Genomic DNA, 229369 nt, shown 5'->3' with positions numbered 1-229369 from the left:
GAAGTACTTCGCGATCATCCCCGCGATGTTCGCCGTCGCCTACCCCGGCCTCGACAAGCTCAACATCATGAGCCTGGCGTCGCCGAAGTCCGCGATCCTCTCCGCCGTCATCTTCAACGCGCTGATCATCGTGGCCCTGGTGCCGCTCGCCCTCAAGGGCGTGCGCTACCGCCCGATGAGCGCGGACGCCATGCTCCGCCGCAACCTGCTGATCTACGGACTGGGCGGCCTGGTCTCCCCGTTCATCGGCATCAAGATCATCGACCTGCTCATCTCCCTCATCCCTGGCATCGGGTGACTACCGTGAACAACTCCGTACAGAACACGCTCCGTCTGGTCGGCGCCGGGCTGCGCGCCCTGCTCGTCCTCACGGTGGTCTGCGGTGTGATCTACCCGCTCGTCGTCACCGGCGTCGCCCAGGCGGCCTTCAACGACAAGGCCAACGGCTCCGAGATCAAGGTCGACGGCAAGTCCGTCGGATCGGAGCTCCTCGGCCAGAGCTACAACCTCGCGGACAAGAAGGACAAGGACGGCAACCCCCTGCCGGACCCCAAGTACTTCCAGCCCCGCCCCTCGGCGGCCGGCCCCAACACCGAGAACACCCAGTACAAGCTGCTGGTCTCCGGTGCCTCCAACCTCGCCGCCGACAGCAAGGTCCTGCTCTCCAATGTCGAGCAGCGCCGCGCGGACGTCGCCGCCTTCAACGGCGTCTCCCCGTCCTCGGTGCCGGTGGACGCCCTGACGGCCTCCGCCTCCGGCATCGACCCGCACATCTCGCCCGACTACGCCCGGCTCCAGGCCAAGCGCGTGGCGAAGGCCAACGGCCTGCCGGAGGCCAAGGTCGAGAAGCTGGTCGAGGACCACGTCGACGGCCGGCTCCTCGGCTTCATGGGTGAGGAGCACGTCAACGTCCTCCAGCTCAACGTGGCCCTGAAAGAGCTCGCCAAGGGCTGACGCCCCCTCCGGTGAGCCGCGTCCGGCACCGACGGCCCGGCCCCCTCGTCACCTCGCGCGTTCGCGGTGACCGGGGGCCGGGCCGTTCGCCGTTCGTGGCGTACTGTCAGGCCGTCGGCTCGAAGGGGCCGTCGTCAGCCCGCCACCGGCTCCGCCCGGACCCGTGCCGTGGCGACGGTCAGGCAGTCGTCGGCGAAGGTGAACTCGGCGTCGACACGGCGGCCTTCGAGCACATCGGGCATCCAGTGCCCGTTGTCGTCCCACATGGCCCCCAGCGGCAGCGCGTCCACCGGGTACCAGGCGGGTGCGATCTCGTCGCACTCGCGCGGGGTGCCGGTGGCCGTGTCGGTGACGAAGACCGTCACCTCCTGGTCGTGGTCCGGGCGGGCCGGGAAGCGGAAGACGAGCTTCCCCGCCGGCCGCAGCGCCGACTCGGGCACGACCAGCGAGGACTCCTCCCGCAGTTCGCGCACCGCGGCACGCGCCGGGCTCTCCCCGGCCTCCACGTGGCCGCCGAGGCCCACGATGTTGCCCACGCCGAAGCCCCGCTTCTTCCGGCCCAGCAGCACCTCCCGTTCGCCGTCGGCGGTGGTCCGGATCACCAGGCACAGACACATCGGTGTCAAGGTCATGCCCCGCATCATCGCGCACTCCCTGGCGGTACGACCCGCGTTCGCCCCACCTGACCCACCCATACGCGGGGCGGCTCGCGCGTCGAAGGGAAAAGGCGCGGCGTTCCGGCCCGCGGCAGGGCACTGTAGGGGCGTGGCCTCCTTACCTCAGCAGTCCCATGTCGCCTCGCCCGCACCGCACATGATCGTGTGCGGTGACGACGGCCTGGCGCCCCGGCTCGCGGCGGAGCTGTCCGGTGTGCACGGCGAGCGGGTCGTCCTGGTGCTGCCGCCCGCCCGCGACGACCGGCGCCGCCCCGTGGCGGTGGCGGGGCGGGCCGCCGCGCTCTTCGGGCGGATGACCGGCGCGGTCGGACGGGGCGTGAACGGCCCCAACGGCTCGTCCGGTCCCAACGGCTCGTCCGGCGCGAACAGGCCGACGGGTTCCAGCAGGTCGACCGGCCCCAACCGGGCGACCGGGCCCGACGGTTCGTCCGGTGGGGCGGTACGGGTCGTGGAGGCCGCCGAGCCCGACGACGAGGCGCTGACGGAGGCCGGAGTCGAACGGGCCGTCGCACTGGCGCTCGTCCATGACGACGACGAGACGAACGTCAACGCCGCGATGCGCGCCCGGCGGCTCAACCCCCGGCTGCGGCTGGTCATCCGGCTCTACAACCGCCGCCTCGGCCAGTACCTGGAGGAACTCCTCGACCAGGCCGCCCTCGTGGGCGACGCGGACGCCGGGACCACCACGGTGCTCTCCGACGCCGACACCGCCGCCCCGGCGCTGGTGGCCGCCGCCGTGACGGGCACCAGCAAGGCCATCGAGGCGGGGGACCTGCTGCTGCGGGCCGTGGAACGGCCCGCGCCGCCCCCGGGGCGGGACGGGGGCGACGCCGCGCCCGGGACGCTCACCCTCGCCCTGCTCTCGGACGGCGACGGGCCGGTGCTGCTGCCTGACGAGCGGCAGGTGGCGCGGGCCGGCCGGCGGGGGCGCGTCGTGCTGGAGACCGTGCGGTACGCGGCGGCGCCGCCACCGCCGTCCTCGCGGTTCGCGGCGGCGCGCAGTCTGCCGCTGGGTTCGTTCTTCTCCCCGCGGCTGCGCTGGGCGCTGGTGGGGCTGGCGGCGGCCGTGTGCGGGCTGGCGGTCGCGTCGTGGCTGGTGACGGGGGAGGAGCCGGTGCACGCGGCGTATCTGTCGCTGCTGGACCTCTTCGCCATCAACGATCCGGCCATCGGGCAGCCCATGGGGCGGCAGATCCTCCAGCTGCTGTCCGGGCTGCTGGGGCTGTTGCTGCTGCCGCTGCTGGTGGCGGCCGCCCTGGAGGGCCTCGGTACGTTCCGGTCCGCCTCGGCGCTGCCGCGGCCGCCGCGCGGGCTGTCCGGGCACGTGGTGCTGCTGGGGCTCGGCAAGATCGGGGCGCGGGTGCTGGCCCGGCTGCGGGAGCTCGGCATCCCGGTGGTCTGCGTGGAGCGCGACCCACAGGCCCGGGGCGTCGCCCTGGCCCGCTCGCTCCGGGTCCCCACGGTCATCGGCGACATCACGGAGGAGGGCGTCCTGGAGGCGGCCAAGATCGCCGACAGCCGCACCCTGCTGGCGCTGACCAGTAGCGACATCACAAACCTGGAAGCCGTTCTGTACGCGCGAGGCGTCAAACCCGACCTTCGAGTGGTCATGCGGCTGTACGACGACCGCTTCGCCGGCGCGGTCTACCGCACCCTGCGGGACTCCCACCCCCAGGCGCTGACCCGCAGCCGCAGCGTCTCCTCCCTGGCGGCCCCGGCCTTCGCGGGCGCGATGATGGGCCGTCGGATCCTGGGGGCGGTCCCCGTCGAGCGGAAGGTCGTCCTCATCGCCGCCGTGGAGGTCGAGGGCCACGCGGCGCTCGAGGGCCGTACGGCGGGGGAGGCGTTCCGCCCCGGCGCCTGGCGGGTCCTCGCCCTGGGCGGCCCGGAGGGGACGCCGCGCTGGGACCCGCCGCCCGGGCACGTCCTGGGCCCCGGGGCCCGGGTGATCGTGGCCGCGACCCGGGAGGGGCTGGCGGACCTGCTGGGCCGCCGCCCCCGCTCCCGTACGGACGCGGACGGCGGCCGGACCGGCTGAGGGGGCGCGTCGGCGGGCCCCGGCGGCCCGCCCCCGGCCCTCCGTCCTACGCGCTTCCGGTCCTGCCCACCCGCCTCCGGTCCTGCGCGGCGGCCCGGCGTCCACGCCGGCTCACCACACGTCCCCCGGCCGCCAGTCGCAGACGAGCTCGCCCTCCAGGTCCGGCCCCGGCGCGGCCACCGGAAGGACGTAGACGCTCCCGGCCTCCTCCGGGATGCGCCGCATCCCGGACGGGGCGAGGACCGACAGCGGGCCGCGCCACTGGCGCCAGCCCCGGCCCATGTACAGCGTGGCCGCCCCCTCCGAGGCGCCGAGGGCGCCCAGCTCGTACGCGCCCCGCCGCAGCACCCCCTCCAGCGCCGCCATCACCGCCGACGCGAGGCCCTCGCGGCGGCGGTCCGCGCGCACGGCCACGGCCTCGACGTAGCCCGTGCGCAGCGCGCGGCCGCCGTGCAGCAGCCTGCGCTGGACCAGGGAACCGTGGGCGAGGAGGACGCCGCCCTCCCACACCGTGGCGTGGATGCCGCACAGCGCGTGGTCCCAGTCGTCGTCCGAGAAGCGGCCCTCGAAGGAGTCGTCCAGCAGGGTGCGGATCGCGGCCAGTTCGGCGGCGGTGAGGTCGGAGGTGTGAGCGATGCGCGGCTCGGGCATGGGGCGGGGCCTCCTCGCGTCGGCGGGGGTGGTGGATCGGTGCGCCGGGGTCCCGGCCGCGTCATTGTCGCCGGGGCGACCGGAGCGCCGCACCGGGTTTCCGCGCACCGGGCTTCGCCGCCCGGGCTTCACCGCCCCCGGCCGCCGTCGCGCCTCCGACCTGCGGCGGGCGGTCACGGCCCGACGCGTCAGGACTGCGTCAATACCTGCCGCCCGACCGGCTACCGCCCGAAATGTCCAAAACCCTGGCCGTAAGGTCGTGAATACGCGACAGCCTGCACACCGTCGCGACTCGTGAAAGACAATAGGGGCCATGGGACGCGGCAACCTCCGGATCTACCTCGGCGCGGCACCGGGCGTCGGCAAGACCTACGCCATGCTCTCCGAAGGGCATCGCCGGGTGGAACGTGGCACCGACATCGTGGTCGGCTTCGTGGAGCACCACGGCCGTCCGCGCACCGAGGTCATGCTCCACGGCCTGGAGGAGGTGCCCCGGCGGGAGCTCGTCTACCGGGACTCGCGCTTCACCGAGATGGACGTGGACGCGATCCTCGCCCGCCGCCCCGCCGTCGCCCTCGTCGACGAGCTCGCCCACACCAACGTCCCCGGCTCCCGCAACACCAAGCGCTGGCAGGACGTCGAGGAGCTGCTCCAGGCCGGCATCGACGTGATCTCCACCGTCAACATCCAGCACCTGGAGTCGCTGGGCGACGTGGTCGAGTCGATAACCGGCGTCCGCCAGCGCGAGACCGTCCCCGACGAGGTCGTGCGCCGCGCGGGCCAGATCGAGCTGGTCGACATGTCGCCGCAGGCCCTGCGCCGCCGCATGGCACACGGCAACATCTACAAGCCCGACAAGGTCGACGCGGCCCTCTCCAACTACTTCCGCCCCGGCAACCTGACCGCCCTGCGCGAGCTGGCCCTGCTGTGGACGGCCGACCGGGTCGACGAGTACCTGCGGCAGTACCGCACCGAGCACGACGTCTCGACCATCTGGCACGCCCGCGAGCGCATCGTCGTCGGCCTCACCGGCGGCCCCGAGGGCCGTACGCTCATCCGCCGCGCCTCCCGCATGGCCGCCAAGGGCTCCGGCAGCGAGATCCTCGCGGTGTACATCGCCCGCAGCGACGGGCTGACCTCCGCCTCGCCGAAGGAGCTGGCCGTCCAGCGCACCCTGGTCGAGGACCTGGGCGGCACCTTCCACCACGTCATAGGGGACGACGTCCCGGCCTCGCTGCTGGAGTTCGCGCGCGGGGTGAACGCCACCCAGATCGTGCTCGGTTCCAGCCGCCGCAAGACCTGGCAGTACATCTTCGGGCCCGGCGTGGGCGCGACCGTCGCCCGCGACTCCGGCCCCGACCTCGACGTCCACATCGTCACCCACGACGAGGTCGCCAAGGGCCGCGGCCTGCCCGTGGCCCGCGGCGCCCGGCTCGGCCGGGGGCGGATCGCGGCCGGCTGGCTGGTCGGCGTGGCCGGCCCGGCGCTGCTCAGCCTGCTGCTGACACGGATGGTCCCGGACCTCGGGCTCGCCAACGACATGCTGCTGTTCCTGTGCACGACGGTCGGCGCGGCCCTGCTCGGCGGCGCGTTCCCGGCGCTGGCGTCGGCGGCCTTCGGCTCGCTGCTGCTCAACTACTACTTCGTCGAGCCCGTCCACCAGTGGACGATCACGGACAGCAAGAACATCGTCGCGATCACGATCTTCGTCTTCGTGGCGATCTCCGTGGCGTCCGTCGTCGACGTCGCCGCGCGCCGCACCCACCAGGCCGCGCGGCTGCGCGCCGAGTCGGAGATCCTCTCCTTCCTCGCCGGCAGCGTCCTGCGCGGCGAGACGAGCCTGGAGGCCCTGCTGGAGCGGGTCCGCGAGACCTTCGCCATGGAGTCGGTGGCACTGCTGGAGCGCGCCAGCGAGGTCGACCCCTGGACGTGCGCGAGCAGCGTCGTCACCAACAGCGGCAAGCCCCTGCTGCGTCCCGAGGACGCGGACGTCGACATGCCCGTCGGCGACAACATGGCCCTCGCGCTCTCCGGCCGGGTGCTGCCCGCCGAGGACCGCCGGGTGCTGGCCGCCTTCGCCGCGCAGGCCGCGGTCGTCCTGGACCGGCAGCGGCTGGTGGACCGGGCGGAGGAGGCCCGCACGCTCGCCGAGGGCAACCGCATCCGCACGGCCCTGCTGGCCGCCGTCAGCCACGACCTGCGGACCCCGCTGGCCGGCATCAAGGCCTCCGTCACCTCGCTGCGCTCCGACGACGTCGCCTGGTCGGAGGAGGACGAGGCCGAGCTGCTGGCCGGCATCGAGGACGGCGCGGACCGGCTCGACCACCTCGTCGGCAACCTCCTCGACATGTCCCGCCTCCAGACCGGCACCGTCACCCCGCTGATCAGGGAGATCGACCTCGACGAGGTGGTCCCGATGGCGCTGGGCGGCGTCCCCGAGGGCAGCGTCGTCCTCGACATCCCCGAGACGCTGCCGATGGTGGCCGTCGACCCCGGCCTGCTGGAGCGGGCCGTGGCGAACATCGTGGAGAACGCGGTCAAGTACAGCCCCGACGGCTCCCGGGTCCTGGTGTCCGCCAGCGCCCTGGGGGACCGGGTCGAGGTGCGGGTCGCCGACCAGGGGCCCGGCGTCCCGGACAGCGCCAAGGACCGTATCTTCGAGCCCTTCCAGCGTTACGGCGACGCGCCGCGCGGCGCCGGCGTCGGCCTCGGTCTCGCGGTCGCCCGCGGCTTCGCCGAGGCCATGGCCGGCACGCTGGCCGCCGAGGACACCCCCGGCGGCGGGATGACCATGGTCCTGACCCTGCGGGCGGCCGCCGGCCGGCCGCCCGTACGGCCGGACCTCCCGGCCCAGGCCACCTCGTGAGGCCCGGGCCGGGGCACGGCCCCCGTAGCAACCCCGACGGAATCCCGGGCCCCCGTGGCGGTGCCCGCATGAACAGCAGAGGTGGTTCAGCATGAACCGGGTGCTCGTGGTGGATGACGAGCCGCAGATCGTGCGCGCGCTCGTGATCAACCTCAAGGCGCGGAAGTACGAGGTCGACGCCGCGCCCGATGGCGCCACCGCACTCCAGCTCGCCGCCGCGCGCCACCCCGACGTGGTCATCCTCGACCTCGGCCTGCCCGACATGGACGGCGTCGAGGTGATCAAGGGCCTGCGAGGCTGGACCCGGGTGCCGATCCTGGTGCTCTCCGCCCGCCAGACCTCCGACGAGAAGGTCGAGGCGCTCGACGCGGGCGCCGACGACTACGTCACCAAGCCGTTCGGCATGGACGAGCTGCTGGCCCGGCTGCGGGCCGCCGTGCGGCGGGCCGAGCCGACGGGCGTGTCGGCGGCGGGCGACGACGCGATCGTCGAGACCGAGGGCTTCACGGTCGACCTCGCGGCGAAGAAGGTCAACCGCGGCGGCAAGGACGTACGCCTCACGCCGACGGAGTGGCACCTGCTGGAGGTGCTGGTACGCAATACGGGTCGTCTCGTCAGCCAGAAGCAGCTGCTCCAGGAGGTCTGGGGGCCGTCGTACGGGACGGAGACGAACTACCTGCGGGTATACATGGCCCAGCTCCGCCGCAAGCTGGAGCTCGACCCCTCGCACCCCAAGCACTTCATCACGGAGCCGGGGATGGGGTACCGGTTCGAGGTGTGAGCGAGGTACGAGGGGGACCGCGCCGGGAGCGTCGGGACTGATCCCGTCCGCGTGGGCCCCCGGTACGCTGGGGACATGAGTGCCGTACCCCGTTCCGAGAAGCCGACCGGCCGTTTCCGCCGGATGCTCGACCGGCTGTCGTCCTCCCAGGAGGAGCTCCACCACGCCGAGCTTCAGCAGGACACGGAGGCCACGGGCTGCACCCGAATCTGCGACTGCGACGACCGTGACATCGTCAAGGTCACCGGCACGCTGCGGACGGTCACCCTCCGGCCCCGTGCCGGGGTGCCCGCGCTGGAGGCGGAGCTGTTCGACGGCTCGGCCGCGCTGGACGTGGTCTGGCTGGGCCGTCGTTCCATCGCGGGCATAGAGCCCGGCCGTAAGCTGATCGCTTCCGGCCGGATCTCGATGAGCCGTGGCCGGAGGGTGCTGTTCAATCCCCGATACGAACTCCGACCGCTCGGACAGGAGTAGCCGTTGCCGTCCTTCGACAAGCCGACGGATCAGCAGGAAACGACGCCGGACGCGCAGGGCGCGGACTCCAGGGCGGCCACCGAGGCCGCCCTCTTCGAGGCCTTCGGCGGCGTGCGAGGCATGGTGGAGACCACCGTCCCCGGTCTGGTCTTCGTCGCGATCTACACGGTCAAGCGCGACATCCACGTCGCGGCCATCGCCGCGCTGGGCCTCTCGCTCCTCCTGGGCATCGCCCGCCTGGTCCGCAAGGACACCCTCAAGCACGCCTTCAGCGGTGTCTTCGGCGTGGCCTTCGGCGCGGTCTTCGCGATGATGTCCGGCGACGCCAAGAACTTCTATCTGCCGGGCATGCTCTACACCCTGGGCCTGGCGGTGGGATACATCGTCTCGGCCGTGGCCGGCTATCCGCTGATGGGCCTGATCCTGGGCCCGGTGTTCAAGGAGAACCTCTCCTGGCGCACCCGCAACCCCGGCCGGAAGGTCGCCTACACCAAGGCCAGCTGGGCCTGGGGGCTGATCCTGCTCGCCAAGTCGGCGATCCTCTTCCCCCTCTACTGGTGGGGTGACGTCACCCAGCTGGGCTGGGTGAAGGTGGCCCTGGGCATCCCGCCGATGCTGCTGTCGGTCTATCTGACCTGGATCTTCCTCTCCAAGGCCCCGCCGCCGATCGACGTCTTCGCGGAGATGGAGGCGGCCGAGCGCGCGGAGCGCGAGCGCGAGGCGGAGGCGACGGCCCGCTGAAGTCCGGTGCGGTTCGGTAGCGCCCCGAAGTCACGGACTTCCAGCGGAGCGCTCAGCGCGCTCAGTGGCGCTGGTCGGCCGGTCCCTCGGCCCGGGGAAGGCCGGCGATGATCAGGTCGAGGGCGAATTCGAATCGCTGGTCGAAGCTGTCGGGGCCGACGTACGGCAGGACCTCGGCCAGGGCCGGGTAGCTGTCGGCCGGGGCCTGCTCCGGGAGGAGGGCCGGTGCGCTCTCCTGGGCGGCCTGCTGTTCCTGGGTGAGGCCCAGGGTCAGGTAGAAGATCGTCCAGTGGGTCCACGCGGCCGTACGCGGCGAGTGGCCGGCCGCCAGCAGGGTGGCGACCACGGTGTCGGCGTAGCGCAGCGTGCGGGGCTCGGCGGCGAAGACGCCCGCGACCATTCTGGCGGCGTCGCGGTGGGAGAGCAGTGCCGTGCGGCAGCGGCGGCTCAGTTCCTTGAGGCGGTCGGGGAACGCCTCGGGCAGTGGCTCGTCGAGACAGTGCGCGAGGAGTTCGTCGGAAGCCAGTTCGAGCAGGCGGCCCTTGCTGGAGGCGTGCCAGCGGACAGTGTTGTGCTGCACGCCGAGCCTGGCCGCGACGGCGCGCATGGTCACGCCGTCCAGTCCGTGCTCGTCGAGGACCGCCAGCGTGGCGGCGACGATCTCGCCCCGTGTCGTACCCATCCGTTGCGCCTTCCCGGTCGGCTTTGGCATCCCTGCTGCCCAACCTCTGTTTCCCAACCCTGTTGTCCAATGGACAATCCTAGGGCATGCTCACTCTTGTCCAGCGGACAAGAGTGAGAGGTTGTGGTTGTCATGATCGACGTGCTCATCGCCGGGGCCGGCCCGGTGGGGCTCTGGCTGGCCGCGGAGTTGCGTCTGCACGGGGTGGAGGTGACCGTCGTGGAACGCCGGGCGGCGCCGGACGGACGGTCGCGCGCGGTCGGCATGCAGGCCGGCACGCTGGACACCTTCGCCACCCGCGGACTCGCGGAGCGGTTCATCGAACGCGGCACCCCGGTGCCGACCGGCCACTTCGGGGCGGCGACCACCCGGCTGGACTTCTCCACGATCGGCGCGGTGCACCCGTTCATGCTGGCGCTGGGTCAGTCCGTCACCGAACAGCTCCTGGAGGAGCACGCGGTCGCCGTGGGCGCCCGGGTGCTGCGCGGGGAGGAGGTCGTCTCGCTCACCCAGGACCCGGACGCCGTCGAGGCGGTGATCCGGGCCGGCGGCACCCACCGGACCGTGCGGGCCCGCTGGGTGGTGGGCTGCGACGGCACCCGCAGCGCGGTGCGCCGGGCGGCCGGCATCGACTTCCCCGGTCAGGACACCACCCTGACCGGGTGGCTCGCCGACGTCGAACTCGACGATCCGCCCACCGCTCCGCTCGGCGCCACCGGGCCGGCCGGTTCGTTCCTGGCGGCCCCGATCGGCGACGGCGTCCACCGGCTGGCGGGCCTCTCCACGGCGACCATGCGCCACGGCGTCGACGAACCGCTGACCCTGGAGGAGGTGCGCGAGCAGACCCGTACGCTACTGGGACGGGACCTGGGCATCCGCGACCCCCGGTGGCTGTCGCGCTACGGCAACGCCACCCGCCAGGCCGCGCGGTACCGGGCCGGACGGGTGCTGGTGGCCGGGGACGCGGCGCACATGTTCTTCCCGGCCGGTGGGCAGGGCATGAACCTCGGCATCCAGGACGCCACCAACCTGGGCTGGAAGCTGGCCGCCGCCCTCCAGGGCCGGGCGCCCGACGGACTGCTCGACAGCTACGACACGGAGCGCCGGCCGGCCGCCCGCGCCGTCATCGACAACACCCGCGCGCAGCTCGCCCTGTTCGCCGCGGCGAGCCCGGAGCAGATCGCGCTGCGCGAGGTCTGGTCCGCCGCGCTGGCCGAACCGCGGACCAACCGCCAGTGGGCCCGCCGGATCGCCGGCTTCGACGACCCGCTCCCCGTCGGCACCGCACCCGGCGCACACCCGCTGAACGGCACGCGCCTGGCCGGCCTCGCCCTGGACGCGGTCGACGGGTCCACCGCCCACGCGTTGATGCACCACGGCCGGCCGCTGCTGCTGGACCTCGACGGGATGCGGACTCCGTGTTCCGCACGCGGTCTGGAACAGCGGACGGTCACCGTCAACACCGAAGCAACGGATCCGGTCTGGCGGGACGTCACCGCCGTTCTGATCCGACCGGACGCCCGGATCGCCTGGGCCGGCACCGACACCGACCCGCAGCGCCGGGCCGCGGACTGCCTCACCGCCCTGCGCGCCCTGTGCCGCTGAGCGCGCTGGGTGAGCCCACCTACCGGACAGCGCCGGCCCATCAGTGCGATGGGCCGGCGCTTCCTGCGTCCGGCTGTCAAGGCCGGGGCTATTGGGTGGCGTTGCCTTTCCGGGCCTTCAGCTTGTTGATCAGTCGTTCCGCGTGTTGCCGGGGGTGAAGGGGCCCTCGTCGGCGAACCGCCGCAGCCAGCGGGCGAAGGTGCGGGCATCCTCGCGAGGCCAGGAGTGGAGCGAGTCCTCGATGCGGGAGGCCAGCCGTTCCCTGGTGGTGCGCACTGCGTCGCGGCCCTCGTCGGTGAGGGCGAGCAGGGTCGCACGGCCGTCCGCGGGGTCCGGTTCGCGCCGCAGCAGGCCGGCCTGCTGCAGCCGGTCGGCCCGCCGGGTGACGGTGGTGCGGTCGAGTCCGATCTCGCGCCCGAGGTCGGCGGCGCTGCAGGAGCCGGTTCGAGCCAGACCGCTGAGCACGGGGTAGGTGGAGGCGTCGACCGTCTCTCCCAGGCCCTCGGTCAGCTGTGCGTAGAGGTGGTCGCGCGTGCTCCGTCGGAGGAGCAGTCCCAGCGCGTCGGCGATCTCATTTCCGGTCCCGTTTGTCACGCCCCCAGATTAGCGTGCGCGGAGCACGCTTTATGCGCTACTGTTGATGCGTGCTTCAGGCACGCATTATTCGTTCGGCGCACCACGTCGACGGTCACGGCAAACAGGAGGAAGACCTATGTCTCGCACCGACATCAGCACGGCCCTCACCGATCTGCTCTTCACCCCGGGACTCGATCTGGATGCGGCGGCCGACCGCCACTTCGCCCCTGACTACCGTCAGCGCACCGACGGCCGGTGGGACGACCGGCAGGAGTTCCTGGCGCACATCGCCCACCTGCGCCAGGTCGTGGCGAGCGGCTCGGTCCAGGTGCACGACGAGCTCGTGGACGGCGACCGGTACGCCGACCGGCACACGGTGAACGTCACCAAGAACGACGGAGCCACCGTTCGCATGGAGGTCTACCTCTTCGGGGAGTTCGCGCCCGACGGGCGCTTTCGCCGGATCGAGGAGACCACTCTCATGCTCGAAGGCGCCGCAGACGACCGCAATCTCGGCAGCGCTCGCTGAGCGGCCACCGCGAAGCCGGCCGGAGCGGCCACGGTCCGGACCGATAGGCCGTATGGCGCGACGCCAGCGCAACTGACCGATCTGGAGGGACCGGTCTGGAGGGGTAGTTCATAGGGCCGTACCCGCCGATCGGCGAGTACGGCCCGTACCCCGATCATCGCGAGATGGTGATGCCGGCCTCGGCGATCGACCGGCTGGCCGAGGAGTTCTTCCATACGGGCGAGATCGTCCTGCGGGCAGCCGCGCTCTGCCGCGAGGGCGGCGGTCTCCGTCTCCAGAAGCCGGCGGAAGGCGCACGGATCGCGCGTCCCCTTCAAGGTCACGGGCAGGATCCGGTATCCCGAGCGGGGGAGCGCAGAGACCAGCCCATCGCGTTGCAGCCGGGTCAGGGCCTCTCAGGCGGCGTATGGCGGCCGTCGCCGCCGAACTCGACGGCTGCCCACGCAAAACGCTCGGCTGGGAAACCCCGGCCGAGCGCCTGCGTGAACCACTCGCGGCCCGCCCGATTCCCGGGCGGCCCTCGGCGTACGTGGTGGGTCCGTACGGACCGGACTCAGTCGGCAGTGGCCTCGCGGCGCGCCGACAGCAGGTCCTCCAGCTGCTCCTCACGAGCCGGGGCGGCCACGAACAGCAGCTCGTCGCCGGCCTCCAGCGCGTCCTCCCGGTTGGGGGTGAGCACGCGGTTGCCACGGATGATGGTGACCAGCGAGGTGTCCTCCGGCCAGTCCACGTCGCCGACACGGATGCCGGCCAGCGCCGACTCCGGCGGCAGGGTGAGCTCGACGAGGTTGGCGTCGCCCTGGCTGAAGCGCAGCAGCCGCACCAGGTCGCCGACGCTCACGGCCTCCTCGACCAGCGCCGACATCAGACGCGGGGTGGAGACGGCGACGTCCACGCCCCAGGCCTCGTTGAAGAGCCACTCGTTCTTGGGGTTGTTCACCCGGGCCACGACCCGGGGCACCCCGTACTCGGTCTTGGCGAGCAGCGAGACGACCAGGTTGACCTTGTCGTCACCGGTCGCGGCGATGACCACGTTGCAGCGCTGGAGCGCCGCCTCGTCGAGCGAGGTGATCTCGCAGGCGTCGGCCAGCAGCCACTCCGCCAGCGGCACCCGCTCCACCGAGATGGCCGAGGGGGCCTTGTCGATCAGCAGGACCTCGTGCCCGTTCTCCAGCAGCTCGCCCGCGATGGAACGGCCGACGGCCCCGGCACCCGCGATAGCGACCCTCACAGCATTGCTCCGTTCGCTTCTCCGCCCACGCGGCGAACGCGCGCGTCGTACTCCGTCTGCGGCTGAGCGGCCGCGTGTGCGTCGCTCACCGGTGACCCTCCTCAGGCCCCTGGGAGAAAGCCGCCTCGACCTTCTCGAGCTCGTCGGTGCGCATCATCACGTGCACCAGATCGCCCTCCTGAAGCACCGTGGAGGACGTGGGCAGCATCGCCTCGCCCAGTCGGGTGAGGAACGCCACGCGCACCCCGGTCTCCTCCTGGAGGGCGCTCACCTTGTGGCCGACCCACGCCTCGGCGATGGGGACCTCGGCGAGCTGCACACCGCCGCTGGGGTCGCGCCACAGCGGCTCCGCGCCCGACGGCAGCAGTCGCCGCAGCATCTGGTCGGCGGTCCACCGCACGGTGGCCACGGTCGGGATGCCGAGCCGCTGGTAGACCTCGGCACGGCGGGGGTCGTAGATACGGGCCGCCACGTTCTCGACGCCGAACATCTCGCGGGCCACCCGGGCCGCGATGATGTTGGAGTTGTCGCCGCTGCTCACGGCGGCGAAGGCGCCGGCCTCCTCGATGCCCGCCTCACGCAGCGTGTCCTGGTCGAAGCCGACGCCGGTCACCCGGCGCCCGCCGAACCCGGAGCCCAGACGGCGGAAGGCCGTCGGGTCCTGGTCGATCACGGCGACCGTGTGGCCCTGCTGCTCAAGGGTCTGCGCGAGGGCCGAGCCCACTCGCCCGCACCCCATGATCACGATGTGCATTACGCCTGCCCCAAGCTCCGGACTACCGCGCTGACCTGCACCAACACCCTGCTCACAACTTTCTTCCTCGACTCACGGCCCCACGGGCGGGGGCCCGAGGGTACGACGCGATGTGCTCGATGGGAGTTTTGTCCGCACCGGGCGCATGCCACCACCGTATCCGCACCCCCCGGACGACCGGGCGCCAGGACCTCCGACCGAGCCTTCGATCAAGCCTTCGACCGGGCCTCCGGCCAAGCCCGTGGCCGGGCCTCCGACCGGGACCGTCGCGGGCGCCGGGGCCCCGCGACGCCCCACCCCGGGGCGGGCTCGGCGGGGGTTCCGTACCCCTCCCGGGGCCTCCGAACCGGGGTGACGTGAACCCCATCCCCTTGAAGGGACGAAAGGCGTGCGCAAGCATGTTCGGGACTCGTGACGGAGATCGGACGCACGGTCATGTACGCGGTTAGGATGATCCGCGTATTCCGCTTCTGGACGGGACGTCAGGGTGCCGACCTGTCCCTCCGACCGCAAGCCCCCTTCGTCCAAGAGGAATTGATGTCTGATCACATATCCCAGGTGGTGATCTGGTGTCTGGTCGTCGCGGTGGCCGCCGTGGCGGTTCTGCTGACCCGTCAGCGCTCGATCACCGCCGGACTTCGCAGGCGCGTCGCCCAGCTGGAGGAGAGCGTCCAGGCACGTGACGAGGAGATGGGGCATCTGGTCGGTGTCCGGCTGCCCGCCGTCGCGGACGCCGTCAGCCAGGAGGTGCCGCTGCCCGGGCCGCTCGACGCGCGGCTCGCCGGCACCCTCTTCGCGCAGCGCCTCCAGGATGTGATGGACCTCTTCGCCCAGGCCGTGGAAAAGGCGCAGAGCCGGGCGGACCAGTCCGCGAAGGCCGCGCTCAAGGCTTCCATGCGCGCCCTCCAGGGGCTGGCGCACGAGCAGCAGCTGGCCATCTCGGAGATGCAGGAGCGGCACGACAACCCCGACGTCCTGCGCGATCTGCTGGAGATCGACCACGCCAACGCCCAGTTCGGCCGGCGCGCGCAGGCCATCGCCGTGCTCTGCGGCTCCTGGCCCGGCCGGCAGCGCGTCGCCTCCCCGCTGACCGATGTGGTCCGGGGCGCCACCTCCCGGATCCGCGACTACCGCCGCGTCCGGGTGCACGGCGGCCAGAACGAGCTCGCGGTCGTCAGCCGGGTCGTCGAACCCGTCGTCCTCGCCGTGGCCGAGCTCCTCGACAACGCCGCCCGGCACTCCCAGCCCAACACCATCGTCGAGGTCAGCCTCCAGCCGGTGCACAACGGCGCGTGCGTCGTCATCGACGACGCGGGCGTGGGCATGGACGGCCGTGAGATCCAGGAAGCCGTCGCCATGCTCTCGGGCCGGCGGGCGGTGGACGTCTCCCGCCTCGGCGACCCCCCGCAGTTCGGCTTCCCCGTGATCGGCGTGCTCGCCGCGCGCTACGGCTTCAGCGTCTCGGTCGACACCCGCTCCCCGTACGGCGGTGTCCGCGCCGTCCTGTTCCTGCCCTCCGCGCTGCTCACCCAGCTGGAGCTGGACGGGCCCGGCACGACACCCCTGCGGGAGCGCGGACGGGACGAGGAGGCGCGGCACACCCCGACCGTGCCCGCCCCGCGCGGCCCCTCCCGGCCGCGCACCCGCCACCCGGAGCGCACCCACGCACCGCAGGAGCCGCCCGCGTACGGCGCCGGCGCGAACCGGCCCGCCGAGAGCACCGGCACCCCGCACCCGACCTCGCACTCCGCCCCGCACACCACCCCGCACACCACGCCGGACCCGCCCGGCACCGGCACCTCTTACAACGCCGGTACCGCTCACAACGCTGGCACCTCTCACAACGCTGGCACCTCTCACAACGTCGGCGCCCCGCACGACGCCGGCAACGTGCCCGACACCGGTACCTCGCACACCAGCGGCACCACGAGCAGCGCCGACGATGCCCTCGGCGCCGGTGCCCCGCACACCCCCGGCACCGCACACAGCACCGGCACCCCGCACCCCGCCGGCACCCCGCACATCACCGGCTCCACCGCCGGCGGGCTGCCCAAGCGCCGCCGCAGGCAGCCCGCGCCCGGACAGCAGCGCCACTCCCGGCCGGCCGCGCCGATGCCGCCCACCGACCTCCCCCCGGAGCGCTCGGCGGAGGAGACCGCCCGGCGCATGGGCGCGTTCGCCCGCGGCACCCGCACCGGCCGCACCGGTGAACACCACTTCCCGCCACTGCCCGGCGCCCCCGGCAGCGGAACAGGAACCGGGAGCGGGGCCGGCCCCGTTCCCGGCCCGCAGGCCGACGCCCACGCCCCCACGCCCGTAGAAGACGAAGGGAACCCGCACGCGTGAACGACCACATGAACAAAGAGCTGGGCTGGATGCTGGACGAGGTCGTCAAGATGCCGGAGGCCCGGCACGCGATCCTGCTCTCCGCCGACGGCATGCTGCGCGCCCACTCCCAGGGCATCGACCGCGACGAGGCCGAGCGCCAGGCGGCCGCCCTCTCGGGGCTGCAGTCCATCAGCCGCTCCACCACCGAGTTCTGCACCCACCCGCGGAACCAGGACAGCCCCTGGCGGCAGACGCTCATCGAGTTCGCCCACGGCTATGTCTTCCTCATCGCCGCCGGCCCCGGTGCCTACCTCGCCGTCTCGGCGAGCGAGAACGTCGACATGGAAGCCGTCACCTACCGCATGCAGAAGACCGTCGACCGGCTCGGCAAGGAACTGGTGAGCCCGCCCCGGCAGGGCACGGGCGCCTGGCAGGGCGGCCCGGGCAGCCAGGCATGACCCCGCCGGCGCCGCGCCGCGACAAAGGGCTGGTCCGCCCTTATGTCGTCACCGAGGGCCGCTCCCATCCCACGCGCAACACCTTTGACCTCGTCACCCTGGTGATGGCGCATGAGGACCGGCCGCTCGGCGGCCTCAGTCCGGAGAAGCACGCCCTCATGGAGCTCTGTCTCGGCGGCGCCCTGTCCGTCGCCGAGATCGCCGGCCATCTGATGCTGCCCGTCAGCGTCGTCAAGGTGCTGCTCGGCGATCTCGTCGACAGCGGCCACCTCTCCACCCGGGCCCCCATCCCCTCGGCAGAGCTGCCCGAGGCCCAGATCCTCCAGGAGGTGCTCGATGGACTCCGCGCTCGCCTCTGACGGAGCCGTCTACCTGCCCCGTACCGTCCGGACCGCGGCGAAGATCCTCGTCGTGGGGCACTTCGCGGTCGGCAAGACCACCTTCGTCGGCTCGCTGTCGGAGATCCGGCCGCTGCGCACGGAGGAGACCATGACCCAGGCCGGCGCGCTCGTCGACGACCTGGCCGGCATCGACGGCAAGACCACCACGACCGTCGCCATGGACTTCGGCCGGCTCACCCTCAGCGAGAGCCTCGTCCTCTATCTCTTCGGCGCGCCCGGCCAGCAGCGCTTCACCCGGCTCTGGCAGGACATGACCCATGGCGCGCTCGGCGCGCTCGTCCTCGCCGACACCCGGCGGCTGGACCAGTCCTTCGAGGTCATGGGGCTGCTGGAGGAGCTCGGGCTGCCGTACGCGGTCGCCGTCAACCACTTCGACGGCGCCCCTTCGTACCCCGACGAGGAGATCCGCGAGGCCCTGGACCTCCTCCCGGAGACCCCGCTGATCACCTGTGACGCCCGTGACCGGGTCTCGTCGACCCGCGCCCTGATCACCCTCGTGGAATACCTCAGCGCCCGCATCGCCCAGGAGCACGTGTGACCTTCCGCCCGGACGCACCACCCCCCGGGTGCCCCGCGCACCAGGCGCCGCCCACGCCCCACCCCTCGCCGCCCTCCGCCTACACCCCGCTCTACGGACGCGACTTCGCCGCCGACCCGCACGCCGTCTACCAGCGGCTGCGGCAGTACGGGCCCGCCGCGCCCGTGGAGCTCTCCCCCCGGGTCAGGGCCACCCTCGTCACCGACTACCGCGCCGCGCTGGAGGTCCTGCGCAGCCCCGACCGGTTCGTCAAGGACGCCCGCCACTGGCGCGCCCTCGCCGACGGCCGTATCGAGGCGGACAACCCGGTGGTGCCGATGATGGCCTACCGGCCCAACTGCCTGTTCTCCGACGGCGACCACCACCGCCGCTACCGCCAGGCCGTCGACGACAGCCTCGCCCGGATCGACCCCAACGCCCTGCGCGGCTACGTCGAGCGCAGCGCCGACAGCCTCATCGACCGCTTCACCGCGCTCGGCGAGGCCGACCTGCTCGGCAGCTACGCCAAGACCCTTCCACTGCTGGTCTTCCAGCAGCTCTTCGGCTGCCCGCCCGAGCTGGGCGACCGGCTCGTCGAGGGCTTCTCCGGCATCTTCGACGGCGTCGAGGCCGAGCGCGCCGACGCCCTGATCACCAGCAGCCTCCTGGAGCTCATCGCCCTCAAGCGCCGGCAGCCCGGCGCGGACGTGATCTCCTGGCTGATGGCCCACCCCGCCCAGCTCAGCGACGAGGAGATGCTCCATCAGCTCGTCGTCCTGATCGGCGCGGGCACCGAGCCCCAGCAGAACCTGATCGCCAACGCGCTGCGGCTGCTGCTCTCCGACGACCGCTTCGCCGGCGACCTCGCCGGGGGCAGCCTGCCCGTCGACGACGCCCTCGACGAGGTCCTCTGGCTCGACCCGCCCATGGCCAACTACGCAGTCCACTACCCCCTGGCCGACGAGAGCCTCGGCGGCGTCCCGCTGCGCGCGGGCGAGCCCGTGGTGGTCAGCTTCGCCGCCGCCAACACCGACCCCGCCCTGCGCACCGGCCACCCGGCCGGCAGCCGCGCCGGGAACCGTGCCCACCTCGCCTGGAGCGCGGGCCCCCACCACTGCCCCGCCAAGGACCCCGCCCGGCTCATCGCGGCCGCCGCCGTCGAGCGGCTGCTGGACCGGCTCCCGGACCTGGAGCTGGCCGTGCCCGCCGACCGGCTCGTCTGGCGGCCCGGCCCGTTCCACCGCGCGCTCACCGCGCTGCCGGTGCGCTTCCCCCCGTTGCCCGTCCCCGTGCCGGCGCCCCCGCCCGTACACCCCGGTATGGCCCCCCACCCTCAGCCGTCCACGCCGACCCCGGCCGAGACCTCTGGAGACCGCCGATGGACCGCCCCGCATGCCCCGTCGTCATCGATCCCGCCGGCCGTGACATCCATGGCGAAGCCGCCCGTCTCCGGGCCCTCGGGGAAGCGGTCCCCGTGGAGCTCCCTGGGGGCGTGGTGGCGTGGGCAGTGACCAGCCAGCCGCTGCTCAAGCGGCTGCTGACCGACCCGAGGGTCTCCAAGGACCCGCACCGGCACTGGCCCGCCTGGATCAACGGCGAGATCTCCCCGGAGTGGCCGCTCTACACCTGGGTCGCGGTGACCAATATGTTCACCGCCTACGGAAGTGACCACAAGCGGCTGCGCACCCTCGTCGCCAAGGCGTTCACCGCCCGCCGCACCGCCGCCCTGCGCCCACGGATCGAGCGGATGGCTGCCGACCTCCTGGACCGCCTCGACGCCACCCCGCCCGGTGCGGTCGTCGACCTGCGCGAGGAGTACGCCTACCCCATCCCCATCCAGGTCATCTGCGAGCTCTTCGGCGTCGAGGACGAGACCATGCGGGAGGGCCTGCGCCGCTGCGTCGACTCGATCTTCCACACCTCGGCCGACCCCGAGGAGGTGACCGCCACCTACAGCGAGCTCTACGCCCTGCTGCGCGCCCTCGTCGCCCTCAAACGGGAGACCCCCGGCGACGACATGACCAGCGTGCTGATCTCCGCCCGCGACGAGGAGGACGGCAGACTGGGCGAGCAGGAGCTCGTCGACACCCTCCTGCTGATGATCGGCGCGGGCCACGAGACCACCGTCAACCTCCTCGACAACGCCATCCACGCCCTGCTCACCCACCCCGAGCAGCTCGCCCTCGTCCGTGACGGCAAGGCCGGCTGGGACGACGTGATCGAGGAGACCCTGCGCGTCCAGGCACCCGTCGCCAACCTCCCGCTGCGCTACGCGGTGGAGGACATCGAGCTGGACGGGGTAGCGGATGGGGGAGGGGACGGGGGAGTGGGCAGGGGAGTGGTGCTGCGCAAGGGCGATGCCATCGTCGCCGCCTACGCCGCCGCGGGCCGCGATCCCGGCCTCTACGGCGACGACGGCGATCGTTTCGATGTGATGCGTGCCACCAAGGAGCACCTCTCCTTCGGTCACGGAGTGCACTTCTGCCTCGGCGCCCCGCTGGCCCGGCTGGAGGCGGCCGTCGCGCTGCCCGCGCTCTTCGCCCGCTTCCCCGAGATGTCGCCGGCGGTGGCTCCGGAGGAGCTCAGCCCGGTGGAGTCCTTCATCTCCAACGGCCACCGCGCGCTGCCGGTGAGGCTGCGACCGTAGCCGGCATTTGAACAGCCCTTTACCCACCGGGAGTGATCGCGTAGCGTACGCAGGATCGACTCCCGGTGGGTAGCGGGTGGGCGATACCCATACGGAACCCTTACGATCCTCTGCGTGTCCAAACTGACCGACCTGCCGAAACGGATCCTCATCGGCCGGGCGTTGCACAGCAACAAGCTGGGAGAAACCCTTCTCTCCAAGCGCATCGCCCTCCCCGTCTTCGCCTCCGACCCGCTCTCCTCCGTGGCGTACGCGCCGGGCGAAGTGCTCCTCGTGCTGTCCGTGGCGGGCGTGTCCGCCTACCACTTCAGCCCATGGATCGCGGTGGCGGTCGTCGTGCTGATGTTCACGGTGGTCGCCTCGTACCGCCAGAACGTCCACGCCTATCCGAGCGGCGGCGGCGACTACGAGGTCGCCAACGTCAACCTCGGCCCCAAGGCGGGCCTGACCGTCGCCAGCGCCCTGCTCGTCGACTACGTCCTGACCGTCGCGGTCTCCATCGCCTCCGGCATCGAGAACCTCGGCTCCGCCATCCCCTTCGTCGTCGAGCACAAGACCGCGTGCGCCATCGCCGTGATCGTGCTGCTGACCCTGATGAACCTCCGGGGCGTCAAGGAGTCCGGCAAGCTCTTCGCGATCCCCACCTATGTCTTCGTCGGCGGCGTCTTTGTGATGATCGCCTGGGGTGCCTACCGCGGCCTGATCGCGGGCGACACCATGAAGGCCCCCACCGCCGACTACACGATCAACGCCGAGCACACGGGTCTCGCGGGCTTCGCCCTCGTCTTCCTGCTGCTCCGCGCGTTCTCGTCCGGCTGCGCCGCGCTCACCGGCGTCGAGGCGATCAGCAACGGCGTCCCCGCCTTCCGCAAGCCGAAGTCCAAGAACGCCGCGACGACCCTGGCCCTCATGGGCGGCCTCGCCGTCACCATGTTCTGCGGCATCATCGGCCTGGCCCTGGCCACCAAGGTGCGGATGGCCGAGAACCCGGCCACCGACCTGCTGAAGAACGGCACACCGGTCGGCGACGGCTACACCCAGAACCCGGTGATCTCGCAGGTCGCCGAGGCCGTCTTCGGCAACGGCTCGTTCTTCTTCATCGTGCTGGCGGCCGCCACCGCGCTGGTGCTGTTCCTCGCGGCCAACACCGCGTACAACGGCTTCCCGCTGCTCGGCTCGATCCTCGCCCAGGACCGCTACCTGCCGCGCCAGCTCCACACCCGCGGCGACCGGCTCGCGTTCTCCAACGGCATCGTGCTGCTGGCCGGCGCCGCCGCCGTCCTGACGTACATCTACGGCGCGGACTCCACCAAGCTGATCCAGCTGTACATCGTCGGCGTCTTCGTCTCCTTCACCCTGAGCCAGACCGGCATGGTCCGGCACTGGAACCGCCTCCTGCGGTCCGAGACCGACCCGGCCCAGCGCCGCCGCATGATGCGCTCCCGGGCGATCAACACCTTCGGTGGCTTCCTCACCGGCCTGGTCCTGGTCGTCGTGCTGGTCACGAAGTTCACCCACGGCGCCTGGGTCGCCATCGTCGGCATGGTGATCTTCTACGCCACCATGACCGCCATCCGGCGCCACTACGACCGGGTCGCCGAGGAGATCGCCGCCCCCGACGAGCCCGGCGACGAGACCGTCCGCCCCTCCCGGGTGCACTCCATCGTCCTGGTCTCCAAGATCCACAAGCCCACGCTGCGGGCCCTGGCCTACGCCAAGCTGATGCGCTCCGACACCCTGGAGGCCGTGAGCATCAACGTCGACGCGGCCGAGACCAAGGCCCTGCGCGACGAGTGGCAGCGGCGCGGCATCGACGTCCCGCTGAAGATCCTCGACTCGCCCTACCGCGAGATCACCCGGCCCGTCATCGACTACGTCAAGGGCCTGCGCAAGGAGAGCCCGCGCGACGCGGTCAGCGTCTACATCCCCGAGTACGTGGTCGGCCACTGGTACGAGCACCTGCTGCACAACCAGAGCGCCCTGCGCCTGAAGGGCCGGCTGCTCTTCACCGCCGGCGTGATGGTCACCTCCGTGCCGTGGCAGCTGGATTCCTCCGAGGCAGCCAAGCGACGCGCCCGCAAGCGCGCCGAGTGGAACGCGCCGGGCTCGGTGCGCCGGGGCCCGGTGGGGGAGCAGAAGAAGGAAAAGGCGGCGACGCGCAAGTAGCGGCACGGGGCACCGATGTCACTGACGGGGTGCGGCGGGACGTAAACTGGACGGCTGTTGTCCAGGGGGTCCCCCGCACCCCTTTCTGCACTTCTTTCTGTACTTCCTTCCTCTACTTTCTGGAGTCGACCGCAATGCAGCACGAGACCGAAGCATCGCTGGTCGGCCATGACTACGAGGTCGAGGTCGGCCCGGTGGCCCACGGCGGCCACTGCGTGGCCCGCACGGAGTCGGGCCGGGTCCTGTTCGTACGGCACGCGCTGCCGGGTGAGCGGGTGATCGCCCGGGTAACGGAGGGCGAGTCGACGTCCCGCTTCCTGCGAGCGGACGCGGTACAGATCTTGGAACCCTCCAAGGACCGCGTACCGGCCCCCTGCCCCTTCTCGGGCCCGGGCAAGTGCGGCGGTTGCGACTGGCAGCACGCCAAGCCGGGCGCGCAGCGCCGCCTCAAGGGTGAGGTGATCGCGGAGCAGCTGATGCGCCTCGCGGGCCTGACGCCGGAGGAGGCCGGCTGGGACGGCACGGTGATGCCGGCCGAGGGCGACAAGCTCCCGGCGGGCCAGGTCCCGGCCTGGCGCACCCGCGTCCAGTACGCGATCGACGCCGAGGGCCACGCGGGCCTGCGCAAGCACCGCTCGCACGAGGTCCAGGTCATCGACCACTGCATGATCGCGGCGCCGGGCGTCAGCGAGCTGGGCATCGAGAAGCGCGAGTGGCCGCAGATCGCCTCGGTCGAGGCCATCGCCGCCACCGGCTCCCACGACCGCCAGGTCATCCTCACCCCCAAGCCGGGCGGCCGCCTGCCCATCGTCGAGCTCGACAAGCCGGTCTCCGTCATGCGCATCGGCGAGCGCGACAAGCAGGTCCACCCCGTCCACGGCCGCGCCTTCGTCCGCGAGCGCGCGGACGACCGCACCTACCGCGTCGGCGCCGGCGGCTTCTGGCAGGTCCACCCCCAGGCCGCCGACACCCTCGTCAAGGCCGTCATGCAGGGCCTGATGCCGCGCAAGGGCGACATGGCCCTCGACCTCTACTGTGGCGTCGGCCTCTTCGCCGGCTCCCTCGCCGAGCGCGTCGGCGACAAGGGCGCCGTCCTCGGCATCGAATCCGGCAAGCGCGCGGTCGAGGACGCCCGCCACAACCTCCGCGACCTGGACCGCGTCCGCATCGAACAGGGCAAGGTCGAGTCCGTCCTCCCGCGCACCCGCATCGACAGCGCCGACATCATCGTCCTGGACCCGCCGCGGGCTGGTGCGGGTCGGGAGACGGTGCGGCACCTGGCGACGCTGGGCGCGCGGCGCATCGCGTACGTGGCGTGCGACCCGGCGGCCCTGGCACGGGACCTGAAGTACTTCGCGGAGGAGGGGTACGCACCGGTGACGCTGCGGGCGTTCGACCTGTTCCCGATGACGCACCACGTGGAGTGCGTGGCGATCCTGAAGCCGGTCGAAAAGGTTCGCTGAGAGTATGCCGAGGCATTGCCTCCGTGTGAAAACCGGCGCGGAGGCAATGCTGTGCTGCACATGACGACGCCGATGAAGCGTGGGTGCCTCAGGGGAGCCGCCGCCGGGCTCTGACCCGAGCCCACGACATGGACGACACGATTCGGCCATGGTGCCTGTGGCCCTGGTCGGCAGCCACGATGTCGCTTTTCAGCGAGATAAGATCACCGGAACCGATTGCGGCCCGACGGGCTTCCTGCTGAGGACATGCCCCCACCCGCACGAGTCACTCGTGCCCTGGGGGAACCACCTCGTGTCCATGCTTCTGCTGAAGTTGTCGGCGCAGGATCTGCTCACTCTGAATTCGCGTCGTCGTATGGTGCCGCACCTCGCTGCTCGCTGGAGGCATTTCCGGGGCGCCGACGCCTCGGAGACGGAGCGGGCCGCGTGGGCGGAGAGCCTGGTGAGTCTTGCGAACGACCTGGTTGCCGCGGGACGCGGGAATGTGGAGATGATCGTCGAGTGCGCCGCCACGGTCGACGAGTCGGACCGCCCGGGTGATCCCCGGCTCATCGATGTCGTTCTGGTCGGCCGTCACCCGGAGGAGAACGGGCCGTCCGTGCAACTGGTCGAGCTGAAGCGCTGGTCGACCGTGACCAGGGTGGAGCAGGCCACTGCGGATCTGGTGCGTGTACCGGGCATGAACGACAGCAAGAAACACCCAGCTCTGCAATTGCGTGAGTATTACCAGGCGTTCACGAGCGCCAGAGGCCCGTTCCAGGGACTCGACTTCGCCTGCGGCGGCTTTGCCTATCTGCACAACGCTACGGACGACTCCGTGCGTCCCCTGCTCGATGTGGACGCGCCGACAGGTTCCTACGCCCGGGTGTATACGGGCGACCGGCGCGCACAGCTGCTGTCCGACCTCCGGGAACATTTCGCCGGGGACGGCGCCGCCTCTGTGGCCGAGACGATGCTGCGGAGCATGGGCTTGCGCAATACCCCCCTGCTCGACGCCATGATCCGGTCCCGCGGAACCGACACCGTATTTACTTTGCGCGGGCGGCAGAAGGAGGTCGCCGACCAGGTAATGGAGACGGCTTCCAAGGCCCTCCCGGACCCTCGATACCCCACCTTGGTCCCGGACGAGCGACGTGTGATCTTCCTGGTGACCGGTGGCGCCGGAACCGGGAAGAGCGCGATCGGCCTGCAGATCAAGGAGGAACTGGAGGCCCAGGGCCGCACGGTCAACTACGCGAGCGGCAGCAGGGCCTTCAACGGCGCGCTCCAAGAGCACGTCGGCTACGGAGACCGGGAGTTCAAGGAAACGTTCACCTACTTCAGCAACTTCGTCACCCCACCGGATCCGCCGCTGGACGTCCTGATCTGCGACGAGGCTCATCGTCTCCGCGACCGCTCGACCAACCGCTTCTGGAAGCCCGAGGACCAGGGGACCGGTCCTCAGGTGGACGAGCTTCTCGCAGCGTCCCGTCTGACGGTGTTCTTCCTGGACGAAGGCCAGTCCGTGCGACCGAACGAGGTCGGCACTGTCGGTCTGATCGAGGAGGCTGCCGCGCGACACGACGCCCGGCTCGTCAGATACGGACTCCGTGAGCAGTTCCGGTGCGGTGGCAGCGACGCCTACGTCCGTTGGGTACGCGCGATGCTCGGTGTGACCGACGAAGCGCCCGAACGGTGGACACCGGATGGACTGATGCACATCGAGGTAGCGGACACACCTGAGGAACTTGAACGGATCATCCGTACGGAAGCACTGGCCGGTGCGTCCGCGCGCATGGTCGCGGGCTACTGCTGGCCTTGGACGAAGCCGCTCGGCGCGGAGAGACGGCTGGAGGCGGACGTTCGTATAGGCGACTGGCACCGGCCGTGGAATGCCGACAGCGACAGTTACTGCAAAGACGGGGTGCCCCCGTCAAGGATCTGGTCCGTACACGAGAACGGACTCGGGCAGGTCGGCTGCGTGTACACAGCGCAGGGTCTCGAATGGGACTGGTGCGGTGTGATCATGGGCGAGGACATGGTGCGCCGCGAGGGCCAGTGGGTTTTCCGCCGGGGCAAGGAGCGCAAGGATCCGGAGTCGGGTATCAAGAGCGTCGCTCAACCCGGCTCATTCGACCCGAAGGTGAAGGCCGGCAGCGTCGATGACGAGGAATTCGCCAGGCTTGTCCGTCAGGCGTATCACGTGCTGATGACCCGGGCCAGCCGCGCGACGGTGCTTTACTCCACGGATGAGGAGACCCGGGCCTACCTCAAAAAGCTCGTCGGCGAGCTCGAGATTCACGGACTGCGTCCTACTTGGGAGAACTTGCCGGCAGAGGCGCGCAGGCCGCATCTGCCCCGGCCCAGCAGAGGAGTGCGTGGCCGAAGGGGCCGGAAGGCGCCTGGCTCGAAGAAACCTGATCTGCGGCTGTTCTGAGGGAGGTTGCTGGGGGAGTGGAGTGGCGGGCTCACCGGGCCCGCCACCTGCCTGCGTCAGAAGAGCAGGCTCGCAACCGACGTCAAGGTCGTCACCAGAAGATTGGAGACGACTCCGACAGCGATCTCGTTCAGGACCTCGCGGATCCGTTCACGACGCGCAGGCTTGTACTCGACCGGGTCCATGACCACTCCAAAGCAGTGAGTTCGGAATGGTAGGGGGACGCCCTACCGGGCATCCACGCTCGCGTCATGTGTCACCACATGACGGGCACAACCACTCCTCACCCACGGCCCATGGGAGCAAGCACATGAACCGCAGCCCGTACCCTCCGGGAAGGTGTGCAGCGCGCTGATCTTATCTCGTGGGCTGCATCCGCGTGTTGCGGTTTTCGAAGGCGGCTCGATGCCGCGATCGCGTAGCTGCCCGCGGCATGTCGAAGGCTATCGGTTTCTATAGAGCCGGAGGGATCAGGGAACGGAGCTTCTCGCGGGTCTCCGGGTCCGTCGAGTAGATAACCGTTCCGATCATGCCCCGGGTGAGCAGCACCTTGTAGGTGTTGCGGACGAGGCGGTCGACGTCCTCGTCCGCTGTGGCCTTGGTGAAGGCTGGGTCCTTCGACGCGGTGCGGTCGACCACCCAGCGGTCGGTCCGCCAGACCAGGTCCGGTCCCATGATCACGCCCGACCAGTCGTACTCGAAGCCCTGCGCGGTGTAGACACAGCCGACCTGCCCGAACCCGGCAGGATCGGTGGCCCAGAGCGGCGCGGGCGGTGCGCCGAGGAGGGCGCGGTCTCCGTAAAGGTTCCACGGCCTCGCCCAATCGCCGATCGTCACGTCGGCGGGTAGGGCGGACATGTTCGGAGTGATCTTTGTCGTCCATTTCCAGCAATAGCCGGCGGACATCCGGGCGCCGTAGTCCTCAGCCCGTCGTGAGGCGAGGAAGTCCTCCAGTTCTTGTGGGCTGTCGGCGGTCAGCAGTTGCACCTTGCCGTCCGGCTCCCACACGGCAGGCCTATCGCCCTCCAAACCGAGCAGGCTGGTCACCCAGCTCAGGTAGGCGTCACTGCCGCCGCACCGGAACTGGCTGTCCAGCTCGAGCACCGTGCACGCCAGCCCCTGTTCGGCGGCGGCCTCCCGGATCTGATCCACTGTGCCCATTTCGCCGGGGCGCACCACCTGGTGCTGGTCCAGCAGGAACACCGGAACACGCGCAGCGTCCATCAGCTCTGCCACCTGTGCGCGACCGGTACGCAGCGCAGCCCTGGTGTACCGATTGGCGGAGGTCTTACGGAGACGGTGGGCTTCGTCGCAGATGAGCACGTCCAGATCGTTGGGCTCGGCCTCCATGAAGCTATTGAAATAGCGGAAGAGCTTCTGGACCTCGGGCTTCCGGGCGCCTGCGATCTTGCGCATCGTCTTCGTGAACGACTGCGAACCGGTGGCGTGCAGGGCGGGGATCCCACGTCGGTAGAGATCGCCGAGCAGGGACAGGGCGATCACGCTCTTGCCGGAGCCCGGACCTCCGGCTACCACGACCACCTGCTTGCGGTTGGACCGCCGGGCCCGTCGAACGGCCGACATCACCGTTTCGTAGGCAAGCCGCTGTTCGTCCAGCAGGACGAACTGTTCCCGGTTGCGGACCTCTTCGGCGGCAACAGCCATCAGTTGCTTCGACGGCCGGAGCTTGCCCTGCAGCAGCGCGTCGGCTGCCTCGGCGCCAGGCTTCTCCGCCAGCCGGGAACGCAGGTAGCTCAGGAAGGCACCGCGCTGGTCACCGGTGAACATCCGGCCCCGGTCATCCTCCGTGACGGCGCGCAGCCCGGCCACCCCGAACTCGGTCGCATTGTGCAGGTAGGCCACCCCGGTGACCGACTCCGGGATCCGCTCCAGCGCCCCGTTGAACGAGATCAGGTAGTCGCAGTAGCCGCGTACCTGCTCGATCGGGTTGAGGACCGGCTCCGAATAGGCGGGAACGCGGCACCGCAGCGGATCGTCATCCTCGGGATAGGCCTCGCTCCACTGCTTGAGCTCGACCACCATGTATGACGGTTCACCGGTGGCCGGATGCACGCCGGCCAGTATCACGTCCGCGCGCTTGCTGGTGAGCGGCAGTCCGTACTCCACAAGCACCTCGACCTCACCGAGCCCGGCTTCCACGAGCGCGTTGGTCAGCGCGGGGAGGCTCCGCTCCCAAGAACGCACTTCCGACGGCTGAGGCCGGTGGCGGTGCTTGTGCAGGAAGTTCTCGGTCAGGAGTTCCGCCAACCGTCCCTCGAGATGGGTGCGGTTGGCCAACGATGCCGCGGACTCACGGAACAGCAAGAAAATGCCCCTAGGCAGCACGAAGTAGCTCGTGCGGGTGGGGGCATGTCCTGTGGTTCCGCGAGAAGCGGAGCGGAAGCCCGTCGGGCCGCTGAGATGGTCTTTACCATCCTAGGACAGGGTGTGGATCACGTATGAGGAGCGTGGGTCCCGATGTCGCCAGGGTCACCGATAGGCCGGACGGGCGCAGAGCGCCGTAGTGAGCGAAGCGACGCGTCTCGCAAGGGTGGCAGCGTTCCTCGCGGTCGGCCGTATCTCCGGTGACAGCTCGGGAGAGCCGGTGAGCCGTAGCGATGGCATCCGGCCGCCCAATGCCGTCGCGCGGAGCCCGTACATGAGATCAGCCGACATCCGCGAGGAGGTCCGCCAAAGCCACCTCTTCCTCGACCCGTACCTCCAGCTCGCCCATGGCCTGCGCCAGCGCAGGGTCCCAAGGGGACGCGACCGGCGTGCCCGTCAGAGGCGGCAGCTCTGCGGCAGTGGCGGCCAGGGCGCGGTAGTCGGCGGCTCTGAATCGCCAGGGGCGCCATGGCCCATGGCTCAGGAGTACGTTCGCGATTCGGAGTCCGCCCCAGGCGAAGTCACCGTGGTAGAGGAGAGATGCTCCGCCGGTAGAGGGCGGAGTTGGGAGCGGTGAGATGAGCGAAGGGGGCGTATCCCTCGGCCGGGGCTGGGGGTGCCGGGGTCATCGCCCGGTCATTCTTTCCGATGACTCGAGGCATGGATATGCAATGCCGGGATTCTCACAGGTCAAAGTGACAAGCGACCGACATCTGTGACGGCCGCCCGGAGGGCCTGCGGCGCGGCGTTCAACGCCGTTCGGCGAGCGTGGTTCCTTCTCGGAAGAACGTTTCTCCACAGGGCGAAGCATGTTCGATTCGAGTGGGCCTATCGTCTGTGCTCCTTCCGATCCTTCCGACCCGAGAGGGAGCGAATCATGGACGCTCTACGGCACATCGCCGCCGGCCTGGTGCTGGACCTCGCCGCCGTCTGTCTGCTGGCCTTCGCGATCTACTATCCGCGGCACCGTCGCCGTGACCTGGTACCGGCTTACCTGGCCCTGAACACGGGGCTGTTCACCGTCGTCGCGGCTCTGGCGGCGGTGGGCGGCAGAGGGGCGGCCGGGCTCGGGTTCGGGCTCTTCGGGGTGTTGTCGATCGTGAGGCTGCGTTCGGACGCGGTGCAGCAGGAGGACGTCGCGTACTACTTCACCACGCTCGTCCTCGGCCTCGTCTGCGCGCTGCCGGATGTGACGGTCCCGGTGAAGGCCGGGCTGAGCGCGGTGCTGCTGCTCGTGCTCTGGGCCGCCGACAGCCAGTGGCTCCTGGCCCGATCGCGCCGCGCCGTCGTCACTCTCGACCGGGTGCACCGTGACCCCGTCGCGCTCCGGGCCGACCTCGCCAGGCGTCTGGGCGAGCCGTTGCGGTGGACCGTCATGGAGGTGGACTACGTCCGCGACCTCATGGTCGTCGACGTCCGGTACCGCGAGCCCGACCTGGACGAGGGCGCGTACACCGGTACTGAGGTCCTGACCGGGCTCCGGGTCGCACCCGTCTGCGAGCCGGTATGACCGGCATCACGGCAGCTCCTGCGGCAGGGGCCATGACGGCTGCGCGGGCCGTCGCGCGGGTGGCGCAGGCCGCCGCGCCCATCTCCCTGGCCGAAGTGAATGAACGGGCCCAGTTGCTGACCCGTTTCGACCGCAAATACCTCGTCCCCGCACCGGTCTTCCTGAGTGTGGCCGGCCGGTTGACGGATTCCCGGCGGTCGGGTGGCTCCTTCCGGGTACTCGCCATCGGCGGGCGTCGAGGCTTCCGCTATCACTCCGTCTACTACGACACCCCCGAACTCCGCTCCTTTCACGACCACTGTCAGGGGCGTCGGTTCCGCTTCAAGATTCGTGAGCGGGTGTACGAGGACTCGGGGGAGCGGCAATTCGAGGTCAAGCTCAAGGGGAGACGTGGGGCCACGGTCAAGTACCGTCGCGCTCTGACCGGTGCGGACACCCCGCTCGACCACCACTGTCGCGCGTACCTCGCCGAGACCCTGCGCCGGGCCCACGGCATCGCCGCGCCCATGGCGCTGTGCCCGTCCATCAGCACCGACTATCTGCGGACGACCCTGGTGGCCGACGGTGAACGCATCACCTGCGACGTGGGCCTGACCTGCGGCGACCTGCGCGCGGGACGGTCCGTACGCGGTGACGCCGCGCTCGTCCTCGTGGAGACGAAGTCGACAGGACCTCTCAGCGAAGTCGACCGGCTGCTGCACGCCCATGGCGTGCGCCCAGCCGTTTTCACCAAGTACTGCGGGGCCTTGGCGGCTCTCCGCCCCGCCCTCCCCGCGAACCGCTGGCGGAGGGCGGCCCGGCGGGTGTTCGGGGAGGCCGAATGACGTGGAGGGTGAGGGGAGAGCCGTGGGTGGTGTGCGTGCGGGCCGCTCAGGCCAGCGGTCGGTACGCCGTCAGCGTCACCGACAGCGTGACCTCGTACGGCTCCGGCAGCGCCGCGATCCGTGCCGCCAGGGCCTCGCCATCGCGGTGCCAGGCGTTGGGGCCCATGCCGACCAGCTGGGCCAGGGCGTGGTGGTCGAGCGTCATGGTCGTCGTCAGGGCGCGCGAGGTCGTGGTCGAGAAGTGGGGGGCGAGCTGGTCGGAGAGGCGCTGCTCCTTGCGCTCGTCCACGCGCATCAGGCCGAGGGCGTCGATCAGCTCCTGGAGGTGGTCCGGGCGGGGGGTGACGACCAGGAGGGTCCCCTGCGGGTGGAGGACCCGGCGGAGCTCCGGGCCGTTGCGCGGGGCGAAGGTGTTGACGACGAGGGTGGCGGAGGCGTCCTGCAGTGGCAGCGCCTGCCAGGCGTCGGCCACCACGGCGCCGATGCGCGTGTGCGCCTTGGCGGCGCGGCGGGCGGCGAACTTCGAGATGTCGAGGAGGATCCCCTCGGCCTCGGGGAAGGCGTCCATGACATGGGACTGGTAGTAGCCCGTGCCGCCGCCGATGTCGACCACGCACCCCGCAGCCGGTGAGGCCGATGAGTCGGCCGTGTCACGTGCCAGGGAGACCAGCGCCTCGGCGATGGGGGAATAGTGGCCGGCGCCCAGGAATTCCGCGCGGGCGTCGACCATCTCCCGGGTGTCGGCGCTGTACTTGACCGCCCCCGGGAGGAGGTTCACATAGCCCTGCTTCGCCACGTCGAAGGAGTGGCCGTTCGCGCAGGCCAGCGCACGGTCCTTCGCGGCCAGGGGAGCGGTGCAGTGGGGGCAGCGCAGGTACCGCACAATATGGTTCAACATCGCGTACCGATCGTACCGTTATGGGTGATGCGTCAGGCCCGGGGAGCCCGGGGACGGAGCCCGGCGAGGACCATGTCGACGAGGCTGTCGGCGAACTCGTGCGTCAGTGGCTGGCTCCGCAGCAGCCAGCGCTGGGCGAAGGGGCCGAGGATCAGCTCCGCGGCCAGGCGCGGGTCGATCTCCTCGGCGACCTCTCCCGCGTCCTGTGCGGCGCGGATCCGGTCGACGTAGGCCTGCGTGCCCGGTTCCATCACCTTGCTCGTGAAACCGGCGGAGACCTCGGAGTCGTTCACCATGGCCACGTAGAGCGCGCGGTACGGCGCCTGGAACGCGGGGTCGTTGAATTCGTCGACCGTCGCCTGCAACACGGCCTTGAGGTCCGTCGAGAGGTCGCCGGTGTCGGGCAGCGTGCCCTCGCCGGCCTCCACGCTCTCGGTGAAGGCGTCGAGCAGGACGGCCCCCTTGGACGGCCACCAGCGGTAGATCGTCTGCTTGCCGACGCCGGCGCGCGCCGCGATCCCCTCGATCGTCAGCTTGTCGTAGCCGGTCTCGCCCACGAGGGAGAGCGCGGCCTCACAGATCGCCTGGCGTGAGCGCTGGCTGCGCCGGGCGGCATCGGGTGCTGTCTTGTCGGACATGACACGGGAGTGTAGCGAGTGATCGAGGCGATACGTATCGTTTCGTCGATGGCGTGCCGAAGAGTCGGCCCCTGGGCCGATCGGCCCCCTCGGAGCGCGTGTCATTGGGCCTAACGGGGGTTTTTATCCCTAGAATCGCGGGATGTACATACCCAGCACGTTCCCCGGAGGGGTGATCCGGTGAACCGGTCCGAGGCCACCGATGAGCAGTGGGAAGGGCTTGCCCAGGTCGTCCCGCTGAGGGGCCACCAGGCATGGCCGTCCTGGCCCGACCACCGGGCCCTGCCCGAGGAGGAGCCGGCGGAGAAACAGCGGCGGCTCGTCGTGCTCCGGGTGCAGATCTTCGCGGACGCCCGCGAGGTCGCCGAGCACCTGATCGCGCGCGTCCCGGTGCTGCTCGACCTCACGAGCGCCGACACCGACGTGGCCAAGCGCATTCTCGACTTCTCCAGCGGTGTCGTTTTCGGTCTGGGCAGTGCCATGCACCGGGTCGACACCAACGTCTTCCTGCTGGCCCCTGAGGGGACCGAGGTGGCCTCCGGGTACCCCGATCGTAGGAAGAATGATCAGATGAAACGGTTTGGCTGACATTCCGCCGCCTACGGTCCTCAGGCATGGACGCCGCCAACCCGCACAAGCGCCCCGCCGTCACCGAACTGCGGCTTTCCGCTTTCAAGTCGCACCGCAACGCCGTCTTCGCTCTCGCTCCGCTGACCCTGTTCAGGGGCGGCAGCGGCAGCGGCAAGTCCAATGCCCTGGAGGCGTACGAGACCCTCGCCCGGCTCGCGGGCGGTGACACCCTCGACGAGGCGCTCGCCCCGGTGGCCGGCGGCGCCCAGGCGTGCGTACCGCAGCAGGCCAGGCCGGACGCCCAGGGGAGACGGGGCTTCCGGATCGGGTGCACGGTGGAGGGCCCGATGGGGCCGGTCCTGCTGGACGTGGCGGTCCAGGCCGAGCCCGAACTACGCGTCGTCGGTGAACGGCTGACGGGGGCGGGGCAGACGTTGCTCTCCACGGCGCTGCGCGACCCGGGGCTGCCGAGGGTCGAGGCCGCCTGGCACACGGCGGGTTCCGTGCCCGTCACCCGCGCGCCCCTGCCCGACGACCGGCTGGGCACGGCGCTGCTGCCGCTGCGGGTCGCGGGGAAGACCGCCGGGCAGCGGCTGGTCCTCGACGCGGCCGAGCAGGTGGTGATCGCCCTGCGCTCGGTCTTCCCCTGCGACCCCCGGCCCGAGCTGATGCGCGCGCCGGTCGCCGCGCGCGACGGGCGGCTGCGGGGCGCGTGCGACAACGTTGCCGCGGTCCTGGGGCGCACCCGCAACGAGTGCGGCACCCGCCACGCGCTGCTGGTCGCAGCCGCGGGCGCGGGGTGCCGCTGCCCCGTCGACGGGCTGTCCGTGGAGGGCCTCGACGGAGGTTTCGTACGGGCCGTCCTGGAGCGGCAGACAGGGGCGGCCACGCCGCTGGAGCGACTGGGGGACGGTGAGCTGCGCTACCTGGCGCTGTGCCTGGTGCTGCTGACGGGGCCAGGGGTACTGGCCGTGGACCCGGCGGCCGAGGTGCTGGAGGCCCGGCAGGTGCTCACCGTCCTGGCGGACGGACTCGACCGGTGCCTCGACGCGCGGCAGGCCCGGGAACTGCTGGGGCTGGCGGCGCGGATGTGCGAGCGGGGGCACATCAGGTTGGTGGGGACGGTGCGGGGTGCTGCGGCGGAAGCGGCCGACGAGGTGGCCGGGGTGTCGATGGTAGACCTGGGGACGTGAGCGAACTTCCTGAACACCGTGAACACCTTGAACATCCCGAGGAAAGCCGCAGCGGCCGGCACGAGCCCCCCAGGGCGGCGGGGCTCGACGTCCGGGCGTTGCAGGACCGGCTGGCGGCCTTCGCCGCGGCACGCGACTGGCAGCGGTTCCACACCCCCAAGAACCTGGTCGCGGCGCTCAGCGTCGAGGCGTCCGAACTGGTCGAGATCTTCCAGTGGCTGACGCCGGAGCAGTCGGCCCGGGTGATGGAGGAACCCTCGACGGCCGCACGGGTCGAGGACGAGGTCGCGGACGTTCTGGCCTACCTGCTCCAGTTCTGCGAGGTGCTGGGGATCGATGTCCTGACGGCGCTTTCGGCGAAGATCGACCGAAATGAGCGGCGATTTCCGGCACCGAAGGAGGCCGGCGTCGACGTCGACGATCAGGGGGCTCGTCACTCTCCGGAGTGATTGAGTTATCCACACCGCATTTGGTATCCACAGATTTCTGAATTCCCCTGGCTTTTCCGGCGGTTAGTCATCACTCTGGGTAGTGAGAGCGGGCAGACGGGAAACATGGGGGACGGTCATGGAGGCAGTGCGGCTCATCGTGGCCACTCGGCACGCCCTGGCGCAGGCCAGGGAGGTGCGGGACATCGTGGTGGAGGCGTGGCAGGCGCAGGCGCTGGCCGAGGCCATCGGCAGCCATGTCGCCCTGCACGGACCCTTCGAGGCGCGCGCGGCGGCCCTCGGCCTCAGCGAGGCCGGGGCCCGGGCCTCCGGCGCGCTGCGCCAGACCGCGCTGCGGTCCGGAGGCTTACGAGCGGCGCAGCTCGCCGAAGTGCGCGACCCCTGGGCGGCGTTGACGGACCTCGGCGAGCTCCTGGGCGAGGTCGGCATCGCGCTGGTGGGCGTCGCCGGCGCCTGCGAGGAGGACGCCGTCTATTGGCAGTGCATAGAGGCGATCGACGCCGCCGACGAGACCAGCGACAGGATCGGGGGGCTGCTCAGACGGCTCGCCCTGCGGACGCGAGGCGGTGCGGCATGAGGGACCCGGGGGTGTGGAGGTCAGTCCGTGCCGGTGCCGCCCGTGGGCGAGGTGGGCTCGGCGGGCTCCTCGGGCTCGACGGCCTCGTCGACGGGTCGCCGCTCCGACGACTGAAGGTCGGCGTCGAGCTGCGTCAGATCGGCGTTGAGCGCCGCCATCAGCTCCTCCATCTGTTGCAGCAGGCCCTTGGGTGCGCCCTGCTGTGGGGAAGCAGCCTGGGTGGGCATGGCCTCGTCGGGCGCGGCTTCCTGGGTCATGGTGGCCTCCTCGGCCCTCGCCCTCCCCGTGCGGTCGGGCGGCGTTGCGATCGTCGCCTCCGGCAGCGGACACCGGTGCGCGGGCCGGGCGGTCCGGCTCCGCCCGAGCCAACGATCAGCTGGACGCGCCGGACACTGGCGGAGGCGCCGTGGGCCGTCCGGCGTGGGGGAATTTCACCCGGCCGGAGTGAGTAGGGGAAGGCGTGAGGCGGCCTGTTGACGTCTGTTCGAGCAGGCGGAACGGAGGTGTGCGGAGGGAGGCGCGATAGTGGTGGGGAGAGGCCCGCCCAGCGCTGGAGGAGCACCCTTGATGTCCGCCCCGGATACACCACCCGGCAGGCCGTCCGACGTCTTGCCTGTCACGTCGTCCGACTCGTCCGACTCGTCCGACCCGTCTGATGCGTCTGATGTGCTGCCGGACGCGCTGCCTGGCGCACCGCTCGCGGCCGCGCTCGCTCATGGGCCGCTCGTCCTGGACGGCGGGCTGTCCAATCAGCTGGTGGCCCAAGGCTGTGACCTGTCCGACGAGCTGTGGTCGGCGCGGCTGCTCGCCGATGACCCCGCGCAGATCGAGGCCGCGCACACGGCCTATGTCCGGGCAGGTGCTCGGGTGCTCATCACGGCCAGCTATCAGGCGACCTTCGAGGGGTTCGCGAAAAGGGGGCTGGGGAGGGAGGAGGCGGCCGCGCTGCTGAGGCGGAGCGTGGAGCTGGCGCGCCGGGCGGCCGCGCGGGCTGAGAGGGAGGTCTGGGTCGCAGCGTCCGTCGGGCCCTACGGGGCGATGCTCGCGGACGGAAGCGAGTACAAGGGGCGGTACGGGCTGAGCGTCGCGGAGCTGGAGCGGTTCCACCGGCCGCGGATCGAGGCACTGGCCGGGGCCGGGCCGGATGTGCTGGCGCTGGAGACCGTGCCGGACGTGGACGAGGCGCGGGCGCTGCTGCGGGCCGTACGGGGCTGCGGGGTGCCGGTGTGGCTGTCGTACAGCATTGAGGGCGAGGCCACCAGGGCGGGGCAGCCACTGACAGAGGCGTTCGCGGTGGCCGCCGGGAACGATCAGGTGATCGCCGTCGGGGTCAACTGCTGTACGCCGGGCGATGTGGACCAGGCGGTGGAGATCGCCGCCCGGGTGACGGGGAAACCGGTCGTGGTCTATCCGAACAGTGGGGAGGGATGGGATGCGCGAGCAAGGGACTGGCGGGGGCGTGCGACATTCGATCCCGCGCGGGTCGCGGGCTGGCGGGCAGCCGGGGCCCGGCTCATCGGCGGCTGCTGCCGCGTCGGCCCGGAGCGGATCGCGGAGCTGGCCGCGCTGCTGGAAAACCAGTAGGAATCCGGCCAGACAGACCCGGATAATCGACCGTGTGTTCCTGACGATCAGTACTTCCGGTGACGCCGAGAACCCCGCGACCGACCTCGGATTCCTGCTGCACAAGCATCCCGACAAGGCGCAGCGATTCTCCACCTCTCATGGCACCGCGCACGTCCTCTACCCCGAGGCCGGTGTGGAGCGCTGCACGGCGGCGCTGCTGCTCGAGGTCGATCCGGTGGCGCTCGTCCGGCGCGGCAAGGGCCGGGGCCGGGGCGGCGCTCCCGACTCGGCGCTGGCGCAGTACGTCAACGACCGGCCCTACGCGGCCTCCTCGCTGCTGGCCGTGGCGATCGGCAGCGTGTTCTCCAGCGCCATCAAGGGGCAGTGCGCGGCCCGGCCCGAACTGCCGGGGCAGGTGAGGCCGTTGCGCATCGAGATCCCGGCGCTGCCCGCCCGGGGCGGTGTCGCGCTCGTGGAGCGGCTCTTCGCGCCGCTGGGCTGGACGGTGACCGCCCGTCCGGTGGCACTGGACGAGCGGTTCCCCGAGTGGGGCGACTCGCGCTATGTGTCGCTGGTGCTGGAAGGGGAGCTGAGGCTGGTCGAGGCGCTGCGGCAGCTGTATGTGCTGCTGCCGGTGCTGGACGACGCCAAGCACTACTGGGTCGCGCCCGACGAGGTGGAGAAGCTGCTGCGCTTCGGCGAGGGCTGGCTGGAAAACCACCCCGAGCAGCGACTGATCACCAGCCGCTATCTCTCCCGCCGCTGGGGTCTGACCCGTGACGCCCTCGACCGCCTGGCGCTGGCCCGGCTGGCCGAGGCCGACGACACCGAGGCCGAGGAACTGGACAACGCGGTCGACGAGACGGCGGACACCGAGGAGCGGCCCGTACCGCTGGCGGTGCAGCGACGTGCGGCGATCCTCGACGTCCTGCGCCGGTCCGGGGCGTCCCGGGTGCTTGACCTCGGCTGTGGTCAGGGACAGCTGGTGGGGGAGCTCCTCAAGGACGCCCGCTTCACCGAGGTCGTGGGCGTCGATGTGTCGATACGCGCGCTGAAGGAGGCCTCGCGACGGCTGCGCCTGGACCGGATGCCGGAGCGGCAGGCGGCCCGTGTGACGCTGCTCCAGGGCTCCCTGGCCTACACGGACCGCAGGCTCGCCGGTTATGACGCCGCCGTGCTCAGCGAGGTCATTGAGCACCTGGACCTGCCGAGGCTGCCCGCCCTGGAGCACGCGGTGTTCGGCGCGGCCCGCCCGGCGACGGTCGTAGTGACGACGCCCAATGTGGAGTACAACGTCCGCTGGGAGACCCTTCCCGCCGGGCACGTTCGCCACGCGGACCACCGCTTCGAGTGGACCCGGAAGGAGTTCCGGGCCTGGGCCGAGCGGGTCGCCGAGCGCCATGGGTACGCGGTGGAGTTCCTGCCCGTGGGGCCCGACGACCCCGAGGTGGGGCCGCCGACGCAGATGGCCGCGTTCCACAGGAACGACACGAGCGAGGACGCCGGCGCGAAGGGCAAGAAGAAGACGAACAACGATGTGAACGACGTGAACGGTGTGAGTGACAAGCAGCGCGGCACCGACGAGAGCGCGAAGGAGGCGAGGACCGCATGACCGAGAACCGCACAACGGAGAGCCGTACCACGGAGAAGGCCACAGCCAAGGAGCGCATGGCCGAGGGGCGCACGGCTGAGGGCCAGGTGGCCCTGGCCGTTCCCGACCTGTCGCTCGTGGTCCTCATCGGGGCCACCGGGTCCGGCAAGTCCACCTTCGCCGCACGGCACTTCAAGCCGACCGAGGTCGTCTCCAGCGACTTCTGCCGGGGTCTGGTCAGCGACGACGAGAACGACCAGAGCGCCAGCAAGGACGCTTTCGAGGTGCTGCACTACATCGTCGGCAAGCGCCTCGCGGCCGGCCGGCTGACCGTCGTCGACGCCACCAACGTCCAGCCCGAGGCCCGTAAGCAGCTCGTCGCCCTGGCCCGGGAGCATGATGTGCTGCCCGTCGCGATCGTCCTCGACATCCCCGAGGACGTCTGCGCCGCGCGCAACGCCGCCCGACCCGACCGGGCCGCCCTGCCCCGTCGCGTCATCCAGCGCCACCAGCGCGAGCTGCGGCGCTCCCTGCGCCACCTGGAGCGCGAGGGCTTCCGCAAGGTGCACGTCCTGCGCGGCACGGCCCGGACGGACTCCGCCGAGATCGTGCGCGAACGCCGCTACAACGACCTGCGGCACGTCACCGGCCCGTTCGACATCGTCGGTGACATCCACGGCTGCCGCTCCGAGCTGGAGAGCCTGCTGACCCGGCTGGGCTACGACCTCGTGCGCGACGACGCCGGCCGTCCCGTGGACGCCACGCACCCCGAGGGCCGCACCGCCGTCTTCGTCGGCGACCTCGTCGACCGGGGCCCCGACAGCCCCGGTGTGCTGCGCCTGGTGATGGGCATGGTCGCCGCCGGGCACGCCCTGTGCGTCCCCGGCAACCACGAGAACAAGCTCGGCCGCTTCCTCGGCGGCCGTCAGGTCAAGGTCGCCCACGGTCTCGCCGAGACCATCGAGCAGCTCGAGCGGGAGGCCGAGCGGGACCCGGAGTTCCGGGAGCGGGTGCGGGAGTTCATCGGTGCGCTCGTCAGCCACTACGTCCTCGACGGCGGCGCGCTGGTCGTCTGCCACGCGGGGCTGCCCGAGAAGTACCACGGCCGCACCTCCGGCCGAGTCCGCTCGCACGCGCTGTACGGCGACACGACGGGCGAGACCGACGAGTTCGGCCTGCCCGTGCGCTACCCGTGGGCGGAGGACTACCGCGGCCGGGCCGCCGTGGTCTACGGCCACACCCCGACCCCCACGGCCACGTGGCTCAACAACACCATCTGCCTGGACACCGGTGCCGTCTTCGGCGGCAAGCTGACCGCGCTGCGCTGGCCCGAGCGCGAGCTCGTGGACGTACCGGCCGAGCGCGTCTGGTACGAGCCGCTGCGGCCGCTGGTCAGCGAGGCGCCCGGCGGCGCCGACGGCCGCCCGCTGGACCTCGCCGACGTCACCGGCCGCCGCGTCGTGGAGACCCGGCACCTGGGCCGGGTGGCGGTCAAGGAGGAGAACGCGGCGGCGGCCCTGGAGGTCATGAGCCGCTTCGCGGCCGAGCCCCGCCAGCTGGTCTACCTGCCGCCGACCATGGCCCCCTGCGCCACCTCCAAGGAGGAGGGCTACCTGGAGCATCCTGCGGAGGCCTTCGCCGCCTACCGCGCCGATGGTGTGCGCCAGGTGGTGTGCGAGGAGAAGCACATGGGCTCCCGGGCCGTGGTCCTGGTGTGCCGTGACGCGGATGTGGCACGCGAGCGCTTCGGGCTGCCCGAGGGCGTGCCCGGCGCGGTGTACACCCGCACGGGCCGGCCGTTCTTCGACGACACCGAGGTGGTCACCCGAATCCTGGAGCGGCTGGGCCGATGCGTGGCGGGCGCCGGGCTGTGGGAGGAGCTGACCACCGACTGGCTGCTGCTGGACGCCGAGCTGATGCCCTGGTCCCTCAAGGCCCAGGGGCTGCTGCGCAACCAGTACGCGGCGGTGGGCGCGGCTTCCGGCGCGGTCTTCCCGGGCGCGCTCGCGGCCCTGGAGTCCGCCGCCGCCCGGGGGCTGGACGTCGCCGAGCTGCTCGGCCGTCAGCGTGAGCGGGCCGAGGACGCCGAGGCCTTCACGGAGGCGTACCGCCGCTACTGCTGGACCGTCGGCCCGGCCGCCGGCACCGGCGGGGGCCGCTTGGACGGCTTGGACGGGGACGGCCTGGACGGGATCAGGCTGGCGCCGTTCCAGATCCTGGCCGGCGAGGGCCGCAGCCTGGCCACCGTCCCGCACGACGAGCAGCTCGCGATGATCGACCGGATCGTGGCCCAGGACGCGGGCGGCGCCTCCGGCGGGCTGCTCGCCCCCACCCGCCGTATCGTCGTCGACACCGGGGACGAGGCGTCCGTCGCCGAGGGCACCCGCTGGTGGCTCGACCTCACCGAAGCCGGTGGCGAGGGCATGGTCGTCAAGCCGCTCCAGGCGTATGTGCGCGGGGAGGACGGCCGGCTCGTCCAGCCGGGCATCAAGTGCCGGGGCCGGGAGTACCTGCGGATCATCTACGGGCCCGAGTACACCCGTCCGGAGAATCTGGCCCGGCTGCGCATACGCCACCTCGGCCACAAGCGCTCACTCGCCCTGCGCGAGTACGCGCTGGGTCTGGAGGCGCTGGACCGGCTGGCGGCTGGGGAGCCGCTGTGGCGGGTCCACGAGGCGGTCTTCGCCGTCCTCGCGCTGGAGTCCGAGCCGGTGGACCCGCGGCTCTAGCGTTTCGCCTCCGGCGGTCCTGCGGTCCCACGGCCGTGCGGTCCCACTGCCGTGCGGTCCTGCGGCCCCGTGGTCCGGGCAGTGCGGTCCGGGCACTGCGGTCCAGCGGTCCGGGCGCTGCGGGCCGGTGGGGGCTGGTCGCGCCCGCGCGGCGGTAGCCGCATATCGACACAGCCCCGCGCCCCTTACGGGGCGCGGGCCGGGCCGGCTCCGCGCCCCCAGCGGTCGTCCCACTCGGCACTCCGTGCCCCGGTCGCCGAGTGAACGGGGCGGGTTGGGGTCAGGATGGGGGGATGGGATTCCATGTCGATTCCGAGGCCGGGCGGCTGCGCCGCGTCATCCTGCACCGCCCCGACCTGGAGCTGAAGCGGCTCACGCCCTCCAATAAGAACGCTCTTCTCTTCGACGACGTGCTCTGGGTCCGCCGCGCCCGCGCCGAGCACGACGGCTTCGCGGACGTCCTCCGTGAGCGCGGTGTGGAGGTGCATCTCTTCCAGGACCTGCTGGAGGAGAGCCTGCGGTCACCGGCGGCCCGGGCGCTGGTGCTGGACCGGGTCTTCGACGAGAAGGAGTACGGCCCCCTCGCCACCGACCATCTGCGGGCCGCCTTCGACGGGATGCCCGCCGCCGAGCTGACCTCATGGCTCGTGGGCGGGATGACCAAGCGGGAGTTCCTGGAGCGGCACGCCGAGCCCGTGTCCGTCCGCTTCCACGTCATGGACCTGGACGACTTCCTCCTCAATCCGCTGCCCAACCACCTCTTCACCCGCGACACCTCGGCCTGGATCTACGACGGGGTGAGCATCAACGCCATGCGCTGGCCCGCCCGTTGGCACGAGACCGTGCACTACGAGGCGGTCTACCGCCACCACCCGCTCTTCGCCCCGGGCGGCTTCCACATCTGGTGCGACGGGCAGGCGGCCTACCCCTCCACCATCGAGGGCGGCGACGTGCTGGTCATCGGCGAGGGCGCCGTCCTCATAGGGATGAGCGAGCGGACCACTCCCCAGGCCGTGGAGATGCTGGCCAGAGGCCTTTTCGCGGCCGGGTCGGCCCGTACGATCGTGGCGCTGGACATGCCCAAGCGGCGGGCTTTCATGCACCTGGACACCGTGATGACCATGGTGGACGGCGACACCTTCACCCAGTACGCGGGCCTGGGCATGCTCCGCTCGTACACGATCGAGCCGGGCGTCGGCGAGAGCGAGCTCAAGGTCACCGACCACCCGCCGGAGCATATGCACCGCGCGATCGCCGCCGCCCTGGGTCTCGACTCCATCAGGGTGCTGACCGCCAGGCAGGACGTCCACGCGGCCGAGCGCGAGCAGTGGGACGACGGCTGCAACGTCCTGGCGATAGAGCCGGGCGTCGTGGTCGCCTACGAGCGCAACGCGACGACCAACACATATCTGCGCAAACATGGGATCGAGGTCATCACCATTCCCGGCAGCGAGCTGGGCCGGGGCCGGGGTGGGCCGCGCTGTATGAGCTGTCCGGTCGAGCGGGACCCGGTGCCGGGAGCCTAGCCTCCTGTAGCCGGCCCCAACCAGACCTAACCGGACCCGACCGGACCCGGCCGGGCCGCAGCCCCCTAGGCGGGTGCATAAGAATGTGGCAGGCTGTATATACTTCCGATTTTCGCCACAGCCGCTGACGACGTAGGAGCCCATGCCATGGCGACAGACCTCAAGGGCCGCCACCTCCTCAAGGAGACGGACCTCACCGCCGAGGAGTTCCACAGCCTGATCGAACTGGCCGCGGAGCTCAAGGCCGCCAAGCGCACGGGCGCCGAGGAGCGTCGTCTTCAGGGCCGCAACATCGCCCTCGTCTTCGAGAAGACCTCCACCCGGACCCGCTGCGCCTTCGAGGTGGCAGCCGCCGACCAGGGTGCTCACACCACCTACCTCGACCCGGCGGGCTCCCAGATCGGCCACAAGGAGTCCGTCCGGGACACCGCACGGGTGCTCGGCAGGATGTTCGACGCCATCCAGTACCGGGGCCATGGCCAAGGCATCGTCGAGGAGCTCAGCGTCCACGCCGGGGTGCCCGTCTACAACGGCCTCACCGACCAGTGGCACCCCACCCAGATGCTGGCCGACGTGCTCACCATGACCGAGCACACCGCCAAGCCGCTGGAGCGCGTCGCCTACGCCTACCTCGGCGACGCCCGCTACAACATGGGCAACTCCTACCTCGTCACCGGCGCCCTCCTCGGTATGGACGTCCGCATCGTGGCGCCCAAGGAGCTGTGGCCCGCGCAGGAGATCATCGAGGAGGCCGGGCGGCTGGCCGCGGTCAGCGGCGCCCGGATCACGCTCACGGACGACGTCGCCGAGGGCGTGCACGGCGCGGACTTCGTCGCCACCGACGTCTGGGTGTCGATGGGCGAGCCCAAGGAGGTCTGGGACGCCCGTATCGCCGTCCTCGGGCCGTACGCGGTCACGATGGACGTCCTGCGCGCGACCGGCAACCCCACCGTGAAGTTCCTCCACTGCCTGCCCGCCTTCCACGACCTCGGCACCTCCATCGGCCGCGAGATCCACGAGCGCCACGGCCTGACCTCCCTGGAGGTGACCGACGAGGTCTTCGAGTCCGCCCACTCGGTCGTCTTCGACGAGGCCGAGAACCGTATGCACACCATCAAGGCCCTGATGGTGGCGACCCTGGGCCGCTGACCCCGCCCCCGCCCCCGCCCCTGCTCCCCGCCCCGCCCTTCGCCCCACCCCCGTCACGAGTGCGCGACAGGGGCTCAAGCCGCCCCAAGCCCCGAGCCCCGAGCCCCGAGCCCCACGCCCCGAGCCCCACGCCCAGAGGCCCATGCCTCAAGGCCCAAGGCCCCCAAGCCCTATCGCGCACTCGTGACGACAGTCACACAACGGTGATAGCTTCACCGGGCAGGCACCAGCCGTCCGGCTGAAGGAGGCCGTGCTCGATGAGTCCGTTCACCGGCTCCGCGTCCCGCACCGAGGAATGGCGGCACCTGCGCCTGACCCTCGACTCCGGCGTCGCCACCGTCACCCTCGCCCGCCCCGACCGGCTCAACGCCCTCACCTTCGGCGCCTACGCCGACCTGCGCGACCTCCTCCCCGAGCTGGCCCGCGACGGATCCGTACGCGCCCTGGTCCTCGGCGGCGAGGGGCGTGGCTTCTGCTCGGGCGGCGACGTCGACGACATCATCGGCGCGACCCTGGCCATGGACACCGCCCGCCTCCTCGACTTCAACCGCATGACCGGCCAGGTCGTCCGGGCCCTGCGCGACTGCCCGTTCCCCGTGGTCGCCGCCGTGCACGGGGTCGCGGCCGGCGCCGGCGCGGTCCTCGCGCTCGCCGCCGACTTCCGGGTCGCCGACCCGACCGCGCGCTTCGCCTTCCTCTTCACCCGGGTCGGCCTCTCCGGCGGCGACATGGGCGCGGCCTACCTCCTGCCCCGCGTCGTCGGACTCGGCCACGCCACCCGGCTGCTGATGCTCGGCGAGCCCGTCCACGCGCCCGAGGCCGAACGCATCGGTCTCATCAGTCAATTGGTGGAACCGGGCGGCGCGCCCGCCGCCGCCCGCGACCTCGCCCGCCGGCTCGCCGAGGGGCCCGCCCTCGCTCACGCCCAGACCAAGGCCCTGCTGGGCGCCGAACTCGACATGCCCCTCGCCGCCTCCCTCGAACTCGACGCCGCCACCCAGGCCCTCCTGATGAACAGCGCCGACTACGCCGAGTTCCACGCCGCCTTCACCGAGAAGCGGCCCCCCGCGTGGCGGGGCCGGTGACCGCCCCGGCGGCGGCCCGCGTCGCGGTCGTCGGTGGCGGCCCCGCCGGCCTCTACGCGGCCGCCCTGCTCAAACGCCAGGCACCCGAGCGCGACATCACCCTCTGGGAGCGCAACGCCCCCGACGACACCTTCGGCTTCGGCGTCGTCCTCTCCGACGAGACCCTCGGCGGCATCGAGACCGCCGACCCCGTCTTCCACGCCGCCCTCCACCGCGAGCTCGTCAGCTGGGGGGACATCGACATCGTCCACCGGGGCCGCACCATCACCTCCGGAGGCCACGGCTTCGCCGCCCTCGGCCGTCACCGCCTCCTCGCCCTCCTCCAACGGCGCTGCCACGAGCTCGGCGTCACCCTCCGCTTCCGCGCGCAGGCGCCGCCCGCCGCGGAGCTGGCCCGCTCGTACGATCTCGTCATCGCCGCCGACGGCGCCGGCAGCCGCATCCGCGACACCCACCGTGACCACTTCCGCCCCACGGTCACCTCTCACCGCTGCCGCTATGTCTGGCTCGCCACCGATTTCGCCCTGGACGCCTTCCGCTTCGAGATCACCGAGACCCCGTACGGCGTCATGCAGCTCCACGCCTACCCCTTCGGGCCGGACGCCAGCACCGTCATCGTCGAGATGCGGGAGGAGGTGTGGCGCCGCACCGGCCTGGACGGCCGCGACGAGCAGGCGTCGCTCGACGCCTGCGCCGGCTGGTTCCCCGGGCCGCTGAAAGGCCACGCCCTGCGCGCCAACCGCTCCACCTGGAATGTCTTCCGCACGGTCGTCAACGAGCACTGGTCCCACGGGCGTACGGTCCTGCTGGGGGACGCCGCCCACACCGCCCACTTCTCCATCGGCTCCGGCACCAAACTCGCCCTTGAGGACGCGGTCTCCCTCACCGCTCACCTGGACGGCGCCACGGGCGTCACCGAGGCCCTGGCGGCGTACGAGGCCGAGCGCCGCCCCGTCGTCGAGTCCCTCCAGCGGGCGGCCCGCGCCAGCATGGAGTGGCTGGAGGACCTCGCCGTCCGCGTCGACGGGCCGCCCCGCCGGTTCGCCTTCGACCTCCTCACCCGCAGCCGCCGCGTCACCCACGACAACCTCCGGCTGCGCGACCCCGGTTTCGTCGCCGCCGTGGAGAAGGAGGCGGGCGTCCCGGCCGGCACCCCGCCGATGTTCATGCCCTTCCGGCTGCGCGGGCTGACCCTGCGCAACCGCGTCGTCGTCTCCCCGATGGACATGTACTCCGCCACGGACGGCACCCCCGGCGACTTCCACCTCGTCCACCTCGGCGCCCGCGCCCTCGGCGGCGCGGGGCTGGTGATGACCGAGATGGTCTGCGTCAGCGCCCAAGGGCGCATCACACCGGGATGCGCGGGGCTCTACGCGCCGGAGCACGAGCGGGCGTGGGAGCGCGTCGTCGGTTTCGTCCACGAGCGGGCCCCCGGCACGGCCATCGGGGTCCAGCTCGGCCACTCCGGACGGAAGGGCTCGACGCGGCTGATGTGGGAGGGCATCGACCAGCCCCTCCCCGAGGGAAACTGGCCCGTCGTCGCCCCCTCGGCCATCCCGTACCGCCCTGGCGTCAACCAGACGCCACACGCCCTGACCGCGCCCGAACTCGCCGTGATACGGGAGGAGTTCGTACGGTCGGCGGAGGCTGCGGCGCGCGCCGGGTTCGATCTGCTGGAGCTGCACTGCGCGCACGGCTATCTGCTGTCCGGCTTCCTCTCGCCGCTCACCAACCAGCGCACCGACGGCTACGGCAGCGGTCTCACCGGCCGGCTGGCCTTTCCGCTGGAGGTCTTCGATGCCGTACGCGCGGTGTGGCCGGCGGAGCGGCCGATGACCGTCCGGATCTCGGCGACGGACTGGGCCGAGGGCGGTACGACCGCGGACGACGCCGTCGCCATCGCCCGGGCCTTCGCCGAGCACGGCGCGGACGCGATCGACGTCTCCACCGGACAGGTCGTGCCGGACGAGCGGCCCGCGTTCGGGCGTTCGTACCAGACGCCGTTCGCGGATCGTATCCGCAGGGAGGTGGGGGTGCCGGTGATCGCCGTCGGGGCGATCGCGTCCTGGGACGACGTCAATTCGCTGATTCTGGCGGGGCGGGCGGATCTTTGCGCGTTGGCGCGGCCGCATTTGTACGATCCGAACTGGACGTTGCACGCGGCGGCGGAGCAGGGGTATTCGGGGCCGGGGGCCCCGTGGCCGCTGCCCTACCGGGCGGGGAGTCGGCGGCCGCCGACCGGGCGGCGGGTGTAGGGGAGGGGCCCCGGTCCCGCCCTTTCACCGTTTCCCGGGGGCTCCGCCCCCGGACCCCCGGTCCTCAAACGCCGGACGGGCTGGATTGTGGTCACGCCAAAGCCGGCGCCACGAACTGCGCCCCCGCGTCCCGCAGTCGCGCGTGGAGGGCCGCGAAGACGCGGGCCGCGCGGCCGCCCGGCCAGTCGGTGGGGAGGAGGCCCGCCGGGAGGCCGGGGTCCGCGTACGGGAGGCGTCGCCAGCGGTCCAGGGCCAGCAGGTAGTCGCGGTAGGCCGCCTCCGGCGGCACCGGCTTGCGGCGGGACCAGCGGCGGAGGACCGGTTCGTGGGCGTCCAGGAACGCGCGGTGCTGCGCGGCCAGCGCGTCGAGGTCCCACCAGCGGGCGACCGACTCGGCGGTCGGCTCGAAGCCCAGGTGGCTGCCCCGGAACAGGTCGACGTAGGAGGCCAGCCCCAGCCGCTCCAGGGTGTGCCGGGTCTCCTCGTGCACATGGGCCGGGGCGATCCACACGCCGGGGGCCGCCGTGCCGAAGCCCAGCCGGGACAGCCGGGAGCGCAGCAGGTGGCGCTTGTGCCGCTCGTGCTCGGGCACCGAGAAGACGGCCAGCAGCCAGCCGTGGCCCGCGCGGGCCGAGGGGCGGCCGTAGATGCGCCGGTCGCCGTCGTCCAGCAACTGCCGGGCGCCGTCGGACAGTCCGTAGCCCGCCGCGCCGGCGGGGGTGCGGCCGGACACGAGCAGGCCGCGTCTCTTGAGCCGGGAGACGGCCGACCGCACCGAGGGCGAGTCCACGCCCACCGCGCCCAGCAGCCGGATCAGGGCCGCGATCGGCACCGGCCCGGCGGGGCGGCCGGCGTCCCCGCGCCCGTACGCGCCGTAGAAGGTGACGATGAGGGAGCGGGGGGTGTGAAGCGGTTGCTGGTCAGTCACGGGGAAACTGTAAAGCTCCGGAACGCAGGCGAAAGCGTTGCAATTTGCCTGTGGGCGTGCGGGGAAGGGAGGTGAGGAACACGATCTCGCGAGGGCACTTGTACGGAACGATCTCCTTTTTGGTGAACTCTCGTATGTCCGCGACCGTTTCCGCGGTGGGCGGCACACCCTCCCGCAGGACGACGTGGGCGACGACGATCTGTCCGCGCCGCTCGTCCGGGCGGCCGACGACGGCCGCCTCCAGGACGTCGGGGTGGCGCAGCAGGGCCTCCTCGACCTCGGGCCCGGCGATGTTGTGGCCGGCCGAGACGATCATGTCGTCGGCGCGGGCCACGTAGCGGAAGTAGCCATCCGGTTCGCGGATGTAGGTGTCGCCGGTGAGGTTCCAGCCGTCGCGTACGTACACGCACTGCCGTTCGTCGGCGAGGTAGCGGCAGCCGGTGGGGCCGCGTACGGCCAGCAGGCCGGGGTGCCCGTCGGGCACGGGCACGCCGTCCGGGCCGACGACGCGTGCCTCGTAGCCGGGGACGGGGAGGCCGGTCGTGCCGGGGCGGATGCGGCCGTCGGCGGCGGAGATGAAGACGTGCAGCATTTCGGTGGCGCCGATGCCGTTGATCAGGCGTAACCCCGTGGCCCGCCGCCACGCGTGCCAGAGGTCGGCGGGCAGGTGCTCGCCCGCGGAGACGCACCGGCGGAGGGACGACACGTCGTAGGGGCCGAGGGCGCCCAGCATCGCGCGGTAGGCGGTCGGCGCGGTGAACAGGACGGAGACGCGGTGCCGTTGGATGTCGGCGAGCAGACGCTCGGGGCCGCCCCAGTCGGTGAGCACGGTGGACGCCCCGGCGTGCAGCGGGAAGACGAGGAGACCGCCGAGGCCGTAGGTGAAGCCGAGCGGCGGGCTGCCGGCGAAGACGTCGTCCGGGCGGGGCCGCAGTACGCGCGCCGAGAAGGTGTCGGCGATGGCGAGGACGTCGCGGTGGAAGTGGACGCATCCCTTGGGGTGTCCGGTGGTGCCGGAGGTGAAGGCGATGAGGGCGACGTCGTCGGCGGAGGTGTCCACCGCGCCGTAGGATGCGGGTTTATTTGCCGAGAGCCGCAGAAGGTCGTCGGGTTGGTTTCCGCCGTACAGGGTGATGTGTAAGTCCGTTATGTTCGCCGCGTGGAGGTCGTCGGCCGACCGGGCGTCGCACAGGGCGTGCCGGACGCGGGCGATGCGGCAGACGGTGGACAGTTCGTACGGGCGTTGCGCGGCCAGGACGGTCACCGCCACCGCGCCGGCCTTGAGCACGGCCAGCCAGCAGGCCGCGAGCCATGGCGTGGTGGGGCCGCGCAGCAGCACTCTGTTGCCGGGTACGACGCCCAGGTCCTCGGTGAGGACGTGCGCGATCTGGTCGACGTGCTCCTTGAGCAGCCCGTACGACCAGACGGCCCCTGCCCCTGCCCCGACGCCCGTCCCGGCTCCTGCCCCGGACCCGTCACGGATCGCCGGTCGCCGGGGGCCGAGCCGGTCCACCGTGGCGTCCAGCAGCCGCTCGGCGCAGTTGAGGCGGTCGGGGTAGCGCAGGTCCGGGGCGCCGGGGAGGTCGAAGCGGAGGTCCGGCCACTGGGCGGCGGGCGGGAGGTGGTCACGCGGGAAGGTGTCGATATGGGCCGATGGCATGAGCTCCATCGCGGATGCGCCCCCTCGTCGGCGGAATCACCGGAGAAAACGGAGGTGAACGGGGGTCTTGCCAGCGACGCGGATCCACTGTCAGCGTATCGAGTTGGTGACGGCAGTCAATAGAGCGCGATAAACCACGCGACATACCACGCGAGAGAAGGGTGGGTCGGATGGCCACACCGTTCACAGGGGAGGGGGAGCGGCGCAAGGGCTCCGCGGAGCTGCGCGCGCTCGCCGCCCGTCGCTTGCGCCCCGTCGCGGACCGGGGCGCTCCCGGCAGGGTCAACAGGCCGCTCCTCGCGACGCTCGGCGAACTCGGCCTGCTCTCCCGCGTGGTGCCCCTGGCCGGGCCCGTACGCGCCACGGACCTGTGCCTGTTGCGCGAATCGCTGGCGTACGCCTGCACGGAGGCCGAGACGGCCCTCGCCCTGCAAGGCCTCGGCGCCCACCCCGTCGTCACCCACGGCACCCGGGCGCAGCGGGCGCGCTGGCTGCCGGAGGTCGCGGCGGGCCGGGCCGTGGCCGCGTTCGCGCTGAGCGAGCCGGGCGCGGGTTCGGACGCGGCCGCCCTGGAACTGCGCGCGGAGCCCGCCGGGGCGGCTGGAGCGGCCGGGCCGTCCGGAGCGGTCGGGGCGACCGGGCCGTCCGGAGCGCCCGGGGCGGCCGGGGCGGCGGGCTGGCGGCTCCACGGCGAGAAGCGCTGGATCTCCAACGCCCCCCAGGCCGACGTCTACACCGTCTTCGCCCGTACGGGCCCGGGGCCCGGAGCGGCCGGGGTCACCGCCTTCCTCGTCCCCGCCGACCGTCCCGGTCTCGGCGGCGAACCGCTGGAGATGCTCGGCCCCCATCCCCTGGGCACGCTCACCTTCGACGGCGTGCCCGTGGGCCCCGGCGACGTCATCGGCGAGGTGGGCCGGGGCTTCCGGCTGGCCATGGCCACCCTCGACCTGTTCCGCCCCAGCGTCGGGGCCTTCGCTGTCGGAATGGCCCGGGCCGCCCTGGACGCCTCGGTGGCCCACGCGGGCGAACGCCGGGCGTTCGGCGGCCCGTTGAAGGACCTCCAGGCCGTCTCCCATCTGCTCGCCGAGATGGCCACCCGCACCGAGGCGGCCGGCCTGCTCGTCCGGGCGGCCGCGGCGGCCTACGACGCGGGGGAGCCGGGCGTCGCCGCGCGCTCGGCGATGGCCAAGCTCTTCGCCACCGAGACCGCCCAGTACGTCGTCGACTCCGCCGTCCAGATCCACGGCGCCCGCGCCCTGGCCCGCGGCCACCTCCTGGAGCACCTCTACCGGGAGGTGCGCGCGCCCCGGATCTACGAGGGGGCGAGCGAGGTCCAGCGCACGATCATCGCGAAGGAGCTGTACCGGTGAGTGAGGAGCCGTCCTGATGGGTCTGGAACGGATCGACCCCGCCGGGCTCGCCCCGCCCCGCGGCTTCAGCCACGCCGTCGTCGCCACCGGGGGCCGACTGGTCCTCCTGGCCGGGCAGACCGCGCTCGACGCGGACGGGACGGTCGTGGCGGGCGGCCTGCCGGAGCAGTTCGAGCTGGCCCTGGCCAATCTCCTGGCCGCCCTCCGGGCCGCCGGGGGCGGTCCGGAGCACCTGGCCCGGGTGACGGTCCACACGACGGACGTGGGGGCGTACCGGGCGCACGCCCGTGAACTCGGCCGGATCTGGCGGCGCTTGGCGGGCCCCGACTACCCGGCGATGGCCGTCGTGGGCGTGGTCCGGCTCTGGGACGAGGAGGCACTGGTGGAACTGGACGGACTGGCCGTGCTGCCCTGACGGTGATGGCCGGTGGTCGTGCCGCCCTGATGGTGGCGTCCGGTGGTCGTGCTGCCCTGACGGTGATGGCCGGTCGTCGTGCTGCCCTGACAGTCGTCTCCGGCGGCCGTGCCGCACCGGCCACGGCGCCCGGTGTACCGTTTGCAGCGGTTCGCAGAAGCGTTCGTGGAACCGTGCCCGGGGAAGCCCTCGCGGCGCCCGTGGCCGAGTGAGAGCAAAGGCGGCGTGTCGATGGCCCCTCGTCGGAGTGCCGACCCCGAGGCCCTGACCTTCACCGAGCGGGCCCGGCGGCAGCAGATCGTCGAGTGCACCATCGACCTGATCTCCACCAAGGGCTATCCGGCCACCTCGCTCTCGGCGATCGCCGAGGCTGCCGGCATCTCCAAGGCCGCCGTCCTCTACCACTTCTCGTCGAAGGACAACCTCGCCCGGCTCACGCTCGAGCACGTGATGGAGCGGTTCGCGGCCCACGTCCAGGAGCGGGTGGAGCGCGAGACCGAGCCGTGCGCCGCGATCGTCGCGTACGTCCGCGCGATGATCTCCTACCAGCAGGCCAACCGCCGGCACGTCCGCGTCATCACCGAGATGCTCCTCGACGACCAGGACGGCACCCGGCTCAAGACGCCGGGCTCCCACGACACCCACGACCGCTGGCAGCACCTGGCCGGCCTCCTGGCCCGAGGGCAGGAGGCCGGTCGGGTACGCGCCTTCGACACCCGCACCGTGGCGCTCGCCATCGGTGGGGCGATCGACAACGTGATCTCCCACTGGCTCGTCCACCCCGACTACGACCTCGACGCCGCGGCCGACGAGCTGGAGACGTTCACGCTCAGCGCGATCCGGCGCCAGGACTGACCCCCGTACGGTCCCGGCGCCGGCGCCCGCCCGGCCGAGCGCTGTGCCCGTCCCCGGGCCGGACCCCGCGGCGGCCGGTCAGCGCCGGGCGAAGGCGGGCACGCGCTCGGGGCGGATCCCCACCCCGCCCAGATACCCGGTCAGGGTCCGCAGCGCCGGAACGCTCCGCAACAGCCGGAACGGCACCGGCAGCCGGTCGGGGTCGAGCGTGCCGGCGAGGGCGGGCCGCAGCAGGGTCTCGTGCTCGGCGATCTGCGACCGCTGCACGGCGGCCACCGGCAGCAGCCGGCGCTTCTGCACCCGCTCCAGGTCGTGCACGCAGACCGAGCCGTTCCGCAGCGGCTCCGCGAGGATCCGCCCGGCCGCCACGGCGTCCTGCACCGCGAGATTGACGCCCACGCCGCCGGTCGGCGACATGATGTGCGCCGCGTCCCCGACGCACAGCAGCCCCGGCCGGTACCAGCGCCGCAGTCTGCCCATGGTCACATCGAGCAGCTTCACGTCGTCCCACGAGCGGATCGTGTCCGTCACCTCCTCGCCCCAGCCGAACAGGTCGCCGATCCGGGCGCGGAACCACTCGATCCCGTTGGCCCGCAGCTCCTGGTCGGTGCCCTTCTTGATGAGGTAGGAGGTCTGGTAGTACTCGCCGCGGTCCATGGTCGTCGCGAACTGGTCGCCCTTGGCGCGCATGAAGACCGCGCCGTCCTTGGCGCCGTCGGCCTGCGCGGGCACCCGGACCTGCCAGACGTCCATGGGGACGTCGAAGTAGTCGGGCCGCAGCCCCGCCAGTTCGCGGACCAGCGAGTCACGGCCGTCGCAGGCGACCGTGAGGTCCGCCGTGATCTCCCCGGTGGCGCCGTCCGCGTCCTCGTAGCGCACGCCGGTGACCCGGCCGCCCTCGGTGAGCAGGCCCGTGACGGCCGTGCGCATCCGCAGGGTGAAGGACGGTTCCTCGGCGGCCGCGCTCGCGAGCAGGTCGAGGAAGTCCCACTGCGGGACCATCGCGATGTGCTTGTGCGGGCCCGGGATGCGGCGCAGGTCGCTCAGGGGCACGACCGTGTCGCCGATGTGCATGCGGACCGTGTCCAGCCGGCGGGACGGGAGCCGTGCGAACCGTTCGCCCAGGCCGAGCTCGTCGAGCAGCCGCAGTGTCGACGGGTGGACCGTGTCGCCGCGGAAGTCCCGCAGGAAGTCCTTGTGCTTCTCCAGCACGGTCACCTCGACGCCGGCCCTGGCGAGCAGCAACCCGAGCATCATGCCCGCGGGCCCGCCCCCCACCACACAGCAAGTCGTGCGTTCCATGTCTTTCCGCTCCCCTCACGGTGGACGCCTGACCGGGCGGTTAAAAGTCTGACCGCTCGGTCAGCCAGGAGTCTACGCACGCCCGTCGGGGAGCGGCAACGACCCCTCCGGAGGAGCCCTTTCGGGTGCTTTGGAGAGGTAATCGCTTGATAAAGCGGCATAAAATAGCGCTGTTCGCATGGGGCTGTTCACATAGCGCTGTTCAGCTGTCGCTGGGAAGTGGAAAACCGGGAAGCGGGAAGCGCGCATGGCGTCCGTCTCCACGCACTGGCCGCGCTACGTGCGGTTCGCCCCCGGCGCCCTGATCGCGGCCGGGCTGACCTGGGACGCGCTGGCGCCGCAGGACTACTGGGGCGATCCGATGATGGCGGCGGCCTGTGTGGTGGCGGGCGCGCTCCTGTCGCTGCGGCACACCGTGGCCGTGGGCGCCGTCATCGTCGTGGGCGTGCTGGCGCTGACCGCCAGGCACGGCTACCTGGGCCGTCTTCCGGGCTGGCTCGAACTGGTCAACACCCTCTTCGCCGCGCTGATCGGCGTCGGAGTGAACCGGGTGGTCGCCCGCCATGGCCGCCGGCTGGACGTCGTCCGCTCGGTGGCCGAGGCCGCCCAGCGGGCGGTGCTGCCCGCGCCCCCGGCCCGGATCGGGCCGCTGGCCGTCGCCGCCTGCTACCGGGCCGCGCAGGTGGAGGCACAGATCGGCGGCGACGCGTACGCCGTGCGGGCCACGCCGTACGGCACCCGGGTGCTGATCGCGGACGTCCGGGGCAAGGGGCTCGGCGCGGTGGGGGCGGTGGCCCTGCTGCTCGGCGCCTTCCGCGAGGCCGCGGAGACGGCCCCGGACCTCGGCGAGCTCGCCGACCGCCTTGAGCGCGCCGTGGCGCGTGAGGTGGGGGAGCGCGAGGAGGAACTGCGGATGGAGGGCTTCATCACGGCGCTGCTCGGCGAGTTCGAGCCGGGTGCGGGCCGGCTCTCCCTGCTCAGCCGGGGGCACCCGGCGGCGTATCTCCTCGCCGGGGGCGCCGACGGTGTGCGGGTGCGGACGCTGGCGCCGGGGGAGCCCGGTCTGCCCCTGGGGATGGGCGCTCTGGACGCGTCCGGCCCCCGCCCCGCCCCCGACCGCTGGCCGTTCGCCGTCGGCGACACCCTGCTGATGGTCACCGACGGCGTCACCGAGGCCAGGGACGGTACGGGCGCCTTCTACGACCCTCGGGAGCGGCTGCCGGGGCTCGGCCCGTTCGGCGGTCCGGGGGACGTCATCGACGCGCTGATCCGCGACGTCGAGCGCTGGACGGGCGGCCCGCGGGACGACGACATGGCCGTGCTGGCCGTGACGCGGGAGCCCGGCGAGCCCGGCGAGTTCGACGAATCAGGTGAGTTCGGCGTGTCCGGCGCGTCCGGTGAGCCCACCGGACGCGCCGGACGACGCCAGGGATACCAGGGCCACCAGGGCTAGATGTCCCGGAACGTCTCGATCTGGGCGCCGATGGAGTTGAGGCGCTCGGCCAGGTCCTCGTAACCGCGGTTGATGACATAGACGTTGCGCAGCACCGAGGTGCCCTCGGCGGCCATCATCGCCAGCAGCACGACCACGGCGGGGCGCAGCGCGGGCGGGCACATCATCTCGGCCGAGCGCCAGCGGGTGGGGCCCTCGACCAGGACGCGGTGGGGGTCGAGCAGCTTGACGTCCGCGCCGAGGCGGTTGAGGTCGGTGAGGTAGATGGCGCGGTTGTCGTAGACCCAGTCGTGGATGAGGGTCTGGCCCTGGGCGAACGCGGCGATGGCCGCGAAGAACGGCACGTTGTCGATGTTCAGGCCCGGGAACGGCATCGGGTGGATCTTGTCGATCGGCGCCCGCAGCTTGGAGGGGCGCACGGTCAGGTCGAGCAGGCGGGTACGGCCGTTGTCGGCGCGGTACTCGGGGCTGCGCTCGTGGTCGAGGCCCATCTCCTCCAGGACGGCGAGCTCGATCTCCATGAACTCCACCGGCACCCGGCGGATCGTCAGCTCCGACTCCGTCACCACGGCGGCGGCGAGCAGGCTCATGGCCTCGACCGGGTCCTCGGAGGGCGCGTAGTCCACGTCGCGGTCGATGGTGGCCACGCCGTGCACGGTGAGCGTGGTCGTACCCACGCCCTCGACCCGTACGCCCAGCTCCTCCAGGAAGAAGCAGAGGTCCTGGACCATGTAGTTGGAGCTGGCGTTGCGGATGACGGTCACGCCGTCGTGCCGGGCGGCGGCCAGCAGGGCGTTCTCGGTGACGGTGTCCCCGCGCTCGGTCAGCACGATGGCGCGCGTGGGGGAGACGGAACGATCCACCTGGGCGTGGTACGTGCCGTCGGTGGCCGTGACCTCGAGGCCGAAGTGCCGAAGCGCCGTCATGTGCGGCTGGACGGTCCGGGTGCCGAGGTCGCAGCCGCCGGCGTAAGGGATCTTGAAGTGGTCCATGCGGTGCAGCAGCGGACCCAGGAACATGATGACGCTACGGGTGCGGCGGGCGGCCTCGGTGTCCATCGCGCCCAGGTCCAGCTCGGCCGACGGCACGATCTCGAGGTCGTTCCCGTCGTTGATCCACCGGTGCCGTACGCCGATGCTGGCGAGCACCTCGAGGATCCGGTAGACCTCCTCGATCCGCGCCACGCGCCGCAGGGTGGTCCGCCCGGCGTTGAGCAACGTGGCGCACAGCAGGGCCACACAGGCGTTCTTGCTGGTCTTGACGTCGATCGAACCGGAGAGCCGGCGCCCGCCGACGACGCGCAGATGCATCGGCCCGGCGTATCCGAGGGAGACGATCTCGCTGTCGAGGGCCTCACCGATGCGGGCGATCATATCAAGACTGATGTTCTGATTTCCCCGCTCAATGCGGTTGACCGCGCTCTGGCTGGTCCCGAGCGCGTCCGCGAGCTGCGACTGGGTCCAGCCGCGGTGCTGCCGGGCGTCGCGGATGAGCTTGCCGATACGGCCGAGGTAGGCGTCTGTCATGAGTCAGACGGTATCTCAGATATGAGATTTCGTCGGCATGCGCCATGGCCTCTCCATGCGTTCCGCTCCTATCCGGACAATCGGACAAGGGTGTGGAAATCAGAAGTCCGACGTGTCGAGCTCCAGGTCGAAGGGGGCGGGTAGGTGGAGGGGTGTACCGAAGGGGTGGGGGCCGTTCGTGCTGGTGTAGCCGAGGCGGCTCGGCGCGCTGAAGAGCGTGCAGGTGCGTTCCTGGCGGTCCACGAGGAGGTACAACGGGGCGTTGAACTCGGCGTAGCGGCGGCGCTTCACGACCCGGTCGGTGTCGCCGTCGAACTCGTCGGTCACTTCGACGACGAGCAGGGTCTGTTGCGGCAGGAGTGCTCCGGCGCCCGTCGTCAAGGCCTCGGGGACAACGGCCAGGTCCGGGATGTACCAGTTGCAGGAACCGGGGAGATCGAGGTCGCCGCGGCCCGAGACGCAGGTCAGCCGGGCCACTGTCGCGCCGATCGCGGCGCGGACGCAGTCGATTGTCGACTCGTGGCTCCAGCTTCGCGAAACGGGGCGGATGGTCCCTTCGACCAGCTGCGCGCGGTCCGGCTGGATGTGCTGAACCGCGTATTTCAAGGCCGCTTCGGGGCTGTCGGGCGTGTAGGCGCGGGGCGATGCGCTCATGAAGCGCTCCCGGGGTGGTCTGAGGAGGGAGGGGGAACGCAGGTCTACAACAATCCGCCCCGGCGATCCGCCCGTTCGGCCCAACGCTCACCCGAACTGATGAACCACCCCCGGCTCCGGGCCGGTTCGGCCCGGCTGCGAAGATCGGATCGACGGTGGCCGCACCGGCCACCCGTAGGGGGAGGCCGCCGCATGGGCACTCGGATCAGTTCCTTCGCCGACGACGCCGCGCGTACGCGCGTGCTCGGCGCCTACGACAAGGCCATGGCGTACTGGCCGGAGCCGCGCGGGGAGCGCGACGTCGAGACCGGTTTCGGGACGACGCGCGTCCACACCTTCAACCCCGACGGCGGCGGCACCCCCGTCGTCCTCCTCCACGGCCAGAACGCCGGTCCCGCCGAATGGGCTCCGCACGTCGCCGCGCTCGGTGAGGGGCGGCCCGTCTTCGCCGTCGACCGGGTGGGGGAACCGGGTCACAGCACCCAGACCGCGCCGATCGTGACGCAGGACGCCATGGCCGCCTGGCTGGAGGAGGTGCTCGCCGGGCTCGCCCTGGAGCGGGTGCATCTGGTCGGGCACTCGTACGGCGGCTGGGTCGCCCTGAACCACGCCGTACGGGCCCCCGGCCGGGTCGTCTCGGTGACCGCGTACGACCCGCCGCGCGCGCTGGCCCCGCTCAAGGCCGGGTTCGTCCTCGGGGCGGTCACCTCCTTCCTCGGCAAGCCGGGTGAGCGTCAGCGCCGCTGGTTCGCCGGGCTCATCGGCAATACGGGCGCCCCCGCGGACATGGCCGAGGCGGGGACCGACTTCTCACTGAAGGCCCTGCGCGGCTTCCGCGTCCGGCTGCTGCCCCCGCAGCGCATGACCGACGAGGAGTTGGGCGCCATCGCCGCGCCCGCCCTGGTCGCCATCGGCGGTGCCAGCCGCGTCCACGACCCGCGGCGTGCCGCCGACCGGGCGCGCCGGACCGTCAAGGGCGCGCGGGTCGAGGTCGTCCCGGGGGCCGGGCACGGGATTCCGGTGCGGTGGTTCAACGACCTGGTTCCGGAGTTCCTCCAGAAGGCCGAAAGCGCGGTGGTCGGTTAGCCCACCGGCGTCCTGTCCTTGAGGGTGTAGCCGCCCGCCACGACCGCCGCGTCGGGAGCCGGCGCCATGCACTTCTTCAGGGGGAGCTCGCCCTTCTCCGTTCCGCCGGACAGCCCGATCCGGCTCCGGCCGCCGTTCTCGCCGGCGACGTAGAAGCTCACGCCCATGCGGATGTGCCGCTTCAGATAGCCCGCCTTCTCCCAGGGGCCGCCGGGGTCGGTGCGGACGAGCCTGCCGGTCACGGTCGCCACCGGGCCGCCGGTGGTCAGGCAGTCGACGGCGAATTCGCCCCAGTGGTCGGACGCGGGCTGCCCGTTCACGGCGTCCGTGCGGTGCGAGATGCGGAAGGTGCCCTCGGAACGTACGGGGAGGTGGCCGGGGCCGTAGAAAGCGCGGGCGTCGACGGTGACGCGGATGTCGTTGCCGGGCGCGGGGTAGTCCATCCGCCCCCACCCCGTGAGGCTGGAGGTGCTCGTGATCCGCGGCTCACCTCCGGCGGGGCTCGCCGCCACCGCGGGGACGGCGGCCGGGGCGGTCAGTGCGGCGACGATGGCCAGGAGCGCGATCGTGCGCGAGGTGCGGGAGGCGCGTATGGACGCGCGGGAGGCCCGTATGGACACGAGATTCTCCGGTTCTGGAGGGGCGGATCGGGAACGGGTCCGATCCTGGCCGCCGGAGCGTTCCCGGCCGTCGCTCCCCCGGACGAGATCACAAGGCGCGACCTCCGCCGGGCGGGGGAACCGCTGTCAGCCACCGGGCACAGGCCCGCTCGGCGTATCCGGGCATGACCGATCGGCGGCGATGTATTAGAGTTATCTCGACATCGAGATATCTGCCGAGAGGCGTACCGCTGTCGCGCCAGTAAGGCATACCTAACTTAGGCACACCTTAGCGGATGCGCGCGCCATCGGGGCGGCAGGATTGCCGCAGTACGCGAAATCATGCATGAAGGAGACTGTCGTGTCGGCGAACAGCTTCGACGCCCGCGCCACGCTGCGCGTGGGCGACGAGTCGTACGAGATCTTCCGGCTGGACAAGGTCGAGGGCTCCGCGCGCCTTCCCTACAGCCTGAAGGTGCTCCTGGAGAACCTCCTCCGCACTGAGGACGGCGCGAACATCACCGCCGACCACATCCGCGCCCTGGGGAACTGGGACTCGCAGGCCCAGCCCAGCCAGGAGATCCAGTTCACGCCGGCCCGCGTGATCATGCAGGACTTCACCGGCGTGCCCTGTGTCGTCGACCTCGCCACCATGCGTGAGGCCGTCAAGGAGCTCGGCGGCGACCCGGCGAAGATCAACCCGCTGGCCCCGGCCGAGCTGGTCATCGACCACTCCGTCATCGCCGACAAGTTCGGCACCAAGGACGCCTTCGGCCAGAACGTCGAGCTCGAGTACGGCCGCAACAAGGAGCGCTACCAGTTCCTGCGCTGGGGCCAGACCGCCTTCGACGAGTTCAAGGTCGTCCCCCCGGGCACCGGCATCGTCCACCAGGTGAACATCGAGCACCTGGCCCGTACGGTCATGGTCCGCAACGGTCAGGCATACCCCGACACCCTCGTCGGCACCGACTCGCACACCACCATGGTCAACGGCCTCGGCGTGCTGGGCTGGGGCGTCGGCGGCATCGAGGCCGAGGCCGCGATGCTCGGCCAGCCGGTCTCCATGCTCATCCCGCGCGTCGTCGGCTTCAAGCTGACCGGTGAGCTCCCCGCCGGCACCACCGCCACCGACCTCGTCCTCACGATCACCGAGATGCTGCGCAAGCACGGCGTCGTCGGCAAGTTCGTCGAGTTCTACGGCGAGGGCGTCGCCGCCACCTCGCTGGCCAACCGCGCCACCATCGGCAACATGTCGCCGGAGTTCGGTTCCACCGCCGCGATCTTCCCGATCGACGGCGAGACCCTGAACTACCTCAAGCTCACCGGCCGCTCCGAGCAGCAGGTCGCGCTCGTCGAGGCGTACGCCAAGGAGCAGGGCCTGTGGCTGGACCCGGCCGCCGAGCCCGACTTCTCCGAGAAGCTGGAGCTCGACCTCTCCACGGTCGTCCCCTCCATCGCCGGCCCGAAGCGCCCGCAGGACCGCATCGTCCTGGCCGACGCCAAGGCCCAGTTCGAGCGTGACGTCCTCAACTACGTCTCCACCGCCGACGAGGCGGGCGAGGAGTCCTTCCCGGCCTCCGACTCCCCGGCCGCCTCCAATGGCGTCCCGTCGAACCCGGTCACCGTCACCGCCCCCGACGGCAGCACCTACACGATCGACCACGGCGCCGTCACCGTCGCCGCGATCACCTCCTGCACCAACACCTCGAACCCCTACGTCATGGTCGCCGCCGCGCTCGTGGCCAAGAAGGCGGTCGAGAAGGGCCTGACCCGCAAGCCGTGGGTCAAGACCACCCTCGCCCCGGGCTCCAAGGTCGTCACCGACTACTTCGACAAGGCGGGCCTGACCCCCTACCTCGACAAGGTCGGCTTCAACCTCGTCGGCTACGGCTGCACCACCTGCATCGGCAACTCCGGCCCGCTGCCGGAGGAGGTCTCCAAGGCCGTCAACGACCACGACCTCGCCGTCACCTCGGTCCTCTCCGGCAACCGCAACTTCGAGGGCCGGATCAACCCCGACGTCAAGATGAACTACCTGGCGTCCCCGCCGCTGGTCGTCGCCTACGCCCTCGCGGGCTCCATGAAGGTGGACATCACCCGCGACGCGCTCGGCACCGACACCGAGGGCAACCCGGTCTTCCTCAAGGACATCTGGCCCTCCGAGGCCGAGGTCAACGACGTCGTGGCCAACGCCATCGGCGAGGACATGTTCAACAAGTCCTACCAGGACGTCTTCGCGGGCGACGCCCAGTGGCAGGCCCTGTCGATCCCGACCGGCAACACCTTCGAGTGGGACTCCGAGTCCACCTACGTCCGCAAGCCCCCTTACTTCGAGGGCATGCGGATGGAGCCGGCCCCGGTCGTCGACATCACCGGCGCCCGTGTCCTGGCCAAGCTGGGCGACTCGGTCACCACCGACCACATCTCCCCGGCCGGTGCCATCAAGGCCGACACCCCGGCCGGCAAGTACCTCACCGAGCACGGTGTCGAGCGTCGTGACTTCAACTCCTACGGCTCCCGCCGAGGCAACCACGAGGTCATGATCCGCGGTACGTTCGCCAACATCCGCCTGCGCAACCAGATCGCGCCGGGCACCGAGGGTGGCTTCACCCGCGACTTCACCAAGGCCGACGCGCCGGTGTCGTTCATCTACGACGCCTCGCAGAACTACCAGGCCGCCGGCGTCCCGCTGGTCATCCTGGGCGGCAAGGAGTACGGCTCCGGCTCGTCCCGCGACTGGGCGGCCAAGGGCACCGCGCTCCTCGGCGTCAAGGCCGTCATCACCGAGTCGTACGAGCGCATCCACCGCTCGAACCTCATCGGCATGGGCGTCCTGCCGCTCCAGTTCCCGGCCGGCCAGTCGGCCGACTCGCTCGGCCTGACCGGCGAGGAGACCTTCTCCATCGCGGGCATCACGGAGCTGAACGAGGGCACCACCCCGAGCACGGTCAAGGTCACCACCGACACCGGTGTCGAGTTCGACGCGGTCGTCCGCATCGACACCCCCGGTGAGGCCGACTACTACCGCAACGGCGGCATCATGCAGTACGTGCTGCGCAACCTGATCCGCAACTAAGCGGTTCAGCCTGGGCGGTTGAGGGCCGCACCCCGTTCCGAACGGGGTGCGGCCCTTCCGTTTGTCCGGTCGGGCGCTCCCACCCATCACCCTCTGGGGGCATTTCACAACACGACCGGGTGATAGGGGGATTGATGAAGTGTTGTGCATTCATATGCGGGTTAGGCTCCCCGGCGGGATCGACGCGACGGTGTCGTCCCAGAGGGAGGGATGAGTCCATGGGATCCGCCGTGACCTTCGGGGAGCTCGGCCGGCTGTACGGCGAGGAGCTGCCCGCGCGGATCGCCCTGTCGAGCCTGCTGCCCGCCGGAGCCGCCGCCGGCGCGGGCGCGGGCGCCGACCACCATCCCGTCTATCCGGCGCTCGTGAGAACCGAGCACGGCACGATCGTGGCCTACGCCTGCCAGTACAAGGAGAACCCCGGCAGCCTCGGCCTCCTCGCCGCCCTGGGCCTGGCGCCCAGCACGCCCGGCTACACCATGACCTGTGTCCCGGCGGCCGTTCACAGCCGCTGACCACCCCAGCACGCGCCACCGCCTCAACCCCAAGGACTCCGCCCCCGGCCGATCCGGCGGGAGCGGCATGCCCGGGCGCCGTTCGGCGCGCCGGGAGTGGACACCACAGAAGGGGAACGCAATGGACAACGCCATCAGCGCCATCAGCTTCGAGGAACTCGACCGGATCGCGGGCGAGGTGCTGCCCGAGCGGACCGTCATGGGCGTCATCGCCACCCCGCTCAACCTCGTCGGCCCGGGCGACCCCGGCGCCGGCGCTGCCTCCGGCAGCTCCAGCTCCGCGGCTGCCACGGGCGGCGGCGTCTTCGCCCCCGTTCCCCACGACCACGGCACCACCATGCTGTCCGCCTGCCAGTCCATCGACCGGCAGGGCACCCCCGGCCTCCTCGGCTCCCTCGGCCTGGGCTCCGAGAACCCGACCGCCAGCGTGGTCTGCACCCCGGCGGCCGTGGCCAGCCACTGATCGGCCACCCGATCGGTCACTGATCGCCTGACGGACCCGCCCCAAGCGTCCGGGGAAGGGCCGGGACCCGCTTGCCCGGTCCCGGTCCTTCCCCGCCGCACCCGCCATTTCCGGATCCCGGAGGACGTCCATGTCAGCGCCCTGCGCCACACCCACCCTGGTGGCCGGCATGGAACTCGTCGGCGAGTTCGAGGGCTCCGGCTACCGTGAGCCGCCGCAACTGGTCTGCCGTCCCGACGGCCAGATCGTCCGGCTCCCGCCCTTGCTCTACCAGGTGGTACGCGCCCTGGCCGGCCCCCTGCCCCCCGGTCCCGGGCCCGCCATGGCCCGGATCGCCGCCGACCTCTCGGAGGAGACGGGCCGGCGATTCACCGAGGAACACATCGTCTTCCTCATCGACAAGAAACTCGCGCCGCTCGGCATCACCACCTACAGCGACGGCTCGCCACCGCCCCCGACCACGAAGAACGACCCGTTCCTCGCCTTCCGCTTCCGGCTGGCCGTGCTGCCGGAGCATGTCACGTGGTTCCTCTCAGGCCTCTTCGCCTGGCTGTTCCGCCCGGCGGTCGTCGTTCTCGGGCTCGGCGCGTTCGTCGCGGGCGAGGCATGGCTGTGGACGACCCAGGACACGGGTGCCGCGCTGCGGGACGTCCTCACCTCACCGGCCGACGTCCTGCTCGTCGTCCTCCTGGCCGTCGGCTCGTGCGCGTTCCACGAACTGGGCCACGGCGCGGCCTGCCGCTACGGCGGCGTCCGCCCCGGCGCGATGGGCTGCGGCATCTACCTGGTGTGGCCCGCCTTCTACACGGACATCACCAACTCCTACCGGCTGGGCCGCACGGGCCGTATCCGCGCCGACCTCGGCGGCGTCTACTTCAACGCCGTCTTCGTCCTGGGCCTGGGCGCGCTGTACGCGACGACCGGCTTCCAGCCGCTGCTCGTCGCGATCCTCTCCGTCCACCTGGAGATGATCCAGCAACTGCTCCCCACGCTGCGGTTCGACGGCTACTACATCGTCGCCGACCTCATCGGCATCCCTGATTTGTTCAAGTACATCGCTCCCATCCTGCGGCGGGTGTTCCTCCGCCGCCCGCAGGACGACCGGCTGCGGGCCCTGAAGCGCTGGCCGCAGGTCGTGGTCGCGGTGTGGGTGCTCTTCCTGGTGCCGGTGCTGTCCCTGCAACTCGGCCTGGTGCTGGTGAACTTGCCGGAGCTGCTCGTGGCGGACTGGCGGACGATCGCGTCGCTGATGGAGCACGCGGGAGCGTCGGGTGCGTCCGGCACGTCCGGTGCTTTCGGCGACCAGGTCTTGACCATGGTCGCCGCCTGCCTTCAGGCGGTGCTGCTCGTCCTGCCGTTGGCGGGGCTGGCGCTGGTGGTGGGACGGCCGGTGCGGGCGCTGGTCCGGCTGGCGTGGCGACGGCCGGGGCGCGTGCGGGCCGAGCCTGCGTGAGGCGGACGGCCCCACGCAGGCGGGTCACTTGCTCAGCGCGAGCCGACCGGCTCAGAACATCGTGTCGTACTGGCCCCAGCCGCCGCCGATGCGCACGCGGTTCTGGAACGGGTCGTTCTGGTTGCCGTTGCCCTTGTAGAGCCACAGGACACCGGACTTGTCGCGAGCGAGCAGGTCGCTGCGGTTGTCGAGGTCCACGTCGCCGCTGGACACCAGCATGTCGTACGCGTCCCAGCCGCTGCCGACCTTCACCCGGCTGGCGAAGGGGTCGTTGACGTCGCCGGTGCCCTTGTAGAACCACAGCACGCCGTTGCGGTCCTTGGCGACGATGTCGGCCTTGCCGTCGCCGTTGAGGTCGCCGCGGCCGACGATGTCGGTGTACTGGTCCCAGCCGGCGCCGACGCGGACGCGGTCACCGAGCGAGCCGTCGGGACGGGCCACGTACAGCCACAGCACACCGGACTGGTCCCTGGCGATGAGGTCGGCCTGGCCGCTGCCGCCGAGGTTGCCCGGGGAGGTGATGCGGTTGTAGATGTTCCAGCCGCCGCCGATGCGCTGGTGGGTCGCCGGGACGTCCTTGCTGCCGCCGTGGACGTAGAACAGCGATCCGTCGATCGTCCGGAGGTAGTGGGACTCCGCGAGGCCGTCCTGGTTGAGGTCGACCTGGACGGTGGAGGTGACCCCCCGCCAGTCCGTGTTGAGGACCTTCCGGTCGGAGAACCCGCCGTGGCCGTCCGGGAAGTAGCGGTACAGGGTCGTACCGCTGACCGCCATCAGCGGGAAGCGGGGGGCGTCGGCCGGCGACTCCGAGACGGGTGCCTTGCCCGCCGTCACCGGGGCGACGGACTGGGCGGCCTTCTGCAGGTCCTGAGCGGACGGAGCCGGGGCGTCGGCGGCGGCGGTACCCGCCGTGGTGCCGATCAGGGCCGCGGCTATCGCCGCGGTGGCGAGACGCGACAGGGCACGTCTGCGCTTGTGCCCGGAAAAGTGGGCCATATGGCTCTCCTGTATGAGAATGACGCGACATCCACGGGTTCGGGGTGCCGCGATACGTCGGGATCCTGCCATACGGCTCTGACAAGGGCCGCACCTACGGTTCGTCAGGTGCGGCCCATGGTCACGTCGGAGAGGGATCAGAACAGATCGTTGTACTGGCCCCAGCCGCCGCCGATGCGCACACGGCTCTCGAAGGGGTCGGTCTGGTTGCCGTTGCCCTTGTAGAGCCAGAGGACGCCGGACTTGTCGCGGGCGAGCAGGTCGCTGCGGCCGTCCAGGTTCACGTCACCGGTGGCGATGAGCTTGTCGAAGATGTTCCAGCCGCCGCCGACCTTGACCCGGCTGGCGAAGGGGTCCTTGTAGTCGCCGGTGCCCTTGTAGAACCAGAGGTCGCCATTGCGGTCCTTGGCGAGCATGTCGGCCTTGCCGTCGCCGTTCAGGTCACCCTTGCCGACGATGTCGGTGTAGATGTCCCAGCCGCCGCCGACGCGGTAGCGGTCGCCGAGGGTGCCGTCGGTACGGGCCTGGTAGAGCCACAGCACGCCCGACTTGTCGCGGGCGAGGAGATCGGCCTCCTTGGTGCCGCCGACGTTGCCGGGGGAGAGGAGGCGGTCGTAGATGTTCCAGCCGCTGCCGATCCGGATGGGAGCGGGCTCGGCCGCCCCGTCCTTCCCCTCGGGCGAGTAGACCAGCGTGCCGTCGGGCGTCCGGACGTAGGCGCTGTCGTAGTACCCGTTCTGGGCGTGGTCGACGTTCACCATGGCGGTGACGTCGCGCGAGTCGGCATCGGTGATCTGCTCCCGGTCGCCGAAGCCGCCCTGACCGTTGGGCGCGTAAACGAAGACCTCGCCGGTCGACTTCGTCGCCTGCAGCGGGAAGTACGGCGCCGCGACGGTCGGCCGGTAGTCGGGGGACGGACCGGTGGCGGCGGCGGTGCCCGCCGTGATGCCGGTCAGGGCCACGGCTATCGCCGCGACAGTGAGGCGCGAGAGGGCACGTGCGCCCTTACGGCCAAAGGTGTGGGCCACCTAGTACTCCTGTGATGAGAAAAGACGCGGTGCCCCTGCCGGGGACCGCGAGACGCACCGGATCATTACACAGGGCCTTCACATGCGGAGGGCCGCACCCCCGTTGGGGGTGCGGCCCCTGTGCCGCGCCGTGCCCCCGCGCATCGCAGGGGGGCTGATGGATCAGAACATCAGGGAGAATTTGTCCCAGCCCGGACCGATCTTCGTGCGGTTCTCGAAGGGGTCGTTCTGGTTGCCGTTGCCCTTGTAGAGCCACAGCACGCCCGACTTGTCGCGGGCGAGCATGTCGCTGCGACCGTCGTGGTCGAGGTCGCCGATGCCCACGAGCTTGTCGAACATGTTCCAGCCGCCGCCGACCTTGACGCGGCTCTCGAACGGGTCCTTGTAGTCGCCGGTGCCCTTGTAGAACCAGAGGTCGCCGTTCTTGTCCTTGGCGACGATGTCCGCCTTGCCATCGCCGTTGAGGTCGCCGCGGCCGGTGATGTCGGTGTACTGGTCCCAGCCGGGGCCGACGCGGAAGCGGTCGCTCAGGGTGCCGTCCGGGTGGGCCAGGTAGACCCACAGCACACCGGACTTGTCACGGGCGAGGAGGTCGGACTCACCGGCGCCGCCGAGGTCACCGGGGGAGAAGATGCGGTCGTAGGCGTTCCAGCCGCCGCCGATCATCTTGTTGCCGGCCTCGCCGGTGTACTCCAGCTGGCCGTCGGCGTGCCGGACGTACCAGCCGTCGCTCTCGCCGTTGCGGTCGTGGTCGACCTGGGTGGCCTCGGTGAAGTTCTGCCAGCCGGAGTCGAGGAACCAGGCGTCCTTGAAGCCGCCGTTGCCGTTGGCCATGTACAGGTACACGAGGCCGTCGCGGTCGGCCGCGTAGAGGTCGAACTGGGGAGCGGCTGCCGTGCCCTTGCCGTCGGCGGTGGCGGCACGCAGCAGCCCGGAGCGCGGCTTGGGGGCGTTCTTCTTGGCGAGCTGAGGCGCCTTCTTGGCCTGCTCGTGTGCCTTGGCGGCAGAGGTGCCCGCCGGGCCGTCGGCGGATGCGGTCGCGGCCGTGGTGGCGACCAGCGCGGTGGCTATCGCCGCGGTGACGAGACCGGACAGCACGCGTCCACGCTTACGGCCGGAGAGATTGCCCATGTACTTCTCCCTTGGAGGTGATTCAGGGGCGATGCCCGGAGCATCGCGACACCTTGATCATTGCCCCAAGGTTCACGTACATCAACTGACTTTTCGGGAGTTGAGCATCACACCTGGGGCCGCACTCGTCACGAATGCGGCCCCAGGTATCACGGCTTCCGCGCGGCGCGGGTGTGAAGCAGGATCAGAACAGGTTGTTGTACTGGTCCCAGCCGCCGCCGACCTTCACACGCTTCTCGAAGGGGTCGGTCTGGCCGTCGTTGCCCTTGTAGAGCCACAGGACGCCGGACTTGTCGCGGGCGAGGAGGTCGCTGCGACCGTCGCCGTCGACGTCACCCGTGCTCACGAGCTTGTCGTACTGGTTCCAGCCGCCGCCGACCTTGACGCGGTCGGAGAGGGGGGCGTGGGACTCGCCGGTGCCCTTGTAGAGCCAGAGGTCGCCGTTCTTGTCCTTGGCGACGATGTCGGCTCTGCCGTCGCCGTTGAGGCTGCCCTTGCCGACGATGTCGGTGTACTGGTCCCAGCCGGGGCCGACGCGGTAGGGGTTCTCCAGGGTGGCGTCCTGGCGGGCGTTGTAGAGCCACAGCACGCCCGACTTGTCACGGGCGAGGAGGTCGGACTCCAGCGAGCCGCCGAGGTCGCCCGGGGACAGGATGCGGTCGTAGACGTCCCAGCCGGGGCCGATCACCTTGCTGCCACGGACGCCTTGGTACACCAGCCGGCCGTCGTTCTGCTGGTGGTACCAGCCGTCCATCTCGCCGTGGTGGCCGTGGTCGACGGTCGCGGTGTCCGTGACGCGCGGCGACGAACCGTAGGAGCCGGATGCTTCGCGGTCCTCGAAACCGCCCCGGCCGTTCGGCCGGTACATGAAGATGTCCTGGACATCCTTGGCGTCCTGGGCGTGCTTGGTCGCGAACAGCGGGAACCGGGGGGCGCCGGCCGAGGGTGCCACGGACTTCGGAGCGGTGTCGGCGGCCGCGGTTCCTGCGGTGAGGCCGACCAGGGCGGTGGCGATCGCGACGGTGCCTGTCAGGCCGGACAGTGCGCGCCCGCGCTTGCGATCGGAGAAAAAGCTCATTTTATGCCCCCCATGGCTGAATATCGTGGTGCTGCGCCCCGTGACGGGTCGTAGCGATACTTCCATGATCATCCTATGAAATCTTGGGATTTCCAAGAGGCTTTCGGACACAAAGGGCCGCGGCCCTCAATGGGGGCGCGGCCCGTGCGTGGTCCTCCGTGTCAATGACGTCGGCTCAGCCCGGCGCCCCCAGCAACTCCACCTCCGCCAGCGTGGCTTCCTGGCCACCTGTCACCTCCAGGCGCCAGTGGCGGTAGGCCGCCGGGGTGCGGAGGGCGAAGACGTGGGTCTGGCGGTCCCAGGTGAAGGTTTCGGCCGTGCGGCGGTCGACCTCGGTCCAGGTGGTGCCGTCGGTCGAGCCGCGGAGCACCCAGCCGGTCGGGGCCTTGGCGCGGTCGGCGGAGGTGAGGGTGTAGGACGTCACCCGGGAGTTCGGCGACGTGTCGAACGTGGCGGTGGTGAAAGACGCCGACGTACGGGACGTGTCGTCGGTGAGGGCCGAGCCGTCGTGGGCCGTGACGTCGGTCAGCGGCGTCGGCACCTTGTCGTCGCGCGTCAACGACGTCGGGCCCGCGTCCGGGCCCGTGGCCCAGGGGGACGGGCGGGGGCCCATGGCGAAGTCCAGGGTGCCGCCCCTGGACAGCAGGGCGTGGGGGAGGGCGGTGCTGTTCCACGCGCGGCCGTTGACGCGCAGGCCCTGGACGTAGACGTTGCGGGCGCTGTTGCGGGGGGCGCGGATCACCAGGTCGCGGCCGTTCTCCAGGTGGACGGTGGCCTTGGTGAAGAGGGGCGAGCCGATCGCGTACTCGCCCTGGCCCATCACCAGCGGGTAGAAGCCGAGGGCGCTGAAGACGTACCAGGCGGACATCTCGCCGTTGTCCTCGTCGCCGGGGTAGCCCTGGCCGATCTCGCTGCCGAGGTAGAGGCGGGAGAGGATCTCGCGGACCTTCTCCTGGGTCTTCCAGGGCTGACCGGCCGCGTCGTACATATAGGCGATGTGGTGCGAGGGCTGGTTGCTGTGGCCGTACATGCCCATGCGGACGTCCCGGGCCTCGGTCATCTCGTGGATGACGCCGCCGTACGAGCCGGCGAACTCGGGGGCGCCCGTCTCGGGGGTGGCGAAGTAGGTGTCGAGCTTCTTGGCCAGGCCCGCGCGGCCGCCGTGGAGGTTGGCCAGGCCCCGGGTGTCCTGGGGGGCGGTGAAGGCGAAGTTCCAGCCGTTGGTCTCGGTGTAGTCGTTGCCCCAGACGCGCGGGTCGTAGGAGGCGGGGGGCAGGCGCCAGGCGCCGTTCGGGTCGCGGCCCTGGAAGAAGCCGACGCGGTCGTCGAAGAGCTTGACGTAGTTCCGGGCACGGTTGAGGAAATACGCGGACTCCTCGCGGTAGCGCTCCTTGTGGGTCTTCTCGTAGAGGGCGCGGGCCATCCGGCCCAGGCCGAAGTCGTTGAGGTAGCCCTCGAGCGCCCAGGACAGGCCCTCGCGGGTCTTCGTGCTGGTGTAGCCGAGGAAGACGGAGGTCTCCATGCCCTTGCGGCCGGTGCCGGGGCTGTCCGGGGCGACGGTGGCGTTCTTCAGCGCCGCCGCGTACGCCGCCTCGGCGTCGAAGGGGACGCCCTTGACGTAGGCGTCGGCGAAGGCGACGTCGGAGCTGGTGCCCGTCATCAGGTCGGCGTAGCCGGGGGAGGACCAGCGGGAGATCCAGCCGCCGTCCTTGTACTGCTGGACGAAGCCGTCGATCAGCCTGCCCGCCCGGCGGGGCGTCAGCAGGGAGTACGCGGGCCAGGTGGTGCGGTAGGTGTCCCAGAAGCCGTTGTTGACGTAGATCTCGCCGTCGACGATCTCGGCGCCAGTCGTGGTCGGGGTGTTCTCGCCGGCGGGCGGGGAGAAGGGGCTGGCGTAGCGCGGCCGGGGGTGGGTGAGGGTGCCGGTGTTCTCGAATCCGGAGTTGGGATAGAGGTAGATCCGGTAGAGGCTGGAGTAGAGGGTGGTGAGCTGGTCGCGGGTCGCGCCCTCGACCTCGACGCGGCCGAGGAGGGTGTCCCAGGCGGTCCGGGCGCGGGTCATGACCTGGTCGAAACCGGTGCTCGCCGGGATCTCCTGCTCCAGGTTGGCCCGGGCCTGGTCGGTGCCGATGAGGGAGGTCGCCACGCGCAGGGTGACCGTACGGCTCTTGCCGGGCGCGAAGCGCAGATAGCCGGTGACGGCGTCGCTCCCGGTGTCGCCCTTGAGCTTGCCGCTCGAGATGACGGGCGCGTCGAAGACGCCGTGGACGAAGAGGCGCCCGGCGCCGGTGGACAGCCCGCTGCGGACGTCCGAGTAGGCGCTGAAGGAGCGGTGCTCGGGATCGAGGGTCAGCCCGCCGCGGTCCTTGATGTTGTCGAGGAGGACGCTCGCCTCGTCCGAGGGGAAGGTGAAGCGGATCATCGCGGCGTGGTCGCCGGGCGTGATCTCCGCCTTGAGGCCGTTCTCGAAGGTGACGGCGTAGTAGTGGGGCCGGGCGGTCTCGTTCTCGTGCCGGAAGGGCAGGGCGCGGGCGGCGCGGGAGGCGGGCGGGACGCCCGGAGAGGCCGAGGGCATGAGCTGGAAGGTCTGCCGGTCGCCCATCCAGGGGCTGGGCTGATGGCTGGCGGAGAAGGCCTGGAGGGTGGGGAGGTTGTCGGCGTTGTTGGTCGCCGCGTACTGGTAGAGCCAGTCCGTCACGCCCGCGTTGGTGACGGGCGTCCAGAAGTTGAAGCCGTGGGGGACGGCGGTGGCCGGGAAGGTGTTGCCGCGGGAGAAGTTGGAGCTGGAGTGGGTGCCGCGGGTGGTGACGGCCCGGTCCGCCGGATGGGCGACGGGCGGCTCCTGGGGGGCCGGGGCGAGGGAGATGTCGTCGACCCAGCCGCGGAACTTCGCCGGGCCCACGGGAGAGTCGTAGGCGAGGAGCACGCGTTCGACGGTCTTGCCCGCCGCCACGGCCCCGATGCGCGACTCCTTGTTGTTCCACTGGTTGACGTAGAGCGTCTTGGAGGCGGCCTGGCCCTGTGGGGTCAGCCGCGCGCCGTGCTGGTCGACCGCGCCGAGCTCGCTGAGGTAGGTGCCGTCGGTGAAGGCGAGGTCGAGGGCGACATGGGTGGCGGGGTAGCGGGCGTCCGGCTCGGGGAGGGCGGGGAAGATCTTGTAGGAGAGCAGGGTTCCCGGGGTGACGCGCAGCCGGGTCCGGAAGATCTTGTTGTACGAGTAGGCGTGGCCGGTGGCCTGGTGCATGCCCCCGTAGCGCAGCGCGTGGGTGCCGGTGAAGCCCGCGCGGGCCTTGGCGGTGGGGGAGCCGGTGGGGCCGCGGTCGATGTGGCTGCGCATGTCGGCGGGCGGCGGGGTGCCGGTGTCGCCCGCCGCCAGCTGGAACTCGGCGAGCTGGGTGACGGGCTCGCCGTTGTTGCGGGTTATCTCCAGCCGGTACTGGCGGTAGGGGCGGGTCCCGGAGGAGGAGAACTCCCGGGTCTGGAGCCGCTTTTCGAAGGTCTCGCCCTGGCGGGTGTCGAGCACCTGCCAGCCGCTGCCGTCGTCGGATCCCTTGAGCGTCCAGTCCCGGGGGTCGCGGCCGGGGGCGTCGTTCGCGGAGGTCAGGGCGTAGCGCACGGCCTTGACGGGCCGGTCCAGCTCGAATTCCAGCCAGGCGGTGCGTTCGAAGGCGAGCCATTTGGTCGCGCTCTCGCCGTCGACGAGGTTCTCCTTGACCTCGCCCGCCTCGGCGTGCTCGCCGCTGGCGCGGACGGCGGTGACCCGGTCGGTGACATTGCCGGGGATGCCGCTGGTGTCGTCGCCGTCGACCCCGGCGGCGCGCGGGCGGCCGTCGCGGCCGGTCTCGACGGTGTCGGTCCAGTCGGGTCTGGGGTCGCCGGGCTCGAAGGAGGAGGCGAAGCGCTCGTCGGCGGCTGAGGCGTCCGAGGCGGCTGCGGCGGCCGCGGCGGCCCGGGGCGGCGACGCCCCGACGATCTGACCCTGCGTGACCTGAGCCCCCGTCATCAGTACGGTGGCCACCAGGAGCGCCGTGGGACGGGCGAGCGTACGCCATCTGCGGTACCCGAAACCCGTTCGCATCCCTTTTGCCTCTCCGCTGAAGCCGGCACGGACGGCCGGACGACTCAGACAACGTTGTCACCCATGTCGCGCAGTGTTAAGTAGTGCGTGAGACACCAGTGGTGTCAAGGGTCTCGGGGCTGGTGTCGCCGGGCGGGCCCCAGGGGGATCCCGGGGGCCTTGGAGGGGCGGCCGGAGAGGTCTCAACTCGGGAAAGACTGACGGTCAAAGCCGCTTTCGATCTTGCCCAGTTGATCGGAGTGGACTATACCTGTCGAACAGTCCGGGCGGTCGTGGCCGCTCTACGGACCAGGGGGAGAGCGGCGCACGAGCACGCCGCGGGGGATTCTTCCCGGAGCGCACCCAGCACCAAGCTTCAACTGACCCGCGGTGTCGGGCCCTTCGCCGGTGACGAGTTCGCAAGGGGGAGACCGGTGCACCGCCTGAGTCCTGGAGAAGGCGAGGACTTGAGCATGGGAACCACCCCGGAATTCAGCCGGCGCGACCTGATCAAACGAGCCGCGGCGATAGGCCTGATCGCGGTGCCGACGATGAGCGTGCTGAGCGCCTGCGCCAGCGGGGACAGCGGCGACGGGAACCAGGTCGACAAGGGCGAGAAGAGCGACAAGAACCCGCTCGCGGTCAATGGGAGCGCCGCCCTGGACGTCGTCATCTTCGACGGCGGTTTCGGCCAGCAGTACGCCAAGGACGCCGAGGCCGAATACCAGAAGGCCTTCCCCAAGGCCCAGGTGAAGCACTCCGCCACCCAGGAGATCCAGACCCAGCTCCAGCCCCGGTTCAACGGCGGCACCCCGCCGGACCTCATCGACAACTCCGGTGCCAAACAAATGGACATGGGCACCCTCGTCGCCAAGAAGCAGCTGACCGATCTCAACGCCCTGCTGGACGCGCCCTCCTATGACGACCCGTCGAAGAAGGTGCGCGACACCCTGCGCCCCGGCGTCGTGGAAATGGGCCAGTTCGACAGCAGCGAGACCTGGGTCCTGTACTACGCCTACACGGTCTACGGCGTCTGGTACTCGAAGACGAATCTGGCGAAGCTCGACGCCCAGTACCCCGAGACCTGGGACGACATGCTCAAGGTCTGCGAGGCGGCGAAGAAGAAGGGCATCGCCGGCTGGACGTACGCGGGCAAGTACCCGTACTACCTGCCGTTCAGCCTCTACCCGTTCATCGCCAAGATCGGCGGTGTCGAGGTGCTGAGGAGAATCGACAACCTGGAGCCCAACGCCTGGAAGGACCCGGCCGTCAAGGCCGCCTTCGAGGCCTATTACGAGCTGTACAAGAAGGGCTACATCCTCCAGGGCACCCCGGGCCTTACGCATATCGAGTCGCAGACGGCGTGGAACGAGGGGAAGGCACTTTTCCTCCCCAATGGCTCCTGGGTCGAGAACGAGTCCAAGAAGACCACGCCCGCCGATTTCCGGATGGCCGTCGGCGCGCCCTCCGGTCTCGACAAGAGCGACAAGCTGCCGTTCGGCACCCTGTGGGCCTCCGGCGGCGAGCCCTTCATCGTGCCGAAGAACGCCAGGAACCCCCAGGGCGGCATGGAGTTGCTGCGGCTCATGCTGGGCAAGAAGTCCTCCCAGAACTTCATCAAGTCCGTCTCCTCGCTCACCTCCCTCAACGGCGGCACCGAGGGCCTGACCCTCCCGTCGGGCCTCGCCTCCTCCCAGGAGGCGCTCACCAAGGCCGGGAAGAACGTGGTCAACCCGCGCATCGGCGACTGGTACGTGGCCCTCCAGAAGGAGAAGATCGGCGTGGGGGCGCTCGGTGAGATGATGGCCGGCCGGCTGACCCCCGACGAGGCGATCACCAAGATCCAGCGCTACGCCGACGAGACCGCCAAGGACGACTCCGTCAAGAAGTACCGGCACAAGTGAGCGGCGGCCATGCAGCACGGTAAGTACCGCTTCATCGCGGGATTCCTGATCCTGCCCCTGGCGCTCTACGGCATCTTCGTCATCTCGCCGTTCGTCCAGGCCATCTACTACTCCTTCACGGACTGGACCGGACTGAGCCCCGACTTCCGGATGACGGGGCTCAAGAACTACCAACGGCTGTGGAACGACGACGTGTTCTGGAAGGCCGTCGGGCACAACGTCCTGCTGCTGCTCGTACTGCCGGTGGTGACGCTCGGGCTCGGGCTGTTCTTCGCCTTCATGCTCAATGTCGGCGGCCGCCGGCGGAAGAACGCGGCGGTCGCCGGGGTGCGTGGCTCGGGCCTCTACAAGGTCGTCTACTTCTTCCCCCAGGTGCTGTCGATCGCCATCGTCGCCCTGCTGTTCCAGTTCGCCTACAACCCCAACAGCGGCGCCCTGAACTCCTTTCTGAGCGCCGTCGGCCTGGATTCCGTACGGCCGGAATGGCTGGGCGACCCCCGGCTCGCGCTGTGGTGCGTGACGGCGGTGATGGTGTGGAGCAACGTCGGCTTCTACGTGGTGCTGTTCTCGGCGGGCATGAGCGCCATTCCCCGGGACTTCTACGAGGCCGCCCTGCTCGACGGCGCCAACCGTCTCCAGACCTTCTTCCGGGTCACGCTTCCGCTGCTCTGGGACACCGTGCAGACCGGCTGGGTCTATATGGGCATCATGGCGCTCGACTCGTTCGCCGTCGTGCAGATCATGACCGTGGGTCCGGGCGGACCGGACTACTCCACGGAAGTGCTGTCCTTCTACCTCTACACCAAGGCGTTCCGCGACGGGCAGGCCGGATACGCCACGACGGTCGGTGTCGCCCTGCTCATCGTCACCATGATCTTCGCGGGCGTCGTGCTGAAGCTCGGCCGGCGCGAAAGGCTGGAGTACTGATGGCCGTGACGGCGGAACCCACCGGGGGGAGCGGCGCCGCGACACCTGGGGCCGGGAAGGCCGATCGTTCCGGGGCGCCCCGGCAGGGCGTGGGCCGTGAGGGCGGCGTCCTCAATGTCTTCTCCCACGGCGTGCTCTTCATCTGGGGCCTGATGGTCACCCTGCCCCTGCTGTGGGCGGTGATGAGCGCCTTCAAGACCGACAAGGAGATCTTCACCTCGCCCTGGGCGCTGCCCCACGGGCTGCACTTCGACGCCTGGGGCCGGGCCTGGTCCCAGGCGCACATGAGCGAGTACTTCCTCAATTCCGTGATCGTCGTGGCCGGTTCGCTCACCGGCACCATGCTGCTCGGGTCGATGGCCGCCTATGTCCTGGCCCGCTTCGAATTCCCCGGCAACCGTTTCATCTACTTCCTCTTCGTCGGCGGGATGAGCTTCCCGATCATCCTGGCGCTCGTGCCGTTGTTCTTCGTGATGAAGAACATGCAACTGCTCGACACCTACCACGGGCTGATCCTGGTCTACATCGCCTATTCGCTGCCGTTCACGATCTTCTTCCTCAGCGGGTTCTTCCGGACCCTGCCGACCTCCGTCGCCGAGGCGGCGCTGATCGACGGGGCCTCGCACACCCGGACCTTCTTCCAGGTGATGCTGCCCATGGCGAAGCCGGGCCTGATCAGCGTCGGCATCTTCAATTTCCTGGGCCAGTGGAACCAGTACCTCCTGCCCACGGTGCTCAACGTGGGGGACGACGACAAGAAGCTGCTGCCCCAGGGGCTGGTCGCCCTCGCGGTCAGCCAGGGGTACAAGGGGGACTGGTCGGGGCTCTTCGCGGGCCTGGTCATGGCGATGCTGCCGGTGCTGGCCGCGTACGTCGTCTTCCAGCGACAGGTCCAGGCGGGGCTGACGGCCGGGGCGCTGAAGTAGCCCGGAGCTCCCGCCGGGCCGGGTGGCCGGAAATGGCCTCCCGGCCCGCCCGGCCCTTACGCTGTGGCGTCGGACCCTTGACGGGACGGAAGCCCGACGGCTGAGCTTAGGGTTCATATGTTGTAGGGATGGCCGGGCTCCAGAGCCGTAGTCCGGCCTCGGGGCGGCGGTCGGGCCGGCCCGGTGAGGCGGGAGTGGATGGGCGTGGAGACTCCGGGGTCGCAGTCGTCGCTGCACCGGGCCAACCTGGAGCGGGTCGTACGCGCGGTGCGTATGGCGGGCTCGCTCACCCAGGCGGAGATCGCCCGGACCACCGGGCTGTCCGCCGCCACCGTCTCCAATATCGTCCGGGAGCTGAAGGACGGCGGGACGGTCGAGGTGACCCCCACCTCCTCCGGTGGCCGGCGCGCCCGCAGCGTCTCGCTCTCCGGTGACGCCGGGATCGTCGTGGGAGTGGACTTCGGCCATACCCATCTGCGGGTCGCCGTCGGCAACCTCGCCCATCAGGTGCTGGCGGAGGACGCCGAGCCGCTCGATGTGGACGCCTCCGCGGAGCAGGGGCTGCAGCGGGCCGAATGCCTGGTCAGGACCCTGATCACCAAGGCCGGGATCAACCCGCGCAAGATCGTCGGGGTGGGGCTGGGCGTCCCCGGCCCGATCGACGCGGAGTCCGGGGTGCTGGGCTCGACCGCGATCCTGCCCGGCTGGGCCGGCACCAACCCCCGCGACGACCTCGCCGAGCGCCTCGGCGTCCCCGTCCACGTCGACAACGACGCCAATCTCGGCGCCCTCGGCGAGCTGGTGTGGGGCGCGGGCCGGGGCGCCACGGACCTGGCGTACATCAAGGTCGCCAGCGGCGTGGGCGCGGGCCTGGTGATCAACGGCAAGATCTACCGGGGCCCGGGCGGCACCGCCGGCGAGATCGGCCACATCACCCTGGACGAGTCCGGCCCGGTCTGCCGCTGCGGCAACCGCGGCTGCCTGGAGACCTTCACCGCCGCCCGCTACATCCTGCCGCTCCTCCATTCGGCCCACGGCACCGATCTGACCGTGCCGCGCGTGGTGGAGCTCGCCCGCGAGGGCGACCCGGGCTGCCGCCGGGTGATCTCGGACGTCGGCCGGTACATCGGCAGCGGCGTGGCCAACCTCTGCAATCTCCTCAACCCCAGCCGGGTCGTTCTCGGCGGCGACCTCGCCGACTCGGGCGAGCTGGTGCTCGCGCCCATCCGCGAGTCCGTCTCGCGGTACGCGATCCCCAGCGCCGCCCGTCGGCTGGAGGTCGTGCCGGGGGCGCTGGGCGGCCGCTCCGAGGTGCTGGGCGCGCTGGCGCTCGTCCTCAGCGAGATGGGCGACTCGACCCTGCTGGACCCGGCCGGCCCGCCGCGTTCCGCGATACCGGCCTGACGGCCCTTCCGGACGCCGCGCGCGGCGTGCACAGTGCTGACAACGCGCCCAGTGCTGACGACGCGCGCGACGCGCGCGACGCGCACGGCGCTTTCGCGCGCTCCGGAGAAGACCGAGAAGACCGAGAAGGCCGGAAAAGACACGCCGACGCCGCGATGCGTCACCTCTTGAGTTCACACAGATAACGAATGGCATCGTTGCCATCTCGTTAAGAATTTACTTCTTGACGCTCCTATGGTGGCCGAGTTGACTTCCGCTCACCTCGGCCGCAATGGCGCGGCCTCGTCAGGGAGGTAACTGCGAGTGAACGCTCATCTGCGTCGCACGGCCGTGGCTTTGGCCGCCGTCTCGATGGCCGCCGGACTGGCGGCCTGTGGCAGTGCCAAGGAAGCGGGCGGCGGTACCGCGAAGAAGGAGAAGAAGGGCCCGCTGACCATCGGTCTGCTGCTGCCGGAGAACCAGACCGCCCGCTACGAGCGGTTCGACCGGCCACTGATCGAGAAGAAGCTCAAGGAACTCGCGGGCGCCGACACCGTCATCCTCTACGACAACGCCAAGCAGGACGCGTCCGTCCAGCAGCAGCAGGTCGACACGATGATCACCAAGAAGGTCGACGCCCTGATCCTCGACGCGGTGGACGCCAAGTCGATAGCGAGCTCGGTCAAGAAGGCCACCGACAAGGGAATCCCCGTCGTCGCCTACGACCGCCTCGCCGAGGGCCCGGTCAAGGCGTACACCTCCGTCGACAACGAGCGCGTGGGCAGGATCCAGGGCGAATCCCTGCTCAAGGAGCTCGGCGACAACGCCTCGAAGGGCGAGATCGTGATGATGAACGGCGCGATCACCGACCCCAACGCCAAGATGTACAAGGACGGCGCTCACGCCGTCCTCGACGGCAAGGTGAAGATCGGCAGGGAGTACGACACCAAGGAGTGGAAACCGGAGAACGCCAACGAGAACATGAAGGGCGCCATCTCCTCCCTCGGCAAGGACAATATCGTCGGCGTCTACTCCGCCAACGACGGCATGGCCGGCGGCATCATCACGGCCCTGCGCAGCGCCGGCTTCGACAAGCTCCCGCCGGTCACCGGCCAGGACGCCGAGCTCTCGGCCGTCCAGCGGATCCTCTCGGGCGAGCAGTTCATGAGCGTCTACAAGCCGTACCAGCCCGAGGCGGACGCGGCCGCCGAACTGGCCGTCGCCCTCGCCCGGGGCAAGGACGTCGGCGACATCGCCAAGGCCACCGTCAGCAGCGGCACCACCAAGAAGGTCCCCGCCGTCATCGTCACGCCCTTCGCCCTCACCAAGGCGGACATCGCGAAGTACGTCGGCCAGGCGGGCTTCTTCACCAAGGACGAGATCTGCACCGCCAAATACCGGGCGCAGTGCGACGCGGCCGGGCTGAAGTGAGGGGATGACGCACATGTCCGCTCCGCCCGTGCTGGCGCTGCGAGGGATCTCCAAGCGCTTCGGGGCCGTCCAGGCGCTCACCGATGTGGAGCTGGAGATCCACGCCGGTGAGGTGGTCGCCCTCGTCGGCGACAACGGCGCCGGTAAATCCACCCTGGTCAAGACCATCGCGGGCGTCGGCCCGGCCGACGACGGCGTCATCGAGTGGCAGGGCCGGCCCGTCACCGTGGACCGGCCGCACACCGCCCAGGAACTGGGCATCGCGACCGTCTACCAGGACCTCGCCCTCTGCGACAACCTCGACGTCGTCGGCAACCTCTTCCTCGGCCGGGAGATCGCCCGCGCCGGGGTGCTGGACGAGGTCGAGATGGAACGCCGCTCCCGGGAGCTCCTCGCCACCCTGTCCATCCGCATCCCCAGCGTCCGGATCCCCGTCGCCTCCCTCTCGGGCGGGCAGCGGCAGACCGTCGCCATCGCCCGCTCGCTGCTGGGCGAGCCCAAGGTCGTCATCCTCGACGAGCCCACCGCCGCCCTGGGCGTGGAACAGACCGCCCAGGTCCTCGACCTGGTCGAGCGGCTGCGCGAGCGCGGCCTGGGCGTGATCCTCATCAGCCACAACATGGCGGACGTGAAGGCCGTCGCCGACCGGGTCGCGGTGCTGCGCCTCGGCCGCAACAACGGCACCTTCGAGGTGCGGACGACCTCCCAGGAGGAGATCATCTCGGCCATCACCGGCGCGACCGACAACGCTGTCACCCGCCGCAGGGCCCGCACGACCGGGGACACGACCGGGGAGGGAACGCCATGACCGCCGATCTGTCGAAGGAAGGGCCGGCGGACACCCCGCCGCCCGCCGAGGCCGCGGCCCCGCCCGTCGACCCCCGGCTGCTGGTCCGCGAGGAGGGCTTCGCCGGTTACTGGAGCGAATTCCGCCGGAAGCTGCGCAGCGGTGAGCTGGGCTCGCTGCCCGTGGTGGTCGGGCTGATCGTCATCGGCCTGGTCTTCCAGCTGCGGGACTCGGCCTTCCTGGGCGCCGAGAACCTCTCCAACCTGTTCGTCACCGCCGCGGGCACCGGCCTGATCGCGGTCGGCATCGTCTTCGTGCTGATCCTCGGCGAGATCGATCTGTCGGTGGGCTCGGTCAGCGGCCTGGCCGCCGCCGTCCTCGCCGTGCTGGGCGTCCACCACGGCGTGCCCGAGTGGCTCGCCCTGCTGATCGCCCTGGTCACCGGGGCTCTCGCCGGGGTGCTCCACGGCTTCTTCTTCGCCCGGATCGGTGTGCCCGCGTTCGTCGTCACCCTGGCCGGCCTGCTCGGCTGGAACGGCCTGATGCTCCAGGTGCTCGGCTCCAACGGCACCATCAACCTCGACGACTCCGGGCTGGTCGCCGGTCTGACCAATCACTACTTCACCGACATCTCCGCCGCCTACGGGCTGGCCACGCTCGGTGTGGCGGTGTTCTTCCTGGCCTCCTGGCGCGAGGCCCGGCGGCGCGAGGCGGCCGGCGTCCCCAGCCGCCCGCTCAGCGAGATCGCGCTGCGCACGGCCGTCCTCGCGGTGCCCGCCTACGCGGTGGCCTGGCTCCTCAACCAGTACAAGGGCCTGCCGCTGGCCTTGGTGATCTTCCTGGGGGTGGTGGTCGCGCTGGACTTCGTACTGCGCCGCACCTCCTACGGGCGAAAGGTCTTCGCCCTCGGCGGCAGCGTCGAGGCGGCCCGCAGGGCCGGCGTCAACGTCGCGGCGGTGCGGATCTCGGTCTTCGCGCTGTCCGGCACGACGGCGGCGCTCGGCGGGATGTTCCTGGCCTCCCAGATCAACGCCGCCAACCAGTCCTCGGGCGCCGGCAGCCTGCTGATGAACGCCATCGCGGCGGCCGTCATCGGCGGCACCAGCCTCTTCGGCGGCCGGGGCTCGACCTGGTCGGCGCTGCTGGGCGTGCTGGTGATCCAGTCGATCGCCTCCGGGATGGCCCTGCTGGGCATCGCCTCGGCGGTCCAGTACATGATCACGGGCGCGGTGCTGCTGGCCGCCGTGGTGATCGACTCCCTCTCCCGCCGGACCCAGAAGACGGCCGGCCGGGTGTAGCGGACGTACCGGAACATATGGGCGAGGGGATTCCGGGCCGGATGGCCGGTCCGGGCCCCTCGTCGTGCGCGTCCGCCCGGCCTTCCATATGGTGTGTGATCTCGCTCCGCCGAACGCGTGAGATAGGTCGCATCACCCGTTCACCGCCATTGCAGGCGGATCACAGGCGGAACATTAGACTCGACGGACCGGCGAGCTCGACCAGGCTCGACAGCTCGAACAAGGAGGCACGGGTGGCGCTGCTGACCCGCATCAGGGAACCGCGCGATCTGGACCGGCTCACCCCGGAGCAGCTCGACCGGCTGGCCGCGGAGATCCGCACCTTCCTCGTCGACGCCGTCTCCAAGACCGGCGGACACCTCGGGCCCAACCTCGGCGTCGTCGAGCTCACCATCGCCATGCACCGGGTCTTCGACTCGCCCAAGGACAAGATCCTCTTCGACACCGGTCACCAGGCCTACGTCCACAAGCTGCTCACCGGCCGCCAGGACTTCTCGAAGCTGCGCGCCAAGGACGGTCTGTCCGGCTACCCCTCGCGCGCCGAGTCCGAGCACGACGTGATCGAGAACAGCCACGCCTCGACCGTCCTGGGCTGGGCCGACGGCCTCGCCAAGGCCAACCAGATCCTGGGGAGGAAGGACCACGTCGTTGCCGTCATCGGTGACGGCGCGCTCACCGGCGGCATGGCCTGGGAGGCGCTGAACAACATCGCCGTCGCCAAGGACCGCCCGCTCGTCATCGTCGTCAACGACAACGAGCGCTCCTACGAGCCCACCATCGGCGGCCTCGCCAACCACCTGGCCACCCTGCGCACCACCGACGGCTACGAGCGTTTCCTCGCCCGCGGAAAGGACCTCCTGGAGCGCACCCCGGTCCTCGGCAAGCCCCTCTACGAGACGCTCCACGGCGCCAAGAAGGGCCTGAAGGACTTCATCGCCCCGCAGGGCATGTTCGAGGACCTCGGCCTGAAGTACGTCGGCCCGATCGACGGCCACGACATCGAGGCCCTGGAGTCCGCGCTCCAGCGCGCCAAGCGCTTCGGCGGCCCCGTCCTCGTGCACTGCCTCACCCAGAAGGGCCGCGGCTACAAGCACGCCGAGCAGAACGAGGCCGACCGCTTCCACGGCATCGGCGCCATCCACCCCGACACCGGCCTGCCCGTCTCCTCCGGCGGCGCCAGCTGGACCTCCGTCTTCGCCGACGAGATGGTCAAGCTCGGCCAGGAGCGGGACGACATCGTCGCCATCACCGCCGCGATGATGCAGCCCGTCGGCCTCGGCAAGTTCGCCAAGGCCTTCCCCGAGCGCGTCTACGACGTCGGCATCGCCGAGCAGCACGCCGCCACCTCCGCGGCGGGCCTGGCCACCGGCGGCGTCCACCCGGTCTTCGCCGTCTACGCCACCTTCCTCAACCGCGCCTTCGACCAGGTGCTGATGGACGTCGCCCTGCACAAGTGCGGCGTGACGTTCGTCCTGGACCGGGCCGGCGTCACCGGCGACGACGGCGCCTCCCACAACGGCATGTGGGACATGTCGATCCTCCAGGTCGTCCCCGGCCTGCGGATCGCCGCCCCGCGCGACGCCGACCAGGTCCGCGCCCAGCTGCGCGAGGCCGTCGAGGTCAAGGACGCCCCCACCGTCGTCCGCTACTCCAAGGGCACGGTCGGCCCGGCCGTCGAGGCCGTCTGCCGCATCGGCGGCATGGACGTGCTGCGCCGCCCCGCCGACGCGACCGAGCGTCCCGACGTCCTGATCGTCTCCGTCGGCGCGCTCGCCCCGATGTGCCTGGAGGTCGCCGACCTCCTCGACAAGCAGGGCATCTCCGCGACCGTCGTCGACCCGCGCTGGGTCAAGCCCGTCGATCCGGCCCTGCCGGGCCTGGCCGCCGAGCACCGCGTCGTCGTCACCGTCGAGGACAACGGCCGGGTCGGCGGTGTCGGCTCGGCGGTCGCGCAGGCGCTGCGCGACGCCGGAGTGGACCTGCCGCTGCGCGACTTCGGCATCCCGCCGCGCTTCCTCGACCACGCCTCCCGCAAGGAGGTCATGGCGGAGATCGGGCTCACCGCCCCCGACATCGCCCGCCAGGTCACCGGCCTCGTCGCCAAGCTCGACGGCCGCCTCGACGGCGCCGACGAGACCGTGGAGGCGGTGGAGGTCGTGAAGGCCACGAAGGTCGTGAAGACGGCGAAGGTCGTGAAGGCCGCCGAGGTCACCGGCTCCACCGAGTCCTCCGAGGCGGGGGAGACCGCCGAGGCCGTCCGCGACTGACGGGACCGCCGCCGTCCCCAAGGGCCGGCCGCACCACCCTCACGGGTGGTCCGGTCGGCCCTTCCGCATGGATGCGCCTGCCCTCCATCGGGTGAATCCTGGGGGTGGGTGGCTGTGGCCGCCCGCATCACGCCCCGATCATCGCGGACACTCGCTCAGTTCGGGCAGGGCGAGCGACGCCGAGCAGGTGGAGGTGAGCCGATGAGCGCAGAGCGACCCGTCCGGAGCGACCGCGGCAGAAGCGGCATGTTCCGGACCAAGACGGTGGAGCAGTCCATCCAGGACACGGAGGAGCCGGAACACTCCCTCCGCAGGGACCTGTCCGCCCTCGACCTCACCGTGTTCGGCGTCGGCGTCGTCATCGGCACCGGCATCTTCGTCCTCACCGGAAAGGTCGCCAAGGAGAACGCCGGGCCCGCCGTGGCCCTCGCCTTCGTCCTCGCCGGTATCGTGTGCGGGCTCGCGGCGCTGTGCTACGCCGAGTTCGCCTCCACCGTGCCGGTGGCCGGGTCCGCGTACACCTTCTCGTACGCGACGCTCGGCGAGCTCCCCGCGTGGATCATCGGCTGGGACCTGATCCTGGAGCTGGCGCTGGGCTGCGCCGTGGTGGCCGTCGGCTGGTCCGGCTACATCCAGTCGCTGCTGGCCAATGCTGGCTGGCACCTGCCGGGGCCGCTGACCGGCGCCCATGGCGGCAGCTTCGGCTTCGACCTCCTCGCCGCCGTCCTCGTCCTGGTGCTGACGGCCATTCTGGTCGCCGGGATGAAGCTGTCCTCCCGGGTGACGGCGATCGTGGTCGGGGTGAAGGTGACCGTGGTGCTCATCGTCATCATCGTGGGCGCCTTCTTCATCAACGGGTCCAACTACGAGCCCTTCATCCCGCCGTCGAAGGGCACCGCGGGCGGCAACGGGCTCGCCGCGCCGCTCGTCCAGCTGATGTTCGGCTTCACCCCGTCCAACTTCGGCGTCATGGGCATCTTCTCCGCGGCCGCCGTGGTCTTCTTCGCCTTTATCGGCTTCGACATCGTGGCCACCGCCGCCGAGGAGACCCGCAACCCCCAGCGCGACCTGCCGCGCGGCATCCTCGGCTCCCTCATCATCTGCACCGTGCTCTACGTGGCCGTGTCCATCGTCGTCACCGGTATGCAGAAGTACGACAAGCTCTCCACGAAGGCGCCGCTCGCCGACGCCTTCAAGGACGCCGGGCACCCCTTCTGGGCCGGGCTGATCAGCTTCGGCGCGGCCGTCGGCCTCACCTCCGTCTGCATGATCCTGCTCCTCGGGCAGAGCCGGGTGTTCTTCGCCATGAGCCGTGACGGGCTCCTGCCCCGCTTCTTCTCCACCGTCCACCCGCGCTTCGGCACGCCCTACCGCTCCACGATCCTCCTGGGCGTCGTCGTCGCGGTCGTCGCGGGCTTCACCTCGATCGACGTCCTCGCCGAACTCGTCAACATCGGCACGCTGTTCGCCTTCGTCGTCGTCGCGGCGGGCGTGGTCGTCCTGCGCCGCTCCCGCCCCGACCTGCCGCGCGCCTTCCGCACCCCGTTCGTCCCCTACGTCCCCGTGCTGTCGGTGCTCGCGTCGCTGTGGCTGATGCTCAACCTGCCGGCGGAGACCTGGGTGCGGTTCGCCGTGTGGATGCTCATCGGCGTCGTCGTCTACTTCGTCTACGGGAGGAGGATGAGCCGGGTGAGCCAGTCGCAGCGGAGCGGGCCGCCCACCGTCTGACCCGGTCCCGGTCCCGGACCCGGATCCGTGGGGCCGCGGCCTACGGGCGTACCGCCCGCGGCCCCACCACCTCGGCGCCCAGCGCCCTCACCCGCTCGCGCAGTTCCCGGTCCGCCGTGACGACCACACAGCGCCGCCCCGGCGCCCGCGCGGCGACCAGCTCCACGATCCGGTCGTCCCCGCTGCCGCGGGCCGCCTCGACGTTCACCCCGGGCGCCGGCGCGATGCCGCGCGCCGCGCCCTCGACCACCAGCACGATCTCCGGAGGGACGGCGGGCGCCGGATCCACCGCCCCCTCGGGAAGCCCCTCCCGCGCGTAGCCCGCCAGCAGGTCCCGCAGCCGCTCGGCCGCCCCGCGCCGGTCGCGCCACCAGCCGTCCGGCACCGAACCGACGACGTTGGCGGCGTCCACGACAAGAAGAGCGGAATCGGGGGTTCTGGGGGATTCCGGGGTCCGTGCGGTCATGGTGACGAGCTTGGCACGCCGTCAGCGGGCGGAATCCGCAGTGTTAGTGTCGAGGATCGACAAAATCGGTAAAGGCTTTCCAAGAGAGGCTGGTCAGCGAGTCATGGCAGTGCGCACGGCCACCACCACCGGCTGGTTGCTGCGGGGTAACGACGGCCGGCTGACGGCCTACGCCCCGGTCCCGGGCGGTCTCCTCCGCTGGACCGAGGACCGCCCCGGCGGCCCCGCATGGACGGGCCCCGAGCGGCTGGACGTGCCGGGGCTGGAGCCGTACCTCTCCATAACCCGGAGCGCCGAGGGCTATGTGTACCTCGCCGGGCTCCGCCGCCGCCCCCACGACGACGGCCGCGCCGAGACCGACGTGATCTACGCGACGCAGTTCCAGTCGGGCCGCGCCATGACGCAGTGGCGGTCCATCGGCACGCCCCACGGCGGCGACTGGGAGAAGGCCGGACGGATCGGCTTCCCCGTGGCGGCCGTCGACGGCGTCGGCCTCCACCTCTACTTCCGCAACGCCGGCCGCGGCATCAGCGGCCGCCGCCAGGACGCCCGGGGCGTCTGGGGCCCGTGGCTGGACCTCGCCGGCAGCAAGGTCGTCGAGTCGGGGTCCGCGGCCGTCTCCGCCGACGGGCACGTCGAGCTCGTCGCGCCCGCGCCGGACCACGTCCTGCGCTGGCGCCAGGAGGAGCCCGGCGGGCCGCTGAAGCGGACGCCCGACACGGCGGTGAAGTCCCTGCCGGGCTCCTTCTCCTCGGTCCCGGCCGGCGAGGGGCGCGTCGCGCACTTCTGGCGGACCGAGGGCGACTCGGTGCTCCACGCGCGCCGCGGTGAGGGTTCGCCCGTCGCGCTGGCCGCGCTCGGCGGCGACGGCAGCGGGCCGGTGGCCGCGCTGCGCACGGTGCTCGGCGGCCGCGAGCGCACGGTCCTGGCCCAGCGGGCGGACTCCGGGCGCGTGGCGGTGGCCGTGTACGACGGGGACGGGGCCGTCGACGCCTCGTGGTCCGACGCGGGCGAGGAGTGCGCGGGGGCCCCCGCGCTGGCGTCCGACGCCCAGGGCCGGGTCGTGGTGGCCGTCATCGGCCCGGACGGCGGGCTGCGGGTCGCACGGCAGCGCGGTGCGGGACCGGAGCTGGAACTCGGCCCCTGGGCATGGGTGTAGGAAGGACCGCCGTCCGGCCGGACGGCACCGAGGTCCATGCGAAGGGCCGGGCGGACAAGAGCACTTGTCCGCCCGGCCCTTCGGCGTATTCGGAGCTTCCCCCTCCGTGCCGGAGCAATCGATCCATGAAACATGCAGGGTGAAATCAACCACATGTGACCACCCCTTTGGCCGTTCTTTACCCGGTATATACTTTCGCTGCCCATTGATCGCGGGTCGATCGGTGTGTCCAAAAGTTTCCGGGGTGGGGTTGTCGGGCCGTACGGCTCGGGGGAGTTTGCATGAGTTCAGTTCAGCCCGCCCGTCCGGGCGGGCATCGGGCGCGCTCCGGCGGCCGTCGTCGCGCGGGACGTGGCGGCGTCGTGCACGGCGGGCTGTTGCCGCAGCCGCCGACGGAGCGCGAGAAGTATTCGTATGCGAAGCGCCATCTGTGGGTGCTGACCGTCAGCTCACTCATCAGTTTCTGCTGTCTTGTGCTGAGTCAGTTCAAGCTGGCCGCTTCGACGCCGCTGTTGTGGATCTATGTGCCGCTGCTGGTCTTCACGGTCGTCTACTACCTGATATCGCTCCGGGTGAACGCCTTCGCCCGCGACTTCGACATCAAGGCGCACCGGCGACTGGTCCGCGAATGGCGGCCGGAGGAATATCCGTCGGTCGACGTCTTCCTTCCCGTGTGCGGCGAACCCATCGAGGTGCTGCACAACACCTGGACGCATGTGCGCGCGCTGGCCGACCGGTACCCCGGTGTCTGCGTGCCCTTCGTCATGGACGACGCCGCGGACCCCGGGCTGAAGGCCATGGCGGCCGACTTCGGCTTCCGCTACGGCACCCGCCCGAACCGCGGCTGGTTCAAGAAGGCGGGCAACATGCACTTCGGCTACGGCCAGTCGGACGGAAAGTACATCCTCATCCTCGACGCCGACTTCGCGCCGCGCTCCGATCTGCTGGAAGAACTTCTTCCGTATATGGAGAACGATGACCGGATCGGTATCGTCCAGTCACCCCAGTACTTCCGTGTGCTCGATTCGCAGAACTGGATCGAGCGGGGCGCGGGAGCGGTCCAGGAACTCTTCTACCGGTCCGTCCAGGTATCCCGGCAGGGCAGTGACGGCGCGATCTGTGTCGGCAGCTGCGCGGTGTACCGGCGAGCGGCCCTCGATACCAACGGCGGCACCACGCTCATCGAGCACTCCGAGGACGTGCACACCGGGTTCGATCTCCGGGGGCTCGGCTGGGACCTCAGGTATGTTCCCGTCGCCGTATCGACCGGTGTCTGCCCGGATTCCGCGGGAGCCTTTTTCAACCAGCAGTACCGCTGGTGTTCGGGGTCCATGAGCCTGATGTCCAGCAGGAAATTCTGGAAGGCGAAGATCCGGTTGTCCAGCCGGCTCTGCTATCTCTCCGGATTCTTCTACTACATCCACACGGCGCTCTTCACCTTCGCGGCCCCGGTCATCCCCGTCGTGCTGCTGCTCGCGATGCCGGACAAGCTGAAGGTCGAGCACCTGCTGCTCGTCCTCCCCAGCATCCTCTACACCACGATCATCTTCCCGATGTGGCACAAGGCCCCCTATCGCCTGGAGGCCTGGGCCGCCCGCATGATGTACGGCTGGGCGCACACCTTCGCCATCTGGGACATCCTGCGCAAGAACCGCATGGGCTGGCAGCCCACCGGATCCTCCGGCGCGAAGAAGAACAAGACGCGGCGCTTCTGGATCGGCATGTGGGTGTGGAGCGGCGGCACCGCCGTCATCTGGGTCGGCGCGGCGGTGTGGCGCATGTTCACCATGTACGCCCCCGACTTCGCCCTGATCCTGTCCACCGGCCTCTTCTACGCCCTGGTCGTCGGCCGGGTCCTCGTCCAGCCCCGAGCGGAGCAGACCGCATGAGCGCCGTGAAGAAGCGTGTGACGGCGTCCGTCGCCCTGCTCTGCTCCGCCACCGCCGTCGTCCTGACCGGCTGCTCCTCGCTGAGCTCCGCCGAGGAGCGGCGGAGCGAGTCCGGCGGCCGGGCGGCGACCCGGCAGGCGTCCCCCGAGGCGCCCCGGCTGTTCGACCTCCGTTCCCTGATCAGCCCGAAGAAGAAGTACTTCGGCGCCGCGGTGGAAGGGGCGCCGAGTTCCATGGCCCCTGTGGCGAAATATGGGCAGATGGTGGGCAAAAAGCCCAACCTGCTGGAGTACTACGCGGCCTGGGGCGACGGTTTCAACACCCAAGGCGTGCGCAACGCCTGGGCGGAGGGGGCCCTGACGGTCCTCTCCTGGGAACCGGCCGACACCCCCATCGCCGATATCGCCGACGGCAAGTCCGACGCCTACGTCAAGGAATTCGCCGAAGCCGCGCGGAAGCTCAACATCCCGATCGTCATCAGCTTCGCCGACGAGATGAACGGTCACTGGGAGAAGTGGGGCACCAAGCACGTCAAGCCGGAGGACTACGTCCGGGCCTGGAAGCGCGTCCACGACGTCTTCGCGGACGCCGGCGCCGGCAATGTGATCTGGGCGTGGTCCCCGAACATCGTCAACCCGGTGCGGAACGTCGACATCGCCGACTACTACCCGGGCGACGGATACGTCGACTGGGTGGGCATGGTCGGCTACTTCACCACGTTCGAGCCCAACACCTTCGACGGCGTCTTCGGGCTCACCATCAAGAAGATCCGGACCTTCACCGACAAGCCCCTGCTCATCCTGGAGACCGCGGCGGAACCGGGTGAGCGACGCCTGACCAGCGTGCGGAGCCTCCTCGAAGGGGTCAAGGGCCACGACGACATCGTCGGATTCGTCTGGTTCGACTACCGCAAGCGCAGCGACTGGCGGTTGTCGGTCAGCCCGCTGGCGCTGGCCGAGTTCAAACGACTCGCGGCCGATGACACCTTCGGCTTCGACGTGCGGAAACCATGATGGAGCCTTCGATCAACGACCCCCAGGCACGTGGCCACCGGGTGCCCGAGCAGCCGGCCGGGTACACGCCCGGACACGACGACCCCTACTACGACATGGGCTGGACCGGCGGCCAGGTGACCGGCCCCGAACACCAGGCGTTCGATCCCTACGGCGCCCAGGGCTACGACCCCTATGGCGCCCCGGGGACCGACCCCTACGCGCCGGGCCACGCCGCGGCGTACCCGGTGCCCCCCACCGGGCTCGCCGCCCCGGCCCCCGGGACGTACCCGGCGCCGTACCCCGCTCCCCACCAGGAGCAGCCGTACGCACAGCACACGGCACAGGCGCGGGTGCCCGAGACGCAGGAGCCGGCGCCCTGGCCCCCGGACACCGACCGGCCGGGCGCCGACGCCGAAGCCGCCGACGCCGAAGCCGCTGCCGACGACGAACCGGGCTACCACATACCCCCCACCCCGGACGCGGGCTGGGACATGGCCCACAGCCGCCGCCGCGGCTGGGTCAGCCGGGCCGTGCTGCTGTGCGTCCTCGCCATCCAGGCGGTGCTCTCGCTACGGCTGGGCAACACCGCCTTCCAGGACGAGGCGCTGTACCTGCGGGCGGGGCACTCGGAGCTCGACCACCTCCTCCACGGCACCGAACTGCCCACCGACTACGACGCGTTCTTCTCCGGCTCGGCCGTGCTCCACCCCGTCCTGGCCGCGCTCGTGGACTCCGCCTTCGGGCTGGCCGGGGCCCGGGCGCTGAGCCTCGCCCTGATGCTGGGCACCACGGCCCTGCTCTACTCCTTCACCCGGCGGATGTTCAACGAGCGGGTGGCACTGGGGGCAGCGGCGCTGTTCGCGGTGACGCAGTCCACCATCGTGCTGGGCAACTTCGCGACGTACGACGCCGCGGCGCTCTTCCTGCTCGCGCTGGCCGCCTGGATCGTCGTGCGCACCGACCGCCGGCCCGTCGCCGTCGTGCTGCTCGCGGCGCCCGTGGCGGCCCTGGCCGTCGGGGTCAAGTACGCGTCCGGGCTGTACCTGCCCACGCTCGTCGTGCTGGCCGTGCTCACCGCGTGGCCGCACCACGGCAGGCGGTCCCTGTGGCGCGGCGCGCTGCTGGCCGTGGCCGCCGCCGGGATCGTCGGCGCGGGCCTGCTGACCACCGACGTGCTCTCGGGCATCGAGACGACCACCACCGGCCGCGAGCACGGCACGGAGAGCGCCCTCGCCCTCCTGCGGCGGTCGCTGGCGTGGGGCGGACTGCTGTTCGCCACCGCCTGCCTGGGCGCCTTCTCCTACGCGCGGCGCGGGCGCATGAACGAATCGCCCCGCTCCCTGAGCCTGAGCGGGCCGGGCCCGCGCTGGCGCTTCCTGGTCGGCGTCCTGCTGTGCGGCACCGCCGTACTGGCACCCGCCTACCAGATGTACCTGGGCACGGGCGTGTCGCTGTTCAAGCACGTGGGATTCGGCCTGCTCTTCGCGGCGCCCATGGCGGGCATCGGGGTGAGCCGCCTGGTCGGCGCCCACTTCCGCTACCCGCAACTGGGCATCCTGCTCTGGGTGGTGATGCTCTGCGCGGGCCTCGCCCAGTCGACCTGGCGGTTCGGCGTCTGGCCGGACTCCACGCAGCTGATCAGGACGATCGAGCCCGAGGTGAACGCCAAGGGCCGCTACCTCAGCGCGACGTCCGAGGTCCCCGCGTACTACCTCCGTGAGAAGACGAGCGCGCGGCAGTGGTTCGGCACCTACTCCTTCGACTACAAGGACGCGCGCGGCGCCGTCCACACCGGCAGGGACGGGTACAAGCGGGCGCTCGACGACGGCTGGTTCGACCTGGTGGTGCTCGACGGGGTGGCCACCGGCGCCACCGGTGAGACCGAGGCCTTCATCGCCGAGCGGCTCAAGGGCAGCGCGCACTACCGCCTGCTGGCCACGATCCCCTTCGAACACTCCGGCGGGACCGGAATCTACCGGGTCTGGGCCAAGCGCTGAGCGCTCCGCGGGGAGTCCGGTACGTCGTCTGCGGGTGCGTCGTGGCTGGTCGCGCCCACGCGGCGGAGCCGCACGACGCATCCTTCCCGCGCCCCTTCGGGGCACTTCGCCAGGCCCGCTCAGCCCACTCCGCAGCCCACCGCACATCACTACAAGGAGAGGCCGTGTCCTTGCGGCTCACTGTCATCGGCACCGGCTACCTCGGTGCCACCCACGCCGTCTGCATGGCGGAACTCGGGCACGAGGTGCTCGGGGTGGACGTCGACCCGGAGAAGATCGCCGCCCTGCGCGCCGGGCGGGTGCCCTTCTACGAGCCGGAGCTCGCCGGGCTGCTGGCGAAGCACACGGCGTCGGGCCGGCTGCGCTTCACCACCTCCTACGAGGAGGCCGCGGACTTCGGACAGGTGCACTTCTCCTGCGTCGGCACGCCGCAGCGCCCCGGCTCCGACGCCGCCGACCTCCGTTACGTGGACGCCGTCGTCGAGGCCCTCGGCCCGCACCTGAGGAAGCCCGCGCTGGTCGTCGGGAAGTCCACCGTGCCGGTCGGCACGGCCGACCGGCTGGCCCGGCGCCTCGCCGAGCTGGCCCCGGCCGGAGCGGCGGCCGAGCTCGCCTGGAACCCGGAGTTCCTGCGCGAGGGCTTCGCGGTGCGCGACACCCTGCGGCCCGACCGGCTGGTCCTCGGCGTCCGGTCCGCCGCGGCCGAGTCGCTGCTGCGCGAGGTCTACGCACCCGTCATCGCCGCCGGGACCCCCGTGATCACCGCCGACTTCGCCACGGCCGAACTGGTCAAGACGGCCGCCAACGCCTTCCTCGCCACCAAGATCTCCTTCATCAACGCGATGGCGGAGCTGTGCGAGGCCGCGGACGCCGACGTGTCCGTACTGGCCCGCGCCATCGGCCACGACGAGCGCATCGGCGCCCGGTTCCTGCGCGCCGGGGTCGGCTTCGGCGGAGGCTGTCTGCCGAAGGACATCCGCGCGTTCGCCGCGCGCGCCGAGGAACTGGGCACCGGCCGCTCCCTGGCCTTCCTCCGCGAGGTCGACGCGATCAACACGCGCAGGCGCGAGCGCGCCGTCGACCTGGCCCGCGAGCTGTGCGGCGGCTCCTTGCAGGGGAAGCGGGTCGGCGTGCTGGGCGCCGCCTTCAAGCCGGACTCCGACGACATCCGCGACTCGCCGGCCCTGGACATCGCCGCCCGGATCCACCTCGACGGAGCGGACGTGACCGTCCACGACCCGAAGGCGATGGACAACGCGCGCAAGTCGCACCCCCAGCTCGGCCACGCCCTGTCGGCCGCGGACGCCGTCCGCGACGCGGACGTGGTGCTCCACCTGACCGAGTGGAGCGAGTACCGGGACCTGGACCCGGCGCGGCTCCGCCCCCTGGCCCGCCACGCCCGGATCCTCGACGGGCGGGGCGCCCTGGACGCGGCCCGCTGGACCGCGGCGGGCTGGAGCTTCCACGCCCTCGGCCGGGCCACCGGGACGCCCGGGAACACCCTTTGAACCACACCCCGCAGACCGCGCCGCCGGCAGGACACCCCCCGGCGGCCGCACAGGAAAGGACCGGCCGCAGGCCACGCCCCGACATGCAGACACCCGCCACCCCGCCCATGACCAAGGCCGTCATCCCCGCCGCGGGCCTCGGCACGCGCTTCCTGCCGGCCACCAAGGCCACGCCCAAGGAGATGCTGCCCGTCGTCGACAAGCCCGCCATCCAGTACGTCGTGGAGGAAGCGGCCGCCGTCGGCCTCACCGACGTACTGATGATCACCGGGCGCAACAAGCGGGCCCTGGAGGACCACTTCGACCGGGCCCACGAGCTGGAGACCGTGCTGGAGGCCAAGGGCGACGAGCGGCGCCTCGCGCTCGTCCGGGAGTCCAGCGCGCTGGCCACGGTGCACTACGCCCGCCAGGGCGACCCGCTGGGGCTGGGGCACGCGGTGCTGGCCGCCGAGGCCCACGTCGGGCCGAACCCCTTCGCGGTGCTCCTCGGCGACGACCTGATCGACCCCCGTGACCCGCTGCTCGCCCGGATGATCGAGGTGCGCGAGCGGCACGGCGGCAGCGTCGTCGCGCTCACCGAGGTGCCCGAGGACCGCATCCACCTCTACGGCTGCGCCGTGGTGGAGCCGACGGAGGAGGCCGACGCGCCCCGGATCACCGGACTGGTGGAGAAGCCCGCGCCCGGCACCGCCCCGAGCCGCTACGCGGTCATCGGACGGTATGTGCTCGACCCGGCCGTCTTCGAGGTCCTGCGGCACACCGCGCCCGGCCGCGGCGGGGAGATCCAGCTCACCGACGCCCTCCACGAGCTGGCGACCACCGGCGTCGGCGGCCCGGTGCACGGCGTCGTCTTCCGGGGGCGCCGCTACGACACCGGTGACCGGGCCGACTACCTGAAGGCCACCGTGCGGCTGGCCTGCGAACGCTCCGACCTCGGGCCGGACTTCCGCGCCTGGCTGCGGGAGTTCGCGACGACGGAGCTGCCCCCGGCACAGTGACCGGCCGACAGCCGAAGGGCCGCGCGGGCGGGGGAACCCCTGCCCGCGCGGCCCTTTTCGGCGCCGTGCCCGGGACTACGCCGGGACGCTCGCCACGCCCTGCGGCAGGAAGCGGCGGCCGATGACGCGCTCGGAGATGCCCTCACGGTCCAGGTACGGCGTGACGCCGCCCAGGTGGAAGGGCCAGCCGGCACCGGTGATCAGGCACAGGTCGATGTCCTGCGCCTCGGCGACGACGCCCTCGTCCAGCATCAGGCCGATCTCCTGGGCGACGGCCTCCAGGACGCGCGCCCGGACCTGCTCCTCCGTCAGGACCGTGTCGCCCTGCACCAGAAGGGCGGCGACCTCCGGGTCCAGCTCCGGCTTGCCGGAGTCGTAGACGTAGAAGCCGCGCTTGCCGGCCTTGACCACGGCGGCCAGGTTCGGCGAGACCTTGAAGCGGTCGGGGAAGGCGGCGGCCAGCGTCTCGGAGACGTGGAGACCGATCGCCGGGCCGACCAGCTCCAGCAGCACCAGCGGCGACATCGGCAGACCGAGCGGCTCGACGGCCTTCTCCGCCACCGCGACCGGCGTGCCCTCGTCGATGACGTTCTGGATCTCGCCCATGAAGCGGACCAGGATGCGGTTGACGACGAACGCCGGGGCGTCCTTCACCAGCACCGCCGTCTTCTTCAGCTTCTTGGCGACACCGAACGCCGTGGCCAGCGCCGCGTCGTCGGTCCGCTCGCCGCGCACGATCTCCAGCAGCGGAAGGATCGCGACGGGGTTGAAGAAGTGGAAGCCGACGACCCGCTCGGGGTGCTTCAGCTTCGACGCCATCTCGGTGACCGAGAGGGAGGAGGTGTTGGTCGCCAGGATCGCGTGCTCGGGCACGACCGCCTCGAGCTCGGCGAACACCTGCTGCTTGACGCCCATCTCCTCGAAGACGGCCTCGATGACGAAGTCCGCGTCGCCGAAGGCGGCGGCCTTGTCCAGCGATCCGGTCACCGAGGCCTTCAGGCGGTTGGCCTTGTCCTGGTTGATACGGCCCTTGAGGAGCAGCTTGTCGATCTCGCCGTGGACATAGGCGACGCCCTTGTCCACGCGCTCCTGGTCGATGTCGGTCAGGACGACCGGCACCTCCAGGCGGCGGAGGAACAGCAGCGCCAGCTGGGACGCCATCAGACCGGCGCCCACGACACCGACCTTGTTCACCGGGCGCGCGAGCGACCGGTCCGGGGCGCCGACGGGGCGCTTGCCGCGCTTCTGCACCAGGTTGAAGGCGTAGATGCCGCTGCGCAGCTCGCCGCCCATGATCAGGTCCGCGAGGGCCTGGTCCTCGGCGTCGAAGCCCTGACGCAGGTCGCCGTTCTTGGCGGCGGCCATGATGTCCAGCGCCCGGTAGGCGGCCGGGGCGGCGCCGTGCACCTTGGAGTCGGCGAAGGCACGGCCGCGCTCGATGGCCTGGTCCCAGGCCTCGCCGCGGTCGACCTCGGCGCGGATGACCTCGGTCTCGCCCTTGAGGACGGAGGCCGTCCACAGCAGCGACTGCTCCAGGAAGTCCGCGCCCTCGAAGAGGGCGTCGGCGATGCCCAGGTCGAGGACCTGCTTGGCGCGCAGCTGCTTGTTCTGGTTCAGCGAGTTCTCGATGATCACCGAGACCGCGCGGTCCGCGCCGATGAGGTTCGGCAGCAGGGCGCAGCCGCCCCAGCCGGGCACCAGGCCGAGGAAGACCTCGGGCAGCGAGAACGCCGGGATCGCCTTGGACACCGTGCGGTAGGTGCAGTGCAGACCGACCTCGACGCCGCCGCCCATCGCGGCGCCGTTGTAGTACGCGAAGGTCGGGACCGCCAGCGCCGACAGCCGCTTGAAGACGTCGTGGCCGCCCTTGCCGATGGCCAGGGCCTCCTCGTGCTTCTTCAGCAGCTCGACGCCCTTGAGGTCGGCGCCGACGGCGAAGATGAACGGCTTGCCGGTGATGCCGACGCCGGTGATCTTGCCGTCCGCGGCCTCCGCCTCGACCTGGTCGATCGCCGCGTCGAGGTTGGCCAGCGACTGCGGGCCGAAGGTGGTCGGCTTGGTGTGGTCCAGGCCGTTGTCCAGCGTGATGAGCGCGAAGCGCCCCGCGCCGGGCAGGTCGAGGTGGCGCACGTGCGCCTGGGTCACGACCTCGTCGGGGAACAGCTCGGCCGCGCCCTTGAGGAGCTCAGTGGTGGTGCTCACTTGTCGCCTCCGTCGAAGTGCGGGTTCTCCCAGATGACCGTTCCGCCCATGCCGAAGCCCACGCACATCGACGTGATGCCGTAGCGGACGTGCGGCTGCTCCTCGAACTGGCGGGCCAGCTGCGTCATCAGCCGGACGCCGGAGGAGGCCAGCGGGTGGCCGAACGCGATGGCGCCGCCGTACTGGTTGACGCGCGGGTCGTCGTCCGCGATGCCGTAGTGGTCCAGGAGCGAGAGCACCTGGACGGCGAAGGCCTCGTTGATCTCGAACAGGCCGATGTCGGCGATCGTCAGACCGGCCTTGGCCAGGGCCTTCTCGGTGGCCGGGACCGGGCCGATGCCCATGACCTCGGGCTCCACACCGGCGAAGGCGTAGGAGACCAGGCGCATCTTGACCGGCAGGCCCAGCTCGCGCGCCACGTCCTCGGCGGCGATCAGCGAGGCGGTGGCACCGTCGTTGAGACCGGCCGCGTTGCCCGCGGTGACCCGGCCGTGCGGACGGAACGGCGTCTTCAGGCCCGCCAGGTTCTCCAGCGTGGTGCCCGGGCGCATCGGCTCGTCGGCGGTGGCCAGGCCCCAGCCGGTCTCCCCGCCCTCGGGCGAGGTGCGGCGGACGGAGATCGGCACCAGGTCGGCCTGGATCTTGCCGTCGGCGTACGCCTTGGCGGCCTTCTCCTGGCTGCGCACCGCGTACTCGTCGGCGCGCTGCTTGGTGATGTGCGGGAGGCGGTCGTGGAGGTTCTCCGCCGTCATGCCCATGAAGAGGGCCGACTCGTCGACCAGCTTCTCCGACACGAAGCGGGGGTTGGGGTCGACGCCCTCGCCCATGGGGTGACGGCCCATGTGCTCGACGCCGCCGGCGAGGGCGATGTCGTAGGCACCGAGGGCGACGCCGCCGGAGACCGAGGTCACGGCGGTCATGGCACCGGCGCACATACGGTCGATGGAGTAGCCCGGCACGGACTGCGGGAGGCCCGCGAGAATGCCGGCCGTACGGCCGAGCGTCAGCCCCTGGTCGCCGATCTGCGTGGTCGCGGCGATGGCGACCTCGTCGATACGGGCGGGGTCGAGGTCCGGGTTGCGGCGCAGCAGCTCCCGGATGCACTTGACGACCAGGTCGTCGGCGCGGGTCTCGTGGTAGATGCCCTTCGGGCCCGCCTTGCCGAACGGGGTGCGGACGCCGTCGACGAAGACGACGTCCCTAGCGGTACGAGGCACGTTGGCTCTCCTCCAGGTGCGGATCGCTGCGCGCGGGCATGCCGAGACGGCTCCGCCGCGGTGCGGGCTGACACCCGTCATGCTACTTGCGGGTAACCATGCTGCCCAGACCCCTGGGCGGGAGCGGCGAAGGTCACATTCCGTCCCGGGGCTCCGCCCCGGACCCCGGTCCTCAAACGCCGGACGGGCTGGATGAATCCAGCCCGTCCGTGGGTGTGTGTGATGTCAGGCCGTGGCCTCCGTCAGCGCCTTCACCAGCGCCGGCGTCACCTGGTCCACCTGCCAGGCGCGTGCGCCGTGGGCCGTGAGGGCCTCGGCGACGGACTCCACGGTGGGGTGCCTCGGCGGCTCCCAGCACAGCCGGCGCACCGTGTCCGGGGTGATCAGGTTCTCCTGGGGCATGGTGAGCCGCTCGGCGATCTCGGAGACCGCGGTGCGCGCCGCGGCGAGCCGGGCGGCGGCCAGCGGGTCCTTGTCCGCCCAGGCGCGCGGCGGGGGCGGGCCGGTCAGCGGCTGGCCGGGCTGCGGGAGCTCGGCTTCCGGGATGCCCTTGGCCCGGTCGATCGCGGACTGCCACTGCTCCAGCTGCTTGCGGCTCATCCGGTGCCCGAAGCCGGGCAGCGCGGCGAGCGCGTGGGTGTTGGGCGGGATGTTGAGCGCGGCCTCGATGATCGCGCCGTCGCCGAGCACCTTGCCGGGCGAGACGTCGCGTCGCTGGGCCACGTGGTCGCGGGTGGTCCACAGCTCCCGGACCACGGCCATCTGCCGGCGGCGGCGGACCTTGTGCATCCCGGACGTGCGCCGCCAGGGGTCCTTGCGCGGCGGCGGGGGCGGGGCGGCGGCGATGGCGTCGAACTCCTCGTGGGCCCACTCCAGCTTCCCCTGCCGGGACAGCTCCGTCTCCAGCGCGTCGCGGAGGTCGACCAGGAGCTCCACGTCCAGCGCGGCGTAGCGCAGCCAGGGCTCGGGCAGCGGGCGGGTGGACCAGTCGACGGCGGAGTGGCCCTTCTCCAGGGCGTAGCCGAGGACGTTCTCGACCATCGCGCCGAGCCCGACCCGGGCGAAGCCGGCGAGCCGGCCCGCCAGCTCGGTGTCGAAGAGCCGCGACGGGGTCATCCCTATCTCGCGCAGGCACGGCAGGTCCTGGGTGGCTGCGTGGAGCACCCATTCGGCGTCGCCGATGGCTTCGCCGAGGGCGGACAGGTCAGGGCAGCCGACCGGGTCGATCAGCGCCGTGCCGGCGCCCTCGCGGCGCAGCTGGACGAGGTAGGCGCGCTGGCCGTAGCGGTAGCCGGAGGCCCGCTCGGCGTCCACGGCGACGGGCCCGGTGCCCGCGGCGAAGGCCGCGACGACCCGGGCCAGGGCGTCGGCGTCGGCGACGACCGGGGGCATGCCTTCGCGTGGCTCCAGCAGGGGGATCGGCGCCGAATCGACGTCGTCCGGGGGGCCGCCCCCGGTGGTTCGCAGTGTCGTGTCTTCTGCGGTCTCTTGGGCGTCGGTCACTGGTCAAGGGTATCTGTGTATGGCAAGCGCCCGTCGCCGGAACGTTCCGGCGACGGGCGCGGCGGGGATTTCGGGGGGCGCTCAGTGGATGATGCCGGTGCGCAGGGCGACGGCCACCATTCCGGCGCGGTCCCCGGTGCCGAGTTTGCGGGCGATCCGGGCGAGGTGGCTCTTGACGGTGAGTGCCGAGAGCCCCATCGAGACGCCGATGGCCTTGTTGGACTGGCCCTCCGCAACCAGCCGCAGCACCTCCACCTCGCGTCCGGACAGCTCGCGGTAGCCACCCGGGTGGCCTGGGGCGCCGGGGGGCCGGCGCTGCATCCGGGCGGCGGCGGAGCCGATGGGGGCGGCCCCGGGACGGCCGGGGATGCCGAGGTTCGTACGGGTTCCGGTGACGACATAGCCTTTGACGCCGCCCGCGAGGGCGTTGCGCACGGCGCCGATGTCGTCGGCGGCGGACAGGGCCAGACCGTTGGGCCAGCCCGCGGCGCGGGTCTCGGAGAGCAGCGTCAGGCCGGAGCCGTCCGGGAGGTGGACGTCGGCCACGCAGATGTCGCGGGGGTTGCCGATGCGCGGCCGGGCCTCCGCGATGGACGAGGCCTCGATCACGTCGCGTACGCCCAGCGCCCACAGATGGCGGGTGACGGTGGAGCGGACCCGGGGGTCGGCGACGACGACCATGGCCGTGGGTTTGTTCGGGCGGTAGGCGAGGCTAGCGGGTTGCTCGAGGAGAACGGACACCAGGCCTCCAGTGGGGGGAGTGGCGGGACGGTGCCGACTTTGGGGATAAGCCGGGGCGATCCGTATGGGAAGGGTCACAAGCTCCTTCGGCAATGAAACGGCCCGGCTTTAGGGAATGATCACGAATTGATGAGTAACAATTCGGGCAATTGAGACGATTGCCCGATCGATTCGACGGTTTCCCCAGCCGGAATCATGACCGGATAACCCACCACCCTTGACCGAAAACAGCTGGTCAAGGGTGGTTCGTCAGGACTCGGCCACCGACCGGCGGCCCCCGTCAGCGGCTGCTGTGCGGCCCCCGGCGCTGCGGCAGCGACACGATGCCCGCCTCGGGCGCGCCCCCCGGCGGCAGCCCCGCGATCTGGCACAGCAGGTCGCACCATGCCGACAGATGCGCCGCCGTGTCCGGCACCGCCCGCTCGGCACCCGCCGGCCCCTTCGCGGGGGCCGGCGACCACGACGCCCGGATCTCGATCCGGGTCGACGGCTCCCGCTCCCGCAGCCCCCCGAAGTAGTGCGAGCCGGCGCGCGTCACCGTGCCGCTGATCGCCGCGTACGGCACCCGGCGCGCCTCCAGCGCCCCCGTCAGCCAGGACCAGCACACCTCCGGCAGCAGCGGGTCCGCCGCCATCTCCGGCTCCAGCTCCGCGTGCACCAGCGTCACCAGCCGGAACGTGCCGCCCCAGGCGTCGTGCCCCGCCGGATCGTGCAGCAGGATCAGCCGCCCGTCCGCCAGCTCCTGGTCGTCCACGACGACCGCCGCCTCCAGCGCGTACGAGTACGGGGCGAGCCGCTGGGGCGGTGGTGTCGCGTCCAGCTCGATCTCGGGCCGCAGGCGTACCCCTTGCAGCCCGGCGACCGCCTGCCGGAAGACGGACGGGGTGCCCTCCCCATCCGCGTCGTCCGGACCGTCCGAGAGGTGTCCCTGAGCCGCAGCCATGCCCGGAAGACTAGGCGGAAGGACCCGCTGTTCCGGGTAGGGACACCCACACGGGCGGGTCACTCGTTCGGCCCGTGCGAAGATTTGGGGCATGAGTGAGCGCAGCCAGCAGCAGACCGGCCGCACCGCGGCACATGATTCGGCGTTCCTGAAGGCGTGCCGCCGTGAGCCGGTGCCCCACACCCCTGTGTGGTTCATGCGGCAGGCGGGCCGCTCGCTCCCCGAGTACCGCAAGGTGCGCGAGGGCATCCCCATGCTCGAGTCCTGCATGCGGCCCGACCTCGTCACCGAGATCACCCTCCAGCCGGTCCGCCGGCACGGCGTCGACGCCGCGATCTTCTTCAGCGACATCGTGGTGCCGCTGAAGGCCATCGGCGTCGACCTCGACATCAAGCCCGGCGTCGGCCCGGTCGTCGCCGAGCCCGTCCGCACCCGCGCCGACCTGGAGCGGCTGCGCGCCCTCGACCCCTCCGACGTCCCCTACGTCACCGAGGCCATCGGCATGCTCACCGCCGAGCTGGGCACCACGCCCCTCATCGGCTTCGCCGGCGCGCCCTTCACCCTGGCCAGCTACCTCATCGAGGGCGGCCCGTCGCGGACGTACGAGAACACCAAGGCCATGATGTACGGCGACCCGCAGCTGTGGGCCGACCTGGTCGACCGCCTCGCGGACATCACCGCGGCCTTCCTGCGCGTCCAGATCGAGGCCGGCGCGAGCGCCGTCCAGCTCTTCGACTCCTGGGCGGGCGCCCTCGCCCCCGCCGACTACCGGCGCTACGTCATGCCCGCCTCCCGCAAGGTCTTCGACGCCGTCGCCGGCTACGACGTGCCGCGCATCCACTTCGGCGTGGGCACGGGCGAGCTGCTGGGCCTGATGGGCGAGGCCGGCGCGGACGTCGTCGGCGTCGACTGGCGCGTCTCCCTGGACGAGGCCGTCCGGCGGGTGGGCCCCGGCAAGGCCCTCCAGGGGAACCTGGACCCGACGGTGCTCTTCGCGCCGCGCGAGGCGGTCGAGGCGAAGACGGACGAGGTGCTGGCGGCCGCGCGCGGGCTCGAGGGGCACGTCTTCAACCTCGGGCACGGCGTCATGCCCACGACGGACCCGGACGCGCTCACGCGGCTTGTCACGTACGTGCACGAGCGCACGGCGCGCTAGCCGACCGCCCCCCGGAGCGGTCCCTCCCCGGATGCGCGTCCGGGACGGGGCCGCGATCGTGGCGGCATGGAGTACCGCCCTTTCGTCGTCGTGCACGCCCCGGACGACCGCGGGCTGCGGGCCGTGAGTGTCCGGGGGAAGGTCGTCGGCAAGGCCTGGTCCCGTCGTGAGCTGCTCCGGTTGCTGCGCCGGGCGGGGCTGCCCAAGGATCCGGATCTCGACGACCGGGCCCGGGTTCTCTGGCTCGAAGACCCGGACTGCTGGCCGGACCGCCCATGGAGACGACGGGCTGAGGGAGCCGTCATGGTCCTCGGGCTGGGGGCGTCCGCCGCCGTGCTCTTCAGAGTCGGAGCGGTGGACGTCTTCCAGGCGCTGGCCTATGGATGGCGGGTCCTGGGAATCGTGCTGCTGCTCGCGGCGCTGGCCGAGGTGATCGGCATCGTGGCCGTCTTCGACTACTGGGGCAAGCGGTCGGTGAGGTACTCCGGGGAAGGAGTGCTGCTCGGTGTCATCACCGTCACGGCCACGACCTTCATGTTCCTGATCGTGCAGATCCAGGGCGGCGACTACACCCCGTACCTGTGGCTATGGGTCTTCCTGCTTCTCTGGTGCGGCTGGGCTTTCCGGGCGCTGAGCCGGCGGAAGGCCTGGCGGAGCGTCCCGCACCCCAGGCGCTTCGCCGTCGGTGTCGTCGTCTCGGCGGCCGTCGGTGCCGCCAGTGCGTCGTACTCCGCGATGTACGTGCCGTACGCGACGCCGGTCAATGTCCCGTTCGCCACGTCGTTCGGCACGCCGGTGCTGAATGCCCGACGCACCGTCCTCCATGTCCCGGCACATGTCACTTTCCGGAACTCCGGATCGATCACCATCTATGTGGTGGGGACTCTCTGGTCGGTCAGTGGCCTGCCCAGCACATTCGTGAATCAGGGCAATGGGGTGAGCGACTGGAAGAACGACCTGACACATGGGAACTCCACCTTGCGCCATGAGCGCTTCTCACCGTCCCGCATGCTCGGGACAGGGGTCTTCGTCGACGCGGGCTCCCGGCTCGACCCCGGCGACGATTTCAGCCAGGACTTCACCGTGCAAGTGCCCTTGAGCGCGGATTTGGGGAGGGTCAGAGTCCAAGCGCAGGTTTCGTACATCAGGGCCGACAGATGCAAGCTTGGCAACAGCTACGCGAGCTCGATCCAGTACTCCTGGAACCCGGACTCCCCCAAACACGAACACGTTCGCGATGCCCCGGACTGGGTCGCCGCCCCCGGTGACGAGTTCTTCCGCTACGAGTCAAGGCTCTACCACAGCAGTGAGGTCCTCAACATCACCCGCGCACCCGACTACGCGGCGATGTGGTGGGTGCTGCCGAAGTGGAATGACCAGGCAGGATTCGCCAAAGGGGACACGGACCCGTACATGACGGTCGACATTTCGCGGGCCCCCGAGGGCAAGGAAACGCTGTCCGAGTCCGAACAGGAGCCCTATGGAATGAAGACCATGTGGTCGGGCACCGACCAGACCGTGGACCAGCTGCTGAAGAAGGCCGGGAAGTGACTGCCGGCCGCGCTAGACAGGCCCGCCGAACTCCAGGAACACCGTCTCCGCTTCCCCCCGCAGCCGCACGTCGAAGCGGTACGACCGGTGTCCCGCCGGATCGGGGGCGGCCAGCAGGGTCGCCCGGCGCTCCGGTGGGAGGCCGGCGAGCAGCGCGTCGTTCTCCGGCGCCCGGAAGTACACCCGCGTGAACAGATGCCGCGGCAGCCCCCGCACGAACAGGCACAGCGCCAGATACGGCACCCCCTCCGGCGGCGGCAGCGTCCGCAGCGCGTAGTGGCCGTCGCCGCCCGTGGGGACGCGGGCGAAGCCCGTGAAGCGCGCCCCGTCGCGGTGGAGGCTGCCGGGGGAGCCGGTGAGGGAGCCGTCCGGGGCCGCCTGCCAGAACTCCAGGAGCGCGTCCGGCACCGGCACGCCCTCGCCGTCGAGGACCCGGCCGTGGACGGTGATCGCCTCGGGGTGGCCGGCGGGGGCGGCGTCGGGGCCGCCCGGGAAGGGCAGGGCCGTGCCGTAGAAGGGCCCGATGGTCTGCGAGGGCGTGGCGTGCGACGACGGCATCAGTGACGGCCCTCCTCGGTCCGGGTGGCGGCGGGGCCGTCCAGGACGATGTCCCAGCGGTAGCCGAGCGTGGACGCCGCCGGGTCGTTCAGCCCGGGGTCGTAGGCGGCGATCAGCCGTCGCCGGGCGGCCGGGTCGGCGACGGAGTGCCACACCCCGTCGTGGGGGAGGAGCGGGTCGCCGGGGAAGTACATCTGGGTGACCAGGCGCTGGGTGAAGGCCGTGCCGAAGAGCGAGAAGTGCACATGCGGCGGGCGCAAGACGTTCGCGTCCGGGAAGACCGGATAGGCGCCGGGCCGGATCGTGGTGAAGCGGTAGCGGCCCTCGTCGTCGGTCAGGCAGCGGCCGGTGCCGGTGAAGTTCGGGTCGAGCGGCGCCGGGTGGCGGTCGAGCCGGTGGGTGTAGCGGCCGGCGGCGTTGGCCTGCCACACCTCCACCAGCTGGCCCCGCACGGGGCGCCCCCGGCCGTCCACGATCCGGCCGGAGACCGTGATGCGCTCGCCGATCGGCTCACCGGGGTGCTGCCGCGTCAGATCGGCGTCCAGCGGGCTCACATCGGCCGCCCCGAACACGGGCCCGGTCAGCTCGACGGCGCCCGGGGAGAGCGCGAGCGGTACGAGCGGCTGCCGGGGATGGCGTTCGGCGGGGCCCAGGTAGGGCTCGGGGGCAGGTGTCGTCGTCTCTTCGCGTAACGCTTCGGGCGCTGCCATGGCCATGGCCTACCCCGGTCCGGCGGCGGTGATCCCCGCGTCCCCGCCGGACCGGCGATTGTCGGTCAGCGTTCGAGGACCAGCGCCTGCCCCTGGCCGACGCCGACGCACAGCGCCGCCAGCCCCGTCCCCGACCCGGCCGCCGCGAGGGCGTGGGCGACCGAGCCCGTCAGCCGGGCGCCCGAGCAGCCCAGGGGGTGGCCGACGGCGATCGCCCCGCCGCGCCGGTTGACGACGGCGGGGTCCAGCCCGGGCCACTCCGCGAGGCACCCCAGGGCCTGGGCGGCGAACGCCTCGTTCAGCTCGAAGTCCGTCACGTCCGCGAATGTGCGGCCCGCCTTCGCGAGCGCCCGGCGCACCGCCTCGACGGGGCCGAGGCCGTAGAGGTCCGGTTCGACGCCGGTGACCGCCGTCGCCCGGATCCGCGCCAGCGGTTCGCGGCCGCTCGTGCGCAGCCCCTCCTCGTCGCAGAGCAGCAGCGCCGCCGCGCCGTCGTTGAGCGGGGAGGAGTTGCCCGCGGTGACCGTGCCGCCGGACTTCCGGAAGGCGGGCTTCAGCGCGGCGAGCGCCTCCGCCGAGGTGCTGTCGCGGATCGATTCGTCCCGGGCGAGGGCCACCCCGTCCAGGGGCACGACCTCGGCGTCGTAGCGGCCGTCCCGCCACGCCTCGGCCGCCTTGCGGTGGCTGGCGAGCGCGAAGGCGTCCTGCTCCTCGCGGGTGATGCCGTGCTTGTCGGCGATCAGCTCGGCGCCCTCGCCGAGCGAGACCGTCCACTGCGGCGGCATGGCCGGATTGGTCATCCGCCAGCCCAGCGTCGTCGAGTACAGCTCCTGGTGGCCGGCCGGGAACGCCCGTTCCGGCTTGGGCAGCACCCAGGGGGCGCGGCTCATCGACTCCACCCCGCCCGCGATCACCACGGACGCGTCGCCCAGGGCGACGGCCCGGTACGCCTGGACGACGGCCTCCATGCCGGAGGCGCACAGCCGGTTGACGGTCGCGCCGGGCACGGAGACGGGCAGCCCGGCGAGCAGGACCGCCATGCGGGCCACATTGCGGTTCTCCTCTCCCGCGCCGTTGGCGTTGCCCAGCACCACGTCGTCGACGCGGGCCGGGTCCAGGTCGGGGGACCGGTCCACCAGGGCGCGCACGACGTGTGCGGCCAGATCGTCGGGGCGTACGGAGGCGAGGGCGCCGCCGTACTTCCCGACCGGGGTGCGGACGGCGTCGACGATGTACACATCCCGGATGCGGTCGTTCATGGGGTCTCCGTAAACGTTCGTGGCGGGTGGGACGGTCGTTGTTGCGCGCGAGTCTCGGCCCGCTCCCGATCACTGTCAATGCCCGGTCCCGATCACTGTCAACGGGGTGCCGAACGGCCGGGAAGGGCGGTTTGAGACAGTGGAGCCATGAGCGCAGCGCACACTCCCTCGCGGCATGTGGTGGTCATCGGCGGCGGTATCTCCGGCCTGGCGGCGGCCCTGCGGCTGCTGGAGGGCGGGGCGCGCGTGACGGTCCTGGAGGCCTCCGGGCGCGTCGGCGGGAAGCTGCTCGCGGGCGAGATCGCGGGCGCCCCCGTGGACCTGGGCGCCGAGTCGGTGCTCGCGCGCCGCCCCGAGGCCGTGGACCTGGCCCGCGCGGCCGGCCTCGGCGACCGGCTGGCGCCGCCCGCCGCCACGGCGTCGCTGTGGACCCGCGGTGAGCTGCGGCCCCTGCCCAAGGGCCACATGATGGGCGTCCCCGGCGACCTCGCCGAGGTGGCCGCCTCCGGCGTCCTGTCCGCCGAGGGCCTGGCCCGGGTCGCCAAGGACGAGGAGCTGCCGCCCACCGAGCTCGGCGAGGACGTCGCCATCGGCGCCTACGTCGCCGAGCGGATGGGCCACGAGGTCGTCGACCGGCTGGTCGAGCCGCTGCTCGGCGGCGTCTACGCGGGCGACGCCTACCGCATCTCCCTGCGGACCGCCGTCCCCCAGCTCTTCGAGGCGGCGCGCGCGCACGGCACCCTGACCGCGGCCGTACGGGCGCTCCAGGAGCGGGCGGCCGCCGCGCCGCAGCGGTCGGGGCCGGTCTTCATGGGCATCGAGGGCGGCATCGGCCTGCTGCCGGGCGCCGTCGCGGACGCGGTGCGGGCGAAGGGCGGCACGGTCCGCACCGGAGCGCCCGTCGTCGCCGTCGGGCGCTCCGGCGCCGGCTGGCGGGTCGAGCTGGCGGACGAGGTCCTGGCGGCGGACGGCGTCGTCGTCGCCACCCCCGCGCCCGACGCGGCCCGGATCGTCGCCGTCGCGGCGCGGGCCGCGGGCGCCGGTGGCGCCGCGGCGGAGCTCGCCGGCGTCGAGTACGCCTCCATGGCCCTGGTCACCATGGCCTTCCGCCGCTCCGACGTGGTGGGGCTGCTGCACGGCAGCGGTTTCCTCGTGCCGCCCGTCGACGACCGCAAGATCAAGGCGTCCACGTTCTCCAGCAACAAGTGGCGCTGGAACGCCGACTCCGCCCCGGACCTCTTTGTGCTGCGTACCTCGATCGGGCGGTTTGGCGACGAGGAGGATCTGAAGCGCGAGGATTCCGAGCTGGTATCGATGTCGCTGAAGGACCTTGGTGACGCCGTCGGCCTCACGGCGGCACCGGTGGAGACACGGGTGACCCGCTGGCACGGCGGGCTGCCGCAGTACCCGGTGGGCCACCTCACCCGGGTCGCCCGCATCCGCGAGGAGGTCTCCCGCCTGCCCGGCCTGCGCGTCTGCGGGGCCGCCTACGACGGTGTGGGCATCCCCGCCTGTATCGCGAGCGGCCGGCGCGCCGCCGACGAGGTCCTGGCGGGGCTCACGCCGACCCTGACGGAAGGCGCCGGCGGCGGCGAGTGAGAATAGGGACATGACTGACGCCTCTGACGCCCCTGTGAAGATCCCGAACGCCGGCAAGAAGGCCAAGGACCTCAACGAGGTCATCCGCTACACCCTCTGGTCGGTGTTCAAGCTGCGCGACGTGCTGCCGCAGGACCGCGCCGGCTGGGCCGAGGAGGTCGAGGAGCTCTTCGCCCAGCTGGCGGAGAAGGACGTCACGGTGCGCGGCACCTACGACCTGTCGGGTCTGCGGGCCGACGCCGACGTGATGATCTGGTGGCACTCCGAGACCTCGGACGCCCTCCAGGACGCGTACAACCGCTTCCGCCGCACCAAGCTGGGCCGCGCGCTGGAGCCGGTCTGGTCGAACATGGCGCTGCACCGGCCCGCCGAGTTCAACAAGTCGCACATCCCGGCGTTCCTCGCCGACGAGACGCCGCGCGACTACGTCAGCGTCTACCCGTTCGTGCGCTCCTACGACTGGTACCTGCTGCCCGACGAGGACCGCCGTCGCATGCTCGCCGACCACGGCAAGATGGCGCGCGGCTACCCCGACGTCCGGGCCAACACGGTCGCCTCGTTCTCGCTGGGCGACTACGAGTGGATCCTCGCCTTCGAGGCGAACGACCTGTACCGCATCGTCGACCTGATGCGTCACCTGCGGGCCTCCGAGGCGCGGATGCACGTGCGGGAGGAAGTCCCGTTCTACACGGGTCGCCGCAAGGACGTGGCCGACCTGGTGGCCGGGCTCGCCTGAACCCGATGACGAAAGCCGGGCCGGCCGTCGGTCGGCCGGCCCGGCTTTCGCCGTGCGTCAGGTCGTCACGTCGTTACGTCGTCACGTCGTCGCACGCGGCTCCGGGCGGGGCGCGCAGTAGACGCGGCGGGCGGGGACCTCGCCCGTCAGCAGGTACGTCTCCAGGTAGCGGTTGACGCAGGTGTTGGGCCCGCCGCCGATGCCGTGGGTGCCCGCCTCCCGCTCGGTGACCAGGGACGAGCCCGGGAGCCGCTTCTGGAGCTCCAGCGCGCCCTTGTACGGGGTGGCCGCGTCCCGCTCGGCGGCCAGCAGCAGCGTGGGCGGCAGACCGGACTTCCGGCCGATCCTGACGTCGAGCGGCTTCTGCCGGGGCCCCTGCCAGTAGGCGCACGGCAGGTTCATGAAGGCGTTGCTCCACGTCTCGAACGGCGCCCGCTCGGCGAGCTTGGTGTTGTCGCGGTCCCACACCTCCCAGGAGTTCGGCCAGGGGGTGTCGTTGCACTCGACGGCCGTGTAGACGGCGTTCTCGTTCTCGGCCGACCGCGCGCCCGCCTCGCCGCCGCCGGCCACCGTGAGCAGTGGCTTGTCGTCGCCCTGGAGGTACGCGGAGAGGACCTGCGCGGCGCTCGCCCAGAAGCTGTCGGTGTAGCCGGCCTTGAGGAAGATCCCCTGGAGCTGGCCGGGGCCGACCCTGCCGCCGGCGGCCCGGCGGGTCAGCGCGCGGACCGCCTTCTCGTAGGAGGCCAGCACCTCCTGGGGGGTGCGTCCCAGGTGGTAGACGGCGTGGTGCCGGGCGGCCCAGCGGCGCCAGTCGGCCCAGCGGCGGTCGAAGGCGGCGGACTGCTCCAGGTTGTTGCCGTACCAGACCTTGCGGGGGTCGGGGTTGACGACGCTGTCGAAGACCATGCGGCGTACGTGCGTGGGGAAGAGCGTGGCGTAGAGGGCGCCGAAGTAGGTGCCGTAGGAGGCGCCCACGTACGTCAGCTTCCGCTCGCCGAGCGCGGCCCGCAGGACGTCGAGGTCCCGGGCGTTGTTGACGCTGGTGAAGTGGCGCAGGTCGGCGCCGTTGCGGCGGGCGCATCCCTGGGCGTAGGCCTTGGCCTTCTTGACCTGCTCCTTCTTGTACGCCTCGGTGGGGTGCTCGGGCGCCTGGGTGGGGCCCTTGCCGAAGCCCGCCGGGTTCACGCAGGACAGCGGCGCGGAGCGGCCCACGCCACGGGGGGCGTAGCCGACCAGGTCGTACTCCTCGGCGACGTTCCGCCACTGGGGGAGGCGGGTGAGCAGCGGGTAGAACATGCCGTTGCCGCCGGGGCCCCCGGGGTTGAAGACGATGGAGCCCTGCCGGTCCTCCTCCCGGCCGAGGGCGCGGGCGCGGCTGACGGTGAGGTTGATCTGTTTGCCGCCCGGGTGGGCGTAGTCCAGGGGCACGGTCACGGTGCCGCACTCGATGGGGGCCGGCAGGCCCTCCGCGGCGGGGCAGTCGTCGAAGTCGACGCCCCGGGCGGCGGCCAGTTTGGCCGCCTGGGCGACGCCGCGGGCCTCGGCCCGCCCGTCCTGGGCATGGGCCGGGGCGGAGGGGAGGCCGGTGAGCCCTGTGAGGACCAGGGATCCGAGGGTTCCGTACAGGGCTGTTGCTCTCAGTGGCACTGGCGCTATCCCTTCATATGTAATGCGGCAAAAGGGATAATTAGGCCAGCAGTTGATGAAGTAAAGCACCGGGGTGCGATGTCGGGTGCGATGCGCCCGAAGAGAGGCCGGTGGCGGCTCAGCCGCAGCGCCGCCCCTCGTTGACGCAGCGCACGACGGTCGCCATCAGCCCGGCGGGCATCGCGTCGGCGAAGTCCGCGTGGTCGGTGACGGGCTTGCGGAGCTGCTCGGGAAAGCTGTCCACGGCGAAGGACGGGCCCCGGGGAACGCTGTAGGTCAGCTCCATGCGCAGCTGCGGCACGGGCGTGAACCCGCGCCCGCAGCGCCCTGTGGCCGCGTCGGGGAAGACCAGGTGCGTCCGGTGCCCGGCGGAGTCGGTGTGCCGCCCGTCCCAGCAGCTGGGGAAGTCCAGCAGCCGTACGACCGAGCTGCCGCGCGGGCAGAGCGGGTACTTGTCGGTGAGGTGCCGGTCGGCGAAACCGGTGCAGCTCCAGCGGGCGCGGGCGTCCTTGGCGTCCTTGGAGCCATTGGCGCCGCCGGCGCCGTTGGTGAAGGCCTTCGCGTCACCGGTGATGGCGCGCAGCCCCTCCGGCATGGCGGTGACCTTGGCCGTGGGGCTGCCGCGGAAGGTGAGGGCCACGCTGTCGGGGGTCAGGACGCGCCCGGAGTTCCCGCCGTCGTCGTTTCCCTCCGGGCCCGGCTCGGTGCCCGTCAGGCGCAGGACGGGCCAGAAGTACGCCGACTTGTCGCCCCGGGCGCAGGTGGTGCCGGCCGCGCGCAGCGAGTCGTCGGTGGAGAAGGCGTCGGTGGAGAGGTTGCCGACGTAGTCGTGGAGGTGGTGGGCGCCGTTGCGCACGCCCGGCGTGACGATGAAGTTGTCGGGGTTGCGGTGGCCGTTCTCGTTGCGGCCGCAGCGGGCGGTGAAGGTCCCGGTGGAGGCGGAGGGCTGGTTCAGGGGCGGGCGCGCGTCGGGGCGGGCGCGGCGGATGTCGGCGAAATCGGCGGGGGAGGGGCCGCCGTGGGCGTGACTGTCAGTGGGGTCTGTCACTCTGGGTGACGGACTCGGATGGGCGGAGGCGCTGCCGGTGACGGCGGCGAAGGCGCCCGCCGAGCCGAGTAACGCGAGCAGTGCGACGAGGATCAGGTGCCGGGCGCCGAGGCGGCGCCGGTGAGCGGCGGTCATGGCGGCTCAGTTCCTTTCGGAGGGCGAGGGAGAGGGTGAGGGTGATGGGGAGTCGGGGGAGGGCGACGGCGCTTCGGGCGAGGGCGGGGACACGGACGAGGACGACGGGGACGGGGACGGAGCCACGGCGGGCGGGGGCGGACCGGTGACGGCGGCACCCGGAGGCGACGGGGCCGGGGCCGGGGTCCCGGACGGCGGCGCGCCCAGCTGCGCCGTGAGGGCGTCGAAGTCGACGAGCCCGGTGTCCTCCAGCACCTTCATGTGGTCCAGGACGGTCGCGTTGGCGTCCTCGGCCAGCTCGCGCACGGCCGCGTTGCGGGTGGCCGCGCGGATCTGCCCGACCAGCGCGAAGACCCGGCCGTGCGCGAGCCGCAGCACATTGGTGAAATCGCGGTCGTATACGGCGCCGTGCGCGGCGTCCAGCCGTGACAGCCAGCCGCGCTGCTCGGCGGTGGGCTGGCTGGGCAGATCGACGCCCAGCCGCGCGGCCACGTCGCGGACATGCCGGTCGAGCGAGGTGTGGCCCTCGACGAGATGCTCGCCCGCCCGTTTCACCGCCGCCGTGCCGCCCCGCTCCATGGCCTGCTGGCCGGCGGGCAGCTCCCAGAGCCCGGCCTGGCGGACCCGGGCGACGAAGTCGCGGTCGGCCGCCGACAGCGGCCCGAAGCGGGTGGACACCGAGCCCGCCGTGAGATCGGCGGCGCCCGCGCCCGGGCCCGCGCGGTCGCGGTACGACCAGACGGGGAAGAGCAGCGCGGCGGCCGTCGCCACCAGGGCGGTGACGACCAGACCGGTGCCGGTGAGGGAACGTACGGCGCCTTTCGGGGATCGCATGGCACCTCCTTGTGCGGCACCGCACGTTAGGGGCCCGGCGCTGATCGCCAAGGGGATTCCGGTAAGCCCTGCCGGCGGGCGGGCCCGGGAATCCCGGGCCGACCTGCGGCTCCGCCGCTCCGGAGAAATCCGGCGGGGGATTGTGCGCCACGTCACTTCCGGGGCGAGGGCCCCCGAGGAGCGGGCCGTCGCCGGTAGGGTGCGCGCTTCCGCCGCCGGCCCGGGCATGGACGAGGCCCCGCGGTCGGGGGGATGCCGCGGGGCCTCGACCGGTTCAACGGACGTCCGATTGGGTTGGTTCCCGCACTTCTGCGGCAGTATGGCGGGTGGGGGTGATGGGCGTGCGCGAGCGGCCGGAAGCGAAGAGGAGCGCGAACGGAAAGGCTTACGACCCCGAGAGGCTTTTCCTCCCACCCGACGACGACCTCGCCCCGAACCGGCCCGGGGAGACTCTGCGCGCCCGGCTCGACGCGTCCCGGACCGGCCGAGTGGGGCTCGTGCTCGCCCGGCTGCTCGGCCGGCGGCCCGTGGAGGACACCTGGCGCCGGGAGCTGGCCGTCCAGCAGCTCGTCGGGTCGGCGCTGGAACTGCTGACGGCCGGCGGCTGGGAGGTCGTCCACTCGATCGTCCTGCCGGGGGACGACGTGATCCCCCATCTGCTGATCGGCCCCGGAGGAGTGTTCTGCGTCGCCCCCGAGCCCGCCCACGGGGCACGGCTCACGGTGGACGACACCGCCGTCCGCTACGCGGGGGAGCGCCACCCCCGCCCGTACGTCCGGCGGATCCGGCGCAGCGCGGCGCGGTCCTCGCTCGTGCTCTCGCGGGGCTGTGACTTCCCGGTACGGGCGCGGCCCGTCCTGGTGCTGGTCGGCGCGGCCGAGGTCGGGACGGCCGACGCGCCGGCGGACGTGCGGGTGCTGGGGGAGCGGGACGTGCCGGGGCTCGGCAGGCTGGGCGGCGTGCTGCGCGCGGAGCGGGTGGACCGGATCCACACCGTGGCGCGCAACCGGCGCGTCTGGCTCCGGGCGTGACCGGCGACGGCTCCGGGGCGGGACGGCTCCGGGACGGGTGAGGGGTTGGGGGAGTAGGGGGGAGGGAGTCAGCGGGGCCGGGGGATGCCGGTGAGGAGCTGCCGCAGCAGCTCCGCGTCCTCGGGGACCAGGCCGTCGGCGAAACGGGTCAGCACGATCTCCCGGTCGGGGCGCCCCTCGAGCACCTTGTGCATCCGGCGGGCGGCGAGCCCGGCCTCGTCGGTGAGGGGGGCGTAGGCGTAGGCGCGGCCGCGCGGGGTGCGGGTGAGCACGTCCTTGACGAGCAGCCGGGAGAGGATCGTGACCACCGTGCTGTAGGTCAGCTCGCCCGGGAGGGTGCTCTGGACCTCGCGGGGGGTCAGCGGGGTGCCCGCGCGCTGCAGCGCGGCGAGGACCTCGCCCTCCAGCGCGCCGTTGGCACGCCGCCGGCCCTGGCGTACGTCGACGGAGGGTGCGGCCGTTTCCATCTCTTCCGGCGTTCCTTCCGCTGTTCCCGCCATGACCTCTACAGGAGTGTAAAGGACTCCACGGAGTCCGGACGACCTAACGGATCTTCAGATTCCGGTGTGACAGACTCCCGGTAATCGATCGGCAGAGCCAAAAACGGACGTTCGGGTAAGGGTAGGGACACAGCGGTGAGCGAACGGCGCAGCAGGGCACGTGCCCGTAAACCCTTCGCTTCCGTGCGCGGCCGCCGTGGGCAGCGGGCCGCCACGGGCGTCGGCACGGGCGTCGGCATGGGCGTCGGCATGGGCGTCGGCACGGGTGCCGGCGCGGGCGTCGGTCCAGGCGACGGCACAGGCGTCGGCACGGGCTCTTCCGGCAGCCGGTCCCGTTCCCGTTCCCGCCGGGGCGCCACCGGCGCCCTCGGCGCCCTCGGCGCCCGGCTGGCCCGGCTGCGGCCCGCCTACCCCCGCCCGGGCCGGACGGGCGCGCGCCGCTGGATACCCTCGTGGCGCCAGACCCTCGGCCTGTTCGGCTGCCTCTTCGGTACCCTCGCCGCCGCCGTGGCGGTCCTCTACGCCACCACCGAGATACCCACCGACCTCAACGCCTTCGCCACCCAGCAGGACAACGTCTACTACTGGGCCGACGGCAGCGAGATGGCCCGCACGGGACCCGTGAACCGCCAGGACGCCGCCCTGGACAAGGTCCCCGAGAAGGTGCGCTGGGCCGCCCTCGCCGCCGAGAACGAGACCTTCTACACCGACAGCGGGGTCTCCGTCAGCGGTATGACCCGGGCCGTCACCAAGATGGTCGGCGGCGGGGAGACCCAGGGCGGCTCCACCATCACCCAGCAGTACGTGAAGAACGCCTACCTCAACCAGCGGCAGACCTTCACCCGCAAGCTCACCGAGATGTTCATCGCCATCAAGCTCGACAACAAGATGAGCAAATCGGACATCCTCCAGGGCTACCTGAACACCAGCTGGTACGGGCGCGGCAGCTACGGCATCCAGCGCGCCGCCCACGCCTACTACGGCAAGGACGTCTCGGAGCTCACCCCCAGCGAGGGCGCCTTCCTCGCCGCCCTCCTCAAGGGCGCCGGCCTCTACGACCCCTCGCTCGGTCCCAAGAACCACGAGCGGGCCGTGGAGCGCTGGAAGTGGATCCTCGACCGCATGGTCGTCATCGGCAAGCTCTCGCCGCAGGAACGGGCCACGTACACGACCTTCCCCGAGCCCAAGGCCCCGCCCAAGCCGGCCGGGCTGACCGGGCAGACCGGCTATCTCGTCGACACCGCCCACGCCTATGTCCTCGCCCACTCCGACGTCTCCGACAAGGACTTCGACCTCGGCGGCTACCAGATCCACACCACCTTCGAGAAGCCCAAGGTCGACGGCCTGGCCAAGGCCGTCGCCGACGCCACCCGGGGCCTCGACCCCGACAAGCGGGAAGCCGACCGGGACGTGCGGATCGGGGCGGCCTCGGTCATGGCCGACGGGCGGATCGTCGCCCTCTACGGCGGGCCGGACTACCTCAAACAGGGCTTCAACGACGCCAATTCCACCGTCGTCCCGGCCGGGACGGCCTTCGCCCCGTTCGTCTACGCCTCGGCCCTGACCAACGGCATCCAGCGCGAACGCGGCGGCCCCCGTATCCCCGTCACCCCCGCCACCGTCTACGACGGCGACGACAAGATCGCGATACGGACGCCCGAGGGCCCCTACTGGGACCGCTCCGGGAAGATCGTCAAGGGGCGCAACGAGGGCGACAAGTCCTGGGGGAAGATCACGCTGCGGGAGGCGGTGGCCCGGTCCGTCAACTCCTCGATCATGCAGCTCGGCATGGACACCGGCCTGGACAAGGTCAGCCGCACGGCGGTCCAGTGCGGGATGCTGGAGGACAGCCTCGGCCCGCAGGTGCCCGCCTTCTCCCTCGGCACCACCCGGCCCAGCGCCATCCGCATGGCCGCCGCCTACGCCACCTTCGCGGCCAAGGGCATGAACGCCGAGCCGTACTCCGTCACGGAGGTCAGCCGCAACGGCGACCCCGTGTCCGTGGAGAAGTCCGTCGCCGTGCGGGCGCTGTCCGCGAGCGTCGCCGGAGCGGTGGACGATGCTCTGCGCGCCGGTGTGCAGAACGGGCACGGGGTCGCGGCCAAGGCCACCGGGGCGGGCACGGCGGCCACCGCCGGCACCGGCCCGGACAACAAGTCCGCCTGGTTCGCCGGCTACCGGGGCACGGTCTCGACGGCCGTCTCGCTCTCCCGCATCGACCCCAAGACCCAGGAGCTGCTGCCGCTGGACGGGCTGGGCGGCACGGCGAAGACGGTTCAGGGGAGTGCGTACCCGGGGGACATCTGGACGCGGTACATGGCCAAGCGCTGACGCTCCCGCTGGGGGCGCGGTTTTTCCGGCGCGGGCCGGTGGGGGCTTGTCGCGCAGTTCCCCGCGCCCCTTCGGGCGCGGTTACTTCAGGAACGTCTTCCAGTCCGGCGCCTGCGCCGGGTCCAGGCCGCGCAGTTTCGCCAGGACCTTGGGGTCCTGGGCGTCCAGCCAGTCGGCAAGCTGCTTGAAGGACACGCAGCGCACCCCGTCCTTCTTGCACACCGACTTCATGACGTCCTCCACGGCCTTCATATAGATGCCGTCGTTCCAGTCCTCGAAGTGGTTGCCTATGAAGAGCGGCGCCCGGCTGCCGTTGTAGACGCGGTTGAAGCCGTTGAGATAGCCGTCGCGCGTCAGCTTCCGCCACTCCTCGTACTTCGCCGGGTCGCCCTTGGTGTTGTCGCCGGACTGGTTGTAGAGGAAGTTGAAGTCCATGGACAGGACCTGTTTGTCGCTCTTGGGGTACGGGAGCAGCTGGAGCGGGAAATTCCAGATACCGCTCGTCTTGGACGGCCACAGCTGGAAGTCGCCGGGCGAGCTGGCGTCGTAGCGCCAGCCGAAGTCCTTCGCCGCCGTCAGCAGGTTCTTCTGCCCCTCAAGGCAGGGAGCGCGGCCGCCCACCAGCTCCTTCTTGAAGTCGAAGGGCAGCGGGGGCAGGTCCTTGTAGCCGGTGTTCGTCTTCCAGTTCTCCACGAACGAATACGACTGCTCGATCTCGCTCTTCCACTCCGCCGGGCTCCAGTCGCCACCGCCCTTGGTGCCGCAGAAATGGCCGTTGAAGTGGGTGCCGATCTCGTTGCCGTCCAGCCAGGCGCCGCGCACCTGATTCAGGGTGTCCCGGATGTGCTGGTCGGTCGCGAAGGATATCGCCGCGTCACCCGGCTTGTGCTGCGGCGGCTTGTACAGCGTCGCCTTCGACTTCGGCAGCAGATACATGGAGGTCAGGAAGAACGTCATCTGCGCGTTGTTCTGCTTGGCGACCTCCCGGAAATGGGAGAAAAGGTGGTCGTCACCCTCCAGGGCGCCGTCCCAGGAGAAGACGACGAACTGCGGGGGCTTCTCGCCGGGCTTCAGCTTCTCGGGCTTGGCGACCTTCGGCTGTGGGCCGGTGAAGGACGTCGAGCCGTCCCCGAGGACCTTGACCTTGCCGTCCCAGGGCTCTTCCTGGTTCTTGCCGTCACCGGCCGCGTCCGCCCCGCCGGACCGCCCGGAGGACGACGAGGCGTTGCCCTTGCGGCCCTCGCCCCCGTCGCCCTGCGTCAGCCCGACGACCAGCGCCGTCGCCACGCATATGGAGCCCAGCGCCGTCGGACCGTAGACAGACCTCTTCGACAACGTGGTGCTCCCTGGTGCCGCTACACATGTTCAGGCGGCCAGTATCACAGGCGAGTGTGACAACCCCGCAGCAAGGGGTGGTCCGCGACGACCGTGCACGAACCGGGTGCGATCTCCGTGAAACCGGCGTCCCTTACCACCGGTAGCCCACTGGCCGTCAGCTCCGCCCAGCGTCCGGGATCGGCCGTCCGTACCGACAGCGCGAAGCCGTCCTTCCGCCAGGCGTCCCGCGCGGCGTCGTCCAGGGCCCACCACGCGAGCTGCGCGCCGTGCCCGGCCTGGGCCATGGTCTTGCCCGCCGACATCTCCAGCTCCGGGTTGAGCCACAGCACCGGCCGGGCGGGGTCCGGCGCGGCCGGCGGCTCGGGGTCGTCCAGATCGGTGCCCGACACCTGAAGCTTCACCAGCTCCTTGGGCCAGCCGTCCAGCGGCACGGGCGGGAAGACCCGCACCTCTGCGGCCTCGCCCGCGACCTCGATGCCCGGCAGCGCGGACGCCTTGCGCCACTCCGCCCCGCGCGCCCGCCGCACGACCTTGCGGATGCGGGCGTCCTGCCAGTCCGCCACCGCCCGGGCCCACTCGCCGTCCCCGGCCGCCCGCTCGTCCGACAGCAGCCACAGCACCGCCCGCGCCGCCGTCTCCAGCGCGTCCGTGCGCGCCGGGGGCGCGGCCTTCTCGATCCGCACCACGAGGGGCAGGACGAACTGGGGGGCGCGGTCGCGGGGGTCCTCGTCGTACGGGTCGGACGGGACGGTGTCGGTGCTGGTCACGGCTCCAGTCTGCCAGCCGCCCCGGACGCCTCGCGCGGCCCGGTCGGCACGTGGGCCGCGCCCACCGCCCCCACTGCTCCCACCGCGCCCGGGGCGGCCGTACCCCGAGGCTCCCCACCCGGTGACTCCGCGCCCAGAGGTTCCGCGCCCAGGGCCTCCCCGCGCAGGATCTCCGCGCACCGCGCCACGAACGTGGCCGCCATCCCCGTCGGCTCCACCCGCGAGAACACCGTCTGCTCCCGCCGCCAGCGCGGATCGACGGCCACCGGCACCGCGCCCGCCGTCGCCGTGGCGAGGTGCCGGGGCGCCGCCACGATCCCCACCCCGGCGGCGGCCATCCGCACCGCCGTCGACGACTGCTCCGTCTCCACCGCCGTCACCGGGGTGAAGCCCCGTTCCTCGCACACCACGTCCAGCCACCGTCGCCCGCCCAGCACCGGTTCCAGCGCGCACCGCACCCACGCCCGGTCCGCCAGTTCCTCCAGCGCGACCGGAGCCGTACGTCCGGCCAGGGGGTCGTCGGCGGAGACGACCAGGACGATCTCCTCCTCGCCGAGGGAGACCACCGGCCCCGGCCAGCCCTGCGGGCGGGGTCCCACGGCCAGGTCCGCGACACCGCGCTCCATGCGGTCCCGCAGCTCCTCCGTGGTCACGCACTCGTGCAGTCGCAGCGCCACCCCCGGGAACTCGGCCCGCCAGCGTGCGAGTACCGGTGGCAGAACGCCGGCCGCCAGCGCGTGCAGCGTCACGACGTGCAGCTCGCCGCCCTCCGCACCGGCGGCGGCCCGGGCCGCGCGGCGGGCCCGGCCCGCGCTGCGCACGGCGAGCTCGGCGTGGGGCAGGAAGGCGCGGCCCATCGGCGTGAGCCCCACGCCGCGCGGCAGCCGTTCCAGCAGGGGGCCGCCGACGGCCCGTTCCAGCGCCTTGATCTGGTGGGACAGCGCGGACTGGGTGACGTTGAGGGTGTGCGCGGCCCGGCTGAAGGACCGTTCCTCCACGACCGCGACCAGGTACTCCATCTGTCGCAGACTCATCCCGCACCCGCCCCGCCGGCCCTGTGAAGACGGCCCTGTGAAGGGGGTCCTATGAAGAGCCGTCATCGATCCCATCAAAAACTTGCGTTGGACTCATCATCGCCGGTGGACGGAGGGTGAAGGCATGCATGAGACAGATGTCATCGTCATCGGCGGCGGCACCGGCGGCTACAGCACGGCGCTGCGCGCGGCGGCCCTCGGACTCGGCGTCGTCCTCGTGGAGCGCGACCTCGTCGGCGGCACGTGTCTGCACCGTGGCTGCGTTCCCAGCAAGGCGATGCTGCACGCGGCGGAGCTCGTCGACGGAATCGTGGAGGCGCGGGAACGGTGGGGGGTGAAGGCGACGCTCGAGTCCGTCGACTGGTCCGCCCTGACCGCGACCCGCGACGACATCGTCTCCCGCAACCACCGTGGGGTGGAGGGCCGGCTGACGCACGCGGGCGTGCGGGTCGTCCGGGGCTCGGCCACCCTGACCGGACCCCGGACGATACGGATCGGCACCGGCGCCGAGGCGGGCACCGCGTGGCGGGCCCGGCGCGGCGTCGTCCTCGCCACCGGCTCGCGGCCCCGGACGCTCCCCGGGCTGGAACCGGACGGCGTCAGGGTCGTCACCAGCGACGACGCGCTGTTCGCCCCCGGGCTGCCGGGCTCGGTCGTGGTGCTGGGCGGCGGGGCGATCGGCGTCGAGTACGCCTCGCTGCACCACTCCATGGGCGCCGAGGTGACGCTGCTGGAGGCCGCCGACCGGCTGCTGCCGCTGGAGGACGCCGACGTCGGCCGTCATCTGACGCGCGGTCTGAAGAAGCGCGGCATCGACGTCCTGACCGGCGCGCGCCTTACGGAGGCCGACCCGTACGACGGGGGTGTACGGGTCGTCCTCCGCACGGCGCGCGGTGAGACGCGGACGCTGGAGACGGAGCGGCTGCTGGTGGCCGTGGGCCGGGTACCGGTCACCGACGGCCTCGGCCTCGCGGCGGCCGGACTGGCCACCGACGCCCGGGGCTTCGTCGCCCCGGCCGACTGGTCCCGGCTGGAGACGGCCGTCCCCGGCGTCCACGTCGTCGGCGATCTGCTGCCCCCGCCGTCGCTCGGGCTGGCCCACGCCTCCTTCGCGGAGGGCCTGCTGGTCGCCGAGACCCTGGCGGGCCTCGCGCCCCGGCCCGTCGACTACGCGGCGGTGCCCCGCGTGACGTACTCCAGCCCGCAGACGGCCTCGGTGGGCCTCACCGAGGCCGGGGCGCGGGAGCTGGGCCACCGGGTCCGGGTCGTCACCATGCCGCTGACCGCCACCGCCAAGGGGATGGTGCACGGCCAGGGCGGCATGGTGAAGGTCGTCGCCGAAGCCGCCGGAATGGACGGCGGGCGGGTGCTGGGCGTCCACCTCGTGGGCCCGCACGTCTCCGAGATGATCGCCGAGAGCCAGCTCGTCGTCGGCTGGGACGCGGAGGCCGCCGACGTCGCCCAGCACGTCCATCCGCACCCGACGCTCTCGGAGGCGGTCGGCGAGGTCATGCTCGCCCTCGCGGGGCGGGGGCTGCACCAGCCGTAGCCACGGTTGGATCGTTTTAAATCGTTGGACGCCCGCGTCCGACGGACCCTAAGGTCCGCTCAGACGTCCGAGAACCCGGAAAGGAGGGGCGAGATGAACCGCATCGACAGCACTGTCACCACTGTCCCGCGCTCCCGCCCCCTCCGCCGGGCGTCCTCCGTCTGACATTCCGTCCGACCGGGAGCGCGATCGTCCGCCTCCGGAAGGATCCCCATGACCTCCCTGGTCATCCGTGCCCTCACCGAGCACGACACCGCACTCTTCACCACCCTCGACACCGCCCCCGCCCTCGTCGGCAGGGCCGCCTTCGGCCAGACCTACACGCCCGTCCACCTCGGCGGCGAGTACCGCCCCGACTGGACCTGGGTGGCGCTGCGCGACGGCCGCGTCGTCGCCCGCGCCGCCTGGTGGGGCGGGCCCGACGACGAGACGCCCAAGGCCCTCGACTGGTTCGACTTCGCCGACGGCGAGGCCGAGGCGGCCGTCCACCTGCTGAGCGCCGTCCCGCTGAGCGCCGAGTACGCCCTCCTCGCCCCGCCCGGCTGGCGCGACCGGCCGCGCGTACGGGCCGCCGTCGAGGCCCGCGCCGCGGCGGCCGAGGCGGCCGGGATGCGGCGGCTCGTCGAGCGGTACCGCTACGAGTGGACGCCCGGCTGCCCGCTGCCGGAACGCACCGGCCGTCTGGAGTACCGGCCCGAGCCGGACGACGCGGTGTTCCGGGACGTCGTGCGCCGCACCATGGACGGCACGCTGGACGCCCACGACCGCCGCACCGTCGCCGAGTCCGGCATCGAGGCCGCCGTCGACGACATGATGGGCTTCCTCCACTGGCTGCCCTCGCCCCGTGAATGGTGGCGGCTCGCCTTCACGCCCGGCGGGGACCTCGCCGGCCTCCACGTCCCCGCCCACAACCCGGCCGGGCCCTGCGTCGGCTACATCGGCGTCGTCCCCGAACGGCGCGGCCGCGGCTACTCCCACGACCTGCTCGTGGACTGCACCCACGACCTGGTCGACCGGGGCGCCGAGAGGATCGCGGCCGCCACGGACAAGGGCAACACCCCGATGGCGGCGAGCTTCGCCAGGGCGGGGTATCCGGTGACGCAGGAGCGGATCGACTTCGTGCCGGCGGATCAGCCGGCGGATTAGCGGCTGTCGGCGCGGGGCGCGGTCACTCGGCGGCGTTGGCGTTGGCGTCGGCGTCGGCGTCGGCGAGCGGCTTCGCGTCCCGCGCCAGCGCCGTGAGCCGGGAGATCGCCCGGAAGTACTTCTTGCGGTAGCCGCCGTTCAGCATCTCCTCGCTGAACAGCTCGTCGAAAGGCCGCCCGGACGCCAGCACCGGGACCTCGCGGTCGTAGAGCCGGTCGGCGAGGACGACCAGGCGCAGCGCGGTCGACTGGTCCGGCACGGCCCGGACGCCGGTCAGGCAGACGGCCCGGACGCCGTCGCACATGGCGCCGTAGCGGCTCGGGTGGACCTTGGAGAGGTGGTCGAGGAGGTCGGGGAAGGCGTCCAGGGAGGCGCCCTCGACGCGGTGCGCCACCCGCTCGACGGTCCCGTCGTCGTACGGGGCGGGGGCCTGCGGCAGGCCGCGGTGGCGGTAGTCCTCGCCGTCGATGCGCAGCGGGCGGAAGTGGGCGGAGAGGCCCTGGATCTCGCGGAGGAAGTCGGCGGCGGCGAAGCGGCCCTCGCCGAGCTTGCCGGGCAGGGTGTTGGAGGTCGCGGCGAGCGCCACGCCCGCGTCGACCAGCTTGCCCAGCAGGGTGGAGACGAGGACGGTGTCGCCCGGGTCGTCGAGCTCGAACTCGTCGATGCACAGCAGCTTGTGGCCGCTGAGGGTCTGGACGGTCTGCTGGAAGCCCAGGGCGCCGACGAGGTTCGTCAGCTCCACGAACGTGCCGAAGGCCTTGCGCTCGGGGGCGGCCGGGGTGGCGTGCCAGAGGGAGGCCAGCAGGTGGGTCTTGCCGACGCCGTAGCCGCCGTCGAGGTAGACGCCGCGCGGGCCGGTGGGGGCGGCGGGCTTCGTCTCGCGCCGGAACCAGCGCTTGCGGCCGCCGGCGGCCTCGCCGCCGAGCCCGCCCGCGAAACCGTCGAGGATCTTGACGGCCTCGGTCTGGCTGGGCTGGTTGGGGTCGGGGATGTACGTGTCGAAGCGCACCGCGTCGAAGCGCGGCGGCGGCACCATCTCGGCGACCAGGCGGTCGGCCGGGACGTGCGGGGCGCGCGAGGTGAGGGCGACGGGGGTTCCGGCCGGGCCGCCGGTTATCGGACCGGGGGCCGCGGGGCCCGTGGCACTTGCGGGTGATGCGGTGGAGGACGACACAGCTGTCCAGCGTAGCCCCTGAAAGTGCGGTGGCCCGCCCGCGCGGAGCGAGCCATGTCACACTGCGGCCTATGCGACGCCTGTTCCCCTCCCCGCTCAGCCCCGCCGATCTCGACGACCGCGAATGGGGGCTGGACGAGCTCGCCGACCTCTACGCCTACCCGGCCGGGCTGCCCGCCGGGACGGCGTGGCTGCGGGCCAACATGGTCTCCTCGCTGGACGGCGCGGCCCATCACGAGGGCCGGTCGCAGCCGCTGTCCTCGGCTGCCGACATGCGGATCTTCGGCACGCTGCGGGGCCTGGCCGACGCGGTGGTGGTCGGCGCGGAGACCGTACGGCAGGAGGGCTACCGCCCCGCGCGGGCCCGGGAGGCCTTCGCGGCGCGGCGGGCGGCGCTCGGCCAGGGGCCCGCGCCGGTCATAGCCGTGGTGAGCGCGGGGCTCGACCTGGACTTCTCGCTTCCGTTGTTCACCGCGCCGCTGGTGCCCACGATCGTGCTGACCGGGGCGGATGCCCCGGCGGAGCGGGTGGCCGCCGCGCGGGCGGCGGGCGCCGAGGTGCTCGTGGCGGGCGAGGGGCCGGGCGTCGACGTGGCGCGGGTGCCGGGGCTGCTGGCCGGGCGGGGGCTGACGCGGCTGCTGACCGAGGGCGGCCCCCGGCTGCTGGGGCAGTTCGCGGCGGCCGGGGCGCTGGACGAGATGTGCCTGTCGCTGGCGCCCGTGGTGGCCACCGGGACGGCGCCGCGGATCATGGCGGGGCCGCCGCTGGCGGTGCCCGAGCGCTTCGCGCTGGGGTCGGTGCTGGAGGACGGCGGTTTCCTCTTCACCCGGTACCGACGGGTTTGACGCGCCGGTGGTCCGCCGACGGGTCTGACAATCGGCGGAATTTACCGTTCCGGTTTAACTCGGGGTGGGCAGAATTGAGTCAGACGCTCCCCCGGGGGCACAGGATCAAAACAGGCGGGTTCCCGGGGAGCCCGCGCAGGATGGTTTCTGTTGGGGCCCGGTGGCCCATGGAGTAGAAGGGCTCCCACCGTGTTCACGAGCGTATTGATGATCGAGCAGCCGCTCTCCGCGACGGATGTCGACTTCGTCACCACCCTCCACGACGACAGCATGTCGTTCGTGGTCCTCATGCGCCCCAGAGGGGACGAGGACCGGCTGCTGCGCGCCATCGACGACGTGGCCCTCGGCGAGCTGGAGCAGGCGCTCCACGAGGCCGACGAGCCCGAGGGCGACGCGGCCGTACGGCCCGCCGCGGTGGCCCTGGAGCACTCGCTGCGCCTGCTGCGCGAGGCGGGCTGCGAGGCCGTCGGCCAGCTCATCGACGGCCACCCGCTGGACCTCCTGCGCTCGGTCGTGGAGCAGACCCACGCCGACGAGGTGATCGTGCTGACCGCGCCCCACCTCGTCGAGGAGTTCTTCCACCGCGACTGGGCCTCGCGCGCCCGCCACAAGGTCGGGGTGCCCGTCCTCAAGCTCTACGCGCACGCCGACGGGGAGGAAGAGGGCGAGGAGGCGCCGGCGGCGGGCGAGCGCGACTGAGCCGGCCGGCACCGGCCACGTCCCGTCACTCCAGCCTGCCGTCGCGCATCGTCAGCACCCGGTCCGCCCGGCCGAGCAGCCCCCGGTCGTGGGTGACCAGCACCGTCGCCGTGCGGTGCCGGCGGGTGACCTCGGCCAGCAGTTCGACGACCCGCTCGCCGCGCTCGTGGTCCAGGGCCGACGTCGGCTCGTCCACCAGCAGCACGGCGGGGTCGCCGAACAGCGCGCGGGCGATGTTCACGCGCTGCCGCTCGCCCCCGGACAGCTGATGGGGACGGCGCCGCCGCTTCGCCGCGTCGAGCCCGACCGACTCCAGCAGCTCCGCCGCCCGCGCCCGGGCCGCCCGGACGGATCCGCCGCGCAGGTGCGCGACCGCCAGCAGCTGTTCCTCGGCCGTCAGCGACGGCAGCAGGTTCGGCTGCTGGAAGACGATCCCGACCCGCTCGCGCCGCAGCGCGGTGCGCTCCTTGGCGCTCAGCGGCCCCGTCTCGCACCCCGCCACCACCACGCGCCCCGCGTCGGGGCGGCGCAGCGTCGCCGCGACCGCCAGCAGGCTGGACTTGCCCGAGCCCGACGGCCCCACGACCGCCACCAGCTCGCCGGGCGCCACGGTCAGCGACACCCGGTCCAGGGCGGTGAGCGTACGGTCCCCGTCGGGGTAGGTGAGGACGGCGTCCTCCAGAGAAAGGGCGGTGGTCATCGGGTGGCTCCCAGCGCGGTCAGCGGATCGACGGACGTGATGCGGGCGACGGCGAGCGCCGAGCCGGCCAGCCCCAGCAGCACCATGGCGGCCACCGGCACGGCCACCGCCGCCGCGCTCAGCTCGAACGGCACCGCCGCCGACGCCAGCGCCCCGCCCGCCGCACCGGCCGCGGCGCCCGCGACCGCACCGACGGCCAGCACCACCGCCGCCTGCCCCAGCGCGTCCCGCACCAGATAGCCGCTGCTCGCGCCCACGGCCTTGAGCACCGCCACATCGGGCCGCCGCTGCACCGTCCACACGGTGAAGAAGGCCCCCACCACGAGCGCGCTCACCACGAACAGGAAGCCCTGGACCATCCGGAGCGTGCCGTGCTCGGCGGCGTAGCCGTCGATGCCGTCCAGCGCGTCGCCGAGGGCGACGGCCTTCGTGGTGCGGGCGACGGCCCCCGAGGGCGTACCGGAACCGGTCACGGCCAGCGCGGTCGGCCTCGGCAGGTGGCTCACCTCGCGCCAGGTGGCGAGCGTCGTCCAGACGGTCGGCGCGTGCCCGTGGCCCCGGTCGGGCGTGATGCCGGAGACGGTCAGCTCCCGGGTGCCGAGGGTGATCCGGTCGCCGGGCCGCAGCCCGTGCTCGCGGGCGATCCGCCGGCTCACGGCCGCCTGCCCGTCGGCGGGGGCGGCCCCCGCCTCGGGCGCCGGCGCCAGCCGCTGCGGGCCGCCGATCACACTCACCGACTCCGCCGAGCCGCCCGCCGTCAGCCGGGTCATCCCCACGCCGAACGGCTCCGCCGAGCGCACCCCCGGGGCCCGGCGCCACGCCTCGGCCTGCCGCTCGTCGACGGTGCTGTTGGAGAACGACACCTCGGGCGCGGCCCCCGCCGGGGCACCGAAGACCACACGGCCCGCCGGCAGCCCCGCCACGGCCGACGACGCCTCCCGGGCCAGGCCGTCGGTCAGGCCGTAGAGGAAGACCACGAGCGTGGTGATGAGCGCGACGACCGTGCCCATGAGGGCGAAGCGCCCCCGGGCGAAACGGATGTCGCGGAGCGCGACGAACAAGGGATCCCCTCCGGTGCCGGATCGAATACGGGCTCCAGGCTGCCGCCCCGGGCCCGCGCCGGCATCGGGCCGGGGGACGGTCCGCGGACCGTCCGTACGGTGCACCCGGAAATCAATCGAACGGTTGACGGCGGCCGGTTCCGTAGCGCCCGGCACCGGCCCGTACGCTCGGTGGGATGAGCCGAACGAGTCCTTCCGACCCCGGCGCGCCCGCCGCGCTCCCGCGCGGACGCGAGGCCTCCGACGTGCCCCCGCTGCGCCTGGTCCGCCTCGCCTTCCACGGCGCCTTCTACGCGCTGCTCGCCGTCGCCCTGGCCCCCACCGTGGCCGGACGGCCGTCGGCGGGACCCCTGGCCGTACTGCCGCTGGGCGCCCTGCTCGCCGCCGTGTACGCGGCCGGGACCGTCCGCCCCGCCCGCCGCCCCGGGCTCTGGCTCTCCGCCGTCACGGCCCTGTGGCTGGCCCTCCTCGCCCTGGACCGCGGCTTCAGCTACGTCGCCTTCCCGCTGTTCTTCCTCTTCCTGCGCGCCCTCCCGGTCCGCTGGGCGCACCCCGCCGTCGCCGCCGCCACGGCGGCCGTCGTCGCCGCCCAGGCGACCGCGCCCGGCGGGCTCACCGTCGCCAAGGTCATCGGCCCCGCCGCCGGGGCCGCCGTCGCGATCCTCACCGCCTACGGCTACGCCGCGCTCCACCGCGAGGGCCAGCGCCGCCAGCGGCTGATCGACGACCTCGTGCGCACCCGGGACGAGCTCGCCGCCGCCCAGCGCGAGGCGGGCCGGCTCGCCGAGCGGCAGCGGCTCGCCCGCGAGATCCACGACACCCTCGCCCAGGGCCTGTCCAGCATCGTCCTGCTGGCCCGCGCCGCCGAGACCGCCGAGCGCGAGACGGCCCGGGAACGGGTCCGCGAGATCGGGCTGACCGCCGCCGACAACCTCGCCGAGGCCCGCCGCTTCGTCCAGGCCCTCACCCCGCCCGCCCTGGAGGACGCGCCCCTGCCCGAGGCGCTGCGCCGGGTGACCGCCCGCACCGTCCCCGGAGCCGTCTTCCGCCTCGACGGCGAGCCCTGCCCGCTGCCCGTGGAGACCGAGGTGGCCCTGCTGCGCCTGACCCAGGAGGCCCTGGCCAACGTGGCCCGCCACGCGAGCGCCGAGCACACGGCCGTCACCCTCGCCTTCCTCGACGGGCAGGTCGCCCTCGACATCTACGACGACGGCATCGGCTTCGCCCCCGGCCGGGGCCCGGCCGACGGCCGCCGCACCTTCGGCCTCCACGGCATGCGCGAGCGCATCGCCGGCCTCGGCGGCACCTTCACCGTCGAGTCCGCCCCCGGCGAGGGCACGGCGATCGCGGCGACGGTCCCGGTCGTCCCGACGGGGGCCCGCGCCCTGGAGGCGGCGGCATGAGCGAGGTGATCGGGATCCTCCTCGTCGACGACCACCCCGTGGTGCGGCGCGGGCTGCGCGCCATGGTCGACGACCTGCCCGACGTGGAGGCCGTGGGCGAGGCCGCCGACGGCGCCGAGGCGCTGCGGCTGCTGGACGAGGGCGTACGGCCCGACGTCGTCCTCATGGACCTCCAGATGGGCGCCGGGATGCACGGCGTGGAGGCCACCCGGCGCATCACCGCGCTGCCGTCCCCGCCCGCCGTGCTGATCCTCACCACCTACAGCACCGACGCCGACATCCTGGCCGCCGTCGAGGCCGGGGCCACCGGCTACCTCCTCAAGGACGCCCCGCCCGAGGAGGTCGCGGCCGCCGTCCACGCCGCCGCCCGCGGCGAGACCGTCCTCGCCCCGCCCGTCGCCGCCCGCCTGCTGGGCCGGGTACGGGCCGGGGGCCGGACGGTGCTGTCGCCGCGCGAGACGGAGATCCTGGGCCTGGTGGCCGAGGGCCTGCCCAACCGGCAGATCTCCAAGCGGCTCTTCATCAGCGAGGCGACGGTCAAGACCCACCTCGTGCACATCTACGACAAGCTCGGCGTCGACAGCCGCACGGCGGCGGTCGCGGCGGGCCTGGCGGCGGGGCTGATCCGGGCGGTGTGACGGGCGCGGACGGGGCTGTCCGTGCCGGGGAATAGAGTGAGACCCGCAACGAGCACCGACCTCCAGGGAGCACCGCACATGGCACCGGCCGTCCCCACGACGATGGACCGACCGCACTTCATCGGCATCGGCGGCGCCGGCATGTCGGGCATCGCGAAGATCCTCGCCCAGCGCGGCGCGGCAGTCGCCGGCAGCGACGCGAAGGAGTCGGCCACCGCCGCGGCCCTGCGCGAGCTGGGCGTCACGGTGCACATCGGCCACGCCGCGGAGCACCTGGCGGCCGACGCCACCTGCGTCGTCGTCTCCAGCGCCATCCGCGCCGACAACCCCGAGCTGGCCGCGGCCGCCGAGCGCGGCGTCCCGGTCGTCCACCGCTCCGACGCGCTGGCCCGGCTGATGGACGGGCTGCGCCCGATCGCCGTCGCCGGCACCCACGGCAAGACGACGACGACGTCGATGCTCGCCGTCTCCCTGGACGCCCTCGGCCTGAACCCGTCGTACGCCATCGGCGGCGACCTGAACGGCCCCGGCACCAACGCCCTCCACGGCTCGGGCGACATCTTCGTCGCCGAGGCGGACGAGAGCGACCGCAGCTTCCACAAGTACGCGCCCGAGGTCGCGATCGTCCTCAACGTGGAGCTGGACCACCACGCGAACTACGCGTCGATGGACGAGATCTACGAGTCCTTCGAGACGTTCGTCGGCCGCGTCCGCCCCGGCGGCACGCTGGTCGTCTCCGCCGACCAGGCGGGCGCCCGCGAGCTCACCGAGCGGGTCTCCGGCCGCCACGACATCGAGATCGTCACCTACGGCACGGCCGAGGACGCCGACGTGCGCGTCCTGAAGGTCACCCCGCGCGGCCTGGCCAGCGAGGTCACCATCCTGCTGAACGGCAAGATGCTCACCTTCGCCGTCTCCGTGCCCGGCAGCCACTACGCCCACAACGCCGTCGCCGCCCTCGCCGCGGGCGTGGCCCTCGGCATCCCGGCGCACAACCTCGCTTCCGCGCTCGGCAAGTTCACCGGCGTGGGCCGCCGTCTCCAGCTCAAGGGCGAGGCGAACGGCGTGCAGGTCATCGACTCCTACGCGCACCACCCCACCGAGATGACCGCCGACCTGGAGGCCATCCGGGGCGCCGCCGCCGGCTCCCGCGTCCTGGTCGTCTTCCAGCCGCACCTCTTCAGCCGCACCCAGGAGCTCGGCACGGAGATGGGCCAGTCCCTGACCCTGGCCGACGCCTCCGTCGTCCTCGACATCTACCCCGCCCGTGAGGACCCGATCCCGGGCATCACCAGCGCCCTGATCATCGACGCGGCCGAGAAGGCCGGCGCCGACGTCCGCCCCGAGCACGACATGGCGGCGATCCCGGACGTGATCGCGGGAATGGCACGCCCCGGTGATCTCGTTCTGACGATGGGCGCGGGTGACGTCACGGACCTCGGTCCGAAGATCCTCGCCCGCCTGGAGAACTGAGACGACACACCGCGGAGGGCGTTCGGCATGGCGTACGAGGTCGAGAAGACGGACGAGCAGTGGCGCGCGGAGCTGACGCCGGCGGAGTACCAGGTGCTCCGCCGGGCGGGCACCGAGCCCGCCTTCCGCGGTGAGTACACCGACACGAAGACGACGGGCGTCTACGCCTGCCGGGCCTGCGGCGCGGAGCTGTTCCGCTCCACGGAGAAGTTCGAGAGCCACTGCGGCTGGCCGAGCTTCTACGACCCGAAGGACTCCGACGCCGTCGAGCTCCTGGAGGACCGCTCCCACGGCATGGTCCGCGTGGAGGTCCGCTGCGCCCGCTGCGGCTCCCACCTGGGCCATGTCTTCGAGGGCGAGGGCTACCCCACCCCCACGGACCAGCGGTACTGCATCAACTCCATCTCGCTGCGACTGCGTCCGGACGAGGGCTGAGCAGGGCACTCACCACTCACCCGGTGAGGGCCGCGAGACCCTTCTTGAGGTCGTCGAGGTTCATCACCGGGCTCAGCTCGACCTCGGCGTCCGCTTCCTGGAAGAACTTCTCGCCGATGCCGACGATCTGCGAGGAGTCCTCCATGTCGAAGACCATGAGGCAGGACCGGCCGCCGTCCAGGGGCGCGAAGTAGGCGGCTTCGGGCTTGAGCTCCTCCACGATCTTCTCCATCAGCCTGGGCAGGCTGCCGTCCTTGACCCCCGCGTTCGACGTATGGGTGTCCATCCGGGCCCGCAAGAGCATGCGCATGGCCCTCACTCCTTCACCTGCGAGGTCGCGTCACTTCCAGGGTCGGCCCGCCACGCCCGGGGGCGCAAACGCGCAAACGCGGACGCGTTCACCGCAGCACCGCCGCCGTCTCCGGCGGCAGCCGCAGTACACCGTCCTCGCCGTCCGGCAGGCCCACCGGCCGCCACGTCGCGACGGCCTCCGTCACCGGGCCCGACAGGCGCGCGGCGGCCGGGCGGTCGGCCAGGTTGACCACGATGTGCAGCGGGCCGCGCCGGAAGGAGACGACGCCGTCCGCGGTGACCGACAGTGCCTCGTACCGCCAGCGCGGATCCGTCAGGGCGGGCTCGGCGCGGCGTAGGGCGATCAGGCGGCGGTACCAGTCGAGGAGCCGGGCGTGCGGGGGGCGTGCGGGTTCCGTCCAGTCCAGGCAGGAGCGGTCGCGGGTGGCCGGGTCCTGGGGGTCGGGGATCTCCTCGGCGGGCCAGCCGTGGGCCTCGAACTCACGGCGGCGGCCGGTCCGTACGGCCTCCGCCAGGGCCGGGTCCGGGTGGTCGGTGAAGTACTGCCAGGGCGTCCGGGCGCCCCACTCCTCGCCCATGAACAGCATGGGGGTGAAGGGCGCGCACAGCACGAGCGCGGCCGCGCAGGCCAGCAGCCCCGGGGAGAGCCGGGCGGAGAGGCGGTCGCCGAGCGCCCGGTTGCCGACCTGGTCGTGGGTCTGGGCGTAGCCGAGGAGCCGGTGGGCGGGGGTGGCGCCCGGGTCCAGGGGACGGCCGTGGGGGCGGTCGCGGAAGGCGGAGTGGGTGCCGTCGTGGAAGAAGCCGCCGCGCAGGGTCTTGGCGAGGGCGTGGGCCGGGTCGGCGGCGAAGTCGGCGTAGTAGCCCTGGGACTCGCCGGTGAGCGCGGTGTGCAGGGCGTGATGGAAGTCGTCGTTCCACTGGGCGTGGAGGCCGTGGCCGCCCGCGTCGCGCGGGGCGGTGGTGGCCGGGTCGTTGAGGTCGGACTCGGCGATCAGGAACAGCGGTCTGCCCAGCCGTCCGGCCAGCTCGTCGACGGCGGCGGACAACTCGGCGAGGAAGTGCCGCGGGCCGGTGTCGGCGAGCGCGTGCACGGCGTCCAGCCGCAGCCCGTCGAGCCGGTGGTCGCGCAGCCAGGCCAGGGCGCTGCCGATGAGGTACGCCCGTACCTCCGGGGAGCCGGGGGCGTCGAGGTTGACGGCCGCGCCCCAGGGGGTGTGGTGGGTGTCGGTGAAGTACGGGCCGTACGCGGGCAGGTGATTGCCCGACGGGCCCAGGTGGTTGTGGACGACGTCGAGGACGACGCCCAGGCCGAGGCCGTGCGCGGCGTCCACGAAGCGCCGCAGCCCGTCCGGGCCGCCGTAGGGCTCGTGCACGGCCCAGGGCGCCACCCCGTCGTACCCCCAGCCGTGCCGCCCCGGGAAGGGGCAGACGGGCATCAGCTCCACGTGTGTGACGCCCAGGTCCGCGAGGTGGGGCAGCCGCGCGGCCGCCGCGTCGAACGTGCCCTCGGGGGTGTACGTGCCGGTGTGGAGCTCGTACAGGACCGCGCCGGGCAGTCCCCGGCCGGGCCACGGGTGCCGCCAGGCGAAGCGGGCGAGGTCGACGACGGCGCTCGGCCCGTCCGGCCCGTCCGGCTGCCGCCGCGAGCGCGGGTCGGGCCGCACCGGTCCGCCGTCGAGGGCGAAACCGTAGCGGGTGCCGTGCCCCGCGCGGGCCTCGCCCCGCCACCAGCCGGGACGGGCCGGGTCCGCCACCATGGCGTACGTCCGGCCGTCCGCCACCAGGGCGACGTACCGGGCCCGCGGTGCCCACACCTCGAACAGCACGACGGCTCCTCTCGATGGGGGATCCTTCGGGGATTCTTCCCGGACGGGCCGGCTTCAGCCCGTCCGGCGCTCGCGGGCCGGGCGTCAGGGACGGGCGACCAGCAACGCCACCGGCCCCGACCCCAGCAGCTCCGCCACCGTCACCCGCCCCCGCCACTCCCCACCCGTCAGCACATCCCGCCACGCGTGGCCGCCCGGCAGCTCCAGCACCGTCCCCCGCCAGCCCCCGGCATCGGCCAGCCGCCGCGCCAGCCGCGTCGCCACGGCGACGACCCCGCCCGCGCGGGCGAAGGCCACGGCGTGCCCCGCCGCCACCCCCTCCGCGTACAGCGGCACGTAGGACCCCTCCTCCCCGAACCACTCCGGGTGCTCGCGGCGCACCCCCAGCGCCGCCCGCGTCAGCCGCAGCTTCTCGGCGGAGAGGCCGTCCCCCGCTTCGCCGGATTCATCGGGTTCGTCAGGGAAGGGCGGCACCGACCGGTTGTCCGGGTCGACGAGCGCCCGGTACGCCCCCTCCGTTCCCATGTACACATCCGGCACCCCCGGCATCGTCAGATGCAGCAGCGCCGCCCCCAGCGTGTTGGCGCGGATCGCGACCCCGGCCTCCTCCTCGAACGCGGCCAGCGCCTCCCGGCCCGCCGCCCCGCACGGGCCGGTGGTGACGAACTCCTCCACCGCCGCCTCGTACGCCGCGTCCGGCTCCGTCCACGTCGTCAGCAGCGCGGCCTCCCGGGCGCTCTTCAGCACGGCGGGCACGAGCCGGGCGGCGTCGGGGTCGCCGAGCCCGAAGGCGTTCTGCCAGGCGGTCCACGCCAGATGGGGGTCCGGCGCGGGAGAGCCGGACCACAGCCGGTCCATCAGCCGGTCCATCAGCCGGGCCCAGCGCGCCGGGTGTTCGCTCAGCGCGGCGATCCGCGCCCGCGCGTCCGCGCTGCGCTTGGTGTCGTGGGTGGACAGCACGGTCCCGCCGTGGGGCCGGTCGCGCTGCGCGCGGGCGCAGAAGGCGTGGAACTCCTCCGGGGCGACCGCCGGCCGGTCGGGGGTGCCGCCCACCTCCGTCGCCGACAGCAGGGGCGCGTAGCGGTAGAAGGCGGTGTCCTCGACGGACTTGGCGCGCAGCGCCGACGCCGTCTGGGCGAAGCGCGCGCAGAAGTCCCGCTGGTCGGGGCCGTCGCCGAGACGGCCCAGGGCGGCGTCGCGGATCAGTTCGACGGCCCGGGCCTCGCCGGGCACGGCGAAGGCGGTACGGGCCCCCCGGGCGGCCTCGTCCAGCAGCGCGGCGTCCCCGGGCGCGGCGGGCCGGCCCGCCGTGGCGTACGGGCGGTAGACGGGCAGCCGGACGAGGATCTCGCACAGGGCGGTGCGCAGCGCCCAGGGGGCGTGGTCGCGCAGATGGTGGGAGGTCTCGCAGAGCCGGACGGCGGTGCGGACGAGCCGCTCGGCCTCGGCGGCCAGCTCGTGGCCGATGACCCGGTGGGCGGCGCGGCGCACGGTCGCGGGCCAGTCGCCGCCCCGGTCGGGCGGGCAGCCGGTGAAGGCGAGGTAGGCGGTGGTGAGTTCGCCGAGCCCGGCGGGGTCGGTGAAGAGGCCGTCGAGATGGCGCAGGGCGTCGTAGCCGGTGGTGCCGGCGACGGGCCAGTCGGCGGGCAGCCGTTCGTCCCCGGCGAGGATCTTCTCGACGACCGTCCACCGCCCGCCGGTGGCGTCGCGCAGCCGCCGCAGATAGCCGGGCGGGTCGGCGAGCCCGTCGGGGTGGTCGACGCGCAGCCCGTCGAGGACGCCTTCGCGCAGCAGGCGGAGGATCGTGGCGTGGGTGGCGGCGAAGACCTCCGGGTCCTCCACGCGCACCGCGATCAGCTCGGAGACGGTGAAGAAGCGCCGGTAGTTGAGCTCGGTGCGGGCCAGCCGCCACCAGGCGAGGCGGTACCACTGGGCGTCGAGCAGCTCGGGCAGCGGCAGCCGTTCGGTGCCGGGCCGCAGGGGGAGGGCGTGGTCGCCGTAGCGCAGTACGCCGTCGGCGGCGGCGAGGCGGGCCAGCTCGTCGCCGAGCGGGGCGGCGAGCACGGGCAGCAGCACCTTGCCGCCGTGCTCGGCCCAGTCGATGTCGAACCAGCGGGCGTACGGGGAGGCCGGGCCGTCGCGCAGCACGTGCCACAGGGGGCCGCCCGGGCGTCCGGCGGCGGGCAGGGCCATGTGGTTGGGCACGATGTCGGCGATCAGGCCCAGCCCGTGCGCGCGGGCGGTACGGGCCAGGGAGCGCAGCCCGTCCTCGCCGCCCAGCTCCGCCCGTACCGCCGTGTGGTCGACGACGTCGTAGCCGTGGGTGGAGCCCGGGACGGCCTCCAGGAGCGGGGAGAGGTGCAGATGCGACACGCCGAGCCGGGCGAGCCGGGGCACGGCCCGCTCAGCCGCCGCGAAGGGAAAGTCGGGCTGGAGCTGGAGCCGGTAGGTGGCGGTAGGAGGCTGACGGCTGTCGGGCTTCACAGGAACATACGTACCCACCACGGGGCCCCGTAAGGGGCGCGGGGCGGTGTCTGACATGCGGCTCCGCCGCGTGGGCGCGAGGAACCCCCACCGGCCCGCAGGTGACCGTACTCCCGGGGAACGCTAGGCCGGCCGCTGCAGCACCGCCAGACTGCGGTCCGTGAGTGTCAGCCGTTCCCCCGCCCGGACCTTAGGTCCGTCCGCCGCCACGCCCTCCGGGCGTGCCGTGTCGACGACGACCTGCCACTGCGCGCCGTGGTCGGCCGGGACGGTGAAGTCCAGCGGCCGGTCGTGCGCGTTGAACATCAGCAGGAAGGAGTCGTCGACCACAGGCTCGCCCCGCGGCCCGGGCTCGGAGATGGCGCCCCCGTTGAGGAAGACGGTCAGGGACCTGGCGTGGGCGACGTGCCAGTCGCCGTCCCGCATTTCCTCGCCTTCCGGGGTGAACCAGGCGATATCGGATAGATCGTCGTGGGTGCCCTGCACCGGACGGCCGTGGAAGAAGCGCCGGCGGCGGAAGACGGGGTGGTCGCGGCGGAGCCAGACCAGCGAGCGGGTGAAGCGCAGCATCCGCAGCGCCCGTGCCGTCGCCTCGTCCGGATCCTCCTCCGCCTCCTCCGGGCGGCCCGGCCAGCGCACCCAGGACAGCTCGCCGTCCTGGCAGTACGCGTTGTTGTTGCCCCGCTGGGTGCGGGCGAACTCGTCGCCGTGGCTGAGCATCGGCACGCCCTGCGACACCATCAGCGTGGCGATGAAATTGCGCATCTGCCGCTCGCGCAGGGCGAGGATCCCCGGGTCGTCGGTCGGCCCCTCGGTCCCGCAGTTCCAGGAGCGGTTGTGGCTCTCGCCGTCCCGGTTGTCCTCGCCGTTGGCCTCGTTGTGCTTGACGTCGTACGAGACGAGGTCGTGGAGGGTGAAGCCGTCGTGACAGGTGACGAAGTTGACGGAGGCCAGCGGGCGCCGGCTGTCGCCCTGGTAGAGGTCGGAGGAGCCGGTCAGCCGGGAGCCGAACTCCGCCAGGGTGGCCGGCTCGCCCCGCCACAGATCCCGCACGGTGTCCCGGAACTTTCCGTTCCACTCGGTCCACAGGGGCGGGAACTTGCCGACCTGATAGCCGCCCTCGCCCACGTCCCACGGCTCCGCGATCAGCTTCACCTGACTGACCACCGGATCCTGCTGCACCAGGTCGAAGAACGACGACAGCCGGTCCACCTCGTGGAACTGCCGTGCCAGCGTCGCCGCCAGGTCGAAGCGGAAGCCGTCCACGCGCATCTCGGTCACCCAGTAGCGCAGCGAGTCCATGATGAGCTGGAGGACGTGCGGACTTCGCATCAGCAGCGAATTGCCGGTGCCGGTGGTGTCCATGTAGTAGCGCGGATCGTCGGTCAGCCGGTAGTACGACGCGTTGTCCAGCCCCCGGAACGACAGCGTCGGCCCCAGACGGCTGCCCTCGGCCGTGTGGTTGTACACCACATCCAGAATCACCTCGATGCCCGCCGCGTGCAGCGCCCGCACCGCCGTCTTGAACTCCAGCACCTGCTGGCCCCGGTCGCCCCACGACGCGTACGTGTTGTGCGGCGCGAAGAAGCCGATGGTGTTGTAGCCCCAGTAGTTGACCAGACCCGAGTCCACCAGCCGGTGGTCGTGCACGAACTGATGGACCGGCATCAGCTCGATCGCCGTGACCCCCAGCTCCGTCAGATGCCCGATCACCGCCGGATGCGCCAGCGCCGCGTACGTGCCCCGGATCTCCTCCGGCAGCGCCGGGTGCAGCATCGTCAGGCCCTTCACATGGGCCTCATAGATGACCGTGCGGTGATACTCCGTCCGCGGTGGCCGGTCGTCCGCCCAGTCGAAGTACGGATTGACCACCACCGAAGTCATCATGTGCGGGGCCGAGTCCATGTCGTTGCGCTTCTCCGGCCGCCCGAAGTGATAGCCGTAGACCGCCTCCCCCCAGTCCACCGCGCCGCTCACGGCCTTCGCGTACGGGTCGAGCAGCAGCTTGGCGGAGTTGCAGCGCGGCCCCCGCTGCGGCTCGTACGGGCCGTGCGCCCGGAAGCCGTATCGCTGACCCGGCATCACACCCGGTAGATACGCGTGCCATACGAACGCGTCGGCCTCCCGCAGCTCCACCGCCGTCTCCGAGCCGTCCTCGTGCAGCAGGCACAACTCGATCCGTTCGGCGGCCTCCGAGAAGACCGCGAAATTGGTCCCGGCGCCGTCGTACGTGGCACCGAGGGGGTACGCCTGTCCCGGCCAGACCTGCATGCCCAGAAGTCTTCCACCCCGGGCCGCGCTTTCCGCAGATCTTCGGCAAAAGCCGGTCCGCCGCCCGCCCCGAGGGCTCCGCCGGGCGGGTGAACCACCCTTCCGGCTACTTCTGGCTATGAATCAGATCACGTCCGGCGTCCGGCTTTCGGACAACCGGCACGTCCGACGGCAGAGTTGGCCGAAGGCCCGCCGGACGCGGGTGCACCCCCTCCCGCCCGCACAGTAGTCTGCCTTGATCGTTGGGACGGGGGCGGAAGGCGGTGCGCAGGTGAGCTCGGGCGGGCTGGAGCTGCCCCCTGGGGACGGCTGTCCGGAAGAGGACTGCACGTCCGACACCCCTCCGGGCGTGGTCTCCCTGACCCGCCCGAGGGAGATCGGGGCGGAACTGGACTGGGGCGCCGACGCCTGGGGCGAGGTGCGCACACGCGCCCGCCGGGCGGGGCGCGCCTACATTTGGCTCAATCTGGTCGAGCAACGGCTCCGCGCCGTCGTCGCCGCCGTGCTGCGCCCGGTCTATGAACCGGTCCACGGCGACGAGGAATGGGTCGTCGCGGCCGCCGGCCCGGCCGGCCAGGAGTGGGTGCAGCGCGCCGTCGCCGTCCGCGAGGTCAGCCGCCGCAAGGGCTATCTGCTCGACCCGGCCGACGACAACGTCCTCAGCTTCCTCACCCTGCCCCAGCTGCGCGAGCTGGTCGTCCAGCACTGGCCGTGCTTCGAGCCCTACCTCGACGACCGGCGCGAGCTCGAACTCGTACTGGACGAGCTCGAGGTGGCCCGCAACGTCGTCTCCCGCAACCGGGCGCTCTCCCAGACCGTCCTCGCCCAGGCCGAACGCGCCTCGGCCCGGCTGCTGGACATCCTCGGCGGCGGCCACGGCGCGGGCACGCCCTCCGCCGACCGGCTGCCCATAGACGCCGTCGAGGACCTCGTCGGCGACCGCTACGCCGACGTCGTCGGCGTCCACTCCGACCGGGTGCGCCTCCAGCGCCAGCTCCCCGTCGAGGACCTCTTCGGCAGCGCCCGCCGCCTCGACGCCGTGGGCATAGGCCTGAACCTGCTCGTCCAGAACTACTCCGGGCGGCGCATGGTCCGTCTCGCCGAGGCCGGCTGCCGCACCCGGCTGCTCTTCCTCAACCCCGCCAGCAGCGCCGTGCGCCGCCGGGAGCGGGAACTGGGGATCAAGAAGGGCGAGATGAGCCGGTCCGTGGAGATGAACATCATGCACATGCGGCGGGTCCGCGACCGGCTGCGCGACACCGGCGGCTTCGAGATCCGCGTCTTCGACGAGACCCCCCGCTTCACCGCCTACCTGATCAACGGCGACGGCTCGGACGGCGTGGCCGTCGTCCAGTCCTATCTGCGCAAGGCCCGTGGCATGGAGTCGCCCGTGCTCGTCCTGCGCGGCGGCCACGGCCGGGGTGTGCTGCGGGAGGGCCGGCCCGACGCGGACGGCGGGCTCTTCGAGACCTACCGCGAGGAGTTCGAGGGCGTGTGGGAGGACTCCCGGCCGGTGTCGTAGCGGACTCCTCGTGGCGGACCTCTCCTTTCGGTCACGGACTCGTTGTCAGTGGGCCGTGCGACGCTGGGGACCAGACGGGGGAAGCACAACCGACAGGGGGGATCGCGATGGCCTGGCACGAGGAGCGTCTGGTCGGCTTCGATCTGGAGACGACGGGCACCGACCCGGCGACGGCCCGGATCGTCACCGCGGCGGTCGTGGAGACCAAGGGCGGCGAGGTCGTCGCGGGCCGGCTCTGGCTGGCCGACCCGGGCACGCCGATACCGGCCGAGACCACGGCGATCCACGGCATCACGACCGAGCAGGCCGCCGACTGCGGGCGGCCCGCGCGCGAGGTGGCGGAGGAGGTGGCCACCGCCCTGGCCGGCCACTGGTCGATGGGAGTGCCGGTCGTCGCGTACAACGCCGCCTTCGATCTGAGCCTGCTCTCGGCCGAGCTGGAGCGGTACGGCCTGCGGTCGCTGACCGAGCGGCTGACCGAGCAACTGGCTGAGGGCGGCGAGGACGGTGAGGGCGGCGCGGGTGCGCCGGCGGCCGTGGGCCCGGTCGTCGACCCCCTCACCATCGACCGTGCCGTCGACCGCTTCCGCAAGGGCCGGCGCACGCTGGCCGCCGCCTGCCGGGAGTACGGCGTCGTGCTCGACGGGGCGCACGAGGCGGGCGCGGACGCCCTGGCGGCCGTGCGCGTGGCCCGCGCGATAGCCGGGCGGTACGCGCACATCGCGGCGGCCGACCTGTGGGAGCTCCACCGCGACCAGGAGCGGTGGTACGGGGAGTGGGCGGCCGGATATCAGCAGTGGCTGCGGCGCCAGGGGAATCCGGAGGCGGTGGTGGACGGCACGTGGCCGCTGCGCTGAGCCGAACGGCTGCGCGCGGCGACGGGCACGGCGCCGGCTAGCCCCGTACCCTGAGCGCGCTCTCGTCGCAGGAGACGATCTCCAGCTCCCGCCCGGGCCGCCCGGCCTCGGGGAAGGAGATCGTCAGCCGGACGCCGTCCTTGGACTGCCAGACGCCCGGCACCGAGTCGGGGGCGTCACCGCGCCCGATGGGGTGATCGGTGAACGTTCCGTCGGCGGCGAACTCCATCCCTTCCCGCCCCCGCGAGGGCGGGAAGGGATGGTCGGCGGGCCGGTAGACGGTGATGTCGGCGGAGTCCTCTTCACGGGAGTGCGTCCAGTTCCGGAAGAGGGCCGGAGGCGGCTCGTTCATTCCTCAAATACCTCAGCAATTACCCGGATTCACCTGAATGGCGGGATCCGGAAGGTTGACATACGGTTGGAATTGAATTCCACGATATCCATCTCTTTTCACGTCCTACGGGTCTACCGTAGACGCCATCGGGCCCGACTCTCTCCCGTAACTCGCCGTGTTCCACGGCGGTCAGAGGAGGTGCAGCATGCCCGAGAACCGGCAGAACGCCACAGCCGAGAGGTCACCCGAGAGCCTGCTGTGCGGGACCATGGAAGTCCACCGCAGACTGCTCACCGAACACGCCCCGTACGCGCAGGCCCGTGCGGCCCTCGAGAACAAGGCCTTCGCCTATGAGAAGGGGCATGAGCGGACCACCCGTACCGGAGTGACCCGCATCCCGGTCGTCGTCCACGTCGTGCACCAGAACGGCGCGCAGAACATCGACGACGCCCAGATCGCCAGCCAGATCGAGGCCCTCAACCGGGACTACCGCAAGACCAATGCGGATGTCTCCGGCGTCCCGGCCGTCTGGAAGGCGCTGGCGGCCGACTGCAACATCGAATTCCATCTGGCCACCACCGACCCGTCCGGCGCGCCGACCAACGGCATCACCCGCACCCAGACCGCGACCGCGAGTTTCGGCACCGACGACGCCGTGAAGTCGACGGCGACCGGTGGCCAGGACCCCTGGCCCTCCGACCGCTATCTCAACCTGTGGTCCTGCGAGCTGGGCGGCGGGCTGCTCGGCTACGCACAGTTCCCCGGCGGACCGGCCGCCACCGACGGCGTGGTCATCCTCCACTCCGCGTTCGGCACCAGCGGGACCGCGACGGCACCCTTCGATCTGGGCCGCACCGCGACCCATGAAGTGGGCCACTGGCTGAATCTCTTCCACATCTGGGGCGACGACGGCACGGCCTGCAACGGCACCGACTTCGTGGCCGACACCCCCAACCAGGGCGGGCCCAACTTCGGCGCGCCGAAGTTCCCCCGCGTCACGTGCAACAACGCACCCGACGGCGACATGTTCATGAACTACATGGACTACGTCGACGACGTGGCCATGTTCATGTTCACGGAGGGCCAGCTGGCACGGATGAACGCCACCCTCGACGGACCGCGCTCCTCGTTCCTCGGCGCGTAGCCGGTTCTGTCCGGAACCGGTCAGAACCGGTCAGAAGGGGTACCAGCGCACCGCCGGGTCGTTCTCCCGCAGCGAGGCGACCCGGCGGCGGAACTCGGCGAGGGCGGCCGGATTGCCCGGCGCGTGCTGCGCGACCCAGGCGCAGCTCGCCGTCTCCCGGGCCCCGCGCAGCACGGCGCAGCCCTCCCACTCCCGGACGTCCCAGCCGTAGGTGTGGACGAAGGAGTGGTAGGCGTCCGGGTCCAGCCCGTACCGGTCCTTGCTGAGGGCCATCACCACCAGGTCGTGCTCCCGCAGGTCCGAGGCGAAGGTCTCCAGGTCGACGAGTACGGGCCCGTCCGGCCCGATGTGGACGTTGCGGGGGAGGGCGTCACCGTGGATCGCCCCCGGCGGCAGATGCGGGGTGAGGGCGGCGGCCGCGGCGGCGAATCCGTCGCGGCGCTCGCGCAGATAGTCGGCGTCGGCCGGGTCGATGGCCGTCCCGGCCAGCCGCAGCCACCGCTCGACGCCGCCCAGCAGATCACGCCGGGGCAGCCCGAACCCCGGGTCCGGCAGGACGTGTACCTGCCGGAGCAGGGCGGCCAGGTCGGCGGGACCGGCAGGGCGCTCGGCCGCCGGGAGCCGGTGCCAGAGCGTCACCGGATGCCCGTCGGCGACCAGCACCCCGGGCTCCGCCGCGCGCACGGCCGGCACCCCGGCCTCCGCGAGCCAGGCGGCGATCCGCAGCTCCCGGCCGGCGCGCTCCACGAGGGAGGCGTCCCGCCCCACCTTCGCGACGAGGCCGTCGGCGGCGAACACCGCGTTCTCGCCGAGGGCCAGCAGCTCGGCCTCGCCGGCCGGAAGCGGAGTGCCCGCCGCCGCGAGGACTTCCCGCGCCCGCTGTTCGGTGAATGCCACGCCGTTCCTTCCACTTCTCCGCCGTACAGGATGCCGTCAGTCTCTCCCATGCGGGGCGGTGTCCGGACACGCCGGAGTTCGGCCGATCACGTAACCCCTGGTACGGTCGCGTCCCATCGGCCGCCGTGCCCAACCCCCACGGGGCACGGCGGTCGTCCGGCGATCAGGAGCGGGGCCCGGGGACGAGGGTGACCCTGCCGGCCGGGAAGAGGTTCAGGCCGAGGACCGCCTCGGTCTCCTCGACGCGGACATGGAGCCGGTCGATGCCGGCGAGCGGCGTCAGGTCGACGTCCGTGGGGCCCAGCCGGCCATCGATCTCCAGCGACCGGAGGGCCGGGAAGACCTTGCCCACGGCTGTCAGGTCGATGGGGGCGGGCGAGGGATCCAAGAGTGTGAGTTCCCGGACCCGGGGGAAGGGCGGGCTCTCGATGAGCCGGGACATGTTCTGCCCGGTGATCCGCAGGTGCGTCAGGTGCGGCAGACGTGTGAGTTCCTCGCGATCCCTTTCGGGAAAGCTGGTGGCCTGGATGCTGAGGCGTTCCAGTCCGCCGAACGCGTCGATGCCCGTCAGGGACCGTGAGGCGTTGCGCTGCCACGCGTGGAGCTTCCGCAGCTTGGGCATGGCGGGGAGCGACGACGTGTGCGACCGGTGCACGGGAAGGTCGAGGTCCAGCTCGTCGAGCTCCGGGAGCTCCGACAGACGGCGCAGGTCGTGCGGGCGGGTGTCCCAGATCAGCAACTGGGTGAGCGGCAGTCCGGCGAGCGGCGACAAGTCGGCTATCTCCGGGCATTTCGACAGCCAGAGCCTCCGCAGTCCCGGCAGGCTCCGCAGGAAGGTCACGTCGGTCAGCCGGTGGTTGGCGGACAGCCTGATGGTCGTCAAACGGTCCGGATCGACCGCCCTCATGATGTCGTCCGCGGAGAGGTCCCCGACGAAGCAGATGTCCGACTTCTGAGGGAGCGCGGGCATCAGCTTCAGAGCGGTGGGGCTGTGCACCGTGATGGGACAGTCGGCGGGCAGCCGGCCGAGGATCTCCTCCGCGAACTCCTCGGTGTCGAACGAACCCCACCTCCCCGCGAGCACACCGTGGACACGTGGGCTGGGGCTGGCGCAGTACCGCTTGAGCAACGTCAGGGCGGCGTCCCCGCCCACCGCCGCCGCCGTGCGGACGACGGCCGCCGCCTCCGTGTCCGGCAGCCCCTCCGGCCGCCCCGGCAGGAGATCCAGGATGACCGACCCCACCGCGGCCAGCTCCAGCGCCTCGTCCGGCGTACGCGGCGGCAGCAAGGTCGCCGCCCGTTGCTCCACCGCCGCCCGGACCTCCGGGACCAGCTCGTCGGCCTGCTCCAGACAGGCCATGGCGAGCAGACGCAGTCGCGTCCGGTGGCCGGCATCCCGGTCGCCGCGTGTCGTCAGCCGGTTGAGCAGCGCCGCCCGTTCGGCGGGCCGGGCGTGGGCCACGGCCATCCGTACGACGTCCTCCCACTGGCCGTCGTGGGCGTTCTGCACCAGCAGGCCGAGGTCGTGTTCCTCCACGGCCGCCTTCGCGCCGAGGTAGTCCTGGAAGGTGCGGTGGACGAAGTCGAGGGTGTCCGCCGTCGGCCTGCGCAGCAGTCCGCAGCGCGAGACCAGGTGCGTGAGGACGCGCCGGGCGTCGCCCTGCTCGGCGACGGCCGGCATCGCCGGGAGGGCGCCCTCGATGACGGCCAGCGCGGTCTCCTCCTCCATCTCCGCCTGTTTGTTGCGAATGAGCCAGTACGCCAGCCGCTGCAGCAGCCGGACCGCCTCCTGCCGGCTCAGGGTGATCCCTTCCGGGGCCTCGACACCCCGCTCGTGGTCCCTGCGCCCCAGCAGCATGGCCAGCGCCGCCTCGTACAACTCCATCCGGCTCTGCGGGAGCCGGCTCCGGCGGTCACGGTGGAGCGCGCACATCAGGGCACACATCAGCGGGGTGGTCGCCAGCTGGGCCAGGGGCCGCTGGGCCCGCACCGCGTCCTTGAAGAGTTCTTCGAGGCCCGGGTCGGTGCCGGCCGCCGCGTGCCACCGCGTGGCGAAGACGAGGACGTCCTTCCGGGCCATCGGCCGTACGGTCAGTTCCGCGAACCCCGCCCCGCCGAGCCAGCGTTCCGGCACCGCCGTCGGCCGTGTGGTGACGACGAAGCAGGAGTGCGGATAGGCGGCGATCAGATCGTGGAGCCAGTCCTTCGTCTCCTCACGCCGCTGCGAAGGCACCTCGTCGATGCCGTCGATGAGCAGGAGTCCTCGCCCGCTCGTGAGGATCCGGTCCGCCCAGCCCGACGGCTGCGCGGTCGCGAGGGGGCTCCTGATGGCTTCCAGGAAGCGCTCCGGAGCGGGCAGGGCGCTCTTGAGGTCGAGCCTGCGCAAGGGGAGGAAGAAGGGTACGGATCCCCGCAGGTGGGGGAGGGCGCCGGACGGGTCGCGCCGCGCGGAGGTGACGGCCAGCCATTGCACGAGCGTGGTCTTGCCGCTGCCCGCGAGCCCACGGATCAGCGTCCGCCGCCGCCCCGCGAGGGCCTTCTCGGCGCGCTCGACCACGGCGAGAGCGTCGTCGCCGCTCCTGCTCGCCAGTTCCAGGCTGACGTAGGCGGGATCCAGCGGCCACCCCGCCGCATGCGGTCCCTGCGGGTCGAGCCCGACGATGGTGAGCTCGCCGTGCCGCTCGACCACGTACTGCCGGTAGCGCTCCTCGAACGCCGCGTCCTCCGCGCTGATCCGGAGGACCTCCGGAGCGACCTCCGCCGCCGCTCTGGCGTGCAGCGCCAGTAGCGGGCCCGGGTCGGCGCCGAGGGCCTTGGCGAGGGCCAGCACCGTGCCCTCCGCCGGTACCTTCCGCCCGTTCAGGGTCTGGCTGACGGTCGTGTGGCCCAGCCCCGCCCGCCGTTCCAGCGCCACATAGGTCAGCCCGCGCTCCAGCCGCAACCGGCGCAGGACCGTGCCCAGTTCGGCCAGTGCCCCGGACGCCCCCGCATCAGCACCCATGCGTTCATCTTCATACGCGTGAACGCCGGCGAACGGGAAATCGGAGAAGTTCAGCGCATGACTCTCGAACTGCTCGTCCTCATCGCGGCGTTCACCGCAGCCCTGCCGCGCACCGACACCACCCCCGCCGACCGCGCCGCCCTCCTCACCGCCCTCGTCAACGTCCTCACCCTGCTCACGCGGTAGCCGCCGCGACCGGAGAGGGCAGGGCCAAAACCTCCTCGTACCGCCGCAACACCAGCGCGGCCACCTCCGGAGCCGGGCCCAGGACGTCCGCGAGGAAGTCGGCCGCCCGCGCGCCCGTTGCGATGCGGTCCGGCAGCCGTCCCGGTGCCAGGACGTACGGCGCGACCGCCACGCGCCGTACGCCCTCGACGCGCCGCAGCGCGCGCACCGCGTCCTCCGTGCGGGGGAGGGAGGCGGAGGCGAACGCGGGTCGCACGGCACACCAACCACCCGTGTGCCGCCACTCCCGCGCGATTTCCGCGATCACCGCGATCGCCTCCGGGTCCGAGGAGCCCGCCGAGGCCAGGACGACCCCGGTCGAGCTCCGGTCGGCGTCGCGCACCCCGGCCTGCCGCAGCCGTCGTTCCAGCGCGCCCGTCAGCAGGGCCGACGGGCCGAGGACGGCCGCCTGCCGGACGGCCATCCCCGGCAGCCGGGCGGTCGCCCCGGCCAGCACGGCCGGAATGTCCGCCTTGGCGTGGAACGCCCGCGTCAGCAGCAGCGGAACCGCCACCACCTCCCGTACGCCCTCCGCCGCCAGCCGTTCCAGGACACGCGGTACGCCCGGCGCGCAGAAGTCCAGGAAGCCGACCTTCACGCGCAGCCCCGGCCGCCGCCCCGCGATCGCCCGCCGCAGGGCGGTGACCGTCGCCGCGTGCCGGGGGTCGCGGCTGCCGTGGGCGACGAGGAGCAGCACCACGGAAGCGCCCCTACCGCGTCGCCAGGCCGCGCGAGCGCAGCACCCTGCGCTCCAGCGGGCTGAAGACGATCAGGTCGATGGCGATGCCGACGAACAGGATGAGGGTGATGCCCAGCAGCACCCCCGGCATGTCGGAGTCGGTGCGGGCGTTCTCCAGGTACTGGCCCAGGCCCAGGCCCAGATCGGGCGAGGAGGCGATGAGCTCCGCCGCCATCAGCGATCGCCAGGAGAAGGCCCAGCCCTGCTTCAGCCCGGCCAGATATCCCGGCAGGGCCGCCGGCAGCAGTACGTGCCACGCCCCGCGCACGCCGGTCGCGCCCATTGTGCGGCCCGCCCGCAGATACAGCGGGGGCACCTGGTCGATGCCGGAGACCAGGCCGTTGGCGATGGACGGCACGGCGCCCAGCAGGATCACCGCGTACATCGCCGAGTCCGTGATGCCCAGCCAGATGACGGCCGCCGGCACCCAGGCCACCGACGGCAGGGACTGCAGCCCCGACAGGACCGGGCCCAGCGCCGCCCGTATCAGCGGCACCCTGGCCACCAGCAGCCCCAGGGGGGTGCCGATGGCGAGGGCGGCGAGGAAGCCGAGCAGACCGCGCGAGACGCTGGTCCAGACGATGCCGAAGAGCGTGCCCTCCAGCCACAGTCTGCGCAGCGCGCCCCAGACGGCCGAAGGGTCGGGGAGCTTGTAGTCGTCCGTGACGCCCGCCAGGACCAGCAGCTTCCAGACCACCAGCACCAGCACGACCGCGGTGACCGGCGGCAGCACCTTGCGCAGCAGCACCTCCCGCAGCGGCGTCCGCTTCACCGGCACCGTGTCGAGGGCGTCGAGCCCGGCCTCCAGACCGGCCAGGTCCCCTTCGGCGGCCGGGCCGGTCCCGGCCCGGGGCGGTCCGGTCTCAGTCCCTGCCATGGCGGCGGATCTCCCCCCGGAGCTCTTCGGTGATCTCGACCGACAGGTCCGCCACCGCCGCGTCCTCGATCCGGCGCGGCTGCGGGATGTCCACCATCCACTCCCGCACCACACGCCCCGGCCGGGACGACAGCAGCACCACCCGCTGGCCGAGCCGCACCGCCTCCCGGACGTTGTGGGTGACGAACAGCACCGACAGCGAGGTCTCCGACCAGATGCGCGTCAGCTCGTGGTGGAGCACGTCCCGGGTGATCGCGTCCAGCGCGGCGAACGGCTCGTCCATCAGCAGCACCCGGCTGTCCTGCGCCAGGGCCCGCGCCAGCGCGACCCGCTGCCGCATCCCGCCCGACAGCTCGTGCACCCGCTTGCCGTACGAGCCGCCCAGCCGGACGAGCTGGAGCAACCGCTCCGCCTCCGCCCGGCGTTCACCCTTCGGCACGCCGCGCAGCCGCAGGGCCAGTTCGATGTTGCGGCCCGCCGTCAGCCACGGGAACAGCGCGTGTTCCTGGAACATCAGCGCCGGGCGGCCGCCGGGCACCTCGATGGTGCCGGCGGACGGGCGGTCCAGACCGGCCACCAGGTTCAGCAGCGTCGACTTGCCGCAGCCCGAGGCGCCCAGCAGGCACACGAACTCCCCGGGGCGGACGTCGAGGGTGATGTCGTCAAGTACCGAACGGCCGCCGTAGCTCTTGTGTACGTGGTCGATCCGGACGGCCGTGGCCGGTGCCCGGCCCTCGCCGACGGCGGCCGTGGCGGACGTATTCGTGCTCAGTGCCGGTGCCATCCGGCCACCTCCTGGTCGGGGAGCGGGCATACGAGCCCCTACTGCCGCGTACACGTCACTGCCTGCCGAGCTGCGCCGCGCCGACCGTGGGCCTGCCCTCGGCCTTGAGGACCTTGTTGAGCAGGGTCAGGTCGTAGATGCCGGCCAGATCCGGCTTCTCCAGCAGCCCCGCCTTGACCGCGTGGTCCGCCTCGGCCTGGAGGGTGGTGGCCAGCGGGTCGTCCGTCGTCCTGATGGACTGCCACGCCGGGTCGAGGATCTCCGGCGGCAGTTCCTTGCCCGACAGCTTCCTCAGTGCCGCGTTGGCCGACGCCTTCGCCCGGTCGGGGTTCGCGGCGATCCAGGCGTTGGTCTTCACCGAGCCCCGCAGCACGGCCTCCACCACGTCCGGGTGGGCGTCGAGGAACTTCTTCGACACGATCACATTGGTGATGACGAACTTGCCGTCCGGCCAGAGGGTGCTCTCGTCCAGCAGCACCTTCCCGCCCTCCGACACCAGCTTGGAAGCCGTCGGCTCGGGCACCCAGGCGCCGTCCACGGAACCGGACTTGAAGGCGTCGGGCGTCACCTTGTTGTCCGTGCGGACGACCGAGACATCGCCCTTGCCGCTCTGCGGGTCGACCTTCCAGCCCTGCCCGGAGATCCAGTTGAGGAACGCCACGTCCTGGGTGTTGCCCTTCTGCGGGGTGGCGATCCGCTTGCCCTTGACGTCCTCCAGCGAGGGGATCTTCTTGGGGTCGACGACCAGCTTCACCCCGCCGGAGGCCGAACCCGCGATGATCCGCAGGTTCTCGCCCTTGGACTTCACATAGCCGTTGATGGCGGGCGAGGGGCCGATCCAGCCGATGTCGATGGAGCCCGCGTTGAGCGCCTCGATCTCCGACGGCCCGGCGTTGAAGGTGGTCGAGGCCAGCTTGGTGGCGCCCAGCTCCTTTTGGAGGATGCCCTCCTGCTCGCCGACCAGCGGCGTGGCATGGGTGATGTTGGGGAAGTAGCCGATCCGCACGGTGCCGGCGGAGAGCTTCGCGCCGGTGGCGGCCGCGGGGCCGGCGGTGGTGCCGGAGGCCTTCTGGGAACCGTAGCCGCAGGCGCCCAGGGCCAAGGCCAGCAGCGGCACGGCGACGAGCGCCGGCAGTGGCCGGCGAGCGGGGGATGACACGAGGGGGGTTCCTCTCGTTCAGCGATATGGGCGGTATCCAGGCTGGGGACGGACGTCAGCCCGCACATCGCCCCACGCCGCCCTGCCCGCTGCCGAGGGCACCGCTGCCTATGCGCCCGCCTTCCTTGTCGAACGTCGCGAAGACGTCCTGGACCCGGCCCGCCATGGCTAGAAGTCCCAGCCGTCGTCGTCGGCCGCCGCGAGCGACCCCCGAACGTCCGCCACGAACGCCGTCCCCGCCATGCCCGCCGTCAGCGTCGTGCCGTCTGCGGGGTCGATCAGCAGGAACGAGCCGGTGCGCCGGGAGTCGGCGTACGCGTCCAGCGCGAGCGGCTCGGCGGTGCGCAGGACGACCCGGCCGATGTCGTTGGCGGCCAGCTGGCCGGGGTTCGGGTGCTGGGTGAGGTCGTCGAGGGCCAGCCGCGACGGCACCGCCTTGACCAGCGCCTTGACCGTCCGCGTGGTGTGTTTGAGCAGCACCCGGTCGCCGGGGCGCAGCGGGCGGTCCGCCACGTGGCAGACGGTGGCTTCGACATCCTGGGTGGTGTCGGGCGTCGCGCCGGCGGGGGCGATGAGATCGCCGCGCGAGACGTCGAGGTCGTCGGCGAGCCGCAGGGTGACCGACTGCGGGGCCCAGGCCACGTCCACCGGTCCGGCCAGGCCGTCGATGGCGGTGATCGTGCTCGTACGCCCCGAGGGCAGGACCGTCACCGGCTCGCCGACGCGCAGCACGCCGGAGGCGACCTGGCCGGCGTAGCCGCGGTAGTCGGGGTGCGCGGCGGTCCGGGGGCGGATGACGTACTGGACGGGGAAGCGGGCGGGCTCGGCGGTGGGGTCGTCACCGACGGGCACGGTCTCCAGGTGCTCCAGCACGGTCGGGCCGCCGTACCAGTCCATGTGGGTGGACGGGGTCACCACGTTGTCGCCCGCGAGCGCCGAGATCGGGATCGCGGTGACCTCGGGCACCCCGAGCGAGGCGGCGTACGCGCCGAACTCCCCGGCGATCGCGGCGAAGGCGGATTCGGCGTAGCCCACGAGGTCCATCTTGTTGACGGCCAGCACCACGTGCGGGACGCGCAGCAGCGCGGCGACGGCCGCGTGGCGGCGGGTCTGCTCGACGACGCCGTTGCGGGCGTCGACCAGCACCACGGCGAGCTCGGCGGTGGAGGCACCGGTGACCATGTTGCGGGTGTACTGCACATGGCCGGGCGTGTCGGCCAGGACGAAACGGCGGCGGGCGGTGGCGAAGTAGCGGTGGGCGACGTCGATGGTGATGCCCTGCTCGCGCTCGGCGCGCAGCCCGTCGGTGAGCAGCGCCAGGTCGGGGGCGTCCTGGCCGCGGCCCAGCGACGCCCGTTCGACGGCCTCGAGCTGGTCGGCCAGGACCGACTTGGAGTCGTGGAGCAGGCGTCCGACGAGTGTGGACTTGCCGTCGTCGACGCTTCCGGCGGTGGCGAAGCGCAGCAGTGAGGTGGCCTGGTCGGTGGCGGTGTCGGTGCTCATGGCTAGAAGTACCCCTCGCGCTTGCGGTCCTCCATCGCGGCCTCGGACAGTTTGTCGTCGGCCCGGGTCGCACCCCGCTCGGTGAGCCGGGACGCCGCGATCTCGGCGATGACGCCGTGGATGGTGGCGGCGCCGGAGTCGACGGCGCCGGTGCAGGACATGTCGCCCACGGTGCGGTAGCGCACCAGGCGTCTCTCCACCCGCTCGCCGTCGCGGGGGCCTCCCCAGGCTCCGGGGGCCAGCCACATGCCGTCGCGGGGGAAGACCTCCCGCTCGTGGGCGTAGTAGATCGAGGGCAGTTCGATCTTCTCGCGGGCGATGTACTGCCAGACGTCCAGCTCGGTCCAGTTGGACAGCGGGAAGACCCGTACGTGTTCGCCGGGGGAGTGGCGGCCGTTGTAGAGCTGCCACAGCTCGGGGCGCTGCCGGCGCGGGTCCCAGCCGCCGAACTCGTCCCGCAGGGAGAACACCCGCTCCTTGGCCCGGGCCTTCTCCTCGTCGCGCCGCCCGCCGCCGAAGACCGCGTCGAAGCGGTTGCCGCTGATGGCGTCCAGCAGTGGGACCGTCTGGAGCGGGTTGCGGGTGCCGTCGGGGCGTTCGCGCAGCTCGCCCCGGTCGATGAAGTCCTGCACGGACGCCACGTGCAGTCGCAGGCCCAGCTCGGCGACCGTGCGGTCGCGGTAGGCGAGGACCTCGGGGAAGTTGTGCCCGGTGTCCACGTGCAGCAGCGGGAAGGGGACGGCCGCCGGGGCGAACGCCTTGAGGGCGAGGTGCAGCATGACGATGGAGTCCTTGCCGCCGGAGAACAGCAGCACCGGCCGTTCGAACTCGCCCGCGACCTCGCGGAAGACGTGCACCGCCTCGGACTCCAGCGCGTCCAGATGCGTCAGGGCGTACGGGCTGTCCGTAGTACTCACAACAGGCCCCTCTCCGTCAGCAACGCGTACAGCGCCGCCGCCGACTCCTCGACGCCCTGCTCGTGCGCGGGGATCCGCAGGTCCGGGTCGGCCGGCACCTCGTACGGGTCGTCGACGCCGGTCAGACCGGATATCTCACCCGCCGCCCGCTTGGCGTACAGGCCCTTCACGTCCCGGGCGGAGCACACGTCCACCGGAGTGGCCACATGGACCTCCACATAGCCCGTGCCGCTCGCCTGATGGCGCTTGCGCACCGCCTCCCGGGAGTCCGCGTAGGGCGCGATGACGGGCACGAGCACCGTCACACCGTGCGCGGCCAGCAGCCGGGCGACGAAGCCGATCCGCTGGACGTTGGTGTGCCGGTCCTCGCGGGAGAAGCCCAGGCCCGCCGAGAGGAACTCCCGGATCTCGTCGCCGTCCAGCACCTCCACCGGCCGGCCCTCGGCGCGCAGCCGGTCCGCGAGCGCACGGGCGATCGTCGTCTTGCCCGCGCTCGGCAGGCCGGTGAGCCACACGGTGGCGCCCACGCTCATGTTCCTCTCCAGCTCGTTCGGTAGCTCGTTGACCAGCTCGTTCGACAGGAGTTCCGTCATCCGTGCAGCCCGCATTCCGTCTTGCCCGTGCCCGCCCAGCGGCCGGCCCGGGCGTCCTCGCCCGCCGCCGTGCGCCGCGTGCAGGGCGCGCAGCCGACGGAGGTGTAGCCGTCCGTCAGCAGCGGGTTGACGAGCACGCCGTGCTCGGCGATGTAGGCGGCCACGTCCGTCTCGGTCCAGCGGGCGATCGGGGAGACCTTGACCTTGCCGCGCCGGGCGTCCCAGCCCACGACCGGGGTGCCGGCCCGGGTCGGGGACTCGTCGCGGCGCAGGCCGGTCGCCCAGGCGTCGTACGCGGCCAGGCCCTCCGCCAGCGGCTCGACCTTCCGCATCCGGCAGCACAGGTCCGGGTCGCGCTCGTACAGCCGCGGCCCGAACTCCGCGTCCTGCTCGGCGACGTCGCGACGCGGGGTGAGCGTCAGGACGTGGACGTCCATGACGGCCTCGACCGCGTCGCGGGTGCCGATGGTCTCCGGGAAGTGGTAACCGGTGTCCAGGAAGATCACGTCGACGCCGGGGCGGACGCGCGAGGCGAGGTGGGCGACGACGGCGTCCGCCATGGAGGCGGTGACGCAGAAGCGCTCGCCGAAGGTGTCGGTGGCCCAGCGCAGGATCTCCAGGGCGGGCGCGTCCTCCAGCTCCCGGCCCGCCTCGTCGGCGAGCCGCTCAAGGTCGTTCATCGGGCCGCCCCTTGACCAGGCCCCGGGCCAGGAGCCCGAGGAAGGAGAGCTTGAAGGCGCGGTTGCAGGCGCCGCACTCCCAGGCGCCATGACCCTGCTCACCGGGCCGCAGGTCCTCGTCCCCGCAGTAGGGGCAGTAAAAGGGGGCGGCGCGTTCGCTCATGAGAGGGCCTCCTCGTCAGCCCTGGTCACCCACTGGGCGAACCGTTCCCCCTCGGTTCTCTCCGCCTGGAAGCGCCGCAGGACACGCTCCACGTAGTCCGGGAGCTCCGCCGAAGTGACCTTCAGGCCGCGCACCTTGCGGCCGAACCCGGCCTCCAGGCCCAGCGCCCCGCCCAGGTGCACCTGGAAGCCCTCGACCTGCTCGCCCCGCTCGTCGGTGACCAACTGGCCCTTGAGACCGATGTCCGCCACCTGGATACGGGCACAGGCGTTGGGGCAGCCGTTGATGTTGATCGTGACGGGCTCGTCGAAGTCCGGCAGCCTGCGCTCGAGTTCGTCGATGAGCGAGGAGCCGCGCGCCTTGGTCTCCACGATCGCGAGCTTGCAGAACTCGATGCCCGTGCAGGCCATCGTGCCGCGCCGGAACGGTGAGGGCGCGACCCGCAGGTCCAGCGCCTCCAGACCCGCCACCAGCGAGGAGACCTGCTCCTGCGGCACGTCCAGCACGATCATCTTCTGCTCGGCGGTGGTGCGGACCCGGCCCGAGCCGTGCCGCTCGGCCAGCTCCGCGACCTTGGTGAGCGTGGTGCCGTCGACCCGCCCGACGCGCGGGGCGAAGCCGACGTAGCAGCGGCCGTCCCGCTGCCGGTGCACCCCGACGTGGTCCCGCCAGCGGTCCACGGGCTGCTCGGGGGCCGGGCCGTCGACGAGCCGGCGGCCGAGGTACTTGTCCTCCAGCACCTGGCGAAACCGTTCGGCACCCCAGTCGGCGACGAGGAACTTCAGCCGGGCCCGGTTGCGCAGCCGCCGGTAGCCGTAGTCGCGGAAGACGCCGATGACGGCGCCGTAGACGTCCGCCACCTCCTCCAGCGGCACCCACGCGCCGAGCCGGACGCCGATCCGGGGGTTGGTGGACAGCCCGCCGCCCACCCACAGGTCGAAGCCCGGGCCGTGCTCGGGGTGGCGGACGCCGACGAACGCGACGTCGTTGATCTCGTGGGCGACGTCCAGCAGCGGGGAGCCGGAGACGGCCGACTTGAACTTCCGGGGCAGATTGGAGAAGTCGGGGTTGCCGATGAAGCGGCGGTGTATTTCCTCGACGGCCGGGGTGCCGTCGAGGATCTCGTCCTCGGCGATACCGGCCACGGGCGAACCCAGGATCACCCGGGGCGTGTCCCCGCAGGCCTCCGTGGTGGACAGGCCGACGGCCTCCAGCCGCCGCCAGATCTCCGGCACGTCCTCGATCCGGATCCAGTGGTACTGGATGTTCTGCCGGTCGGTGATGTCGGCGGTGCCCCGGGCGAACTCCTGGGAGACCTCGCCGATGACGCGCAGCTGCGCGGTGGTCAGCCGGCCGCCGTCGATGCGCACCCGCAGCATGAAGAACTCGTCGTCCAGCTCCTCCGGGGGCAGGACGGCCGTGCGGCCGCCGTCGATGCCGGGCTTGCGCTGGGTGTAGAGGCCCCACCAGCGCATCCGGCCACGGAGATCGCTGGGGTCGATGGAGTCGAAGCCGGTCTTGGAGTAGATCGTCTCAATGCGTGTCCGCACATTGAGACCGTCGTCGTCCTTCTTGAACTGCTCGTTGGCGTTCAGCGGGGTGAAGTGACCGACGGCCCACTGGCCTTCGCCTCGGTGGCGGCCGGACTTGCGCCGCGCCGGGGCGGCGGGGGAGCGGGAAGGGGTGTCAGCCATGGGGAAATGTCCTTAAGATCCGCATGCGTCCCCGGCGGAGGTGCCGGGCGCGGCATACGAAGGGGAGGCAGGAGCCACCTCGTCGGCACGACGGTGCCGGCGGAGGGGAGGAACGGTGGTGCTGTGACTGTCAGCCCGCCGGACAGATGGCGCTGGACATGCGGCCGAGGTCGACGTGACGCCGACTCACCAAGGCGATTCCAGCTCGGGACATGACGGCAGCGTGGCACGGCAGTCTTCGGCCAGTCCACTGTTGTCCGAATAGCAAGATGGACCATTCCGGAATGTGGAATGGCCCATGGTGCTCGCGGGCGCCGCCCGCCGTCGCCCCGGCCGGTGCGGCTACGCCGCCTCAGCCGGATAGGCGCCGGGCCAGGGGCCCGGAGCGGGCACCTCCGGCTCTTCGGTCACCTTGGTGTCGAACACCCGGAAGCCGCGCCGCTCGTAATTGCCGAGCGCGTGCGGTCCGTCCAGGCTGCACGTGTGCAGCCACACCCGCTTCGTGGGCTCCCGCTCCGGCCACCGCTCGGCCAGGTCCCAGGCCCGCGCGGTCCCGACGCTCAGCAGGTGCCCGCCGATCCGCCGCCCCCGGAACCCCGGGATCAGCCCGAAGTAGGCGATCTCGACGGCCCCCTCCGGCTGGGGGTCCAGCTCCACGTACCCGGCCGGCGTACCGTGCTCGTACGCCACCCAGGTCTCCGTCCCCGGCCGCTCCAGAAAGGCCGCCCACCGGTCGTACGGCCAGCTCAGCCGGTCCGTCCAGGTGATGTCCCCGCCCACGGCCGTGTACAGGAAACGGCTGAACTCCGGGCAGGGCACGGCCGCCCGTTCGATCCGGATGCCGGACGAAGCGTCCGGAACGCGAGCCGGGACGAGATCGGTGGGTGAGGTCTGCTCCAGCGACCAGGTGGTCACGGTCGTCGTCGTGCTGTCGCTCATGGCCGAAACCTCATCACACCCCTGTCAGCACTCCACGGGCAGCCCCCGGCGCGCCGCCAGCACCAGCGGTGCCGTCGAGGCGGGCAGCAGGTCCTCGGGGGCCTCCGGCTCCAGCAGATGCACCTCCAGCCCGTCGGTGAAGCGGTACGGGCGGTGGCTGAGCACCCCCGCCAGGGTGCGCCGCAGCCGGGAGAGCTCCGCCCGCACCGTCACCGTGCGCGAGGCGTCGCCGAAGAGGTCCGCCGCCAGCTGGGCTGCCGTCCGCCCCGCCCGGTGGCGGGCCAGCACGTACAACAGCTCGGCGTGGCGCGGGCTGAGGTCGTGCGACCACTGGCCCGCCGCCCCGGCGACGCTCACCGTCCACGTGCGCGGCTGCCGCAGGTCCAGCACCAGCCGCGCGGGCGGCGCCTCCTCGTCCGCGCTCCGGTCCAGCCGGACCAGCCAGCCGTCCGGCAGCGGTTCCAGCGTGCACGGCCCCAGGGACGGCAGCCACACCCGGCCCGCGGCCGCCTCCCGGGGCAGCACCACCCGGCTCACCGGCGCCATCCCCGTCACGGCCGCCGTCCAGCCGTCGCGGTCCACCGCCAGCGCCCGGCCGCCCAGCCGGGCCAGCATCGGCGCCGCGACCGTGCGCAGCCGGTCCACCGACTCCCAGTGCCGGGCACGCAGCTCCGCCTCCGACACCTTGGCCACGGCCGTCACCAGGGCCAGCGTCGTCGGATTGAAGGCGGGCACGGGCCCCGACACGTTCAGCACGCCCAGCAGCCGCCCGTCGCGCGGGTCGTGCAGCGGCGCCGCCGCGCACGTCCAGGCGTGGTGCGTGCGCACGAAGTGCTCGGCCGAATGGACCTGCACCGGCCGGCGCTCCACCAGCGCCAGCCCGATGCCATTGGTGCCCACCCGCTCCTCGGTCCAGGACGCGCCCACCTCGAAGCCCAGCCGGTCCGCGCTCCGGCGCACCCCGGGGCCGCCCTCGCGCCACAGCACCCGGCCCTCGGCGTCCGAGACCACGATCAGATGCCGCACGGCGTCCACCGCCTCGCGCAGCCCCTCCCGCACCTGCGGCAGCAGCCCGCCCAGCGGGGAGCTCCGGCGCAGGTGCTCCACCTCCGCCGCCGAGATCAGGGCGACGGGCCCGCCGGTGTCGGGGTCGAGGCCGTGGCGGCGCACGCGGTGCCACGACTCGCCGATCACCGGACGCGGTCGCACGGGCGACTCCACGCCGCCGAGGGCGGCCTCCCGGATGGCGGGCAGCAGTCCCGCGTCGATCGGTATGCGCTTCACGCTGCAATGGTGCCGCCGTGAGCCGCTCCGCGCCGGGTCATCCGCGATATTGCAACGCCTTGCAACCATTGCGAACGCACCCGCCCCGGGCGGAAGGTGAAGGGGAGCGGCCGGAGGGTGGTGCCGAGTCGGCGCAGCATCACCCTCCGCGGCCTCCCACCTGCAACGGTTCCGCCGGGCCCGCTGCCCGGCCGCAGGATGAACCGACCCGCCCGCGGCGGATACGGTTAGGTCGTGCAGGCAGCAAAAGAACATTCGGGCCGGGAGGTCGGCCGGCTCCGCAGGGCAAGGGCTCTGTACCGAAATGTCTCCAAACGCAGGATGGCGTGGCTGCTCCTGAAGGACACCGTCAACTCCTGCATGGAGTACCGCGTCACGGGACTGGCCGCCGAAGCCGCCTTCTTCACCCTGCTGTCACTGCCCCCGCTGCTCCTCGCCCTCCTCGGGCTGCTGCGCTACCTGGACGACTGGACGGGCACCCGCACCATCCTCGGCATCCAGGAGAGCATCCTCACCGTGTCCTCCGCCGTCCTGTCGGACAAGGGCACCAAGGAGATCGCCGAGCCGCTGGTCCGGGACGTCCTCAAGCTGGGCAGCCCGGACATCATCTCCGTCGGCTTCGCCATCGCCCTGTGGTCCGGCTCCCGGGCCGTGAACGTCTTCGTGGACACCATCACGATCATGTACGGGCTGGAGGGCAAGCGCGGCATCGTCAGGACCCGGCTGCTGGCCTTCGTCCTCTATGTCGTCGCCCTCGTCGTCGGGGCGGTGGCGCTGCCGCTGATGGTGGCCGGGCCGGAGACGGTGGTGAACGTCGTGCCCTGGAGCGCGGACGTCGTCCGCTTCCTCTACTGGCCCGTCGTCACCCTCCTGTCCATCGCCTTCCTCACCACGCTCTACCACGTGTCCGTCCCCGTGCGCTCCCCCTGGGCGGAGGACATCCCCGGCGCCTTCGTCGCCCTCACCATGTGGGTCCTCGGCAGCCTCCTGCTGCGCGTCTACCTCACCCACACCGTCGAGGGCGTCACCATCTACAGCTCGCTGGCCGCGCCCGTCGCGGTGCTCCTGTGGATCGGCGTCTCCGCCTTCGCGGTGCTCGTCGGCGCCGCCGTGAACGCCGCGATCGACCGGGTCTGGCCCTCCGTCACCACCGCCGCCGCCCGCGCCGAGGTCGACCGGCAGCGCGAGGCCGCCGCCGCCCGCGCGGCCGCCGAGCGGGCCGCCCGGGCGCTGGTCCACGAGATCGACGACGACCCCTGGGAGCCCGAGGAGGGCGTCATCGGCCAGGACCGGGAACCCCCCTCGGAATTCCCCGAGCGCTGGGCCCAGTTCCTGCCCCCCGAGGACGTCCGCTCCCGGCTCCACAAACCGGACCACCCGCCCAAGCACGCCAAACCGAACAACAAGCGCGATCAGGGGTGATCGCCGAACGCAGACGGGCCGCGAGAAAACCACTCGCGGCCCGTCTGCGTTCGCGCCTACGATCGCTCGCGTCCGGACGGAACCGCTCGGACGGAACCGCTCCACAGGAGGTGAGCACGCGATGACTGTCGTCGCCACGGGCCGTGCCCGCGCTCAGAAGACCATCCCCACCTCCCTCCTGAAGGACCACAGTCTTGTCCGAGCTCAATGCTCCGCACCCCCTCTCCGCCTACGGCTGGGACACGGGGTTCGCTGACGACTTCACCCCGTACGCCGCCCAGGGGCTCGTCCCCGGGCGGATCGTCCGCGTCGACCGCGGCCGCTGCGACCTCGTCGTCGCCGACGATGCGACGGGCGTACGCCATGTCATGGCCGACACCTCGCTCGTCACCACGGGCGACCCGCTGAACATCATGTGCACCGGCGACTGGGCCGCCGTCGACCTCGACGGAGGCTATGTACGGGCCCTGCTGCCGCGCCGCACCGCCTTCGTCCGTTCCACGTCCTCCAAGCGTTCCGAGGGGCAGGTCCTCGCCGCCAACGTCGACCACGCCGTCGTCGCGATCTCGCTGGCCGTCGAGCTCGACCTGGGCCGGATCGAACGGTTCCTGACGCTGGCCTGGGAGAGCGGCGCCACCCCGCTCGTCGTCCTCACCAAGGCCGACCTCGTCCCCGACCCCGCCACCCTGGCCCACCTCGTCGCCGACGCGGGGACGGCGGCGCCGGGCGTGACGGTCCTGGCCGTCAGCGCCGAGACGGGCGACGGCGTCGACGTCCTCGCGGCCGTGCTGTCGGGCGGCGCGTCCGTCCTCCTCGGCCAGTCCGGCGCCGGCAAGTCCACGCTGGCCAACGCCCTCGTCGGCGGCGAGGTCCAGACGGTCCAGGCCAACCGCGACCGCGACGGCAAGGGCCGCCACACCACGACCACGCGCAACATGCTGCCGCTGCCCGGCGGCGGGGTCCTCATCGACACCCCCGGGCTGCGGGGCGTGGGCCTGTGGGACGCGGAGGACGGCGTCGGCCGCACCTTCGCCGAGATCGAGGCCCTCGCCGAGGACTGCCGCTTCCAGGACTGCGGCCACGGAGGGGAACCGGGCTGCGCGGTCCTCGCGGCGCTGGAGGACGGCACCTTGCAGCCGCGCCGCCTCGACAGCTACCGCAAGCTCCTCCGCGAGAACGAATGGATCGCCTCGCGCACCGACGCCCGCCTGCGGGCGGAGATCCGCCGAGACTGGAAGCGGAAGCAGGCGGAGGGGAGGGCGGCGATGGCGCGGAAGCGGGGGGTGAGCTGACGCCGGGGGGTGCCCCCCCGGGGCGTCGTTCGCCCCCGGGGCCGGGTGGGCGGGGGTGCTCCGTGCCCGTGCCCGGGCCTTCGCCGCGGCGGTGCCGGGTCGCCGTGGCGCGGTTCGGCACCGTCGGGTTGGCCGGGGCCGTCGGGCGGTCCGGCGCCGGCGGGCTGGCCGGGGTCGTCGGGCCGGCCGGGGGTGGTTCGGCACCGCCGGGCCGCGCCGCGGCGGCTGTTCGCCGTGGCGGCGGGAGGGGTGCCCCTGTCCCGCCCCTTCCCGTTTCCTGGGGGCGAGGCCCCCAGGCCCCGAGGGCCTTCGCCCCTGTAGGGGGGGCGGGGCGACCCCCTACGCCGGGCCCGCGCAGTGGCGGGTCAGTAGTTCCTCCACTCCCGCGAGGTCCCGTACCTCCAGCGCGTCGAGCAATCGCAGGTGCTCCGCCGCGTGCGTCGCGAGCCCACCGGCCGGCACCCCGGGGCACTGCGCCCGCCGGTGCAGCTCCTCCGCCACGATCACCAGCTGCCGGTTGCCGGAGAGCTCCAGCAGCGCCCGGTGGAAGGCCCGGTCGGCCTCCGCGTAGGCCGCGCGGTCGCCCTCGGCGGCCACGGCGGCCGTGCGCTCGGCCAGCGGCCGCAGCTCACGCCAGCGGGTCGCCGGCACGGTGCGGGCGACCCGCAGCAGGGCGGGCACCTCCAGCAGGGCGCGGACCTCCGCGAGCTCCGCGTGGTCGCGCTCGGTGCGGCTGGTGACGCGGAAGCCCCGGTTGGGGACGACCTCGACCGCGCCCTCCAGTGCCAGCTGCTGCATGGCCTCCCGCACGGGAGTCGCGCTCACCCCGAAGCGCTCGCCGAGCGCGGGACCCGAGTAGACCTCGCCGGGCACGAGCTCACCGCTGACGAGCGCCTTGCGCAGGGCGTCGAGCACCTGACCCCGGACGGAGTAGCGCTGGGGGACCCGGGGTGCGGGGCGGGCACCGGGGGCGTAGGCGTACTCGCTCTCGTCATGGGTGTGCTCCCCCCGCGCGCTCGGCGTGGCCTGCGCGGGTACACCGGTATACGGCCGCGATACTGCGCTGTGGGGTCTGCCCTGCTCCATTGAGGTCCTCCTGGTGTCCCATCGGAACCATAGGCGGCGAATCCGGCAGTTCAAACCCCGATACGGCTGGGTAAGGTTAGGCTTACCTGTTTACGATCGGGATTCGGTGGTCCCCTCGATGTCCGCTGCCTCGGCTGCACCTCCCTCTTCCGCCCCTTCGCTCTCCCCCGTCGCGGACGCGTACGCCCGGCTGACGGAGGCCCTTCCCGCGATCACCGTCCGGTGCGGGCCGCCCGGACGGGGCGAGGGATGGGTGACGGCCGCGGAGCTCGCCGCGGGCGGCCCGGCGCTGGACGCGTTCCTCGCGTGGGACGAGGCGCAGGTACTGCGCGAGTACGGGCAGGAGCCCCGCCCCGACGTCGTCGCGAGCTTCGGGCTGCACCGCTACGCCTGGCACGTGTGTCTACTGTTCACCCTCCCGTGGTTCCTCCACCGCCGGGTGCCCCGGCTGCCGGTGGAGGCGGTGTCCCTGCACCGCGCCTCGGGGCGGATCACGGCGGACGTCGCGGCGTTCGCGTGCCTGCCGGGCGACCCGGCGGCCGGACGCCCCGACGCCGTGACCATGGCGGACGAGGAGGCGCTGCGCGCCGGGCTGCGCTCGGCCGTGGCGGCCCATGTCGAGCCGCTGCTGGCGGTGTTGGGGCCGCGCATGCGGCGCGGCGGACGCGCCCTGTGGGGCATGGTGACGGACGAGACCGCCGAAGGGCTGTGGCACGTGGGGCGGCTGCTGGGCGAGGAGGAGCGGGTCCGGCGCGAGCTGGAGCTGCTGTTCCCGGGGGACACCGCCCCGTACGTCGGTGACGCGGCCTTCCGTGAACTGACCGGCCCCCGGGGCGAGAAGCTGCTCACCCGGGACCGGGCGAGCTGCTGCTTCTTCTACACCCTCCGCCCCGAGGACTCGTGCGCGACATGCCCGCGCACCCTCGACGCCGTCCGTATCGAGCGGCTGTCAGCCGACCGAATCGACTAAGCCACTCGATCGAGTGGATTGTTAGAACTCAATTCACTTACTGCTGGCGGGTGTTCGAATTCATTCGTCGCTCTCCGTATATCCTTGCCGTCCATTGGCGGTGAGTTACCGCGAAACCCCTTGGCATCCGGCGCGAGTCCGTCAGGATGACGCGCGAAACGCCGTACTGCATGCAAGGGACGAAGATGAGAGTGACCGACATACCGCTGAATTGGGCGCTCCCCAGTGCCGTGGCGCTCATCGGGGCAGTGGTGGCGGTGACGGTGTACACGCGCGGCCGGAACACCGTCCGGGAGGACGGGGCCGCCGGGACCGACTCCTGGGAGCGCAACGAGGAACGCAGACGCCGCAAGGAAGCCCTCTACGGCAGCGCCTCGTACGTACTCCTCTTCTGCTGCGCCGCGGTCGCCGCGGCCCTCTCCTTCCATGGCCTGGTCGGCTTCGGGCAGCAGAACCTGGGGCTGACGGACGGCTGGGAGTACCTGGTGCCCTTCGGCCTCGACGGCGCCGCCATGTTCTGCTCGGTGCTGGCGGTGCGCGAGGCGAGCCACGGCGACGCCGCGCTGGGCTCCCGGATGCTGGTGTGGACGTTCGCGAGCGCCGCCGCCTGGTTCAACTGGGTGCACGCGCCGCGCGGGCTGGACCACGCGGGGGCTCCGCAGTTCTTCGCCGGCATGTCGCTGTCGGCGGCCGTGCTCTTCGACCGGGCGCTCAAGCAGACCCGCCGCGCGGCGCTGCGCGAGCAGGGTTTGGTGCCCCGCCCGCTGCCGCAGATCCGGATAGTGCGATGGCTGCGGGCGCCCCGGGAGACCTTCGGTGCCTGGTCGCTGATGCTCCTGGAGGGTGTGCGGTCGCTGGACGAGGCCGTGGAGGAGGTCCGCGAGGACAAGCGCCAGCAGGCCCAGCACCGGATGCGCCGCCGGGAGGCCGGCAAGCTGGAGCGCGCCCGGCTGAAGGCCTACAACCGGCAGCACCGGATGTGGCCCCGGGTGCGCGGCGGACGGCAGGTCGAGGTGACCGGCCCTGCCGTGCCGGCCGCCCCGCAGCCCGCCCAGATCGGCTCGCAGGGGGGACCGGAGCCCTCCATAGTCGAGCCGGGGCAGCTTCCGGTACGTTCCCGCCCGCTCCAGTCGGTGGACAGGCCCGTCCCCATCGACCTCACAGCGGAGGACGACACCCAGGCCATCCCGCGGCTCGACTCACTGGAGGAGAAACTCGCCCGGATCGAGCGGCAGTTCGGCTGACGAAGCCGGCACCGCCGACGATCGTCACAGCGGCCCCGGAGCCCTGAGCCGCCTCATGGAGGCGGCTCAGGGCTCTTGTGCGTCCAGCTCGAACCAGACGGACTTGCCCACGCCGTGGGTCCGCACCCCCCACCCGTCCGCGAGGGCGTGGACGAGCAGCAGGCCCCGCCCGGAGGTGGCCGCCGTGTCCACGCCCGCCTCTCCCGCGCCGCCCCGCTCGCCGTCGTGGCCCGGGGGGCCGGTGGCGGGCGCCCGCAGCGTCGGATGCCGGGAGAGGAAGTCCCGTACCTCCACGCGCAGCCGGCCCTTGACGGAGGCGGCCGGACCGCCGGCGAGGCGGGCGGTGACCACGGCGCCGCCGTCGGTGTGCACCAGGGCGTTGGTGACCAGTTCGCTCACCAGCAGCTCGGCGGTGTCGGCCCGGCCCGGGGCGCCCCAGCGGGCGAGCAGCGCGCGCAGCCCGGCGCGGACGTCGTGGACGGCCGCCAGATCCTTGCCCCGCAGTCTTCTCTCCCAGTGCGGTGCCGGGGCCGCCGCACCGGATTCACCGGATCCCTCCGTCGTGGCGCCTTCCGCGGACCCTCCCCTGTCCTCGCGCCGTTCCGCGCCCGCCCAGTGTGCAGTCCGCCTTTTCATCCCTCGCCGACCCGACCCCTCCCCGGCGCCCCGGCCTCGAACACGCTCACGGCAAATGCATGCCCCGAGGCCGTCGGGTCGACGCCTGTTGACGCATCAACATGGTTATACGACCGGCATCCCGAAGCCTCTTGTGTCGCGCGCGAATTGCTGCACCGAAGAGCCCGTGCGGGCGCCGGGCGGCCGTGCCGCGCCGATTGTCAGTGCCCCCTGCGACACTCGCCGCATGACCGGGATTCCCGAGGACGACGGAGCCCGCACGGCATGCCGCGGCATGCCCGCACCGGGCCTCCCAGCGCTCCCAGCGCTCCTCCTAGCCTTCCCAGACCGCGCAGGCCGTACGGTCGTCGGCGTACCCCTTCACCCTCAGCTGGACGTCCGCGAGGAACTCCGCCAGGCCGGGCGGCTCCGGCCGGGCCCACCGCTCGGCCAGCCGCACGCCCAATTCCGCCTCGCCGCGCAGCGGGTCGGCCAGACCCGCGCTGCACAGCAGCAGGGTGTCGCCGGGCCGGGCGATCGAGGCACGGAAACGGAAGGGCTCGGAGGGCACTTCGGCGGGGTCGATGACGGGCGCGGTGCCGGGCGTGGGGATGCCGAGGTCCACGGTGATCCGGTCGGCGACGTCATAGCCCGCCAGCGGCTCCGCCTCCGCCTCGACGGCGAGGGTCCGCGGCTCCGGGTCCAGATCCTGCCAGGTGCCCTCGCGCAGCCGGAAGAGCCCGCCCGGGCCCACGCCGAAGAACACGCGCGTCCGGCAGCGCATGTCCACGGGAAGGAGCAGACAGCGCAGCCCCGCCGTGTACTCGGCGGGCCGCAGGCCCAGTTCGGCCGCGCGGACGCGCAGCCGGCCGTACGTACGGTCCGTCAGCCGGTGCAGCCCGGACTTGAGCTCGTCGCGGCGGCCCGCGTGGATGTCCTCGACCAGCCGGGCGTGGCTGCGCCCGACCGCGCCGCCCAGCCAGGCGCAGATCTCCCGCGCCGCCCGGTGGGCGCCCTCCGCCGCGCGGGCCCCGCTCGCCATGGCGACGAGCAGCAGCGCGTCGTCGCCCGTGCCGAAGCGCGCGGTCAGCAGAGCGTCCCGGCGGGGCTCGCCGCGGAAGCGGGCGGAGTCCCCGCGCAGCGAGCCGGCCCGCAGCGTCATCGCCCCGTACCGGGCGCCGTCCAGCACGGTGTCGGGCACCAGGTCGTCCAGCCCGCCGGGGTCCGCGGACGGCCAGCAGGTCGGCTCGGCCTCATAGGTGGGCGGCCGCCGCCCCACGTACTCGGGGGTGCGCAGCCGCGCGCCGTTCCGGCGCGGGGACCCGGCGACGGGGGACCGCTCGGGCGGGGGCAGCTCGGAGGCCTCGGTGGTCTCCAGAGCGGTGCCGGGGGCGGCCGCCGTCCGGGAGAGGCCGGGAATGCCGGAGAGCCCGTGGAATTCGGAGAGGTCGGGGAGCTCCGGCAGCTCGGGGAAGCCGGGCGGCTCCGGGGCATCGGCGATGCCGGGGCCGCCCGGGCCGCGTTTGCGCTTGGTCAGTTCCGCGCGCTCGGCCGGGCCCGGGTACCGGTCCGGTTCCGTGCGGGGGTCGGTGACGCCCGGCGGCTCCGGGGGATCCAGCGACACCGGCAGAGGGGGAGGCGGCGGGGAGACACGGGTCCTGGGATCGGGGGGCGGCGGTCCGTCGGGGAGCCGCTCCGGCCCTACGGGCGCGCTCAGTTCGGGGGGCGGTGGCGGTGGCGGGGGCTGGCGCCGGGGAGCGGCCGGAACGGGCAGGGCGGCACCCCGCGAGCGGTCGGCTCCGCCGGTGCCGTTGGCTCCGCCGGTGTGGTGGGGGTCGGCTGGGCCGTTGGGCATGATGGCACCGTTGGGCCCGGCAGAGCCGCTCGCTCCGCGACCGGCGCTCCCTCGGAGGCCGCCGTTGGGCCCAGGGCCGTCGTTGGGGCCGAGGCTGCTGCCGGGCCCGGGCCCGAGGCCGCTGTTCGCCGCACGGCCGCCGTTGGGGCCGAGAGCGCCGTTCGCTCCGAGGCCGCCGCTGAATCGGGGGCCGCCGTTGGAACGGGGGCCCCCGCCGGATCCGTTGGCCGCGGTCTCGGCCGTGCCGTTGGCCGCGCTCGTACCATTGGATCCATTGGATCCATTGGATCCGCTGGTTCCGTTCGTGCCGTTCGTACCGTTGGACGTGCCCGTCCCGGGGCCCGTCCGGTTGGATCCGTTCGCGCCGTTGACGGTGGGGGGCGTGGCGCCGCGGTCGCCGTCGTCTCCGGGGGCGGAGGTGGGGGCGGGGGCGGGCGGGGTCCAGCGTTTGGTCTGCCGTGGCACCCCGCGGGACACGGCGGGCGAGAGCCCGGAGGGGGCGCCCGACGGCGGGCCGGACGGGCCGGGCGGGCCGGGCGGGCCGTCCGCGCCCCCGGCCGCCCTCCTGGACGGCTCGGGCCGTCGCGGCTCCACTCTTGGCTGCCGGAGAGATTCCGGACCGACCACCGCCGAGGCGGAGGAGAACCGTTCGTCGAGGCTGTCGCCGGCGGCTGCGCCTCCCGTGTCGGGTTCACTCCTGCCGTACAACTCACGCCACCAGGCGTCCTCTTGTTCGGCGTACTGGTCCCCCTGCTGACTCATGCCCTTATTGTCCACACTGTGGGGCATACGGGAAGAGTGCACGGCGAACACCACCCCAGGGATGATGTCCCGAGCCATAGCGCGGTCGCGGGGATGGGGAGGAAAGTCGCGTGCTCGGTTCCATGGGTGTGGACGTCATACGACGGACGGCACACGCGGAAAGTCCAGCGGAGCAGCCTGTCGGCGTGGGTGCGGTGGAGGTCGTGACGGGTGCCGGGGCGGTCGCCCGGCGGCTGTCGGGGCTCCGGCTGAGCGCGGCGGAAGAAGTGTGCGTCATGTTGACGGGCCGGGGAGGAGTGTTGACGGAGGGAGCCGTGGTGGCCCACCGGACGGTCGTCGAGGGCACCGCGTCGTTCCCCGGCCGGTGCCGGGTGGTCGACCGGATACCCGCCGAACTGGTGATCGTGAAGCGCAGGATAGCCCTGCTGCCCCTCGCCTCAGGAACCGCCGGCACCGCCGGCATCGCCGACACGGCCGCCCTGGTCGTCCACTCCGGCACGCTGCTGGACTCGCTGATCGACCTGTTCGAGAGTGCCTGGCGCGAGGGCCGTCCGCCACGCGCGGACGGGAGCCCCGGCGGCGGTCCGGCCGAGCCCGACGCCACCGACCTGGAGGTGCTGTCCCTGTTGCTGGCGGGGCTGACGGATGCGAGCGTCGCCAAACAGCTCGGGCTGGGCCTGCGGACCGTGCAGCGCAGGGTGCGGCGGCTGATGGAGCTGGCCGGGGTGACCACCCGGCTCCAACTGGGCTGGCAGGCCGCCGAGCGCGGCTGGACGGTACGCCGGTGAAGCTCTGACCGAATTCGCCCGGGGGCGGCCGCGTCCGGGTTCCGGCAACCTTGACGCATGGGGACGTGGCAGCTGCTCCTGGTCGGCCTGGTGATGCTGCTCGGCCTGCTCGGCGTCGTGACCCCGGGCGTACCCGGACCGCTGATCGTCTGGTCTGGCACGCTCTGGTGGACGATGGCCGAACTCTCGGCCGTGGCCTGGGCGGTGCTCGCCGGCGGGACCGTGCTCCTGCTGCTCGACCAGGCCGTCGTCCGGCTGCCGCCGTCGCCGCGCCGGACGACGGACCCGGTGACGGACGAGGCGTGGGGGACGACGCTCTTCGCCTGCCTGGTGGTGGTCGGGGCCTGGGTGGCGGCGGTGGTTCTGGGCTGAGGCCGTGGCTACGCGGCTCCGGCGGTCACGCCCTCGAGTTCGAGGAGCAGTTGCTTGCGGTCCAGTCCTCCCGCGTACCCGGTCAGCGACCCGTCCGCACCGATCACCCGATGACACGGCCGGAGGATCAGCAGCGGATTGGCCCCGACGGCACCGCCGATCGCGCGGACGGCCGCGCGCGAGGCCCCGATACGGGTGGCCAGCTCGCCGTACGTCGTGGTGGCGCCGTACGGGACGGAGTCGAGCGCCTCCCACACCCTGCGCCGGAAGTCCGTGCCCCCGGCGGCGAATTCGAGGTGGAACTCCTTGGCCCGGCCCGTGAAGTAGGCGTCGAGCTGGCGCCCGGCCTCCGCGAACGCGGCGGGGTCCTCGCGCCAGTCCGGGCCGATGGCCGGGGCGTTCTTCTGGCCGGGCACGGTGAGGGAGGTCAGGGCGGTGCCGCCGGGTGCCGTGGCGGAGGGCAGGCCGGTGAGCAGCAGCGGGCCCAGCGGGCCGGGGACGTAGGTGTACAGCATGGTCAGGAATCCTTCGGTGCGTTCCACAGGTGGTGGAGGGCGTAGGAGCGCCAGGGGCGCCAGGCGTCGGTGTCGGCGGGCGTGGCGTGGAGGGCGGCGAGTCCGTGGCGTACCCCGGCGTCGCCCTGGAGGAAGACGTCCGGGTCGCCGAGGGCCCGCATGCGGATGTAGCCGGCGGTCCAGGGGCCTATGCCGGGCAGGCCGAGCAGGGCGCGCTCGGTCTCGTCGCGGTCCACGCCCCCGTCGAGGCGGACCGTGCCGTCCGCGAGGGCGGTCGCGAGGGTGCGCAGGGTCCGCCGGCGGCTGTCGGGCATGCCCAGCTCGGCGAGGTCGGCGGAGGCGAGGGTGGCGGCGTCGGGGAAGAGGTGGGTGAGCCCGCCGTCCGGCGCGGCCAGCGGTTTTCCGTACGCGGCCACGAGCGTGCCCGCGAGGCGGGCGGCGGCCGGGACGGAGATCTGCTGGCCGAGGACGGCCCGTACGGCGAGTTCGTCGCCGTCGGCGGCGCCCGGGGAGCGGAGTCCGGGGCGGGCCTCGACCAGCGGGCGCAGCAGGGGGTCGGCGCCGAGCCGCTCGGCGACGGCGAAGGGGTCGGCGTCGAGGTCGAACAGCCGCCGGACGCGCTGGACGGCGGCGGCCGTGTCGCGGGGGTCGGTGAGGTGGAGCCAGCAGTCGAGCCAGTCGCCGTGGTGACGGGCCCCGGCGGGGTCCGGCTCGTGGACCTCGGCGATGCCGGTGCCGTAGGGGAGACGGAGGGTGCGGCGGTAGACCCGGCCCCGGGAGGCGGGGGTGGCGAGGACCTCCTCGATGCCGGCGATGGCGCGGCGCTGGAGGAAGTCGAAGACCTCGCGTGCGGCGTACGGGCCCCGGTGGGCGAGTCGCAGCGGGACACCGGCGGGCCCGGCGTCGGTCCCGCGCCGCCGGTCGGGGCGGGCGCGCAGTTCGCTGGGGGTGCGGGCGTGGACGGCGCGGATGGTGTCGTTGAACTGCCGGACGCTGGCGAAGCCCGCCGCGAAGGCGATCTCGGTGACCGGCAGGTCGGTGGTCTGGAGCAGTACCCGCGCGGTGTGGGCGCGCTGGGCCCGGGCGAGGGCGACCGGGCCCGCGCCCAGCTCCTCGGTGAGCTGGCGGTGCACCTGGCGGGAGCTGTAGCCGAGGCGCGCGGCGAGCCCGGCGACGCCCTCGCGGTCGACGACGCCGTCGCCGATCAGTCGCATGGCACGGCCGACGAGGTCGGCGCGGACGTTCCACTCGGGCGACCCGGGCGCGGCGTCCGGCCGGCACCGGCGACAGGCCCGGAACCCGGCCCGCTGCGCGGCGGCGGCCGACGGATAGAAGCGGACATTGGCCCGCTTCGGGGTCACGGCGGGGCAGCTCGGCCGGCAGTAGATGCCGGTGGTGACGACGGCGAGGTAGAACACCCCGTCGAAACGCGCGTCCCGGCTGGTCACGGCCTGGTACCGGGTGTCGTCGTCGAGGGGCGGGGGGTGGTCCGTCGTGCGCTCCATGTGTCCAGTCTGCGGGAGCGCCTGCCGCTGGGCTGGCGGAAATCGGACACGGCCCTCGGGGCCGTGTCCGTGTCCGATCCCCGGGCCCCGATCCCCGGGGTGGCGGCCAGGGGCCAGGACGGCCTCCGGTGTGGCAGCAGATCGCCGACGTGATCCGTGCGCGGATCGAGTCCGCAGCCCGCGAAGTCTGCTCGGCAGTGGGGCCCGAGGCGCGGCCGTCAGTGGCGGAGCTGTTCCGCCAGCCACCCCGGCACGCCCCCCAGCAGCCGCACCAGTCGTCGCGCCTCCTCCCGGAGCCGCTCCGCCTCCTCCGGGTCGGCGACGACCGCCGCGAGGGAGGCCAGGGCGGGGGCGATGCCGACGAGGTAGCCGAGCTCCTCGCGGATGCGCAGCGACTCCGCGAAGCCGTGGCGCGCCGCCGGGAGGTCGCCGTCGTGCTCGGCCATCGCCGCCACGTGGCGCCAGGTGAAGGACAGCAGCAGTCGCTGCCCGTGCGCCGCGGCCCCCGTGTGCGCGCGCTGGAAGACGGCCGTGGCGTCGGAGGGGTTGCCGGACAGGTGCTGGGCGATCAGGCCGCGGCGGAAGTCCAGCAGCGGACGGGTCGGCGAGTGCGGGGCCAGCAGGGCCGCCGCCCGGCCCAGCGCGGACCGTGCCTCGTCGGCCCGGTCCCGTACGCCCAGCAGGGTCGACGCGTAGGCGAGGTGGCCCCGTTCGCACGCGGCCGCGCCGCGCGCCTCGTCGTCCGTGGCGAGGGCCTCCGCCTCGCGGAGCGCGGCCTCCGCCGGGGCCCAGCCCTCCGCCGTGAACACGCACCGTTCGATCAGCACCGCCGTCCGCCGCAGCGCGGCCCCCGGCTCGGTCGTGGCGCGGGGGGCGAGCAGTGCGGCGGCGTCCTCCCAGCAGGCCCGCGACCGCAGCCGCCAGACGGCGTGTTCGAGGGGGCCGTCCCCCGGGACGTGTGGCTCCGACAACCCAGAATTCCGCATGGCGGTCTCCGCCACAGTGCCCTCCCCAAGCGCGCCGTCGAGCTGGAAGCCTGCCTCGATCACAGCACGGCGAACCGCGCGCGGCCAAGGGTCAGGTGTGAACCAATTCACAAACTCCGGGGCGAAGGCTACCCAAGGATGATCGGCTTCATGAGCAGGATTCCGCTCATCTGGTCACCGGGAGGGACGCAGGGGTTCTCAGCTCATGCGCAGTGCCAGGAAGAAGTCCAGCTTGTCCTCCAGCCGGGACAGATCGCGCCCCGTCAGCTGCTCGATGCGCCCCACCCGGTACCGCAGCGTGTTCACGTGCAGGTGCAGTCGCGTCGCGCAGCGCGTCCAGGAGCCGTCGCAGTCGAGGAAGGCCTCCAGCGTGGGGATGAGCTCGGCGCGGTGGCGCCGGTCGTAGTCGCGCAGGGGGTCCAGCAGCCGGGCCGTGAAGGCGCGGCGCACGTCGTCCGGGACGAAGGGCAGCAGCAGGACGTGCGAGGCCAGCTCCTGGTGGCCGGCGGCGCACACCCGGCCCGGGCGCGCGGCGGCGACGCGGCGGGCGTGCCGGGCCTCCTCCAGGGCGCCGCGCAGCCCCTCCGCGGAGTGCACGGCGGCGCTGACGCCGAAGGTGAGGCGCCCGTCGCCGTCGAGCCCGCGCTCCAGCGGCTCGCGGACGGCGGCGAGCAGCGCGTCGGCGTGGAGGCCCGCGCCGGTCAGCGGCTCGTCGGGCCCGGTGACCACGGCGGGCAGCGGCACCAGCGCGACGGCCTCATCGCCCGTGTGGGCGACGGCGATCCGGTCGGTGGGCTCGGGGCCGGTGCTGTCCTGGTCGACCAGGACCTCCTCCAGCAGCGCCTGCGCCACCGGGCCGCCGGGGACGTCGCCGCCCTCCCACTCCACCCGGGCCACGACGACCTGCCAGTGCGGGGCGGTGCCCAGGCCGGGCAGCAGCACCGGGGCCGCCACCCGCAGCCGGGCCGCGATCTCGGCGGGCGCGGCGCCCGCCTGGACCAGCTCCAGCACCTCCTGGGCGAGCCGGCGGCGCACCGTGCGGGCCGCGTCGCGGCGGTCCCGCTCGACGGCGATCAGCTGGGTGACCCCGTGCAGCAGGTCCAGGCGCTCCGCCGGCCAGTCGCCCGCGTCGGCCTCGACGGCCAGCAGCCAGTCCGACAGGACCGTCTCGCGCACGTCGGCCGCCGACGCCGCGCGGGCGGTGCCGCCCACGGGGAACAGCGAGTACGTGCTGCCGCCGGCGGTCACCCGGTGGGGGCCGCGCCGGCCGGTGCGCGAGGCGGCCAGGTGCTCGCCCGCGAGGGCCGCGCCCGTCTCGGCGGACAGGCCGGGACCCGCGTCCGCCAGCGAGGAGCCGGCGATCCGGCGACCGGTGGGGGAGAGCACCCAGGCACGCAGGTCCAGGTCGGTGCCGAGCAGATCCAGGACGACCTCGGGGCCGCCGCCCGCCGGGCCGCCCGTCATCAGCCGCCGGTGGCGGTCCACGACGGCCGCCAGGTCCCCGGCGCGCTCGCTGGAGACCTGCCGGACGACGTGCTCGGTGATCGAGGCGAAGGAGACCGTCTCGTCGACGGAGAACAGCGGCATCCGGTGCCGGGCGCAGGCCGCGATCAGATCGTCGGGGGTCGAGGCGATCTCCGCCTCGCCCGCCGCCAGCCCGGCCACGCCCGCCGCCGTGAGGATCCGTACGAACCGCTCGGAATCCTCCGGGTCGCGCCGCCAGGCCAGGCCGGTCAGCACCAGCTCGCCGCCCGACAGATAGCGGCTCGGGTCGCGCAGGTCGGTGGTCATCACGCCGCGTACGGTGCGGTCCAGCTCGTCCTCGCCGCCGAGCAGCCGAAGGCCCAGCGCGTCCGTCTCCAGCAGTGCGCGCAGCCGCATCCTCGTCGCCGCCGATCTGTCCTCAGGTAACCCGTGGAATGCAGTGAGGTTTCTGCATCCCGTCTTTCGTTCGAATCTACAAGACTGGGGCCCTGGCCAGCCAACCAGCTTCATGTTTTCGGTGACTGCACCGCGCCGGTCACGCGTCGCTGTACTGGCGGTGCGCCGCGTGAACAGGACATCACACAGGACCAGCAGCCCCCCTCGAGAAGAGACCGCCCATGGAATTCCTGCGCCCCGCCGCCTGGGAGGAAGCGCTGGCCGCCAAGGCCGAGCACCCCACGGCCGTGCCCATCGCGGGCGGTACGGATGTGATGGTCGAGATCAACTTCGACCACCGCCGTCCGGCACACCTCCTGGATCTCACCCGCATCGGTGAACTCCACGAATGGGACGAGGACGGCCCCGACATCCGCCTCGGCGCCGCCGTCCCGTACACCCGCATCCTCGAAGAGCTCCGCACACCGCTGCCCGGCCTCGCCCTCGCCGCCCACACCGTGGGCTCCCCGCAGATCCGCAACCGGGGCAGCGTCGGCGGCAACCTCGGCGCCGCGTCCCCGGCCGGCGACAGCCACCCCCCGCTGCTCGCCGCGGGGGCCCGGGTGGAGGCCGAGTCGGTGCGCGGCACCCGGCTGATACCGGTCGAGGAGTTCTACACCGGCGTCAAACGCAACGCCCTCGCCCCGGACGAGCTCATCCGCGCCGTCCGCGTCCGCAAGGCCACCGGGCCGCAGCAGTTCTCCAAGGTAGGCACGCGCAACGCCATGGTCATCGCCGTCTGCGCCTTCGGCATCGCCCTCCACCCCGGGAGCCGCACGGTCCGCACCGGCATCGGCTCGGCCGCGCCCACCCCGGTGCGCGCGCGGGCCGCCGAGGACTTCCTCGCCGCGGTCCTGGAGGAGGACGGCCTCTGGGAGTCGGGGCGCCCCATCGCCCCGTCCGCCGTACGGCAGTTCGCCGAGCTGTGCTCGGGCGCCTGCAACCCGATCGACGACGTGCGCGGCAGCGCCCGCTACCGCCGCCACGCGGTCGGCGTCATGGCCCGCCGCACCCTCGGCTGGGTGTGGGACGCGTACACAACGGCGGAGGGAGAAGCGCGATGCGCGTGACGTTCACGGTCAACGGACGCACCCAGCAGGCCGACGACGTCTGGGAGGGCGAGTCCCTGCTGTACGTGCTGCGCGAGCGGCTCGGCCTCGCGGGCTCCAAGAACGCCTGCGAACAAGGCGAATGCGGCTCCTGTACGGTGCGCCTGGACGGCGTCCCCGTGTGCGCCTGCCTCGTGGCGGCGGGCCAGGCCGAGGGCCGGGACGTCGAGACCGTCGAGGGCCTCGCCGACCCCGACAGCGGCGAACTCTCCGTCGTCCAGCGGGCGTTCGTCGACACAGGCGCCGTCCAGTGCGGATTCTGCACCCCCGGACTCCTCGTCGCCGCCGACGACCTGCTCGCACACCGGCCCGACCCCTCCGACGCCGACATCCGCGAGGCCCTCTCGGGCAATCTGTGCCGCTGCACCGGATACGAGAAGATCCTCGACGCCGTCCGCCTCGCGGCGGCCCGCACCGCGGCGGAGGGCTGACCCGATGCGCGAGCCGACCCCCACCGGACTCACCCAGACCGGCGACCAGACCGGCGCCACCAAGGGCGGCATCGGCGAGTCCGCCCTCCGCCTCGACGGCACCCTCAAGGTCACCGGCGAATTCGCCTACGCCTCCGACCTGTGGCACGAGGACATGCTCTGGGGCGTGACGCTGCGCAGTCCCCACGCCCACGCCCGCATCCGTTCCCTCGACGTCGCCGAGGCCCTCGCCACCCCGGGCGTCCACGCCGTCCTCACCCACGCCGACCTGCCCGCCGCCACCCGCTACGGGCTGGAGATCAAGGACACCCCCGTCCTCGCCGACGGCGTCGTCCGCCACCACGGCGAGCCCGTGGCGCTCGTCGCCGCCGACCACCCCGAGACCGCCCGCCGCGCCGCCGCGAAGATCCACGTCGACTACGAGACCCTGCCCGTCGTCACCGACGAGACGAGCGCCACCGCCCCCGGCGCCCCCGTCCTCCACCCCGGCCGCACCGACGACCACGCCCCCCACGTCCCCCACCCCAACATCGTCCACCGCCAGCCGATCGTGCGCGGCGACGTGTCCGCCGTGAAGGACCGCGCCGACGTCGTCGTCACCGGCGAGTACGAAGTCGGCATGCAGGACCAGGCGTTCCTCGGCCCCGAGTCGGGGCTCGCCGTCCCCGCCGAGGACGGCGGCGTCGACCTCTACATCGCCACCCAGTGGCTCCACGCCGACCTCCGCCAGATCGCCCCCGTCCTCGGCCTGCCCGAGGACAAGGTCCGCATGACGCTCTCCGGCGTCGGCGGCGCCTTCGGCGGCCGCGAGGACCTGTCCATGCAGGCCCACGCCTGCCTGCTCGCGCTGCGTACCGGCCGGCCCGTGAAGATGGTCTACAACCGCTTCGAGTCCTTCTTCGGCCACGTCCACCGCCACCCCGCCAGGCTCCGCTACGAGCACGGGGCGACCCGCGACGGCGACCTCGTCTACGTCACCGCCCGCATCGTGCTGGACGGCGGCGCCTACGCCTCGTCCTCCCCGGCCGTCGTCGGCAACGCCGCCTCCCTGGCCGTGGGCCCGTACGTCGTCGAGCACGTCGACGTCGAGGCCCTCGCCCTCTACACCAACAACCCGCCCTGCGGGGCGATGCGCGGCTTCGGCGCGGTCCAGGCGTGCTTCGCCTACGAGGCGCAGATGGACAAGCTCGCGGCCGCGCTCGGCATGGACCCGGTCGAATTCCGCCGCCGCAACGCCATGGCGCAGGGGGCGGTGATGCCGACCGGCCAGGTCGTCGACTCGCCCGCGCCCGTCGCCGAACTGCTGCGGCGCGTCAAGGCGATGCCGCTGCCGCCGGCCCGGCAGTGGGAGTCGGCGGGCGGCGACCCGGACGTCCGGGCGCTGCCGGGCGGCCTGTCCAACACCACCCACGGCGAATCGGTCGTCCGGGGCGTCGGCTACGCGGTCGGCATCAAGAACGTCGGCTTCTCCGAGGGCTTCGACGACTACTCCACCGCCCGCGTCCGGCTGGAGGTGGTGGGCGGCGAGGCCGTGGCCACCGTGCACACCGCGATGGCCGAGGTGGGCCAGGGCGGGGTCACCGTGCACGCCCAGATAGCCCGGACCGAGCTCGGCGTCGCCCGGGTGACGATCCATCCCGCCGACACCCGCGTCGGCTCCGCCGGCTCCACCTCCGCCTCCCGGCAGACGTACGTCACCGGCGGCGCGGTCAAGCACGCCTGCGAGCTGGTGCGGGAGAAGGTCCTGGAGCTGGCCCGGGCCCGCTTCGGCACCTACCACCCCGCGTGGGCCACCGCCGAACTCCTGCTGGAGGACGGCAAGGTGGTCACCGACGGCGGCGAGGTCCTGGCCACGCTCGTGGACGTCCTGGAGGGCGAGGTCGTCGAGGCCGAGGAGGAGTGGCGGCACCGCCCCACCCAGCCCTTCGACCGGCGCACCGGGCAGGGCTTCGGGCACGTCCAGTACTCCTTCGCCGCCCACCGGGCGGTCGTGGAGGTCGACACCGAGCTGGGCCTGGTCAAGGTCGTGGAGCTGGCGTGCGCCCAGGACGTCGGCAAGGCGCTCAACCCGCTGTCCGTCACCGGCCAGATCCAGGGCGGTACGACACAGGGGCTGGGCCTCGCGGTCATGGAGGAGATCGTCGTCGACCCGGCGACCGCGAAGGTCCGCAACCCCTCCTTCACCGACTACCTCATCCCCACCATCCTCGACACGCCCGCCATCCCGGTCGACGTCCTCGAACTCGCCGACGACCACGCCCCGTACGGTCTGCGCGGAGTGGGGGAGGCCCCCACCCTCTCCTCGACGCCGGCCGTGGTGGCGGCGATCCGGCAGGCCACGGGCCTGGCCCTCGCCCGGGTCCCGGTCCGCCCGGAACACCTGACAGGCACCTGATTTCCCCTTGTCGTCTCGGGCCGTCCCCCGGGTCGTGCAGCCCCCACCGGAATCTGGACTGGAGCAGGCACCATGACCCATGCATCCGTGCGGCCCGGGACCACGGCGGAGGACGCGGGCGCGGGCTCGCGTCCGCCCGCCGGACGGTCCCCGCTCGACCGCTACTTCCACATCTCCGAACGCGGTTCGACGCTCGGTCGCGAAGTGCGCGGCGGCGTCACCACGTTCATGGCGATGAGCTACATCCTCCTGCTCAACCCCCTGATCCTGTCCGGCCCGGACGCCGAGCGGCACACCCTCGCCCGGACGGGCCTGATCACGGCGACGGCCTTCGCGGCAGCGCTGTCCACCCTGTTGATGGGCCTGATCGGCAGGGTTCCGCTGGCGCTCGCGGCGGGCCTCGGGGTCTCCGGGGTGCTCTCCACCCAGGTCGCGCCCCAGCTGACCTGGCCGCAGGCCATGGGCATGTGCGTCCTCTACGGCGTCGTCATCATGGCCCTCGTCCTCACTGGGCTGCGCGAACGCGTCATGAACGCCATCCCGCTGGAGCTCAAGCACGCCATCACCATGGGCATCGGCATGTTCATCGCCCTGATCGGCCTGGTCAAGGCGGGCTTCGTGCACGCCGCGAAGTCCGGGGGACCGGTCACCCTCGGGCCGGCGGGCGAGCTGGCCGGCTGGCCGGTGCTGCTCTTCTGCGTCACCCTGCTGCTGATCTTCATGCTCCAGGCGCGGGACGTGCCCGGCGCGATCCTCATCGGCATCGTCGCCGGCACCGTGCTCGCCGTCGTCGTGAACGCGGCCTTCGGCCTCGGCCCCCGCACCTGGCAGAACGGTGCCCCGAAACTCACCGGCGGCGCCGTCTCCATGCCCGACTTCTCCCTCTTCGGCCAGGTCGAGTTCGGCGGCTGGGGGAAGGTCGGCGGGGTGACCGTCGGCATGATCGTCTTCACTCTCGTCCTGGCCGGGTTCTTCGACGCCATGGCCACGATCATCGGCGTGGGCACCGAGGCCGGACTCGCCGACGAGCGCGGCCGGATGCCCGGCCTGAGCCGGGCGCTGCTCGTCGACGGCGCGGGCGGCGCGATCGGCGGGGTGGCCGGGGCCTCGGGCCAGACGGTCTTCGTCGAGTCGGCGACGGGCGTGGGCGAGGGCGCCCGTACGGGCCTGTCGTCCGTCGTCACCGGGCTGTTCTTCACGGCGTGCCTGTTCTTCACGCCCCTGACCAGGATCGTCCCCGGCGAGATCGCCGCGGCGGCGCTGGTCGTCATCGGCGCGATGATGATGAGCCACGCCCGCCACATCGACTGGACGGACCGGGCCGTCTCCATCCCGGTGTTCCTGACGGTGGTGCTGATGCCGTTCACGTACTCCATCACCGTGGGCGTCGGCGGCGGCGTCATCGCCTACACCGTCATCAAGGCCGGGCAGGGCCGCTGGCGCGAGCCGGGCCTCTTCATGTGGGTGCTGACCCTGGTCTTCGCGGGCTACTTCGCCCTGCACCCGATCGAGCAGTGGCTGGGCGTGAAGTAGGGGGTTCTGTCGTGCTGGACATCGCCTCGGAGTTGCACCGGTGGTGCGCGGAGGGCCGTGACTTCGCGGTGGCCACGGTGGTGGCCGTCCGGGGCAGCGCGCCCCGCCCACCGGGCGCGGCCCTCGCCGTCGACAGCGAGGGCACGGCCGTCGGCTCGGTATCCGGAGGATGCGTGGAGGGCGCGGTGTACGAGCTGTGCCGCGAGGCGCTGCGTACGGGGGAGCCGGTGCTGGAACGATTCGGCTACTCGGACGAGGACGCTTTCGCCGTCGGCCTGATGTGCGGCGGCGAGATCGACGTGCTGGTGACCCCGGTACGGCGGGACGGGACGTCGGCCTCGGCGATGTCCGCCGCCGCGCGCGGCGAGGCGCTGGCGCTGGCCCGGGTGGTGACGGGCCCGCCCGGAACACCGGGCCGCGCCCTGCTCGTACGGCCCGACGGCACGGTCGAGGGCGGCTTGGGCGGCGGCCCCGCGCTGGACGCGACGGCGGCCCGGGAGGCGCTGGCCCTGCTGGACGCGGGCCGTACGGCCCCGGTCGACGTCGGCGCGGACGGCTCGCGCTGCGGGGAGCCGGTGCGGCTCTTGGTCGAGTGCAGTGTGCCGCCGCCCCGGATGCTCGTCTTCGGGGCGATCGACTTCGCGGCGGCGCTGGTGCGGGCGGGCAAGTTCCTCGGCTACCACGTGACGGTGTGCGACGCCCGCCCCGTCTTCGCGACGCGGGCGCGCTTCCCGGAGGCCGACGAGGTGGCCGTCGACTGGCCCCACCGCTACCTCGACCGGACGACGGTCGACGCCCGTACGGTCGTCTGCGTCCTCACGCACGACGCGAAGTTCGACGTCCCGCTGCTGGAACGGGCGTTGCGCCTGCCGGTCGCGTACGTGGGCGCGATGGGCTCGCGCCGTACGCACGAGGCGCGGCTGGCGCGGCTGCGCGAAGCGGGACTGACGGACGGCGAACTGTCCCGGCTGCGCTCCCCGATCGGCCTCGACCTCGGCGCCCGGACGTCGGAGGAGACGGCCCTCTCCATCGCAGCGGAAATCATCGCGCTGCGGCGCGGGGGATCGGGAATTCCGCTGGCGGACGGGGAGGTTTCGATCCATCACGACGGGTGGGACACGGGCCGGGCCGTTCTCCTACGCTGAGCGCTTCGTGCGATCGGCGGTACGGGGGAGGGAGTGCGGCGATGCCCAGATGGGCCCAGGTGTGCGTGCGGGTGGTGGTGCTTGCGGCTGCCGTTATCGGTCTCGTCCACGTCCCGTCGTGGGTGGAGGACGCGTACCGGGGCCGGGCGGCGTACGAACGGGCGTCACCGTGCCCCGCCGACGGTCACCCGGCGAGTGCCGGGGCCGACTGCTTCGAGCAGGTGAAGGGCGAGGTCGTCGGCATGGGCACCAGGGGCTGCCCCGGCGACGGCTGCCCGCCCGAGGAACAACGGCTCCGCGTCCGCTACGGGCGGGACACCGTCTGGCTGACGGTGGACGGCGACACGTACGACGCCGCGCGGCGCGGCACCCCGGCCGACGTCCGCCTGTGGCACGGCACCGTGACCCGCGTGGAGGTCCGGGGCCACGCCACCGACTACCTGCCGTCCGCAGGGAGTTCGCTGCTGTGGCGCCTGGCCGGTTCCTGGCTCCTGGCCGGGGTGGCGATATGCGCGGCGGCCGGGTCCCGCCGGCGGTTCCTGGCCTTCTTCGGCGGCGCCTGGCTGCTGCTGACCGGACCGTTCGTCGTGCTCGCGGACACGTCCCTCGTGGGCGGGCTGGGCGTGGGCGACGTGATCCTCGCGCTCGTGCTGGCCGTGCCGGGCGTCATCGTGAGCGTTGTTGGACTGCGCCGGCCCGCCCGTCGTGATGACCGTTCGTGACCAGGCGGACGATGTCCTCGTGGGCGGAGAGGTCCGGTACGACGACCTCGGCGTACCCCCGACGCACCACGTCGACCCGCCCGGCACGTACGGGCTGCTCGCGCCGCCGGCCGTCGAAAACGGCACCGCAGCGCTTTGCGGGATCATTACCCCGAACGGGTGGCCCCCCGTGGCACCTGTGGCATGCTGGGTGCCGAAGGTGCCGTTCCGGCCCGCTTCGGCGTGTACGTCGGCGGTACCTGCGCTGTCCGTACGAGCGAGGAGGTGATCGGGATGACCAGTCGGAGTCCCGAGGGAAGTCCTCGCCACAGCGCACCTCTCCCGCGCGCGGCCCGCTGACGCCGTATTTCCGCTGACACGTCGGCCGTTCGCCCCTCGGTGACAGACCGCCCACGGTCTGTTCGCTGTCGCGTGTGATTCCCCTTTCTCCAGTAGGCCGTTGTCGGCCGTTTTCTTTGCCTGAACCCGCGAACACGGGTGCTTCGCGCTGTCTGAAGCGCGTCAGGCCGTCATATCTTCACGCCCACTTTTCCGTGCGACGGCACGGCTCCGCGCCCCGCCGCCATGCCGTCATGCCCGGAGAGAGGTTCCGCCATGACCAACACCACCCTCACCCCCCAGAAGCTCGCACCGCCGGGCCGTACCCGCCGGGAGCGGAAGGCCGCCGAGCTCGAGGCCGGGACCCGTGCCGTCGCCGAGCGGCTCGCCCGGTACAGCGCCCTGCCCGGGGCCCAGGTGCTCCAGGACGTCCGCGCCACCCCGCAGGGGCTGCGGCAGGACGAGGCCGGGGAGCGTCTGGAGCGCGACGGCGCCAACGTCGTCGCCCACGACCGGGGCCCCCGCTGGTACGCCCAGCTGGCCAGGGCCTTCTGGAACCCGTTCATCCTGATCCTCACCGCCCTCGTCGTGATCATGTACGCCCAGTGGCTCCAGGTCGCCGACGAGGAGCCCTTCGACCCCAAGATCCCCATCCTCGGCGCGATGGTGCTGATCAGCTGCCTGCTGCGGTTCTGGCAGGAGTACCGGTCCGCCGCCTCCGCCGCCGCGCTGCGCGCGCTGGTCACCACCACCACTGCCGTCCAGCGCCGGGCAGGGCGGGACCAGGCGCCCGCCACCGTCGAGATCCCCATGGACCGGGTCGTCAAGGGCGACGTCGTCCGGCTCGCCGCCGGCGATCTCGTCCCCGCCGATCTGCGGCTGCTCACGGCCAAGGACCTCATGATCAGCCAGGCCGCGCTCTCCGGGGAGTCGCTGCCCACCCCGAAGGCCGACACGCGTACGCACGACTACGGACAGTCCACGACACCCGACCCCGTCGAGGCCGACAACCTCGCCCTCATGGGCACCTCCGTCACCTCCGGCACCGCCACCGGTGTGGTCGTGGCCACCGGCTCGGACACCTACTTCGGCTCGATGGCCGGCTCCCTCGTCGGCGAGCGGCCCGAGACCAGCTTCGACACGGGGGTGAAGAAGGTCAGCTACCTGCTGATCCGCTTCATGCTCGTCATGGTCCCGCTCGTCTTCGCGATCAACGGCTTCACCAAGGGCGACTGGGCCGAGGCCTTCACCTTCGCGATCGCCGTGGCCGTCGGCCTCACCCCCGAGATGCTGCCGATGGTCGTCACCACCAACCTGGCGCGCGGCGCGGTCACCATGTCCCGCCGCAAGGTCGTCGTCAAGCGCCTCAACGCCATCCAGAACCTCGGCGCCATGGACGTGCTCTGCACGGACAAGACCGGCACCCTCACCGAGGACCGCATCGTCCTCGACCGCTACCTCGACGTCCGGGGCGGCGAGGACAGCGAGGTACTCGAATACGCCTACCTCAACAGCCACTTCCAGACCGGGCTGCGCAATCTGCTGGACCAGGCCGTCATCGACCGTGTGCTCGAAGCCGAGGAGGTTGTCGTCGACGCCCGTTTCACGATGGTCGACGAGATCCCCTTCGACTTCGCCCGCCGGCGGATGTCGGTCGTCCTCGCCCGGAACGATCTCAATGGTCCTGCCGCGGAACACGTCCTCATCACCAAAGGCGCCGTCGAGGAGGTCCTCGCCCTCTGCACCCACATCACCGACCGCGGCGTCCGCGTCCCCCTCACCGACGCGCTGCGCCGTGAGGCGGCCCTGACCGCCGAGGCCAACAACCGGCTCGGCCTGCGCGTCCTCGCCGTCGCGACCCGTACGACGCCCGCCGAGCGCGAGACGTACACCGTCGCCGACGAGGCGGAGCTCACCCTCATCGGCTTCCTCGCCTTCCTCGACCCGCCGAAGAAGGACGCCGCCCGCGCCCTTCAGGCGCTCGCCGACAACGGCATCGCGGTCAAGGTCGTCACCGGCGACAACGAGCTGGTCGCCGCCCGGGTCTGCGCGGACGTCGGCATCGACGTCGGCCGCGTCGTCACCGGAACGGAGATCGACGAGCTGGACGACGCCGCGCTGCGCGAGCTGACGGCCACGACCACCGTCTTCGCCAAGGCGAACCCCGTGCAGAAGGCCCGGATCGTCCGTGCCCTCCAGGCCGAGGGGCACACCGTCGGCTTCCTCGGCGACGGCATCAACGACGCCGCCGCGCTGCGCGACGCCGACGTCGGCATCTCCGTCGACACGGCCGTCGACATCGCCAAGGAGTCCGCCGACATCATCCTGCTGGAGAAGGACCTCATGGTCCTGGAGCAGGGTGTCCTCCAGGGTCGGCAGACCTTCGGCAACACCATCAAGTACATCAAGATGACGGCCTCCTCGAACTTCGGGAACGTCTTCTCCGTCCTGGTCGCCTCCGCCTTCATCCCCTTCCAGCCGATGCTGGCCATGCAGCTGCTCGTGCAGAACCTCGCCTACGACATCTCGCAGCTGGCCACGCCCTGGGACCGGATGGACAAGGAGTACCTGCGCGAGCCGCGCAAGTGGGACGCCAAGGGCATCGGCCGCTTCATGCTCGTCCTCGGGCCCACCAGCTCGGTCTTCGACATCACCACCTACCTGCTGATGTGGCACGTCTTCGGGGCGAACAGCGAGGCGCACCAGGCGCTCTTCCAGTCCGGCTGGTTCGTCGAGGGCCTGCTGACCCAGACCCTGGTCGTCCACATGCTGCGCACCCGGAAGATCCCCTTCGTGCGGTCCCGGGCCACCGCGCCCGTGCTGGTGATGACCGCGCTGGTCATGGCGTTCGGCGTCTGGGTGCCGTTCTCCCCGCTCGCCGGGGTGCTCGGGATGCAGGCGCTGCCCCTGACGTACTTCCCGTGGCTCGCCGGCACCCTGCTCGCCTACTGCCTGCTGACCCAGGGGGTGAAGACCTGGTACATCCGCCGGTTCAACACCTGGCTGTGAGCAGCCGATAAGAGGGCCGACAAGAGATCGACACAACGGACACAGGAGGGGCGGATCATGGCCATGGTTCACGAGTGGCAGCTCGCGGCCAACATCGGAGCCGGACTGGGCTTCGGTGCGATCATCGGGCTGGAGCGGCAGTGGCGGGCCAGAATGGCGGGGCTGCGCACCAACGCGCTCGTCGCCGCCGGATCCGCCCTCTTCGTCCTGCTCTCCACCTACGGTTTCAGCAGCGCCACCAGCACCACCGGCTACGACGGCTCACGCGTCGCCGCGCAGATCGTCTCCGGCATCGGCTTCCTCGGCGCGGGTGTCATCATGCGCGACGGGCTGAGTGTGCGCGGCCTCAACACCGCTGCCACGCTGTGGTGTTCGGCCGCCGTCGGCGCTCTCGCCGGCACCGGGCTGTACGTCCTCGCCGCCCTCGGCACGGTCGGGGTGGTGGGCGCCAACACCCTGCTGCGCCCGCTCGCCCGGGGGCTGGACCGGGGGGCGTACGGCGGGGCCGAGGTGGTCACCGACTACCACTTCGAGGTGGTCTGCACCGAGCCCGAGGAGGCGCACGTGCGGACGCTCGTCGTCCAGGCCGTGACCCGGCCCGGCTTCACGCTGCGCTCGGTGCACAGCCGGGACGCGGAGACGGCGGGGAAGGTGACGGTCGCGGCCGAGATCAGCACCGAGCGCCGGGACGACAGCCTCCTGGAGGAGGCCGTCAGCAGGCTCTCGCTTGAGCCCGCCGTCTCCGCCGTCAGCTGGACCGTGCTGCACGGCCCGGACGACGACGACAACGGGAGCGACGAGGACGACTACGGGTCCCGGCGCCGCACCCGGCGCCGGGTGCGCAACCTCTTCACCGGCCGGTGACGCCACTGGAGTCCCCCAGGGCAAGGAGGCGTCCGGCCCTGTGCACCGGGCGTGGGGTGCTGTACGTTCGCGGGTGGTCCGGCGATGGGAGAGGTTCAGCGTGACTGGCGTGAACGGTTCGAGCGCGTCGGAGGCGTCGCGCACGCCGCTGTTCGTCAAGATCTGCGGTCTGCGCACGGCCGAGGACGTGGACACGGCCGTCGAGGCCGGGGCCGACGCGATCGGCTTCGTCTTCGCGCCGGGCGGCCCCCGCACGGTGGACCCCGCGCTCGCCCGCGCGCTGGCCGAGCGGGTGCCCGGGCACGTTCTGACCGTCGGAGTCTTCCGCGGCCAGCCCGTGGCCGAGGTGCGCGCGCTGGCGCGGGCCTCGGGCGTCCGGGCCGTACAGCTCCACGGCGGCGAGGGGCCCGCGCACTACGCGGAGCTGCGGCCCGACGGCTGGACGCTGATCCGCGCCACCTCCTGCCACGGCGCGCCGCCGGTCCCCGGCGAGCTGGGGGAGGACCTCCTCCTGCTCGACGCCCCGGCCCCCGGCTCCGGTGAGCCGTGGGACTGGTCCGCCGGGAGCTTCACCCCGCCGGCGGGCCGCTGGATCCTCGCCGGGGGGCTGAACCCCGGGAACGTGGCGGACGCCATCCGCACCACGGCCCCCTGGGGCGTGGACGTCTCCAGCGGCGTGGAAGTGCGGCGCGGGGTAAAGGACCCGTATTTGATCAGGGAGTTCATGCAGGTCACCCGCTCGGTGGAATGATTTCGGCCGTCGGTCCAGGGCCAACTCCGGCCCACGCGTGTAGACTTCGAACGCCAGCGCGGCCGTCGAACGTCTGTCCTGGCATATTCCCCTGACAACCCTCCAGTGGATCGCGGCGCCCTCGACGCGCCGCGCGGTTCCGGCCTGTCCGCGAACCGGAAGCTCACCATCTCCAGCACCCGAGAACCTCGCACCACCTTGCACTTCGCACGTCCGTGTACGGCAAGAGCGTCGGTCAGGAACTTCGGTATCCAGAGAGTGAGGCGGCGACATGTCCGCGAACGACTGTCAGAGCGACTGTAGGTTGACCGGTACCTGGCTCGGCGAGGTCGATCTGCGACCGATCGCCGAACAAGTGGGGACACCGGTCTTCCTCTACAGCGAAGCACAGATCGTCAAGAACATAGGACGCATACAGAGCGCCGCCGAGGCGGCCGGTATCGGCTCCCGCGTCGAGCTCTACGTCCCCTTCTTCCCCAACTCCAACCCCCATGTCCTGCGGCCCTTCCAGGACCTGGGCGTGGGCGTCCTGCTCCAGCTGCCGAGCGAGTACGAGCTCCTCACGAAGTTCGGCTTCGACAAGTTCATCGTCTCCCCGGGCCATGTCTCCGACGACGAGATCAGCTTCTGGGACCGGGCGGGCTACCCCACCTTCCTCTCCAGCCTGGACGAGGTCTCCCACTCGCTGCGCAACGACGCCCCCTCGATCAGCGTCCGGATCGACAGCCTCGAGTCCGGTAAGCCCGGCATCAAGCTCAGCGAGCTCAAGGACCTCTCGGACCTGCTGGAACGGCACGGGCGCGACCTCGACTGCCTCGAGGTCTACTGCGGAAGCGGCAACTCCCTCGATGACATGGTCGGCATCATCGAGACGATGTTCACCATCTTCCAGACCCACTTCCCCAAGGCCCACTCCATCAACTTCGCGGGCGGCCACGGCTTCGTCTACGAGAAGTGGGACGAGACGGAGAAGCACTTCGACTGGGGCCAGTACTTCAAGGCGCTGCGGGCGAGCGCCGACCGGATGGGCATCCCGGAGGACGTGAAGTTCCTCTTCGAGCCGGCCCGGGACGTGCTGGCCGACACCGGAGCCCTCCTGCTCAGCGTGGAGCGCAACGTCATCACCAACTCCGTCGGCAGCCTCGTCGTCACCGACGGCTCCCGGATGCTGATGCCCTCGGCCCAGCTCCGCGACCGCCGCCACAACGTGGTCTTCCTCGACGGGGACATGAAGGAGATCCCCGCGGGCACCGGCGGTGTCGACGCGGCGCTGCGCGGCCGCAGCATCCTGCGCCACGACTACATCCTGCCCGGCGAGTACCGGGTGCCCGAGGGCGTCGACGCCCGCAGCCACATGCTGATCCTCGACGTCGGCGCCTACTGTGCCACGCAACACATGGAATTCCTCAACATCCCGCCGGCGGCGGAAGTCCTCGTGGACACCGCCGGAACGCCGCACCTGATCACCGCCCGCGGTGGCGACCTCGACAAGTGGCGCCATCTGCTCGACGAGAAGCAGGCCGTGAAGCTCTGACGCGCGTTCTCCGCGAGGAATTGAGTCGAGGAGTGAGTTCCGTGCACGAAGTGAACGCCCCCATCGAGCTGTTCCGTGAGTGGTTCCGGGACGCCGAGGCCAGCGAGGTCAACGACCCCAACGCCATGTCGATCGCCACCACCGACGCCGACGGACTGCCCGACGTCCGTATCGTGCTGCTCAAGGGGTTCGACGCCGACGGGTTCGTCTTCTACACCAACAGCAGGTCCCAGAAGGGCAGGGAGCTCGCCGGCAACATGCGGGCCGCCGGCGCCCTCCACTGGAAGTCCCTGCGCCGCCAGGTGCGCTTCCGGGGCCCGGTCGAGCAGGTCACCGACGCCGAGGCCGACGCCTACTTCGCGTCCCGCGCCCGGGACAGCCGCATCGGCGCCTGGGCCAGCCTCCAGTCCCGGCCGCTGGCCGACCGCACCGAGCTGGAGGCCGCCGTGGCCCGCGAGACCGCCCGCTTCGGCGAGGGCGAGGTACCGCGCCCGCCGCACTGGCTCGGCTACCGGGTCCGGCCCGTCTACGTGGAGTTCTGGACCGAAAAACCGTTCAGGCTGCACGACCGGCTGGTATTCACGAGGGAGAAGCCGGAAGGCGAGTGGGACCGGAAGCGGTTCTACCCGTAGCGGGCACCACCCGCGGGGCGCCGGCCGGCGGCGCCGTCCCCGGACGGCGACCACCGGCGGCGCCGCCCTCCGGCCCCACCGGTCCACCCGTACAGCGAGCAGGGACAGAACCATGTACTTCACGCATGCCGATCCGGTCTGGAACGCCCACCCGCGCCTGCGCGCGGTCACCCTGGCCGTCGACGGCGTCCTCGGGATGACGAGCGGCCACGAGAGCGGCCGGGAGCGCCGGGAGGCGCTCACCGCGCGCGTCGAGGAGCGGCTGGCCGCGGCGAGCGAGTCCGCGATGCCGGAGATCGCCGCCTGGCGCGAGGCGTTCTCGAAGATGGGGCTCAAGCCGACCCAGTACCGGTGCGCCTCGGAGGCACTGCTCCGGCGCTACCGCAAGGAGCGGAACCTGCCGGGCTTCCACCCGCTGGTCGACTACCTCAACGTCGTCTCCATGGCCTTCGCCATCCCCATCGCCGTCTTCGACTGCGACAAGGTCACGGACGGCATCACGGTCCGCCACGCCGACGGCTCGGAGGTCCACCGGACCTTCCAGGGCGAGACCGAGCACCCCGCCCCCGAGGAGATCGTCTTCACCGACGTGGCGGGCCACGCCCACTCCCGGCGCTGGACCTTCCGCCAGAGCGCCCTGTCCGTCGTCTCCAAGGAGACGGACCGCGCGCTCATCGTGGCGGAGGCGCTCCACCCCACGGCCGCCGAGGACCTCGCGGCGCTGGAGCGGGAGCTGACGGCGGGGCTGCCGGAGGCCGGGGTGCGGATCGTGGCCGCCCGGCCGATCGACACCACGGATCGCCGGCTGGAGTTCTCGTACGCGCGAGGGGATTCCGAGCGAGGGGATTCCGCGCGAGGAGATGAGGAGACAGCATGAATCCGACCCCCGACCCCACCCCCGACCCCACCACCGGACTCGAGAACGTACGACGGGCCGTCGCCGAGGCCTGCGCGCGAGCGGGCCGCGAGCCCGGCTCCGTGACGCTCGTCGCCGCGTCCAAGACCGTGCCCCCGGAGATCCTGGAGCGGACCGTCGAGGCCGGCCACCTGGTCTACGGCGAGAACCGGGTCCAGGAGGCCAAGGCCAAGTGGCCGGAGCTCCGGAGCCGATGTCCGGACCTCGAACTGCACCTGATAGGGCCGCTCCAGAGCAACAAGGCCCGGGAGGCGGTGGCGCTCTTCGACGTCATCCACTCCGTCGACCGGCCCGGCCTCGCCGCGGCGCTGGCGCGCGAGTGCGCCCGGCAGGACCGTAAGCCCCGGCTGTTCGTCCAGGTCAACACGGGCAAGGAGCCGCAGAAGGCCGGTGTGCTGCCGGACGACGCGGACGCCTTCCTGACGGACTGCCGGGAGACCCACGGCCTGGACGTCGTGGGGCTGATGTGCATCCCGCCGGCTGATGAGCCGCCGGAGCCGCACTTCACGATGCTGACGGAGATCGCGGCCCACAACGGCCTGGACCTGCTCTCCATGGGCATGAGCACGGACTTCGCGACGGCCGTCGAGTACGGCGCCACGCATGTGCGGGTGGGCAGCGCGATCTTCGGCTCCCGGCCACCGCTGAATCCTTCCGGCACGGCCTGAGGCACGGACGGGCGGCCCGGTCAGCGCCATGACCGGGCCGCCCGGCATGACCGCCCCGTCCCACGACGCCCCGCATGGAGACGTACATGCCTCACCGTCCCGCCCGCTACGACATCCTCTTCGAACCCGTACGGATCGGCCCGGTCACCGCGAAGAACCGCTTCTACCAGGTGCCCCACTGCAACGGCATGGGCCGGGCCTTCCCCAGCTCGATGGCCGCGATGCGCGGCGTGAAGGCCGAGGGGGGCTGGGGCGTCGTCGTCACCGAGCAGTGCGACGTCCACCACTCCGGCAACCACCAGCGGGAGATCAGGATCTGGGACGAGAAGGACCTGCCCTATCTCTCCCGGGCCACCGACGAGATCCACCGGCACGGCGCCCTCGCCGGCGTCGAACTCGCCCACAACGGCTCCTACGTCGGCAATCTGGAGAGCCGGACGATACCGATCGCCCCGAGCCTGAAGGCCGTCCGGGGCAACCTCCCCATCACCGCCCGGGCCATGGACAAGGACGACATCCGCGCCGTCCGCCGCTGGCACCGCACGGCCGCGCTCAACGCCAAGCGCGCGGGCTTCGACATCGTCTACATCTACGCGGGCCACGACATGACGCTGCCCGTCCACTTCCTCTCCCGCCGCCACAACCACCGCACCGACGAATACGGCGGCAGCCTTGCGAACCGCGCCCGGCTGCTGCGCGAGCTCATCGAGGACGCCAAGGAGGCCGTCGGCGACACCTGCGCCGTCGCCGTCCGCTTCGGCGTCGACGAGCTGATGGGGCCGCGCGGCATCGGCTCCGAGGACGAAGGGCGCGACGTCGTCGAGATGCTCGCCGAGCTCCCCGACCTCTGGGACGTCAACCTCAGCAACTTCGACAACGACGGCCAGACGTCCCGGTTCAGCGACGAGGGCTTCCAGGCGGAGTACGTCAAGTTCGTCAAGAGCGTCACCAGCAAACCGGTCGTCGGCGTCGGCCGGTTCACCTCGCCCGACACCATGGTCTCCATGATCAAGGGCGGCACGCTCGACCTGATCGGCGCGGCCCGCCCCTCCATCGCCGACCCCTTCCTGCCGAGGAAGATCGAGGAAGGCCGCTTCGACGACCTCCGCGAGTGCATCGGCTGCAACATCTGCGTCGCCGGCGACAAGGCGAGCGTGCCGATGCGCTGCACCCAGAACCCCACCATGGGCGAGGAGTGGCGGCGCGGCTGGCACCCCGAGTACATCCCGCCCAAGGACACCGACGACACCGTCCTCGTCGTCGGCGCCGGCCCCGCCGGCCTGGAGGCCGCCCGCGCCCTGGGCCAGCGCGGCTACGACGTGATGCTCGCCGACCGCCGCCGCGAACTCGGCGGCCGCGTCACCCTGGAGAGCCGGCTGCCGGGCCTGGGGGAGTGGGCACGGGTACGCGACTGGCGGCTCACGCAGCTGCGCCGGATGCCCAACGTCCAGCTGCTGCCGGACAACGAGATCACCGCCGGGATGGCCCTGGAGGCCGAGTGCTCGCTCGTCGCCGTCGCCACCGGCGCCGCGTGGCGGGCGGACGGGGTGGGCCGCTACCACCACTTCCCCATGGAGATACCGGCCGGGACCCCCGTCTTCACGCCGGACGACATCATGGCCGGCCGGTTGCCGTCCGGCCGGGTCGTCGTCTTCGACGACGACCACTACTACATGGGCGGAGTGATCGCCGAACGTCTCGCCGAGCACGGCTGCGAGGTCACGTTCGTCACGCCCGACAGCCTGGTGTCGTCGTTCACGCAGCTCACGGCGGAGCAGAAGCGCGTCCAGCGGCGGGTGATGGAGAAGTGCGCGGCCGTGCACACCTCGACGGCGCTCCTGCGGGCCGAGCCCGGTACCGCCACGCTGGCCTGTGTCTACACGGGCCGGGAAACGGTCGTGACCGCCGACGCGCTCGTCCTGGTCACCGGCATGGTGCCGCGCGACGAGCTGTACACCGGGCTGCGCGCGTACGGCGAGGACGCCCTGGGCGCGGCGGGCATCCGGCGCGTCGTCCGGCTGGGCGACTGCCTGGGGCCGGGGATCATCGCGGCGGCCGTTCACAGCGGCCATCTCTTCGCCCGCACCCTGGACACCGCGATCACCGATGAGACGCCGTACCGGCGGGAGAACGTCGAGCTCGACTGGGACCAGTCGCTGCCGGTGAGCAGCGGCGGCGTGTGGAGGCAGGAGGAGAGGCAGGGGCATGGACAGCGGCTCTGACGACGCCCGGTTCGACGAGTTCAAGGACCTGGTGCGCAAGGTGGCGACCGGCGCCACCCTCACCCGTGACGAATCGGCCCGCGCCTTCGACCTGATGATGGCGGGCCGGGCGACGCCCTCCCAGATGGGCGGGCTGCTGATGGCGATGCGGATGCGCGGCGAGACCGTGGAGGAGATCACCGGCGGGGTGATCGCCATGCGGGCGAGGATGCGCGGGGTGGCGGCGCCGCCCGGGGCGATGGATCTGCTCGGCACGGGCGGGGACGCGTCCGGCTCGTACAACATCTCCACCTGCGCGGCGCTCGTCGTCGCGGGGGCGGGCGTACCCGTGGCCAAGCAGGGCAACCGGGCGCTGTCGTCGCGCAGCGGCGCGGCGGACGTCCTGCGCGCGCTGGGCGTCCGGATCGACCTGCGGCCCGAGGACGTGGCGCGCTGTATCGACACGGCCGGGATCGGCTTCATGTTCGCCCCCGACCACCACCCGGCGACGGGGCACGTCCATCCCACTCGCGTCGAACTCGGCACCCGCACCGTCTTCAACCTCATGGGGCCGCTGACCAACCCGGCGGGCGTACGGCGCCAGATGGTCGGCGTGTTCGCCGAGGAGTGGGTCGAGCCGCTGGCGCGGGTGCTGGGCGAACTCGGCTCGGAGCGCGCCTTCGTCGTCCACGGCTCGGACGGCCTCGACGAGATCACCACCACCGGGCCCACCACCGTCGCCTCGCTGGAGAACGGCACGGTGCGGGTCTTCCGGGTGAGCCCGGAGGACGTGGGGTTGCCGCGCGTGGCCCCGCAGGCGCTCAAAGGCGGCGACGCGCGGGCCAACGCGGAGGCGCTGCGCGGCGTCCTTACGGGGGAGAAGGGGCCGTACCGCGACATCGCGGCGTTCAACGCCGCGGCGGCACTCGTGGTCGGCGGCCGGGCGAAGGACCTGAAGGACGGCATGGAGCTCGCCACGGAGTCGATCGACGGCGGGGAAGCGCACCGCAGGCTGGAACGACTGATAGCGGAATCCAACCGACATGATTCCCACCGAAGCGAAGGGGCTTAATCGGATGCCAGGCTTCCTCTCAAGGATCGAAGTGGCCAAGCGTGAGGAAATCGCGGGGGCGAAGCGCGACCGCCCCCTCTCGTCCCTCGAACGCGAGGCGGCCGCCGCCCCGGCCCCGCGCGGCTTCCTGGCCGCCGTCGAACACCGCGTGGCCCGGGGCGAGTACGCCCTGCTCGCCGAGATCAAGAAGGCGAGCCCGTCCAAGGGCCTGATTCGCGCCGACTTCGACCCGCCGCTCATCGCCCGCGCCTACGAGGCCGGGGGCGCGGCCTGTCTGTCGGTGCTGACCGACACCCCGTCCTTCCAGGGCGGCCCGGAGCACCTCGTCGCGGCCCGCGAGGCGACGGAACTCCCGGTGCTCCGCAAGGACTTCATGTACGACCCGTACCAGGTCGTCCAGGCGCGGGCCTGGGGCGCCGACGCGATCCTGATCATCATGGCGGCGGTCGACGACGCGGCGGCGAAGGACCTGGAGGACACGGCGTTCGACCTCGGCATGGACGTCCTGGTCGAGGTGCACGACGAGACGGAGCTGGAGCGGGCGACCCGCCTGCGCTCCCGCCTCCTCGGCATCAACAACCGTGACCACCACACCTTCGAGACGACGCTCGCCACCAGCGAACGCCTCGCACCGAAGGTGCCGAAGGACCGGGTGATCGTGGGGGAGAGCGGTCTGTCCACCCCCGCCGACCTGGCCCGGCTCGCCCAAGTGGGCATCTCCACCTTCCTGGTGGGCGAGAGCCTGATGCGCGATCCGGACATCGAGACGGCGACGCGGGCCCTGCTGACCCGGTAGAAACGTATCGTCACTCGACACAGACAGCAGCAAGAGGAGTATGGCCCGTGGGCATCGAATTCCTGGTCACGTCCTTAATCGTGACCGCCTCACCCGGCACCGGCGTTCTCTACACGCTGGCCACCGGCCTTTCGCGCGGCTTCCGCCCGAGCATCGTCGCCGCGTTCGGATGCACCCTGGGCATCGTCCCTCACATGGCGGCCACCATCATGGGCCTGGCCGCCCTGATGCACACCAGCGCCCTGGCCTTCCAGACCTTCAAGTTCCTGGGCGTCGCCTATCTGCTCTACGTCGCCTGGAACACCTGGCGCGACCGGGGCACCCTGAGCGTGGAGGAGCAGGCGGGCGAGCCGCCGTCCGCGGTGCGGGTGATCTGGACGGGCGTCCTGCTCAACATCCTCAACCCCAAGCTGACCATCTTCTTCCTGGCCTTCCTCCCGCAGTTCGTCAGCACGAACGAAGCGCACCCGGTGCCGCGCATGATCGAGCTGAGCGCGGTCTTCATGCTGATGACCTTCGTCATCTTCGTCGGCTACGGGCTCCTCGCGGCCTCGGTCCGCGACCATGTGATCTCCCGCCCGCAGGTCATGACCTGGATGCGGCGCACCTTCGCGGGGGCGTTCGTGGCCCTGGGCGCGAAGCTGGCGTTCACCAACATCTGAGGTTCACAGACATCTGAGAGAGCTCGCCGGCTGGGACTCCAGCAGCCGCTCCAGCCGGCGCCTCGCCTCGAATCCCTCCCGGGGCAGGTGCACGGTCACCCGGAGGTCGTGCCGGCTGGAGGGGTGGAGCACCAGATGGTCGAAGGTCATCTCGCCGAGCACCGGATGGAGCACGGCCTTCGTGCCGTTCGACTCCTTGCGCACGTCGTGCTGGTCCCACAGTTTCGCGAACTCCGGGCTCCGGGCATTGAGCTCGGCCGCGATGGCAGTGAACCGGCCGTCATCGGGATAGGCCGCGGCCGACCCCCGGAAATCGGCCACGACCTGCGGCGCCAATGTGTCCCAGTTCGCAAAGAACGACCGGTACTTGGCGTCCGTGAAGAAGGAGATCAGGCAGTTCTGCCCGTATCCCCGCAGTCCGAAAACCGCCTGTGCCGACTCGTTGATGATGACGAAATTCCACCAACGGTCGAGAACATAGGCGGGATAAGGGGACCAGGCGTCCACCAGCCGTTCCAGCTCGTGCATGAGCGCGGAGTTCTCGAGGATCTTCTCCTCCGGCGGCCTGAGCCCGACCAGTTGATAGAGATAGGCCCGCTCGGCGTGGTCCAGGCGCAGCACACGGCCGATCGACTCGACCACTGAGTCCGAGACGTTGATCGTCCGCCCCTGTTCGAGCCAGGTGTACCAGGAGACTCCTATACCGGCGAGGGTGGCGACCTCCTCGCGGCGCAGACCGGGCGTACGCCGCAGTCCGCGTCCCGGAAGACCGACGTCCTCCGGCCGCACCCTGGCACGGCGCGAACGCAGGAACGCCCGCAGCTCCTCCCGCCTCTGAGGCACCTGCTCCGTCCGGTCGGCTGCTGTCGTGTGGGTGGTGGTCATGACACCACCATAAGTTGGCTCTACTCATGTCCGGGTAATACCGCGCACGATGGTGGGTGTGATCAACCCCCCGCCCCGCGCGGAAAGCCGCCCAACCCCCGAAGGTGGCTTCTCGCGCGGGGTGGAACTTATTTCATCCCCCATCGATCGATTCGGGTATTTCATGACGCTGAACATTGCGGGTGCGGCACGCTTCAACGGCAAGGTCGCCCTGATCACCGGCGGCGCCACCGGCATGGGCTTCGCCACCGCCCAGCTCCTCCTGGCCGAGGGCGCCGAGGTCGTCATCACCGGGCGCAGCGAGGACCGGCTCAAGCTCGCGGCCGAGCGGCTCGACGGGGGAGACCGCCTCCTGACCGTCGCCGCCGACGTCTCCAAGCCCGCCGACCTGGCGCGACTGACGGACGCGGTGCGCGAGCGGTTCGGCCACCTCGACGTGGTGTTCGCCAACGCGGGCGTCGGGGTCTTCAAGCGGATCGAGGAGTTCACCGAGGAGGACGTCGACTACGTCGTCGACGCCAATTTCAAGGGCGTCTTCTACACGATCCAGCGCTCCCTGCCGCTGCTCCGCGACGGTGGGTCCATCGTCATCAACGCCTCCTGGACCCTCCACCGGGGCCTCGCCATCGGCTCCCTCTACGCGGCGACCAAGGCCGCGGTCGCCAACCTGGCCAAGACGCTGGCCAGCGACCTCGCCGACCGGGGCATCCGGGTCAACTCGGTCAGCCCCGGCTACATCGACACCGACATGTTCCGCGAGTCCGTCCCCACCACCGAGGCGCGCGAGGACAGCGCCGCCCAGTCGGTGCAGAAGCGGGTCGGCACCCCGGAGGAGGTCGCCTCGACCGTCGCCTTCCTGGCCTCCGACGCGGCGGCCTTCGTCAACGGCGTCGACCTCCTGGTCGACGGCGGCGTCGTCAACGCCATCCCCGCGTAGGTTCCCGCGCCGCCCCGGCGGCCCGTCGGCGATCCCTTCGAACAGGAGTCAGGACAGGACATGCGGTCCATCGAGACGTTCGTCAATATCGACGCTCCCCTGGAAACGGTGTGGGACGTCATCGTGGATTTCGACCGCTACGGCGAGTGGAATCCCTTCATCCTGGAGGCCCGTGGCAAGGCCGAGGCCGGTCAGCAGCTGTGGCTGCGCATGCAGCGCCCCGCGAAGCCGCGGGAGGAGGTCCACACCCCCACGGTCACGGTGGTGGAGAAGAACCGGCACCTCCAGTGGTCCGGGATCATCCGGCACGCCACCGTCTTCCGGGCCCGGCACGAGTTCCTCCTGGAGGAGACCGCCACCGGTGTGCGGCTCCGCCAGCGGGAGGACTTCGGCGGCCTCACGATGCCCTTCGCCGGCGGCATGATCTGGCGGATCGAGGAGGGCTTCCTGCTGATGAACGCCGCCCTGAAAGTACGAGCCGAAGCCCTGCGCTGACGCGCGAGTGACGAAGGAGCACGCGAAGTGGATGCCCTGTTAACCGAACGCACACGCCGGACAAGTCCCGGGATCACCTTGTGCGCGGTGCTGTTGACACTGCTGATCCTGCCGACCTCGGTGACCGGGTCGGGGGTGGCGCTCCCTCATATCGGTCAGGACACCCACGCGTCGCTGGACGCGTTGCAGTGGGTGGTGCACGGGTACAACCTGACCTTCGCGAGCTTCATGCTGGCCTGTGGCGCCCTGGCCGACCTGATCGGCCGGCGGCGGATGTTCGTGGCCGGCGCCGTGGTGTTCACGGTCGCCTCGCTGGTGAGCGCCGTGGCGAGCGACATCATCCTGCTCGACCTCGTGCGCGGCGCGGCCGGCGTCGGCGCCGCCGCCCTGCTGACCAGCGGCAGCTCCATCCTGGCCACCACCTTCGACGGCGCGGCCCGCACCAAGGCGTTCGCCGCCGTCGGCATCGCCACGGGCGCCGGGCTCGCCCTGGGCGCCATGGTGGCGGGCGTGCTGGCCGACTCGCTCGGCTGGCGCTCGTTCTACGGGGCGCACGCCCTGCTCATGGTGCTGGTGCTGTTCGCCATCCCGTTCATGCGGGAGTCACGCAACGAGTCGGCGGCCAAGGTGGACTGGGCGGGCACCGTCACCTTCGTCGGCAGCCTCTTCCTGCTGATGCTCGGCATGGTCGAGGGCCCGCAGTGGGGCTGGGCGAGCGCCGGAGTGCTCGGCATGCTGGTGGGCTCGGTGCTGCTGATGGCGGCCTTCGCACTGGTGGAGCGCCGCGTACCGCACCCCATGTTCGACCTGAAGCTGCTGCGCAACGGCCGGTTCATGGCGCTGTGCCTGATCCCCGTGGTCGTCACGTTCGCGTTCGTGATCCTCCTGCCGCTGCTGCCGAACTACCTGCTGGTCGCGAACAAGTCGAGCAGCCAGGCGGCCGGCACCATGATGCTGCTGATGACCCTGCCCATCCTGATCACCCCGCTGCTGGCCGGCCGGCTGGTGAAGTGGGGCTGGAGCAACCGGGCCGTGTTCGCCGCGAGCCTGGTGTGCCTGACGGTCGGCGTGGCGTGGCTGGCCCTGGTGCTGGAGCCCGGCGTCGGCGCCGCGGCGCTGGCCGGACCCCTGATCACGCTCGGCGTGGGGCTGGGGCTCAACTTCGGCCTGGTCGACGGAGCGGTGCTCGACGTCGTCCCGCCCGAGGCCACCGGAACGGCGGCCGGGTTCCTCAACACCCTCCGCCTGGGCAGCGAGGCCGTCGTCATCGCGGCCGCCGGCTCGGCCCTGGTCAACCTGATGCAGAACTGGCTGAACGACGGCCTGGACCGGTTCCCCGCCTACCGCGGCGAGCCCGTCGAACTGGCCAACAGCGTCAACTCCGGCGACCTCACCGGACCGCTGTCGAAGCTCCCGGAGAACGTCCGGCCGGGCTTCTTCGACTTCGTCACCGACGGCTTCACCGACGCCTGGCACGTGGTCCTGTGGGCGAGCGCCGCGATCTGCGCGGTGCTGTCCGTGGCCATCTACGTCATGCTCCGCGAGCCCGCACGGCAGCCCGCGACGGACGGCCCGGCGCTCGCCGCGCCGAAGAACGAGGTCACCGCGGACACCCTCTCGTAGGGCCCCATCCCGCGGTACTCAGGGCGGGCGATCCCACCGGGTCGCCCGCCCCTCCGCGTTCCGGCTGCCTCAACATTCCGTCCTCCTTGCCGGTTTGACCACGAATCCCCGCTTGTAGGCATGGGTGATGATCTCCGTGGCGACATCCGTGATGTTGGGAATGCTCCCCAGCCGCTCGCTCAGGAAGCGGTAGAGATCCGCCTCGTGTTCGAGGCACACCTCCACGATCAGGTTCTGGGTGCCGGTGACGGCGGCGCAGTAGCGCACCTCGGGGGAGGAGGCCAGCGCGACACCGACGGTCTCCAGCGCCGCAGGGTGCACTTTGAGACACATTTGAGCCTGGACGGGCCTGCCCAGCAGCTCCGGTTCGACCTCTGTGCGCAAATAGAGCATGCGCCGTTCGAGCAGGGACGTGACGCGCCGGCCCGCCGTCGCCACCGAGAAACCCAGCTCCCGCGCCAGGTCGGTGAGGCTGACCCGGGCGTTCCTGATCAGCTTCTCCGCCACCCGCCGGTCCGTCGCGGTCAGCTCGTACCGGTCCGCGGGATCGGGGAGGGGCCGCACCGCGCAGTTGCGCAGCGCCGTCTCCTCCTCCGCCGTCAGCACCGGCACGCGCCACTCGGCCGCGGTGAGGAAGGTCTTGAGGGTGGTGTGCACCTCGACCTTCCTGATCCGGGGGATCCCCGGAACCCCCTCTGCCGTCAGGGTGTGGAGGCCCGGCCGGTGCGCCACGATCATCTCGCACCACAGCACGTCGCTGCGCCCGCTGACCGCGACGACCCGGCGCAGGTCGTCCCGCTGGACCAGCGCCCGCGCCACCTCCTCCAGCGCCCCGCCCTCCGTCTCCAGACGCAGTTGAACAGCGTTGCCCAGGCCGCACCGCATGGTGTCGTAGACCGCCGTCGGCCGGATGGCCCCCCAGGCGATGAGCCGGTGCACCCGCCGGCCGACGGTGCGCTCGTGCTCCCCCAGGATCCGCGCGATTCCGCCCACTCCGGCCCGCGGACTGATCTGGAGAGCCGCGACCACGCGTCTGTCGTCTTCATCGAGAATGTCGGAATCTTTCACCATGGCTCGATCATTGCAAGGTAGCTAACGAAGCGCATAGGTCTGTTGTCCGAACTCACCGGTCAGTGGGAAAATCGGCAACAGACAGCGACGCAAGTCTGGACAGACGCTGTCAACGGGGGGATGAGAGTGGCGTGCGCGCCCGCGACGGCCTTGCCGGGTCATGACGCGTCCGCTCGCTCTGTCCCGGGCACGGTGACCGTGCCAGGGCTTCGATGCGCGCCGCGTGGTCAGGCGCGACACCGCAAGGGTTTGCTGTCCGGGTCCGCGCCGGACAGGCGAATCGTGGCCGCGGCCGCCGACGACGTCGGCCGCCCTTCCCTCCCGCCGTGGGCGCTGCCATGTGCGTACGCCGCGCCCTGTCTCGACAGACGGGAAGCCGCCCGGACCGCTACCGCGTCCGTTTCCCGGCTTCACGAACGGACGCCCGGCACCTGATCCGTGCGACCAGCCCTCAGGGCCCGTTCCACGACTCACACTCGGGAAGACGCTATGGAATTTCGCACCCTCGGAAACCTGGCCCTATGCATCGACGGACGGGACATCACACCGACCGCCCCCAAGCAGAGACAGGCCCTCGCCCTGTTGCTGCTGCGCACCGGGCAGCGTGTCAGCATGCCCACGCTCATCGACGAGATCTGGGACGGCAGCCCGCCGCGCACGGCCATGACCGCCCTCCAGACCTATATCGGCGTCATCCGCCGCACCATGGCCGAGGCCGGTGGCACCACGGTCAAACAGGTCGCGGCGGAACGGCTGATGACGGACGGGAACACCTATGTGCTGAGGGTCGACGACGACGAGTGGGACAAGCCCGCCTTCGACCTGTTCGTCCAGCGCGGCCGCGAGGCCGTCGCCCAGGGTGATGCGGCGGAGGCCGAGCGGCTGCTCAGAATGGCGCTCTCCCGCTGGCGGGGACAGCCCCTCGGCAACGTACGCCTCGGCAGGATCCTCGCCCCGTACGCCGAGCGCCTGGGCGAACTGCACCTGGGCGCCCGGGAGCTGCTGGTGGAGGCGCTGCTGCGGATGCGCAGGTCGCAGGAGGCCGTGGAGGAGGCCACGGAGCTCGCCTCCGAGTTCCCGTACCACGAGAACGTGCACGCGCAGCTGATGCGCGCGCTGTACGGGGCGGGCCGCAGGGCGGCCGCGCTGGAGGTCTACCAGCGGCTGCGCAGCCGGATGGGGGAGGCACTCGGCATCACGCCCTCCCCGAGCGTCAACACCCTCCACCATGTGATGCTCCAGGACGAACCGGACGAGCAGTTCCTGGCGTTGTCGGGCGCGGCCCGGTAGGGCGGCGGGCCCACCGGGGGAGGGAGCGCGCCGTGCGGGCTTTCCCTCCCCGGCGGACCCGCCGGTCGGCCGGTCCGGCCGGTCCGGCCGGTCAGCCGGTGATCCCCGGGAGCCGTCCGCCCCCGACTTCCCGGACGTAGGCGCCCAGCCGGGCGTCGTCCCCCACCGCCACGGGATGGCCCACGGCCCGCAGCAGGGCGAGGTCGGAGGCGTGGTCGCCGTACGCGGCGGCCCGCTCCGGCGGAATGCCGCGGCGCGCCATCAGCTCGCGGGCCGCGGCCGCCTTGTACGGGCCGATCATGGGCGTCGGCAGCCGGCCCGTGTAGACGCCCGCCTCGATCTCCGGCTCGCTGCACAGCAGCAGGTCGGCGCCCAGGAGTTCACGGACGGGCTCCAGGCAGGGCGGGAACGAGCCCGACACCAGGACGGTGAGCGCCCCCGCCGCGCGGTGGCGGCTCAGGGCCGCCACCGCCGGGCCGTGCAGCGCGCCGCCGGCCGCCAGTTCCGCGGCGAACCACGCCCGGCCGTGGGCCGTCACCTCGGCCACCGGACGGCCCGCGTAGTTGCGGTAGTAGTCGCGATTGGTCTCGTCCCGGGGGACGCCCTCGGCGGCCCGCAGGCGCAGCTCCTCCTCCGCGAGCCGGGCGCGGTCCGGCGGCAGACCGCGTTCGGCGAAGTGGTGGGCGAGGAACCGGAACATGCTCTTGAAGGTGAGCAGGGTCTCGTCCACGTCGAAGAAGGCCACGTCCACCGGTGCGTTGACGGCGCCGGGGGCGGCCGTCCGCTCGGTCGGGGCGCTCACTTCGCGGTGGGGCAGCCCGGGTCGGCCGCGGGCTTGGAGAAGGGTGCGCCGGCCGGCAGGACGTCCGTGATGTAGAGCACCACCGGCTCGGTGCCCCGGTTGACGCCGTAGTGCACCTCGTCGGGGCCGGTGGGCTCGACCAGGGCGTCGCCGGGCTTGATGGCGCGGACGGTGCAGTCGGCGCCGTTGATACGCGTGAGCGTCCCGGACTTGATGACGGCGATCTCCGCTCCGACGTGGTAGTGCCAGCCGGTGGCGGCGCCCGGGGGGATGACGGCCTTGCGGTACACCAGGTGCCGGGGGCCGTCGGCGTCGACCTTGAACGGAAGGCCGGAATCGCCCTCGGAGAGGGTCTCGCTGGTGATCGGGCCGGGGGCGGCCTGCGGGGCGGCATCGGCGGCGCCGGCCGCAGTCAGGCACAGCGCGGTGGCCAGCGCTGCGTAGCCGAGCTTGCGCCGGTGGGCAGAGGAAAGGGATATAACGGACATCGCATGCTCCTTGATGTGATTCAAGTGATGGGCGATTTCGCTGGGGAAGAAGAAAGTGCTGTGCCGGAAGGACGGCGTGGACGGCCCTGGGGGACGGTCAGACGGTGCCGGTCCGGGCCTCGTCGGCCAGGAAGGCGCGCACGCCCCGGCCGGAGGTCTTACGGCCGAGGAACCCGTGGTCCACGAGGTTCCGCAGCAGGCCGGCGGGGGCCAGTCCGGGCCGGCCCGAGTCCTCGTACAGGCGGCGCTGCACTTCGAGGGCGACGTCGGCGCCGACGACGTCCAGGAGCCGGGTGGGGCCGACGGGCTGTCCGCCGACGGACTTCATGACGGAGTCGAGCAGCGCGGGCGTGACCGAGGGGTGCCGCAGCGCGGCCAGGGCGTCGTTGAGGTAGGGGAACAGCAGGGCGTTGACGATGAAGCCGGTGCGGTCGGCGCACTCCACACCCGTCCTGCCCAGACGGGCGAGGACGGCGCGGGCCCGGGCGAGGGCGGCCTCGCCGGTGTGCTCGCCGCGGACCAGCTCCACCAGCTCGATGGCGGGCGCGGGATTGAAGAAGTGGAGGCCCAGGACGTCCTCGGGGCGCCCGGAGGCGGCGGCGCAGTCGCGCACCGAGAGGCTGGAGGTCGTGGTGGCCAGCAAGGTGCCGGGGGCGCACAGCGCGCCGAGCCGGGCGAAGAGGTCGCGCTTGACGCCGAGGTCCTCGACGACCGCCTCCACCACTACCTCCGCTCCGGCCGCCGCCGTGAGATCGGTGGTGCCGGTCCACCGGCCGAGGCTCTCGGCGAGCCGCTCCTCGTCGGCGCCGGCCCGCAGCAGCCCGAACTCGACGGCTTCCCGGGCGTCGACGGCCTTCCGCTCCGTGCGGGCCACGAGCACGGTGCGGTAGCCGGCGCGCAGGAACACCTCGGCGATCCCGGTGGCCATCGTGCCGGAGCCGATGACGGCGACGGTCCCGCCGGAGTCCGCCGGTTCACCGGCGCCGCCCTCAGGCGGGCGGGCCGTCGCGCCCGCCGTGTTCGTCGTGTCCGCCGTGTCCGTGCCGAGCGGGGCCGGCGTGAACCGGTCGCCCAGGCGCCGGTGGAGTCCGCGCAGGATGTCCCCGGCGGTGCGGTGGCCGATGGCGTCCAGGATCTCCAGCGGCCCCTCGGCCCAGCCGCAGCCCAGGCGTACCGCCGTGTCGAGGGAGTCCCGGTCCGCGTAGCCGTCGTGGCGCATCCACGCCGCCTGGTTGAGGAAGCCGAAGAGCAGCCGCGGGGCGAGGGAACCGGGCACGTCGGGCACGGTGTGCGTCCTCACCCCGGCCCGGTCCAGCAGCGCGGCGACGCTCGCCGCGGCCTCGTCCGAGGTGTGGGGGGCGCGGGCCAGCTCGGCCGCGTCGAGCCGGTCGGCGCGGGCGAAGCGCAGGGCGAGCAGTTCGCCGCCCGCCGCGTCGGCCAGTTCGGCCGCGGGCGTGGTGAGCGCCGTGGTCACCACGGGCGCGCCGGCCCGGCGGTGGCGGGAAATCGCGGCCAGCACCTCGCGCTTGGCGGGTTCGGGCTCGGGTACGGCCTCCAGGATCACATCGGCGGCGGCCACGGCGGAGAGGTCCGCCGTCACCTCCGCCCCGGCGGGAAGTGCGCGCCGGGTGCGCGCGGCGGCTGCGGCGTCCGGCTCCACGCCGATGGTGCGGATGCCGGCGGCGGCCAGCCGCCGGGCCAGTCCGGCGCCCGCGGCGCCGAGTCCGACGACCGCGGCGGTGCCGGTCGTGCTCGCTGTCATGGGGTTCCTGCCTTCCGGGGCGGGCCGGCCGGCGACCGGCAGGCCCGCCGGGGGTCAGTACCGGTCGCCGACGGGCGCGGGCACCGCGTCCAGCTCCGCCAGGTCCGCGGGGCTCAGCCGGAGCGCGGCGGCGCCGATGTTGTCGGCCAGGTAACGCGGGTTCTTGGTACCGGGGATGGGGATGACGTGCTCGCCCCGGGCGAGCGTCCAGGCGATGGCCACCTGGGCGGGGGTCGCCCCGTGCCGGGCGGCGACGGAGCGGACGGCCTCCACGATGCGGAGGTTGGCGGCGAACGCGGCGTCGCCGAAACGGGGATTGGTCGCCCTGAAATCCCCCTCCTCGAAGTCCGGCCGCTCGAACGAGCCGGTCAGGAAGCCCCGGCCGAGCGGGGCGAAGGGGACGAAGGCGGCGCCGTGGGCGGCGCACCATCCGACGACGTCCGTGCCCGGCGCCTGGGCGTCCCGTGTCCACAGGGACAGCTCGGACTGGACGGCCGAGACGGGGTGCACACGGTGGGCCCGATCGGCCTCCTCGACGGTCACCTCGGACAGGCCGAGCCCACGCACCTTGCCCTCGCGCACGAGCTCGGACAGCTGCCCCCAGGACTCCTCCAGGGGGACGGCCGGGTCCACGCGGTGGAGGTAGTACAGGTCGATGACGTCGGTGCCCAGGCGCCGCAGGCTGGCCTCCACGGAGCGCCGGATGTGCGCGGGCGAGCCGTCGCGGCGCATCGCGCGCGTGGCCAGGTCCGTGACGACCATGCCCACCTTCGTGGCCACGACGGCCTCGTCCCGGCGGCGCGCGAGCACCCGGCCCACCAGGGTCTCGTTGTGCCCGTCGCCGTAGACGTCCGCGGTGTCGAGGAGCGTGACACCCGAGTCGAGTGCCTGCTCGATGACCGCCACGGACAGCTCGTCGTCGCGCCGGGACTCCGCGTACCCCCAGCTCATTCCCATGCAGCCGAGGCCGATGGCGCCGACCAGGGGACCCGTACCGCTCAACTGACGCGTGCGCACGCGCTCTCCTTGTGTGTTCGTCGGATGGTGGTGGAGTGGCCCGGGGCGGGGCGGGGAGTGCCCCGCCCCGGTCTCAGACCGCGGTGAGCACGAGTGCCGCGTTGTGCCCGCCGAAACCGAGGGAGGTGCTGACCGCCACGTCCATACCCACCGTCCGGGCGCCGCCGGTGACCACGTCGACGTCGACCTCGGGGTCGAGTTCGCGCACGTTGGCCGTGGGCGGCACCGAGCCGTGGCGCAGCGCCAGGGCGGTGTAGGCGACCTCGATCGCCCCGGCGGCGGCCAGGGTGTGGCCGGTGACGCCCTTGGTGGAGGTCACCGCGGGGCCGGTGCCGAGCACCCGGCGCAGGGCCCGCGCCTCGACCAGGTCGTTCATCGGCGTCGACGTGCCATGGGCGTTGACGTGGCCCACGTCGCCCGGGGCGACCCCCGCGTCGGCCAGGGCCGTGCGCAGCGCCCGCTCCAGCCCCGCGCCGTCCGGGTGCGGGGCCGTGGCGTGGTACGCGTCCGAGGAGGCGCCGAAGCCGGTGATCCGCGCGTACGTCCGCGCGCCCCGGGCCCGCGCGTCCCGCTCCCGCTCCAGGACGAGCACCGCGGCCCCCTCGCCGGCCACGAAGCCGTCCCGGTCGGCGGCGAACGGGCGCGACGCCGCGCCCGGATCGTCCCGGCGGCTCGAGAGCGCGCCCATCCGGGAGAGCCCGGTCAGGGTCGCCGGGCTGAGCGCCGACTCGGTGCCGCCGGCCAGGACGACGTCGCACAGGCCGGCGGCGAGCCAGTCCCGGGCGATGCCGACGGCGGAGGCGCCGGAGGCGCACGCGGTGGCGGTCACCAGGCTCGGGCCGAGGATCTTCTGGTCCATGGCGACGTAACCGGCCACCATGTTGACCATCCCCATCGGGACCATCAGCGGTGACACGTCCTCGGGGGCGCCGTCGTAGAAGGTGCGGTGCTGCTTCTCGAACGTCGCGGTGCCGCCCAGGGAGTTGCCGAGCACCACGCCGACCCGTGTCCCGTCCCAGGAGGCGGGGTCCAGGCCGCAGTCCGCGACGGCCTGCCGCGCCGCCACCAGCGCCAGCTGGACGAAGCGGTCCAGCTTCCACGCCGTGCGCCTGCCGAGCAGGGCGTCGGCGTCGAAGTCCGGGACGCGGCAGGAGAAGTCGACCTCGGCGCCGTCGAGCGCGGGGTCCGTGGCGGCCGCGGAGAGGCCGGAGGTGACGCGCCGCCAGTTGTCCTCGACACCGGAGCCCGCGGGGGTGACCAGCCCCATGCCGGTGATCGACACGGCGCGGTCCATGGCGGTGGCGCTCACACCCGCGGGCCCTTCGCCTCGATGACCGTCACCGCGTCGTCGATCGTGTGGGTCGACTTCAGCTCGCCCTCTTGGAGCACGACGCCCATCTCCTTGCGGAGGACGAGGCCGAGCTCGACGAGGATCAGCGAGTCGATGTCGAGCTCCTCGAAGACGGCGCCGGAGAGGATCTCCTCCACCGGCAGTCCGAACTTCTCGCTCAGGATGGACACCACACGGTCCTTGATCTTCTGCGTCGCTGTTGCCGTGGTCATGACTGTTCCTTCCGTAGGGTAGGCGTGGGGTCGGGGACAAGGGCCAGATCCGGCCAGCGCAGGGCGGCCGATCCCCAGGTCAGGCCGCCGCCGAAGCCGGTGAGGAGCACCCGGTGGCCGGGCCGGACGTCCCCGGCGGCCACCGCGTCGGCGAGCGCGAGCGGGATGGAACCCGCCACGGTGTTGCCGACCTTGTCGAGGTTGACGACGATCTGCTCGTCGGCCAGGCCCAGTTGTTCGCCGACCGCGCGCAGGATGCGCACATTGGCCTGATGGGCCACCACCCGGTCGACCGCGGCGTCCCCGGTCCAGCCGATCCGGTCGATCAGGTTCCGGGCGGACTCGCTCATGTTCAGCACCGCCTCGGTGAAGACCGCGCGGCCGGCCATCGAGAAGTACTGGTCGCCCTCGGGGGCCGGCTCCCCGGTGGAGCGCTGCCGCGAACCGCCGGCGCGGACGGTGATCAGACCGGAGCCCGCGCCGTCGCTGCCGAGGTCGAAGCCCAGCAGGGCCCCCGGCTCGTCCGCGTCCCCGGTGCGCAGCACCACCGCGCCCGCCCCGTCGCCGAAGATGGCGCGGGTGGTGCGGTCCCCGGGGTCGAGGATCGTGGAGAAGGTGTCCGCGCCGATGACCAGCGCGCGCCGCGCCGTCCCGGCCGTCAGCATGGAGGCCGCGACCGCGAGGGCGTAGACGAAGCCGGTGCACACGGCGCCCACGTCGAAGGCCGCGACGCCGCCCAGGCCCAGCCGCTCGGCCACGACGGGCGCCGTGGCCGGGCAGGGGTGGTCGGGGGTGCTGGTGGCGAGCACGACCAGGTCGATCCCGTCGGCCTCCGCCCCGCCCCGGGCGGCCGCCGAGGCCAGCGCCCTGCGCCCGGCCTCGACCGCCAGGTCGGAGGTGGCGTCGCCCGGCTCGATCACATGCCGGCGCTCGATGCCCGTCCGGGTGCGGATCCACTCGTCCGAGGTGTCGAGCTGCCCGGCCAGCACGTCATTGGGCACGATCCTCGGCGGCACCCAGGCGCCGAGGCCGCACACCACGGCGGCCCGGCTCACGACGCCGCCTTCTCCGGCGCGGCCTTCTCCGTCTTCTCGGGCATCGCCTTCGGCGCCGGGGCGCCCACCGCGGCGCTCGCGCCCATCTCGGTGACGGTCTCGGTGCCCACGCGCTCCGTGCGCGGCAGCGCGGACAGCACCACCCGGGCGCGGCGCAGCGCCATCCGCAGCTCCGCCGCGTCCAGACCGGTGAGGGAGGCGATGTGGCCGTCCGGCCGGACGAGCACGGCCCGGGGCTCCTTGCCCAGCAGCGGGGCGAAACCGGGCCAGGCCGAGACGTCCTGGGCCGGGAAGCCGGCCGGGAGGGTCGCGAGCAGCGCGTCGCGCTGCCGGACCCACTCGTCGTTCTGCCGCTCGCCGGCCCACAGCAGCACGGTGAGGCGCGCGGCGTCGACGGAGGGCCAGCGGCCCCCGCCCGCCGCCGGGCCGTCACCGGCCGACGCGTGCCGGCTGAAGACCGGCAGCCGGTCGCCCGCCCGCACGGCGCGGGTGAGCCCCGGCAGCGTCTGCCACAGCGACTCCGCGGGCCGGTAGGTGACATCGTGCTGCGCCATCAGCGGGGCGCCGAACCGCTGGAGGACGCCCGTGCGCCGCGCGGCCCGCACCAGGGTGTCCCGGACGGCGACCTCCCTGCGGCCCCGGAACAGCCCCCAGCTGGTCTGCTTGGCGGTGGTCAGGACCACCCGCTCGGCGGCCAGCCGGCGCTCGGAGTCATAGGTGTCGAGGATCCCGGGCTCCAGGGTGCCGCGGATGACGCCCGCCAGCTTCCAGCCCAGGTTCACGGCGTCCTGGATGCCGGTGTTCATGCCCTGGGCGCCCGCCGCGCTGAAGATGTGACCCGCGTCGCCGGCGAGGAAGACCCGGCCGTCGCGCAGGGTCTCGGCGACCCGGCGCCGCGCCCGGAAGATCGTCGTCCAGTCCAGTGGCCCGATCAGACCGGGGCGCGGGGCCCGTTCGTCCATCACCCGCTGGAACAGCTCGCGCGGCGGCGCGTGGTCCTCCGTCCAGCCCGGCACGCTCACCGCCAGCCGGAACCGGCCTTCGCCGAACGGGGCGAAACCGAGCGCCCCACCGCGCGTGTAGCAGTAGAGCAGCTCGTTGTCGTGGAGATCGCCGTCGATCGGTCCGTCGCCGATGGCGAAGAGCACGTCCTCACCGCTGCCGAGGAACTCGATGCCGGCGAAGCGGCGCACCGCACTGTGCGCGCCGTCCGCGCCGATGACCCAGTCGGCCTCGATCTGCTCGGTGCGGCCGTCCGCCCACGCCACGTCGGCCACGGGCCGCCGGCCGGAGTTGTCGAGCCCGGTCACCGTGCCCTGCTCGACCTTCCCGCCGAGCGCGATCAGCCGGTCGCGGACCACGTCCTCCGTGCGGTGCTGGGGGATGACCAGGCCGAAGGGGTAGGGGGTGTCCTTGAGCCGGCTCATCTCGATCGAGCCGAGCGGCCGCTTCTGCGAGAAGTAGGAGACCGCGTCGAGCCGGTTGCCCGCCTCGGCGAGCGGGTCCGCCGCCCCGATCCGGCCGAGCAGCTCCAGGCTGCGCGGCCACACCACGATGGCGCGGGAGTGCAGCGAGGAGCCCGGCGGGGTGCCGTCGACGACCCGCACCGGCACACCCTGGCCGAGGAGTTCGCACGCGAGGACCAGACCCACCGGCCCGCCGCCCACGATCAGCACCGGCCGTTCCCCGCCGGAGCGCTCTCGCAGGGGAATCGTCATCATCATGCCTTTCCGTTCGAGTACCGGATCGCCGAATGGACCCGGGACCAAGCTGAGGAGGGGGGCTGGGGCTCAGGGGCGGTGCACCACGACACCGCTCCAGGTGAACCCGGCGCCCGCGCTGAGCACGACGGCGTGCTCGCCGGACCGCAGCCCCCACGGGCCGTCGCCGGCCAGCGCCGTGAGGTTCGAGAAGAGGTCGCCCGCGCCCAGATGACCGGTGCCGGCGCCCAGGTCGACGACCGGGGCGGGGGTGACCGCCGCCACCGCCGGCCCGTAGATGTCACGCGCCGTCGCCCGCCCCAGACGGGGCAGCAGCACCGCGCGCGGGGGCGGACCGTCCGGTCCGAGGCCCGCCTCGGCCAGCGCGGCCGCGACCACGCGGGTGGTCGTCTCCCGCAGCCGGCCGACGAACGGCTCCCGGCCCGTGCCCGTCAGGAACGCCTTCTTGGTGCGCCGTACGTCGACCGTGGCACCGGCCGACAGGGGCGCCTCCTGGAATCGGGACACATCGCGGTGGACGACCTCCAGATCCGGCGCGGCCTCGGTGACCAGGGCGTCCAGGACGAGCGCGGCTCCCGCCGGCCCCTCACGGCGCTCCAGCACCGCGGCCGTCCCGCCGTCGCCGTACCAGACCCCGTAGTCACCGCGCCAGCGGTCGAACGCGGGGCCGCGGAACCGGTCGCCCGTCGTCACCAGCACCGGGCCGTGGTCCGGCATCGCCACCAGCCGGGTCAGCGCGGCCTCCAGGGCCGCCGCGCCGCCGTTGCACATCTGCTGGACGCCGACCGGGACACCGCCGGTCGCGCCGGTCCGGTCGGCCACGTAGTGCGCCGGGGACCAGAAGTCGTGCCCCTGGTAGTACGTCCACGCGTGGAGCACGGCCCGTACGGACGCCGGTGCCACTCCGGCCCGCTCCAGCGCCTCCCGGCCGGCCAGCACCGCCATCTCGGGCGCCGACTCGTCTCCGGAGACGGGGAGTTCCTCGTAGCCGATCGCCTCGCACTCGTCCCGGCCGACCAGGCCGTCGGCGAGCGCCTCCACTGCCTTGACGGTGGTGGCCGGCAGCCATTCGGCGGGAGTGAGGAGGACCCCCCGGGGCGCCCTCACACCATCACCTCCGCTCCGGCGGCCGCGGCGGTCGCGTAGGCGCGGGACGTCGTGGTGTGCATCCGGCCGGTGGCGATGACCGCGCCGTCCTGCTCGAACTCCACGTGGAACGTCCACAGTTCCGGCAGCGCCGCGCCGAGCTCGTCCACATGGGCGTACGGCTCGGTCCTGCGCACGTGCACGGTCGTGGGGGAGTCCAGCTCCGCGTAGCGCGTGAAGGAGAAGTCGAAACCGGCGACCGTGGTGCGCGGCGTCGAGGCGCCGTGCAGCTCGGAGGCGCCGAAGAGGCACAGCTGCCGGGCCGCCTCCATCAGCACCATGCCCGGCACGTGGTCCTGCGCGTGGTCGAACATGCTGCGGTTGTCCACGGGCACACGCAGCGACGCGGAGGCCCCGTCGGGGCCGGTGCGCACGTCGCCGAGCACCACGTTGGCCGGATCCACCCGGCCCACGAGGGACGGCGCCAGCCGCGACTCCGCCCGGGGGACGTCCGTGAACGGGGTGAGCGGCCTGCCCCGGCCCCGCTCGCGCACCATGGCGTACACCTCGCCGGGTATGTACCCGACGCCGATGCGCACCGTGCCCAGGCGGTGCCGGGAGAGCTCCATCTCCACCTCGTACGTCAGCCGGCGGACATCACCGGCCGCCCCGCGGCGGTTGCTCGTGCGCACCCGCATCGCGAGCTCGCCCGGCCGGTCCGTGACGGGCGCGGTCAGCAGCCCCGGCAGGGACATCGACCACGAACGCAGCAGGAACTTGCTGTCCCTGGGCACACCGAAGAACGCGTGCCCCCCGTACGTCTCCGCCTGCCGGCAGCACTCCAGCAGGAGCAGTGGATCCGGCACGCCGAGCCGGGAGCACCCCTCCGTGTAATAGGTGTGCGACGGCGGCAGTTGAGCGGCCGCGAGGTACGTGGACTCGCTCACCCGGCGGGCGTCCGTCAGGAACACCTCGGACAGGGCCCAGCGGTGCAGCAAGGACCGGTCGACGGTCCGGTTGAATTCGAGGCTTTCCGTTCCGGACAGACCGCTTCGAGGGACCTTGGATTCCATGAACACCTCCAGAACCTCCGCTATCGCGTTTCCCGCGTACAAATCTCTGGTCATCTCGGTGGTGGGCTTGATGAGAGTCTCCCGACGTCGGCACACGCCCCGCTCAAGGCGTTCTCATGGGATTCCCATGCGATTCGCACGGACCGTGAGCCCGGTGCGAGAACCAGGATTCAGCGGCCCGGCCAATATTCAACTCAAGTCCGGCACCAGTTCCGGCACCAGTGGCCCGGCGATGACCGGCGCTTGTCCTCCGCTTGAGTCGCGGGTGCCGACACTCGATCCGGCACTTCGATTCACCGGAGGCATGGCACCGAACGGGCACGGCACCGACCGGAGGAAAAACACTGATGGCCACTACACGCGACATTGGCGCGACGCCGTTCGCCGCCCTCTTCCCGGGGCAGGGGGTGCAGCGACGGGGCATGGGCGCCCACTGGCGCGGCACGCCGTCGTGGTCCCTGGTCGACACGGTCTCCGAAGCGTCGGGACACGACGTCGCCGAACTCCTCCTGGAAGCCGGCACGGAGACCCTCGCCCGCACCGACCTCGCCCAGATCAGTGTCTTCACGGCGTCGTTGCTGTCCTGGACGGAGTTCCGGGACGCCCACCCGCAGGCCCGCGTCACCGCCTTCGCCGGGCACAGCCTGGGGGAGTACACGGCCCTGGTGGCGGCCGGGGCGCTCACCGCCGCCGACGGCGCCCGGCTGGTCGGGGCGCGCGGCCGCGCGATGGCCGACGCCGCGCGCCACCGGCCCGGGGCCATGGCCGCCGTCATGGGCGCGGACCACCCCGGGGACGTCGAGGAACTCACCGCCCGGGTCCGCCGCGACGGTGCGGACCTGTGGGTCGCCAACCTCAACTCCCCGCAGCAGACGGTGGTCGCGGGCTCCCCGGACGCGGTCGAGGCCGCGGGGGCGCGGGCCCTCGCGAACGGCTGGCGCTACAGCGTGCTGCCGGTCTCCGCCGCCTGCCACACCACCTACATGACGCCCGCGAGCCGGGCGCTCGCCATGGCACTGGACGAGGTCACGTTCCGGCCCACGCACGCGCCGGTGGTCTCCAACGTGAACGCCCGCCCGTACACCGAGGGCCGTGCCTGGCCGGCGCTCTGCGCACGCCAGCTGATCTCCCCGGTGCGCTGGAACGACACGCTCCACACGCTCGTGTCCGACCTGGCCAGCGCCCGCTTCACCGACTTCGGCCCGGGCCGCACCCTGGCGGCCCTGGCCCGCCGCGTCTTCCCGGACGTTCCGGCGGAACCGGTGGGGGGTGGGCGACCGATTGTGTACAAATAAAAGAGTGGCGGGTACTCGAGCGAGTACCCGCCACTCCTTGGCGTACCGTGTTCAGGGACCGAATCAGTCCCGGTCCGACCACCAGGCCGGTGAAACATCGATGTACAGCACGTCACCGACCCGCTTTTCCATGGGGTCGTCCGGATCGATGTCGCCGTTTCCGTAGGGATCCGCATCGGCGACGACGAAGATCCTCGCGCCGGAACCGGACACCCGGTACCGGTGGAAGTCGTCCGTCACCGACGCGTCGTCGTCCGGCTCGACCGAATGCCCCATCTCGGTGATCAGGGCCCGCAGGTCGTCGAATCCGACGCGATGAGTGAATTCACCGTACGCCTCCTTCAGGGCCGGAGGCACGACGCCAGGTCCGCGGATCAGGCTGCGCACCCGCACCTTGATGCCGGTGCACGACCAGTCGCCCTCGTCCTCCTGGAACGACAACTGCACGAGTCCGTAGTCCCGGCCGATGACGCCCGCCGACGGGTTGTCGGCGTAGTCGGGCCCCAGCTCGTCCTCCCATGCGGCAGGACGGGACCCGATACCCGCCCCCAGTACGTCACCACGAGTGGCGAAACGGGCGTAGAACTCCAGGTCGGACATCTGCGTCTTCTCCCATGCCCCGATTACGGAATGTTCTCCAGTGCGTTGATCAGGTCCTGAATCTCTTGCGTCCGGTCGTTGTCGAACTTCCACTCCGGCTTACGGCCTTCCTTCATCGCCTTGGCGCTGAATTCGAACTTCTCCTTGGCGGCCCTTGCGACCCTCAGCATGTCCTCACGCCGCTTCGGATTCGTCCTGAGTTCCTCGATGGCGGCGTCGATCTGCTTCTGCGAAGGCTCACCGATCGAACCACTTCGGCGGAAGGGCAGGCCCATGATGCCACCCTTGCCGTCCGCGCGGATCAGCACCTCCGTCTCGTCCGCCATATTGACGTGAGCGCCCTTGTGGACCCAGTCACCGGCGACCTGGGCCACGTGATCGATCTCGAGGCACTTCTTCTTCTTGGCGTTGTGGACGAGGACCGCCGTGGCGCCGGCCCCGACGTAGTAGGTGTGGACACCGTCGACGGTGAGGTTGTAGACCTTCCGGGTCTCGGTCCACGCCCGGGTGCCGACGACCTCGTTCAGCCCGCCGTCGGGGGTGCGGAGCCGGTCGCCCGCCTTGAGGTCCGCCGCCGTGAGCCAGCGGTGCTGGTTGTCCACCCAGAAGGGGTGGTTGGCGGTGGCGGTGACCTTGCCGGTTTCGTCGCCCGACTTACCGTCGGTGTCGACCGTGACCTCGACGAGGCTCTTCACACCCTGGCCGATGATCACATTGGTGACCATGTGCCCCTCGGTCCTGCCGGTCCCGGGGTCGGTGGCCAGGACGTCCTGACCCGTCCGGACGTCCTCGATCGGCTTGCGGGTGCCGTCCGCCATCAGGACCGGGGTCCGCGGCGTGAAGCTGTTGTCGGGGAGTTCCTCGGCCGCTTCGATGAGGCATTCCGCATGTACCTTGCGGAGGGTCTCGAGGACGCCCTTCCCCTTGTCGATGAGCTTCTTCGCCGCGGCCGACTCCTCGAGGAGCTTGCCGATGTTGGCCAGCCGCTTGATGGCCTTGGCGATCTCCGGGAACTTCTCGATGGCCCGGAGGGCCTTGCCCCAGGGAAGGTTGTTCACCAGCGCCCAGAAGCACGCCTCGACGTTGCCGTCACTGATGCACTTCTTGATGTTTTTGATGTCGAAGTAGTCTGCGAGGAGACCACCACCGATCTCCACCAGGAGGTCCGCGAAGTCCTTGCCCGCGAGCTTCCGGGCCTTCTCGTACTCCTCACGGGAGATGCCGCTCTTCTCGAGGACCTCCAGCTCGTCGTCGGTCAGCTGGGGAGTGTCGCTCTTGCCCGCTTCGGCGGCTTCCTCGCGTGCCTTGCGCTCCTGCTCGCGTGCTTCTGCCTCGGCCTTCTTGGCCGCCTCGTCGGCCTGCTTGGCGTAGCCGAGGGCGTTGTTTGCGGCTTCCTTCGCCGATTCGGCGTGCTTCTCGGCGGATTCGGCGAGCTTGTTCGCGGCCTCGGCGTCCTTCGCCGCCTGGTCGGCCGCGCCCTGGGCGGTGGCGGCTTCGCTTTCGGCGAGGTCGGCGGCACCGGCTGCGGCTGCGGCGTGCTGTTCGGCTTCGGCGGCGGCGCCTCGGGCGCGGGCGGCTTCGGCTTCGGCGTCGTTGGCTGCCTGGCGGGCGGCTGCGGCGTCGGCGTAGGCCTGGTTGGCGGCTTCACGGGCTGCCTTGGCATCCGCTTGGGCCTGGGCATCGGCCTGGTTGGCACGTGCGGCGGCGGCGCGGGCCTTGGCGCCGTCGACGGCGGCGTCAGCGGCGGACTTCATGGCGGCGGCCATGGAGCGCGTGGCGTTCGCGGAGGAACGGGCGGCGTCGGCGGCGGCCTTGAAGGCCGGGGCGACCTGCGCGTTCGCACGCTTCGCGGCGGCTTCCGCGTCCTCGGCGGCCTTGACCGCTTCGTTGGCCTTGGCCTGGGCGGAGGCGACCTGCTCCTCACCCAGCTCCTGGGCGGCGGTGGCGACCTCGGTGGCGAAGTCGGCGTCGATGTCCTTACCTGCGAACGGTGCGGTCAGCTCGATCGCGGTGTTCGCCGGGTCGGCGATACCGGCAGCGCTGGCCTTGGCAGCGGTGGACGCCTGGACGGCGATGCCGGCCTGAAGACGGGCCATGGCCGCCTCACGGGTGGCGCCTTCGGCCTCGTCCTTGGTGCGGTTGGCGGCCTGGAGCGCGTTCTTCGCCTCGATCGCCGCGAGCCCGGCCAGGCGGGCGGCCTCGTGCGCGGCCACGCCCGCACGTGCCTCCTGGGCAGTGGCCTCGGCGGCCTGGAGGTTGGCACGCGTAGCGGCGGCATGGGTCGCCGCGGCCTCGGCCTCGGCACGGTTCGCCGCCGCGTTGGCGGCGGCCGCGGCGGCCTCGGCCTTGTTGGCGGCGGCGTTGGCGCGCGCTGCGTGCGCGGTCGCCTCAGCGGCGGCGGCACGGGCGCGAGCGGCCGCGCCGGCGGCCTCCGTCGCGGCGGAACGTGCCCGGACAGCGGCACCACTGGCCGTATCAGCGGCACCCTGCGCCTGATCGGCCGCAGCACTGGCGGTGTCGGCGTCCGACCGGGCGGCGGCAGCGGCCGCCTGCGACTCGACGGAGTACGAGGTGCCCTTGGCCGCCGCTGCCATCGACGCGGTGGCCTGGGCCCGGGCTTCCTCGGCCTGGTGCTTCTGCTGGGCCGCGTACGCCTTGTCCCGGGCCTCGCGGGCCTGGGTCTCCATCCCGCGGGCGTTGTCGTCCGCCGTGGCGGCGATGCCTTCCTGCTTCTCTGCGTCGGCACGTGCCGACGCGGCCGTAGCCGCGGCCGCCTGGGCCTCCGCCCGAGCAGCCGACGCCGTACGGGCCTCGGCCTCCGCACGCGCACGCGCCGCCGCCGCGATGTCGCGCTCACGCTCCGCGCGAGCCCGCGCCGCCGCAGCCAGATCGCGCTCGCGCTCGGCGATCGCCCGCTGCTCAGCGGCGATCTTCGCCTGGCGCTCGGCCTCCAGACGGGCCTCGCGCGTCTTCTTCGCGTGCTCCCACGCCTCGGCCTCGGCCTTCTCCGCCGCGACCCGCGCCGTCCGCGCACGCGACGCCGCGTCGGCGGCGATCTTGGCCTGCTTGTCGGCGGCCTCGGCGAGCTTCGCCGCGGTCGCGGCGTGCTGCTCGGCGTTCGCGCGCCACATCTTGGCCTGCTGCTCGTGCAGCTCCGCCTGGTTCTTGGCGTTGAGGCCCTTGGCGTCGGCCTCGGTGGCGTCCACCGCGTGCTGCGCGGTCTCACTCGCCTTGACCGCGGCGTCTGCGGCGGCGGCGATACCGGAAGCGACCTCCGACCACTGCGTGCCGTAGGTCAGGCCGGTCTCGACCAGCACATCCGCCTGGACCTTCGCCTGCGCCGCGGCGACCTGCGCCTGCTTGGCGGCGATGCCCGCGAACTCGACCTGACGCGCGACGTCGGCCTTGACGTTGTCGTACGACGACAGCGTCTTGCCGGCGCGGTCCGCCGACAGCATCCGGTCGGCCTGACGCGCCGAACCCGCCGCCAGCGTCATCGCGTTCGAGGCGTTCTTCAGCGCCTTGACCGCGTCACCGTGCGCGGCGATCAGCTTCGTACGGGCCTCGGCCGCGCGCGCCGCCTTCTCGGCCAGCTCCCGCAGCTTGTCCGCCGCCTCCTGCGCCTCCTTCTGCGCCTTCTCGATCGCGGCGCGGGCGTCGGCGTCCTTCTGGGCGGCGACGAGGTAGCCCTTTTCCAGGAACTCAGCGATCTTCGCGTTGTCCTTGGTGTCCAGGGCGGCCTGGGCGGCCTTCTTCACCTCCGGGCCACCGGAGGCCGCGAGCATCTCGACGCGCTTGCGGTTCTCCTCCGCCTGCTTCGCCGCGTTCTGCTTGTCCTTCTCGTCGCGCTGCTTGGCGATCGACGCGCCGAAGGCCAGGAAGTCCGCGCGGTCCTTCGCGGTCGCCTTCGGGCCCAGGACGCGCTCGACCTCGGCGTTGAAGTACGCCCCGCCCGTGCCGCGCAGCTTTTCGATCTCCGCGCGGTTCTTGACGTCCGCGCCGTCCTTCTTCTCCTTCGCACGCTTGCGGGCCTCGGCCTCGCCGTGCTCCAGGAACTCCCGGATCGCGTTCGGGTCGGAGCTTTCCAGGGCCTTCTTCGCGGCCTCCTGGACCTCCGGCTCCGGGTCGAACTCCGCGAAGTCCTCCACCAGCTGGCGGTCACGCTCCGCGGAGAGCTTGTCCAGCTCCGTCCGCGGCGCCGGTACCGCACCAGCGGCAGGCTTCGGCAGCGCCGCCGCCAGCTTGTCCAAAGCGGCCATGGCCGCGGTCGGCGAGACCGCGGCACTCTGGGCGCGCGCGGCGGTGGTGGCCGCGGTGGCCTCCCCCGTCGCGCCACCCAGAATCGCCACCACCACAGCTGTGGAGACGGCCTTTCTCACCACACCGGCCACGTCACCACGCAGCCGTCCTCCGGCTCTTGGCCGGAATCTACCCATCACGGGAAGAACCCCCAACGAAATGAAATGGAAAAAGCCCCTGAACCCGCGCACGCGAGCAGGGCGGAGCGGACCCGGTCACGAGAACCGGGTCCGGATGACCGCCGAGATCACAGCGGTCGGGGAAATTCGGCCGACAGGTCAGGCCGGCCGAAGTACGTGAAAAGCGTCAGCCCTTGACGCGCGTCTCGCCGTCCCGGGCCTTGTCGAACATGTCCTGCCAGAACTTGGACGTCTCCAGCGCGTTGGCCTGCTCCTGGGACCAGGTCTTCTGGGTGGCGTCGGCCGACTGGCCGATGTTCTTCCAGAGCTCGTCCGAGGACTCCTTGGCGGCCTTCGCGATGTTCTTCCAGTTCTCGGCCTGCGCCGCGGCCGTCTCCTGCTCGGCCAGCCACGCCTTGCGCGCGGCCTCGGCATGGTCGGCCACGGCCTTCCACGCCTGCTCGGCCTCGGCCCGGGCCTTCGCGGCGTCGGCCGAGGTCTTCACGGCCTCTTCAGCAGCCGCAGCGCCCTTCATCAGGCGCGACAGGACGGCGAGCCGGACCTGGTCGCCGTCGGCGAGCCGCGTCCGGAAGGCCTCCACGTCGAGGGCCGCTCCGGTCACCCAGCCGTAGCCGTAGAACTCGGTGACATCCGCATCGCCGGCGCCGGGGCGCAGCGCCCACTGGGCCGCCACGCGCACCTGCTCACCCGGGTCGCGCTCCGCGAGGACGGTCACGAAGTCCCGTGCCTTCGCGGAAACTTCCAGCTTGTGCTGGACGTCGGCCTCCCTGGCGGCCCTGTCGCGCTTCTGTGCCTCGGCGTACCCGGTCCGCACGAAGGCGGCCTGGTCGGCGACCGTGCCCTTCAGGGCGCGCTCGGCCGCGGTCCGTACCTCGGGGGAGAACTCGACGGTGTGCGTGCGCACCACGCGCTCGCAGAACGCCTTGTTGCGGGCCCGGGTGTCCCGGGCCCGCTGCTTGGCGGCGTCGAAGCCGCCGCCCGGCGCCAGCCACTCCGCGATCGCCTCGTCCCCGCGGACGTGGCGCAGGGCCATCCACGCGGAGGAGCGCACCTCGGTCGCGGGGTGGTTAATCGCCAGGTAGAGAACCCGGTTGCGCGCCTCCTGCGCCGCCGCTGTCTGAGCGAGCGCGGCCTGGTCGGCCGGCTGGTCGGCCGAGACGGCCGCCGTGACCGGGGCGTCGGCCCACGCCGATGCCGCTCCCGTGAGAGCGACACCGCCGGTCAGCATGCTGACCGCCAATGCCCGTGCGATCCACCACTGACGGCTCACTCATTCCCCCTGAAAAACATGAATTGCATCTCACTGCCCATATGGGGAGGGACAGCGTCCTGGTCATGACGCTGTCCCTCCGGTGCGTTACCTGCTGTGCTCGCGCGGTGCGGACCGGAAGGTCACTTGACCGGCAGGATCTTCCACAGCTGGGCGTCGGACATGTTGCAGTACCAGGACTGGGCCTTCACGGCGTTGTCCGGCTTGGCGCCGCTGATGTCCAGGCAGCGGTCCTCGGTGTGCGTGGGGCGGATCTGGAAGTGCTTCTTGACGGGGTCGACGAGCACGACCTGCCAGCGCATGTTCTTGGTGCCCGCGCACGTCCACTGCTGGGCCTTGGCGCCGGCCTGGGTGCCGCTGTTCTCGACCTCCAGGCACTTGTCGCCGGTCACGGTCCGGAGCTCGTAGGAGGAGCCGGGTGCGGGCACCAGACGCCACTGCTGAGCGGGGACGTTGGCGTAGCAGGTCCACTGCTGGGCCTGCAGCCCGTTGGCGGTCTCGCCGTTGTTGATCTCCAGGCACTTGCCGGTGCCCACGGCCTGCAGCTGGACGACCGTTTCGGGCAGCTTCGCGCGCTCGGTGGCCTCGGTGCGGTTCGCGTTCATCCGCGTCGCCGCCTCCACGGCTGCCTCCGCGGCAGCCTTGGCGGCGTCCTCGGCGGAGCGCGAGCGGGCGGCGTCTGCGGCCTCGCGGGCGGCCTTGGTGGCCGCTTCGGCGGAAGTCGCGGTGCGGTCCCCGTCCGCGTACGCGGTGGTCGTGCTGCCGACCAGCGCGGCGATGCCGACGGTGACGGCCAGCGCGGCTCGGGCGATCCGTGCCATCAGATATTCCGTTTCTTCTTGAAAGTTATGGGTGCTCAGGCGCTGACCGGCTTGATCCGCCACTGCTGGGCGGTGGTGCCGTTGCAGTACCACTGCTGGGCGTTGGCGTTCTCGTCGAGGCTGCCGCCCTTGATGTCCAGGCAGCGGTCGGCGGTGTGCGTGGGGCGGATCTCGTACAGGTCCTTGGTGAAGTCGACCATCACCAGGCGCCAGCGCTGCTGCGGCGCGTTGACGCACCACCACTGCTGGGCGTTCGCGCCCGCCTTGGTGCCGGAGTCCTCCACCTCGAGGCACTTGCCGCTGTGCTTGGCACGCACCTCGAAGGTGCCGTCGCCGACAGGGGCCAGGTCGAAGAGCTGGTTGTCCAGGTCGTCGGCGCACTTGGCCTGCATCGCGTTGGCGCCGTTGCGGAGGCTGCCCTTCGCGATCGTGAGGCACTGGCCGCTGTGCTCCACCTGGAGCTGTACGGCGGTCGGGGCATCGGCGGCGCTGGGCGTGACCTGGTCCGCGTGGGCGGTGGTGACGCTGCCGGCCAGCGCGGCGACACTGGCGGCGGTGGCCAGCGCGGCTCGGATGATCCGAGACATCGGGTGTTCCGTTCTTTTCAGGAGTGAAGTCTTCAGGAGCGGGTCAGCGCGCGAGCGGAGTGGAGATCTTCCAGGTGGCGTCCTGGGCGAAGTCCTTCTCGACGTCGGCGCGGTTCTTGCCGCTCTTGTCGGCCGCGTAGACGTCGCCCTGGTACTGGCGCAGCCAGCGGCCCGGCTGGCTCGCCGACTCGAAGGACGTGCCGGAGCCGGCCAGCGCCTTGCGGGCACACCAGGTGGCGTCCTTGGCGAACTGCGCGCTGCGGTCGTTCGCGGTCATCCGGACCCGGAGGTCCTTCTGTGCCAGGTAGTAGCCGGGCTTGCGGACCGACTCGAGCGAGTAGCAGCCGGACTGGCCGTTGGCGAGCGCGGGCACGACGACCCAGGTGGCGTCCTCACGGTCGGCCTGCTTGCTCTTGGCGCCGACGGGAGCGATGAAGGCCTCGCCGCCGTCCACATCGGACTGGCGGAGGTAGAAGCCGGACAGCTTGGCGTTGGCCGCCTGGAAGGACTGTCGCAGCGCACGGAACTGGCCGTCCTTGAGGAACCGGGCGACGTCCTCGTCGCTGCCGGCCAGTGCCTTCTTCGCCGTGGCCACCAGATGCGGGTACATCCCGGTCTTGTCGGCCGCGGCCATGATTTCCTGAGCCCGCAGCCGGTTGCTGTCCGCGACCTTCTTGCGGCGGGCCTCGTCGTCGCGCTTGTAGGCCGCTTCGGCACCGGTGTGGATGAACTTGTTCCACTCGGCCTTGTCGGAGCTGAGCACCGCCTTCTGGGCCGCGAGGTAGAGCTCGGTGCTCTTGGCGTCGTCCGGAACGGTCTTCAGCAGCTCGCGGATGAAGTTGTCGTCGCCCAGCGTGAGCATGGCCTCGGAGGGCGTGACGCCGAACAGCGCCGCCGCGCTCTTGCGGGCGGCCAGCTCCGCGCGGCGCTGGGCCTCCTCGCGGTTCTTCTCCTCCAGGGCCTTGATCTCGGCGGCCACATCGCGCTGGTGGGCCTCACGGGCACCATTGGTGATGAACTCGCGCCAGGCGGCGGCGTCGGAGGCCAGCGCGGCGGTGGCCGCCTTCTGGACCTCGGAACCGGGGGCGCTGTTGTTCATGATCGCGCGGACAAAGTTGTCGTCGCTGAGCGCGAGCAGGTCCGGAGTGCTCGTGATGCCCACGGCGATCAGGGCCTGGGACTTGGCGAGCCGGGCCGCGCGGTCGGCGTCGGCGCGCTCCGTGTTCCGCGTCTCGTCGTCACGGTGAGCCTTGTGGATGCCCGTGATGATGAACTCCGCGTAGTCGGCGCCGGACGTGCTCGCCAGGGCGTTCTCGGCGGCCAGGCGTACCGCGGTCCATTCCTCGCCCAGGTCCCGGGCCTTCATCCAGATCGCGTAGATGAGGTCGCGGTCACTGAGAGCGATGTATTCGCCGGTCGCCTCGAGCTTGACCACGGACAGCGCCCGTTCGCGCTGCATCTCGTCGGTCGCGACGTCCCCGGTGGACGACGCCGCCGCGGCGGGAGTCGCCATGACGAGGCTCGGGGCGGCCACTCCGGCGACAGCGGCCAGCGCGGTGGTGGTCACGATCCCGCGCATCAGGACGCTGCGCGCGCGTGCGGAGTTGGTGTGACGGTTGTGCATGTTGTGTTCAGTACCCCCAGTAACGCCCCGTGGAAGGACCCGGTGAATGGGTGAACGAAGGCGTGGTCTGGGCGAAGTTTTGAAGATTCCCCGGATAGGAGTCAAACCGGAAGAGTAATGATATGATCAAGTCGCTGCGCTTTGCCGCCCAAGGCGCGTATGTCGCTGGGGGTTGACTTTGTGTCGGATGGCGTGGTTTATGGCTGTGCCATTTCGCGGCATGCCTGTACGCCCGGTCCCCGAACACCGTATTGGCTCCGGTTCCGGTCGAGGCGCCAGGTTCGGCGGGCTGCTCAGAGCCGGTCGCGCTTCTTGAAGACGAAGTACAGGCTGACGCAGACCATCCCCATCGGCAGAATCGCGAACGGGTAGCCGAACGCCCAGTGCAGCTCCGGCATGTTGTCGAAGTTCATGCCGTAGACGCGGCTGATCCTCCCCAGCCACTCCCCAACGGGGCGTCATTCTCCCCGGATTATCCCCAGAGGCGGCTGCCTCCGAAGGAAGATCGCCGCTGGTCGGGACTGTGATCGGCAAGCCGTGACAGGCGCCGCTGTTTGCTCGGCAGTGCTCGCTTGCAGGGTGTGGCGGCTCGTTCACAGGGAGAACAAGCCCTCCTGGACGCCGCGCGCGACCACCGATCGTCGGGGGTGGATGAGGCCGAGCCGCATGAACGCTCTGGGATGGGCGGCGATGTTGCCGATGAAGAGGTGTACGGCGCGGTTCGGGGTGACCAAGCGCTCGTACCGGCGCTCACGCAGTTTCTCGCGGGCGTCGGTCTCGCCGTACCTGCGCAGGAACTTCCGGTAGCACTCGCCGGCCTCCCGGCCCCTGAGGGGCATGCCGTGGCAGCGGATCACCCGCGTCTCAGTCGATCACCCGCGGCAGCCGCAGATTCAGCAGCTCCGTCACCGCCACCACCACCCCGAGCTGCACAGCAGCGTCACCACCAGCGCGTCCGCGTACCCCGCTGAGCGGGACCGGCCGCGCCCGGTACGGCAGCGGAGCCCTGATACGGCGGCAGGGCCCGGACCGTGCGTCGCGGTCCGGGCCCTGCTCCGTGGGGTGCCGCCCTGCGGCGGCTGTGCGTCAGCTCTGTGCGGTGTCGTCGCTCGCCTGGCCGGCGGCCTCAGCTGCGCGTGCCTTTTCGCGCATCTTGCGAACCAGCTCCGCCTTCTGGGCGGCGGCGCCCTGGCGGTCGAGGTTGCGGTGCGGACCGTTGTTCTGCCGCTCGGCGCGGGACAGCTTCTTGCGCTGGCCGCCGCCCTGGCCCACGGGGTTGTTGATGTTCTTGCTGTCGGTCACGGGTTCTCCCGGTGGTGATGTGAAGTGATCTACGGATTCATCGGTGGGGGACGGGCGCGGCGACGTCGAGGGACGTCAGCGGGGGCCCGTCACGCTCTCACTCGTAAATCGGTGTCTGGAAGAACATGACAAAGACGTTACCCGGTTCCGTCGGCCCCGCGCGCCAAGATTTTCGCCGCCCCGGCGCCGGTCGGGCCTTCACGGATGGGCGCTACTGGTCCGTCGCGGGCGTTGTCAGTGGTCGCGAGCACACTGACGGCACGGCAAGGCCTGGTGCCGAAGAAAGGGGTGGCACCAGTGTGGGGACGGGATCCGGTGGCCGGGGTGGGTTGCGGTGGTGGGGGTGTTTGAGTTTCCAGTTGGACATCTTGCGTTTGATGACGCGGGTGAAGGAGATCCGGTCGGGGTCGAGGCCGGCTTGATGGGCGGTGTGGTGCATGACGCCCCTGAGGGCGTGGTGGACGAGGAGGAATCCGTAGACCTCCTGCTCGACACCGTCGGGATCCCGCGAGCGCAGGACGAGACGGTGTCCGCCCTGATGGGTCTTGATCTCGTCGAGGGTGTTCTCGATCTCCCACCGCTGGTGATAGAGGGCGGCGAAGCTCGGCCGCGGGCGCCTCACCGGGATTGCGGATAGTGGTGACCAGCCGGTAGACGTCTTTGACGTCGTGTCCTTGAGCGTGTACTCGATGACACGGACCACGCCCGGGTCGTGGCGTCGGCCATGGTCCTCGGTGGCGACGATTTCGGACAGGTAGGAACCGTCACCGAGGTGCTCGAGCACGAGGAGCACGATGTTCTTGCGCAAGCGGCCCCGTTGCCGCGGCGAACACCGCATGCGCCCGCACTCGGCAACCACCTCGTCCACCAGCTCCGGCGGGAACACCCGCGGGTCCAGGTCGGCTACTACTGCCTCGCCCCCGCCCCCGCCCCCGCCCGGGCACGAGCCGGTGAATACGCGATCCGCCATGGCCGGCTGTCCGCCCGAGCCGCGGCTCGACGACCCGCCTCAGGGCAGTCCCGGGCGGCGAGCATGCGGCCTGGGTTGCCCTGAGGGTCGGTCACTTTCGCCAGAACAGGTGGTGCGTCACGCCGCTCGGGCTGGGCACGACCTCCAGGTGGAACCGGTCGAGCAGCTCATCGGGGGACTCCCAGAGCCGTAGTCCGGATCCGAGCTTCACCGGAGAGACCGCCACATGCATGGTGTCGACCAGGTCGGCGTCGAGGAACTGCCGGATGGTGGTGACCCCGCCGCCGAGCCTGACGTCCTTGCCGAGTGCCGCCTCCCGCGCCTGCGCGAGGACCGTGGCCGGGTCGCCGTCGACGAAGTGGAACGTGGTGTCGGAGAGCGTGAGCGATGGACGCGTGTGGTGGGTCATGACGAACACCGGGGTGCGGAACGGGGGTTCGTCCCCCCACCAGCCGTGCCACTCATGGTCGCGCCAGGGCCCGCGCTGGGGCCCGAACTTGTTGCGGCCCATGATCTCGGCACCGATGTTGCGGGCGTAGTCCCGCGTGAGGTAGTCGTCGAGGCCCCGGCTCCCGCCCGGATCGGTGCGCATGGGCCAGCTCGCCGTGGCGCCGGCCCAGGCGAACAGCCTCTCGGGATTGGCGTGGCCGAACGGATTCTCGAAGCTCTGGTCCTCGCCGGCACCGATGCCGTCGCTCGAGACGTTGAAGTTCTGGACTCTCAATAGCTGTGCCACGTGTTCCTCCAGCGTGTAGGACAACGGTGGTGAGACTGTCCGGGGCGGAAACCTATCGCTGCGTCCGTGACCGGTCGGAAACCAAGTTACCCAGTGCCTCACCTATGAGGTTCGTGAGGTTCGGGCGGTCTACTGTGGGGACGTCCGCCCTATGGAAAGCAGCACGACGGTAGACCTGACGGTCGCTTGGGGTGGCGGGTGAACAGGCCACGCGCTGCCGACCCGGCCGGCGACCGTCGCCTCGTTCCACCTGCGGACGACACCGTCCACCGCCGACCATGCCCGGGCATGCCGGAGAAGGCCATCACCTGTCCTGCCCGTTGCCGGGGGGGGGCGCACAGGGCATGGTCGACGAGGTCACTGGCGGCCTGCTCCTGTCGGAGTGCGGTGTCGGGCGAGCCGCTCAGGGCGGTGGACATGGAGACGGTGACGGTGCGCCTGCCGTCGCCGGTGGCGCCGTTCAAGGTGATGTAGCCGCCATTGCCCCCTTCGTGGCCCCAGTAGCTGCCGCCGCAGGAAAGGGGCCGTTCGACCAGGCCGAGGCCGTAGCGTCCGTGCGGCCAGAACGCCTGGATCTCCTTGTTGACCGGGACGGTGTCCCGCATCTCGGCCAGCCGTGCCCGGGGCAGCAGCTTGCCGCCGAGCAGAGCCTGGAAGAAGCGGTTGACATCCGCAGTGGTGGAGACGTAGCCGCCGGGATCGGGGAGGATCACCTCGGTGACGTCGACCCGTTCGCCTGACGGGAAGACCTGGTAGCCGTTCGCGTGCGGAGGGCGGAGCGAGGGACTGCTGCCCGGCAGGTAGGTGTGATCCATGCGGAGTGGTTTCAGGACCCGTTCCTCGACCTCCTGGTGCCAAGGGCGGGCTGTGACCTTCTCGATGATCATGTCGAGCAGGACGTAGCCGGTGTTGGAGTAGCTCCACCCGGCGGCGGGCGGGAAGTCCGGGCGATGGCTCATTGCCAGCGCGACGATCTGTTGGGGTGTGTAGGTGTCGTACCGGCGCTCGTCGTACTCCTGCGGGGTGCTGTAGCCGGGGAGGTCGTCGTCGTGGATGCCGCTGGTGTGCTGGAGGAGTTGGCGGACGGTGATCCGGCGTCCGTCGTTGCCGTTGCGGTCCACCGACCCGGGCAGCCGGCGGTCCACAGTGTCGTCGAGCGCCAGCTTGCCCTCGTCCACCAGTTGCAGGATCACGGTGGCCACCAGTGCCTTGCTGGTGCTGGCCATCCGGAAGTAGCCGTCGCGGGGCACCGGACGCCTCGTACCCGCCTCGGCGACGCCGCTGGTGGCGACGAGATCCCGGCCAGGGCCGGTGGTCACCCTCGCCTGGACGCCGGTGACCCCCAGCGCCTGGATGGCGTCGGTGTCCCGGCGCAGATCGTCTTGCCCGTATCCGGGCGCAACCGGGTCGTGTGCGTCGGCTGCCGGCTGGACGGCAATGGCCGTGCCCGCGATGACGAGGGCGGCCGCGACGGCGGCCGGCCACCGTTTGCCGATGCGGCGGTGCCGCCGTCCGGGCCGGTCGGGCACGGGAGTGCCCGGGTGGTGCGAAGCAGAGCTCGGGTTCGTGGATCTCATGCCCGCACGCTAGGTATGCGTCCGTTTTCGGGTCGCTACCGCAGGCGCCCGAACGAAAGGTACAGCTGCCTGTAGTGCTGCAAGATCGCCTGGTTGTCTAGGGTCGATCGCGTGGGGCCTCCCACAGTCCTCCTGCACGACAAAGAGAAAGTGGGACAAGTGCTCGGCATACCCGGCGCGGCCCGCGCACGGTGGCTCAAGACATGGCGCGGCGGGCGTTACCTGCTGGGCACTTTGGTGTCCGCGGCGGTAGCGCTCGCCGTGGCACCCCTGCTGTGCATTCCGTCACTGGCTCAGCCCTGGACGGAACAGCACCGCCGGCATGCCGGGGCACTGCTGGGACAGCCGGTCGAGCCGCGCCCGCGCGCCGCCCGCCGCAACCTCGCATGGCTCGTGACGCAGATCGTCACCGGTCTGCCGGCGGGTGCCCTTGCCCTGGTCTGTCTGGGCAGCCTGTCTCTCACCCCCGTCATCATGCTGTTGTGGTGGGCCTTCCCCACAGCGCCGTGGCTGCCCGTGGTCAGCGTTCCCATCACCAACTGGGACACCGCGTTGCCGCTCGGGCTGGTGAATCTTGTGGTCCTGGCGGCCCTGTCCGCCGTTGTCCTCCCGCTGCTCGCCCGAGCGCATGCCCGGTGCTGTCTCGCGGTCCTGGCGCCATCGCCCGCCGAGCAACTGGCCGAACGAGTCACCGAACTCACCCGAACGCGTACAGACGTCCTGCAGGCACACAGTGCGGAACTCCGCCGGATCGAACGGGATCTGCACGACGGCACCCAGGCTCGGCTCGTGGCCATCGCGATGCGGCTCGCCATAGCCGGCCAAAGACTCCCCGAAGACCCCGAAGCGGCCGCCGGTCTGGTACGACAGGCCCACGCCGAGACCGAGGACGCGATGACCGAGCTGCGCTCCGTCATCCGCACCATCTACCCCCCGGTGCTGGCCGACCAGGGCCTCTCCGGCGCGCTCGGCACCCTGGCCACCAGGTCCGGAGTGCCGACCCCCATCGACGTCGGCCCGCTCGGTGAGATCCCCGCAGCGGTCGAAGCGGTCGCCTACTTCGCCGTCACCGAGGCACTGGCGAACATCGCCCGGCACAGCCGGGCCACCCATGCCTCGGTTCGCGTCACACGCGACGGCGCGCTGCTCCGTGCGGAGATCACCGACAACGGGACCGGCGGAGCGGACGCCGCCCGAGGGTCCGGCCTGGACGGAATGCGCCGCCGCGCCGCCGCTCTGGACGGCACCATGAAGATCAGCAGCCCACCGGGCGGGCCGACCGTCATAACCGTGGAGATGCCGTGCGTGTAGTGATCGTCGAGGACAACGTCCTGTTGTCGTCCGGGCTCGAACTCCTGCTCAACTCCCAGGGCTTCGAGGTCGTCGCGATCGCGGCCGACGCCCCCGGTTTCCTCACCGCCGTCGAGACCCACCGGCCGGACGTCACCATCGTGGACGTGCGGCTGCCCCCGGCCTTCCGCGACGAGGGTATCCGGGCCGCGGTCCAGGCCCGCCGCGACCATCCCGGACTTCCCGTCCTGGTCCTGTCGCAGTACGTGGAGCAGGAATACGCGGGCCGCCTCCTCGCCGACGCCCGGGGCGGCATCGGATACCTCCTCAAGGACCGCGTGAGCCGCATCGCGGAATTCACCGACGCGCTGCGCCGAGTGGCCGGCGGCGGCACCGCCATGGACCCCGAAGTCATCGCCCAGCTTCTCGCACACGGGGATCCCGTCGATGCCCTGACCGCACGCGAACGCGAGGTCCTCGCGCTGATGGCCGAGGGCCACGACAACACCACCATCGCCCAACGGCTCGTCATCACCGACAACGCTGTCCACAAACACATCGGCAACGTCTTCCTCAAACTCGGCCTGTCGGTCGGCGACAGCGGCCATCGCCGCGTCCGCGCCGTCCTGGCATACCTCCGCCGCCATGGCAGTACCCCGCTCGCCCGGCGAGGAGGTCGGTGATGTGCCGCTACGGCCTGTTTCCGGTGCCGTCACCGGGTATGCCGCTCCATCGCCTCCGCGATGGCTGGGTCTTGACCGGCGCGGTCTGGTGGTGTTCTCCGAGGATGCGGCGGTAGCCGTCCGAGTAGGTCTCCCGCGTACGTACAGGACCGGCGTGCGCGGCCGCAGGCGCTGGGGTGTCGGCGTCGGCCGGCTCGGTGGCGGACACGGAGCCGGACGCGGAGCCGGCCGATGGGATCGGCAGGGTGCGGACGGCCGTCCCGCCCACTGTCGTGTTGGCGGCTGTGATGGGTCGAGGCGATGCCTCTGGCGCCGGCGCCGGTTGCGACCCCGGAAGCCCTGTGGCGCGAGCCACCCGTGCTCGCGAACGCCGCGGTCCGGTGACGGCACTCGGTCGGCCCGGCGAGCCGGCCGAGCGCTGTCCCCGGCGGCGTGGGCCGCGGTGTTCATGCACGGCGACCTGCGGATCACTCATGTGCTCGCCGAAGGCGACGAGATCACCGGCATCATCGACCGGTCCGAGGCGGGCCGGGGTGATGGAATGGCAGGCTCCAGGCCGTCCAGTGCACCTGCCCGGCACCGGCGATCCCAGCGAGTGAACGGGTGGTACAGCACATGCTGTGCCACCCGTTTCGCTGTGCGGACTTTGTGACGAGCCGCCGAGGTCACCTCGTGAGGCTCTTGCGGCGAACACGCAGTGAGTGCTTCTTCCTTCCCCCAGGTCTACCGCTGCTGTCCCAGCCGCCGCTGGTGGCTACGTCCCACCCCTGCTGTTGCTTCATCTGAGCGGCGAAGGTACGCAGGTCGTGAATCTCGCAGCCGCAGTTCAGCGTGACGCTGACGCCGATGTACGGGCTCCGGGGGTTGTCCTTGGCGTAGGGGTTCGGCTCCCACTGCACGTCGTGGACGTGCTCCTTGAGGCCGGTGCGTTCCTCGTCGTGCTTGATCCCGTGCGCTTTCGCGTACTCGTCCAGGTCGTCGATCGCGAACAAATGGCTCGACCACTCTCCGGGCCAGACCGCGAAGAGACGGGACTTGCCGGCCACGGCCCGTTCGTACGCGGCGCGGTCGCTCCCGTGCGTCACCGTGCCGTCCTCGTGAACCTCGATGCAGCAGGTCGTACGTGCGGTGTAGCGGAAGGGGGTCGGGAGCCGCCCTCAGCACCATTCGCGTACGCGAAGTCGATCAAGGGGTCGCGCCCTCGTCGCTAAAGCCAGTCCCGCCGCTTGAAGATGAAGTACAAGCTCGTACACACCACCGCCATCAGCAGAATCGCGAACGGATACCCGCCCGCCCAGTGCAGCTCCGGCATGTCGTCGAAGTTCATGCCGTAGATCGTTCCCACCAACGTGGGAGCGAACAGAATCGCCGCCCACGACGAGATCTTCTTGAAGTTGTCACCCTGACCGCGCTGACCTGCGGAAAGCGATTGAGTGGGCGCTCTGACCTGCAGCGATGCCTCTTTCCGGCCCTTTCGCCGTGCTACCCGCTGATGCGGCCGAACCTCCCCAGCCGCTCCCCCAACGGGGCTTCATTCTCCCCAGATTCTCCCCAGCGGGGCTGACCCGTCTTCGAGGAGAAGACTGGTCTGAGGGCTCTCCTCGAGACATTGCTGGGCCGTTGCTCACTGTGATGAGCCTGCCAGCTGTAGGGGGAGAGGGGTTCTACTGAGGTTTTCGTTAGTTCTGTGGTTGTTGGGGGTGGATGGTCAGTCCGGTGTGGGTGAGGAAGGACCAGGGGAGTTGTTCGTCGGAGCAGACGCGGTGGATGCCGTGTTCGGTGGCGTCGGCGACGTCGGCGAGGTGGTCGCCGGCGAGGTTGGCGAGCTCGCGGGTCTTGAT

Annotated in this window: 197 protein-coding genes and 3 pseudogenes (1 of these 200 cut by a window edge); 104 read left to right on the top strand and 96 right to left on the bottom strand. The window is 72.0% G+C overall.

The window, feature by feature from the left end:
- A protein-coding gene (kdpB, locus tag ACFYZR_RS19235; RefSeq protein WP_391911693.1) for a potassium-transporting ATPase subunit KdpB crosses the window boundary here: on the top strand, positions 1–298 show its 3' portion. Its footprint begins 1817 nt before the window's first position; only the last 298 of its 2115 coding nucleotides appear in the window; its start codon lies beyond the left edge, outside the window; the stop codon is at positions 296–298.
- A gap of 5 nt (positions 299–303) precedes the next feature.
- Complete coding sequence (gene kdpC, locus ACFYZR_RS19230) at positions 304–954, top strand: potassium-transporting ATPase subunit KdpC (RefSeq protein WP_391911691.1); 651 nt, start codon at positions 304–306, stop codon at positions 952–954.
- A gap of 134 nt (positions 955–1088) precedes the next feature.
- Here kdpC and ACFYZR_RS19225 read toward each other — a convergent pair whose 3' ends face one another.
- Complete coding sequence (locus ACFYZR_RS19225; protein WP_391911689.1) at positions 1089–1586, bottom strand: 8-oxo-dGTP diphosphatase; 498 nt, start codon at positions 1584–1586, stop codon at positions 1089–1091.
- Positions 1587–1767: 181 nt separating this feature from the next.
- Between ACFYZR_RS19225 and ACFYZR_RS19220 the strand changes: the two genes are divergently transcribed.
- Positions 1768–3669, top strand: a complete 1902-nt coding sequence (locus tag ACFYZR_RS19220; RefSeq protein WP_391911890.1) for an NAD-binding protein — start codon at positions 1768–1770, stop codon at positions 3667–3669.
- A gap of 111 nt (positions 3670–3780) precedes the next feature.
- Here the strand turns inward: ACFYZR_RS19220 and ACFYZR_RS19215 are convergent, their stop codons facing one another.
- Positions 3781–4320, bottom strand: a complete 540-nt coding sequence (locus tag ACFYZR_RS19215) for a GNAT family N-acetyltransferase (RefSeq protein WP_391911687.1) — start codon at positions 4318–4320, stop codon at positions 3781–3783.
- Positions 4321–4633: 313 nt separating this feature from the next.
- Between ACFYZR_RS19215 and ACFYZR_RS19210 the strand changes: the two genes are divergently transcribed.
- The 4 genes from ACFYZR_RS19210 to ACFYZR_RS19195 all read left to right on the top strand — a co-directional run bounded on the left by ACFYZR_RS19210 (position 4634) and on the right by ACFYZR_RS19195 (position 9182).
- The gene (locus ACFYZR_RS19210) at positions 4634–7186 is read left to right on the top strand and encodes an ATP-binding protein (protein ID WP_391911685.1); all 2553 of its coding nucleotides are present in this window, start codon (positions 4634–4636) and stop codon (positions 7184–7186) included.
- Positions 7187–7277: 91 nt separating this feature from the next.
- Positions 7278–7967 (top strand): response regulator, encoded by a 690-nt coding sequence (locus tag ACFYZR_RS19205; RefSeq protein WP_311610898.1) that lies wholly within the window; start codon positions 7278–7280, stop codon positions 7965–7967.
- Between the two features lie 75 nt (positions 7968–8042).
- On the top strand, positions 8043–8441 hold the full coding sequence (locus tag ACFYZR_RS19200; RefSeq protein ID WP_229358002.1) for an OB-fold nucleic acid binding domain-containing protein: 399 nt from the start codon (positions 8043–8045) through the stop codon (positions 8439–8441).
- Between the two features lie 3 nt (positions 8442–8444).
- Entirely contained in the window at positions 8445–9182 is a 738-nt protein-coding gene (locus tag ACFYZR_RS19195) for a DUF3159 domain-containing protein (RefSeq protein ID WP_391911683.1), read from the top strand.
- Positions 9183–9243: 61 nt separating this feature from the next.
- Here ACFYZR_RS19195 and ACFYZR_RS19190 read toward each other — a convergent pair whose 3' ends face one another.
- A complete protein-coding gene (locus tag ACFYZR_RS19190) occupies positions 9244–9864 on the bottom strand; it encodes a TetR/AcrR family transcriptional regulator C-terminal domain-containing protein (protein ID WP_391911681.1) in 621 nt (206 codons plus the stop codon).
- Positions 9865–9996: 132 nt separating this feature from the next.
- Here ACFYZR_RS19190 and ACFYZR_RS19185 point away from each other — a divergent pair, with 132 nt between their 5' ends.
- The gene (locus tag ACFYZR_RS19185) at positions 9997–11469 is read left to right on the top strand and encodes an FAD-dependent monooxygenase (RefSeq protein WP_391911679.1); all 1473 of its coding nucleotides are present in this window, start codon (positions 9997–9999) and stop codon (positions 11467–11469) included.
- A gap of 129 nt (positions 11470–11598) precedes the next feature.
- Here ACFYZR_RS19185 and ACFYZR_RS19180 read toward each other — a convergent pair whose 3' ends face one another.
- Complete coding sequence (locus tag ACFYZR_RS19180) at positions 11599–12063, bottom strand: MarR family winged helix-turn-helix transcriptional regulator (protein WP_391911677.1); 465 nt, start codon at positions 12061–12063, stop codon at positions 11599–11601.
- A 118-nt stretch (positions 12064–12181) separates the two neighbouring features.
- Here ACFYZR_RS19180 and ACFYZR_RS19175 point away from each other — a divergent pair, with 118 nt between their 5' ends.
- Positions 12182–12574, top strand: coding sequence for a nuclear transport factor 2 family protein (locus ACFYZR_RS19175; protein WP_391911675.1), 393 nt, complete (start codon positions 12182–12184; stop codon positions 12572–12574).
- 553 nt (positions 12575–13127) lie between these two features.
- Here ACFYZR_RS19175 and ACFYZR_RS19170 read toward each other — a convergent pair.
- Both ACFYZR_RS19170 and ACFYZR_RS19165 read right to left on the bottom strand, forming a co-directional pair.
- On the bottom strand, positions 13128–13805 hold the full coding sequence (locus tag ACFYZR_RS19170; protein WP_391911673.1) for a potassium channel family protein: 678 nt from the start codon (positions 13803–13805) through the stop codon (positions 13128–13130).
- An 85-nt stretch (positions 13806–13890) separates the two neighbouring features.
- Complete coding sequence (locus tag ACFYZR_RS19165; RefSeq protein ID WP_361699014.1) at positions 13891–14559, bottom strand: TrkA family potassium uptake protein; 669 nt, start codon at positions 14557–14559, stop codon at positions 13891–13893.
- 537 nt (positions 14560–15096) lie between these two features.
- Here ACFYZR_RS19165 and ACFYZR_RS19160 point away from each other — a divergent pair.
- From ACFYZR_RS19160 to ACFYZR_RS19120, 9 genes are all read left to right on the top strand, one after another.
- Positions 15097–16905 (top strand): ATP-binding protein, encoded by a 1809-nt coding sequence (locus tag ACFYZR_RS19160; RefSeq protein WP_391911671.1) that lies wholly within the window; start codon positions 15097–15099, stop codon positions 16903–16905.
- Positions 16906–16913: 8 nt separating this feature from the next.
- Positions 16914–17345 carry a roadblock/LC7 domain-containing protein gene (locus tag ACFYZR_RS19155; RefSeq protein ID WP_391911888.1) on the top strand — a complete coding sequence of 144 codons (432 nt, stop codon included), beginning with the start codon at positions 16914–16916 and terminating at the stop codon, positions 17343–17345.
- Positions 17342–17704, top strand: coding sequence for a DUF742 domain-containing protein (locus ACFYZR_RS19150; protein ID WP_311610888.1), 363 nt, complete (start codon positions 17342–17344; stop codon positions 17702–17704). Before ACFYZR_RS19155 ends, ACFYZR_RS19150 begins: the two co-directional genes overlap by 4 nt.
- The gene (locus tag ACFYZR_RS19145; RefSeq protein WP_391911669.1) at positions 17682–18284 is read left to right on the top strand and encodes an ATP/GTP-binding protein; all 603 of its coding nucleotides are present in this window, start codon (positions 17682–17684) and stop codon (positions 18282–18284) included. The genes ACFYZR_RS19150 and ACFYZR_RS19145 overlap by 23 nt, the downstream gene beginning before the upstream one ends.
- Complete coding sequence (locus tag ACFYZR_RS19140; RefSeq protein ID WP_391911667.1) at positions 18281–19774, top strand: cytochrome P450; 1494 nt, start codon at positions 18281–18283, stop codon at positions 19772–19774. The genes ACFYZR_RS19145 and ACFYZR_RS19140 overlap by 4 nt, the downstream gene beginning before the upstream one ends.
- Positions 19771–20910 carry a cytochrome P450 gene (locus ACFYZR_RS19135; RefSeq protein ID WP_391911665.1) on the top strand — a complete coding sequence of 380 codons (1140 nt, stop codon included), beginning with the start codon at positions 19771–19773 and terminating at the stop codon, positions 20908–20910. Before ACFYZR_RS19140 ends, ACFYZR_RS19135 begins: the two co-directional genes overlap by 4 nt.
- 114 nt (positions 20911–21024) lie before the next feature.
- Positions 21025–23076: an APC family permease gene (locus ACFYZR_RS19130; protein WP_391911663.1), complete on the top strand. Its 2052-nt coding sequence runs from the start codon at positions 21025–21027 to the stop codon at positions 23074–23076.
- Between the two features lie 134 nt (positions 23077–23210).
- Entirely contained in the window at positions 23211–24539 is a 1329-nt protein-coding gene (locus tag ACFYZR_RS19125; protein WP_391911661.1) for a class I SAM-dependent RNA methyltransferase, read from the top strand.
- Positions 24540–24837: 298 nt separating this feature from the next.
- Complete coding sequence (locus ACFYZR_RS19120; RefSeq protein ID WP_391911886.1) at positions 24838–26955, top strand: DUF2075 domain-containing protein; 2118 nt, start codon at positions 24838–24840, stop codon at positions 26953–26955.
- A gap of 56 nt (positions 26956–27011) precedes the next feature.
- On the opposite strand, the gene ACFYZR_RS19115 is transcribed toward ACFYZR_RS19120, so the two are convergent.
- From ACFYZR_RS19115 to ACFYZR_RS19100, 4 genes are all read right to left on the bottom strand, one after another.
- Entirely contained in the window at positions 27012–27140 is a 129-nt protein-coding gene (locus ACFYZR_RS19115; protein WP_391911658.1) for a DUF6408 family protein, read from the bottom strand.
- A gap of 268 nt (positions 27141–27408) precedes the next feature.
- Positions 27409–29280: a DNA/RNA helicase domain-containing protein gene (locus ACFYZR_RS19110; RefSeq protein ID WP_391911656.1), complete on the bottom strand. Its 1872-nt coding sequence runs from the start codon at positions 29278–29280 to the stop codon at positions 27409–27411.
- Between the two features lie 103 nt (positions 29281–29383).
- On the bottom strand, positions 29384–29575 hold the full coding sequence (locus ACFYZR_RS19105) for a DUF6255 family natural product biosynthesis protein (RefSeq protein ID WP_391911884.1): 192 nt from the start codon (positions 29573–29575) through the stop codon (positions 29384–29386).
- Between the two features lie 45 nt (positions 29576–29620).
- Positions 29621–29839: a DUF2399 domain-containing protein gene (locus tag ACFYZR_RS19100; protein ID WP_391911882.1), complete on the bottom strand. Its 219-nt coding sequence runs from the start codon at positions 29837–29839 to the stop codon at positions 29621–29623.
- 378 nt (positions 29840–30217) lie between these two features.
- Here ACFYZR_RS19100 and ACFYZR_RS19095 point away from each other — a divergent pair, with 378 nt between their 5' ends.
- Positions 30218–30850, top strand: coding sequence for a DUF4956 domain-containing protein (locus ACFYZR_RS19095; protein ID WP_391911654.1), 633 nt, complete (start codon positions 30218–30220; stop codon positions 30848–30850).
- 32 nt (positions 30851–30882) lie between these two features.
- Entirely contained in the window at positions 30883–31674 is a 792-nt protein-coding gene (locus tag ACFYZR_RS19090; protein ID WP_391911652.1) for a polyphosphate polymerase domain-containing protein, read from the top strand.
- Positions 31675–31720: 46 nt separating this feature from the next.
- On the opposite strand, the gene ACFYZR_RS19085 is transcribed toward ACFYZR_RS19090, so the two are convergent.
- Both ACFYZR_RS19085 and ACFYZR_RS19080 read right to left on the bottom strand, forming a co-directional pair.
- Complete coding sequence (locus ACFYZR_RS19085; RefSeq protein WP_391911650.1) at positions 31721–32572, bottom strand: putative RNA methyltransferase; 852 nt, start codon at positions 32570–32572, stop codon at positions 31721–31723.
- Positions 32573–32604: 32 nt separating this feature from the next.
- Positions 32605–33210 carry a TetR/AcrR family transcriptional regulator gene (locus tag ACFYZR_RS19080; protein ID WP_391911648.1) on the bottom strand — a complete coding sequence of 202 codons (606 nt, stop codon included), beginning with the start codon at positions 33208–33210 and terminating at the stop codon, positions 32605–32607.
- 180 nt (positions 33211–33390) lie between these two features.
- Here ACFYZR_RS19080 and ACFYZR_RS19075 point away from each other — a divergent pair, with 180 nt between their 5' ends.
- The 4 genes from ACFYZR_RS19075 to ACFYZR_RS19060 all read left to right on the top strand — a co-directional run bounded on the left by ACFYZR_RS19075 (position 33391) and on the right by ACFYZR_RS19060 (position 35999).
- On the top strand, positions 33391–33798 hold the full coding sequence (locus ACFYZR_RS19075) for a cell division protein SepF (RefSeq protein WP_311610857.1): 408 nt from the start codon (positions 33391–33393) through the stop codon (positions 33796–33798).
- 26 nt (positions 33799–33824) lie between these two features.
- On the top strand, positions 33825–34973 hold the full coding sequence (locus ACFYZR_RS19070; protein WP_391911645.1) for an AAA family ATPase: 1149 nt from the start codon (positions 33825–33827) through the stop codon (positions 34971–34973).
- 98 nt (positions 34974–35071) lie between these two features.
- The gene (locus ACFYZR_RS19065) at positions 35072–35422 is read left to right on the top strand and encodes a nucleotide pyrophosphohydrolase (RefSeq protein WP_391911880.1); all 351 of its coding nucleotides are present in this window, start codon (positions 35072–35074) and stop codon (positions 35420–35422) included.
- A gap of 118 nt (positions 35423–35540) precedes the next feature.
- The gene (locus ACFYZR_RS19060) at positions 35541–35999 is read left to right on the top strand and encodes a DUF6099 family protein (RefSeq protein WP_391911643.1); all 459 of its coding nucleotides are present in this window, start codon (positions 35541–35543) and stop codon (positions 35997–35999) included.
- A 20-nt stretch (positions 36000–36019) separates the two neighbouring features.
- Here ACFYZR_RS19060 and ACFYZR_RS19055 read toward each other — a convergent pair whose 3' ends face one another.
- Positions 36020–36256 carry a hypothetical protein gene (locus tag ACFYZR_RS19055; protein ID WP_391911641.1) on the bottom strand — a complete coding sequence of 79 codons (237 nt, stop codon included), beginning with the start codon at positions 36254–36256 and terminating at the stop codon, positions 36020–36022.
- A gap of 310 nt (positions 36257–36566) precedes the next feature.
- On the opposite strand from ACFYZR_RS19055, the gene mmuM reads away from it, so the two are divergent.
- The 7 genes from mmuM to ACFYZR_RS19020 all read left to right on the top strand — a co-directional run bounded on the left by mmuM (position 36567) and on the right by ACFYZR_RS19020 (position 47900).
- The gene (gene mmuM, locus ACFYZR_RS19050; RefSeq protein ID WP_391911639.1) at positions 36567–37583 is read left to right on the top strand and encodes a homocysteine S-methyltransferase; all 1017 of its coding nucleotides are present in this window, start codon (positions 36567–36569) and stop codon (positions 37581–37583) included.
- Between the two features lie 34 nt (positions 37584–37617).
- Positions 37618–39177 carry a 3' terminal RNA ribose 2'-O-methyltransferase Hen1 gene (locus tag ACFYZR_RS19045; RefSeq protein ID WP_391911637.1) on the top strand — a complete coding sequence of 520 codons (1560 nt, stop codon included), beginning with the start codon at positions 37618–37620 and terminating at the stop codon, positions 39175–39177.
- Positions 39178–39233: 56 nt separating this feature from the next.
- Positions 39234–41885, top strand: coding sequence for a polynucleotide kinase-phosphatase (locus ACFYZR_RS19040; RefSeq protein ID WP_391911878.1), 2652 nt, complete (start codon positions 39234–39236; stop codon positions 41883–41885).
- Positions 41886–42178: 293 nt separating this feature from the next.
- Positions 42179–43411: an arginine deiminase gene (locus tag ACFYZR_RS19035; RefSeq protein WP_391911635.1), complete on the top strand. Its 1233-nt coding sequence runs from the start codon at positions 42179–42181 to the stop codon at positions 43409–43411.
- A gap of 147 nt (positions 43412–43558) precedes the next feature.
- Positions 43559–44560 (top strand): ornithine carbamoyltransferase, encoded by a 1002-nt coding sequence (gene argF / locus ACFYZR_RS19030; RefSeq protein WP_391911633.1) that lies wholly within the window; start codon positions 43559–43561, stop codon positions 44558–44560.
- Positions 44561–44817: 257 nt separating this feature from the next.
- Positions 44818–45645: an enoyl-CoA hydratase family protein gene (locus ACFYZR_RS19025; RefSeq protein ID WP_391911631.1), complete on the top strand. Its 828-nt coding sequence runs from the start codon at positions 44818–44820 to the stop codon at positions 45643–45645.
- Complete coding sequence (locus tag ACFYZR_RS19020) at positions 45630–47900, top strand: bifunctional salicylyl-CoA 5-hydroxylase/oxidoreductase (protein ID WP_391911629.1); 2271 nt, start codon at positions 45630–45632, stop codon at positions 47898–47900. Before ACFYZR_RS19025 ends, ACFYZR_RS19020 begins: the two co-directional genes overlap by 16 nt.
- Before the next feature lie 91 nt (positions 47901–47991).
- Here ACFYZR_RS19020 and ACFYZR_RS19015 read toward each other — a convergent pair whose 3' ends face one another.
- Positions 47992–48828 (bottom strand): PaaX family transcriptional regulator C-terminal domain-containing protein, encoded by an 837-nt coding sequence (locus ACFYZR_RS19015; RefSeq protein WP_391911627.1) that lies wholly within the window; start codon positions 48826–48828, stop codon positions 47992–47994.
- On the bottom strand, positions 48821–50497 hold the full coding sequence (locus ACFYZR_RS19010) for an AMP-binding protein (RefSeq protein WP_391911624.1): 1677 nt from the start codon (positions 50495–50497) through the stop codon (positions 48821–48823). Before ACFYZR_RS19010 ends, ACFYZR_RS19015 begins: the two co-directional genes overlap by 8 nt.
- Positions 50498–50658: 161 nt before the next feature.
- Here ACFYZR_RS19010 and ACFYZR_RS19005 point away from each other — a divergent pair, with 161 nt between their 5' ends.
- The 3 genes from ACFYZR_RS19005 (at position 50659) to ACFYZR_RS18995 (ending at position 53128) form a co-directional block, all read left to right on the top strand.
- Positions 50659–51858, top strand: coding sequence for an acyl-CoA dehydrogenase family protein (locus ACFYZR_RS19005; protein WP_391911622.1), 1200 nt, complete (start codon positions 50659–50661; stop codon positions 51856–51858).
- A 16-nt stretch (positions 51859–51874) separates the two neighbouring features.
- Entirely contained in the window at positions 51875–52273 is a 399-nt protein-coding gene (locus ACFYZR_RS19000) for a RidA family protein (RefSeq protein WP_391911620.1), read from the top strand.
- Between the two features lie 231 nt (positions 52274–52504).
- A complete protein-coding gene (locus tag ACFYZR_RS18995; protein WP_391911618.1) occupies positions 52505–53128 on the top strand; it encodes a TetR/AcrR family transcriptional regulator in 624 nt (207 codons plus the stop codon).
- A gap of 78 nt (positions 53129–53206) precedes the next feature.
- Here ACFYZR_RS18995 and ACFYZR_RS18990 read toward each other — a convergent pair whose 3' ends face one another.
- On the bottom strand, positions 53207–54430 hold the full coding sequence (locus tag ACFYZR_RS18990) for an FAD-dependent oxidoreductase (RefSeq protein WP_391911616.1): 1224 nt from the start codon (positions 54428–54430) through the stop codon (positions 53207–53209).
- Positions 54431–54677: 247 nt separating this feature from the next.
- Here ACFYZR_RS18990 and ACFYZR_RS18985 point away from each other — a divergent pair, with 247 nt between their 5' ends.
- Positions 54678–55883: a PP2C family protein-serine/threonine phosphatase gene (locus ACFYZR_RS18985; RefSeq protein ID WP_391911614.1), complete on the top strand. Its 1206-nt coding sequence runs from the start codon at positions 54678–54680 to the stop codon at positions 55881–55883.
- Here the strand turns inward: ACFYZR_RS18985 and ACFYZR_RS18980 are convergent.
- Both ACFYZR_RS18980 and ACFYZR_RS18975 read right to left on the bottom strand, forming a co-directional pair.
- Entirely contained in the window at positions 55880–57409 is a 1530-nt protein-coding gene (locus tag ACFYZR_RS18980) for a helix-turn-helix domain-containing protein (RefSeq protein WP_387571796.1), read from the bottom strand. The genes ACFYZR_RS18985 and ACFYZR_RS18980 overlap by 4 nt on opposite strands.
- Before the next feature lie 99 nt (positions 57410–57508).
- Positions 57509–58063 (bottom strand): Uma2 family endonuclease, encoded by a 555-nt coding sequence (locus ACFYZR_RS18975; protein ID WP_391911612.1) that lies wholly within the window; start codon positions 58061–58063, stop codon positions 57509–57511.
- A gap of 192 nt (positions 58064–58255) precedes the next feature.
- On the opposite strand from ACFYZR_RS18975, the gene ACFYZR_RS18970 reads away from it, so the two are divergent.
- The gene (locus tag ACFYZR_RS18970) at positions 58256–59149 is read left to right on the top strand and encodes an alpha/beta fold hydrolase (protein WP_391911610.1); all 894 of its coding nucleotides are present in this window, start codon (positions 58256–58258) and stop codon (positions 59147–59149) included.
- On the opposite strand, the gene ACFYZR_RS18965 is transcribed toward ACFYZR_RS18970, so the two are convergent.
- The gene (locus ACFYZR_RS18965; RefSeq protein ID WP_391911608.1) at positions 59146–59769 is read right to left on the bottom strand and encodes a hypothetical protein; all 624 of its coding nucleotides are present in this window, start codon (positions 59767–59769) and stop codon (positions 59146–59148) included. The two genes, ACFYZR_RS18970 and ACFYZR_RS18965, sit on opposite strands and share 4 nt — an antisense overlap.
- A 340-nt stretch (positions 59770–60109) precedes the next feature.
- On the opposite strand from ACFYZR_RS18965, the gene acnA reads away from it, so the two are divergent.
- The 4 genes from acnA to ACFYZR_RS18945 all read left to right on the top strand — a co-directional run bounded on the left by acnA (position 60110) and on the right by ACFYZR_RS18945 (position 65255).
- Positions 60110–62824 (top strand): aconitate hydratase AcnA, encoded by a 2715-nt coding sequence (acnA, locus tag ACFYZR_RS18960; RefSeq protein ID WP_391911606.1) that lies wholly within the window; start codon positions 60110–60112, stop codon positions 62822–62824.
- A gap of 218 nt (positions 62825–63042) precedes the next feature.
- The gene (locus ACFYZR_RS18955; RefSeq protein ID WP_391911604.1) at positions 63043–63339 is read left to right on the top strand and encodes a hypothetical protein; all 297 of its coding nucleotides are present in this window, start codon (positions 63043–63045) and stop codon (positions 63337–63339) included.
- Positions 63340–63460: 121 nt separating this feature from the next.
- Positions 63461–63802 carry a hypothetical protein gene (locus ACFYZR_RS18950; protein ID WP_391911602.1) on the top strand — a complete coding sequence of 114 codons (342 nt, stop codon included), beginning with the start codon at positions 63461–63463 and terminating at the stop codon, positions 63800–63802.
- 130 nt (positions 63803–63932) lie between these two features.
- On the top strand, positions 63933–65255 hold the full coding sequence (locus ACFYZR_RS18945; RefSeq protein WP_391911600.1) for a hypothetical protein: 1323 nt from the start codon (positions 63933–63935) through the stop codon (positions 65253–65255).
- Positions 65256–65306: 51 nt separating this feature from the next.
- Here ACFYZR_RS18945 and ACFYZR_RS18940 read toward each other — a convergent pair whose 3' ends face one another.
- The 5 genes from ACFYZR_RS18940 to ACFYZR_RS18920 all read right to left on the bottom strand — a co-directional run bounded on the left by ACFYZR_RS18940 (position 65307) and on the right by ACFYZR_RS18920 (position 73491).
- Positions 65307–66251: an FG-GAP repeat domain-containing protein gene (locus tag ACFYZR_RS18940; protein ID WP_391911598.1), complete on the bottom strand. Its 945-nt coding sequence runs from the start codon at positions 66249–66251 to the stop codon at positions 65307–65309.
- Positions 66252–66388: 137 nt separating this feature from the next.
- Complete coding sequence (locus ACFYZR_RS18935; RefSeq protein WP_391911596.1) at positions 66389–67279, bottom strand: FG-GAP repeat domain-containing protein; 891 nt, start codon at positions 67277–67279, stop codon at positions 66389–66391.
- 162 nt (positions 67280–67441) lie between these two features.
- Positions 67442–68410 carry an FG-GAP repeat domain-containing protein gene (locus ACFYZR_RS18930; protein WP_391911594.1) on the bottom strand — a complete coding sequence of 323 codons (969 nt, stop codon included), beginning with the start codon at positions 68408–68410 and terminating at the stop codon, positions 67442–67444.
- Between the two features lie 184 nt (positions 68411–68594).
- Positions 68595–69488, bottom strand: coding sequence for an FG-GAP repeat domain-containing protein (locus ACFYZR_RS18925; protein ID WP_391911592.1), 894 nt, complete (start codon positions 69486–69488; stop codon positions 68595–68597).
- A 175-nt stretch (positions 69489–69663) separates the two neighbouring features.
- Entirely contained in the window at positions 69664–73491 is a 3828-nt protein-coding gene (locus ACFYZR_RS18920) for a GH92 family glycosyl hydrolase (RefSeq protein WP_391911876.1), read from the bottom strand.
- A 527-nt stretch (positions 73492–74018) separates the two neighbouring features.
- Here ACFYZR_RS18920 and ngcE point away from each other — a divergent pair.
- The 9 genes from ngcE (at position 74019) to ACFYZR_RS18875 (ending at position 86196) form a co-directional block, all read left to right on the top strand.
- Complete coding sequence (ngcE, locus tag ACFYZR_RS18915; RefSeq protein WP_391911590.1) at positions 74019–75449, top strand: N-acetylglucosamine/diacetylchitobiose ABC transporter substrate-binding protein; 1431 nt, start codon at positions 74019–74021, stop codon at positions 75447–75449.
- A 9-nt stretch (positions 75450–75458) separates the two neighbouring features.
- Positions 75459–76376 (top strand): carbohydrate ABC transporter permease, encoded by a 918-nt coding sequence (locus ACFYZR_RS18910; protein ID WP_391911588.1) that lies wholly within the window; start codon positions 75459–75461, stop codon positions 76374–76376.
- Complete coding sequence (locus ACFYZR_RS18905; protein WP_391911586.1) at positions 76376–77302, top strand: carbohydrate ABC transporter permease; 927 nt, start codon at positions 76376–76378, stop codon at positions 77300–77302. Before ACFYZR_RS18910 ends, ACFYZR_RS18905 begins: the two co-directional genes overlap by 1 nt.
- 204 nt (positions 77303–77506) lie before the next feature.
- Positions 77507–78706, top strand: coding sequence for an ROK family protein (locus tag ACFYZR_RS18900; RefSeq protein ID WP_391911874.1), 1200 nt, complete (start codon positions 77507–77509; stop codon positions 78704–78706).
- Positions 78707–79009: 303 nt separating this feature from the next.
- A complete protein-coding gene (locus ACFYZR_RS18895) occupies positions 79010–80116 on the top strand; it encodes a substrate-binding domain-containing protein (protein ID WP_391911584.1) in 1107 nt (368 codons plus the stop codon).
- Between the two features lie 4 nt (positions 80117–80120).
- Positions 80121–80924 (top strand): ATP-binding cassette domain-containing protein, encoded by an 804-nt coding sequence (locus tag ACFYZR_RS18890; protein ID WP_391911582.1) that lies wholly within the window; start codon positions 80121–80123, stop codon positions 80922–80924.
- Entirely contained in the window at positions 80921–82201 is a 1281-nt protein-coding gene (locus tag ACFYZR_RS18885; protein WP_391911580.1) for a sugar ABC transporter permease, read from the top strand. Before ACFYZR_RS18890 ends, ACFYZR_RS18885 begins: the two co-directional genes overlap by 4 nt.
- Before the next feature lie 233 nt (positions 82202–82434).
- Positions 82435–84468 (top strand): 1-deoxy-D-xylulose-5-phosphate synthase, encoded by a 2034-nt coding sequence (gene dxs, locus ACFYZR_RS18880; protein WP_391911578.1) that lies wholly within the window; start codon positions 82435–82437, stop codon positions 84466–84468.
- 201 nt (positions 84469–84669) lie between these two features.
- Positions 84670–86196 carry an amino acid permease gene (locus ACFYZR_RS18875; RefSeq protein WP_391911576.1) on the top strand — a complete coding sequence of 509 codons (1527 nt, stop codon included), beginning with the start codon at positions 84670–84672 and terminating at the stop codon, positions 86194–86196.
- Between the two features lie 40 nt (positions 86197–86236).
- Here ACFYZR_RS18875 and ACFYZR_RS18870 read toward each other — a convergent pair whose 3' ends face one another.
- Positions 86237–86662, bottom strand: coding sequence for an NTP pyrophosphohydrolase (locus ACFYZR_RS18870; protein WP_391911574.1), 426 nt, complete (start codon positions 86660–86662; stop codon positions 86237–86239).
- 103 nt (positions 86663–86765) lie between these two features.
- Between ACFYZR_RS18870 and ACFYZR_RS18865 the strand changes: the two genes are divergently transcribed.
- From ACFYZR_RS18865 to ACFYZR_RS18840, 6 genes are all read left to right on the top strand, one after another.
- Complete coding sequence (locus ACFYZR_RS18865) at positions 86766–87821, top strand: hypothetical protein (protein WP_391911572.1); 1056 nt, start codon at positions 86766–86768, stop codon at positions 87819–87821.
- 281 nt (positions 87822–88102) lie between these two features.
- Positions 88103–89710 carry a glycosyltransferase family 2 protein gene (locus tag ACFYZR_RS18860; protein WP_391911570.1) on the top strand — a complete coding sequence of 536 codons (1608 nt, stop codon included), beginning with the start codon at positions 88103–88105 and terminating at the stop codon, positions 89708–89710.
- Positions 89707–90723 (top strand): glycoside hydrolase family 26 protein, encoded by a 1017-nt coding sequence (locus tag ACFYZR_RS18855; RefSeq protein ID WP_391911568.1) that lies wholly within the window; start codon positions 89707–89709, stop codon positions 90721–90723. The genes ACFYZR_RS18860 and ACFYZR_RS18855 overlap by 4 nt, the downstream gene beginning before the upstream one ends.
- A complete protein-coding gene (locus tag ACFYZR_RS18850; protein ID WP_391911567.1) occupies positions 90720–92702 on the top strand; it encodes a glycosyltransferase family 39 protein in 1983 nt (660 codons plus the stop codon). Before ACFYZR_RS18855 ends, ACFYZR_RS18850 begins: the two co-directional genes overlap by 4 nt.
- 164 nt (positions 92703–92866) lie before the next feature.
- Positions 92867–94210, top strand: coding sequence for a UDP-glucose dehydrogenase family protein (locus tag ACFYZR_RS18845; RefSeq protein WP_391911565.1), 1344 nt, complete (start codon positions 92867–92869; stop codon positions 94208–94210).
- 83 nt (positions 94211–94293) lie between these two features.
- Positions 94294–95208: a UTP--glucose-1-phosphate uridylyltransferase gene (locus ACFYZR_RS18840; protein ID WP_391911563.1), complete on the top strand. Its 915-nt coding sequence runs from the start codon at positions 94294–94296 to the stop codon at positions 95206–95208.
- A 75-nt stretch (positions 95209–95283) separates the two neighbouring features.
- On the opposite strand, the gene ACFYZR_RS18835 is transcribed toward ACFYZR_RS18840, so the two are convergent.
- From ACFYZR_RS18835 to ACFYZR_RS18815, 5 genes are all read right to left on the bottom strand, one after another.
- Positions 95284–97410 carry a 3-hydroxyacyl-CoA dehydrogenase NAD-binding domain-containing protein gene (locus tag ACFYZR_RS18835; protein WP_391911561.1) on the bottom strand — a complete coding sequence of 709 codons (2127 nt, stop codon included), beginning with the start codon at positions 97408–97410 and terminating at the stop codon, positions 95284–95286.
- Entirely contained in the window at positions 97407–98627 is a 1221-nt protein-coding gene (locus ACFYZR_RS18830; protein WP_391911559.1) for a thiolase family protein, read from the bottom strand. Before ACFYZR_RS18830 ends, ACFYZR_RS18835 begins: the two co-directional genes overlap by 4 nt.
- A 225-nt stretch (positions 98628–98852) precedes the next feature.
- Positions 98853–100130, bottom strand: coding sequence for an HRDC domain-containing protein (locus tag ACFYZR_RS18825; RefSeq protein ID WP_391911557.1), 1278 nt, complete (start codon positions 100128–100130; stop codon positions 98853–98855).
- An 81-nt stretch (positions 100131–100211) separates the two neighbouring features.
- Positions 100212–100871 carry a response regulator transcription factor gene (locus ACFYZR_RS18820; RefSeq protein ID WP_126916532.1) on the bottom strand — a complete coding sequence of 220 codons (660 nt, stop codon included), beginning with the start codon at positions 100869–100871 and terminating at the stop codon, positions 100212–100214.
- Between the two features lie 280 nt (positions 100872–101151).
- Positions 101152–101814: a DUF3000 domain-containing protein gene (locus ACFYZR_RS18815; protein ID WP_361698887.1), complete on the bottom strand. Its 663-nt coding sequence runs from the start codon at positions 101812–101814 to the stop codon at positions 101152–101154.
- A gap of 91 nt (positions 101815–101905) precedes the next feature.
- On the opposite strand from ACFYZR_RS18815, the gene hemE reads away from it, so the two are divergent.
- Complete coding sequence (gene hemE / locus ACFYZR_RS18810) at positions 101906–102970, top strand: uroporphyrinogen decarboxylase (RefSeq protein WP_391911554.1); 1065 nt, start codon at positions 101906–101908, stop codon at positions 102968–102970.
- Between the two features lie 66 nt (positions 102971–103036).
- Complete coding sequence (locus ACFYZR_RS18805) at positions 103037–104521, top strand: hypothetical protein (RefSeq protein WP_391911552.1); 1485 nt, start codon at positions 103037–103039, stop codon at positions 104519–104521.
- Between the two features lie 12 nt (positions 104522–104533).
- Here the strand turns inward: ACFYZR_RS18805 and pcaG are convergent, their stop codons facing one another.
- From pcaG to ACFYZR_RS18790, 3 genes are all read right to left on the bottom strand, one after another.
- Entirely contained in the window at positions 104534–105079 is a 546-nt protein-coding gene (gene pcaG, locus ACFYZR_RS18800; protein ID WP_391911550.1) for a protocatechuate 3,4-dioxygenase subunit alpha, read from the bottom strand.
- Complete coding sequence (pcaH, locus tag ACFYZR_RS18795) at positions 105079–105789, bottom strand: protocatechuate 3,4-dioxygenase subunit beta (protein ID WP_391911548.1); 711 nt, start codon at positions 105787–105789, stop codon at positions 105079–105081. The genes pcaG and pcaH overlap by 1 nt, the downstream gene beginning before the upstream one ends.
- Positions 105790–105854: 65 nt before the next feature.
- Entirely contained in the window at positions 105855–107048 is a 1194-nt protein-coding gene (locus ACFYZR_RS18790) for a thiolase family protein (RefSeq protein ID WP_391911546.1), read from the bottom strand.
- Between the two features lie 147 nt (positions 107049–107195).
- Between ACFYZR_RS18790 and hemG the strand changes: the two genes are divergently transcribed.
- Together hemG and hemQ are read left to right on the top strand one after the other, a co-directional pair.
- Complete coding sequence (hemG, locus tag ACFYZR_RS18785; protein ID WP_391911544.1) at positions 107196–108647, top strand: protoporphyrinogen oxidase; 1452 nt, start codon at positions 107196–107198, stop codon at positions 108645–108647.
- A 10-nt stretch (positions 108648–108657) separates the two neighbouring features.
- Complete coding sequence (hemQ, locus tag ACFYZR_RS18780; protein WP_391911542.1) at positions 108658–109383, top strand: hydrogen peroxide-dependent heme synthase; 726 nt, start codon at positions 108658–108660, stop codon at positions 109381–109383.
- Between the two features lie 81 nt (positions 109384–109464).
- Here hemQ and ACFYZR_RS18775 read toward each other — a convergent pair whose 3' ends face one another.
- The 3 genes from ACFYZR_RS18775 to ACFYZR_RS18765 form a co-directional block, all read right to left on the bottom strand.
- Positions 109465–111024, bottom strand: coding sequence for an alpha/beta hydrolase (locus ACFYZR_RS18775; RefSeq protein WP_391911872.1), 1560 nt, complete (start codon positions 111022–111024; stop codon positions 109465–109467).
- A gap of 124 nt (positions 111025–111148) precedes the next feature.
- Positions 111149–112213 carry a DUF1996 domain-containing protein gene (locus tag ACFYZR_RS18770; protein ID WP_391911540.1) on the bottom strand — a complete coding sequence of 355 codons (1065 nt, stop codon included), beginning with the start codon at positions 112211–112213 and terminating at the stop codon, positions 111149–111151.
- 6 nt (positions 112214–112219) lie between these two features.
- Positions 112220–113047, bottom strand: coding sequence for a DUF4142 domain-containing protein (locus tag ACFYZR_RS18765; RefSeq protein ID WP_391911538.1), 828 nt, complete (start codon positions 113045–113047; stop codon positions 112220–112222).
- A 341-nt stretch (positions 113048–113388) separates the two neighbouring features.
- Between ACFYZR_RS18765 and ACFYZR_RS18760 the strand changes: the two genes are divergently transcribed.
- A complete protein-coding gene (locus tag ACFYZR_RS18760) occupies positions 113389–114078 on the top strand; it encodes a nuclease-related domain-containing protein (RefSeq protein ID WP_391911536.1) in 690 nt (229 codons plus the stop codon).
- A 68-nt stretch (positions 114079–114146) separates the two neighbouring features.
- On the opposite strand, the gene ACFYZR_RS18755 is transcribed toward ACFYZR_RS18760, so the two are convergent.
- Entirely contained in the window at positions 114147–114545 is a 399-nt protein-coding gene (locus ACFYZR_RS18755) for a BlaI/MecI/CopY family transcriptional regulator (protein ID WP_391911534.1), read from the bottom strand.
- Between the two features lie 216 nt (positions 114546–114761).
- On the opposite strand from ACFYZR_RS18755, the gene ACFYZR_RS18750 reads away from it, so the two are divergent.
- The gene (locus ACFYZR_RS18750) at positions 114762–116909 is read left to right on the top strand and encodes a transglycosylase domain-containing protein (RefSeq protein WP_391911532.1); all 2148 of its coding nucleotides are present in this window, start codon (positions 114762–114764) and stop codon (positions 116907–116909) included.
- Positions 116910–116990: 81 nt separating this feature from the next.
- Here ACFYZR_RS18750 and ACFYZR_RS18745 read toward each other — a convergent pair whose 3' ends face one another.
- From ACFYZR_RS18745 to ACFYZR_RS18735, 3 genes are read right to left on the bottom strand one after another with little or no spacing between them, the layout of a single operon-like run.
- Positions 116991–118244: a hypothetical protein gene (locus tag ACFYZR_RS18745; protein WP_391911530.1), complete on the bottom strand. Its 1254-nt coding sequence runs from the start codon at positions 118242–118244 to the stop codon at positions 116991–116993.
- A 44-nt stretch (positions 118245–118288) separates the two neighbouring features.
- Positions 118289–119014, bottom strand: coding sequence for an aminoacyl-tRNA hydrolase (locus ACFYZR_RS18740; protein WP_391911528.1), 726 nt, complete (start codon positions 119012–119014; stop codon positions 118289–118291).
- On the bottom strand, positions 119011–120048 hold the full coding sequence (locus ACFYZR_RS18735; RefSeq protein ID WP_391911526.1) for a LysR family transcriptional regulator: 1038 nt from the start codon (positions 120046–120048) through the stop codon (positions 119011–119013). Before ACFYZR_RS18735 ends, ACFYZR_RS18740 begins: the two co-directional genes overlap by 4 nt.
- 124 nt (positions 120049–120172) lie before the next feature.
- Here ACFYZR_RS18735 and lpdA point away from each other — a divergent pair, with 124 nt between their 5' ends.
- Together lpdA and ACFYZR_RS18725 are read left to right on the top strand one after the other, a co-directional pair.
- Complete coding sequence (lpdA, locus tag ACFYZR_RS18730) at positions 120173–121597, top strand: dihydrolipoyl dehydrogenase (protein ID WP_391911524.1); 1425 nt, start codon at positions 120173–120175, stop codon at positions 121595–121597.
- A gap of 213 nt (positions 121598–121810) precedes the next feature.
- On the top strand, positions 121811–122743 hold the full coding sequence (locus ACFYZR_RS18725; protein ID WP_391911523.1) for a GNAT family N-acetyltransferase: 933 nt from the start codon (positions 121811–121813) through the stop codon (positions 122741–122743).
- Between the two features lie 22 nt (positions 122744–122765).
- On the opposite strand, the gene zapE is transcribed toward ACFYZR_RS18725, so the two are convergent.
- Positions 122766–123860, bottom strand: a complete 1095-nt coding sequence (zapE, locus tag ACFYZR_RS18720) for a cell division protein ZapE (protein WP_391911870.1) — start codon at positions 123858–123860, stop codon at positions 122766–122768.
- A 128-nt stretch (positions 123861–123988) separates the two neighbouring features.
- On the opposite strand from zapE, the gene ACFYZR_RS18715 reads away from it, so the two are divergent.
- Complete coding sequence (locus ACFYZR_RS18715) at positions 123989–124762, top strand: pyrimidine reductase family protein (protein ID WP_391911521.1); 774 nt, start codon at positions 123989–123991, stop codon at positions 124760–124762.
- Between the two features lie 189 nt (positions 124763–124951).
- Complete coding sequence (locus ACFYZR_RS18710) at positions 124952–125461, top strand: indole-3-glycerol phosphate synthase (protein ID WP_391911519.1); 510 nt, start codon at positions 124952–124954, stop codon at positions 125459–125461.
- A 25-nt stretch (positions 125462–125486) separates the two neighbouring features.
- On the opposite strand, the gene ACFYZR_RS18705 is transcribed toward ACFYZR_RS18710, so the two are convergent.
- Both ACFYZR_RS18705 and ACFYZR_RS18700 read right to left on the bottom strand, forming a co-directional pair.
- Positions 125487–126161, bottom strand: coding sequence for an ABC transporter ATP-binding protein (locus tag ACFYZR_RS18705; RefSeq protein WP_391911517.1), 675 nt, complete (start codon positions 126159–126161; stop codon positions 125487–125489).
- Positions 126158–127222, bottom strand: coding sequence for an ABC transporter permease (locus tag ACFYZR_RS18700; RefSeq protein ID WP_391911515.1), 1065 nt, complete (start codon positions 127220–127222; stop codon positions 126158–126160). The genes ACFYZR_RS18705 and ACFYZR_RS18700 overlap by 4 nt, the downstream gene beginning before the upstream one ends.
- A 176-nt stretch (positions 127223–127398) precedes the next feature.
- Here ACFYZR_RS18700 and ACFYZR_RS18695 point away from each other — a divergent pair, with 176 nt between their 5' ends.
- The 4 genes from ACFYZR_RS18695 (at position 127399) to msrB (ending at position 131171) form a co-directional block, all read left to right on the top strand.
- A complete protein-coding gene (locus ACFYZR_RS18695) occupies positions 127399–128625 on the top strand; it encodes a sensor histidine kinase (RefSeq protein ID WP_391911513.1) in 1227 nt (408 codons plus the stop codon).
- Complete coding sequence (locus tag ACFYZR_RS18690) at positions 128622–129263, top strand: response regulator (protein ID WP_391911511.1); 642 nt, start codon at positions 128622–128624, stop codon at positions 129261–129263. The genes ACFYZR_RS18695 and ACFYZR_RS18690 overlap by 4 nt, the downstream gene beginning before the upstream one ends.
- 78 nt (positions 129264–129341) lie before the next feature.
- Positions 129342–130736 carry a UDP-N-acetylmuramate--L-alanine ligase gene (gene murC, locus ACFYZR_RS18685; RefSeq protein ID WP_391911509.1) on the top strand — a complete coding sequence of 465 codons (1395 nt, stop codon included), beginning with the start codon at positions 129342–129344 and terminating at the stop codon, positions 130734–130736.
- 27 nt (positions 130737–130763) lie between these two features.
- Complete coding sequence (gene msrB / locus ACFYZR_RS18680) at positions 130764–131171, top strand: peptide-methionine (R)-S-oxide reductase MsrB (RefSeq protein ID WP_391911507.1); 408 nt, start codon at positions 130764–130766, stop codon at positions 131169–131171.
- Positions 131172–131187: 16 nt separating this feature from the next.
- On the opposite strand, the gene ACFYZR_RS18675 is transcribed toward msrB, so the two are convergent.
- The 4 genes from ACFYZR_RS18675 to glgX all read right to left on the bottom strand — a co-directional run bounded on the left by ACFYZR_RS18675 (position 131188) and on the right by glgX (position 138064).
- The gene (locus tag ACFYZR_RS18675; RefSeq protein ID WP_391911506.1) at positions 131188–131481 is read right to left on the bottom strand and encodes a hypothetical protein; all 294 of its coding nucleotides are present in this window, start codon (positions 131479–131481) and stop codon (positions 131188–131190) included.
- Between the two features lie 88 nt (positions 131482–131569).
- Positions 131570–133309, bottom strand: coding sequence for a malto-oligosyltrehalose trehalohydrolase (treZ, locus tag ACFYZR_RS18670; protein WP_391911504.1), 1740 nt, complete (start codon positions 133307–133309; stop codon positions 131570–131572).
- 84 nt (positions 133310–133393) lie between these two features.
- Positions 133394–135793 (bottom strand): malto-oligosyltrehalose synthase, encoded by a 2400-nt coding sequence (treY, locus tag ACFYZR_RS18665; RefSeq protein ID WP_391911502.1) that lies wholly within the window; start codon positions 135791–135793, stop codon positions 133394–133396.
- Between the two features lie 123 nt (positions 135794–135916).
- A complete protein-coding gene (gene glgX, locus ACFYZR_RS18660; protein ID WP_391911500.1) occupies positions 135917–138064 on the bottom strand; it encodes a glycogen debranching protein GlgX in 2148 nt (715 codons plus the stop codon).
- A gap of 271 nt (positions 138065–138335) precedes the next feature.
- On the opposite strand from glgX, the gene ACFYZR_RS18655 reads away from it, so the two are divergent.
- Positions 138336–139586 carry an SAV2148 family HEPN domain-containing protein gene (locus tag ACFYZR_RS18655; protein WP_391911868.1) on the top strand — a complete coding sequence of 417 codons (1251 nt, stop codon included), beginning with the start codon at positions 138336–138338 and terminating at the stop codon, positions 139584–139586.
- Between the two features lie 107 nt (positions 139587–139693).
- The gene (locus ACFYZR_RS18650) at positions 139694–140443 is read left to right on the top strand and encodes an exonuclease domain-containing protein (RefSeq protein ID WP_391911498.1); all 750 of its coding nucleotides are present in this window, start codon (positions 139694–139696) and stop codon (positions 140441–140443) included.
- Positions 140444–140480: 37 nt separating this feature from the next.
- Here ACFYZR_RS18650 and ACFYZR_RS18645 read toward each other — a convergent pair whose 3' ends face one another.
- Complete coding sequence (locus ACFYZR_RS18645; protein WP_391911496.1) at positions 140481–140795, bottom strand: hypothetical protein; 315 nt, start codon at positions 140793–140795, stop codon at positions 140481–140483.
- A gap of 187 nt (positions 140796–140982) precedes the next feature.
- Here ACFYZR_RS18645 and ACFYZR_RS18640 point away from each other — a divergent pair, with 187 nt between their 5' ends.
- Positions 140983–141921, top strand: a complete 939-nt coding sequence (locus ACFYZR_RS18640) for a zinc metalloprotease (RefSeq protein ID WP_391911494.1) — start codon at positions 140983–140985, stop codon at positions 141919–141921.
- Between the two features lie 30 nt (positions 141922–141951).
- On the opposite strand, the gene ACFYZR_RS18635 is transcribed toward ACFYZR_RS18640, so the two are convergent.
- Both ACFYZR_RS18635 and ACFYZR_RS18630 read right to left on the bottom strand, forming a co-directional pair.
- A complete protein-coding gene (locus ACFYZR_RS18635) occupies positions 141952–142818 on the bottom strand; it encodes a phosphotransferase enzyme family protein (protein ID WP_391911492.1) in 867 nt (288 codons plus the stop codon).
- A gap of 163 nt (positions 142819–142981) precedes the next feature.
- Positions 142982–145819: an NACHT domain-containing protein gene (locus ACFYZR_RS18630; RefSeq protein WP_391911490.1), complete on the bottom strand. Its 2838-nt coding sequence runs from the start codon at positions 145817–145819 to the stop codon at positions 142982–142984.
- A 57-nt stretch (positions 145820–145876) separates the two neighbouring features.
- Here ACFYZR_RS18630 and ACFYZR_RS18625 point away from each other — a divergent pair, with 57 nt between their 5' ends.
- Positions 145877–146005, top strand: a complete 129-nt coding sequence (locus ACFYZR_RS18625) for a hypothetical protein (RefSeq protein ID WP_391911488.1) — start codon at positions 145877–145879, stop codon at positions 146003–146005.
- On the opposite strand, the gene ACFYZR_RS18620 is transcribed toward ACFYZR_RS18625, so the two are convergent.
- The 13 genes from ACFYZR_RS18620 to ACFYZR_RS18560 all read right to left on the bottom strand — a co-directional run bounded on the left by ACFYZR_RS18620 (position 145995) and on the right by ACFYZR_RS18560 (position 157376).
- A complete protein-coding gene (locus ACFYZR_RS18620) occupies positions 145995–146744 on the bottom strand; it encodes a sirohydrochlorin chelatase (RefSeq protein ID WP_391911486.1) in 750 nt (249 codons plus the stop codon). The genes ACFYZR_RS18625 and ACFYZR_RS18620 overlap by 11 nt on opposite strands.
- 10 nt (positions 146745–146754) lie before the next feature.
- Positions 146755–147660, bottom strand: coding sequence for an ABC transporter permease (locus ACFYZR_RS18615; RefSeq protein WP_391911484.1), 906 nt, complete (start codon positions 147658–147660; stop codon positions 146755–146757).
- Positions 147647–148444: an ABC transporter ATP-binding protein gene (locus ACFYZR_RS18610; RefSeq protein WP_391911482.1), complete on the bottom strand. Its 798-nt coding sequence runs from the start codon at positions 148442–148444 to the stop codon at positions 147647–147649. The genes ACFYZR_RS18615 and ACFYZR_RS18610 overlap by 14 nt, the downstream gene beginning before the upstream one ends.
- A 55-nt stretch (positions 148445–148499) precedes the next feature.
- Positions 148500–149603 carry an aliphatic sulfonate ABC transporter substrate-binding protein gene (locus ACFYZR_RS18605; protein ID WP_391911480.1) on the bottom strand — a complete coding sequence of 368 codons (1104 nt, stop codon included), beginning with the start codon at positions 149601–149603 and terminating at the stop codon, positions 148500–148502.
- A 168-nt stretch (positions 149604–149771) separates the two neighbouring features.
- Positions 149772–151106 (bottom strand): sulfate adenylyltransferase subunit 1, encoded by a 1335-nt coding sequence (locus ACFYZR_RS18600; protein ID WP_391911478.1) that lies wholly within the window; start codon positions 151104–151106, stop codon positions 149772–149774.
- A 2-nt stretch (positions 151107–151108) separates the two neighbouring features.
- Positions 151109–152023, bottom strand: coding sequence for a sulfate adenylyltransferase subunit CysD (gene cysD, locus ACFYZR_RS18595; protein WP_391911476.1), 915 nt, complete (start codon positions 152021–152023; stop codon positions 151109–151111).
- Positions 152020–152556 carry an adenylyl-sulfate kinase gene (gene cysC / locus ACFYZR_RS18590; RefSeq protein WP_391911866.1) on the bottom strand — a complete coding sequence of 179 codons (537 nt, stop codon included), beginning with the start codon at positions 152554–152556 and terminating at the stop codon, positions 152020–152022. The genes cysD and cysC overlap by 4 nt, the downstream gene beginning before the upstream one ends.
- A gap of 56 nt (positions 152557–152612) precedes the next feature.
- Positions 152613–153296, bottom strand: a complete 684-nt coding sequence (locus ACFYZR_RS18585) for a phosphoadenylyl-sulfate reductase (protein WP_391911474.1) — start codon at positions 153294–153296, stop codon at positions 152613–152615.
- Positions 153283–153459, bottom strand: a complete 177-nt coding sequence (locus ACFYZR_RS18580) for a hypothetical protein (protein ID WP_391911472.1) — start codon at positions 153457–153459, stop codon at positions 153283–153285. The genes ACFYZR_RS18585 and ACFYZR_RS18580 overlap by 14 nt, the downstream gene beginning before the upstream one ends.
- Positions 153456–155153, bottom strand: a complete 1698-nt coding sequence (locus ACFYZR_RS18575) for a nitrite/sulfite reductase (protein WP_391911470.1) — start codon at positions 155151–155153, stop codon at positions 153456–153458. Before ACFYZR_RS18575 ends, ACFYZR_RS18580 begins: the two co-directional genes overlap by 4 nt.
- Positions 155154–155283: 130 nt before the next feature.
- Complete coding sequence (locus ACFYZR_RS18570; RefSeq protein ID WP_309471194.1) at positions 155284–155367, bottom strand: putative leader peptide; 84 nt, start codon at positions 155365–155367, stop codon at positions 155284–155286.
- Positions 155368–155495: 128 nt separating this feature from the next.
- Positions 155496–156092 (bottom strand): GNAT family N-acetyltransferase, encoded by a 597-nt coding sequence (locus ACFYZR_RS18565; protein WP_391911468.1) that lies wholly within the window; start codon positions 156090–156092, stop codon positions 155496–155498.
- A gap of 24 nt (positions 156093–156116) precedes the next feature.
- Positions 156117–157376 (bottom strand): GAF domain-containing protein, encoded by a 1260-nt coding sequence (locus tag ACFYZR_RS18560; protein WP_391911466.1) that lies wholly within the window; start codon positions 157374–157376, stop codon positions 156117–156119.
- 234 nt (positions 157377–157610) lie between these two features.
- On the opposite strand from ACFYZR_RS18560, the gene ACFYZR_RS18555 reads away from it, so the two are divergent.
- Both ACFYZR_RS18555 and rsgA read left to right on the top strand, forming a co-directional pair.
- Positions 157611–158798, top strand: a complete 1188-nt coding sequence (locus ACFYZR_RS18555; RefSeq protein ID WP_391911464.1) for a YihY/virulence factor BrkB family protein — start codon at positions 157611–157613, stop codon at positions 158796–158798.
- A 194-nt stretch (positions 158799–158992) separates the two neighbouring features.
- Positions 158993–160090 carry a ribosome small subunit-dependent GTPase A gene (gene rsgA / locus ACFYZR_RS18550; RefSeq protein WP_391911462.1) on the top strand — a complete coding sequence of 366 codons (1098 nt, stop codon included), beginning with the start codon at positions 158993–158995 and terminating at the stop codon, positions 160088–160090.
- 339 nt (positions 160091–160429) lie between these two features.
- On the opposite strand, the gene ACFYZR_RS18545 is transcribed toward rsgA, so the two are convergent.
- Positions 160430–161176 carry a GntR family transcriptional regulator gene (locus ACFYZR_RS18545; RefSeq protein ID WP_391911460.1) on the bottom strand — a complete coding sequence of 249 codons (747 nt, stop codon included), beginning with the start codon at positions 161174–161176 and terminating at the stop codon, positions 160430–160432.
- Between the two features lie 118 nt (positions 161177–161294).
- Between ACFYZR_RS18545 and ACFYZR_RS18540 the strand changes: the two genes are divergently transcribed.
- Together ACFYZR_RS18540 and ACFYZR_RS18535 are read left to right on the top strand one after the other, a co-directional pair.
- Positions 161295–162146, top strand: a complete 852-nt coding sequence (locus tag ACFYZR_RS18540) for a (2Fe-2S)-binding protein (RefSeq protein ID WP_391911458.1) — start codon at positions 161295–161297, stop codon at positions 162144–162146.
- A 185-nt stretch (positions 162147–162331) separates the two neighbouring features.
- Positions 162332–163390, top strand: coding sequence for a DUF2637 domain-containing protein (locus ACFYZR_RS18535; RefSeq protein WP_391911456.1), 1059 nt, complete (start codon positions 162332–162334; stop codon positions 163388–163390).
- Positions 163391–163456: 66 nt separating this feature from the next.
- On the opposite strand, the gene ACFYZR_RS18530 is transcribed toward ACFYZR_RS18535, so the two are convergent.
- Positions 163457–164026, bottom strand: coding sequence for an ATP-binding protein (locus tag ACFYZR_RS18530; RefSeq protein ID WP_391911454.1), 570 nt, complete (start codon positions 164024–164026; stop codon positions 163457–163459).
- Between the two features lie 313 nt (positions 164027–164339).
- On the bottom strand, positions 164340–165860 hold the full coding sequence (locus ACFYZR_RS18525; protein WP_391911452.1) for a protein phosphatase 2C domain-containing protein: 1521 nt from the start codon (positions 165858–165860) through the stop codon (positions 164340–164342).
- 947 nt (positions 165861–166807) lie between these two features.
- Here ACFYZR_RS18525 and ACFYZR_RS18520 point away from each other — a divergent pair.
- Together ACFYZR_RS18520 and ACFYZR_RS18515 are read left to right on the top strand one after the other, a co-directional pair.
- A complete protein-coding gene (locus ACFYZR_RS18520) occupies positions 166808–167410 on the top strand; it encodes a winged helix-turn-helix transcriptional regulator (protein ID WP_391911450.1) in 603 nt (200 codons plus the stop codon).
- Positions 167411–167467: 57 nt separating this feature from the next.
- Positions 167468–167782 carry a hypothetical protein gene (locus ACFYZR_RS18515; RefSeq protein ID WP_391911448.1) on the top strand — a complete coding sequence of 105 codons (315 nt, stop codon included), beginning with the start codon at positions 167468–167470 and terminating at the stop codon, positions 167780–167782.
- Between the two features lie 8 nt (positions 167783–167790).
- Here ACFYZR_RS18515 and ACFYZR_RS18510 read toward each other — a convergent pair whose 3' ends face one another.
- The 4 genes from ACFYZR_RS18510 to ACFYZR_RS18495 all read right to left on the bottom strand — a co-directional run bounded on the left by ACFYZR_RS18510 (position 167791) and on the right by ACFYZR_RS18495 (position 172669).
- Entirely contained in the window at positions 167791–168297 is a 507-nt protein-coding gene (locus ACFYZR_RS18510) for a methylated-DNA--[protein]-cysteine S-methyltransferase (RefSeq protein ID WP_391911446.1), read from the bottom strand.
- Positions 168298–168299: 2 nt separating this feature from the next.
- Positions 168300–169802: a DNA-3-methyladenine glycosylase 2 family protein gene (locus tag ACFYZR_RS18505; RefSeq protein WP_391911444.1), complete on the bottom strand. Its 1503-nt coding sequence runs from the start codon at positions 169800–169802 to the stop codon at positions 168300–168302.
- 218 nt (positions 169803–170020) lie between these two features.
- The gene (locus ACFYZR_RS18500) at positions 170021–170788 is read right to left on the bottom strand and encodes a hypothetical protein (protein WP_391911442.1); all 768 of its coding nucleotides are present in this window, start codon (positions 170786–170788) and stop codon (positions 170021–170023) included.
- Positions 170789–170986: 198 nt separating this feature from the next.
- Positions 170987–172669: a PucR family transcriptional regulator gene (locus tag ACFYZR_RS18495; RefSeq protein ID WP_391911440.1), complete on the bottom strand. Its 1683-nt coding sequence runs from the start codon at positions 172667–172669 to the stop codon at positions 170987–170989.
- 221 nt (positions 172670–172890) lie between these two features.
- Here ACFYZR_RS18495 and ACFYZR_RS18490 point away from each other — a divergent pair, with 221 nt between their 5' ends.
- The 17 genes from ACFYZR_RS18490 (at position 172891) to ACFYZR_RS18410 (ending at position 193466) form a co-directional block, all read left to right on the top strand.
- Complete coding sequence (locus tag ACFYZR_RS18490; protein WP_391911438.1) at positions 172891–173778, top strand: FAD binding domain-containing protein; 888 nt, start codon at positions 172891–172893, stop codon at positions 173776–173778.
- Positions 173769–174248 carry a (2Fe-2S)-binding protein gene (locus ACFYZR_RS18485; RefSeq protein WP_391911436.1) on the top strand — a complete coding sequence of 160 codons (480 nt, stop codon included), beginning with the start codon at positions 173769–173771 and terminating at the stop codon, positions 174246–174248. Before ACFYZR_RS18490 ends, ACFYZR_RS18485 begins: the two co-directional genes overlap by 10 nt.
- A gap of 4 nt (positions 174249–174252) precedes the next feature.
- The gene (gene pucD, locus ACFYZR_RS18480; RefSeq protein ID WP_391911434.1) at positions 174253–176643 is read left to right on the top strand and encodes a xanthine dehydrogenase subunit D; all 2391 of its coding nucleotides are present in this window, start codon (positions 174253–174255) and stop codon (positions 176641–176643) included.
- Positions 176644–176715: 72 nt separating this feature from the next.
- The gene (locus ACFYZR_RS18475; RefSeq protein ID WP_391911432.1) at positions 176716–178176 is read left to right on the top strand and encodes an NCS2 family permease; all 1461 of its coding nucleotides are present in this window, start codon (positions 176716–176718) and stop codon (positions 178174–178176) included.
- Between the two features lie 11 nt (positions 178177–178187).
- Positions 178188–179321, top strand: coding sequence for an XdhC family protein (locus tag ACFYZR_RS18470; RefSeq protein WP_391911430.1), 1134 nt, complete (start codon positions 178188–178190; stop codon positions 179319–179321).
- A gap of 41 nt (positions 179322–179362) precedes the next feature.
- Positions 179363–180043, top strand: a complete 681-nt coding sequence (locus ACFYZR_RS18465; protein WP_391911428.1) for a hypothetical protein — start codon at positions 179363–179365, stop codon at positions 180041–180043.
- Positions 180044–180637: 594 nt separating this feature from the next.
- Positions 180638–183370, top strand: a complete 2733-nt coding sequence (gene mgtA, locus ACFYZR_RS18460; RefSeq protein WP_391911426.1) for a magnesium-translocating P-type ATPase — start codon at positions 180638–180640, stop codon at positions 183368–183370.
- 57 nt (positions 183371–183427) lie between these two features.
- Entirely contained in the window at positions 183428–184234 is an 807-nt protein-coding gene (locus ACFYZR_RS18455; RefSeq protein WP_391911424.1) for an MgtC/SapB family protein, read from the top strand.
- A gap of 109 nt (positions 184235–184343) precedes the next feature.
- A complete protein-coding gene (locus ACFYZR_RS18450; RefSeq protein WP_391911423.1) occupies positions 184344–184985 on the top strand; it encodes a phosphoribosylanthranilate isomerase in 642 nt (213 codons plus the stop codon).
- A gap of 304 nt (positions 184986–185289) precedes the next feature.
- Complete coding sequence (locus ACFYZR_RS18445; protein ID WP_391911422.1) at positions 185290–186519, top strand: hypothetical protein; 1230 nt, start codon at positions 185290–185292, stop codon at positions 186517–186519.
- On the top strand, positions 186477–187151 hold the full coding sequence (pdxH, locus tag ACFYZR_RS18440; protein ID WP_391911421.1) for a pyridoxamine 5'-phosphate oxidase: 675 nt from the start codon (positions 186477–186479) through the stop codon (positions 187149–187151). Before ACFYZR_RS18445 ends, pdxH begins: the two co-directional genes overlap by 43 nt.
- 112 nt (positions 187152–187263) lie before the next feature.
- Entirely contained in the window at positions 187264–188028 is a 765-nt protein-coding gene (locus ACFYZR_RS18435; RefSeq protein WP_391911419.1) for a B3/4 domain-containing protein, read from the top strand.
- Positions 188025–188735: a YggS family pyridoxal phosphate-dependent enzyme gene (locus ACFYZR_RS18430; RefSeq protein ID WP_391911417.1), complete on the top strand. Its 711-nt coding sequence runs from the start codon at positions 188025–188027 to the stop codon at positions 188733–188735. The genes ACFYZR_RS18435 and ACFYZR_RS18430 overlap by 4 nt, the downstream gene beginning before the upstream one ends.
- An 86-nt stretch (positions 188736–188821) precedes the next feature.
- Entirely contained in the window at positions 188822–190957 is a 2136-nt protein-coding gene (locus tag ACFYZR_RS18425; RefSeq protein ID WP_391911415.1) for an FAD-dependent oxidoreductase, read from the top strand.
- On the top strand, positions 190941–192008 hold the full coding sequence (gene trpD, locus ACFYZR_RS18420) for an anthranilate phosphoribosyltransferase (protein WP_391911413.1): 1068 nt from the start codon (positions 190941–190943) through the stop codon (positions 192006–192008). Before ACFYZR_RS18425 ends, trpD begins: the two co-directional genes overlap by 17 nt.
- The gene (gene trpC, locus ACFYZR_RS18415; RefSeq protein ID WP_391911411.1) at positions 191980–192804 is read left to right on the top strand and encodes an indole-3-glycerol phosphate synthase TrpC; all 825 of its coding nucleotides are present in this window, start codon (positions 191980–191982) and stop codon (positions 192802–192804) included. The genes trpD and trpC overlap by 29 nt, the downstream gene beginning before the upstream one ends.
- 47 nt (positions 192805–192851) lie before the next feature.
- Positions 192852–193466 (top strand): LysE family translocator, encoded by a 615-nt coding sequence (locus ACFYZR_RS18410; protein ID WP_391911409.1) that lies wholly within the window; start codon positions 192852–192854, stop codon positions 193464–193466.
- Between the two features lie 3 nt (positions 193467–193469).
- Here the strand turns inward: ACFYZR_RS18410 and ACFYZR_RS18405 are convergent, their stop codons facing one another.
- A complete protein-coding gene (locus ACFYZR_RS18405) occupies positions 193470–194351 on the bottom strand; it encodes a helix-turn-helix transcriptional regulator (protein WP_391911407.1) in 882 nt (293 codons plus the stop codon).
- A 163-nt stretch (positions 194352–194514) separates the two neighbouring features.
- Between ACFYZR_RS18405 and ACFYZR_RS18400 the strand changes: the two genes are divergently transcribed.
- The 3 genes from ACFYZR_RS18400 (at position 194515) to ACFYZR_RS18390 (ending at position 197406) form a co-directional block, all read left to right on the top strand.
- Positions 194515–195288: an SDR family NAD(P)-dependent oxidoreductase gene (locus ACFYZR_RS18400; RefSeq protein WP_391911405.1), complete on the top strand. Its 774-nt coding sequence runs from the start codon at positions 194515–194517 to the stop codon at positions 195286–195288.
- A 60-nt stretch (positions 195289–195348) separates the two neighbouring features.
- Positions 195349–195783 carry an SRPBCC family protein gene (locus tag ACFYZR_RS18395; protein WP_391911403.1) on the top strand — a complete coding sequence of 145 codons (435 nt, stop codon included), beginning with the start codon at positions 195349–195351 and terminating at the stop codon, positions 195781–195783.
- Positions 195784–195870: 87 nt separating this feature from the next.
- Entirely contained in the window at positions 195871–197406 is a 1536-nt protein-coding gene (locus tag ACFYZR_RS18390) for an MFS transporter (RefSeq protein ID WP_391911401.1), read from the top strand.
- Between the two features lie 69 nt (positions 197407–197475).
- On the opposite strand, the gene ACFYZR_RS18385 is transcribed toward ACFYZR_RS18390, so the two are convergent.
- On the bottom strand, positions 197476–198477 hold the full coding sequence (locus ACFYZR_RS18385) for an Lrp/AsnC family transcriptional regulator (protein WP_391911399.1): 1002 nt from the start codon (positions 198475–198477) through the stop codon (positions 197476–197478).
- Positions 198478–198966: 489 nt separating this feature from the next.
- Between ACFYZR_RS18385 and ACFYZR_RS18380 the strand changes: the two genes are divergently transcribed.
- On the top strand, positions 198967–199767 hold the full coding sequence (locus ACFYZR_RS18380; RefSeq protein WP_391911397.1) for a BTAD domain-containing putative transcriptional regulator: 801 nt from the start codon (positions 198967–198969) through the stop codon (positions 199765–199767).
- Between the two features lie 91 nt (positions 199768–199858).
- Here ACFYZR_RS18380 and ACFYZR_RS18375 read toward each other — a convergent pair whose 3' ends face one another.
- From ACFYZR_RS18375 to ACFYZR_RS18330, 10 genes are all read right to left on the bottom strand, one after another.
- On the bottom strand, positions 199859–200569 hold the full coding sequence (locus ACFYZR_RS18375) for an HAD family hydrolase (protein WP_391911395.1): 711 nt from the start codon (positions 200567–200569) through the stop codon (positions 199859–199861).
- Positions 200566–201057: a cupin domain-containing protein gene (locus ACFYZR_RS18370; protein ID WP_391911393.1), complete on the bottom strand. Its 492-nt coding sequence runs from the start codon at positions 201055–201057 to the stop codon at positions 200566–200568. The genes ACFYZR_RS18375 and ACFYZR_RS18370 overlap by 4 nt, the downstream gene beginning before the upstream one ends.
- Positions 201058–201154: 97 nt before the next feature.
- Entirely contained in the window at positions 201155–202819 is a 1665-nt protein-coding gene (locus tag ACFYZR_RS18365; protein WP_391911391.1) for a 3-hydroxyacyl-CoA dehydrogenase family protein, read from the bottom strand.
- 54 nt (positions 202820–202873) lie between these two features.
- The gene (locus ACFYZR_RS18360; protein WP_391911389.1) at positions 202874–203836 is read right to left on the bottom strand and encodes an aldo/keto reductase; all 963 of its coding nucleotides are present in this window, start codon (positions 203834–203836) and stop codon (positions 202874–202876) included.
- Between the two features lie 73 nt (positions 203837–203909).
- Positions 203910–205130 (bottom strand): beta-ketoacyl-[acyl-carrier-protein] synthase family protein, encoded by a 1221-nt coding sequence (locus ACFYZR_RS18355; protein ID WP_391911864.1) that lies wholly within the window; start codon positions 205128–205130, stop codon positions 203910–203912.
- Between the two features lie 11 nt (positions 205131–205141).
- A complete protein-coding gene (locus tag ACFYZR_RS18350; RefSeq protein WP_391911387.1) occupies positions 205142–205399 on the bottom strand; it encodes an acyl carrier protein in 258 nt (85 codons plus the stop codon).
- Positions 205396–206454 carry a beta-ketoacyl-ACP synthase III gene (locus tag ACFYZR_RS18345; protein ID WP_391911385.1) on the bottom strand — a complete coding sequence of 353 codons (1059 nt, stop codon included), beginning with the start codon at positions 206452–206454 and terminating at the stop codon, positions 205396–205398. Before ACFYZR_RS18345 ends, ACFYZR_RS18350 begins: the two co-directional genes overlap by 4 nt.
- Entirely contained in the window at positions 206451–208178 is a 1728-nt protein-coding gene (locus ACFYZR_RS18340; protein ID WP_391911383.1) for an FAD-dependent monooxygenase, read from the bottom strand. The genes ACFYZR_RS18345 and ACFYZR_RS18340 overlap by 4 nt, the downstream gene beginning before the upstream one ends.
- A 66-nt stretch (positions 208179–208244) precedes the next feature.
- The gene (locus ACFYZR_RS18335) at positions 208245–209282 is read right to left on the bottom strand and encodes a 3-oxoacyl-ACP synthase (RefSeq protein WP_391911381.1); all 1038 of its coding nucleotides are present in this window, start codon (positions 209280–209282) and stop codon (positions 208245–208247) included.
- Positions 209279–210334, bottom strand: coding sequence for an AfsA-related hotdog domain-containing protein (locus ACFYZR_RS18330; RefSeq protein WP_391911379.1), 1056 nt, complete (start codon positions 210332–210334; stop codon positions 209279–209281). The genes ACFYZR_RS18335 and ACFYZR_RS18330 overlap by 4 nt, the downstream gene beginning before the upstream one ends.
- A gap of 347 nt (positions 210335–210681) precedes the next feature.
- On the opposite strand from ACFYZR_RS18330, the gene ACFYZR_RS18325 reads away from it, so the two are divergent.
- Entirely contained in the window at positions 210682–211629 is a 948-nt protein-coding gene (locus ACFYZR_RS18325; protein WP_391911377.1) for an ACP S-malonyltransferase, read from the top strand.
- Between the two features lie 63 nt (positions 211630–211692).
- Here the strand turns inward: ACFYZR_RS18325 and ACFYZR_RS18320 are convergent, their stop codons facing one another.
- From ACFYZR_RS18320 to ACFYZR_RS18265, 12 genes and pseudogenes are all read right to left on the bottom strand, one after another.
- Positions 211693–212229 carry a hypothetical protein gene (locus tag ACFYZR_RS18320; protein ID WP_391911375.1) on the bottom strand — a complete coding sequence of 179 codons (537 nt, stop codon included), beginning with the start codon at positions 212227–212229 and terminating at the stop codon, positions 211693–211695.
- Between the two features lie 23 nt (positions 212230–212252).
- Positions 212253–216578, bottom strand: a complete 4326-nt coding sequence (locus ACFYZR_RS18315; protein ID WP_391911373.1) for a polymorphic toxin-type HINT domain-containing protein — start codon at positions 216576–216578, stop codon at positions 212253–212255.
- Between the two features lie 256 nt (positions 216579–216834).
- On the bottom strand, positions 216835–217938 hold the full coding sequence (locus tag ACFYZR_RS18310; protein WP_391911371.1) for a hypothetical protein: 1104 nt from the start codon (positions 217936–217938) through the stop codon (positions 216835–216837).
- A gap of 122 nt (positions 217939–218060) precedes the next feature.
- Positions 218061–218759: an RICIN domain-containing protein gene (locus ACFYZR_RS18305; RefSeq protein ID WP_391911369.1), complete on the bottom strand. Its 699-nt coding sequence runs from the start codon at positions 218757–218759 to the stop codon at positions 218061–218063.
- Between the two features lie 35 nt (positions 218760–218794).
- On the bottom strand, positions 218795–219346 hold the full coding sequence (locus ACFYZR_RS18300) for an RICIN domain-containing protein (protein ID WP_391911367.1): 552 nt from the start codon (positions 219344–219346) through the stop codon (positions 218795–218797).
- 43 nt (positions 219347–219389) lie between these two features.
- Complete coding sequence (locus tag ACFYZR_RS18295; protein WP_391911365.1) at positions 219390–220970, bottom strand: AbfB domain-containing protein; 1581 nt, start codon at positions 220968–220970, stop codon at positions 219390–219392.
- A gap of 293 nt (positions 220971–221263) precedes the next feature.
- Positions 221264–221401 (bottom strand): annotated as a pseudogene (locus ACFYZR_RS18290) (CorA family divalent cation transporter); the annotation flags it as partial.
- Between the two features lie 162 nt (positions 221402–221563).
- Positions 221564–221809 carry a hypothetical protein gene (locus ACFYZR_RS18285; protein WP_391911363.1) on the bottom strand — a complete coding sequence of 82 codons (246 nt, stop codon included), beginning with the start codon at positions 221807–221809 and terminating at the stop codon, positions 221564–221566.
- A 247-nt stretch (positions 221810–222056) separates the two neighbouring features.
- On the bottom strand, positions 222057–222272 hold the full coding sequence (locus ACFYZR_RS18280; protein ID WP_095583211.1) for a DUF6243 family protein: 216 nt from the start codon (positions 222270–222272) through the stop codon (positions 222057–222059).
- Between the two features lie 211 nt (positions 222273–222483).
- Positions 222484–223080, bottom strand: a complete 597-nt coding sequence (locus ACFYZR_RS18275; RefSeq protein WP_391911360.1) for a transposase — start codon at positions 223078–223080, stop codon at positions 222484–222486.
- Between the two features lie 253 nt (positions 223081–223333).
- Complete coding sequence (locus ACFYZR_RS18270; protein WP_391911358.1) at positions 223334–223978, bottom strand: dihydrofolate reductase family protein; 645 nt, start codon at positions 223976–223978, stop codon at positions 223334–223336.
- Between the two features lie 149 nt (positions 223979–224127).
- Positions 224128–225555 (bottom strand): serine hydrolase domain-containing protein, encoded by a 1428-nt coding sequence (locus ACFYZR_RS18265; protein ID WP_391911356.1) that lies wholly within the window; start codon positions 225553–225555, stop codon positions 224128–224130.
- 159 nt (positions 225556–225714) lie between these two features.
- Between ACFYZR_RS18265 and ACFYZR_RS18260 the strand changes: the two genes are divergently transcribed.
- From ACFYZR_RS18260 to ACFYZR_RS18250, 3 genes and pseudogenes are all read left to right on the top strand, one after another.
- On the top strand, positions 225715–226866 hold the full coding sequence (locus ACFYZR_RS18260) for a histidine kinase (RefSeq protein WP_391911354.1): 1152 nt from the start codon (positions 225715–225717) through the stop codon (positions 226864–226866).
- Positions 226857–227528 (top strand): response regulator, encoded by a 672-nt coding sequence (locus ACFYZR_RS18255; RefSeq protein ID WP_391911352.1) that lies wholly within the window; start codon positions 226857–226859, stop codon positions 227526–227528. Before ACFYZR_RS18260 ends, ACFYZR_RS18255 begins: the two co-directional genes overlap by 10 nt.
- A gap of 291 nt (positions 227529–227819) precedes the next feature.
- Positions 227820–228072 (top strand): annotated as a pseudogene (locus ACFYZR_RS18250) (phosphotransferase); the annotation flags it as partial.
- A gap of 121 nt (positions 228073–228193) precedes the next feature.
- Here the strand turns inward: ACFYZR_RS18250 and ACFYZR_RS18245 are convergent.
- Together ACFYZR_RS18245 and ACFYZR_RS18240 are read right to left on the bottom strand one after the other, a co-directional pair.
- On the bottom strand, positions 228194–228613 hold the full coding sequence (locus ACFYZR_RS18245) for a hypothetical protein (RefSeq protein WP_391911350.1): 420 nt from the start codon (positions 228611–228613) through the stop codon (positions 228194–228196).
- 122 nt (positions 228614–228735) lie between these two features.
- Positions 228736–228924 (bottom strand): annotated as a pseudogene (locus ACFYZR_RS18240) (CorA family divalent cation transporter); the annotation flags it as partial.
- Between the last annotated feature and the right edge of the window lie 445 nt (positions 228925–229369).

The organism is Streptomyces sp. NPDC001678, assembly GCF_042892945.1.
GTDB lineage: Bacteria > Actinomycetota > Actinomycetes > Streptomycetales > Streptomycetaceae > Streptomyces.
This window is presented reverse-complemented; position numbering and strand designations above follow the sequence as displayed.

Excerpts from the sequence above, each read along its gene's own strand:
- ACFYZR_RS19225 (WP_391911689.1), bottom strand. The coding sequence starts at position 1,586 with ATGACCTTGACACCGATGTGTCTGTGCCTGGTGATCCGGACCACCGCC.
- ACFYZR_RS19220 (WP_391911890.1), top strand. The coding sequence starts at position 1,768 with ATGATCGTGTGCGGTGACGACGGCCTGGCGCCCCGGCTCGCGGCGGAG.
- ACFYZR_RS19215 (WP_391911687.1), bottom strand. The coding sequence starts at position 4,320 with ATGCCCGAGCCGCGCATCGCTCACACCTCCGACCTCACCGCCGCCGAA.
- ACFYZR_RS19210 (WP_391911685.1), top strand. The coding sequence starts at position 4,634 with ATGGGACGCGGCAACCTCCGGATCTACCTCGGCGCGGCACCGGGCGTC.
- ACFYZR_RS19205 (WP_311610898.1), top strand. The coding sequence starts at position 7,278 with ATGAACCGGGTGCTCGTGGTGGATGACGAGCCGCAGATCGTGCGCGCG.
- ACFYZR_RS19200 (WP_229358002.1), top strand. The coding sequence starts at position 8,043 with ATGAGTGCCGTACCCCGTTCCGAGAAGCCGACCGGCCGTTTCCGCCGG.
- ACFYZR_RS19190 (WP_391911681.1), bottom strand. The coding sequence starts at position 9,864 with ATGGGTACGACACGGGGCGAGATCGTCGCCGCCACGCTGGCGGTCCTC.
- ACFYZR_RS19185 (WP_391911679.1), top strand. The coding sequence starts at position 9,997 with ATGATCGACGTGCTCATCGCCGGGGCCGGCCCGGTGGGGCTCTGGCTG.
- ACFYZR_RS19175 (WP_391911675.1), top strand. The coding sequence starts at position 12,182 with ATGTCTCGCACCGACATCAGCACGGCCCTCACCGATCTGCTCTTCACC.
- ACFYZR_RS19165 (WP_361699014.1), bottom strand. The coding sequence starts at position 14,559 with ATGCACATCGTGATCATGGGGTGCGGGCGAGTGGGCTCGGCCCTCGCG.
- ACFYZR_RS19160 (WP_391911671.1), top strand. The coding sequence starts at position 15,097 with ATGTCTGATCACATATCCCAGGTGGTGATCTGGTGTCTGGTCGTCGCG.
- ACFYZR_RS19155 (WP_391911888.1), top strand. The coding sequence starts at position 16,914 with ATGAACAAAGAGCTGGGCTGGATGCTGGACGAGGTCGTCAAGATGCCG.
- ACFYZR_RS19150 (WP_311610888.1), top strand. The coding sequence starts at position 17,342 with ATGACCCCGCCGGCGCCGCGCCGCGACAAAGGGCTGGTCCGCCCTTAT.
- ACFYZR_RS19145 (WP_391911669.1), top strand. The coding sequence starts at position 17,682 with ATGGACTCCGCGCTCGCCTCTGACGGAGCCGTCTACCTGCCCCGTACC.
- ACFYZR_RS19125 (WP_391911661.1), top strand. The coding sequence starts at position 23,211 with ATGCAGCACGAGACCGAAGCATCGCTGGTCGGCCATGACTACGAGGTC.
- ACFYZR_RS19120 (WP_391911886.1), top strand. The coding sequence starts at position 24,838 with ATGCTTCTGCTGAAGTTGTCGGCGCAGGATCTGCTCACTCTGAATTCG.
- ACFYZR_RS19115 (WP_391911658.1), bottom strand. The coding sequence starts at position 27,140 with ATGGACCCGGTCGAGTACAAGCCTGCGCGTCGTGAACGGATCCGCGAG.
- ACFYZR_RS19095 (WP_391911654.1), top strand. The coding sequence starts at position 30,218 with ATGGACGCTCTACGGCACATCGCCGCCGGCCTGGTGCTGGACCTCGCC.
- ACFYZR_RS19090 (WP_391911652.1), top strand. The coding sequence starts at position 30,883 with ATGACGGCTGCGCGGGCCGTCGCGCGGGTGGCGCAGGCCGCCGCGCCC.
- ACFYZR_RS19085 (WP_391911650.1), bottom strand. The coding sequence starts at position 32,572 with ATGTTGAACCATATTGTGCGGTACCTGCGCTGCCCCCACTGCACCGCT.
- ACFYZR_RS19080 (WP_391911648.1), bottom strand. The coding sequence starts at position 33,210 with ATGTCCGACAAGACAGCACCCGATGCCGCCCGGCGCAGCCAGCGCTCA.
- ACFYZR_RS19070 (WP_391911645.1), top strand. The coding sequence starts at position 33,825 with ATGGACGCCGCCAACCCGCACAAGCGCCCCGCCGTCACCGAACTGCGG.
- ACFYZR_RS19060 (WP_391911643.1), top strand. The coding sequence starts at position 35,541 with ATGGAGGCAGTGCGGCTCATCGTGGCCACTCGGCACGCCCTGGCGCAG.
- ACFYZR_RS19055 (WP_391911641.1), bottom strand. The coding sequence starts at position 36,256 with ATGACCCAGGAAGCCGCGCCCGACGAGGCCATGCCCACCCAGGCTGCT.
- mmuM (WP_391911639.1), top strand. The coding sequence starts at position 36,567 with ATGTCCGCCCCGGATACACCACCCGGCAGGCCGTCCGACGTCTTGCCT.
- ACFYZR_RS19040 (WP_391911878.1), top strand. The coding sequence starts at position 39,234 with ATGGCCGAGGGGCGCACGGCTGAGGGCCAGGTGGCCCTGGCCGTTCCC.
- ACFYZR_RS19035 (WP_391911635.1), top strand. The coding sequence starts at position 42,179 with ATGGGATTCCATGTCGATTCCGAGGCCGGGCGGCTGCGCCGCGTCATC.
- argF (WP_391911633.1), top strand. The coding sequence starts at position 43,559 with ATGGCGACAGACCTCAAGGGCCGCCACCTCCTCAAGGAGACGGACCTC.
- ACFYZR_RS19025 (WP_391911631.1), top strand. The coding sequence starts at position 44,818 with ATGAGTCCGTTCACCGGCTCCGCGTCCCGCACCGAGGAATGGCGGCAC.
- ACFYZR_RS19010 (WP_391911624.1), bottom strand. The coding sequence starts at position 50,497 with ATGGAGCTCATGCCATCGGCCCATATCGACACCTTCCCGCGTGACCAC.
- ACFYZR_RS19005 (WP_391911622.1), top strand. The coding sequence starts at position 50,659 with ATGGCCACACCGTTCACAGGGGAGGGGGAGCGGCGCAAGGGCTCCGCG.
- ACFYZR_RS19000 (WP_391911620.1), top strand. The coding sequence starts at position 51,875 with ATGGGTCTGGAACGGATCGACCCCGCCGGGCTCGCCCCGCCCCGCGGC.
- ACFYZR_RS18995 (WP_391911618.1), top strand. The coding sequence starts at position 52,505 with ATGGCCCCTCGTCGGAGTGCCGACCCCGAGGCCCTGACCTTCACCGAG.
- ACFYZR_RS18990 (WP_391911616.1), bottom strand. The coding sequence starts at position 54,430 with ATGGAACGCACGACTTGCTGTGTGGTGGGGGGCGGGCCCGCGGGCATG.
- ACFYZR_RS18985 (WP_391911614.1), top strand. The coding sequence starts at position 54,678 with ATGGCGTCCGTCTCCACGCACTGGCCGCGCTACGTGCGGTTCGCCCCC.
- ACFYZR_RS18980 (WP_387571796.1), bottom strand. The coding sequence starts at position 57,409 with ATGACAGACGCCTACCTCGGCCGTATCGGCAAGCTCATCCGCGACGCC.
- ACFYZR_RS18975 (WP_391911612.1), bottom strand. The coding sequence starts at position 58,063 with ATGAGCGCATCGCCCCGCGCCTACACGCCCGACAGCCCCGAAGCGGCC.
- ACFYZR_RS18970 (WP_391911610.1), top strand. The coding sequence starts at position 58,256 with ATGGGCACTCGGATCAGTTCCTTCGCCGACGACGCCGCGCGTACGCGC.
- ACFYZR_RS18955 (WP_391911604.1), top strand. The coding sequence starts at position 63,043 with ATGGGATCCGCCGTGACCTTCGGGGAGCTCGGCCGGCTGTACGGCGAG.
- ACFYZR_RS18950 (WP_391911602.1), top strand. The coding sequence starts at position 63,461 with ATGGACAACGCCATCAGCGCCATCAGCTTCGAGGAACTCGACCGGATC.
- ACFYZR_RS18945 (WP_391911600.1), top strand. The coding sequence starts at position 63,933 with ATGTCAGCGCCCTGCGCCACACCCACCCTGGTGGCCGGCATGGAACTC.
- ACFYZR_RS18940 (WP_391911598.1), bottom strand. The coding sequence starts at position 66,251 with ATGGCCCACTTTTCCGGGCACAAGCGCAGACGTGCCCTGTCGCGTCTC.
- ACFYZR_RS18930 (WP_391911594.1), bottom strand. The coding sequence starts at position 68,410 with ATGGGCAATCTCTCCGGCCGTAAGCGTGGACGCGTGCTGTCCGGTCTC.
- ACFYZR_RS18925 (WP_391911592.1), bottom strand. The coding sequence starts at position 69,488 with ATGAGCTTTTTCTCCGATCGCAAGCGCGGGCGCGCACTGTCCGGCCTG.
- ACFYZR_RS18920 (WP_391911876.1), bottom strand. The coding sequence starts at position 73,491 with ATGACGGGGGCTCAGGTCACGCAGGGTCAGATCGTCGGGGCGTCGCCG.
- ngcE (WP_391911590.1), top strand. The coding sequence starts at position 74,019 with ATGGGAACCACCCCGGAATTCAGCCGGCGCGACCTGATCAAACGAGCC.
- ACFYZR_RS18910 (WP_391911588.1), top strand. The coding sequence starts at position 75,459 with ATGCAGCACGGTAAGTACCGCTTCATCGCGGGATTCCTGATCCTGCCC.
- ACFYZR_RS18905 (WP_391911586.1), top strand. The coding sequence starts at position 76,376 with ATGGCCGTGACGGCGGAACCCACCGGGGGGAGCGGCGCCGCGACACCT.
- ACFYZR_RS18890 (WP_391911582.1), top strand. The coding sequence starts at position 80,121 with ATGACGCACATGTCCGCTCCGCCCGTGCTGGCGCTGCGAGGGATCTCC.
- ACFYZR_RS18885 (WP_391911580.1), top strand. The coding sequence starts at position 80,921 with ATGACCGCCGATCTGTCGAAGGAAGGGCCGGCGGACACCCCGCCGCCC.
- ACFYZR_RS18875 (WP_391911576.1), top strand. The coding sequence starts at position 84,670 with ATGAGCGCAGAGCGACCCGTCCGGAGCGACCGCGGCAGAAGCGGCATG.
- ACFYZR_RS18870 (WP_391911574.1), bottom strand. The coding sequence starts at position 86,662 with ATGACCGCACGGACCCCGGAATCCCCCAGAACCCCCGATTCCGCTCTT.
- ACFYZR_RS18865 (WP_391911572.1), top strand. The coding sequence starts at position 86,766 with ATGGCAGTGCGCACGGCCACCACCACCGGCTGGTTGCTGCGGGGTAAC.
- ACFYZR_RS18860 (WP_391911570.1), top strand. The coding sequence starts at position 88,103 with ATGAGTTCAGTTCAGCCCGCCCGTCCGGGCGGGCATCGGGCGCGCTCC.
- ACFYZR_RS18855 (WP_391911568.1), top strand. The coding sequence starts at position 89,707 with ATGAGCGCCGTGAAGAAGCGTGTGACGGCGTCCGTCGCCCTGCTCTGC.
- ACFYZR_RS18850 (WP_391911567.1), top strand. The coding sequence starts at position 90,720 with ATGATGGAGCCTTCGATCAACGACCCCCAGGCACGTGGCCACCGGGTG.
- ACFYZR_RS18840 (WP_391911563.1), top strand. The coding sequence starts at position 94,294 with ATGCAGACACCCGCCACCCCGCCCATGACCAAGGCCGTCATCCCCGCC.
- ACFYZR_RS18815 (WP_361698887.1), bottom strand. The coding sequence starts at position 101,814 with ATGGCTGCGGCTCAGGGACACCTCTCGGACGGTCCGGACGACGCGGAT.
- hemE (WP_391911554.1), top strand. The coding sequence starts at position 101,906 with ATGAGTGAGCGCAGCCAGCAGCAGACCGGCCGCACCGCGGCACATGAT.
- ACFYZR_RS18805 (WP_391911552.1), top strand. The coding sequence starts at position 103,037 with ATGGAGTACCGCCCTTTCGTCGTCGTGCACGCCCCGGACGACCGCGGG.
- pcaG (WP_391911550.1), bottom strand. The coding sequence starts at position 105,079 with ATGCCGTCGTCGCACGCCACGCCCTCGCAGACCATCGGGCCCTTCTAC.
- pcaH (WP_391911548.1), bottom strand. The coding sequence starts at position 105,789 with ATGGCAGCGCCCGAAGCGTTACGCGAAGAGACGACGACACCTGCCCCC.
- ACFYZR_RS18790 (WP_391911546.1), bottom strand. The coding sequence starts at position 107,048 with ATGAACGACCGCATCCGGGATGTGTACATCGTCGACGCCGTCCGCACC.
- hemG (WP_391911544.1), top strand. The coding sequence starts at position 107,196 with ATGAGCGCAGCGCACACTCCCTCGCGGCATGTGGTGGTCATCGGCGGC.
- hemQ (WP_391911542.1), top strand. The coding sequence starts at position 108,658 with ATGACTGACGCCTCTGACGCCCCTGTGAAGATCCCGAACGCCGGCAAG.
- ACFYZR_RS18770 (WP_391911540.1), bottom strand. The coding sequence starts at position 112,213 with ATGACCGCCGCTCACCGGCGCCGCCTCGGCGCCCGGCACCTGATCCTC.
- ACFYZR_RS18765 (WP_391911538.1), bottom strand. The coding sequence starts at position 113,047 with ATGCGATCCCCGAAAGGCGCCGTACGTTCCCTCACCGGCACCGGTCTG.
- ACFYZR_RS18755 (WP_391911534.1), bottom strand. The coding sequence starts at position 114,545 with ATGGAAACGGCCGCACCCTCCGTCGACGTACGCCAGGGCCGGCGGCGT.
- ACFYZR_RS18735 (WP_391911526.1), bottom strand. The coding sequence starts at position 120,048 with ATGAGTCTGCGACAGATGGAGTACCTGGTCGCGGTCGTGGAGGAACGG.
- lpdA (WP_391911524.1), top strand. The coding sequence starts at position 120,173 with ATGCATGAGACAGATGTCATCGTCATCGGCGGCGGCACCGGCGGCTAC.
- ACFYZR_RS18725 (WP_391911523.1), top strand. The coding sequence starts at position 121,811 with ATGACCTCCCTGGTCATCCGTGCCCTCACCGAGCACGACACCGCACTC.
- ACFYZR_RS18715 (WP_391911521.1), top strand. The coding sequence starts at position 123,989 with ATGCGACGCCTGTTCCCCTCCCCGCTCAGCCCCGCCGATCTCGACGAC.
- ACFYZR_RS18705 (WP_391911517.1), bottom strand. The coding sequence starts at position 126,161 with ATGACCACCGCCCTTTCTCTGGAGGACGCCGTCCTCACCTACCCCGAC.
- ACFYZR_RS18695 (WP_391911513.1), top strand. The coding sequence starts at position 127,399 with ATGAGCCGAACGAGTCCTTCCGACCCCGGCGCGCCCGCCGCGCTCCCG.
- ACFYZR_RS18690 (WP_391911511.1), top strand. The coding sequence starts at position 128,622 with ATGAGCGAGGTGATCGGGATCCTCCTCGTCGACGACCACCCCGTGGTG.
- murC (WP_391911509.1), top strand. The coding sequence starts at position 129,342 with ATGGCACCGGCCGTCCCCACGACGATGGACCGACCGCACTTCATCGGC.
- msrB (WP_391911507.1), top strand. The coding sequence starts at position 130,764 with ATGGCGTACGAGGTCGAGAAGACGGACGAGCAGTGGCGCGCGGAGCTG.
- ACFYZR_RS18675 (WP_391911506.1), bottom strand. The coding sequence starts at position 131,481 with ATGCGCATGCTCTTGCGGGCCCGGATGGACACCCATACGTCGAACGCG.
- glgX (WP_391911500.1), bottom strand. The coding sequence starts at position 138,064 with ATGCAGGTCTGGCCGGGACAGGCGTACCCCCTCGGTGCCACGTACGAC.
- ACFYZR_RS18650 (WP_391911498.1), top strand. The coding sequence starts at position 139,694 with ATGGCCTGGCACGAGGAGCGTCTGGTCGGCTTCGATCTGGAGACGACG.
- ACFYZR_RS18645 (WP_391911496.1), bottom strand. The coding sequence starts at position 140,795 with ATGAACGAGCCGCCTCCGGCCCTCTTCCGGAACTGGACGCACTCCCGT.
- ACFYZR_RS18640 (WP_391911494.1), top strand. The coding sequence starts at position 140,983 with ATGCCCGAGAACCGGCAGAACGCCACAGCCGAGAGGTCACCCGAGAGC.
- ACFYZR_RS18630 (WP_391911490.1), bottom strand. The coding sequence starts at position 145,819 with ATGGGTGCTGATGCGGGGGCGTCCGGGGCACTGGCCGAACTGGGCACG.
- ACFYZR_RS18625 (WP_391911488.1), top strand. The coding sequence starts at position 145,877 with ATGACTCTCGAACTGCTCGTCCTCATCGCGGCGTTCACCGCAGCCCTG.
- ACFYZR_RS18615 (WP_391911484.1), bottom strand. The coding sequence starts at position 147,660 with ATGGCAGGGACTGAGACCGGACCGCCCCGGGCCGGGACCGGCCCGGCC.
- ACFYZR_RS18610 (WP_391911482.1), bottom strand. The coding sequence starts at position 148,444 with ATGGCACCGGCACTGAGCACGAATACGTCCGCCACGGCCGCCGTCGGC.
- ACFYZR_RS18600 (WP_391911478.1), bottom strand. The coding sequence starts at position 151,106 with ATGAGCACCGACACCGCCACCGACCAGGCCACCTCACTGCTGCGCTTC.
- cysC (WP_391911866.1), bottom strand. The coding sequence starts at position 152,556 with ATGAGCGTGGGCGCCACCGTGTGGCTCACCGGCCTGCCGAGCGCGGGC.
- ACFYZR_RS18585 (WP_391911474.1), bottom strand. The coding sequence starts at position 153,296 with ATGAACGACCTTGAGCGGCTCGCCGACGAGGCGGGCCGGGAGCTGGAG.
- ACFYZR_RS18580 (WP_391911472.1), bottom strand. The coding sequence starts at position 153,459 with ATGAGCGAACGCGCCGCCCCCTTTTACTGCCCCTACTGCGGGGACGAG.
- ACFYZR_RS18575 (WP_391911470.1), bottom strand. The coding sequence starts at position 155,153 with ATGGCTGACACCCCTTCCCGCTCCCCCGCCGCCCCGGCGCGGCGCAAG.
- ACFYZR_RS18570 (WP_309471194.1), bottom strand. The coding sequence starts at position 155,367 with ATGTCCCGAGCTGGAATCGCCTTGGTGAGTCGGCGTCACGTCGACCTC.
- ACFYZR_RS18565 (WP_391911468.1), bottom strand. The coding sequence starts at position 156,092 with ATGAGCGACAGCACGACGACGACCGTGACCACCTGGTCGCTGGAGCAG.
- ACFYZR_RS18545 (WP_391911460.1), bottom strand. The coding sequence starts at position 161,176 with ATGGAGCAGGGCAGACCCCACAGCGCAGTATCGCGGCCGTATACCGGT.
- ACFYZR_RS18540 (WP_391911458.1), top strand. The coding sequence starts at position 161,295 with ATGTCCGCTGCCTCGGCTGCACCTCCCTCTTCCGCCCCTTCGCTCTCC.
- ACFYZR_RS18535 (WP_391911456.1), top strand. The coding sequence starts at position 162,332 with ATGAGAGTGACCGACATACCGCTGAATTGGGCGCTCCCCAGTGCCGTG.
- ACFYZR_RS18530 (WP_391911454.1), bottom strand. The coding sequence starts at position 164,026 with ATGAAAAGGCGGACTGCACACTGGGCGGGCGCGGAACGGCGCGAGGAC.
- ACFYZR_RS18525 (WP_391911452.1), bottom strand. The coding sequence starts at position 165,860 with ATGCCCAACGGCCCAGCCGACCCCCACCACACCGGCGGAGCCAACGGC.
- ACFYZR_RS18515 (WP_391911448.1), top strand. The coding sequence starts at position 167,468 with ATGGGGACGTGGCAGCTGCTCCTGGTCGGCCTGGTGATGCTGCTCGGC.
- ACFYZR_RS18510 (WP_391911446.1), bottom strand. The coding sequence starts at position 168,297 with ATGCTGTACACCTACGTCCCCGGCCCGCTGGGCCCGCTGCTGCTCACC.
- ACFYZR_RS18505 (WP_391911444.1), bottom strand. The coding sequence starts at position 169,802 with ATGGAGCGCACGACGGACCACCCCCCGCCCCTCGACGACGACACCCGG.
- ACFYZR_RS18500 (WP_391911442.1), bottom strand. The coding sequence starts at position 170,788 with ATGCGGAATTCTGGGTTGTCGGAGCCACACGTCCCGGGGGACGGCCCC.
- ACFYZR_RS18495 (WP_391911440.1), bottom strand. The coding sequence starts at position 172,669 with ATGCGGCTGCGCGCACTGCTGGAGACGGACGCGCTGGGCCTTCGGCTG.
- ACFYZR_RS18490 (WP_391911438.1), top strand. The coding sequence starts at position 172,891 with ATGGAATTCCTGCGCCCCGCCGCCTGGGAGGAAGCGCTGGCCGCCAAG.
- ACFYZR_RS18485 (WP_391911436.1), top strand. The coding sequence starts at position 173,769 with ATGCGCGTGACGTTCACGGTCAACGGACGCACCCAGCAGGCCGACGAC.
- pucD (WP_391911434.1), top strand. The coding sequence starts at position 174,253 with ATGCGCGAGCCGACCCCCACCGGACTCACCCAGACCGGCGACCAGACC.
- ACFYZR_RS18475 (WP_391911432.1), top strand. The coding sequence starts at position 176,716 with ATGACCCATGCATCCGTGCGGCCCGGGACCACGGCGGAGGACGCGGGC.
- ACFYZR_RS18465 (WP_391911428.1), top strand. The coding sequence starts at position 179,363 with ATGCCCAGATGGGCCCAGGTGTGCGTGCGGGTGGTGGTGCTTGCGGCT.
- mgtA (WP_391911426.1), top strand. The coding sequence starts at position 180,638 with ATGACCAACACCACCCTCACCCCCCAGAAGCTCGCACCGCCGGGCCGT.
- ACFYZR_RS18455 (WP_391911424.1), top strand. The coding sequence starts at position 183,428 with ATGGCCATGGTTCACGAGTGGCAGCTCGCGGCCAACATCGGAGCCGGA.
- ACFYZR_RS18435 (WP_391911419.1), top strand. The coding sequence starts at position 187,264 with ATGTACTTCACGCATGCCGATCCGGTCTGGAACGCCCACCCGCGCCTG.
- ACFYZR_RS18430 (WP_391911417.1), top strand. The coding sequence starts at position 188,025 with ATGAATCCGACCCCCGACCCCACCCCCGACCCCACCACCGGACTCGAG.
- ACFYZR_RS18425 (WP_391911415.1), top strand. The coding sequence starts at position 188,822 with ATGCCTCACCGTCCCGCCCGCTACGACATCCTCTTCGAACCCGTACGG.
- trpD (WP_391911413.1), top strand. The coding sequence starts at position 190,941 with ATGGACAGCGGCTCTGACGACGCCCGGTTCGACGAGTTCAAGGACCTG.
- trpC (WP_391911411.1), top strand. The coding sequence starts at position 191,980 with ATGATTCCCACCGAAGCGAAGGGGCTTAATCGGATGCCAGGCTTCCTC.
- ACFYZR_RS18405 (WP_391911407.1), bottom strand. The coding sequence starts at position 194,351 with ATGACCACCACCCACACGACAGCAGCCGACCGGACGGAGCAGGTGCCT.
- ACFYZR_RS18400 (WP_391911405.1), top strand. The coding sequence starts at position 194,515 with ATGACGCTGAACATTGCGGGTGCGGCACGCTTCAACGGCAAGGTCGCC.
- ACFYZR_RS18395 (WP_391911403.1), top strand. The coding sequence starts at position 195,349 with ATGCGGTCCATCGAGACGTTCGTCAATATCGACGCTCCCCTGGAAACG.
- ACFYZR_RS18385 (WP_391911399.1), bottom strand. The coding sequence starts at position 198,477 with ATGGTGAAAGATTCCGACATTCTCGATGAAGACGACAGACGCGTGGTC.
- ACFYZR_RS18380 (WP_391911397.1), top strand. The coding sequence starts at position 198,967 with ATGGAATTTCGCACCCTCGGAAACCTGGCCCTATGCATCGACGGACGG.
- ACFYZR_RS18370 (WP_391911393.1), bottom strand. The coding sequence starts at position 201,057 with ATGTCCGTTATATCCCTTTCCTCTGCCCACCGGCGCAAGCTCGGCTAC.
- ACFYZR_RS18365 (WP_391911391.1), bottom strand. The coding sequence starts at position 202,819 with ATGACAGCGAGCACGACCGGCACCGCCGCGGTCGTCGGACTCGGCGCC.
- ACFYZR_RS18355 (WP_391911864.1), bottom strand. The coding sequence starts at position 205,130 with ATGGACCGCGCCGTGTCGATCACCGGCATGGGGCTGGTCACCCCCGCG.
- ACFYZR_RS18350 (WP_391911387.1), bottom strand. The coding sequence starts at position 205,399 with ATGACCACGGCAACAGCGACGCAGAAGATCAAGGACCGTGTGGTGTCC.
- ACFYZR_RS18340 (WP_391911383.1), bottom strand. The coding sequence starts at position 208,178 with ATGATGATGACGATTCCCCTGCGAGAGCGCTCCGGCGGGGAACGGCCG.
- ACFYZR_RS18330 (WP_391911379.1), bottom strand. The coding sequence starts at position 210,334 with ATGGAATCCAAGGTCCCTCGAAGCGGTCTGTCCGGAACGGAAAGCCTC.
- ACFYZR_RS18325 (WP_391911377.1), top strand. The coding sequence starts at position 210,682 with ATGGCCACTACACGCGACATTGGCGCGACGCCGTTCGCCGCCCTCTTC.
- ACFYZR_RS18320 (WP_391911375.1), bottom strand. The coding sequence starts at position 212,229 with ATGTCCGACCTGGAGTTCTACGCCCGTTTCGCCACTCGTGGTGACGTA.
- ACFYZR_RS18305 (WP_391911369.1), bottom strand. The coding sequence starts at position 218,759 with ATGGCACGGATCGCCCGAGCCGCGCTGGCCGTCACCGTCGGCATCGCC.
- ACFYZR_RS18300 (WP_391911367.1), bottom strand. The coding sequence starts at position 219,346 with ATGTCTCGGATCATCCGAGCCGCGCTGGCCACCGCCGCCAGTGTCGCC.
- ACFYZR_RS18295 (WP_391911365.1), bottom strand. The coding sequence starts at position 220,970 with ATGCACAACCGTCACACCAACTCCGCACGCGCGCGCAGCGTCCTGATG.
- ACFYZR_RS18285 (WP_391911363.1), bottom strand. The coding sequence starts at position 221,809 with ATGCCCCTCAGGGGCCGGGAGGCCGGCGAGTGCTACCGGAAGTTCCTG.
- ACFYZR_RS18265 (WP_391911356.1), bottom strand. The coding sequence starts at position 225,555 with ATGAGATCCACGAACCCGAGCTCTGCTTCGCACCACCCGGGCACTCCC.